The sequence below is a fragment of the Comamonas testosteroni genome, assembly GCF_000761245.1.
GTDB lineage: Bacteria > Pseudomonadota > Gammaproteobacteria > Burkholderiales > Burkholderiaceae_C > Comamonas > Comamonas testosteroni_C.
In genome coordinates this window covers 342,190-572,875 of record NZ_AWOR01000001.1, presented here as the reverse complement: position 1 = coordinate 572,875, position 230,686 = coordinate 342,190, and the positions used below count along the sequence as shown (strand labels likewise).

At 62.6% G+C, this 230,686-nt stretch carries 201 protein-coding genes, 10 tRNA genes and 1 riboswitch (2 of these 212 running past the window's edge); of the genes, 108 read left to right on the top strand and 103 right to left on the bottom strand.

Annotated features, from left to right (window positions below; genetic code table 11):
- The 3 genes from P353_RS02560 to P353_RS02550 all read right to left on the bottom strand — a co-directional run.
- Positions 1–660 carry the start of a methyl-accepting chemotaxis protein gene (locus tag P353_RS02560; protein WP_034364843.1) on the bottom strand. 897 nt of this gene lie to the left of the window's left edge, so the window shows 660 of its 1,557 coding nt (coding positions 1–660); it begins with the start codon at positions 658–660; the stop codon falls past the left edge of the window.
- Positions 661–797: 137 nt separating this feature from the next.
- Positions 798–2,015, bottom strand: a complete 1,218-nt coding sequence (gene dinB, locus P353_RS02555) for a DNA polymerase IV (protein WP_113707683.1) — start codon at positions 2,013–2,015, stop codon at positions 798–800.
- Positions 2,016–2,208: 193 nt separating this feature from the next.
- Positions 2,209–3,729 carry an amino acid permease gene (locus P353_RS02550; protein ID WP_034364840.1) on the bottom strand — a complete coding sequence of 507 codons (1,521 nt, stop codon included), beginning with the start codon at positions 3,727–3,729 and terminating at the stop codon, positions 2,209–2,211.
- Positions 3,730–4,261: 532 nt separating this feature from the next.
- Positions 4,262–4,361: riboswitch (glycine riboswitch) on the top strand.
- Positions 4,362–4,532: 171 nt separating this feature from the next.
- Here P353_RS02550 and P353_RS02545 point away from each other — a divergent pair.
- On the top strand, positions 4,533–5,801 hold the full coding sequence (locus P353_RS02545) for a D-amino acid dehydrogenase (RefSeq protein ID WP_034364837.1): 1,269 nt from the start codon (positions 4,533–4,535) through the stop codon (positions 5,799–5,801).
- A gap of 150 nt (positions 5,802–5,951) precedes the next feature.
- On the opposite strand, the gene P353_RS02540 is transcribed toward P353_RS02545, so the two are convergent.
- Entirely contained in the window at positions 5,952–6,884 is a 933-nt protein-coding gene (locus P353_RS02540; protein WP_034364835.1) for a DMT family transporter, read from the bottom strand.
- A 351-nt stretch (positions 6,885–7,235) separates the two neighbouring features.
- Here P353_RS02540 and nhaA point away from each other — a divergent pair, with 351 nt between their 5' ends.
- From nhaA to P353_RS02525, 3 genes are all read left to right on the top strand, one after another.
- Positions 7,236–8,618: a Na+/H+ antiporter NhaA gene (gene nhaA / locus P353_RS02535; RefSeq protein WP_034365459.1), complete on the top strand. Its 1,383-nt coding sequence runs from the start codon at positions 7,236–7,238 to the stop codon at positions 8,616–8,618.
- A 469-nt stretch (positions 8,619–9,087) separates the two neighbouring features.
- Positions 9,088–9,891: a tetratricopeptide repeat protein gene (locus tag P353_RS30135; protein ID WP_080750414.1), complete on the top strand. Its 804-nt coding sequence runs from the start codon at positions 9,088–9,090 to the stop codon at positions 9,889–9,891.
- A 43-nt stretch (positions 9,892–9,934) separates the two neighbouring features.
- Positions 9,935–10,693 (top strand): tetratricopeptide repeat protein, encoded by a 759-nt coding sequence (locus P353_RS02525; RefSeq protein WP_034364831.1) that lies wholly within the window; start codon positions 9,935–9,937, stop codon positions 10,691–10,693.
- A 55-nt stretch (positions 10,694–10,748) separates the two neighbouring features.
- On the opposite strand, the gene P353_RS02520 is transcribed toward P353_RS02525, so the two are convergent.
- The gene (locus tag P353_RS02520) at positions 10,749–11,927 is read right to left on the bottom strand and encodes an alpha-hydroxy acid oxidase (RefSeq protein ID WP_034364828.1); all 1,179 of its coding nucleotides are present in this window, start codon (positions 11,925–11,927) and stop codon (positions 10,749–10,751) included.
- A gap of 198 nt (positions 11,928–12,125) precedes the next feature.
- Here P353_RS02520 and P353_RS02515 point away from each other — a divergent pair, with 198 nt between their 5' ends.
- The 4 genes from P353_RS02515 to lldD all read left to right on the top strand — a co-directional run bounded on the left by P353_RS02515 (position 12,126) and on the right by lldD (position 17,857).
- Positions 12,126–13,784, top strand: coding sequence for an L-lactate permease (locus P353_RS02515; protein WP_034365456.1), 1,659 nt, complete (start codon positions 12,126–12,128; stop codon positions 13,782–13,784).
- Between the two features lie 490 nt (positions 13,785–14,274).
- The gene (gene lldP / locus P353_RS02510; RefSeq protein ID WP_034364825.1) at positions 14,275–15,939 is read left to right on the top strand and encodes an L-lactate permease; all 1,665 of its coding nucleotides are present in this window, start codon (positions 14,275–14,277) and stop codon (positions 15,937–15,939) included.
- 17 nt (positions 15,940–15,956) lie between these two features.
- Positions 15,957–16,727 carry a transcriptional regulator LldR gene (gene lldR, locus P353_RS02505; RefSeq protein ID WP_034364822.1) on the top strand — a complete coding sequence of 257 codons (771 nt, stop codon included), beginning with the start codon at positions 15,957–15,959 and terminating at the stop codon, positions 16,725–16,727.
- Positions 16,724–17,857, top strand: coding sequence for an FMN-dependent L-lactate dehydrogenase LldD (gene lldD, locus P353_RS02500; protein ID WP_034364820.1), 1,134 nt, complete (start codon positions 16,724–16,726; stop codon positions 17,855–17,857). The genes lldR and lldD overlap by 4 nt, the downstream gene beginning before the upstream one ends.
- Before the next feature lie 113 nt (positions 17,858–17,970).
- On the opposite strand, the gene pbpC is transcribed toward lldD, so the two are convergent.
- The 11 genes from pbpC to argH form a co-directional block, all read right to left on the bottom strand.
- The gene (gene pbpC, locus P353_RS02495) at positions 17,971–20,343 is read right to left on the bottom strand and encodes a penicillin-binding protein 1C (protein ID WP_052084637.1); all 2,373 of its coding nucleotides are present in this window, start codon (positions 20,341–20,343) and stop codon (positions 17,971–17,973) included.
- 162 nt (positions 20,344–20,505) lie between these two features.
- A complete protein-coding gene (locus P353_RS02490; protein WP_034364817.1) occupies positions 20,506–21,063 on the bottom strand; it encodes an HdeD family acid-resistance protein in 558 nt (185 codons plus the stop codon).
- Positions 21,064–21,169: 106 nt separating this feature from the next.
- Positions 21,170–22,045: an endonuclease/exonuclease/phosphatase family protein gene (locus P353_RS02485; RefSeq protein ID WP_034364814.1), complete on the bottom strand. Its 876-nt coding sequence runs from the start codon at positions 22,043–22,045 to the stop codon at positions 21,170–21,172.
- Between the two features lie 66 nt (positions 22,046–22,111).
- On the bottom strand, positions 22,112–22,498 hold the full coding sequence (locus P353_RS02480) for a VOC family protein (RefSeq protein WP_034364812.1): 387 nt from the start codon (positions 22,496–22,498) through the stop codon (positions 22,112–22,114).
- 34 nt (positions 22,499–22,532) lie between these two features.
- Positions 22,533–23,399, bottom strand: a complete 867-nt coding sequence (locus P353_RS02475; RefSeq protein WP_052084635.1) for a carbohydrate ABC transporter permease — start codon at positions 23,397–23,399, stop codon at positions 22,533–22,535.
- Positions 23,396–24,352, bottom strand: a complete 957-nt coding sequence (locus tag P353_RS02470) for a carbohydrate ABC transporter permease (protein WP_232776200.1) — start codon at positions 24,350–24,352, stop codon at positions 23,396–23,398. The genes P353_RS02475 and P353_RS02470 overlap by 4 nt, the downstream gene beginning before the upstream one ends.
- A complete protein-coding gene (locus P353_RS02465; protein ID WP_034364808.1) occupies positions 24,352–25,641 on the bottom strand; it encodes an ABC transporter substrate-binding protein in 1,290 nt (429 codons plus the stop codon). Before P353_RS02465 ends, P353_RS02470 begins: the two co-directional genes overlap by 1 nt.
- 46 nt (positions 25,642–25,687) lie before the next feature.
- Positions 25,688–26,809: an ABC transporter ATP-binding protein gene (locus P353_RS02460; RefSeq protein WP_034364805.1), complete on the bottom strand. Its 1,122-nt coding sequence runs from the start codon at positions 26,807–26,809 to the stop codon at positions 25,688–25,690.
- A 227-nt stretch (positions 26,810–27,036) separates the two neighbouring features.
- Positions 27,037–33,048 carry an alpha-2-macroglobulin family protein gene (locus tag P353_RS02455; RefSeq protein WP_034365444.1) on the bottom strand — a complete coding sequence of 2,004 codons (6,012 nt, stop codon included), beginning with the start codon at positions 33,046–33,048 and terminating at the stop codon, positions 27,037–27,039.
- 154 nt (positions 33,049–33,202) lie between these two features.
- Complete coding sequence (locus P353_RS02450) at positions 33,203–34,183, bottom strand: Bug family tripartite tricarboxylate transporter substrate binding protein (RefSeq protein ID WP_034364802.1); 981 nt, start codon at positions 34,181–34,183, stop codon at positions 33,203–33,205.
- A 99-nt stretch (positions 34,184–34,282) separates the two neighbouring features.
- Positions 34,283–35,731 carry an argininosuccinate lyase gene (argH, locus tag P353_RS02445; RefSeq protein WP_034364800.1) on the bottom strand — a complete coding sequence of 483 codons (1,449 nt, stop codon included), beginning with the start codon at positions 35,729–35,731 and terminating at the stop codon, positions 34,283–34,285.
- Between the two features lie 340 nt (positions 35,732–36,071).
- On the opposite strand from argH, the gene P353_RS02440 reads away from it, so the two are divergent.
- From P353_RS02440 to P353_RS02430, 3 genes are all read left to right on the top strand, one after another.
- Complete coding sequence (locus P353_RS02440; protein ID WP_034364796.1) at positions 36,072–37,037, top strand: DMT family transporter; 966 nt, start codon at positions 36,072–36,074, stop codon at positions 37,035–37,037.
- 185 nt (positions 37,038–37,222) lie between these two features.
- Positions 37,223–38,293 carry a sensor histidine kinase gene (locus P353_RS02435; RefSeq protein WP_034364794.1) on the top strand — a complete coding sequence of 357 codons (1,071 nt, stop codon included), beginning with the start codon at positions 37,223–37,225 and terminating at the stop codon, positions 38,291–38,293.
- On the top strand, positions 38,274–39,011 hold the full coding sequence (locus P353_RS02430) for a LytR/AlgR family response regulator transcription factor (RefSeq protein WP_034364791.1): 738 nt from the start codon (positions 38,274–38,276) through the stop codon (positions 39,009–39,011). Before P353_RS02435 ends, P353_RS02430 begins: the two co-directional genes overlap by 20 nt.
- A gap of 49 nt (positions 39,012–39,060) precedes the next feature.
- Here P353_RS02430 and P353_RS02425 read toward each other — a convergent pair whose 3' ends face one another.
- From P353_RS02425 to polA, 5 genes are all read right to left on the bottom strand, one after another.
- A complete protein-coding gene (locus tag P353_RS02425; protein WP_034364788.1) occupies positions 39,061–40,026 on the bottom strand; it encodes a ZIP family metal transporter in 966 nt (321 codons plus the stop codon).
- 200 nt (positions 40,027–40,226) lie between these two features.
- Entirely contained in the window at positions 40,227–41,132 is a 906-nt protein-coding gene (locus P353_RS02420) for a dienelactone hydrolase family protein (RefSeq protein WP_034364786.1), read from the bottom strand.
- A gap of 132 nt (positions 41,133–41,264) precedes the next feature.
- Positions 41,265–41,582, bottom strand: a complete 318-nt coding sequence (locus P353_RS02415; protein WP_080750403.1) for an AzlD domain-containing protein — start codon at positions 41,580–41,582, stop codon at positions 41,265–41,267.
- Positions 41,579–42,259: an AzlC family ABC transporter permease gene (locus P353_RS02410; protein WP_198529008.1), complete on the bottom strand. Its 681-nt coding sequence runs from the start codon at positions 42,257–42,259 to the stop codon at positions 41,579–41,581. Before P353_RS02410 ends, P353_RS02415 begins: the two co-directional genes overlap by 4 nt.
- 261 nt (positions 42,260–42,520) lie before the next feature.
- Positions 42,521–45,334: a DNA polymerase I gene (gene polA / locus P353_RS02405; RefSeq protein ID WP_034364781.1), complete on the bottom strand. Its 2,814-nt coding sequence runs from the start codon at positions 45,332–45,334 to the stop codon at positions 42,521–42,523.
- A 100-nt stretch (positions 45,335–45,434) separates the two neighbouring features.
- Between polA and P353_RS02400 the strand changes: the two genes are divergently transcribed.
- The 4 genes from P353_RS02400 (at position 45,435) to P353_RS02385 (ending at position 50,075) form a co-directional block, all read left to right on the top strand.
- On the top strand, positions 45,435–45,797 hold the full coding sequence (locus P353_RS02400) for a hypothetical protein (protein ID WP_034364778.1): 363 nt from the start codon (positions 45,435–45,437) through the stop codon (positions 45,795–45,797).
- Positions 45,798–45,909: 112 nt separating this feature from the next.
- The gene (locus P353_RS02395; RefSeq protein WP_034364776.1) at positions 45,910–46,866 is read left to right on the top strand and encodes a homoserine kinase; all 957 of its coding nucleotides are present in this window, start codon (positions 45,910–45,912) and stop codon (positions 46,864–46,866) included.
- A 122-nt stretch (positions 46,867–46,988) separates the two neighbouring features.
- The gene (locus P353_RS02390; RefSeq protein WP_003067798.1) at positions 46,989–47,819 is read left to right on the top strand and encodes a BPSS1780 family membrane protein; all 831 of its coding nucleotides are present in this window, start codon (positions 46,989–46,991) and stop codon (positions 47,817–47,819) included.
- A 249-nt stretch (positions 47,820–48,068) separates the two neighbouring features.
- A complete protein-coding gene (locus tag P353_RS02385; protein WP_034364773.1) occupies positions 48,069–50,075 on the top strand; it encodes a PhoX family protein in 2,007 nt (668 codons plus the stop codon).
- 81 nt (positions 50,076–50,156) lie between these two features.
- Here the strand turns inward: P353_RS02385 and P353_RS02380 are convergent, their stop codons facing one another.
- The 4 genes from P353_RS02380 to P353_RS02365 form a co-directional block, all read right to left on the bottom strand.
- Complete coding sequence (locus P353_RS02380) at positions 50,157–52,640, bottom strand: UvrD-helicase domain-containing protein (RefSeq protein ID WP_034364772.1); 2,484 nt, start codon at positions 52,638–52,640, stop codon at positions 50,157–50,159.
- 182 nt (positions 52,641–52,822) lie between these two features.
- Complete coding sequence (locus tag P353_RS02375; RefSeq protein ID WP_034364770.1) at positions 52,823–54,403, bottom strand: DHA2 family efflux MFS transporter permease subunit; 1,581 nt, start codon at positions 54,401–54,403, stop codon at positions 52,823–52,825.
- Positions 54,404–54,410: 7 nt separating this feature from the next.
- Positions 54,411–55,583: an HlyD family secretion protein gene (locus P353_RS02370; protein ID WP_034364768.1), complete on the bottom strand. Its 1,173-nt coding sequence runs from the start codon at positions 55,581–55,583 to the stop codon at positions 54,411–54,413.
- A 124-nt stretch (positions 55,584–55,707) separates the two neighbouring features.
- Positions 55,708–57,204: an efflux transporter outer membrane subunit gene (locus P353_RS02365; RefSeq protein ID WP_034364764.1), complete on the bottom strand. Its 1,497-nt coding sequence runs from the start codon at positions 57,202–57,204 to the stop codon at positions 55,708–55,710.
- 105 nt (positions 57,205–57,309) lie between these two features.
- Between P353_RS02365 and P353_RS02360 the strand changes: the two genes are divergently transcribed.
- The 10 genes from P353_RS02360 to P353_RS02315 all read left to right on the top strand — a co-directional run bounded on the left by P353_RS02360 (position 57,310) and on the right by P353_RS02315 (position 62,403).
- The gene (locus P353_RS02360) at positions 57,310–57,957 is read left to right on the top strand and encodes a TetR/AcrR family transcriptional regulator (RefSeq protein WP_034364761.1); all 648 of its coding nucleotides are present in this window, start codon (positions 57,310–57,312) and stop codon (positions 57,955–57,957) included.
- Positions 57,958–58,156: 199 nt separating this feature from the next.
- Complete coding sequence (locus P353_RS02355; protein WP_034364758.1) at positions 58,157–59,134, top strand: GMP reductase; 978 nt, start codon at positions 58,157–58,159, stop codon at positions 59,132–59,134.
- 216 nt (positions 59,135–59,350) lie between these two features.
- Complete coding sequence (locus P353_RS02350) at positions 59,351–60,229, top strand: NAD(P)-dependent oxidoreductase (RefSeq protein WP_034364755.1); 879 nt, start codon at positions 59,351–59,353, stop codon at positions 60,227–60,229.
- Between the two features lie 79 nt (positions 60,230–60,308).
- Positions 60,309–60,384 (top strand) — tRNA-Lys (locus tag P353_RS02345).
- A 49-nt stretch (positions 60,385–60,433) separates the two neighbouring features.
- Positions 60,434–60,509 (top strand) — tRNA-Lys (locus P353_RS02340).
- 51 nt (positions 60,510–60,560) lie between these two features.
- Positions 60,561–60,636, top strand: a tRNA-Lys gene (locus P353_RS02335).
- Positions 60,637–60,685: 49 nt separating this feature from the next.
- A tRNA-Lys gene (locus P353_RS02330) sits at positions 60,686–60,761 on the top strand.
- Between the two features lie 49 nt (positions 60,762–60,810).
- Positions 60,811–60,886, top strand: a tRNA-Lys gene (locus P353_RS02325).
- A gap of 49 nt (positions 60,887–60,935) precedes the next feature.
- A tRNA-Lys gene (locus tag P353_RS02320) sits at positions 60,936–61,011 on the top strand.
- A gap of 159 nt (positions 61,012–61,170) precedes the next feature.
- Complete coding sequence (locus P353_RS02315) at positions 61,171–62,403, top strand: multidrug effflux MFS transporter (RefSeq protein WP_034364751.1); 1,233 nt, start codon at positions 61,171–61,173, stop codon at positions 62,401–62,403.
- A 180-nt stretch (positions 62,404–62,583) separates the two neighbouring features.
- Here the strand turns inward: P353_RS02315 and P353_RS02310 are convergent, their stop codons facing one another.
- Entirely contained in the window at positions 62,584–64,725 is a 2,142-nt protein-coding gene (locus P353_RS02310; RefSeq protein ID WP_034364748.1) for a DEAD/DEAH box helicase, read from the bottom strand.
- 283 nt (positions 64,726–65,008) lie between these two features.
- Positions 65,009–65,617, bottom strand: a complete 609-nt coding sequence (gene orn, locus P353_RS02305; protein ID WP_034364746.1) for an oligoribonuclease — start codon at positions 65,615–65,617, stop codon at positions 65,009–65,011.
- A 30-nt stretch (positions 65,618–65,647) separates the two neighbouring features.
- Here orn and P353_RS02300 point away from each other — a divergent pair, with 30 nt between their 5' ends.
- From P353_RS02300 to P353_RS02285, 4 genes are all read left to right on the top strand, one after another.
- Entirely contained in the window at positions 65,648–66,949 is a 1,302-nt protein-coding gene (locus P353_RS02300; protein WP_034364743.1) for a M48 family metallopeptidase, read from the top strand.
- A gap of 19 nt (positions 66,950–66,968) precedes the next feature.
- The gene (locus P353_RS02295) at positions 66,969–67,307 is read left to right on the top strand and encodes a 4a-hydroxytetrahydrobiopterin dehydratase (RefSeq protein WP_034364741.1); all 339 of its coding nucleotides are present in this window, start codon (positions 66,969–66,971) and stop codon (positions 67,305–67,307) included.
- 5 nt (positions 67,308–67,312) lie between these two features.
- Positions 67,313–68,299 carry a ribosome small subunit-dependent GTPase A gene (gene rsgA, locus P353_RS02290; protein WP_052084634.1) on the top strand — a complete coding sequence of 329 codons (987 nt, stop codon included), beginning with the start codon at positions 67,313–67,315 and terminating at the stop codon, positions 68,297–68,299.
- Positions 68,300–68,442: 143 nt separating this feature from the next.
- Positions 68,443–69,333 (top strand): lytic transglycosylase domain-containing protein, encoded by an 891-nt coding sequence (locus P353_RS02285; RefSeq protein ID WP_034364739.1) that lies wholly within the window; start codon positions 68,443–68,445, stop codon positions 69,331–69,333.
- A gap of 69 nt (positions 69,334–69,402) precedes the next feature.
- Here the strand turns inward: P353_RS02285 and P353_RS02280 are convergent, their stop codons facing one another.
- The 6 genes from P353_RS02280 to rpsP all read right to left on the bottom strand — a co-directional run bounded on the left by P353_RS02280 (position 69,403) and on the right by rpsP (position 73,526).
- A complete protein-coding gene (locus P353_RS02280) occupies positions 69,403–70,386 on the bottom strand; it encodes a CobD/CbiB family protein (RefSeq protein ID WP_034364737.1) in 984 nt (327 codons plus the stop codon).
- Positions 70,387–70,433: 47 nt separating this feature from the next.
- Complete coding sequence (locus P353_RS02275; RefSeq protein ID WP_034364735.1) at positions 70,434–71,132, bottom strand: CoA pyrophosphatase; 699 nt, start codon at positions 71,130–71,132, stop codon at positions 70,434–70,436.
- Positions 71,133–71,243: 111 nt separating this feature from the next.
- On the bottom strand, positions 71,244–71,630 hold the full coding sequence (gene rplS / locus P353_RS02270) for a 50S ribosomal protein L19 (protein WP_003076790.1): 387 nt from the start codon (positions 71,628–71,630) through the stop codon (positions 71,244–71,246).
- A gap of 137 nt (positions 71,631–71,767) precedes the next feature.
- Entirely contained in the window at positions 71,768–72,547 is a 780-nt protein-coding gene (trmD, locus tag P353_RS02265) for a tRNA (guanosine(37)-N1)-methyltransferase TrmD (RefSeq protein ID WP_034364732.1), read from the bottom strand.
- A gap of 52 nt (positions 72,548–72,599) precedes the next feature.
- A complete protein-coding gene (gene rimM, locus P353_RS02260; protein ID WP_034364729.1) occupies positions 72,600–73,169 on the bottom strand; it encodes a ribosome maturation factor RimM in 570 nt (189 codons plus the stop codon).
- Between the two features lie 102 nt (positions 73,170–73,271).
- On the bottom strand, positions 73,272–73,526 hold the full coding sequence (gene rpsP / locus P353_RS02255) for a 30S ribosomal protein S16 (RefSeq protein ID WP_003058210.1): 255 nt from the start codon (positions 73,524–73,526) through the stop codon (positions 73,272–73,274).
- A gap of 282 nt (positions 73,527–73,808) precedes the next feature.
- On the opposite strand from rpsP, the gene P353_RS02250 reads away from it, so the two are divergent.
- Both P353_RS02250 and P353_RS02245 read left to right on the top strand, forming a co-directional pair.
- Positions 73,809–74,294 carry an NINE protein gene (locus P353_RS02250; protein WP_034365437.1) on the top strand — a complete coding sequence of 162 codons (486 nt, stop codon included), beginning with the start codon at positions 73,809–73,811 and terminating at the stop codon, positions 74,292–74,294.
- 218 nt (positions 74,295–74,512) lie between these two features.
- Positions 74,513–76,294, top strand: coding sequence for a putative bifunctional diguanylate cyclase/phosphodiesterase (locus tag P353_RS02245; protein WP_034364726.1), 1,782 nt, complete (start codon positions 74,513–74,515; stop codon positions 76,292–76,294).
- Between the two features lie 106 nt (positions 76,295–76,400).
- Here P353_RS02245 and P353_RS02240 read toward each other — a convergent pair whose 3' ends face one another.
- Together P353_RS02240 and P353_RS02235 are read right to left on the bottom strand one after the other, a co-directional pair.
- Positions 76,401–77,411 (bottom strand): inorganic phosphate transporter, encoded by a 1,011-nt coding sequence (locus P353_RS02240; RefSeq protein ID WP_034364723.1) that lies wholly within the window; start codon positions 77,409–77,411, stop codon positions 76,401–76,403.
- Between the two features lie 19 nt (positions 77,412–77,430).
- Positions 77,431–78,078, bottom strand: a complete 648-nt coding sequence (locus tag P353_RS02235) for a DUF47 domain-containing protein (protein WP_034364720.1) — start codon at positions 78,076–78,078, stop codon at positions 77,431–77,433.
- A 165-nt stretch (positions 78,079–78,243) separates the two neighbouring features.
- Here P353_RS02235 and P353_RS28965 point away from each other — a divergent pair, with 165 nt between their 5' ends.
- The gene (locus P353_RS28965) at positions 78,244–78,432 is read left to right on the top strand and encodes a hypothetical protein (protein WP_155500140.1); all 189 of its coding nucleotides are present in this window, start codon (positions 78,244–78,246) and stop codon (positions 78,430–78,432) included.
- Positions 78,433–78,578: 146 nt separating this feature from the next.
- On the opposite strand, the gene P353_RS02230 is transcribed toward P353_RS28965, so the two are convergent.
- The 5 genes from P353_RS02230 to P353_RS02210 all read right to left on the bottom strand — a co-directional run bounded on the left by P353_RS02230 (position 78,579) and on the right by P353_RS02210 (position 83,862).
- On the bottom strand, positions 78,579–79,337 hold the full coding sequence (locus P353_RS02230) for an ABC transporter ATP-binding protein (protein ID WP_034364717.1): 759 nt from the start codon (positions 79,335–79,337) through the stop codon (positions 78,579–78,581).
- Positions 79,338–79,339: 2 nt separating this feature from the next.
- Positions 79,340–80,122 carry an ABC transporter ATP-binding protein gene (locus P353_RS02225; RefSeq protein WP_034364715.1) on the bottom strand — a complete coding sequence of 261 codons (783 nt, stop codon included), beginning with the start codon at positions 80,120–80,122 and terminating at the stop codon, positions 79,340–79,342.
- 30 nt (positions 80,123–80,152) lie between these two features.
- Positions 80,153–81,232, bottom strand: coding sequence for an ABC transporter permease subunit (locus tag P353_RS02220; protein WP_034364712.1), 1,080 nt, complete (start codon positions 81,230–81,232; stop codon positions 80,153–80,155).
- Positions 81,233–81,241: 9 nt separating this feature from the next.
- Positions 81,242–82,171 carry a branched-chain amino acid ABC transporter permease gene (locus P353_RS02215; protein ID WP_034364709.1) on the bottom strand — a complete coding sequence of 310 codons (930 nt, stop codon included), beginning with the start codon at positions 82,169–82,171 and terminating at the stop codon, positions 81,242–81,244.
- Between the two features lie 350 nt (positions 82,172–82,521).
- Entirely contained in the window at positions 82,522–83,862 is a 1,341-nt protein-coding gene (locus P353_RS02210) for a replication-associated recombination protein A (protein WP_034364707.1), read from the bottom strand.
- A gap of 399 nt (positions 83,863–84,261) precedes the next feature.
- On the opposite strand from P353_RS02210, the gene brnQ reads away from it, so the two are divergent.
- Positions 84,262–85,590 carry a branched-chain amino acid transport system II carrier protein gene (gene brnQ / locus P353_RS02205; RefSeq protein ID WP_034364704.1) on the top strand — a complete coding sequence of 443 codons (1,329 nt, stop codon included), beginning with the start codon at positions 84,262–84,264 and terminating at the stop codon, positions 85,588–85,590.
- A gap of 123 nt (positions 85,591–85,713) precedes the next feature.
- Here brnQ and lolA read toward each other — a convergent pair whose 3' ends face one another.
- Both lolA and P353_RS02195 read right to left on the bottom strand, forming a co-directional pair.
- Positions 85,714–86,349, bottom strand: coding sequence for an outer membrane lipoprotein chaperone LolA (gene lolA, locus P353_RS02200; protein WP_034364701.1), 636 nt, complete (start codon positions 86,347–86,349; stop codon positions 85,714–85,716).
- Between the two features lie 22 nt (positions 86,350–86,371).
- A complete protein-coding gene (locus P353_RS02195; protein ID WP_034364699.1) occupies positions 86,372–88,732 on the bottom strand; it encodes a DNA translocase FtsK in 2,361 nt (786 codons plus the stop codon).
- Between the two features lie 258 nt (positions 88,733–88,990).
- Here P353_RS02195 and trxB point away from each other — a divergent pair, with 258 nt between their 5' ends.
- The 4 genes from trxB (at position 88,991) to P353_RS02175 (ending at position 91,544) form a co-directional block, all read left to right on the top strand.
- A complete protein-coding gene (gene trxB, locus P353_RS02190) occupies positions 88,991–89,944 on the top strand; it encodes a thioredoxin-disulfide reductase (protein WP_003067867.1) in 954 nt (317 codons plus the stop codon).
- A 277-nt stretch (positions 89,945–90,221) separates the two neighbouring features.
- Entirely contained in the window at positions 90,222–90,455 is a 234-nt protein-coding gene (gene rpmB, locus P353_RS02185) for a 50S ribosomal protein L28 (protein WP_003058229.1), read from the top strand.
- 20 nt (positions 90,456–90,475) lie between these two features.
- Complete coding sequence (gene rpmG / locus P353_RS02180) at positions 90,476–90,646, top strand: 50S ribosomal protein L33 (protein ID WP_003058233.1); 171 nt, start codon at positions 90,476–90,478, stop codon at positions 90,644–90,646.
- A 139-nt stretch (positions 90,647–90,785) separates the two neighbouring features.
- Positions 90,786–91,544: a hypothetical protein gene (locus P353_RS02175; RefSeq protein WP_034365434.1), complete on the top strand. Its 759-nt coding sequence runs from the start codon at positions 90,786–90,788 to the stop codon at positions 91,542–91,544.
- A gap of 16 nt (positions 91,545–91,560) precedes the next feature.
- Here P353_RS02175 and P353_RS02170 read toward each other — a convergent pair whose 3' ends face one another.
- The gene (locus P353_RS02170) at positions 91,561–93,087 is read right to left on the bottom strand and encodes a PLP-dependent aminotransferase family protein (RefSeq protein ID WP_232776196.1); all 1,527 of its coding nucleotides are present in this window, start codon (positions 93,085–93,087) and stop codon (positions 91,561–91,563) included.
- Between the two features lie 198 nt (positions 93,088–93,285).
- Between P353_RS02170 and P353_RS02165 the strand changes: the two genes are divergently transcribed.
- Complete coding sequence (locus P353_RS02165) at positions 93,286–93,681, top strand: hypothetical protein (RefSeq protein WP_034364696.1); 396 nt, start codon at positions 93,286–93,288, stop codon at positions 93,679–93,681.
- Here P353_RS02165 and P353_RS02160 read toward each other — a convergent pair.
- The 3 genes from P353_RS02160 to P353_RS02150 all read right to left on the bottom strand — a co-directional run bounded on the left by P353_RS02160 (position 93,656) and on the right by P353_RS02150 (position 98,440).
- Positions 93,656–94,876, bottom strand: a complete 1,221-nt coding sequence (locus P353_RS02160) for a fatty acid desaturase (protein WP_034364693.1) — start codon at positions 94,874–94,876, stop codon at positions 93,656–93,658. The genes P353_RS02165 and P353_RS02160 overlap by 26 nt on opposite strands.
- Before the next feature lie 123 nt (positions 94,877–94,999).
- Positions 95,000–96,331, bottom strand: coding sequence for an RsmB/NOP family class I SAM-dependent RNA methyltransferase (locus tag P353_RS02155; RefSeq protein WP_034364690.1), 1,332 nt, complete (start codon positions 96,329–96,331; stop codon positions 95,000–95,002).
- Positions 96,332–96,562: 231 nt separating this feature from the next.
- Positions 96,563–98,440: a M48 family metallopeptidase gene (locus P353_RS02150; RefSeq protein WP_034364687.1), complete on the bottom strand. Its 1,878-nt coding sequence runs from the start codon at positions 98,438–98,440 to the stop codon at positions 96,563–96,565.
- Positions 98,441–98,536: 96 nt separating this feature from the next.
- Here P353_RS02150 and P353_RS02145 point away from each other — a divergent pair, with 96 nt between their 5' ends.
- Entirely contained in the window at positions 98,537–98,794 is a 258-nt protein-coding gene (locus P353_RS02145) for a DUF1653 domain-containing protein (protein ID WP_034364684.1), read from the top strand.
- A 50-nt stretch (positions 98,795–98,844) separates the two neighbouring features.
- Here the strand turns inward: P353_RS02145 and purN are convergent, their stop codons facing one another.
- Entirely contained in the window at positions 98,845–99,423 is a 579-nt protein-coding gene (gene purN / locus P353_RS02140) for a phosphoribosylglycinamide formyltransferase (protein WP_034364681.1), read from the bottom strand.
- 86 nt (positions 99,424–99,509) lie between these two features.
- Here purN and P353_RS02135 point away from each other — a divergent pair, with 86 nt between their 5' ends.
- The 4 genes from P353_RS02135 (at position 99,510) to P353_RS02120 (ending at position 103,563) form a co-directional block, all read left to right on the top strand.
- Positions 99,510–100,196 (top strand): YceH family protein, encoded by a 687-nt coding sequence (locus P353_RS02135; protein ID WP_034364680.1) that lies wholly within the window; start codon positions 99,510–99,512, stop codon positions 100,194–100,196.
- Positions 100,197–100,465: 269 nt separating this feature from the next.
- On the top strand, positions 100,466–101,647 hold the full coding sequence (locus tag P353_RS02130; protein ID WP_034364677.1) for an acyl-CoA dehydrogenase family protein: 1,182 nt from the start codon (positions 100,466–100,468) through the stop codon (positions 101,645–101,647).
- Between the two features lie 144 nt (positions 101,648–101,791).
- A complete protein-coding gene (locus P353_RS02125; protein ID WP_034365428.1) occupies positions 101,792–102,907 on the top strand; it encodes an acyl-CoA dehydrogenase family protein in 1,116 nt (371 codons plus the stop codon).
- A 161-nt stretch (positions 102,908–103,068) separates the two neighbouring features.
- Complete coding sequence (locus P353_RS02120) at positions 103,069–103,563, top strand: nucleoside deaminase (RefSeq protein ID WP_034364675.1); 495 nt, start codon at positions 103,069–103,071, stop codon at positions 103,561–103,563.
- A 75-nt stretch (positions 103,564–103,638) separates the two neighbouring features.
- On the opposite strand, the gene P353_RS02115 is transcribed toward P353_RS02120, so the two are convergent.
- From P353_RS02115 to P353_RS02105, 3 genes are all read right to left on the bottom strand, one after another.
- Positions 103,639–104,586, bottom strand: coding sequence for a bestrophin family protein (locus P353_RS02115; RefSeq protein WP_034364672.1), 948 nt, complete (start codon positions 104,584–104,586; stop codon positions 103,639–103,641).
- A 221-nt stretch (positions 104,587–104,807) separates the two neighbouring features.
- On the bottom strand, positions 104,808–105,359 hold the full coding sequence (gene uraD, locus P353_RS02110; protein ID WP_034364669.1) for a 2-oxo-4-hydroxy-4-carboxy-5-ureidoimidazoline decarboxylase: 552 nt from the start codon (positions 105,357–105,359) through the stop codon (positions 104,808–104,810).
- A gap of 68 nt (positions 105,360–105,427) precedes the next feature.
- A complete protein-coding gene (locus tag P353_RS02105; RefSeq protein WP_034364667.1) occupies positions 105,428–106,360 on the bottom strand; it encodes a LysR family transcriptional regulator in 933 nt (310 codons plus the stop codon).
- 130 nt (positions 106,361–106,490) lie between these two features.
- Between P353_RS02105 and P353_RS02100 the strand changes: the two genes are divergently transcribed.
- Genes P353_RS02100 through P353_RS02085 form a run of 4 tightly spaced genes read left to right on the top strand, consistent with a single transcriptional unit; the run spans position 106,491 to position 109,259 of the window.
- Entirely contained in the window at positions 106,491–107,828 is a 1,338-nt protein-coding gene (locus P353_RS02100) for an MFS transporter (protein ID WP_034364664.1), read from the top strand.
- 14 nt (positions 107,829–107,842) lie between these two features.
- A complete protein-coding gene (locus tag P353_RS02095; RefSeq protein WP_034364661.1) occupies positions 107,843–108,358 on the top strand; it encodes a hydroxyisourate hydrolase in 516 nt (171 codons plus the stop codon).
- A 43-nt stretch (positions 108,359–108,401) separates the two neighbouring features.
- Entirely contained in the window at positions 108,402–108,737 is a 336-nt protein-coding gene (gene uraH, locus P353_RS02090; protein ID WP_012837181.1) for a hydroxyisourate hydrolase, read from the top strand.
- A gap of 24 nt (positions 108,738–108,761) precedes the next feature.
- Positions 108,762–109,259 (top strand): nucleoside deaminase, encoded by a 498-nt coding sequence (locus tag P353_RS02085; protein WP_034364658.1) that lies wholly within the window; start codon positions 108,762–108,764, stop codon positions 109,257–109,259.
- Between the two features lie 66 nt (positions 109,260–109,325).
- Here P353_RS02085 and P353_RS02080 read toward each other — a convergent pair whose 3' ends face one another.
- On the bottom strand, positions 109,326–109,883 hold the full coding sequence (locus P353_RS02080; protein ID WP_034364656.1) for an HNH endonuclease: 558 nt from the start codon (positions 109,881–109,883) through the stop codon (positions 109,326–109,328).
- Positions 109,884–110,065: 182 nt separating this feature from the next.
- On the opposite strand from P353_RS02080, the gene P353_RS02075 reads away from it, so the two are divergent.
- From P353_RS02075 to P353_RS02055, 4 genes are all read left to right on the top strand, one after another.
- On the top strand, positions 110,066–111,127 hold the full coding sequence (locus P353_RS02075) for a bifunctional riboflavin kinase/FAD synthetase (RefSeq protein ID WP_034364653.1): 1,062 nt from the start codon (positions 110,066–110,068) through the stop codon (positions 111,125–111,127).
- 105 nt (positions 111,128–111,232) lie between these two features.
- Positions 111,233–114,088, top strand: a complete 2,856-nt coding sequence (gene ileS, locus P353_RS02070; protein WP_034364650.1) for an isoleucine--tRNA ligase — start codon at positions 111,233–111,235, stop codon at positions 114,086–114,088.
- 117 nt (positions 114,089–114,205) lie between these two features.
- A complete protein-coding gene (lspA, locus tag P353_RS02065; protein WP_034364648.1) occupies positions 114,206–114,721 on the top strand; it encodes a signal peptidase II in 516 nt (171 codons plus the stop codon).
- Positions 114,722–115,418: 697 nt separating this feature from the next.
- The gene (locus P353_RS02055) at positions 115,419–117,083 is read left to right on the top strand and encodes a Na/Pi cotransporter family protein (RefSeq protein WP_034364643.1); all 1,665 of its coding nucleotides are present in this window, start codon (positions 115,419–115,421) and stop codon (positions 117,081–117,083) included.
- A 13-nt stretch (positions 117,084–117,096) separates the two neighbouring features.
- Here the strand turns inward: P353_RS02055 and P353_RS02050 are convergent, their stop codons facing one another.
- The gene (locus tag P353_RS02050; protein WP_034364640.1) at positions 117,097–117,912 is read right to left on the bottom strand and encodes an NUDIX hydrolase; all 816 of its coding nucleotides are present in this window, start codon (positions 117,910–117,912) and stop codon (positions 117,097–117,099) included.
- Between the two features lie 150 nt (positions 117,913–118,062).
- Between P353_RS02050 and P353_RS02045 the strand changes: the two genes are divergently transcribed.
- Positions 118,063–118,959, top strand: a complete 897-nt coding sequence (locus P353_RS02045) for a DMT family transporter (RefSeq protein WP_034364637.1) — start codon at positions 118,063–118,065, stop codon at positions 118,957–118,959.
- 66 nt (positions 118,960–119,025) lie between these two features.
- Here the strand turns inward: P353_RS02045 and P353_RS02040 are convergent, their stop codons facing one another.
- The 9 genes from P353_RS02040 to P353_RS02000 form a co-directional block, all read right to left on the bottom strand.
- The gene (locus tag P353_RS02040; protein ID WP_034364634.1) at positions 119,026–119,823 is read right to left on the bottom strand and encodes an SDR family oxidoreductase; all 798 of its coding nucleotides are present in this window, start codon (positions 119,821–119,823) and stop codon (positions 119,026–119,028) included.
- 106 nt (positions 119,824–119,929) lie between these two features.
- Positions 119,930–121,237 carry a DUF3422 family protein gene (locus P353_RS02035; protein ID WP_034349041.1) on the bottom strand — a complete coding sequence of 436 codons (1,308 nt, stop codon included), beginning with the start codon at positions 121,235–121,237 and terminating at the stop codon, positions 119,930–119,932.
- A 126-nt stretch (positions 121,238–121,363) separates the two neighbouring features.
- Positions 121,364–122,875 carry a tripartite tricarboxylate transporter permease gene (locus P353_RS02030; RefSeq protein ID WP_034364630.1) on the bottom strand — a complete coding sequence of 504 codons (1,512 nt, stop codon included), beginning with the start codon at positions 122,873–122,875 and terminating at the stop codon, positions 121,364–121,366.
- A gap of 15 nt (positions 122,876–122,890) precedes the next feature.
- Positions 122,891–123,379 carry a tripartite tricarboxylate transporter TctB family protein gene (locus P353_RS02025; RefSeq protein ID WP_034364627.1) on the bottom strand — a complete coding sequence of 163 codons (489 nt, stop codon included), beginning with the start codon at positions 123,377–123,379 and terminating at the stop codon, positions 122,891–122,893.
- Positions 123,380–123,569: 190 nt separating this feature from the next.
- A complete protein-coding gene (locus tag P353_RS02020; RefSeq protein WP_034364624.1) occupies positions 123,570–125,372 on the bottom strand; it encodes a GspE/PulE family protein in 1,803 nt (600 codons plus the stop codon).
- A 114-nt stretch (positions 125,373–125,486) separates the two neighbouring features.
- The gene (locus P353_RS02015; protein WP_034365425.1) at positions 125,487–125,849 is read right to left on the bottom strand and encodes a FlxA-like family protein; all 363 of its coding nucleotides are present in this window, start codon (positions 125,847–125,849) and stop codon (positions 125,487–125,489) included.
- 67 nt (positions 125,850–125,916) lie between these two features.
- Positions 125,917–126,780: a spermidine synthase gene (locus P353_RS02010; RefSeq protein ID WP_034364621.1), complete on the bottom strand. Its 864-nt coding sequence runs from the start codon at positions 126,778–126,780 to the stop codon at positions 125,917–125,919.
- 15 nt (positions 126,781–126,795) lie between these two features.
- Positions 126,796–127,332, bottom strand: a complete 537-nt coding sequence (locus tag P353_RS02005; protein ID WP_034364619.1) for a DNA-deoxyinosine glycosylase — start codon at positions 127,330–127,332, stop codon at positions 126,796–126,798.
- A gap of 99 nt (positions 127,333–127,431) precedes the next feature.
- Positions 127,432–128,253 carry a TatD family hydrolase gene (locus tag P353_RS02000; RefSeq protein ID WP_034365423.1) on the bottom strand — a complete coding sequence of 274 codons (822 nt, stop codon included), beginning with the start codon at positions 128,251–128,253 and terminating at the stop codon, positions 127,432–127,434.
- Between the two features lie 170 nt (positions 128,254–128,423).
- Here P353_RS02000 and P353_RS01995 point away from each other — a divergent pair, with 170 nt between their 5' ends.
- A complete protein-coding gene (locus P353_RS01995; RefSeq protein WP_034364617.1) occupies positions 128,424–129,848 on the top strand; it encodes a methyl-accepting chemotaxis protein in 1,425 nt (474 codons plus the stop codon).
- Positions 129,849–129,931: 83 nt separating this feature from the next.
- Here the strand turns inward: P353_RS01995 and lolD are convergent, their stop codons facing one another.
- The 3 genes from lolD to P353_RS01980 all read right to left on the bottom strand — a co-directional run bounded on the left by lolD (position 129,932) and on the right by P353_RS01980 (position 132,416).
- Entirely contained in the window at positions 129,932–130,621 is a 690-nt protein-coding gene (gene lolD / locus P353_RS01990; RefSeq protein ID WP_034364614.1) for a lipoprotein-releasing ABC transporter ATP-binding protein LolD, read from the bottom strand.
- Positions 130,614–131,867 (bottom strand): lipoprotein-releasing ABC transporter permease subunit, encoded by a 1,254-nt coding sequence (locus tag P353_RS01985; protein ID WP_034364611.1) that lies wholly within the window; start codon positions 131,865–131,867, stop codon positions 130,614–130,616. The genes lolD and P353_RS01985 overlap by 8 nt, the downstream gene beginning before the upstream one ends.
- Before the next feature lie 78 nt (positions 131,868–131,945).
- On the bottom strand, positions 131,946–132,416 hold the full coding sequence (locus P353_RS01980) for a MarR family winged helix-turn-helix transcriptional regulator (RefSeq protein ID WP_034364608.1): 471 nt from the start codon (positions 132,414–132,416) through the stop codon (positions 131,946–131,948).
- Between the two features lie 160 nt (positions 132,417–132,576).
- On the opposite strand from P353_RS01980, the gene P353_RS01975 reads away from it, so the two are divergent.
- The 4 genes from P353_RS01975 to recJ are packed head-to-tail and all read left to right on the top strand — an operon-like array spanning position 132,577 to position 137,708.
- Positions 132,577–133,578, top strand: coding sequence for a Bug family tripartite tricarboxylate transporter substrate binding protein (locus P353_RS01975; RefSeq protein WP_034364606.1), 1,002 nt, complete (start codon positions 132,577–132,579; stop codon positions 133,576–133,578).
- Positions 133,575–134,948, top strand: coding sequence for a sulfatase (locus tag P353_RS01970; RefSeq protein ID WP_232776192.1), 1,374 nt, complete (start codon positions 133,575–133,577; stop codon positions 134,946–134,948). Before P353_RS01975 ends, P353_RS01970 begins: the two co-directional genes overlap by 4 nt.
- A 52-nt stretch (positions 134,949–135,000) precedes the next feature.
- The gene (locus tag P353_RS01965; RefSeq protein WP_034364604.1) at positions 135,001–135,972 is read left to right on the top strand and encodes a phosphoglycerate mutase; all 972 of its coding nucleotides are present in this window, start codon (positions 135,001–135,003) and stop codon (positions 135,970–135,972) included.
- Positions 135,969–137,708 (top strand): single-stranded-DNA-specific exonuclease RecJ, encoded by a 1,740-nt coding sequence (gene recJ, locus P353_RS01960; RefSeq protein WP_034364602.1) that lies wholly within the window; start codon positions 135,969–135,971, stop codon positions 137,706–137,708. The genes P353_RS01965 and recJ overlap by 4 nt, the downstream gene beginning before the upstream one ends.
- Positions 137,709–137,842: 134 nt before the next feature.
- On the opposite strand, the gene P353_RS01955 is transcribed toward recJ, so the two are convergent.
- Positions 137,843–139,585 (bottom strand): methyl-accepting chemotaxis protein, encoded by a 1,743-nt coding sequence (locus P353_RS01955; protein WP_034364600.1) that lies wholly within the window; start codon positions 139,583–139,585, stop codon positions 137,843–137,845.
- Positions 139,586–139,774: 189 nt separating this feature from the next.
- On the opposite strand from P353_RS01955, the gene P353_RS01950 reads away from it, so the two are divergent.
- The 3 genes from P353_RS01950 to P353_RS01940 are packed head-to-tail and all read left to right on the top strand — an operon-like array spanning position 139,775 to position 141,637.
- Positions 139,775–140,638: a 3',5'-nucleoside bisphosphate phosphatase gene (locus P353_RS01950; protein ID WP_034357719.1), complete on the top strand. Its 864-nt coding sequence runs from the start codon at positions 139,775–139,777 to the stop codon at positions 140,636–140,638.
- A gap of 20 nt (positions 140,639–140,658) precedes the next feature.
- The gene (locus P353_RS01945) at positions 140,659–141,303 is read left to right on the top strand and encodes an L-threonylcarbamoyladenylate synthase (RefSeq protein ID WP_034364598.1); all 645 of its coding nucleotides are present in this window, start codon (positions 140,659–140,661) and stop codon (positions 141,301–141,303) included.
- 10 nt (positions 141,304–141,313) lie between these two features.
- Positions 141,314–141,637 carry a hypothetical protein gene (locus P353_RS01940; protein ID WP_034364597.1) on the top strand — a complete coding sequence of 108 codons (324 nt, stop codon included), beginning with the start codon at positions 141,314–141,316 and terminating at the stop codon, positions 141,635–141,637.
- A gap of 1 nt (position 141,638) precedes the next feature.
- Here the strand turns inward: P353_RS01940 and P353_RS01935 are convergent, their stop codons facing one another.
- Positions 141,639–142,895: a methyl-accepting chemotaxis protein gene (locus tag P353_RS01935; protein ID WP_034364595.1), complete on the bottom strand. Its 1,257-nt coding sequence runs from the start codon at positions 142,893–142,895 to the stop codon at positions 141,639–141,641.
- Between the two features lie 226 nt (positions 142,896–143,121).
- Here P353_RS01935 and P353_RS01930 point away from each other — a divergent pair, with 226 nt between their 5' ends.
- From P353_RS01930 to P353_RS01910, 5 genes are all read left to right on the top strand, one after another.
- Entirely contained in the window at positions 143,122–143,790 is a 669-nt protein-coding gene (locus tag P353_RS01930; RefSeq protein ID WP_034364593.1) for a site-2 protease family protein, read from the top strand.
- 42 nt (positions 143,791–143,832) lie between these two features.
- Positions 143,833–145,134 carry a tryptophan--tRNA ligase gene (locus P353_RS01925; RefSeq protein ID WP_034364592.1) on the top strand — a complete coding sequence of 434 codons (1,302 nt, stop codon included), beginning with the start codon at positions 143,833–143,835 and terminating at the stop codon, positions 145,132–145,134.
- A 79-nt stretch (positions 145,135–145,213) separates the two neighbouring features.
- Positions 145,214–145,924: a response regulator transcription factor gene (locus P353_RS01920; RefSeq protein ID WP_034364590.1), complete on the top strand. Its 711-nt coding sequence runs from the start codon at positions 145,214–145,216 to the stop codon at positions 145,922–145,924.
- A gap of 73 nt (positions 145,925–145,997) precedes the next feature.
- A complete protein-coding gene (locus P353_RS01915; RefSeq protein ID WP_034364588.1) occupies positions 145,998–147,704 on the top strand; it encodes a FecR family protein in 1,707 nt (568 codons plus the stop codon).
- A 116-nt stretch (positions 147,705–147,820) separates the two neighbouring features.
- A complete protein-coding gene (locus P353_RS01910) occupies positions 147,821–150,166 on the top strand; it encodes a CHASE2 domain-containing protein (RefSeq protein ID WP_034364586.1) in 2,346 nt (781 codons plus the stop codon).
- 53 nt (positions 150,167–150,219) lie between these two features.
- On the opposite strand, the gene P353_RS01905 is transcribed toward P353_RS01910, so the two are convergent.
- The 3 genes from P353_RS01905 to hrcA form a co-directional block, all read right to left on the bottom strand.
- Positions 150,220–150,296, bottom strand: a tRNA-Arg gene (locus P353_RS01905).
- Between the two features lie 116 nt (positions 150,297–150,412).
- Positions 150,413–150,489 (bottom strand) — tRNA-Ile (locus P353_RS01900).
- Positions 150,490–150,541: 52 nt separating this feature from the next.
- The gene (gene hrcA / locus P353_RS01895) at positions 150,542–151,549 is read right to left on the bottom strand and encodes a heat-inducible transcriptional repressor HrcA (RefSeq protein WP_034364584.1); all 1,008 of its coding nucleotides are present in this window, start codon (positions 151,547–151,549) and stop codon (positions 150,542–150,544) included.
- 29 nt (positions 151,550–151,578) lie between these two features.
- Between hrcA and P353_RS01890 the strand changes: the two genes are divergently transcribed.
- The 7 genes from P353_RS01890 (at position 151,579) to P353_RS01860 (ending at position 159,144) form a co-directional block, all read left to right on the top strand.
- Complete coding sequence (locus P353_RS01890; RefSeq protein ID WP_003066061.1) at positions 151,579–152,478, top strand: NAD kinase; 900 nt, start codon at positions 151,579–151,581, stop codon at positions 152,476–152,478.
- Positions 152,479–152,480: 2 nt separating this feature from the next.
- The gene (recN, locus tag P353_RS01885) at positions 152,481–154,238 is read left to right on the top strand and encodes a DNA repair protein RecN (protein ID WP_034364582.1); all 1,758 of its coding nucleotides are present in this window, start codon (positions 152,481–152,483) and stop codon (positions 154,236–154,238) included.
- A gap of 4 nt (positions 154,239–154,242) precedes the next feature.
- A complete protein-coding gene (gene rapZ, locus P353_RS01880) occupies positions 154,243–155,160 on the top strand; it encodes an RNase adapter RapZ (RefSeq protein WP_034364580.1) in 918 nt (305 codons plus the stop codon).
- A gap of 29 nt (positions 155,161–155,189) precedes the next feature.
- Complete coding sequence (locus P353_RS01875; protein WP_052084633.1) at positions 155,190–155,873, top strand: winged helix-turn-helix domain-containing protein; 684 nt, start codon at positions 155,190–155,192, stop codon at positions 155,871–155,873.
- A 5-nt stretch (positions 155,874–155,878) separates the two neighbouring features.
- On the top strand, positions 155,879–157,333 hold the full coding sequence (gene creC, locus P353_RS01870; protein WP_034364576.1) for a two-component system sensor histidine kinase CreC: 1,455 nt from the start codon (positions 155,879–155,881) through the stop codon (positions 157,331–157,333).
- Between the two features lie 108 nt (positions 157,334–157,441).
- Positions 157,442–158,866, top strand: a complete 1,425-nt coding sequence (creD, locus tag P353_RS01865; RefSeq protein WP_034364574.1) for a cell envelope integrity protein CreD — start codon at positions 157,442–157,444, stop codon at positions 158,864–158,866.
- Positions 158,863–159,144 carry a hypothetical protein gene (locus P353_RS01860; protein ID WP_034364572.1) on the top strand — a complete coding sequence of 94 codons (282 nt, stop codon included), beginning with the start codon at positions 158,863–158,865 and terminating at the stop codon, positions 159,142–159,144. The genes creD and P353_RS01860 overlap by 4 nt, the downstream gene beginning before the upstream one ends.
- A 62-nt stretch (positions 159,145–159,206) precedes the next feature.
- On the opposite strand, the gene mutY is transcribed toward P353_RS01860, so the two are convergent.
- The 3 genes from mutY to mutM all read right to left on the bottom strand — a co-directional run bounded on the left by mutY (position 159,207) and on the right by mutM (position 163,383).
- Positions 159,207–160,274 carry an A/G-specific adenine glycosylase gene (gene mutY, locus P353_RS01855; protein ID WP_034364571.1) on the bottom strand — a complete coding sequence of 356 codons (1,068 nt, stop codon included), beginning with the start codon at positions 160,272–160,274 and terminating at the stop codon, positions 159,207–159,209.
- 4 nt (positions 160,275–160,278) lie between these two features.
- On the bottom strand, positions 160,279–162,276 hold the full coding sequence (locus P353_RS01850) for a dynamin family protein (protein WP_034364569.1): 1,998 nt from the start codon (positions 162,274–162,276) through the stop codon (positions 160,279–160,281).
- Positions 162,277–162,543: 267 nt separating this feature from the next.
- Positions 162,544–163,383, bottom strand: coding sequence for a bifunctional DNA-formamidopyrimidine glycosylase/DNA-(apurinic or apyrimidinic site) lyase (gene mutM, locus P353_RS01845; RefSeq protein ID WP_034364567.1), 840 nt, complete (start codon positions 163,381–163,383; stop codon positions 162,544–162,546).
- Positions 163,384–163,433: 50 nt separating this feature from the next.
- Here mutM and P353_RS01840 point away from each other — a divergent pair, with 50 nt between their 5' ends.
- The 7 genes from P353_RS01840 (at position 163,434) to pth (ending at position 169,321) form a co-directional block, all read left to right on the top strand.
- Positions 163,434–165,221 carry a tetratricopeptide repeat protein gene (locus tag P353_RS01840; protein ID WP_034364565.1) on the top strand — a complete coding sequence of 596 codons (1,788 nt, stop codon included), beginning with the start codon at positions 163,434–163,436 and terminating at the stop codon, positions 165,219–165,221.
- Positions 165,218–165,739, top strand: a complete 522-nt coding sequence (locus P353_RS01835; protein ID WP_034364563.1) for a lipoprotein insertase outer membrane protein LolB — start codon at positions 165,218–165,220, stop codon at positions 165,737–165,739. The genes P353_RS01840 and P353_RS01835 overlap by 4 nt, the downstream gene beginning before the upstream one ends.
- 59 nt (positions 165,740–165,798) lie before the next feature.
- Positions 165,799–166,662: a 4-(cytidine 5'-diphospho)-2-C-methyl-D-erythritol kinase gene (gene ispE / locus P353_RS01830; RefSeq protein ID WP_034364562.1), complete on the top strand. Its 864-nt coding sequence runs from the start codon at positions 165,799–165,801 to the stop codon at positions 166,660–166,662.
- A 30-nt stretch (positions 166,663–166,692) separates the two neighbouring features.
- Positions 166,693–166,769, top strand: a tRNA-Gln gene (locus tag P353_RS01825).
- A gap of 44 nt (positions 166,770–166,813) precedes the next feature.
- Positions 166,814–167,773, top strand: a complete 960-nt coding sequence (locus P353_RS01820) for a ribose-phosphate pyrophosphokinase (RefSeq protein WP_003066035.1) — start codon at positions 166,814–166,816, stop codon at positions 167,771–167,773.
- A 156-nt stretch (positions 167,774–167,929) separates the two neighbouring features.
- The gene (locus P353_RS01815; protein WP_003073917.1) at positions 167,930–168,553 is read left to right on the top strand and encodes a 50S ribosomal protein L25/general stress protein Ctc; all 624 of its coding nucleotides are present in this window, start codon (positions 167,930–167,932) and stop codon (positions 168,551–168,553) included.
- Positions 168,554–168,682: 129 nt separating this feature from the next.
- Complete coding sequence (gene pth / locus P353_RS01810) at positions 168,683–169,321, top strand: aminoacyl-tRNA hydrolase (protein ID WP_034364560.1); 639 nt, start codon at positions 168,683–168,685, stop codon at positions 169,319–169,321.
- Positions 169,322–169,401: 80 nt separating this feature from the next.
- On the opposite strand, the gene P353_RS01805 is transcribed toward pth, so the two are convergent.
- Positions 169,402–169,662, bottom strand: coding sequence for a YfhL family 4Fe-4S dicluster ferredoxin (locus P353_RS01805; protein ID WP_003073919.1), 261 nt, complete (start codon positions 169,660–169,662; stop codon positions 169,402–169,404).
- Positions 169,663–169,837: 175 nt separating this feature from the next.
- Between P353_RS01805 and P353_RS01800 the strand changes: the two genes are divergently transcribed.
- The 5 genes from P353_RS01800 to P353_RS01780 all read left to right on the top strand — a co-directional run bounded on the left by P353_RS01800 (position 169,838) and on the right by P353_RS01780 (position 175,232).
- A complete protein-coding gene (locus P353_RS01800) occupies positions 169,838–170,800 on the top strand; it encodes an ABC transporter permease (RefSeq protein WP_034364558.1) in 963 nt (320 codons plus the stop codon).
- Positions 170,801–170,805: 5 nt separating this feature from the next.
- Positions 170,806–171,711, top strand: a complete 906-nt coding sequence (locus tag P353_RS01795; protein ID WP_034365418.1) for an ABC transporter permease — start codon at positions 170,806–170,808, stop codon at positions 171,709–171,711.
- A 6-nt stretch (positions 171,712–171,717) separates the two neighbouring features.
- Positions 171,718–172,746 carry an ABC transporter ATP-binding protein gene (locus tag P353_RS01790; RefSeq protein ID WP_034364557.1) on the top strand — a complete coding sequence of 343 codons (1,029 nt, stop codon included), beginning with the start codon at positions 171,718–171,720 and terminating at the stop codon, positions 172,744–172,746.
- Entirely contained in the window at positions 172,743–173,573 is an 831-nt protein-coding gene (locus P353_RS01785; RefSeq protein WP_034364555.1) for an ATP-binding cassette domain-containing protein, read from the top strand. Before P353_RS01790 ends, P353_RS01785 begins: the two co-directional genes overlap by 4 nt.
- Positions 173,574–173,744: 171 nt before the next feature.
- On the top strand, positions 173,745–175,232 hold the full coding sequence (locus P353_RS01780) for an ABC transporter substrate-binding protein (RefSeq protein ID WP_034365414.1): 1,488 nt from the start codon (positions 173,745–173,747) through the stop codon (positions 175,230–175,232).
- Positions 175,233–175,435: 203 nt separating this feature from the next.
- Here P353_RS01780 and P353_RS01775 read toward each other — a convergent pair whose 3' ends face one another.
- The 16 genes from P353_RS01775 to P353_RS01700 all read right to left on the bottom strand — a co-directional run bounded on the left by P353_RS01775 (position 175,436) and on the right by P353_RS01700 (position 193,394).
- Positions 175,436–176,083 (bottom strand): LysE family translocator, encoded by a 648-nt coding sequence (locus P353_RS01775; protein ID WP_034364553.1) that lies wholly within the window; start codon positions 176,081–176,083, stop codon positions 175,436–175,438.
- 76 nt (positions 176,084–176,159) lie between these two features.
- A complete protein-coding gene (locus P353_RS01770; RefSeq protein WP_034364551.1) occupies positions 176,160–177,050 on the bottom strand; it encodes a DMT family transporter in 891 nt (296 codons plus the stop codon).
- 195 nt (positions 177,051–177,245) lie between these two features.
- Complete coding sequence (gene folE, locus P353_RS01765) at positions 177,246–177,968, bottom strand: GTP cyclohydrolase I (protein WP_034364549.1); 723 nt, start codon at positions 177,966–177,968, stop codon at positions 177,246–177,248.
- 193 nt (positions 177,969–178,161) lie between these two features.
- A complete protein-coding gene (locus tag P353_RS01760) occupies positions 178,162–178,926 on the bottom strand; it encodes an endonuclease/exonuclease/phosphatase family protein (protein WP_003066010.1) in 765 nt (254 codons plus the stop codon).
- A gap of 14 nt (positions 178,927–178,940) precedes the next feature.
- Positions 178,941–179,444, bottom strand: coding sequence for a dihydroneopterin triphosphate diphosphatase (nudB, locus tag P353_RS01755; protein WP_034364547.1), 504 nt, complete (start codon positions 179,442–179,444; stop codon positions 178,941–178,943).
- 243 nt (positions 179,445–179,687) lie between these two features.
- On the bottom strand, positions 179,688–181,493 hold the full coding sequence (gene aspS, locus P353_RS01750) for an aspartate--tRNA ligase (protein WP_034364545.1): 1,806 nt from the start codon (positions 181,491–181,493) through the stop codon (positions 179,688–179,690).
- 18 nt (positions 181,494–181,511) lie between these two features.
- Positions 181,512–182,156: a DUF502 domain-containing protein gene (locus tag P353_RS01745; RefSeq protein ID WP_003058473.1), complete on the bottom strand. Its 645-nt coding sequence runs from the start codon at positions 182,154–182,156 to the stop codon at positions 181,512–181,514.
- Between the two features lie 14 nt (positions 182,157–182,170).
- On the bottom strand, positions 182,171–182,455 hold the full coding sequence (locus tag P353_RS01740) for an FmdB family zinc ribbon protein (protein ID WP_003066005.1): 285 nt from the start codon (positions 182,453–182,455) through the stop codon (positions 182,171–182,173).
- A 101-nt stretch (positions 182,456–182,556) separates the two neighbouring features.
- Positions 182,557–184,008, bottom strand: a complete 1,452-nt coding sequence (locus tag P353_RS01735; protein ID WP_034364543.1) for a sodium:solute symporter family protein — start codon at positions 184,006–184,008, stop codon at positions 182,557–182,559.
- Between the two features lie 35 nt (positions 184,009–184,043).
- Complete coding sequence (gene ubiB / locus P353_RS01730) at positions 184,044–185,612, bottom strand: ubiquinone biosynthesis regulatory protein kinase UbiB (protein WP_034364542.1); 1,569 nt, start codon at positions 185,610–185,612, stop codon at positions 184,044–184,046.
- Complete coding sequence (locus P353_RS01725; protein ID WP_034364540.1) at positions 185,609–186,220, bottom strand: hypothetical protein; 612 nt, start codon at positions 186,218–186,220, stop codon at positions 185,609–185,611. Before P353_RS01725 ends, ubiB begins: the two co-directional genes overlap by 4 nt.
- Before the next feature lie 140 nt (positions 186,221–186,360).
- A complete protein-coding gene (locus tag P353_RS01720; protein ID WP_034364538.1) occupies positions 186,361–187,362 on the bottom strand; it encodes a Tim44 domain-containing protein in 1,002 nt (333 codons plus the stop codon).
- Positions 187,363–187,413: 51 nt separating this feature from the next.
- Positions 187,414–188,145, bottom strand: a complete 732-nt coding sequence (ubiE, locus tag P353_RS01715) for a bifunctional demethylmenaquinone methyltransferase/2-methoxy-6-polyprenyl-1,4-benzoquinol methylase UbiE (RefSeq protein ID WP_034364536.1) — start codon at positions 188,143–188,145, stop codon at positions 187,414–187,416.
- Between the two features lie 244 nt (positions 188,146–188,389).
- Entirely contained in the window at positions 188,390–188,809 is a 420-nt protein-coding gene (locus P353_RS01710) for a gamma-butyrobetaine hydroxylase-like domain-containing protein (protein ID WP_034364535.1), read from the bottom strand.
- A gap of 74 nt (positions 188,810–188,883) precedes the next feature.
- Positions 188,884–189,321, bottom strand: a complete 438-nt coding sequence (locus tag P353_RS01705; RefSeq protein WP_034364534.1) for an HIT family protein — start codon at positions 189,319–189,321, stop codon at positions 188,884–188,886.
- Positions 189,322–189,476: 155 nt separating this feature from the next.
- Complete coding sequence (locus P353_RS01700) at positions 189,477–193,394, bottom strand: DUF3683 domain-containing protein (protein ID WP_034364533.1); 3,918 nt, start codon at positions 193,392–193,394, stop codon at positions 189,477–189,479.
- 102 nt (positions 193,395–193,496) lie between these two features.
- On the opposite strand from P353_RS01700, the gene P353_RS28960 reads away from it, so the two are divergent.
- The 6 genes from P353_RS28960 (at position 193,497) to ugpQ (ending at position 199,173) form a co-directional block, all read left to right on the top strand.
- Positions 193,497–193,715, top strand: coding sequence for a hypothetical protein (locus P353_RS28960; protein WP_157839500.1), 219 nt, complete (start codon positions 193,497–193,499; stop codon positions 193,713–193,715).
- A gap of 182 nt (positions 193,716–193,897) precedes the next feature.
- Positions 193,898–195,211: a sn-glycerol-3-phosphate ABC transporter substrate-binding protein UgpB gene (gene ugpB, locus P353_RS01695; protein WP_034364532.1), complete on the top strand. Its 1,314-nt coding sequence runs from the start codon at positions 193,898–193,900 to the stop codon at positions 195,209–195,211.
- A gap of 122 nt (positions 195,212–195,333) precedes the next feature.
- On the top strand, positions 195,334–196,215 hold the full coding sequence (gene ugpA, locus P353_RS01690; RefSeq protein WP_034364530.1) for a sn-glycerol-3-phosphate ABC transporter permease UgpA: 882 nt from the start codon (positions 195,334–195,336) through the stop codon (positions 196,213–196,215).
- A gap of 2 nt (positions 196,216–196,217) precedes the next feature.
- The gene (gene ugpE, locus P353_RS01685) at positions 196,218–197,069 is read left to right on the top strand and encodes a sn-glycerol-3-phosphate ABC transporter permease UgpE (protein WP_034364528.1); all 852 of its coding nucleotides are present in this window, start codon (positions 196,218–196,220) and stop codon (positions 197,067–197,069) included.
- A 60-nt stretch (positions 197,070–197,129) separates the two neighbouring features.
- Positions 197,130–198,137 carry a sn-glycerol-3-phosphate import ATP-binding protein UgpC gene (locus tag P353_RS01680; RefSeq protein WP_034364527.1) on the top strand — a complete coding sequence of 336 codons (1,008 nt, stop codon included), beginning with the start codon at positions 197,130–197,132 and terminating at the stop codon, positions 198,135–198,137.
- A 259-nt stretch (positions 198,138–198,396) separates the two neighbouring features.
- A complete protein-coding gene (gene ugpQ / locus P353_RS01675) occupies positions 198,397–199,173 on the top strand; it encodes a glycerophosphodiester phosphodiesterase (RefSeq protein WP_034364525.1) in 777 nt (258 codons plus the stop codon).
- Positions 199,174–199,447: 274 nt separating this feature from the next.
- Here ugpQ and P353_RS01670 read toward each other — a convergent pair whose 3' ends face one another.
- From P353_RS01670 to P353_RS01655, 4 genes are all read right to left on the bottom strand, one after another.
- The gene (locus P353_RS01670; protein WP_232776190.1) at positions 199,448–200,431 is read right to left on the bottom strand and encodes a Bug family tripartite tricarboxylate transporter substrate binding protein; all 984 of its coding nucleotides are present in this window, start codon (positions 200,429–200,431) and stop codon (positions 199,448–199,450) included.
- Positions 200,432–200,614: 183 nt separating this feature from the next.
- Positions 200,615–202,243: an SEL1-like repeat protein gene (locus P353_RS01665; protein WP_034364521.1), complete on the bottom strand. Its 1,629-nt coding sequence runs from the start codon at positions 202,241–202,243 to the stop codon at positions 200,615–200,617.
- A gap of 189 nt (positions 202,244–202,432) precedes the next feature.
- The gene (locus P353_RS01660; RefSeq protein ID WP_034365411.1) at positions 202,433–203,326 is read right to left on the bottom strand and encodes an N-formylglutamate amidohydrolase; all 894 of its coding nucleotides are present in this window, start codon (positions 203,324–203,326) and stop codon (positions 202,433–202,435) included.
- Positions 203,327–203,337: 11 nt separating this feature from the next.
- On the bottom strand, positions 203,338–204,327 hold the full coding sequence (locus tag P353_RS01655) for a tripartite tricarboxylate transporter substrate binding protein BugE (protein ID WP_034364519.1): 990 nt from the start codon (positions 204,325–204,327) through the stop codon (positions 203,338–203,340).
- 165 nt (positions 204,328–204,492) lie between these two features.
- On the opposite strand from P353_RS01655, the gene P353_RS01650 reads away from it, so the two are divergent.
- Entirely contained in the window at positions 204,493–205,398 is a 906-nt protein-coding gene (locus P353_RS01650; RefSeq protein WP_034364517.1) for a LysR substrate-binding domain-containing protein, read from the top strand.
- A gap of 89 nt (positions 205,399–205,487) precedes the next feature.
- Here the strand turns inward: P353_RS01650 and P353_RS01645 are convergent, their stop codons facing one another.
- The gene (locus P353_RS01645; protein ID WP_034364514.1) at positions 205,488–205,763 is read right to left on the bottom strand and encodes a hypothetical protein; all 276 of its coding nucleotides are present in this window, start codon (positions 205,761–205,763) and stop codon (positions 205,488–205,490) included.
- Positions 205,764–205,835: 72 nt separating this feature from the next.
- Here P353_RS01645 and hemA point away from each other — a divergent pair, with 72 nt between their 5' ends.
- From hemA to P353_RS01605, 8 genes are all read left to right on the top strand, one after another.
- Complete coding sequence (gene hemA / locus P353_RS01640; protein ID WP_034364512.1) at positions 205,836–207,140, top strand: glutamyl-tRNA reductase; 1,305 nt, start codon at positions 205,836–205,838, stop codon at positions 207,138–207,140.
- A gap of 133 nt (positions 207,141–207,273) precedes the next feature.
- A complete protein-coding gene (gene prfA, locus P353_RS01635; RefSeq protein ID WP_003058512.1) occupies positions 207,274–208,353 on the top strand; it encodes a peptide chain release factor 1 in 1,080 nt (359 codons plus the stop codon).
- Positions 208,354–208,462: 109 nt separating this feature from the next.
- The gene (locus P353_RS01630) at positions 208,463–210,439 is read left to right on the top strand and encodes a PEP/pyruvate-binding domain-containing protein (protein WP_034364510.1); all 1,977 of its coding nucleotides are present in this window, start codon (positions 208,463–208,465) and stop codon (positions 210,437–210,439) included.
- A 9-nt stretch (positions 210,440–210,448) separates the two neighbouring features.
- Entirely contained in the window at positions 210,449–210,982 is a 534-nt protein-coding gene (locus tag P353_RS01625; protein WP_034364508.1) for an SUKH-3 domain-containing protein, read from the top strand.
- A gap of 13 nt (positions 210,983–210,995) precedes the next feature.
- A complete protein-coding gene (prmC, locus tag P353_RS01620) occupies positions 210,996–211,871 on the top strand; it encodes a peptide chain release factor N(5)-glutamine methyltransferase (RefSeq protein WP_052084632.1) in 876 nt (291 codons plus the stop codon).
- Positions 211,872–211,998: 127 nt separating this feature from the next.
- Entirely contained in the window at positions 211,999–212,319 is a 321-nt protein-coding gene (gene grxD, locus P353_RS01615; protein ID WP_003058519.1) for a Grx4 family monothiol glutaredoxin, read from the top strand.
- A gap of 31 nt (positions 212,320–212,350) precedes the next feature.
- Positions 212,351–212,809 (top strand): ribonuclease HI family protein, encoded by a 459-nt coding sequence (locus P353_RS01610; protein ID WP_034364506.1) that lies wholly within the window; start codon positions 212,351–212,353, stop codon positions 212,807–212,809.
- A 97-nt stretch (positions 212,810–212,906) separates the two neighbouring features.
- Positions 212,907–214,292 carry a hemolysin family protein gene (locus tag P353_RS01605; protein WP_034364504.1) on the top strand — a complete coding sequence of 462 codons (1,386 nt, stop codon included), beginning with the start codon at positions 212,907–212,909 and terminating at the stop codon, positions 214,290–214,292.
- A gap of 116 nt (positions 214,293–214,408) precedes the next feature.
- On the opposite strand, the gene P353_RS01600 is transcribed toward P353_RS01605, so the two are convergent.
- Both P353_RS01600 and P353_RS01595 read right to left on the bottom strand, forming a co-directional pair.
- Positions 214,409–215,062, bottom strand: a complete 654-nt coding sequence (locus tag P353_RS01600) for a lytic transglycosylase domain-containing protein (protein ID WP_034364502.1) — start codon at positions 215,060–215,062, stop codon at positions 214,409–214,411.
- A gap of 12 nt (positions 215,063–215,074) precedes the next feature.
- On the bottom strand, positions 215,075–216,817 hold the full coding sequence (locus tag P353_RS01595) for a proline--tRNA ligase (RefSeq protein WP_034364500.1): 1,743 nt from the start codon (positions 216,815–216,817) through the stop codon (positions 215,075–215,077).
- A gap of 94 nt (positions 216,818–216,911) precedes the next feature.
- Between P353_RS01595 and P353_RS01590 the strand changes: the two genes are divergently transcribed.
- Positions 216,912–217,616, top strand: a complete 705-nt coding sequence (locus P353_RS01590) for an RNA pyrophosphohydrolase (protein WP_034364498.1) — start codon at positions 216,912–216,914, stop codon at positions 217,614–217,616.
- A 52-nt stretch (positions 217,617–217,668) separates the two neighbouring features.
- Here the strand turns inward: P353_RS01590 and proB are convergent, their stop codons facing one another.
- From proB to rplU, 4 genes are all read right to left on the bottom strand, one after another.
- On the bottom strand, positions 217,669–218,808 hold the full coding sequence (proB, locus tag P353_RS01585; protein WP_003073991.1) for a glutamate 5-kinase: 1,140 nt from the start codon (positions 218,806–218,808) through the stop codon (positions 217,669–217,671).
- A gap of 110 nt (positions 218,809–218,918) precedes the next feature.
- Complete coding sequence (gene cgtA, locus P353_RS01580; protein ID WP_034364496.1) at positions 218,919–220,034, bottom strand: Obg family GTPase CgtA; 1,116 nt, start codon at positions 220,032–220,034, stop codon at positions 218,919–218,921.
- A gap of 156 nt (positions 220,035–220,190) precedes the next feature.
- Positions 220,191–220,448, bottom strand: coding sequence for a 50S ribosomal protein L27 (gene rpmA, locus P353_RS01575; protein ID WP_003058534.1), 258 nt, complete (start codon positions 220,446–220,448; stop codon positions 220,191–220,193).
- Between the two features lie 16 nt (positions 220,449–220,464).
- Entirely contained in the window at positions 220,465–220,776 is a 312-nt protein-coding gene (rplU, locus tag P353_RS01570; RefSeq protein ID WP_003058536.1) for a 50S ribosomal protein L21, read from the bottom strand.
- Between the two features lie 367 nt (positions 220,777–221,143).
- On the opposite strand from rplU, the gene P353_RS01565 reads away from it, so the two are divergent.
- The 8 genes from P353_RS01565 to P353_RS01530 all read left to right on the top strand — a co-directional run bounded on the left by P353_RS01565 (position 221,144) and on the right by P353_RS01530 (position 227,964).
- Positions 221,144–222,073 carry a polyprenyl synthetase family protein gene (locus tag P353_RS01565; RefSeq protein WP_034365406.1) on the top strand — a complete coding sequence of 310 codons (930 nt, stop codon included), beginning with the start codon at positions 221,144–221,146 and terminating at the stop codon, positions 222,071–222,073.
- Between the two features lie 39 nt (positions 222,074–222,112).
- Positions 222,113–222,189: transfer RNA gene (locus P353_RS01560), tRNA-Pro, on the top strand.
- Between the two features lie 138 nt (positions 222,190–222,327).
- Positions 222,328–224,070, top strand: a complete 1,743-nt coding sequence (gene pilB / locus P353_RS01555) for a type IV-A pilus assembly ATPase PilB (RefSeq protein WP_034364494.1) — start codon at positions 222,328–222,330, stop codon at positions 224,068–224,070.
- 24 nt (positions 224,071–224,094) lie between these two features.
- On the top strand, positions 224,095–225,312 hold the full coding sequence (locus P353_RS01550; RefSeq protein ID WP_034364492.1) for a type II secretion system F family protein: 1,218 nt from the start codon (positions 224,095–224,097) through the stop codon (positions 225,310–225,312).
- Positions 225,312–226,181 carry a prepilin peptidase gene (locus tag P353_RS01545; protein ID WP_034364490.1) on the top strand — a complete coding sequence of 290 codons (870 nt, stop codon included), beginning with the start codon at positions 225,312–225,314 and terminating at the stop codon, positions 226,179–226,181. Before P353_RS01550 ends, P353_RS01545 begins: the two co-directional genes overlap by 1 nt.
- A 3-nt stretch (positions 226,182–226,184) precedes the next feature.
- Positions 226,185–226,811 (top strand): dephospho-CoA kinase, encoded by a 627-nt coding sequence (coaE, locus tag P353_RS01540; protein ID WP_034364488.1) that lies wholly within the window; start codon positions 226,185–226,187, stop codon positions 226,809–226,811.
- 87 nt (positions 226,812–226,898) lie between these two features.
- Positions 226,899–227,654, top strand: coding sequence for a cell division protein ZapD (gene zapD, locus P353_RS01535; protein ID WP_034364486.1), 756 nt, complete (start codon positions 226,899–226,901; stop codon positions 227,652–227,654).
- A 100-nt stretch (positions 227,655–227,754) separates the two neighbouring features.
- Positions 227,755–227,964, top strand: coding sequence for a DNA gyrase inhibitor YacG (locus tag P353_RS01530; protein ID WP_034364484.1), 210 nt, complete (start codon positions 227,755–227,757; stop codon positions 227,962–227,964).
- Positions 227,965–228,080: 116 nt separating this feature from the next.
- On the opposite strand, the gene P353_RS01525 is transcribed toward P353_RS01530, so the two are convergent.
- From P353_RS01525 to argJ, 3 genes are all read right to left on the bottom strand, one after another.
- On the bottom strand, positions 228,081–228,551 hold the full coding sequence (locus tag P353_RS01525) for an NUDIX domain-containing protein (RefSeq protein WP_052084630.1): 471 nt from the start codon (positions 228,549–228,551) through the stop codon (positions 228,081–228,083).
- Positions 228,552–228,563: 12 nt separating this feature from the next.
- A complete protein-coding gene (locus P353_RS01520; protein ID WP_034348267.1) occupies positions 228,564–229,499 on the bottom strand; it encodes an ATP-binding protein in 936 nt (311 codons plus the stop codon).
- Positions 229,500–229,779: 280 nt separating this feature from the next.
- Positions 229,780–230,686, bottom strand: the 3' portion of a protein-coding gene (argJ, locus tag P353_RS01515; RefSeq protein ID WP_034364483.1) for a bifunctional glutamate N-acetyltransferase/amino-acid acetyltransferase ArgJ. It continues 323 nt past the right edge of the window; the window shows 907 of its 1,230 coding nt (coding positions 324–1,230); its start codon lies off the right edge, out of view; its stop codon occupies positions 229,780–229,782.

The following is a 230,686-nucleotide window of genomic DNA, read 5'->3' as shown; positions in this document are numbered from 1 at the left end:
CACGCAGCGCCGTTGAAAGCGCCACAGCACGAATGCGCCGCCTGCCACCAGGCTTGCAGCACGCCAGCCCCAGGCCGCTGCGCCCTGCCAGCCCAGCAAATCGGGCAGCATGGCGATCAAGGCCACGATGGCCAGCAACCAGGCCATGCGCGCCACCAGGCCCACGTCCTTGCGGCCGTCCCACCAGCCCATCAGTCCCAGGCGGCGCACCGCGCCTGCGCGCAGGCGGAAGCTGGCCTGTGCCTGCTTTTCCTCGTTGCGCATGCGCGCATACAGGGCTTCGGCTGCGGCCACTTCGGCGGCCGAGGGCTTGGTGCGCACCGACAGATAGCCGCTGGGCTTGCCACCTTCCATGATGGGCGTGACATTGGCGCGCACCCAGTAGTGGTCGCCGTTCTTGCGGCGGTTCTTGACCAGTGCCGTCCAGGGATAGCCATGGGCGATGGTGCGCCACATGTCCTTGAAGGCGGCGGCCGGCATGTCCGGGTGGCGGATCAGATTGTGCGGCTGACCGATCAGCTCTTCATAGCCATAGCCGCTGACGCGCACGAAGGCCGGGTTGCAATGCGTGATCTCGCCCTTGGTGTTGGTGCTGGAGACCAGCAGCTCGTCACCCGGAAAGTCGTAGTTTTGTTGAGATACCGGCAGGTTCAGGCGCATGCTTTGCACTCCTCCAATAGGCCTATGTAGTTTTTGTTCGAGAGTGAGCGATCAGGCATCCCGTAGGCAGCTGGTTAACCAGATACACAAATTCACACTTGGATCATCGCACAGCGATGATTCCCGAGCCCCAAAGCTCAGAACAGAGATGCGGTATAGGGATCCGAATGCTTGACCGAGGTCAAACCATGGGGTCTGAGCAGCAGCTCTCTTGCCACCGGATCGTGGGCGCTGGCCTGCCAGAGCGGCTCGGCAATCAGGCCCGAGACCTTGACCCCCAGCAGCCTGATGCGCTTGCCCAGCGGCACGCGCTTGAGGCATTGGCCTGCGGCCAGGCGGATGGCGGCCGCATCCTGTATCGGCAGGTTCAGGGTCTGGTCCCGCGTGGCGATCCTGAAGTCGTCATAGCGCAGCTTGATGCCCACGGTGCGCCCCACATAGCCCTTGCGCCGCAGATCCTCGGCCACGCGCTCGCACAGGTCCGTGAAGATCGCGCCCAGCTCGGCCTTGTCGCGTACGGCATGCAGATCGCGCTCGAAGGTGGTCTCGCGGCTCATGGACACCGGCTCGCTCTCGGTCACCACGGCGCGCTCGTCGCGCCCCCAGGCCGACTCGTGCAGCCAGTGGCCATAGCTCTTGCCAAACCAGTGCAGCAGCTGGGGAAGGCTTTGCGCGGCCAGGTCGCCAATGGTTTCTATGCCCAGGCTCTTGAGCTTGGCATCGGCCTTGGGGCCTATGCCGTTGACCTTGCGGCAGGCCAGCGGCCAGATCCGGCTTTGCAGGTCTTCGGGCTGGACGATGGAGATGCCGTTGGGCTTGTTGAACTCGCTGGCCATCTTGGCCAGCAGCTTGTTGGGCGCCACACCGACCGAGCAGGTCAGGCCTGTGGCATCGAAGATGGATTTCTGGATCAGCCGGGCCAGCACGCGTCCACCTTCGCGCTGGCCGCCCGGCACGTCGGTGAAGTCGATGTAGACCTCGTCCACGCCGCGGTTTTCCATAAGCGGCGCAATCGACACGATGATCTCTTTGAAGGCCCGGGAAAAGCGCCGGTACTCGGCAAAGTCCACGGGCAGAAGAATCGCCTGCGGACACAGCCTTGCGGCCTTCATCATGCCCATGGCCGAGCCCACGCCGAACTGCCGGGCGGCATAGGTGGCCGTGGTGATCACGCCGCGCCCCGTGTAATCGCGCAGCAGTGGAAAGTCGGCCACCGGGATCTCGGACAGCGGCCGCCCCGCATGCCGCGCCAGCAGCTGCTCGTCAAAGCTGCGCCGCCCGCCGCCGATGACCACCGGCAGCCCCTTGAGCTGCGGGTAGCGCAGCAGCTCCACGGAGGCGTAGAACGCATCCATGTCCAGATGCGCTATGCGCCTGGGCCTGGGCTCGGGGCTGGGGGGAAGATCGCTCACAGTGCCGATTTTGCCTGCGCTGGCAAGAGACGGCCGCGATGCGTCAAACAGGCACACAGGCAACGGGATACCGCAAGCAGTGCCAGCCCCTGCCGCTACCCCTTCCCGCCTGGAGAAGGGGAAGGCTCAAACCGCCTCAGGACGACACCTTGCCCTGCTTGATGTCTTCGAGCTCGTCAAAGCGCATATCGGCATAGCTGATCCAGGTCTTGCGCTTGACCAGCCAGTAACCCAGCCAGAACAGCAGGAACAGCGGAATGCCCAGATAGGTCGAGACCACCCCGCCCCAATCGATGCGATCTTCCAGGAAGGCCTGGTAGTTCTGGCCCAGCGTCACCACCAGACACAGCACGAAGGCAAAGATGGGGCCGAAGGGGAAGGCGCCGGCCTTGTAGGGCAGCAGGCCCACATCGTGACCATGCATGACATAGCCGCGACGGAAACGGTAGTGGCTGACGGCAATGCCCAGCCAGACGATGAACTCCGTCATGCCGGCCAGATTCAACAGCCAGATATAGACGGCCTGCGGGCTGTAGAGCGAGGAAAACAGGCACAGGCTGGCAACCAGCGTGCTGCCGATCAAGGCCACCAGCGGCACGCCGTTCTGGGTCAGCCGGGAGAAGATGCGCGGCGCATTGCCCTCGGTCGCCATGTTGTAGAGCATGCGCGTGGCTGCATACATGCCGGAGTTACCTGCCGACAGCACCGAGGTCAGGATCACCGCATTCATCACCGTGGCCGCCGACAGCAGACCCGCGTGCTGGAACACCAGCGTGAACGGGCTCACGGCGATATCGGCCACATCGGTGCGCAGCAGCTGCGGATCGGTATAGGGAATCAGAAAGCCGATGACGATGATGGCCAGCACATAGAACAGCAGGATGCGCCAGAACACCTGGCGAATCGCACGTGGCACGTTCTCGCGCGGGTTTTCGGATTCGCCCGCAGCAACGCCCACCAGCTCCGTGCCCTGGAAGGAATAGGCCACGATCATGGCCACGCCCACAAAGGTCGCGAAATTGCCGACGAATGGCGCATCGCCCGTGGTCCAGTTCTCGAAGCCAGGCACATGGCCGTTGCTGATGATGCCGAACAGAATCAGCACGCCGGTGATCAGAAAGGCCACTACGGCCAGCACCTTGATCAGCGCGAACCAGTACTCGGCCTCGGCAAAGCCGCGCGCGGAAAACGCGTTCAGCCCCACCATCAGCAGCAGGAACAGGCCGCTCCAGAGGATGCCCGGCACATTGGGAAACCAGTAGGCCATGACCAGCTGCGAGGCCACCAGATCCACGGCCACCACCACGGCCCAGCTGAACCAGAAGTTCCAGCCCAGCGCAAAGCCGAAGCCGCGATCCACATAGCGCGAGGCATAAGTAGAGAAAGAGCCGGCCACTGGCATGAAGGCAGCCAGCTCGCCCAGACTGGTCATGATGTAGTACACCATGATGCCGATGAGCAGATAGGTGAGCACGGCTCCGCCCGGGCCGATCTGGGCGATGGCCGAGCCGGAGGCCACGAACAGGCCCGTTCCGATGGCGCCGCCAATGGCGATCATGCTCAGGTGGCGCTGCTTGAGCACCCGGTGCAAGCGGGGCTGGTTATCGTCACCATCGCCAGTCGGCGCGAGCTGCTGGCTTGAGTTGGGTTGGGACATAAATGTCTTGTTGTAATGGTTTGCGCCCATCCAGACAAAACACCCAACCATCCCGCAGGCGCTGCGACAGGCAACGCAAAAAGGCGACCATGACGGTCGCGGTCAACAAGGACAAAGGAACGAAGCCATGACAGCAGAACGCCATGGCGGATAGGCCAGTTGCATCCTGAATCGGCAGCCACCCCAGTCGGGTGCTTCAATGGCAAAGCGGTGATATCGCCGGGCCAATTGACAGGCAAAGACGATATTTTGCCCAAATCCACCGCCGACCATGACCCGTCATGTCAATGCAGGGGTTGACTCTGGGGCTGCTCAGCGGCACTTGACAGCGCTTAACGCTATGAATTCGGAAGCTTCTTGCGCATGAATACATTCACTTTCCTTATGAAAACACAAGAAAGTCTTTAAAGAACAAGCGCTAGCCGCTATCAAATAAAAGAAGCGAAGCACGGCCTGCCCCGGCGCAGAAGTCTAGAAAACCCGTATATCCAGGCGCCGCCGTTCTTCCTACATTTGCCCACAGGCTCTCAGCCCGGTGATGCCGAGAGAGACTGCAGCGCAAACTTGGCGCATGCAGCGCCGAAGGAGCAACCGCCCCGGAAACTCTCAGGCCAAAGGATCGGCATCGCTTTCACACACTCTGAAGAATGTCCGGACGTCATCGTCCGCCGGGCATACCGAAGGAGCAAGCGAGCAGCGCCGCAAGGCCCTGCCTCGTGAATCTCTCAGGTCCAGAACAGAGGGGGCGTCCGCTGCGCATGTTGCGCACGGGCTCCACCCTTGACGTCTCTGGAATCTGAATCATGAAGACAATCGCCGTCATCGGCGGTGGCATCACGGGAGTGACCACCGCCTACGCCCTCGCACGCCGCGGATTTTCCGTCACCCTGTTCGAGAAGCAGCGCAATGCCGCCATGGAAACCTCGTTCGCCAATGGCGGCCAGCTCTCGGCCTCGAACGCCGAGGTCTGGACCCATTGGTCCACCATCGTCAAGGGCCTCAAATGGATGCTCAAGAGCGATGCACCGCTACTGCTCAACCCCAAGCCCAGCTGGCACAAGATTTCCTGGTTCTGCCAGTTTCTCGCGGCCATCCCCCATTACGAGAAAAACACCGTGGAGACCGCCAGGCTGGCTATTGCGGCGCGCGAACACCTGTTTGACTGGGCGGCCAGCGAAGGCATTGACTTCGATCTGAAGCAAAAAGGCATCTTGCATATCTACCGCGACCGAGCAGGCTTTGAACATGCAGGCAAGGTTTCCCAGTTGCTGGCCAAAGGCGGGCTGGAGCGCCGCGCCGTGACACCGCAGGAGATGCGGTCCATCGAGCCGACCCTGTCCGGAACCTTCTATGGCGGCTACTTCACCGAGAGCGACTCCACCGGCGACATCCACAAGTTCACCAGCGGCCTGGCCGCCGCCTGCGAGCGACTGGGCGTGCAATGCCGCTACGGCCAGGAAATCGTGTCAGTGAACAGCAATGGCAAGCAGGCCAGCGTGACCGTGCGCCAGGGTCTGGAAACCGAGACCTCGACCTTCGACGCCATGGTCGTCTGCGCAGGCACGGCCAGCCGCGCGCTGGCCGCTCAGCTCGGCGACAGCGTCAACATCTATCCGGTCAAGGGCTACTCCATCACGGTCAATCTGCCGGACGAAGCCAGCCGAGCCGCTGCCCCCTTGGTGAGCCTGCTGGACGACGAGACCAAGCTGGTCACCAGCCGCCTCGGAGACGATCGCTTTCGCGTGGCCGGCACGGCCGAATTCAACGGCTACAACAAGGACATCCGCGCCGACCGTATCCGCCCGCTCATCGAATGGGTGCAGCAATGCTTCCCGGGCGTCAGCACACGCAGCGTGGTGCCCTGGGCCGGTCTGCGTCCCATGATGCCGGACATGCTGCCGCGCGTGGGCCCTGGCAACAAGCCCTGCGTGTTCTACAACACCGGCCACGGCCATCTGGGCTGGACCTTGTCGGCCGTCACCGCCGACATGGTCGGCGATGTCGTGCTGCAGTCCATGGGCAGCGCCAGCAGGCAGTCCCGGCCGGCCACGCTGAGCACTGCCAGCGCCTGATAGCTGCCTGCAGCAACAAGCCAGACACGCATCGCGCCTCGCCGCTGCAGAAAGCTATTGTTTAAGGAGCTTCTTGCGCAATTCCATACTTAGTTTCAAGGACTTTTCACCTTGAAAACGAGCATTGGAAAGCGCAAGCAGCTCTAGAAATCATAGCTGCAGACAGATCAGCACCAGGCCCAGCATCATCAGCGCCATGCCCAGCTTTTCCGTCAATGAGAGCTTCTCGCTGAACACCTTGCGCGAGACGATGTAGCTGAACACCACCTCCACCATGCCCAAGGTGCGCACGGCGGCCGCCCCCTGCATGGCATAGGCGGTGAACCAGGCCAGCGAGGCCGCAGCGCCCATGCTGCCGGCCAGCAGCGAGATGCGCCAGGCCTTGAAGATGGGGCGCAGGCCGTGCTCATGGGTTCTGGCGATCCAGGCGCTCATGACGACGGACTGCATGGTCTGCGCAATCAGCACGCCCCAGGCCCCCGACAACCAGGGCGAGCTCACGCCCAGTGTTGCGATCTCGACCGCACCGCCGCGAAAGCCCACCGTGGCCAGCGCAAAACAGGCGCCGCAGATCAGCCCGTAGACCGAGGATTTGCTGGTCCAGGCCGAGAGCGTGAACAGCTGCCCGCGCGGCGGCAGCGACAGCATCAGCACGCCCACGGTGGCAAGCACCATGGCCAGCAGCGCCAGTCGGGTCGGTAGCTCATGCAGGAACATGGCGGCAAACAGGGCCACCTGCAGCACCTCGGTCTTGGACAGCGTGACCGCCACGGCAAAGTTTCGCTCCTTCATGGCCATGAGCAAGGCGACCGTGGCCGCGACCTGAAAGAGCGCACCAAGCGCAATCCAGCCCAGATAGGCGGCGCTGAACTTCGGCAGCACCAGGGACGGATCGCCCAGCGCATACAGCGCCAGCAGATAGATGGCGGCAAACGGCAGGCCATAGAGAAAGCGCACCAGCGTGGCCGGCAGCGTGCCGACCTGCGTCGTCAGCGAGCGCTGGGCCGTGTTGCGCACCGTCTGCGCCGCCGCCGCAAACAGCACCACTCCCACCCACAAATATTCCATTCCTATGCCCGGCATGAGACGCTTTCTTTTCTGTTAGCGCGCCAGCATAGCGCCGGCTGCCGCACGGCGCTGACGCGATTCGTGCAGTCCACCCGCTCAAGCCAAGGCGACGTGAAGCACGAACGGCTTGCGTCCTGATGGCGAAGTCTCTTTCCCGGCAAATAAACCCCATATCCAGACCATTGCTGCATCTTTAGCTACAATTTCAGCCGGGTGCCCGCCACACAAGGTGGCGATGGCAGGTGAATGTTCATGCGCAGGTCGGGCCGCCAGCGCGCCAGTCGTCTAGCAGTGCAGACGGCACCAGCAGGCATTGCCTCAGGTGCCGCGCGCCTTCAGCGCACGACTTCAGACACCTACCAACTCATGGACCCACAAACACTTGTGCAGGCCCCTGCGCCTTTTGCATCCCAACATTCACCCCGCGTCCCCGCGCTGCAATCTGCAACCGAGCGCGTGCAGGCACAAATCTCGCACCTGCTGCATATCGAATCCTTCGCCGGCATGGTGCTCATGCTGGCCGCTGCGGCAGCCCTGATCTGGGCCAACTCCGCTGCGGCGCCAAGCTACTTTGCACTGTGGCATGCCCCCGTCGCGCTGACGCTTGGCCCATGGAGCTTCAGCACCGATCTGCATTTCATCGTCAACGACGTTCTGATGACGGTGTTCTTTCTGGTCGTGGGTATGGAGATCCGGCGCGAGCTGCACAACGGCGCGCTGGCCAGCCTGCGCCAGGCCAGTCTGCCGCTGATCGCAGCCATCGGCGGCGTGGCCGTGCCCGCGCTCATCTACGTAGCCCTGGCAGGCAACGACAGGACACTGCTCAACGGCTGGGCGATTCCGACGGCGACCGACATCGCGTTTGCCGTGGGCGTGCTGGCCTTGCTGGGCCGCAATATCCCGGGAGCGCTGCGCATCTTCCTGCTGGCCCTGGCCATCATCGACGACATAGTGGCCGTGCTCATCATCGCGTTCTTCTACTCGGGCGGCCTGCAGGCCATGGGCTTTGTGGTTGCCGCAGCCGGCGTGCTGCTGGTGCTGCTGTTCAACCGCATGGGCATTGCCGCCGCGCCCCTGTATGTGCTGCCCGGAGCCATTCTCTGGTTCGGCCTGCTCAAGACCGGCGCTCACCCCACTCTGGCAGGTGTGGTGCTGGGTCTGATGACGCCTGTGTTTGTACGTCCCACTCCCATGCCGCTGCTGATCACGGCACAGACAGCCATGCGCAAGGCTGGCGAGCAGATGCTGAGCGGCCGGCCCGATCCGCAGCACCTGCTGCAGGAGCTGCGCACCGCCCAGCTCGCACAGCGCGACCTGTTGCCGCCCGCTCTGCGCCTGCCCATGATTCTTCATCCCTGGGTGGCTTTTTGCATCATGCCCATCTTTGCGCTGGCCAATGCCGGCGTGCAATTCTCGGACATAGACCTGAGCGCTGCCGCACCGCAGACCACGGCCATGGCCGTGCTGGTGGCCCTGGTGCTGGGCAAGCCCCTGGGTGTCTTCATCTGCACCTGGCTGGCCGTCAAGAGCGGGCTGTGCAGCCTGCCCGAGGGCCTGAACTGGCACGGTGTGCTGCTGGTGGGTCTGCTGGCCGGCATAGGCTTCACCATGTCCATCTTTGTCGGCGGCCTGGCCTTTGCAGATGCGACCTTGCTGGGCGCGGCCAAGCTGGGCATTTTGGCAGGCTCGGCCATGGCAGCCTTGCTGGGGCTGGGTTATGGATTTGCCATGCGCAAGCGCCTGCAGTAGGCATAAGCACTTCTCGATCATGATGCCGGCCGGGCTCACGGCAGAAAAACGCCCCCGATCAACGAGCTGCAGCCGCCAGTTGCGATGAGCGACTTGGCGGCTGCAGCTTGTTACGTGACTAGAATGCCTCCTCGCGCTGGCCCGCAGTGCGGGCATCTGAATGCCTGCTCCATGCAGGGCGTCGACCGATATTCCAGAGGTTCTCGACCCCTGACCGAGGTGAAACAGCAAGGACCCGATGGTCGGCGGTCTCGCTGTGCTCTCCGCTGCACGATCACGCTGTGCGGACCGCGTCACTGCGAGCCTGCAACGCGTTCAGGGAAGACCTCCGGGCCGCCTGAAGTCATGACGCGCTTTGCAGCTGCAGGCCGAACACAGAGCCTTTATCCCAAGAACATCAGGAAAAATGCAGAAAAACATGGTTCACCTTTACTCCGCTGTCGCACTGCTGCTAGCCAGCACCTTGGCAATGGCCCAACCCGCGGACCTGCTGCGCAAGGCACAGGCGGGGGATGCCCAGGCACAGCTTGACCTGGGTCAGATGTACGCAGATGGCCGTGAGGTGTTGCAAAGCGACGAGAAAGCCGCGCAATGGTTTGGCCTGGCAGCCGCACAAGGCAACGCCTTGAGCCAGAGCAATCTCGGCCTGATGTATGACCGCGGCCGCGGTGTGGCGCAGAGCGATCAGGAGGCCGTCAAGTGGTACCGCCTCTCGGCGGCACAGGGGGAGGCCAACGGCCAGTTCAATCTTGGCGTCATGTACGAAGACGGCCGCGGGGTGGAACAAAGCGATCAGGAAGCCGTCAAGTGGTATCGGCTTGCAGCTGCGCAGAACCTTCTCGATGCTCAGTACAACCTGGGGCTGATGTATGTCAGCGGCCGCGGGGTGGAGCAAAGCGATCAGGAAGCCGCCAAATGGTTTGGCATAACGGCCGCCAAGGGCCACGACTCGGGCCAGGCCAACCTCGCCGTGATGTATGCCACCGGTCGCGGCGTGCCGCTCGACGAGAAGGAGGCAGCCAGACTGCTGGGCCTGGCCGCGGAACAGGGCAATGCGACGGCCCAGGTCAACCTCGGCACGATGTTTGAGGAAGGCCGCGGCGTCAAGCGCAGCCTGTCTCAGGCCTATTTCTGGTATTCCTTGGCGGCCGCCCAGGGCCTGGAGGACACGGTGTCGCTGCGCAATGCAGTCGCCCAGAAGCTCAAGCCTGCAGAGCGCGCCACCCTGGACAAGAAAATCAGTGCCTGGAAACCCAAGACGACAAATCGCTGAACTTGCGCGTTCGAAACAGCAACTCCCTATCGACAGGCAATCCATGAAAAAGCAATTCAGCCATCTCCTTTGCGCAGCCGCCCTGCTGCTCTCCAGCCCTCTGGCCATCGCGCAATCGGCCGACCTGCTGCAAAAAGCCCAGGCGGGCGATGCCCAGGCGCAGTTCAAGCTCGCGGCGGTCTATCTCACGGGCCGCGGTGGGCCTAAGAATGATGACGAAGCCGCCAAGTGGTTCATGTTGGCCGCAAAGCAGGGCCACGCCGAAAGCCAGTCCAATATCGGTCTGATGTACGGCCGCGGACGCGGCGTGCCGCAAAGCGATGAGGAGGCCGTCAAATGGTATCGCCTGGCCGCAGAACAAGGCGATGCCGATGGTCTGTTCAACCTCGCCGTGATGTATGACGACGGACGGGGCGTGGCTGAGAACCAGGAAGAAGCCGTCAGGCTGTACCGCCTTGCCGTGGCACAAAACCATGTATCGAGCCAGAGCAATCTCGGCTATATGTACGACCATGGCCGTGGCGTGGCGCAAGACAGCAAGGAGGCCTTCAAGTGGTACATGATTGCGGCAGAGCAAGGAGATGCCAATAGCCAGTTCAACGTGGGCTCCATGTATGCCTTGGGCCGCGGTGTCAGCCAAAGCTGGCCCCAGGCTTATTTCTGGGCGCTGTTGGCAGCCAAGGATGGCGAGAAGGATTCGGCCAAGCAGCAGGAAATCATTGCCAAGAAATTGAAGCCGGCGCAACGGGCCAAGATCCAGCAGCAGGTGCAGGAGTGGAAGCCCAAGGCCGGCAACTCCTGACCTCCGGCCAGAGGTCGTGGCGGCTTGCAGCGCAGCAAGCCGCCGACAACACAGATCAGATCACTGCAAACGGCTTGGGATAGGTGCCTGGCAACAGAATCTCTTTGCCGACATGGTTGATATTGGTGTGCCCGCAAAAGGCCATGGTGGTATCGAGCTCCTTGTGGATGATCTGCAGCGCCTTGCTCACGCCGGCCTGACCATAAGCACCCAGGCCATAGAGGAAGCTGCGACCTATCATCGTGCCTTGCGCACCCAGTGCGCGGGCCTTGAGCACGTCCTGACCACTGCGAATGCCGCCATCCATCCAGACTTCGATGTCCTTGCCCGCAGCCTCTGCAATCGATGGCAAGGCTGCAATCGAAGAAGGCGCACCGTCAAGCTGACGGCCGCCATGGTTGCTGACCACCAGCGCGTCAGCACCGCTTTGTGCAGCCAGACGCGCATCTTCGGCATCCATCACGCCCTTGAGAATGATCTTGCCGCCCCAGAGCTTCTTGATCCATTCCACATCGCTCCAGTTCAGTGACGGATCGAACTGATCTGCCGTCCAGGACGACAGCGAGGACACATCGCCCACACCATCCACATGGCCGACGATATTGCCGAAGCTGCGGCGCTTGGTTCCCAGCATTCCCAGGCACCAGTGCGGCTTGGTCGCGAGATTGATGAGGTTTGCCAGCGTGGGCTTGGGCGGTGTGGACAGCCCGTTCTTGATGTCCTTGTGGCGCTGTCCAAGGATCTGCAGGTCCAGCGTCACCACCAGCGCCGAGCAGTTGGCCGCCTTGGCACGATTGATCAGGCGCTCCATGAAGGCCTTGTCGCGCATCACATAGAGCTGGAACCAGAACGGATGGCGATCGGTGTGCTCGGCTATGTCCTCTAGCGAACAGATGCTCATGGTGGACAGAGTGAACGGCACGCCAAAGGCCTTGGCGGCCTTGGCTCCAAGAATCTCGCCATCGGCATGCTGCATGCCCGTCAGGCCCGTGGGCGCAATCGCCACCGGCATCGCGACCTCCTCGCCGATCATGGTGGTGCGCGTGCTGCGCCCTTCCATGTTCACGGCCACACGCTGACGCAGCTTGATGCTCTGGAACTCGTCTTCGTTGGCCCGGTATGTGCCCTGGGTGTAAGAGCCCGAATCGGCGTAGTCATAGAACATGCGCGGCACACGACGCTTGGCCACCACACGCAGGTCTTCGATACAGGTGATTTTGGAAAGATCGCTCACGACTTCTAGCCTTGTAATTGGAATTGAACCCGATGGTAGCCCTCATCGCCGCTATCGGCGTTGCACTATGGTTTGAAGTGATTTATGCCGGTTTTGAAATTTTCTTCAGCGAGTAAAAATCAAGGGCTAATGCTAGGTATGCAAGCCTATTCGCACAGCGACCATCCCTGTCACCACAACAAACAGGAGACAACACAGATGGTTTGGCAACAGGTCTACGACCCCCTATCGAATATGTGGCTATCCACATTGCTTGCGGCCATTCCGGTCGTGGTGATGCTGGTGGGCCTGGGCTTTCTGCACATGAAGGCCCACCTGGCCGCAGGCGCAGGCCTGATTGCAGCGCTGCTGATTGCAGTCTTTGTCTACAACATGCCCGGTGAAATGGCGGGGCGTGCCGCCTTGTTCGGCGGCTTCACCGGCCTGCTGCCCATTGGCTGGATTGTGCTGAACATCATCTTCCTGCATCAGCTGACCGAGCAGAACGGCAGCTTCAAGGTGCTGCAGGACTCACTCTCCGGCATCACCGAAGACCGCCGCATCCAGCTGCTGCTCATTGCCTTCTCCTTCGGCGCCTTTTTTGAAGGCGCTGCCGGCTTCGGCACGCCCGTGGCCGTGACGGCAGCCATTCTGATCGGCCTGGGCTTTTCGCCGCTGGCGGCATCCGGTCTGTCGCTGATCGCCAACACCGCTCCCGTGGCCTTCGGCGCCCTGGGCACGCCTGTCATCACGCTGGCCAAGGTCCATGGCTACGATCTGATGGAAGTGACCGCCATGATCGGCCGCCAGTTGCCCTTCTTCTCGGTGCTGGTGCCGTTCTGGCTGATCTGGGCCTTTGCCGGTCGCAAGGGCATGATGGAGATCTGGCCCGCGATTCTGGTCACCGGCCTGTCGTTTGCCATTCCCCAATATCTGGTCTCCAACTTCATCGGCCCAGAGCTGGTGGACATCATCGCGGCCATTGTTTCCATGGCCAGCCTGATCCTGTTCCTGCGCGTGTGGCAGCCCAAGAAGATCTGGACCTCTGCCTCGCTGCGCGGCAAGGATGTCAGCGCCTCCGAAGTCAAGCCGCCCCAGCCCGTGACCCAACACAGCAAGAGCGCGCTGATTGCCGCCTGGACCCCCTGGATCATTCTCTCGGTGTTTGTGTTCATCTGGGGCCTGCCGCCGGTCAAGGCCTGGCTCAACAGCCTGTTTGCCCCCGCCTTCCCCATGACGGGCCTGCACAATCTGATCGAGAAAATGCCGCCCGTGGTGCCCCAGCCGACCAAGGAAGGCGCGGTCTACACGCTGAACTTGCTGTCGGCCACCGGAACAGCCATTCTGTTCTCTGCCATCGTCAGCGCCTTCGTCATGAAGTACAACCCGGTGACCATAGTGCGCACCTTCTTCAAGACCACCTGGCTAGTGCGCTACTCGCTGCTGACCATCGTGCTGATGCTGGCCCTGGGCACGCTGACACGCTACTCGGGCACCGACACCACCCTGGGCCTGGCCTTTGCCAACACCGGAGTGTTCTACCCCTTCTTCGGAACGCTGATGGGCTGGCTGGGCGTGGCGCTCACGGGCTCGGACACGGCGTCCAACGTGCTGTTCGGCGGCATGCAGAAGGTCGCCGCCGACCAGTTGGGCCTGTCCCCCAACCTCATGGGTGCCGCCAACAGCTCGGGCGGCGTGATGGGCAAGATGATCGATGCGCAATCCATTGTCGTGGCTTCGACCGCCACCCGCTGGTTCAACCGTGAGGGCGATATCCTGCGCTATGTGTTCTTCCACTCCATCGCCCTGGCCTGCCTGATGGGCCTGTTCGTCACCATGCAGGCCTATGTCTGGCCGTTCAAGCTGATGGTGAACTGAGCACCCGAGCTGCTTCGCGGCTCGCCCCGACGGGGGCCACATCTTCGCCGCGATGCGACGGAGCCGCCCAGGCCCTTGCTCGGTATCTCAGGCCTGGGCCGCGGCGGTTTGAGCCGCCTCGCATACCACCCTTGCCCAGCCCACCAAGTGGGCATCCCTGCAGCCGCAGCGCCTTCGGGCCTGCGGCTTTTTTGCGCCTTTTTTGCGCCTTTTTTGGAGGATTGCTGGAATACCAATCCTCAAATTGGTATTACCAATTAATTCTAGAAATCAAGGGAAAACCACTAATTTATAGCTAGAAACCCATTTCTATAATCCACCCCACCATAAACCACCGTCAATTGGTAATACCAATTTAACAAGCAAGGCTGAGTAACGCTGCATGGCAGCGTCCGGTGCAGGGCGACGTGGTTGTTTACAGAATTGACGGGGAAGCTTCTGGACGCTCAGGAGGGTTGCCCTCCCCGCGCATATCCAGGAGATCAAGGCAATGCAAGAAATCTGGTCGCAGAACTACGACCCCGCAGGCAATGTGTGGGTGTCGGCGCTGGTGGCGCTGATACCCATCATCTTTTTCTTTCTCGCACTGACCAAGCTGCGCCTCAAGGGCTATGTGGCGGGCACCATCACGGTGGCGCTGTCTCTGGCCGTGGCGCTGCTCTTTTATCGCATGCCGGTCGCCAACGCGCTGGCCGCGGGCGTCTACGGCTTCTTCTACGGTCTGTGGCCGATCGCCTGGATCATTGTCGCGGCGGTCTTTCTCTACAAGGTCTCGGTCAAGACCGGACAGTTCGACATCATCCGCTCGTCGATCCTCTCCGTCACCGAAGACCAGCGCCTGCAGCTGATCCTGGTGGGCTTTTGCTTCGGTGCCTTCCTCGAGGGAGCCGCCGGTTTCGGCGCCCCCGTGGCCATCACGGCGGCGCTGCTGGTGGGCCTGGGCTTCAGGCCTTTGTATGCGGCCGGCCTGTGCCTGATCGGCAATACCGCCCCCGTGGCGTTCGGCGCCATGGGCATTCCCGTCATCGTGGCCGGTCAGGTCTCGGGCGTCGATGTCATGGCCATCAGCCAGATGGCCGGCCGCCAGCTGCCGTTCATGACCATCATCGTGCTGTTCTGGCTCATGGCCATCATGGACGGCTGGCGCGGCGTCAAGGAAACCTGGCCTGCGGTGCTGGTGGGCGGCGGCAGCTTTGCACTCGGACAGTTTCTGACGGCCAACTACATCGGCCCCGAACTGCCGGACATCACTTCGGCAATCTTCGCCCTGGTGACACTGACCACTTTCCTCAAGTTCTGGCAGCCCAAGCGCATCTTCCGCTTCGACACCGAGCCGGGCGCGGCAAAGATCCAGACGACGGCCCCTGCCAAGCTGACAACCGGCATGGTGATCAAGGCCTGGTCGCCCTTCATCATCCTCACGGCCATGGTGACCATCTGGAGCCTCAAGCCCTTCAAGGCGCTGTTCGCCTCGGGCGGCGCACTGTCCGGCACGGTCTTCAGCATTCCGGTACCCATGCTGCACAATCTGGTGCAGAAAATGGCACCCGTCGTCGCCGCGCCCACGCCCTATGGCGCGGTCTATTCCTTCAACTGGCTCTCGGCCACGGGAACCGCGATCCTGATCGCCGCCGTGCTCGCCATTCTTTTGCTGCGCCTCAAGCCAGCCGTGGCAGTCCAGACCCTGGGCGAGACCTTCAAGGAACTGGCCTTGCCCATCTACTCCATCGGCATGGTGCTGGCCTTCGCCTTCATCGCCAACTACTCCGGCCTGTCCACCACGCTGGCCATGGCGCTGGCCCATACAGGCAAGGCCTTTGCGTTCTTCTCGCCCTTCCTGGGCTGGATCGGCGTGTTCCTCACGGGATCCGACACCTCGGCCAATGCGCTGTTCGGCGCCCTGCAGGCCACGACGGCAGCGCAGCTGGGGCTGCCCGAGGTTCTGGCCGTGACGGCCAACACCACCGGCGGCGTGACCGGCAAGATGATCTCGCCCCAGTCCATCGCCATTGCCTGCGCAGCCGTAGGCCTGGCCGGCAAGGAATCGGACCTGTTTCGCTTTACCGTCAAGCACAGCCTGGCCTTCCTGGTGCTGATCGGCATCATCTGCACTCTGCAGGCTTATGTGTTTCCGTGGATGATTCCCACCACCTGAAACTCCTGCCAGACCCCATGCCCGCCATCCGCCTGTCCGACCGCGTTGCCCAGCAGTTGCTGGAGCTGATCCAGAGCACCCAGCTCCAGAGCGGCGCAAAGCTACCGACCGAGCGGGCACTGGCCGAGCAACTGGGGGTCTCGCGCACGGCACTGCGCGAGGCCATACAGAAGCTTGCCAGCCGAGGTGTGCTCGAAAGCCGCGTGGGCGCCGGCACCTTTGTCGGCTCGCGCGTGCCGCTGTGGCACGAACAAGCCGTCGCACCGCTGGAATCCTTGCTGCGCGACGACCCCCAATATCGCTACGACGTGCTGGAAGCACGCCAGGCCCTGGAGCTCAGCACTGCCTGGTATGCGGCCCAACGTGCCACCGACAAGGACAAGGACCGCATCCGCCACTGTTTCGACGATATGCTGCGCCACCAGCAGGCGCGCGATGCCGCCAGTGCGGCCCGCTCCGATGCGCAGTTTCATCTGGCGATTGCCGAGGCTTCGCACAACGCCGTGCTGGTTCAGCTCATGGGCAGCCTCTTCGAGCTGGTGCTGGGCACCGTGGCCCAGAACCGGCGCCTGATGTTCGTGCATGATGATCTCTCGACGCTGGAGCATCTGACTGCGCAGCACCGCAATCTCATGCAGGCCATTGTCGACGGCGAGCCGGAGCAGGCCAGAAGCGCCATCGGCCAGCACCTGGCCTATGTTCACGAAAAGCTGTCCGAGTCGGATGCCGAAGCGGCCCGACGCAAGCGGCTGGATCGTTTCTCCTCTTCCTCCGCCATTTTTTCATGATCATCTCCTCCACCACCGACTACCGTGCGGCTGCGCAAAAGCGCCTGCCGCCCTTTCTGTTCCACTACCTCGACGGCGGCGCCTATGCCGAGAAGACGCTGGCTCGCAATGTCGACGACCTGGCCGACGTGGCCCTGCGCCAGCGCGTGCTCAAGGACATGAGCCAGCTCGATACCAGCATCGAGCTGTTCGGCGAGAAGTTCTCGATTCCCGTGGCGCTGGCTCCCGTGGGGCTGACCGGCATGTTCGCCCGCCGCGGCGAAGTGCAGGCCGCCATGGCCGCTGACAAGAAGGGCATCCCCTTCACCATGTCCAGCGTCTCGGTCTGCCCCATCGAGGAAGTCGCACCCAAGCTGGGCCGACCGATGTGGTTCCAGCTCTATGTGCTCAAGGACCGGGGCTTCATGAAGAACGCGCTGGAGCGCGCCCAGGCTGCTGGCGTCTCCACCCTGGTCTTTACCGTGGACATGCCCGTGCCCGGCGCCCGCTATCGCGACGCGCACTCGGGCATGAGCGGCCCCAACGCCGCCATGCGCCGCTATCTGCAGGCCGTGACCCATCCACACTGGGCCTTGGACGTGGGCCTGATGGGCCGCCCGCACACGCTGGGCAATATCTCCACCTACAAGGGCCAGAACGTCTCGCTCGAAGACTATATGGGCTATCTGGGCGCGAACTTCGACCCCTCGATCTCGTGGTCGGACCTGGAATGGATCCGCGACTTCTGGAAGGGTCCCATGCTGATCAAAGGCATCCTCGACCCCGAGGACGCCAGGGATGCCGTGCGCTTCGGCGCTGACGGCATCATCGTCTCCAACCATGGCGGGCGCCAACTCGACGGCGTGCTCTCGTCGACACGCGCCCTGCCTGCCATTGCCGATGCCGTCAAGGGCCAGATCAAGATCCTGGCCGACTCGGGCGTGCGCAACGGCCTGGACATCGTGCGCCTGCTGGCCCTGGGCGCGGACTGCACCATGATAGGCCGTGCCTTCGTCTACGCGCTGGCCGCCGAGGGCGAGGCCGGTGTGAGCAATCTGCTGAACCTGCTCGAAAAGGAAATGCGCGTGGCCATGACGCTGACCAGCGTCAAGAAGGTCTCGGAGATCACGGGCGATCTATTGGTGCGCTGAGCACCTCTGTGAGACGGCACTGCTGCCTCCCGATGGTTTCGCTTGAGGGCAGGACTTTCCAGCGGCCATGCCCTTGCTGCAAACCGCTGGCCCAGACCAGCGGCTTTTCATGTCTATCTTTTTTTCTTGATGTCCTCGGGACCGGCAACCAGTGCCCCGGCACCGCGCACCTCAAGCGCAATGCTGTCCAGCACCTTGCCAGAGGCATCGAGCAGCTCCAGCCTGTGGCGCCCCGGCCAGGGCAGCCAGCCCAGCTGACTGCCGCGCCCCAGCTCGCGCTGCACCTCTCGCATCACGGGTTGGGCGTTCTTGTCTGCTGAGGCGGGCGCACCATACTGCCGGGTCACCAGCCGCCAGCGCAAGCTGCCGTCACGCCAGTCCTGCTCGGCCGCCATGCCGGCCTGGCGCGCCACCAGCTGCACGCGCTGGCTGTCAGGCGGAATATCGGGGTCCAGCGCCAAAATCGTGCCATTGGCCGGGCGCGAGATACGGACAGCGGACGCAGCTGTGGCACTGCCTAACTTGCTGGCTTTTTGCCTTGCAAGGTTTTTCTGTTCCGTGCTGCCAGCCACGTGATCCATGGCAAACAGTGATTGCTCGGTCCCTGCCACAAACCATTCTTCGCGTGCGCTTTCGATAGGCATGCCGCCGCTTGTCAACGCACCGAACTGCACTTGCTGCTGCAGCACACCGGTCGGAGCCCTGGGCGCACGGCTGGACAGGTTGCGATGCAAAAAGCCCATGATATCGGCCCAGATGGGCGCTGCGCCGCTGGTGCCGCTGACCGAATGCATGGCCTCGCCACCCGCATTGCCCACCCAGACGCCCACGGTGTAGCGCTCGGACCAGCCCACGGCCCAGTTGTCGCGCATATCCTTGCTGGTGCCGGTTTTCACAGCCGTCCAGAAGCGAGTGGCCAGCACGCTGTCCGTGCCGAACGTCGGTGCCCGCGCCATATTGTCGGAGAGGATGTCGCCCACGATAAAAGCTGCCCGCGCATCCAGTGCCTGCAGCGCGTCGTCGCCGGTGTTGCCGCCGGCCTTGCGGCTTTCAGCCTGAGGCAAGGCCCAACTCACGGGGCGATATTGACCACCATTGCCCAGTGCCCGATAGGCATTGGTCAGATTGAGCAGCGCGACCTCGCTGCTGCCCAGCGCCAGGCTGAAGCCGTAATAGCCCCCGCTTTCGCGCAGCGGCAGGCCCAGTTTCTTGAGCTGCTCGAAAAAGGCGTCGGGCGTGATCATGACCAGCGTGCGCACCGCAGGCACATTGAGCGAGGATGCCAGCGCCGTGCGCGCCGACACCCAGCCCTTGAAGCGCCGGTCGTAGTTCTGCGGAATGTAGAGGCCGTTCTGCGTGGGAATATGGGCCGATGAATCCTCGATCAGCGAGGCGGCCGTGATGCGCTTTTCGGCAATCGCCTGGGCGTAGAGAAAAGGCTTGAGCGTGGAGCCGGGCTGACGCAGCGCGGTGACGCCATCGACCTCGGACGCCTGGCTCAGCGTTCCTGAGGAGCCCACCCAGGCCAGGATCTCGCCTGTTCGGTTGTCCAGCACCACGGCCGCACCATCTTCCACATTGCGGCCCTGCAACTCGCGCAGATGCTGCTGCAGGCTGGCCACGGCAAAGCGCTGCAGGGGTGCGCTCAAGGTTGATCGCACCTGCTCCTGCCCCCTGTTCTGGGGCAACGCCAGCCAGCGCCGCGCGAAATGCGGAGCCACGCCCTCGCTGGCCAGCCATTGACGCCGTTGCAGCACGCTGGAGGTATAGAGCTGCATGGCCGAGCAATCCTTGGCCGCCACATCATCGGGCACCATCACCTGCAGCACGCCGCAGGCACGCTGGGCCACACGCTCGACCGAGGCATTGGGTGCACGCACCAGGGCCGCAGCAATGGCGGCCTCGCGCGCATCCAGCCCGTGGGCTGCCTTGCCGTACAGGCTTTGCGACAGCGCAGCTATACCCACGATCTCGCCGCGAAACGGCACCAGGTTCAGATAGGCCTCGAGAATCTGATCCTTGCGCCAGCGCCTGTCCAGCACCTGGGCCGCCACGGCCTGCCCCACCTTCTGCACCACGCTGCGCCCGCCCGGTCCCTGACGCCAGTCTCCATCCAGCAGACCGGCGAGCTGCATGGTGATGGTGCTTGCGCCGCGCGTGCGCGTGTTCCAGAGGTTGCCCCAGGCGGCTGCGGTGACGGCAGCCCAGTCCACGCCGCTGTGCTCGTAGAAACGTTTGTCCTCGCTGAGCACCAGGGCCGTGCGCAGTGCCGGCGAGACATCGGCCAATGCCACCCAGGGACCGCGGCGCACTGTGCTGTCGGTGCGCAGGCGCTGCAGCACCTCGCCTTCGCGCGAAAGCAGCAGGGTCTCCGACGAGCGATGGTCGATGCGCACCTCGTCATAGCTGGACACGGCTTGGCTGCTGGCGGCAAGACCCAGCCATAAAGCGGCCGTCATGCCAACGGCTCGCCAGGACTGCTTCATTTTCGGGGGCGGGAAATACCGCTGCATGCCTTGTTCCATGTCTTTGTGCGCTGTTGGAAGTCAGCAGGCATTGTCCCAAAGATGGCATGGCAAACGGTCCGCTCAGACAAGCGGCAGCAAAAAAGCGGCTCGTTGGAGCCGCTTTTTCGAGATCAATGCCCTTCAAGCCGTGAACTTCTTGATCTTGAACGCCAGTATCACCATCAGCACACCGAAGATGACGGCATAGGTCGCCAGCACCCACAGCATGGCCATCATGCCCGCACCGGGTTGCATCAGCACGAAGATGCCGAACAACACTGAGAGCAGCCCCCCGAGCACCAGCACCCATTCGCCTTGAATTTCCTTGCGCAGACGCAGCGCCGCGACGATCTGCAGTACGCCGGTCATCAAGGCCCAGACGCCGATATAGATGGTCAGAACCAGCGCAGTAATCGCAGGGTTGATGACCGTGAGCACCCCCACCACCACACCCGTCAGCCCCCACAGCAAAACCACCCACCAGTGACGCGACTGCTGGCGGCTCTTGATGGCGGTGTAGATGCCTAGCAGGCCATCGACAAACACATAGGCGCCAAACACCAGCACCAGCGCGGCGGCGGATGCTGCGGGCTGCATCCAGGTCAGCACGCCGAAGATGATGGCGGCGGCGCCGCGCAACAACAGCACCCACCAGCTACGGTGCAACATGATGGACATGGACGGAATTTCTACAGACATGAAGACTCCTCTCTTTTAGAACGCGTTTACGTTCTCAGGGTTTCACAACAGTGCGACTTGTGCAGCCACTCGTCTCTCGAATCCAGCTCCGAACCTAGCAACAAGTTCAGCCCAGCGTCAACATCACAGGCTGGTGGTCAGAGGCCTGTGTGGCGCTGTCCACACTCCAAGTTTGCACTCTCTGACGCAGGCTGTCGCTGACCCATATCAAGTCACAGGCCCCGGGCTCTGCTCCCCAGGTTCTATCCACCAGTCTGAAGGTCGGCGGCTGCGGCTGCCCGGGATACAGCACATCCCAGCTATTGCGCCACTGCCCGGCCTGCAGACAGCCTTCCTCGCCGGCAGCCCAAGGTGCGGACAGAACGGCATATTCGGGCTCGTGCGGCTCGAAGTTGAAATCCCCGCAAAGCACGGCATGGCGTGTATGCGGCTTGGTTTGATAGGGCGAGCCATCGCTGGCCGGCTGCGGCGGGGCATCGGCCAGCGCGCAGGCCTGCATCTGCAGGGCACGCAGTGCGCCGGCCTGCGCCATGCGCTGACGCGTCGAAAAATATTCGAGATGCGTGGTCATGATGCGTACCGGCCCCAGCGCCGCGTCATAGACCGTGACCACAGAACACATGCGCTGCATGCAGCGCATGTCGGCTTCTGCCGGCATGGGCAGCAGATAGTGCTGAACCAGCAGCACCGGCAGCCGCGTGGCAATCAGATTGCCAAAACGCTGATGGCCGCTGGACGTGAACTCATCGACCGATGCGCCAAAGAAAATCTGCCAGCCCGGCAACAGCGCCTTCAGCTCGGCCGGCTGATCGCCGGGCCGGCCCTGCAGATCGGGGTAGTTGACGGCGATTTCCTGCAGGCACAGCACATCCAGTCCGCCGGCCTGCTCGCCCATTTGCAGCGCGTGACGCACGATGCGCTCCACACTGACCAGTCCATCCATGCCGCAGCACCATTGCACGTTCCAAGTCAGGATATTCATCTTGTCGCGTCTTTCCAGATTGAAAATGTCTGAAGCCCTGGCAGCCACTATTTTTACAGCTGCTGATCAGACCAAGGTCTCGCGCAACTGGAACACATTGCCCTCCTTGTCCATGGCATTGCAGGCCGCAAAGCCAGGACCTTGCCAACGCTCGTCAAACACCTGTCCGCCCAGCGCCTGCGCAGCGCCTTGGGCCTCGGCAATCGCCGGCACGGTGACGAAGAACTTGAGAGCTACATCGGCACGGCGCTGCGGTGGCGTGCCGATCTTGACCCGCGCCGCAATCTCGGCAGGCAGCGCGTGAATCACCAGTTGCAAGGCGGCGGACTCCAGCACGATGATGTGCTCGTCCTCATGCAGTCGCTGCATGCCCAGAACCTGCTCATAGAAGCCTGCCAGACTCTGGAAATCCTTGGCATAAATCAGCACACCAGCAGCAGCGGGACCAGGCATTGTCAACTCCTCAAATGGCTTGACTGTATCCCAGTCACTTGATGCCCGCGCGCATGAAGCTTTGCACGAACTGGCGCTGGAACAGCAGGAATGCGATAAGCAGCGGCCCTGAAGTCATCAGTGTGGCGGCGCAGATGGTCGACCATTCCACGCCCGATTCCACGCTGGAGAAAACCTGCAGGCCCACGGTGAGCGGACGTGCCTGCACGCTGTTGGTGATGATCAGAGGCCAGAGAAAATTATTCCAGTGAAAGCTCACCGAAACCAGCGCAAACGCGGTGTAGACCGGCCTGGCCAGCGGTACGTAGACACGCCAGAGAATCTGCAGCGTACTGGCACCTTCCACGCGCGCGGCTTCGTCCAGCTCGCGGGGTATGCCCATAAAGGTCTGGCGCAGCAAAAAGATGGCAAAGGCCGAGGCGAAATACGGCAGACCTATGCCCACCAGGCTATCGACCGCTCCCAGCCGGGACATGGTCTGGTAGTTGGCCACCAGCAGGATGTCCGGCATGATCATCAGCTGTATCAGCACCAGCGCAAACGCCACATTGCTGCCGCGAAAGCGCAAGCGTGCAAAAGCAAATGCAGCCAGCGTGGACAGCAGCAGCTGCACCGCCAAAATCAAGGCCACCAGCAAGATGGTGTTGAGAAAATAGCGCGCAAACGGTGCGGCCTCCCAGGCATGGTGAAAGTTCTGCAGCGTCCAGGGCGCCGACAGATCCAGGCGTGTGGACGCATCGGAGGGGTGAAACGCCGTCCAGACCGCATAGGCCAGCGGCAGCAGCCACAGCAGCGCCAGCGTCCAGGCGGCCAGGGTGTCCAGCCATGAAGCGCCATAAAAGCTCACGCCCTGGCTTGCCCGGGCGCTCCTGCGCCCTGACAGAAATGCAGCAGCTGTCATTGATAGTGCACCTTTTTGTCCAGCACGAAGAACTGGAACAGTGCCACGGCAGCCAGCACCACGACCAGCACCACGGTGATGGCCGCTGCATAGCCGGTATCCCAGAACTTGAAGCCCACTTCGTAGAGGTGATAGAGCAGCAGCGTGGAGGCATTGTCCGGCCCGCCGCGCGTGAGAATGAACACATGGTCCACCAGCCGGAAGGCATTGATCACGGCGTTGACCAGGATGAACAGCGTGGTCGGCATGAGCAGCGGCCACTGCACGCGGCTCAGGAAATACCAGCGCGATGCGCCTTCGATGACCGCCGCCTCCTTGAGGCTGGGGTTGAGCGTCTGCAGCGCGGCCAGATAGAAGATCATGAAAAAGCCGGCCTCCTTCCACACGGCCACCAGCGTGATGCAGGCCAGGGCCGTGGATGGATCGCCCAGCCAGTTGTGCGCGTCCAGGCCCAGTGCGCCGCGCACCTGCTCCAGCAGTCCGTACTGAGGCGTGTAGAAGAACAGCCAGATATTGGCCACTGCAATCATGGGCAGCACCGTGGGCGTGAAATACGCCATGCGCAGCAAGGCCCGCCCCGCAAGCTTCTCGTTGACCCACAGCGCCATCAGCAAGGCCAGCCCCATGGACAGCGGAATGGTGGCAGCGGCAAACCAGAGGTTGTTGCGCACGGCCTGCCAGAACACGGGGTCGTCGACCATGAGCGCATAGTTTTCCAGCCCCACCCATTCGCCGGACTGACCGCCACGACCCGTGGCATGCAGGCTGTCGATCAACGTGGACAAGGCCGGCCAGTGCGTAAAGCCCAGCAGCAGTACCAGCGCCGGTATGAGCAGCAGCCAGGCATGCACGGCCTGCTTTCGCGCTGCGGCCTGCGCCAGCCTGCGGACGGCTCCGGATGACAAGGGCGCAGACATGGCGCCCTTGGCGGTTTCAAGCGCCGGACTGCTCATTACTTGTAGCGACGCAGAATGCGCTCGGACTCCTTCTGCGCGTCGTCCATGGCCTGGGCTGCGGTCTTGGTGCCGTTCAGGGCCGCCTGAATCGCATCGTTGAGCACCTTGGTCACGCGCTGGTTCTCATGGGTGGAATACTCGGCCACCGACACGGGCAGTTGATCGCGCGCCACCAGTGCCTGGGGAAACTCCTGGCCGTACTTCTTGAGTACGGGAGTCTCGTAGGCTGCGGGCGAGACAGCCACATAGCCGCTGTCCATGCTCCACTGCGCTGCACGCTCTGGCTGCGTCACCCATTTGGCAAACTCGAACGCAGCCTGCTGCTGATCCCTGGGCGCATTCTTGAAGATGTAGAAATTGCCCCCGCCCGTGGGCGAGCCCTTGCGGACATTGCCGGCGATCTGGCCCACGCCGAAGTCGAACTTGGCATTGGCGCGGATATTGGTGAGATTGCCCGTGGTCGTCACGATGATGGCGGCCTTCTTTTCCATGAAGTCCCTGGGCGTCGTGCCCCACTCCACCACACCTGCCGGGTGCACGCCGTCCTTGACCAGGCTGACCCAGAAGTTCAGCGCTTCCACCACCTTGGGGTGGTTGAGCATGACGCGGGTGCCGGACTCGTTGGCCAGCAGCACATCATTGGGCGTGGTCAGGGTCTGCAGCATCCAGTAGCCAAAGCCGGTGGACGGAATCTGGATGCCGTATTGCACGACCTTGCCGCTGGCGTCCTTCTTGGTCAGCTTGTGAGCTGCCTCCTTGAGTTCCTTCCAGTTCTGAGGCGCCTTGTCGGGGTTCAGGCCGGCCTCCTTGAAAGCTTCCTTGTTGTAGTACATCACCACGGTGGAGCGCTGAAAGGGCACGCCCCATGTCTTGCCACCGGTCTGGCTGTTGGCCATGAAGGCGGGGTAAAAGCCCTTGAGCCAGGCCTTGTCGGCATCGGTCTTCACGAAGTCGTCAATGGGCGCAATCGCGCCCTCGTCCATCAGCGTGAACATATCGGTGGACAGCAGCACCGAGGTCGCAGGCGCCTTGCCGGCCTTGTGCGCCGTCAGCGCCTTGACGATGGTTTCCTGATAGGTGCCGGCATAGATGGGCGTGATCTTGTATTGCGGATGCGCCTTGTTGAAGTCCGCCGCATAGCCGTCTATCACCTTGGTGATGGGGCCACCTACGGCCACGGGGTAATAGAAAGGCACTTCCAGCGGGGACTGCGCAAGAGCAGTGCCCGCCAGGCCAAGGCCGGCGGCAGCGGCGATCACGCCATGAACAAAGGTTTGACGACGCATGGGAATCTCTCCTCGGGATTTGCAGACAATGGGAAACGCTGGCGGCTCAGGCTGCAGCCAGCAAAGAGCGGGCGGATTCCACCGCCTGCCCGCAAACATGAATGCGCCCGCCCTGCGCATCGAACCAATGCGCAGCCTGCTGCGGCCAATACAGGATCACGCCTTGTCCAGGCCGCAGATCTGCATGGGCATGGCCGGGCACACGCGCCGTCAGCAGCTCGCTGCCCACCAGGCAGCGCAGCACCAGATCGGCACCCAGATATTCAAAGCCCTGCACGGTGGCCGGAATGCGCTTGCCATCGCCCTCAGCGGCGCCATCGGCATCGCGTGCCACGGCAATCACCTCGGGCCGCACGCCCAGCGCCTGCGGGTAGGCGCTGCCAGCCACCAGATCCGGGGCAACGACCACATCGCTGCCGGCAATCCGGTTGCCTTGCAGGGCCACGATGTTCATGGCAGGTGTGCCGATAAAGCGCGCGGCAAACGTGGTTGCGGGCCGGGCATAGATTTCACGCGGCCCGGCGGCCTGCTCCACCAGGCCCTTGTTGAGCAGCACCACCTGATCGGCCATGCTCATGGCCTCGGCCTGATCGTGGGTCACATAGACCACTGTCAGCCCCAGACGCTGCTGCAGCTCGCGCAGCTCGGCGCGCATTTCCTGGCGCAGCTGGGCATCGAGATTGGATAGCGGCTCGTCCATCAGACAGACCCTGGCCTGCGCCACCAGCGCACGGCCCAGCGCCACGCGTTGCTGCTGGCCGCCCGAGAGTTGCCCGGGCCGGCGCTCCAGCAGCGCCGTCAGCCCCAGCAGCTCGGCCGTTTGCGCAAGACGCTGCTCGCGCTCGGCCCTGGCAACCTTGCGCACTTGCAGACCGAACTGGATGTTGTCGGCCACGCTCAGATGCGGGAACAGCGCATAGTTCTGAAACACCATGGCAATGCCGCGCTCAGCGGGCGGCAGATGGGTGACGTCGCGACCATCGATGCGCACCGACCCCGAAGTGGGAATGTCCAGCCCGGCGATCATGCGCAAGGTGGTGGATTTGCCGCAGCCCGAAGGGCCGAGCAGGACGCAAAACGAGCCTGGTTCAATGCGCAGATTCACGGCACGCAGGGCCGTGGCGTCACCCCAGGATTTGGCGACGTTCTCCAGCTCGATCAAAGACATCTCGCCAGTCTAGGAAGACTGGATGACAACCGCGTGTCAACCCGGATTCTGCAAAAAACAGGAGCTACCTGCGCTTTCTATTCATTGATTTCAGATAGAAATACCCTTGAATCATCCTTTTCAAAAGCGCAAGCAGCTTCTGTATTAATAGCATCCATGCATGAAAAAGCCCCGGCCGCTTGCGCAGACCGGGGCTTGACCGAGCCCGGCAGAAAACCGCTCGGGGCTTACTTGGGCATCACCACCTTGATCTTGGCGTTGGGAATCTCGCCAAACATCTCGGGCGCATACAGCGCTTCGGCACGCGTGGGCGGCAGGGCGAATTCACCGGCGTTGTTCAGGCGCACCGTGTATTCGACCTTGGTCGTCCCTGCGGGCAGGTACTGATAGTAGGCACGGTAGGACTCGAAGCTGCGCTCCTCGTAGGCCAGCCAGCCGGCCCCCTCCTGCTTCTCGCCCTTGGATGCGATTTCCGAATCACGGCCCAGGCCGCCGCCCAGAATGGCCGCCCCCGTGGGGATGGGGTCGGTGATGGCCACCCAGGTCATATCGGTCTTGGCCTGCACCTCCAGCGTCACGCGCAGCACATCGCCGCGCGTGTACTGGCCGCCACCGAACAGACCCTTGTCGGCCTGCTCCACGGGCGTGACGGTCTTCTTGATGGTGTAGCCGGCGCTGAACGGTGCCTTCAGGGCCACGGCCGCCACGGACTGCACGGTCAGCCAGGGCTTGCCCGTGCCTTGCTGGGTGACGCTGAGCTGGCCCTTGCCGGCCTTGGCCCAGGGCATGAACATGGTGTTGTTCATCAGGCCGCCTGCGCGCACGGGCTCGCCGAAGACGCTGTTGGAATGGGCCGTGCCCTGCGCATCCTCGGACGTGGCACGCCTGACATCGGCCCAGTTCACCTTGGCCTCGTTGCCGTTCATGCTGGCCACGGTGCTGCCGGCCACGGGCTCGGACTCGAACTTCTGCGAGAAGCGGCGCAGCGCCAGAGCTCCCCAGAGGTTGGCCGTCGTCGTGCTCCAGGCACCGGACTGCTGGCGTGCGATAAAGCCGCTGATCAGACGCGGCATATCTTCGGTCCATGCCGGGTCGTTGATGGTCGCAAGGATCAGGCGTGCCAGATTCACGTCCGGGCCCTGCATCAGCCACCACCAGCCATCGTCCTGGTCGGTCGAGAAGCCGGCACGCGTGCCGTTGTAGGTCAGGCGGGCACGCAGAATCTGCATGGCCTGTGCCAGGCGCTCGTCGCGCTGGGGCGCATCGCTCATGCGCTGCAGCAGCATCACCCAGTCGATGACCGTGTGCGTGGGCCACTGGTTGGGCGTGGCATTGATGCTGTCGAGCATGCGCGGCGTGGCCTTGCCCGACAGTGCCAGCGCGGCAATCGCCGCCAGCTTGCGCATTTCCAGATCCTTGCGCGGGCTCCAGAAGTTGCGCTGGATGCGGCCCTCCACAAACGCGATCAGGCCGTCCTCCATGCGCGCGCGTTCGGCGCCGGGGATCACGAAGCGCTTGTCAACGCCCTGCGCCATGGCCGACAGGTTCAGCAGATGCGCGGTCAGCGTATCGCTGCCGCGGCTGACCGATCCGTCCTGGGGCGGGAAGTAGTTGGCCAGGCCGTCACCGTCCAGATAGTTGGGCAGCTGGGCCATGGTGCTGCCCCAGAGATCGGCATTGTTCATGCCGACGGCCTTGCTGGTGGTCTGCTCCAGGCAGGAGTAGGGGTAGCGGGCCCACCAGTCGCGCACGCCAGGCAGACCTTCGGTCAGCTTGGGCACCAGCGACATCTGCAGACCGCCGCGGCCTGGCAGTGCATCGGCGGGCGGATTCACGGGCACGCTATAGCTGCCGTTGACCTGCACCAGCGTGGCCTGCTGCACCGACAGCGGCACGGCGGGCACGATGCGCTGGCTGATCTTGAGCGCATCCTGCGCCGCATCGGCGCCGCCAGCGGTGTCGCGCGCGGAAATCTCCCAGATCAGCGCCTCGGCACGCGTGCCGGAGAGCTGGGCCGGAGCCTTCACATCCCAGGCCACTTCACGCGCCTCGCCGGCGGGAATCTCCACGGTCTGGGCCTTGAGCTCCAGCATGGTGGCACGCGGCGTGACCTCCACCTTCATGGCCTTGGCCGAGGTGTTGCGCAGCGTAACCTGGGCGCGGAACTGATCGTCCTCGCGCACCAGAGGCGGCAGGCCACTGATGATCTGCAGATCCTGCGTGGTACGGATCGCCGCCTGGCCGGTGCCGAACAGGCTCACGCCCGCATCGGCCACGGCCACCACCTGGAAGGTGGTCAGCGCATCGTTGAGCGGCACCTCGATCAGCGCCATGCCGTTGCCGTCCAGCACCACATCGGGCTTCCACAGCAGCAGGGTGTCGAGCAGTTCGCGCGTGGGGCTGCGGCCACCGCCACCGCCCGCAGGCACCGCCTTCTTGCCGTAATGGCGCCGGCCGATCACCTCCATCTGGGCCGTTGCCGTCTGCACGCCCCATTCGCGGCGCGTCAGCATGGCATCGAGCAGATTCCAGCTGCTGTTGGGCATCAGCTCCAGCAAGGCCTGGTCCACGGCCGCCAGCGCCACATGGGCACCCGCAGCAGGCTTGCCATCGGGCAGCGTGGCCTTGATGGTGACCTTGGCTGTGCCGCGCACCTTGTAGCTGGACTTGTCCGAGGACACCTTGACGTCCAGGGTATTGCTCTTCAGGCCCACGCGGATTTCAGACATGCCGAAACGGAAAGCAGGCTTGGACAGGTCCACCATGGAAGTCGGCGCGATGAATTCCTTGCCGTCATTCCAGTAGGCACGCCACCACTCCAGCGGCGACTTGAAGCCCCAGGTGAAGAAGCTGTACCAGGGCACTTCCATCAGGCGGCCGCGCAGCGCCAGCACGCTGACATAGGCATTGGGGCCCCAGTTATCTTCGATCTTGACGTCCACCGTGGGGTTGTCACCCGCCAGCTCCACCACCTGGGTGCTGACGACGCCCTCGCGCTCCACTGCCACCAGCGCCGTGGCGCGGCGGAAGGGCATGCGCACCTGAAAGCGCGCCGTCTCGCCGGGCTCATAGCTCTTGCGTTCGGACAACACGTCCATGCGGTCATGGTCTTCGCCACCGAACCAGAGTTCGCCCTGGCCCGTGACCCACACCGAGGTCGCTGCCTGGCTGCTGCGGCCGTCCTTGTCGGCAGCCTTGACGATCAGCTCCACCTCGCCGGGCTGGGACAGCTGGGCCTCGCATTGCACCAGGCCATGGCTGTCGCTGGTGCCCGAGCACACGGTGCCCAGATTCTTGAGCGTGGTCTGGTTGTCGTAGCTGTAGAAGCCGCCCACCAGCCGCTTGCGGCTGGAGGTGGTGATGCGCGCCACGGCCTCGACCTTGACGGGCACACCGGCCTGGGCCTTGCCGGCCGTATCCAGCGTCAGCGCCTGAAAGCGCAGCTTGCGATCCACCGAGATCCAGTTCTCGGAGCGCACGCCTGCCACCACGGCAGCCGGCCAGATGGTGCGCGTGCTGCGCAGGGTCTGCACCTCGCCGTTCGGGTCGGCGTAGGTCGCTTCCATCAGCAGCTCGCGCGGCTCGCCGGACTTGGGCAGCTTGTCGATGCTGACCTTGCCCAGACCATTCTTGTCCAGCGTCACGGGCAGCTTGTCGGCCACGACTTTGGTGTCGTCAGCCGCCGTGCTTTCCTCGTCGTCGCTGCTGCCCACGTCCTGGGCACTGCGCGGCGGGTTGAAGCTGAAGCCATCCCAGCCCGCGAAATCCAGTGATTTGGAGCGCAGCAGAGCCGACACCTTGACCGGCAGATTGGCTGCGGCACCACCCGAGACATAGTTGATCTGCACTTCGGCAGGCACGCTGCTGACAGCGTAGAGCTGCTCCTTGCCGGCCGGTCCCACACGCCCCTCCATCACCGGAAGGCGGAACTCCTCGACACGGAAGATGCCGGTGCTGAAACTGGAGCGACGGCCGCTGCCATTGGTATAGCCCAGCTCCACCGCATATTCGCCCAGCTTGGCGGCCTTGGAGATGGGGAACTCGCTGCTCGCGCTGCCATTGGCATTCCAGCTCAGGGCCTGGGTAAAGCGCTGGCCGCTGCCCAGATGGGTGATGGTCAGGCGGTCGGGCTTGTCCTGGGTCTGTTCAAAGCCCGTGGAGTTCTTGCCGGGGCCCGTCAGGGCACGCAGAAAGTGCTTCATGGACACGGTTTCGCCGGCACGGAACAGCATGCGGTCAAACACCGTATGCGCGACTTCGTCGCGCTTGTTGCTGGAGCTGGTCGGTACATTGAAACGCCAGGACTCTATGCCCTTGTTCCAGTTGCTCCAGACAAACGCCAGTTCCTCGCCAGCCTCGGTCTTGGCACGCGCACTCACGAAATAGGAGTTGCTGCGGTAGTAGCCGTCTTCGTTGCTGCAGGAAGGCGGATTGGGATTGAGGCCGTTGAAGGTCACCAGACCCTGGGCATCACTGACGGCCGAAGCAATCGCCTGACCGTTGCAGTCTGAGACCTGCACTGTGGCGCCAGGCACCACCTTGCCCTTGTCCAGCGTCGTCACCCAGGCCACCGAGTTCTCGCGGCCCAGCTTGAAGTGCACGGCCAGATTGGTCACCAGCACCGAGGTGCGCACATACATGGTGCGGCCCGCTCCATAGCCTTCGTCGAGCAGAGACTGGCCCAGCATGGGCGAGGCAATCTCCACTACCTGGAAGCCCGGGTTAAGCGGAATGCCGACGACCTCAAAGGGGCGCGGGTCGCTCTTGGCCGCCTTGGGCAACTCCAGCGTCTGGGTCTGGCTCTGGCCGTCCAGCAGCGACAGCATGCGGGTCTGCACCCAGTGCTTGTCGTCGTTGATGACAGGAGGCAAGACCTTGACATCACGCGCAGCGCGCTTGCGCTCCACGCTGTAGCTGTCATAGCGCTCGACCTTCTTGAGCCAGGCGATGATGTCGGCGTCCGAGCCGCCCTTTTTGGTGCGCACCACGCTGGCGTCCAGCGACTTGCCCAGAAGCTGCGGCTCCACATTGCGCAGCGTCACGGGCAGCAGCGCCGGGCCCTTGGGGCCTTCGGCAAAGCGCTCGACGATGCCGAAGGGCGCGGCGGCAAACTTCACCAGCGGCGGCATATTGCCCGTGGCCGTGGCCAGCGGGAACAGATTGGCATTGCTCAGCGTGCGGCCCGCAGCATCCTTGAACTGCGGCGGCAGCTCCACCACATACTTGGAGTTCGGCTGCATGGTGGCGGGGAAAGTCACGCTGTCCACCAGCGAATCCTCGGCCAGCTTGTCGCCGTTCTGCTCGATGATGGGTGCCACGGCCGAGGCACCGCTCTTGAGGCGTATGCCTTCGATCAGCTTGCGCGGCACCGGCGCGCTGAATGACAGGCGCATGGGGCGGATCGGCAGGCAAGCGGCGTTGGCGTTCTCGCGCTCGCAGCTGAAGTCGGCGCTGAAGGGCTGGCGCACCTGGTACTCGTAGCGCTGCTCGTCCTTGCTGACCAGGCCGTTGGCCATGGCCACGCCCTTGCCATAGACCAGGGTCATCTTGCTGCCCGAGGTCAGGCGGCGGTTACACGCCAGCACCGCGAAGTTCTGCGGGTTCTTGGCGGCATCCTTGTCCCAGTGGCGCTGCTTGAGCACGGCTTCGCGGTCCTTGCCCTCGATCAGCTGTACAGGAATGCGCTCGCCCACACCTTCGGAGGTACACCAGACGCGCTGCTTGAGGCTGTCCACGGATGCCGCCCCCGTCAGGCGCAGGGCAAAGTACTGCTGCTCGTCCACCTCTTCATAGGTGTCGGGCGCAATGCTGGCCACCTGCGGACCGCCGGTCTGAAACTGATAGCTGGCTGCGCCCGTCACAGCTGTACCCGTGACGCTCTTGAACTGAGGGTTGAGCTGGGCCGTGCAACGCACGCCAGCGGGCAGGTTCTGGGCAAAATCGAATACCCATTCCTTTTCGCTGTTCCAGCGCCCCGTTCCCTTGGCGGCCTGGGCATCGCTGCACTGCAGATTGACCGGCGCGGCGGCCTTGGGGTCGCCAAAGCGCACGGCTGCCCCATCGAACTGCACCACGACCTGGCCCACCTTGCTCACATCTCCCTGCGGGCTGAACTGGCGCACCCCCACGGCATGGGCCGCCGTGGCCGCCAGGCCCCATAACAGACCTGCATTGAGCAGCTGGCGCCAGTGCGGCGCGATCTGCTCCCTCTTCCTTCCCTCTGCATAAGGCACAGTCATACAGTCACTTTCTTTTCGGGCAGGCATGGCGCCAGCCCTGGCTGTTTGAATCTGAAGTCTGGAATCAGCGACGCAGCAGTGCAGGACGGCAGCATGCAAAAAGCCCCGCCTCACAAGTGAAGCAGGGCCTTGAGCAGGTGCCGCACGCGCGAAACTACTGCGGCTGGAAACCGCTGCGCTGAATGATACCGGCCCAAACCCTGGAATAGGCGGCCTCACGCTCCCCCAACTGGCGGGGATTCATGTATCCAACTGTAAGCCCCAATGCCGTCAGCTGCGCGTAAACGTCACGCTGCTTGAGCACATTGCCAACGGCTGCAGAAAAGCGCTCGACAAAGGCCTGGGGCACGCCCTTGGGCGCGAAAATGCCGTAATAAGGCATGTCCTCGAAGCCCTTGATGCCCTGCTCCAGCAAGGTCGGCACTTCGGGCATGGAGGCCTGACGCTTGGCGCCCAGCACGCCGATCACGCGCAGCTTGCCAGCCTTGTGGTTCTCCATGAAGTCGGGCACCGAGGCAATGCCGGCCGGAATCTGATTGCCCAGCATATCGGCCAGCAGGGGAGCGCTGCCGCGATACGGTGCGGCCACCAGATCGAGCTTGTAGTGGTCTGCCAGGATCTTGACCAGAAATTCGGGCGTCGATGCCGGAGCCGGAATGCCGATGGTGCCGTTCTTGGCACTGATCCTGGCCCAGGCCGCGTACTCGGCCAGATTCCTCACCGGCGTGTTGCTGGAGACGGCCAGCGCATTCACGAAAGTGGCGACCCCGGCCACGGGAATGAAGTCCTGCTGCGGATCGAAGCCCGGCTTTTTCACGACCTTGGGCAGGATGGAGATGGTGTGGTCATGCGTGAGAAACAGCGTATGGCCATCGGCAGGCGAGGCCTTGAGCAGTTGCGCCGCAATCTGGCCGCCGGCACCGGGGCGATTCTCCACCAGCACCGTCACGCCGCCCAGCTCGTCCTTGAGCTTGTCAGCCAGCAGGCGCGCAATCGCATCCGAGCCACCACCGGGTGGAAAGCCCACCAGAATGCGGATGGGCTGGCCCGACGAGGCCCAGGCCACCGAGCCCAGGGCAGACGCGGCAGCCGCTCCCACTCCGGCCTTCAGCCATTGACGACGAGTTTGCGTCATGTGTTTTCTCCTTATGCTTTTTCCAGACTAACCAAAACAAAAGCGCCCGGCAAAGGGCGCTTTCAAGGCGTGAACGTTACGCCACAGTGCCTGAGTCCATCAGGCCAGACGAGCGTGGTGCTTGGCCAGTTGCGCACGCACCTGCGCCGGAGCCGTACCGCCCAGCGTGTTGCGGGCATTGAGCGAGCCTTCCAGGCTCAGGGCCTCGAACACATCGGCCTCGATATTGGGGTTGAAGGCCTGCAGCTCGGCCAGCGGCAGCTCGGTCAGGTCCACGCCCTTCATGGTGGCCAGCTTCACGGCGTGAGCCACGGTTTCGTGGGCATCGCGGAAGGGCAGCCCCTTCTTGACCAGATAGTCGGCCAGGTCGGTGGCCGTGGCATAACCCTTCAGGGCTGCAGCGCGCATGTTCTCGGCATTCACGGTGATGCCGCCTTCCTTGACGCCGCTGGCGGGGTTGAGCTGGCCGCCGATCATCTCGGCGAAGATGCGCAGCGTGTCCTTCAGGGTGTCCACTGTGTCGAACAGCGGCTCCTTGTCTTCCTGGTTGTCCTTGTTGTAGGCCAGGGGCTGGCCCTTCATCAGCGTGATCAGGCCCATCAGATGACCGACCACGCGGCCGGTCTTGCCGCGTGCCAGCTCGGGCACGTCGGGGTTCTTCTTCTGGGGCATGATGGACGAGCCGGTGGTGAAGCGGTCGGCGATCTTGATGAAGCCGAAGTTCTGGCTCATCCAGATGATCAGCTCTTCCGACAGGCGGCTCACGTGCACCATGCACAGCGAGGCAGCAGCGGTGAACTCGATGGCGAAGTCACGGTCGGACACGCCGTCCAGCGAGTTCTGGCTCACGCCTTCCATGCCCAGGGTCTTGGCCACGCGCTCGCGGTCCAGCGGGTAGGTGGTGCCGGCCAGGGCGGCAGAGCCCAGGGGCAGCACGTTGACGCGCTTGCGCACGTCCAGCATGCGCTCGGCATCGCGCTTGAACATTTCCACATAGGCCAGCATGTGGTGACCGAAGCTCACGGGCTGGGCCACCTGCAGATGGGTGAAGCCGGGCAGGATCACGTCCACATTCTTGGCTGCCACGTCGACCAGCGAGCGTTGCAGCTCCTTGAGCAGGCCTTCGATCAGGTCGATCTCGCTGCGCAGCCACAGGCGCACGTCGGTGGCCACCTGGTCGTTGCGGCTGCGGCCGGTGTGCAGACGCTTGCCGGCATCGCCCACCAACTGGGTCAGGCGCGCCTCGATGTTCAGGTGCACGTCTTCCAGGTCCAGCTTCCACTCGAAGGTGCCGGCCTCGATTTCGGCCGTGATCTGCGCCATGCCCCTCTGGATGGAGGCGAAATCTTCGGCCGCAATGATCTTCTGGGCCGACAGCATTTCGGCATGCGCCAAAGAGCCCTGGATGTCGGCCTGCCACATGCGCTTGTCAAAGAACACGCTGGAGGTGTAGCGCTTGACCAGGTCGCTCATGGGTTCGGAGAACAGGGCAGACCAGGCTTCGGCCTTGGAATCGAGCTGGTTGTGCGAAGGAGCAGATGTAGACATGTGAGGGCAACAATCCCGTAAAACCACAGGCCGCCCAATGCAGAAGTTTGGCGTGACGGCTGTGCAAAGCAGAAACAGGGATTTTATCGGCCTGACCCGACGCCGGCGCCAGAGCGCCCCAGAGCCATTGCCGATCACTGCGACAAAGCGACACTCATGCACCAATCGCTCATTAATCGATAGCTTTCCACGCTTTACAGAAAAGGCCTGCAGGACCTTTCCATGCAAATCAGGAAAATCCGGCTGCAGCCACCCGGTTTCTGGCTTGCGCGGACAATCTCGGTGTCTTCGCTCACCCTCCTCACAGGCCGCGGCCCGCCCGGCCGATGCGCCGCCCGGCATGAATTCCCGCTCTTCCCTGATTTCCGGCCTCGGTTTTGCCCTGGCCGCCTGTGCGCTCTGGGGCGCGATTTTTCTCGTGCCTGCCATGCTGCCGGAGTTCTCGCCGCTGCAGATCACCTTCGGCCGCTTCGTGCTCTATGGCGTGGTGGCCCTATGCGTTTTCCTGCCTCGGGCCACAAGGCTGCTGCCCAGGCTGCAAGCGGCCGATATCCGGCATCTGGTCTGGCTGGCCCTGACGGGCAATGTGGTGTACTTTGCCCTGGTCGCCACGGCCGTGCAATGGATAGGAATGGCCGTGACCTCGCTGATCGTGGGCCTGGTTCCCGTCACCGTGCCGCTGCTGGGCCGCAACACCCATGGCGCGCTTCCGCTGCGTCGCATGCTGGCGCCGATGGCGCTGATTCTGGCCGGCATCGTGCTCGTCAACGCCCATGCGCTGACCACAGGGTCCGAAGGCAGCCAGGGGCGCTATCTGCTGGGCGTGCTGATGGCCGTGCTGGCCATGCTCTGCTGGAGCCGCTACGCGCTGGACAACACCCGCTATCTGGCGCAAAGCCGCTTCAACGGCACGGAATGGTCCACGCTCTGGGGCCTGGTCGTCGGGCTGATCAGCGCCTTGCTCTGGGCGCTGCTCTGGCTGATATCACCAGAGGCCAGCGGCGTCGGCAACCCCGACATTGCGGCCCAGCGCTGGCAGCTGTTCTGGCTGCTGAATCTGGCCGTGGCCATCCTCTCGTCCTGGCTGGGCAACTGGATGTGGAATGCCGCCAGCCAGCGCCTGCCCATCACCTTCGTGGGCCAGTTGCTGGTGTTCGAGACCCTGTTCGCCCTGGCCTACCACTTCCTCTATGAACAGCGCCTGCCCCAGCTCGCCGAGCTGGCACCCATGCTGCTGATTCTCGCGGGCGTGGTCTGGTCGCTCAAACGCTTTCAGGCCGCAGGCCGGGCTGCGGCCTCGGTTTGAGTCAGCACAAACGCTGATGCATCCAGCCGACAGATGCCGCAGGAATTGCAGCTGCAGCGCGGCTGCGGGCCAATAATCACAGGACCTGCGCAAATTCGGATCGGGCATGTCGATGGACATGCTCTTTGCGCATGCTTGCCCGCCCAGCTCTTGCATCCAAGTCACCGCCCTGCTCCAGACCGCCTGTGTCCATTTCACCGCTCATCGCTGCCACTCCCAACCCGGCCCACAAGGTCCTGGTGTTCGACGCCTGCAATGCCGGCGTGGTGCTGCGCGCCGTGCTGTTTGTACAGGTGGTGGCGAGCACGGCCGCCCTCTATGGTGCAGAGTCGCTCTGGGAGTGGTTTTCCAGCGCGGCCCTGCTCACCGGCGCCTGCCTGCCCGGCACCCTGGTCTGGCTGATCGCAGCCTGCAGCCTCAAGCACCAGCTGCAGCGCCTGGGCACGCGCGGCCAGTATCTGGCCGGCGTGCTGCTGGGCGCCCTCGCGGGTCTTTACGCCTGCGGCATGCTGTTCTTCATAGGCATGGCCAAAGCCCCCTGGCTGGCCAGTGCCGTCACGGGAGGCCTGCTGGCCGCCCTGCTGGTGACAGCGCTGGTGCTGCGCGCGCGCGGCAACATGCCAGCGCAGACCCAGGCCCGCCTCACCGAGCTGCAGTCACGCATCAGACCGCACTTTCTGTTCAACACCCTCAACAGCGCGATTGCGCTGGTGCGCGCCGAACCGGCCAAGGCCGAAGCCTTGCTCGAGGACCTCAGCGATCTGTTTCGCTATGCGCTGGCCGAACCCCATCTGACCACCACGCTGGCCCAGGAGATAGAGCTGGCCCAGCGCTATCTGTCCATAGAGCAGGTACGCTTTGGCGAGCGCCTGCAGATGCAGTGGCAGCTCGATGAAAGCGTGCATGGCGCGCTGCTGCCGCCCCTGCTGCTGCAGCCGCTGGTGGAGAACGCCATCCGCCACGGCGTGGAGCCCAATGCACGCGGCGGCAAGCTGCAGGTACGCACCGAAAGGCGCGGCAACGAGGCGCTGATCCAGATCATCAACACCTTGCCGCCCGCCAGCGCCGAACATCAAAGCACCGGCCATGGCATGGCCCTGGACAATGTCAAGGCCAGGCTGTCGCTGCTGCACGATCTGCAAGGCAGCTTCAGCGCCAAGGTACGCGACGGGCTGTATGTGGTGCGCCTGAGCGTGCCTTTGCATCAGAGCGACCCAAAACCGGGACAATCCCGCCATGCACATTCTGATCGTTGATGACGAAGCTCTGGCCCGCGCCAGACTGCGCACTTTGCTCGGCGACTGCGCACATGGCCCGCACCATATCCAGGAAGCCGCCGATGCCGACCAGGCCCTGCAGATACTGCAGGCCGCACGGCCCACCCCCGTACAGCTGGTGCTGCTGGACATCCACATGCCGGGCCGCAACGGGCTGCAGCTGGCAGCGGCACTGGCGGAGCTGGCCAACCCGCCCGCCATCGTGTTCGTGACGGCGCATGCCAGCCATGCGGTACAGGCCTTCGAGCTCGATGCCGTGGACTATCTGACCAAGCCCGTACGCCTGGAGCGCCTGCAGCAATCGCTGCAAAAGGCCGAGCGCGCACTGAGCACGCGCAGCGTCGTCGACAGCGGCCCCGTCCTGCTGATCCAGGAGCGCGGCGGCACGCTGCGGCTGCCACTGTCCGAGGTGCGCTTTCTCAAGGCCGAGCAGAAATACATCACCGTGCGCACCGTGCAGCGCAACTACGTCCTCGACGGAGCGCTGGCCGATCTCGAAACCCGCCATGGCGAGCACCTGCTGCGCATACACCGCAACGCCCTGGTGCTGCGTGCGGCCTTGCGCGGCCTTGAAAAATATGACGACCCGCAAGAAGGCGAAGGCTGGGGCCTGCGCCTGCAGGGCGTGCCCGAGCTGCTGCCGGTCTCGCGCCGCCAGCTGGCAGCGGTCAAGACCGAGCTCAGAGAGATTTTCTGAACGATAAAAAACCGGCCGAAAGCCGGTTTTTTATCGACTGCAGTTGCAATCAATGCTCATGCTTGTGAGCCGCGTCATGGGCAGTCGCGGACGCAGGCTCGTGCGAGTGCCCGACCTCTGCGCCATGATCGTGGTCGTGCTCGTGGTCATGCTCGTGTCCATGGTTGTGCGCCGCGCCGCTCATTACCGTCACGACGACAATGCCCAGCAGCAGCCAGAAGACCTGGGCTGCGGTTTCCTTGGCGCTCAGGCGCTTTTGCAGCTGGGGAATCAGATCGGCCAGGGCCACATAGATAAAGCTGCTCGACGCAATGACCAGGAAGTACGGCAGCAGCTCGCGCAGCTGTCCGATCAGGAAATAGCCGGCCACCCCGCCCAGCGTGGTCACGGCTCCGGCCATGGACACCTTGATCAGCGCCACGCGGCGATTGCTGCTGGACTGGCGCAGCACCACGATATCGCCCATGTGGTGAGGCACCTCGTGCGCCAGCACCGACAGGGCGGCGATCAGGCCCAGACGGATGTCGGCCACGAAAGCCGATGCAATCAGCACGCCATCGCCAAAGCAATGCACGCTGTCGCCCGTCAGAATGGCCCAGCCGCCCTTGCCATGGCTGTGACCATGCGTGTGCTCGCCATGGTCATGGCGGGCGTGACCATGCTGGTGATCGTGGCCATGACCGTGAGCGTGGTGCATAGGAGCAGGCTGGTGGGCATCGCCATGCGAATGCTCATGGCCGTGGTGCCAGAGCTCGGCCTTGGACAGCAGAAAGAAAAACACCAGCCCGATCAGCAGCACCACGAACAGATCATGGGACTTGCCGTGGCTCTCGAACGCCTCGGGCAGCAAATGCATGAAAGCCGTGGCGAGCAAGGCTCCCGCAGCCAGGCTCAGCAGACGCTGGGGCATCAGCCCTGGCGTGCGCCCCCCTCCCAGACTCATCAACAACGCGGCCACCCAGACACTGCCGATACCAGCAGCCAGGGTGGCCAGAATAATTGCTACCAATGTCATAGCTTTATATGGCTTAACCGCAACCTTTTACAGGCGAATCTTGAGGATTTTCGCAGAATGCGCCGCCCAACGCGGCCCGCTTGCAACTATCCCCATACCGTCAGCCCCGGATGCGCATGATGTGCATGGCAGGCCGGGACTTCTTTCACCTTAGCAAAGCTGTCAAGCCCCCCGGGCCGAAAATTTCAGCGCCTCAGGCATCAGGCCACGCCATGCTGGTTGAACCAGGTCAGCATGCGGGCCCAGCCGTCCTGCGCGGCCTGCTCGCGGTAGCTGGGGCGGTAGTCGGCATGGAAGGCATGGGGCGCCTCGGGGAAGATCACGAACTCCGAGGCCCTGGCCGCCGCAGAGCCGGTCTTGAGCGCGGCCTTCATGGCCTCGACCGACTCCAGCGGAATGCCCGTGTCCTTGCCGCCGTACAGGCCCAGCACCGGCGCCTTGAGCTGCCCCACCAGATCCAGCGGATAGCCGGGCTGCAAATCGTTCTTGTTGCCCTGCAGACGCCCGTACCAGGCCACGCCGGCCTTGAGCGGGGCATGTGCGGCATACAGCCAGGTGATGCGACCGCCCCAGCAAAAGCCGGTGATGGCCAGCTTCTTGACGTCGCCGCCCTGGCTGCCTGCCCATTGCACGGCGGCGTCCAGATCGCCCATGACCTGGGCATCGGGCACCTTGGCGATCACCTCGCTCATGAGCTTGGCCATCTCGGCATAGGCCATGGGGTCGCCCTGGCGCACGAACAGATCGGGTGCGATCGCCAGATAGCCGGCACGAGCCAGGCGGCGGCAGGTGTCGGCAATGTATTCGTGCACGCCGAAGATTTCGGAGATCACCAGCACTACGGGCAGGTTCTGCTTGCCCGCAGGCATGGCCCGGTAGGCCGGCAGCTTGAAGCCTTTGACATCGATGCTGACCTCGCCTGCCGTCAGGCCGTCGACCGGGGTCTTGATGGCCGTCTGTGCCATGACCGGGCCGGCAGAGCAGGCATAGCCCACGCCCAGGCCGGCCCCCAGGGCTGTGCGCAAGGCCGTGCGGCGGCTGGGCTGAGCGTCGGCTCGGCCGCCGAGCAATCCCTGCATATCCTGAGCGATGTCTTCGTACTTCATGGATCCTCCTTGGGATGATGGAATTTCAGAACATGTTGACGATCTCAAGCCTGGCCGCCTCGCGCAGCAAGCCGGGCTGGCCATGCAGTCTAAGGCCAGTGCGCTTCAGGCACCCGGAACCGGTTGACGCTCTCAGACCAGCCAGCGCAGCAGCGCCGCAGCTACGGCCCCCAGAATCACCACCAGCAGGAACGGGGCCCGCAGCCACAGGGCCAGCGCCGCCACCAGCAAGGCGCCCAGGCGCGCATCCAGGCTGATGTGCGAGCCGCTGGCCAGGGTGTTCATCACCGTCAGCGAAGCCAGCAGCGCCACTGTCAGACAGGCCGCGATCTGGGCCATGCGCGGGCTGCGCATCCAGCGCTCGGGCAGGCTGTAGCCCAGCAGCTTGGTCACAAAGGCCAGCGCACAGGCCAGCAAGATCCAGTGCCACAAGGACAGGGACAGCGTCATTGCTCGGCCTCCGAAGGGCGCACCCAGCCCCAGAAGGCGCCCAGCGCCGCAGCCAGCAGAATCGGCACGCCTGGGGGCACCCAGGGTATGGCCAGCGCCGTGACCAGCCCGCAGCCCAGCGCCAGCGCCACAGGCTCGCGCGCGTTGAGGCGCGGCCAGAGCAGGCCGAGAAAGGCCGCCACGGCAGCCCCGTCAAGACCGAAGCGGCGCGTGTCGCCCAGCGCATTGCCCATCAGCGCGCCCAGCAAGGTGAACAGATTCCAGAGCAGGAACACGCCCGCCCCGGCGACCCAGAAGCCGCGCCGCTGCTCGGCCGGCTCCTCCTGGCCCGATGCCGTGGCTGCGGATTCGTCGATGGTCCAGTGCGCGGCCAGCCAGCGCTGCAGCCCTTTGACGCCCAGCAGACGGCTCATCTGCATGCCGTAGATGGCATTGCGCACGCCCAGCAGCGAGGCTGCGCTCACGGCCGCCATGCCGCTGCCGCCACCCGCCACCACGCCGATGAAGGCAAACTGCGAACCGCCAGTGAACATCAGCGCGCTCAGCGCCATGGTCTGCCAGAGGCTGAGGCCGGCCGCCACGGACAGCGCGCCGAAGGAGATGCCGTACAACCCCGTTGCCACCGAAATCGACAGCCCCATGCGCACGGCGGGCGTCATTGCAAAGCCTTTGAACAAGATATTTCCTGGATCAAGCTAGAACAATTCAGGAGCTTCCAGCGCATGTGGACAAAGCACTTCAGGTCAAAAACAACCTGAAGTTCCTATTGGATATGCGCTAGCAGCTCTCTTTTTAGGGGCAACGCCTCGAAGAAATCCGGGCGCATCCTGGAGTCGAAAGCGCATACGACCTCCCTGGTGAGAGGCCTGATGCGCTTTCTTGAAAAAAGCTCAATGCGCCTTTTAGTGAAAAGCTCAATGCGCTTTTTGGTGAAAAGCTCAATGCGCTTTTTCCCAGCTGCTGCCAAAGCCGATCTCGGCCAGCAGCGGCACGGACAGATCGGCCACACCGGCCATGATGGCCGGAATCTCGGCCTGCACCCAGTCCCTGGCGGACTCGGGCAGCTCGAACACCAGTTCGTCATGCACCTGCATGATGACCAGCACCTCGGGCTTTTCGGCGTCCAGCCTGGCCTGCACGGCCACCATGGCCTTCTTGATCAGATCGGCCGCCGTGCCCTGCATGGGGGCATTGATGGCGGCGCGCTCGGCCGCTTTCTTGCGCGGGCCGTTGCCGCCATTGATCTCGGGCAGCACCAGGCGGCGACCGAACACGGTCTCCACATAGCCCTGGGCGTGGGCCAGCTCCACGGTCTGGTCCATATAGCGCTTCACGCCGGGGTAGCGCTGGAAGTACTTGTCGATATAGGCGGCCGCAGCCTTGGTCTCTATCCCTAAGTTCTTGGCCAGGCCGAAGCTGCTCATGCCGTAGATCAGGCCGAAGTTGATGACCTTGGCATAGCGGCGCTGCTCGCTGCTGACCTCGTCCACGCTCACGCCGAAGACTTCGGCAGCCGTGGCGCGGTGCACGTCCAGGCCGTTCTTGAAGGCACTCAGCAGCGCCTCGTCGCCCGACAGATGGGCCATGATGCGCAGCTCGATCTGCGAATAGTCGGCGCTGGCAATCAGCTTGCCCTCGGGGGCCACAAAGGCTTCACGCACGCGGCGGCCTTCGGGCGTGCGCACGGGAATGTTCTGCAGATTGGGATCGTTGCTGGACAGGCGCCCCGTCACCGCCACGGCCTGGGCGTAGTGGGTGTGCACGCGGCCGTCGCTGGGCAAGGCCATCTGGGCCAGCTTGTCGGTGTAGGTGCCCTTGAGCTTGGACAGCGAACGGTGCTCAAGCAGCTTGGCGGGCAGCGGATAGTCCTCGGCCAGCTTCTCCAGCACTTCCTCGTCCGTGCTGCGCGCGCCGGTGGCGGTCTTCTTCACGACGGGCATGCCCAGCTTGTCGAAGAAGATCTCTCCCAGCTGCTTGGGCGAGGACAGATTGAAGGGCTGGCCCGCAATCTCGTAGGCTTCTTCCTCGAGCTTCAAGATGCGCGCGCCCAGATCGTTGCTCTGGCGCGCCAGCTCGCCCGCGTCGATGCTCACGCCATTGCGCTCGATACGGAACAGCGCCTCGCTGGTCTGCATCTCCAGCTCGTAGATATGCAGCAGTCCGGCGTTGGCCTGAATCCTGGGCCACAGCACACCATGCACGTCCAGCGTCTGGTCGGAGTCCTCGCAGCTGTACGCTGCGGCCTTGTCCACGCTCACCTGGGCAAACGGAATCTGGCTCTTGCCCTTGCCGCACAGATCTTCGTAGCTGATGCCGCTGCGGCCCACATGGCGCAGCGCCAGGCTGGTCAGGTTGTGCGGACGGTCGGCTTCGAGCACATAGGACTGCAGCATGGTGTCGTGCGCATAGCCGCGCACGGTGATGCCGTGGTTGGCAAACACATGCTGGTCATATTTGACATGCTGGCCCAGCTTCTTCTTGCCGGCGTCTTCCAGCCAGGGCTTGAGCCTGGCCAGCACCCTGTCCAGATCGAGCTGCTCGGGCACGTCCATGCCCTCGTGGCGCAGCGGAATATAGGCGGCCTCGCCCACGGCCACGCTGAAGGAGATGCCGACGATGCGGGCCACCATCTCGTCCAGCGAATCGGTCTCGGTATCCAGCGCAGTCAGCTCCGCCGCGTCGATCTTGGCCAGCCATTCGTCGAACTGCGCCTCGCTCAGAATCGTGGTGTAGAGCACATCGCGCTGCTGGGCCGCCACGGCCACCTCGGTGGCCGCCGCGTCATCGGCATCGAACAGACCGCCCTGGGCGCTGTCGACCTTGGCCGCCTTGCCTGGCTTGGCCGCCTTGGCTTCGGCCGCCGCGGCGCCCAGCGTGCGCACCAGGCCCTTGAAGCCGTATTTCTCGTAGAAGGGCGCAAGCGCTGCGCTATCGGGCTCGGCCAGCGTGACGGCATCGAGCTGCGGCAGGCCTCCGATGTAGGCGGACAGATCGCAATCGGTCTTCATGGTCACCAGTTGGCGGCTCAGCGCCAGCTGACCACTGGCAATCGCATCGCGCAGGTTCTGACCGGCAACGCCCTTGATATCTGCGGCGCGGGCGATCAGATTGTCCAGCGAACCATGCTCCTCCAGCCACTTGGCCGCAGTCTTGGGTCCGACCTTGGTGACGCCTGGCACGTTGTCCACGGTGTCTCCCACCAGCGCCTGGTAGTCGATCATCAGCGCCGGCGGCACGCCGAACTCGGCCGTCACTCCCGCCACGTCGCGCTTCTTGCCATTCATGGTGTCGATGATGGTCACATGCTCGCCCACCAGCTGGCTCAAGTCCTTGTCGCCGCTGGAGACGATCACGTTGATGCCCTGGGCCGCTGCGGTCTGCGCCAGGGTCGCAATCACGTCATCGGCTTCCACGCCGGGCACGGCCACCACTTTCCAGCCCAGCAGCTGAACCACCTCGTGGATGGGCTCGATCTGGCTGCGCAAATCATCGGGCATGGGCGAGCGCGTGGCCTTGTACTCGGTGTACATCTCGTCGCGAAAGGTCGGGCCCGAGGCATCGAACACGCAGACGGCGTAATCGGCCTGCACATCCTTCCTCAGCGCCTGCATCATGTTCACCATGCCGCGGATGGCGCCCGTGGCCGGGCTGGCCGGGTCGCCTGGAATCGCCCGCAGATCGGGCATGGCATGGTAGGCGCGGTAGAGGTAGCTGGAGCCGTCCACCAGCACCAGGGTCTTGGAATTGCTCATACCCCGGATTGTGCACGCGCGCCCGGCCCCTGCGGTCTGCAGCCCAAAGACAGGCTACGCCTGGTGGGACAATTCGAAGTCGCCCTACAATCTATGCATCATGCGCGCTGCACCACTTTTCATCATCCTGAGCCTGGCTGCCGGATCCGTTCTGGCCCAGTCCCCCACCCCTGCTCCGGCCAACGCCGTGGTCGCTCCTGCGCCTCAGGGTCAGCAGGACAACGCGGCGGCGACTGGCAAGCACAACCAGCGGATCGAACATATCCGTGTGGAAGACGCTGGCAGCCGTGTGGATGAAACCCGTGTCGGCGGTCAGACCCAGAGCATCACCGTGCAACCCAAGGTCGGCACCATGCCCGAGTACGAGGTGCAGTCCAACGACGGCGCCCGCGCAGCCCGCAACCGCGACAGCAACAGCGGCGACACCACGGGCACCCGCGTCTGGAATTTCATCAAATTCTGAAGCGCGGCGCGCTTTTCCCCATTCATGACAGGGCAGTGCTTCACTGCCCTGTTGCATATAGACACCTTCTCCCCGCTAGTTCGGTCGGTCGCCCCTGACCGGCGTATTCACCATGGCTGTTTTCACCGAAGTTTCCGATAAAGATGCGCGCGAGCTGCTGCGCCGCATGTCCCTAGGCTCGTTCAAGGAATTGCGCGGCATTCAAGGCGGCATTGAAAACACCAACTATTTTCTGACGACCGACCAGGGAGAGTGGGTGCTGACACTGTTCGAGCGCCTGAGTGCCGAGCAGCTGCCTTTTTACCTCTACCTGATGAAGCACCTGGCACAAGCCGGGATTCCCGTGCCGGACCCGCAGGGCGAGACACGCAGCGGCGACATTCTGCTCAAGGTGTGCGGCAAGCCCGCATCCATCGTCAACCGCCTGGCCGGCAAAAGCCAGCTGACCCCGGCTGCCGTGCACTGCGCTGCCGTGGGCGAGATGCTGGCGCGCATGCATCTGGCCGCTCAGGACTACAACCGCCAGCAGCCCAATCTGCGCGGCCTGCCCTGGTGGAATGAAACCGTGCCCGTGGTCCTGCCCCATCTGGGCGAGGAAACCGCCGCCATGCTGCGCGCCGAGCTGGCCTACCAGAACCATATCGCAGCCTCGGCCAACTATGCGGCCCTGCCGCGCGGCCCCATCCATGCCGACCTGTTCCGCGACAACGTGATGTTCGACGGCGAGCGGCTGACCGGCTTTTTCGACTTCTATTTCGCGGGCGTGGACACCTGGCTCTTCGATCTTGCGGTCTGCCTCAACGATTGGTGTATCGATCACGCAACAGGTGCCCATGATGCCGAGCGCGCCAAAGCCATGCTTGCGGCCTACCAGGCCGTGCGTCCGCTGACCGGTCCCGAGCGCGAGTTGCTCAACGCCCAGTTGCGTGCCGGCGCCCTGCGTTTCTGGATCTCCCGCCTCTGGGACTTCCATCTGCCGCGTGAAGCCGCACTGCTGCAGCCCCACGACCCCACCCACTTCGAGCGTGTGCTGAACCAGCGCATCGCGCATCCGCTGACGCTGGACTGAGCGCTAGCCCGGTGCCAAGCAGCTGATTGCGCCGGGGCTTTTGATGGCCCCGCCCAGCCGTCTCGGGTACAGTGCAAGAAGCGACTTTTGCACGCTCTCGCAAAAGTATTTCAGCCTCCTCCATGAAACTTCAAATCGTTCCACCCGGCACCGGTCTGCAATGGGTGCTGCAGGGCCTGCGCACCTTCAAAAGCCAGCCCCTGGCCCTGGCAGCCCTGTTCTTTCTGGGCATGGCCAGCATGTCTCTGATCTCGGCCCTGCCGCTGATCGGCCCCGTCATTGCTCTGGCACTGCTGCCCTGCATCTCGCTGACCATGATGGTCGCGGCATCCGAAGCCGCCCACGGCCGCAAGCCCACACCGGCGCTGCTGCTGGTGGCTTTCCGCTCCGGCAGCCAGCATCTGCACTCCATGCTGATGCTGGGAGGCCTCTATGCCGCAGGCTTTTTGCTCATCATCGGTGCCTCCAGCCTTGTGGACGGCGGCACGTTTGCCAGCGTCTACCTGGGCCAGACTCCCATGACCCGCGAACTGGCCGAAGAGCCCGAGTTCCAGTCCGCCATGTGGCTGAGCATGTTTCTCTACCTGCCGCTGTCGCTGGCCTTCTGGCATGCTCCGGCGCTCATCCACTGGCATGGGATCAGCCCCGTCAAATCGCTGTTCTTCAGCTTTGTCGGCTGCATTCGCAATATCGGTGCCTATCTGGTGTTCGGTGTCTGCTGGATAGGCGTGTTCATCGTCTCCGGCATGGCCCTGGCCATCGTGACCGGCATCCTGGCCATGCTCATCGGCAGCATTGCAGGCGGCCTGATGGTGGCAACGGCGCTGATGCTGGCAGCCATCTTTTTTACCTCGATTGTGTTTACCTTCCGTGACAGCTTCAGCCCGCCCGATGACGACCAGACCCTGATCGACTCCTCGTCGGGCACAGCGCCGCCATCATCGGATTCGTAAGCTCGAGCACTACCACCCAAGCACCCAGCACCAGCACCAGCCCCGGCCTCAGGTCGGGGCTTTTTTATGGGCTGAACACAGGCCAGCGCCAGCAGATCATTCATCCCGGCGTCATCAAGCCGCCACGGCACTGTCATATTCGTTTCCTAGGATTCGCAGGACTGACCAGGGCATGCATCTCATGTCCTGGCATTCATCCAATTCAGCGCGGCCCCAAGTCTGCGCTTCACCCCACACTGCGAAACTCTCATGGCACAAAATCTGCTCAGCCGTCGTAAGGCCCTGCAACTCTTTTCCGGCGCTCCCCTGCTCCCCCTGGGTTCGGTCGTGTCCGCATCCAGCCTGCTGGCCGCATGTGGTGGTGGCGATGACGACACCCCGACAACGCCCACAACGCCTCCTGTCACAAAGAACTATGTCTCGGCCAGCTTCACCGCCATGGCTGCGCCTTCGCTGACCACGCCCGCCAATATGGCCACCATGTATGTGGCCTCCCAGCTCAAGGTCGCATTCGACGACAAGAGCGAGCAGGTCTACGACCTGGGCTACCAGCCCTTCTTCGTGACCGGCGACATGGTCTCCGACGGCAAGGGCGGTCAGCTGCTGGCCGGTGGTTACTACGACATCTACAACAACAAGATCATCGACAAGACGGTCGCAGGCAAGGAGCGCCACTTCTTCTCCGACTCGCCTGACGGCACATCGCTGCTGACCGTGCCCAATGCCAAGGTAGACGGCGTCAAGGGCAAGCCCGTCTTCGCCGTGGTGCAATTCGAATACACCACCTGGGCCCAGGACGGTACGACCGACATGTACGGCAAGCTGCCCTCGCCCATCGCCGTGCTGACGCTGGATCAGGACCAGACCACGGGCAAGCTGAGCCTGGTGAAATACCACAATGTGGACACCTCCAAGGTCCATGGCCTGTGGATCACCTGCGGTGCCAGCCTCTCGCCCTGGGGCACCCACCTGTCCTCCGAAGAGTACGAACCCGATGCCTTCAGCATCGCCAGCAACACCATGTTCCAGGCCTATAGCCAGAACCTCTACGGCGACGCAAACAAGGCAAATCCCTACCACTACGGCCACATGCCCGAAGTGATCGTGAACGTCGACGGCACGGCCACCATCAAGAAGCATTTCTGCATGGGCCGCATCTCGCACGAGCTGGTGCAGGTCATGCCCGACCAGCGCACCGCGCTCATGGGTGACGACGCCACCAACAGCGGCTACTTCGTCTTCGTGGCGGACAAGGAAAAAGACCTGTCCTCGGGCACGCTGTATGCCGCCAAGGTCGGCGCGGGCTTCTCCATCGACCCCGCCGCCAAGAGCGCTGCCCCCCTGACCTGGATCAAGCTGGGCTCGGCCACCAGCGCCGAGATCGAGAACCTGGCCAACACGCTCAAGCCCACGGACATCCTGACCGTGTCCAAGACCGACCCGAGCGACTCCAGCTACACCAAGATCGTGGCCAACGGCAAGACCGAGTGGATCAAGATCAACCCCGGCATGGACAAGGCCGCCGCCTTCCTCGAAACCCATCGCTATGCCGCCTTCAAGGGCGCCAGCCTGGGCTTCACCAAGATGGAAGGCACGACCGTCAACGCCAAGGACAAGATCGCCTACTCCGCACTGCAGAACGTGCAGTCCTCCATGGTGGCCGGCAATGCCGCCAACGTGCCTGGCAACGGCGTCTCCGTGCCCAAGCAGCTGGTGGCCGGCGTGGTGATGGCGCTGAACCTCAAGGGCGGCCAGAAGGACACGACCGGCACCGCCATCAACAGCGAATGGATGCCCGTGGACACAGCAGCCCTGCTGGCTGGCGAAGATCTGCTGGACAGCGACGGCAAGACCCTCAAGGGCGACGCCCTGGGCAACACCGCCAACCCCAGCAAGATCGCCAACCCCGACAACCTCAAGTTCTCGGAGAAAATGCGCACGCTGTTCATCGGCGAGGACAGCAGCCAGCACGTCAACAACTTCATGTGGGCCTACAACGTGGACACCAAGCAGCTGTCGCGCGTGCTGTCCGTGCCGGCCGGCGGCGAATCCACGGGCCTGCATGCCGTGGACGAAATCAACGGCTGGACCTACATCATGAGCAACTTCCAGCACGCCGGTGACTGGGGCGGCATCCACGCCAGCGTCAAGACCCAGCTGGATCCGCTGATCAAGGCCAACTACAAGGACAAGTTCGGCTCCGCCGTGGGCTACATCACGGCCTCGCCCGCCCAGATGAAGCTCAGCGCCAAGTAAGCACCGCGCCCGGGCCTCAACAAAAAAGCCGCGCCTTGCAAAAGGCTGCGGCTTTTTTCTGCGCCAAGGACTTGGGGAAACTCAGTCCACAATCGTCAGCTTGGCAATCGCCAGCGCCAGCCACTTGGTGCCATGGCGACCGAAGCTGACCTGGGCGCGCGCATCGTCACCCGTGCCCTCCACCGCCAGCACCTTGCCCTCGCCGAACTTGTTGTGGAACACCGCGATACCGGCCTTGATGCCATGCGCAGGTTCGGCCTTTTGCTGTGGCACCGGCGGGCTGGCAAAGACTTCGCTCTGCTTGCCGCCCCAGCCCGAGCCGGAGCCGAACTGGCCTGTGCCCCTGGATCCCCAGGCACCACCGGCGCCTGAAGAGGGCGCAAAACTGCCAAAGCCGCTTTGCCTGGGCGTGATCCACTTGAGCGCCTCTTCAGGCAACTCGTCAAAGAAGCGGCTCTTGACGTTGTAGCGCGTCTGGCCATGCAGCATGCGCGTCTGCGAATGGCTCAGATACAGACGCTTGCGCGCACGCGTGATGGCCACATAGGCCAGGCGGCGCTCCTCCTCCAGACCGCCACGATCCATCATGGCGTTCTCGTGCGGGAACAGGCCTTCCTCGACGCCGCCAATGAACACGGCATCGAACTCCAGCCCCTTGGAGGCATGCACGGTCATCAGTTGCACCGCGTCCTGACCGGCCTGGGCCTGGTTATCACCCGCTTCCAGCGCCGCATGCACCAAAAAGGCCTGCAGCGGCGACAGTGTCTCGCCGGTGTCGGCATTGACCATGGAGGCCGCCGTACCGGCCGGCGCCCTGAGCGCCTCGTCCAGCAGCGGCTGATCCGGGTCCAGCCCCTGACTGACGGGCGACTGGCTCAGCTGAGGCGCATTTTGCTGCTCGTCCAGCGGCATGGCCACGGCATCGCGGCCAAAGCCTTCCTGGGTCACAAAGCTCTCGGCAGCCGTGACCAGTTCCTGCAAGTTCTCGATGCGGTCCGCGCCTTCCTTCTCGTTGCGGTAATGCTCGATCAGCCCGCTTTGCTCTTGCACGGTCTCGATGATTTCACGCAGCGTGCGCCCCTGCGTCTGCTCGCGCAGCACATCGATCTGGGCCACAAAGCCCTGCAGCTTGGTGCCTGCTGCGCCGCCCACGGCGGTGACGGCATCGCTCAGCGAGGTGCCGCTGCTGCGCGCCGTGTCCTGCAGGACTTCGATCGTGCGCGCGCCGATGCCGCGTGCGGGAAAGTTCACCACGCGCAGGAAGCTGGTGTCGTCGTGCGGGTTCTCCAGCAAGCGCAGATAGGCCAGGGCGTGCTTGATTTCGGCGCGCTCGAAAAAGCGCAGGCCGCCGTACACACGGTAGGGAATTTTGGAATTGAACAGCGCCGACTCGATCACCCGGCTTTGCGCATTGCTGCGGTAGAGCACGGCAATTTCCTGGCGCGTGAAGCCATCGTTTCTGACCAGCTGCTTGATCTCGTCGACCATCCACGCGGCCTCGGCCAGATCGCTGGGCGCCTCGTAGATGCGCACCGGCTCGCCCGGGCCCTGGCTGGTGCGCAGGTTCTTGCCAAGGCGGTTGCTGTTGTGGCTGATCAGCGCATTGGCGCAGTCGAGGATGTTGCTGAAGCTGCGGTAGTTCTGCTCCAGCTTGATCTGGTTTTTGACGTCGAACTCGCGGATGAAGTCGGCCATATTGCCCACGCGCGCTCCGCGAAAGGCATAGATGCTCTGGTCGTCGTCGCCCACGGCAATCACGCTGGCGGCCGACTCATAGCGCCCGCCCACATCGTCGCCCGCCAGTTGCTTGAGCCACTGGTACTGCAGCTTGTTGGTGTCCTGGAACTCGTCCACCAGGATGTGCTGGAAGCGGCGCTGGTAGTGGTGGCGCAGATGGGCATCGTCACGCAGCAGCTCGTAGCTGCGCAGCATCAGCTCGCCAAAATCGACCACGCCTTCGCGCTGGCATTGCTCTTCGTAGAGCTGGTACAGCTCCACTTTCTTGCGGGTGTCGGGGTCGGTCGCCACCACATCGCCGGGGCGCATGCCCTCTTCCTTGCAGCCCGCGATGAAGTACATCAGCTGCTTGGGCGGAAAGCGCTCGTCATCCACATTGAACTGCTTGCACAGGCGCTTGATGGCCGAGAGCTGATCCTGGGTGTCCAGAATCTGGAACGCCTGGGGCAACTTCGCGGCCTGATAGTGGGCGCGCAGCAGTCGGTTGCACAGGCCGTGGAACGTGCCGATCCACATGCCGCGCACGTTGTAGGGCAGCATGGCCGACAGGCGCGTGAGCATCTCCTTGGCAGCCTTGTTGGTGAAGGTCACCGCCATGATGGAGCCGGGCGTGGCCTGCCCGGTCTGCAGCAGCCAGGCGATGCGTGTGGTCAACACGCGCGTCTTGCCCGAGCCGGCACCAGCCAGAATCAGTGCATGGCCCGCAGGCAGGGTCACCGCAGCCAGCTGCTCATCGTTGAGGCCGGTCAGCAGGGGCGAGTGAGAGGCGGGGTTGGCGCCGGAATTTGCACCGTCTGGCGCGGAGTCAAGCAGGTCGATCGGGAACATAGCCCCCCATTGTAGAAATGCTGGCGACTCCCTGCGACTTGCTGCTGCTTTCGCGGCATCGCGCTCCTGAAAGAAAAGCTGCCTACGCTTGATTCATATGGATTTCAGATACTTTCATATCTGAGATTCATGCATATCAAGCGAAAGCAGCTATCAATTCATTCAAGCCACGGCACTCACACTCAGTGTCCACCCGCACCGGGCTCGACCGTGCGGCTCGGCCTGGGCGCCAGCCAGATCGCGCAGGCCGCCAGCACAAAGCCGCCCGCAATGATGAACATGATCTGGTTGGTAGCCAGCATCACGCTCTGGCTGGTGATGAGCTGATCGAGCGCCGACAGCGCCGCGTCGGCACTCATGCCCGACTGCTGCAGCCCTTGCAGCACCTCGCCGCTGGCATCGCTCAGGCCCACCAGGTCCGCATGCTTGCGGGTCGTTCCGTTCTCCCAGGCCGTGTTGACCATGGAGACCGCGGCTGCGCCCGACAGGGTGCGCAGAAAGTTCATCAGGCCGGCCGCGTTGTCCATCTCATGCGGCTCCACGCTGGCCAGTGCCAGTCCGGTGGTCGGTATGAAGAAGAACGGCAGGCCCAGGCCCATGAACATCAGCGGCATGGCGATGTCCCAATAGCCCATGTCCGTCGTGGCGAACGCCCGCCAGAAGGTGATCACGCCCATCCAGAACACGCCGCCAAAAATCAGCCGGCGCGGGTCCACCCTGGCCGCCAGCCCCGCGGCGGCTGGTGCCACGAACAGCGCAAACAGCCCCGTCCATGCCGTGACCAGACCTGCCAGCGTGGCCGTGTAGCCCATGAAGCTCTGCAGCCACAGCGGCGTGAGCACATTGACGGCGAAGAAGGCCGCAAACGCCAGACTGATGGTCAGCACGGCCATGGAAAAGCCGCGGTGCCTGAAGACGCGCAGATCAACGATCGGGTGCTCGGCATGCAGCTCCCAGATCATGAAGGCAGCAAAGCCCACCACGGCCACCGCAGCCAGCGCCACGATCATGGGCGAGGCAAACCAGTCCAGGTTCTTGCCTTCGTCCAGCATCAGCTGCAGCGAGCCCACCCAGACGATGAGCAGCACCAGACCCACGGTATCGATGGGGTTCTTGAGCAGCGGCTGCTCGTAGCGCCTGACCAGATGCCAGACCGCAAACGCGCAGACCAGGGCCACCGGGATGTTGATCAGAAAGATCCAGTGCCAGGTGTACTCGTCGCAGATCCAGCCGCCCACGATGGGGCCCAGCACGGGGGCGATCAGCGTGGTCATGGACCACAGGCCGATGGCCGCGGGCGCCATGCGCGGCGGGAAGATGCGCAGCAGCAGCGACTGGGACAGCGGCATCAGCGGGCCGCCGGCCAGACCCTGCAAGATACGCGCAAACACCAGCATGCCCAGGGAATTGGCCAGGCCGCACAGCAGCGATGCCAGACCGAACAAGCCCATGGCCGTGGCAAACACGCGCACCGCGCCAAAGCGCGCCGCCAGCCAGCCGGTCAGCGGCACGGTGATGGCCTCGGCCACCGCGTAGCTGGTGATGACCCATGTGCCCTGGCTGGTGGTCGCGCCCAGATTGCCGGCAATGCTGGGCACGGAGACATTGGCCACCGTCATGTCCAGCACGGCCATGAAATTGGCTGCGGCCAGCACCAGGGCCGCCAGCCACAGCGTGCCCCCCGTCAGCGGCACCATGCCGGCGGCCATGGGCACGGCAGGCGCATCGGCAGCCGTGGCCGCACTTGCGTTGTGATCACTCATGAGGCACTCACTGCGCGACCGTGGTCGCAACGCCGGCTGCGCCGGCAGGGCCGCTGCGGGTGTCCACCGTCACCTGCATGGACAGGCCCACACGCAGCGGGTTCTTGGCCAGCTCGGCGGCATCGAGCTGAATGCGCACCGGCAGGCGTTGCACCACCTTGATCCAGTTGCCCGTGGCGTTCTGCGCGGGAATGGCCGCAAACGCCGAGCCGGAGCCGCCGCTGAAGCCCACCACAGTGCCGCTGTACTTCACATCGCTGCCGTACAGATCGGACTGCAGCTGCACGCGCTGGCCCACACGCACCTTGCCCAGCTGGCCTTCCTTGAAGTTGGCATCCACATAGATCTGCTGCACCGGCACCACCGTCATCAGGGGCGCGCCGGCCTGCACGCGCTGCCCGATCTGCACGCTGCGCTTGGCCACCACGCCATCGATGGGAGCGCGCACCGTGCTGCGATCGAGATCGACCTGCGCCTGGTCGCGCCGCGCCTGCGCCAGCTGCACCTCGGGATTGGTCTCGGCATCCGCGCCCTCTATCAAGGTGGCGTTGACCCGCTTGGCGCCAATGGCGGCTTCGCGGTTGGCCCTGGCCTGGGCCTGCGCGGCCACGGCCGATGCCTGCTGCGCCTTGGCTGCGGCAAAGGCGTTCTGCGCCTGCGTCAGCTCTTCGCCCGAGACGGAGCCGCTCTTGGCCAGGGCCTGGCGGCGCTGCAGGTCGATGGTGGCACGCTCCATATCGGCCTCAGCCGCCAACAGTTGCGCGGCCGCGCGCTTTTCGTCGGCCTCGCGCGCCGTCACCTGGGCCTTGAGGCCGGCATCATTGGCCACATAGCCCTTGACGCGGCGTGTGGCGCGGGCCAGCTCGGCCTCGGCCTGGGCCAGTGCCAGCCTGGCGTCCGTGGGATCGATGCGCACCAGCACATCGCCTTGCTTGACGGCCTGGGTGTCCCTGACCAGCACCTCCAGCACCGTGCCGCCTATGGAGGGCGTGACCTGCGCCACCTCGGCCGCCGCATAGGCGTTGTCGGTGGAGACGAAGTGGGAGGCATGCAGCCACCAATAGGCGCCGGCAGCCGCGCCGGCCAGCAGCACCACGCCCGCCAGCCCGGCCAGCAACCGGTTGCGGCGCTGTTCGCGCGCAGCAGGATTGGCGTTCACGGAAGAAGCGTTTTCAGTCATACAAAACCTTGGAAATATTCATGGGACTTGCGCAAACCAGAATGCAAGAACGGCCTGCCTGCTGAGGCACTCGTCTTGCCCGAACCCGTTTTGCGCAGGTCGTGACTCAGTTCAGGAAAGCGGCTCAGGCCTTTGGCGAGACCGCATCAGGGGCTGCGGCGGACTCGCTCCAGCCACCGCCCAATGCGCGATGCAGACCGATATCGAGCGTCAGGGCGCGCGACTGCACATCGACCAGCTGGCGCACGCTGGCCAGCAACTGGTCTTCGGCCGACAGCACATCGAGATAGCGCGCCAGCCCGCCTTCGTAACGATTGCGAGCTACGCGATGCGCCTCGGTCGCGGCCGTCACGGCCTGCTGCATGGCCGCCAGCTGCTGCTGCAGCGCTCGCTGGCTGACGGCGTTGTCCGCCACCTCCTGCAAGGCCCGGTTGAGCGTGCTGCGGTACTGGGCCACGGCCTCGTCATAACGGGCACGCGCAGCGCCCAGCTGCGAGCGCAAACGCCCGCCATTGAAGATAGGCAGGCTGACAGCCGGGCCCACGCTGGCGATGCCGGAGCCGCTGCGGGTCAGCATGTCCAGGCCCAGCGACTGCACGCCGACAAAGGCGCTGAGGTTCACATCGGGATAGAACTCGGCCTGCTGCGATGCCACGCGCGACTCCAGCGCCTGGGCCTGCAGGCGGGCGGCCACCACATCGGGACGACGGCCCAGCAGATTCGCCGACAGTTGTTCAGGCAAGGCCCATTGCTGACGCCACGGTGATTGCAGGCGCCCGGCATCGAGCTCGATGGCAGCACCACGATCGGGCGCGGCCCCGATCAGCGCAGCAATGCTGTTGCGCTGCAAGGCGACCTGCTCCTGCATCTGTGCCAGCTCGGCCTGCGCGGCTGCCAGACGCGCCCTGGCGCTGTGCACGCTGCCCTGGTTTTCCAGTCCGTTGGCGTAGCGCTGCTCAAACAGATCGGCCGTGGTGTGGCGCACCTGCACCGATTGCTCCAGCGTCTGCGCATTGGCGGCCAGGCGCAGCAGCTGCGCATAGGCCAGGGCCACATTGCTGGATAGCAAGAGACGCGCCTGCGCGGCATCGGCCTCGCGCGCTGCCAACTCGCCGGCAGCGGCGGCCACGGCGGCGCGCTGCTTGCCCCACAGGTCCAGCGACCAGCTCAGGTCCAGCGTGGCGCGGCCGTAGTCATTCATGCCGCGCGGCGCGAAGGCCTCGGGCGTCAGATGGTTGTAGCTGAGCTTGTCCTCGCTGACCGAGGCGCGGGCGGAAAGCTGCGGCGCAGCGGCCGCTTCGCTCACCCCCAGCATGGCCCTGGCCTGCTGCACGCGGGCGGCGGCGGCGGCCATATCGGGAGCGCCCTCCAGGGCCTGGGCGATCAGCTGATCGAGCAGTGCGTCGCCATAGCGCTGCCACCATTGCTGGGTGGGCCAGTCCATGGGCGGAGCATGGCTTGCTGCCTGCAGAGGCTCGGGCACGGGCTGCGCCAAGAGTGCCTTGCCCTCCCATTCGGGAACCTGGGCGCAGGCTGCCAGTAGCGCAGGCAAGCCCAGAACCCACCAGCCATGGCGCCTGGGCCGAATCCTCTGCGCCGCGGCGGCTGTGCATTGAGTCATGAAATACTTTAATAATAAACTGTACGGTACAGTATATGTTTCCAGAGTTTGAGATCGCAAGCGCTACACTGAAAGACATCACAACCGCCCCAGGACATTTCGCCCATGCGCACCAAAACGGAAGAGAAGCGACAGGCCATCATTGACGTTGCAGCAGCCACCTTTGGCGAACTGGGCTTCGAGCGCACTTCCATGTCCGAGATCTGCACACGGCTGGGCGGCTCCAAGGCCACGCTCTACAACTACTTTGCGTCCAAGGAAGCGCTGTTTCTGGAGGTGATGTTTCAGGCCTCCGAAGCCGATTTCCAGAACACCATGCTGGCGCTGCAGGCCGGCAATGACGATGCGGCGCAGACGCTGCGCAACTTTGGCCAGCGTTTCCTGGGTCTGCTGTACTCGCCGGAGGTGATGTCCGTTCGCCGCCTGCTGGTCTCCGAAGGCGGGCGCTCCAATATCGGCCAGCGCTGCTGGGACATGGGGCCGGCGCGTGGCAATGTCGCCATCAATGCCTTTTTGCAGCAGGGCATAGAGCTCCGGCTGCTGCGCTATGCCGATACCGAGGTCATGCGCCATCATCTGCTGGCGCTGCTGGAGGCCGAGCTGCTGCCACGCTTCATGTTCCAGCACCTGCCCGCTCCTACTGCGCAGGAGATTGCCCTGTGCACCGAGCGCGCCGTGGATGCCTTCATGCGGGTCTATGGCACACCAGGTGGCACTCAGAGCGAAAGCGAGCCTATAAGAAAATCCTTATAACCCTCATAACAATGTCGGGACATACTATTTGCGCCAGCGCCGTATAGAATCAATCACCGGGCCCAAGTTTTTTGAGGTCCGGTTTTTTTTGCCTGCTGCATGCTGGCACTGCCAAAAACCGGGCTCCAAGCCAAGCGCCTATCCTTGAAAATTGAGGTGGGTGAGATTCCCGCCGTGACCTTTTCCGGAGCTTGGAACCATGGAAATCTTCGACTACGACAACATTCTTCTGCTTCCCCGCATGTGCCGCGTGGAAAGCCGTTCGGAATGTGACACCAGCGTCGTGCTGGGCAACCTCAGCTTCAAGCTGCCTGTAGTGCCCGCCAACATGAAGACGGTGGTGGACGAGAAGATCTGCACTTATCTGGCACAAAACGGCTTCTTCTATGTGATGCACCGTTTTGACATCGACAACGTGGCCTTCACCAAGGAGATGCAGTCCAAGGGACTGTTTGCCTCCATCTCTCTGGGTGTCAAGCAGCCGGACTACGAGACGGTGGACCGCTTCGTGGCCGACGGCATCTGCCCCGAATACATCACCATCGACATTGCCCACGGCCATGCCGAGAGCGTGAAGAACATGATTGCCTACATCAAGGCCAAGATCCCTGCGGCCTTCGTGATCGCCGGCAACGTCGCCACGCCCGAGGCCGTGATCGACCTGGAAAACTGGGGTGCCGACGCCACCAAGGTCGGCGTGGGCCCCGGCAAGGTTTGCATCACCAAGCTCAAGACCGGCTTCGGCACGGGCGGCTGGCAGCTGTCGGCGCTCAAGTGGTGCGCCCGCGTGGCCACCAAGCCCATCATTGCCGACGGCGGCATCCGCAGCCACGGCGATATCGCCAAGAGCATCCGCTTCGGCGCCACCATGGTGATGATCGGCTCCCTGTTTGCCGGCCATGAAGAGTCGCCCGGCAAGACCGTGGAAGTGGACGGCCAGTTGTTCAAGGAATACTACGGCTCGGCCTCCGACTTCAACAAGGGCGAGTACAAGCATGTGGAAGGCAAGCGCATTCTGGAGCCCGTCAAGGGCCCGCTGATGAACACGCTGGTCGAGATGCAGCAGGACGTGCAGTCCTCCATCAGCTACTCGGGCGGCACCAAGCTCATGGACATCCGCAAGGTCAACTACGTCATCCTCGGCGGCGACAACGCCGGCGAGCATCTGCTGATGTAGGCCGCCAGGCGCGACTCACCAGCGCGAAGGTGAACCTCCAAAAAAAGCATCAAGGGCAGCTCAGGCTGCCCTTGTTGTTTCCGGCTTTGCTTTTTCTGCATCCCGCGCGCACAACTGATCTGTGGTCATGGCCGCAATTGCGGCCTGCGTAAGGGCTTAGCATGTCGTCATTCACAAGAACGTGCTGACGTTCCATAACTCCAGGGAAACAACGCCATGAACACTTTGAAGATCGCAGTTCTGGGCACGGGCATGATGGGCCTGCCCATGGCCCGCCGCCTGGCCCAGGCCGGCCATGAAGTCCACGCCTGGAACCGCACCCGCGCCAAGGCCGAGCCGCTGGCCGCCGATGGCGTGAGCATCCACGACAGTGCGGCAGATGCCGTGCGCGGCGTGGACTTTGCCGTGAGCCTGCTGGAGAGCGGTGCCATCGTGGGCGAAGTGCTGTTCAAGCTGGGGGTTGCCGATGCCCTGCCCAAGGGATCGCTGTTCATCGACATGGCCTCCATCCAGCCACGCGAGGCGCGTGAACATGCCGGCAAGCTTGCCGCGCTGGGCGTGCGGCATCTGGATGCCCCCGTCTCGGGCGGCACGCTGGGTGCAGAAGCTGGCACGCTGGCCATCATGGCCGGAGGCGAAGCTGCGGATTTCGAGCATGCCCTGCCCGTCTTTGCGGCGCTGGGCCGTGCCACCCATGTAGGCCCGCATGGCGCAGGCCAGCTGGCGAAACTGGCCAACCAGATGATCGTGGGCATCACCATCGGTGCCGTGGCCGAAGCCCTGCTGCTGGCCGAGCGCGGCGGCGCCGACCCGGCCAAGGTCCGCGAAGCCATCTCCGGCGGCTTTGCCGACAGCCGCATCCTGCAAGTGCATGGCGAACGCATGGTCAAGCACGACTTTGCGCCACGCGGGCGCATGACGGTGCAGCTCAAGGACATGCGCAATGCCATCGCCACGGCCGAGGAAATCGGCTTTGACGCGCCCATCACCGGCCTGCTGGAGCAGCTCTATGCCGAAGGCGTGAAAAACGGCCTGGGCGACCTGGACCAGTCGGGCCTGTTCGTCGAATTGCAACGCCGCAACGCACTGGATTAAAAAAACCCGCGGGTTTTCCTGCAAGCGCTCCAGAATTAGCGCATAATTGCGGTCTCGCTTGCAGCGCAGGCGTTGTGTGGGGCTCTTAGCTCAGCTGGTAGAGCAGCGGACTCTTAATCCGTTGGTCGAGTGTTCGAATCACTCAGGGCCCACCAAATTTCTTCAGTCTGATTCTTCAGATTGATCCTCCGGATTTACTCCGGCGGGCTCTTAGCTCAGTTGGTAGAGCAGCGGACTCTTAATCCGTTGGTCGAGTGTTCGAATCACTCAGGGCCCACCAAAAATTTCTTCAGTCTGATTCTTCAGATTGATCCTCCGGATTTACTCCGGCGGGCTCTTAGCTCAGTTGGTAGAGCAGCGGACTCTTAATCCGTTGGTCGAGTGTTCGAATCACTCAGGGCCCACCAAAAATTTATTCGGTCTGATGCTTCAGATCGATCCTCCGGTTTATCCGGCGGGCTCTTAGCTCAGTTGGTAGAGCAGCGGACTCTTAATCCGTTGGTCGAGTGTTCGAATCACTCAGGGCCCACCAAAAATTTATTCGGTCTGATGCTTCAGATCGATCCTCCGGTTTATCCGGCGGGCTCTTAGCTCAGTTGGTAGAGCAGCGGACTCTTAATCCGTTGGTCGAGTGTTCGAATCACTCAGGGCCCACCAAAAATTTATTCGGTCTGATGCTTCAGATCGATCCTCCGGTTTATCCGGCGGGCTCTTAGCTCAGTTGGTAGAGCAGCGGACTCTTAATCCGTTGGTCGAGTGTTCGAATCACTCAGGGCCCACCAAAATCTCAAAAGCCAAAGTTCTCAGGGACTTTGGCTTTTTTATTTGCCGCCTCCGGGTGCGGCCGTATCTGCAAAAGCATAGGCGCCGACATCGCAGCCGCGCCATATCAGGCATCATGCAGACATCCCCGGGCCGCATCGACCCACCCAAGACTCAATATGCAAAACGACCTCTCCACGTTCTGGCGCGGACCGCGCTGGACTCTGGCCATGCTGCTTGCCATTCTCGGCATGCTGGGCCCGTTCTCGGTTGACACCTATATTCCCGCCTTCTCGGGCATTGCCAAGGCATTGGGCGCAACCCCGGTAGAAATGCAGCAGACCCTGTCTGCCTACCTGCTGGGCTTTGCCTTCATGAACCTGTTTCATGGTGCCCTGGCCGACAGCTTCGGGCGCCGCCCCGTCATCCTCTGGGGACTGGTGATGTTCACCATCGCCTCGGCCGGCTGCGCGCTGTCGCAGAACATCACCCAGCTGGTGATCTTCCGCACGCTGCAGGGCCTGTCCACCGGAGCCGGCATCGTGGTCTCGCGCGCCATCGTGCGCGACATCTTTCCGCCAACCCAGGCCCAGGGCGTGATGGCGCAGATCACCATCTTCTTCGGCGTGGCACCGGCGCTGGCGCCCGTGATCGGCGGCTGGCTGTTCGTGCACCTGAGCTGGCAGGCCGTGTTCTGGTTTCTGACCATCGTGGGCGTGCTGCTCTGGCTCATCAACATGAAGTTTCTGCCCGAATCGCTGCCACCCCAAAAGCGCCAGCCTTTCCAGTTCAGACCGCTGATGCAGGGCTATGGCATCTTGCTCACCGATCCGCGCTTTCTGCTGCTGGCCCTGGCCAGCGGCATTCCGTTCAACGGCATGTTTCTCTATCTGCTGTCGGCGCCGGCTTTTCTGGGCGATATCTTGCAGCTTGAGCCCACGCAGTTCTTCTGGTTCTTCATCGCCACCATCGGCGGCATCATGGCCGGCAGCTGGACCAGCGGCCGGCTGGCCGGACGCATCCCGCCCAAGCGCCAGATCCGGCACGGCTTTCTGGTGATGTGCGTGACCTCCATCATCAATCTGGTGGCCAATCTGATCTGGCCCGCGCATGTGAGCTGGGCCTTGATTCCCATCAGCCTGTTCGCCTACGGCTGGGCGCTGATGGTGCCCGTGGTGACGCTGCTGGTGCTGGACATCCACCCTGCGCGGCGCGGCCTGGCTTCTTCCCTGCAGGCCGTGGTGGGCTCGGTGGCCAACGGCTTTGTGGCCGGCGTGATTGCGCCGCTGGTCATGCATTCGGCCCCACTGCTGGCCACGGGCTCGATTTTGATGATGCTGATCGGCCTGGTCGCCTGGATCTATCTGCACCACCACTGGCCGGACATCGGCCGCCATGCCTCTGAGCATTAAAAAAAGGAGCTTCTACCGCAAGCCATTCATAGATTTCAGATTGAAAAGTATCTGAAATCGTTGAATGACATACGCTAGCAGCTCACTTTTTAAGCAAGATCCCAGCCCCGTTCGGGCAACAAAAAGCCGGCTTCAAGAGCCGGCTTTTTTCATGCTTCGGGCCGCAGCCCGAATCAGCGATCAACGTTCGTCGCGACGCGGTGCGCGGGGCTTGCGCTCAAAGCTGCGCTCGCCACCACGTTCACCATGGGGCTGGAAAGGCTTGCCGGCACTCTGACCAAAGGCGGGACGGCGATCGCCGCCGCCGAAGCCGCGCGATTCGCCACCACGGAAGCCGCCTTCGCGGGGAGCACCTGCATGAGCGCCTTCACGGCCACCGCCGAAGCTCTTGCGACCGAAGTCGCCGCCTTCACGGCGCTGGCCACCGCCGAAGCTGCTGCCACGCGATTCACCGCCGCCGAAGCCGCGCGATTCGCCACCACGGAAGCCGCCGCCGCGCTGCTCGCCACGATCGCCGCCGCCGAAGCTGCCGCGGTCATCGCGACGCTCGAAGCTGCGCTCCGGGCGCTGCTCGCCACCACCGAAGCCGGGACGACCGCCGCCGAAGCCACGATCCGCACCGCGCTCGCCACGATCGCCAAAGCGATCACCGCGAGGTGCACCGCCAAAGCCGGCACGATCGCCACCGAAGCGGTCACCGCCACGATCACCACCGAAACCGCCGCGGTCATTGCCACGGCCGGCGCCGAAGCTGCCGAAGCCGGACTTGCGGCCGTAGCCGTCGCCATCACGGCGACCACCAAAGCCGCCGCGACCACCAGCGCCGCCGCCGCCACCACGGCGACCGTCACGTTCGCCAGCTGCGGGGAAGCGCTGCTGGGGTTCCATGCCGGGAATGGTCTCGGCCTTGAACTGCTGACGGGTATAGCCTTCGATATCGAACACGCGGCGACGGTCACGGAATTCCGCAAACGTCACAGCAGTACCTTCGCGACCAGCGCGGCCGGTACGACCGATACGGTGGGTGTAGTCTTCAGCCTTCATGGGCAGGCCGTAGTTGAAGACGTGGGTGATGGTGGGCACGTCGATACCGCGAGCAGCCACATCGGTAGCCACCAGGATCTGGACCTGACCGTTGCGCAGCGCCATCAGGCGGCGATTGCGCAGACCCTGGCTCAGAGCACCGTGCAGGGCCACGGCGGAGAAGCCGTCTTGCTGCAGGTCGGTAGCCAGGCCGTCACATTCCACTTGTGTGGATGCAAACACGATGGCCTGGTTGATGCTGCTGTCACGCAGCCAGTGGTCCAGCATCTTGCGCTTGTGCTGAGCGTTGTCAGCCCAGAACAGCACTTGCTTGATGCTGGCGTGCTTTTCCTGAGGCGAATCAATCGTCAGCTTCTTCACGCCGGAGCCGTTGTCGTGCATCACACGCATGGCCAGCTGTTGCACGCGAGGTGCGAACGTAGCGCTGAACATCATGGTCTGCTTGCGCTGGGCAGTCATCACATTGACTTCAGCCAGATCGTCGGAGAAGCCCAGATCCAGCATGCGGTCAGCTTCGTCAACCACCAGGAACTGAACCTTGTCCAGCTTGATCTGCATGGAACGCTGCAGATCCAGCAGACGGCCGGGAGTGGCCACCACGAGGTCAGCGTTTTGCAGCTTGGCAATTTGCAGCTGGTAAGGAATGCCACCCACCACGTTGGCAATGCGAATGCCGCGGCAGTGCTTGACCAGCTCGATGGCGTCATGCGCCACCTGCTGGGCCAGCTCACGCGTGGGGCACAGCACCAGGGCGCCGGGTACGGCAGCCTTGAAGTTGCGGGAGTTGGTGGGGTCCTTGCGCTTGTTGCGCTTGGGCAGAGGCTCGCCCTTGGCGGTGGCTTCTGCGCACAGACGCTCGAACTCGGCCTTGGCTTCGGCATCGGCTTGAGCGCGTTGCTGAATCAGGGTGTGCAGCACGGGCAGCAGGAAGGCGGCGGTCTTGCCCGAGCCGGTCTGGCTGGACACCATCAGGTCGATGAAACCGCTGGCATCAGCGGCTTCGCCCATGGCCAAAGGAATGGCCTTTTGCTGCACTTGTGTGGGCTGGGTGTAGCCCAGGTCGGCCACGGCCTGAACCAGCTCTGGTGCCAGGCCCAGTTCAACGAAGCCATTAGGGACTTCTTCAGCAGCAATTTCTTCTGCAGTGTTTTCTTCAGCAGCAGCGTCTTCTGCGTCCATGTCAGCCAGCATGGCGTCCAGACGGGAATCGATTTCAGGCGAAGACAAAGCAATATCAGCAGCGGCCACTTGGCCCTGCTCCAGGGAGTTTTCTGTCATGAATAGCTCACGCAAAAAGCGACGCAGTCAGCGTGCTGCTCGCTTCTTTGACGGTTGGTTATCAACATCCACCGTCAGACTTTGACTGGCCCGTTCGCAAAACGGGGCAGATGGGTGTTATGGCTTGTCGTGTCGGCTGTATGCAGGCCGTTGCACGCAAGTAAGAACCCGGTGTGTGATGGAGATGCGCAAAAATTACCCATTGATCGGGTAAGCAGTGCATTGTCGCATGCACCGGGTTTTCCCGCAAGTGGCAGGGCTATACCATACCGCCACCGCGCCATCAGACACTGAGCAGCTGCTGACGGTAATGCTGCAGCTCGTCGATCGACTCGTGCACATCGGCCAGGGCCGTGTGGCGCTGCGCCTTCTTGAAGGAGGTATAGGCCTCGGGCTTCCAGCGCTTGGCCAGCTCCTTGAGCGTGCTCACGTCGATATTGCGATAGTGAAAGAAATTGTTGAGCTTGGGCATGTAGCGCTCCATGAAGCGCCTGTCCTGGCCAATGCTGTTGCCGCACAGCGGCGTCTTGCCCTTGGGCACGTATTTGCCCAGAAAGGCAATCAGCGCGGCCTCCGCCTCGGCTTCGCTGATGCTCGAGGCCTTGACCTTGTCGATCAGACCACTTCTGCCATGCGTGCCCTTGTTCCAGGCATCCATGCCGCCCAGCAGCTCGTCGGACTGATGAATGGCAAATACCGGGCCTTCGACGCGAATCTGCAGATCGGAGCTGCTGACCACCACGGCAATCTCGATGATGCGGTCGCGGTCGGGGTTCAGCCCCGTCATTTCGCAGTCCAGCCACACCATATTGAGATCGGATTTGGGCAGAACCGGTGGGGTAGCGGCCACGGGTGCGGCGCTGACGGAATTCGTACAGGAAGCTTCAGACATGGCGCAAATTGTCGCCTACACTGCCAATACATGGCTTCCAAACTAGATTTCACATTGGCACTTTCGCTGCTGTTTGCGACGGCCGTGGCCCTGCAATGGCTGCTGCGCGTGTGGCTTGTTTCGCGCCAGGTGCGCCATGTGGCCACCCATCGCGGCGCCGTGCCGCCGGCATTCGCCCATCGCATCAGCCTGTCCGCCCACCAGAAGGCGGCCGATTACACGCTGGCCAAGGCCAAGGTGTCGCTGATCGACATCACGCTGTCGGCCGCCGTGCTGCTGTGCTGGACGCTGCTGGGCGGGCTGGACTGGCTCAACCGCTGGCTGCTCGCGTCCATGGGCCCCGGCCTGTGGCAGCAGCTGGCGCTGCTTGCCTGCTTTGCCGTGATCTCGGCGCTGATCGAGCTGCCTTTGTCGCTCTATCAGACCTTCAGGCTGGAGCAGCGCTTTGGCTTCAACCAGATGACGCCAGGCCTGTGGCTGAGCGACCTGCTCAAGTCGACGCTGGTGGCGGCCATCATCGGCCTGCCGCTGGCGGCCCTGATTCTCTGGCTCATGGGCGGGGCCGGCCCGCTGTGGTGGCTCTGGGCCTGGGGCGCCTGGACGGCTTTCAATCTGCTGCTGATGTGGATTTTCCCCAGCTTTATTGCGCCGCTGTTCAACAAGTTCGAGCCGCTGGCCGATGAAGGCCTCAAGAGCCGCGTGACCCGGCTGATGGAGCGCTGCGGCTTTGCGGCCAAAGGACTGTTCGTGATGGACGGAAGCCGCCGCTCGGCACATGCCAACGCCTATTTCACGGGCTTTGGCAATTCCAAGCGCGTGGTCTTCTTTGACACCCTGCTCAGGCAGCTCAGCCCCGGCGAAGTCGAAGCCGTGCTGGCTCACGAGCTGGGCCACTTCAAGCACAAGCACATCAGCAAGCGCATGGTCCTGATGTTTGGCGTCTCGCTGCTGGGCTTTGCGCTGCTGGGCTGGCTCAGTCAGCAACTCTGGTTCTACACGGGACTCGGAGTCTCGGTGCTGCTGGGTCCGAACATCGACGTGGCTGCCGAAAACAATGCGCTGGCCCTGCTGCTGTTCATGCTGGCCGTGCCGGTCTTCAGCTTCTTCGTCACGCCGCTGATGTCCGCCATGTCGCGCCGCGACGAGTTCGAGGCCGATGCCTATGCCATGCAGCAGGCCGACGGTGCACAGCTGGCTTCGGCACTGCTCAAGCTTTACGAGGACAATGCCTCCACACTCACGCCAGACCCATGGTATGTGAGCTTTTACTATTCACACCCTCCTGCCGTGGATCGCCTGGCGCGCATGCCGGCTCCTGCAGGCAGCTTGTAACACCACAACGATTTCAGACATGAGCACACCTACACTGCAACACAAAGACTGGTCCCAGCTCAAGCGCAGCGCCTTGAGCACGGAGCAGGTGCGCGATCAGCTGGACAGCCTCCAAGGCTGGAAGCTGGCGAGCGGCGACTCGGCCATCGTCAAGACCTTCCGTTTCGTGAATTTCTACGAAACCATGGCCTTTGTGAACGCGCTGGCCCTGATTGCCCATCAGCAGGACCACCACCCCGACCTGGAAGTCGGCTACAACCGCTGCAAGGTCAGCCTCAACACCCATGATGTGGGCGGCATCTCCGAGACCGACATCGACTGCGCACGCCGCATCGAAGCACTGCTGAATCCGGCCTGATCTTTATGGCAAAACAAGGACGGCGCCCAGGCGCCCAAGCAGCAGGCAACACCCAGACAGGCCTGGTGGTCGCCAGCTATGGCCGCCACTGCGTGGTCGAGACCCCGGACGGCGAGCGCCGCATCTGCCACCCGCGCGGCAAAAAAAGCCAGGCCGTGGTGGGCGATCATGTGCAATGGCTCGCCCCCCCACCCGGCCAGGGCGATGAGGGCACGATCGAGAAAATCGTAGAGCGTCGCAACGTCTTCTACCGCCAGGATGACATTCGCACCAAGACCTTTGCAGCCAACCTGGACCAGCTTCTGATTCTGATAGCCGCCGAGCCGGTATTCAGCGAAGTGCAGCTCGCCCGCGCCCTGATCGCAGCCGAGGCCGCGCACATCAAACCCATCATTGCGCTCAACAAGATGGACCTGGAAGAGCCCTTCCTGCGCGCTTGGCAACGGCTGGAGCCCTACCGGGCCATGCGCGATGCAGCGGATGCCGCGCCGCACTACATGGTGCTGCCGCTGTCGCTGGAAGATGCGGACGACGAGGATCGCGACGCCATCATCGGCCTGCTGCAAGGCAAGACAACCCTGGTTCTCGGCCCTTCGGGCGTAGGCAAGAGCACCTTGATCAACTTGCTGCTGCCCGATGCCAAGGTGGCGACCAACGAAATTTCGCAAGCACTGAACACCGGCAAGCACACCACCACCAGCACCACCTTGTACTGGGTGGATGAGGCACGCACCACAGCCATCATCGACTCGCCTGGATTTCAGGAGTTCGGCCTCTATCACATTGCCGCCACGCAACTGGCCGCCTGCATGCCCGACATCGGCGCGCTGGCAGACCAGTGCAAGTTCTACAACTGCACCCATCTGCATGAGCCTGGCTGCGCCGTCATGGCCCAGGTCGAAGCGCAGGACAGCCCCCACGCCATCAGCGCCAACCGCTACCGGATCTATGGCGAGCTGTTCGAGGAATTGAGTCAGGAACCCCGCTACTGAGCGCGAGGCCAGCCAAGCCGGAAGGCCGCGCCATATGAGAGCAATTTCAGCGTTTGCCACGCAGCCATTCCAAGCCCGATGAGCGCCGGCACGATTGCGCCGCATCCGGGATAGGCTGGCAGCCACAACCCGGTGTTCACGCCATGAGACCCAGAGTTTTTCAGCCCTGCCTGCAAGCCGCCCTCGCCGTCGTGCTGTCTGCGGGCATGAGCTCGGGCTGGGCTCAGGGCACGGAGTCCGCCCCGAGCTGGGACGACGAGCCGCCCACGCTGTCTCGCTGGATCGAAGAGGGTTACAAGGCCGAGCAGCGCCAGCAGCCATGGCGCGCCGCCCAGCGTTATTGCGCGGCGGCACGCTATGGCAGCCTCGAGGCCCAATACCGGCTGGGCCGGCTGCTGTTGCAGGGCAGAGGCATGACACCCGACCCTGCCACGGGCACGACGCTGCTGGCCCTGGCCGCCCAGCGCGGACATGAAAAAGCCCGGCTGCTGCTGGCCGGCAAGCTGCCCGGCGACCGGCTGCCCGACTGCCTGACCCAGGGGGATGCTCCGCCTCAGGAGTTCACCGACTCCGGCCAAGAGGCCGTGCCCCACGAAGTGGTGGCCAGCTATGTGAGCAGTCTGCCCAGGGAGAAGCGGCGCATGGCCGAGCTGGTGCAGCGCCTGGCGCCACGCTTCTCGATTGATCCGCGGCTGGCACTGGCCATCGTGCGCTCGGAGTCGAATTTCGAGGCGCAGGCGCTGTCGCCGCGCAACGCTCAAGGTCTCATGCAGCTCATTCCCGAGACGGCCGAGCGTTTTGGCGTACGCGATGCCTGGAATCCCGAGCAGAACGTGCGTGGCGGGCTGGCCTACCTGCGCTGGCTGCTGGAGCGCTTCGAGGGCGATGTGGCACTGGTGTCGGCCGCCTACAACGCGGGCGAGAGAACCGTGCAGCAGTATGGCGGTGTGCCTCCTTATGCGGAGACGCGTGAATATGTGCGACGCATACTGAGCTTCTATCGCGCCAAGCGCCACGAGCGTCCTGCCCACTGATCCAGTCCGGCAGAGCGGCCGGCATCCCTGCGGCGGGCTTTTTCACCGCCGACGGCCAGGCCTGAAGACTCAGCCGAGCAGACGGGCAAAGGTCAGCAAGGCCAGCAGCAGAAGCCAGACCACGACCGAACGCCAGACCAGCCCCACCACACTGCGAAGATGGGACATTTCCGGCTCTCGTCCCGGAGTGACATCGCTGCCCGCCCACTGTGCATCGTCGCCCTCTTCACCGTCAGCCGCATCGCGGCGGCGCAAGGCCTCGCCCCCGAGGCGTACATTGATGGCGCCCGCGGTGGCCGCCAGAATCACGCCGTCGTTGTCATTGGGAAAGCGCTGGGCATAGACGCGCCAGTTGTCTATGGCTTCCTCAAAGCTGCCCACCATGGCAAAGGAAAGCGCCGTCAGCCGCGCCGGCAGCCAGTCGATCACATACCAGGCCTTGGCGGCAGCCCAGTGCAAGCGCTCGCTGGTCGGCGCCCGCAGCCCTTCGGCCCCCTTGCGCGACCAGGCTCGCGACAGGTATTCGGCCATGCGGTAGAGGATGGCCCCCAGCGGCCCCAGCCCCAGGGCCGAGAGAATCGAAAACCAGAACAGCACGCCAAATACATGACGGTGTGCGGCCAGCACCGAGTACTCGATGACATGGCGAACCACCTCGCTGCGCGGCACCTCGCTGGCATCGACCTGCTGCCAGTCGGCCAGGGCCTGGCGGGCTGCGAATTCATCGCCCGCATCGAGCGCATCGCGAATCCGCGTGAAATGGTGGCTGAACTGGCGGAAACCCAGCGTGACATAGAGCACGGCGACGTTCCACAGCATCGCGGCGGGCCAGCCAATGAACTCCATCAGCGCCCAGAATATGCCCAGCACGATAAGACTGGGCAGCAGCACGGCCATGGCCCAGGCCAGCCAGCCGTGATGGGGCTTGCCGGCATCGAAGTTGCTGCGCACGGTCACGGTCCAGGCGCGGTAACCGGCCTGCACCAGGTTGGACCGGGCCAGCGGACGTGCCTGCTCCAGCAGCAGTGCGATCAGGATGGCAAAAAAGCTCATTGCTTCATCATAGCGGCGCTGTTTGTCGGCTCGTTACAACTGCTGTCTCAAGCCGCCAAAAAACGGTAAAGATTGCGCAACATGCCCGCTGTCGCTCCCCAGATATAGCGTTGCTGCTCACCATCCTGATAGGGCATGGCAAACCATTCGCGATCCACGCCCTGCCACTGCATGGCATGACGCTCATGATGCGCGGGATTGAGCAGATAGGACAGCGGGACCTCGAACAGATCGGCCACCTCTCCCGGGTTGGGGAAGTAGCTGGCCTGCGGGTGGACCAGAGCCACCACAGGGGTGATGTGGAACGCGGTCCCCGTCACATAAATCGGCAGGCGCCCCAGCACCTCGACATTCCTCGGGGCCAGCCCGACTTCCTCATGCGCCTCGCGCACCGCCGTGGCCTCGGCCGAGACATCCTGCGGGTCACGCTTGCCGCCGGGAAAGGCCACCTGGCCCGAGTGCGTGGACAGCCCGGCCGAACGCACGGTCAGCAATACCGTGGGCCGCTCGCGCATGACGATGGGCACGAGCACGGCCGCGTCAGAAGGCTGCCTGGCCGTGATGCGTTTTTCCTGCATGGCCTCGGGCAGCCATTGCGGCGGCTGGGCAAAGCGTGTGCGCAGGGCTTGCGGCGTCTGCGCATCCAGCGGCACGGCCGGCAGCTGGCTGTCTATCCCCAGCAGGCGCGCCTGGCGCGGATCAACAATGCCCACCACGGGGAGCGAAGAATTATCAGTTGCAGGCATGTAGGTGTTCAGCCAAAACCAAAAGCAAGAATCACAAAGCCAAGGCCGGCATAAAAAAAGCCGCCACAGCGAACTGTAGCGGCTTTTACGGAATCGCTTCCGATACGCGTATTACACGGCTGCAGCAGCAGTCTTGTTAACGCGCTGGGGCAGCTTTTCCTTGATACGAGCAGACTTGCCGCTGCGCTCACGCAGGTAGTACAGCTTGGCACGACGCACATCACCGCGACGCTTGACTTCGATCTTGGCGATCAGGGGAGAGTAGGTCTGGAACGTACGTTCCACGCCTTCGCCGCTGGAGATCTTGCGCACTGTGAAGCCGCTGTTCAGGCCGCGATTACGCTTGGCAATCACCACGCCTTCGTAAGCCTGCACGCGCTTACGGCTACCTTCCACCACGTTCACGCTCACGATGACGGTGTCACCGGGGGCGAATTCGGGGATGGTCTTGTTCAGGCGAGCGATTTCTTCTTGCTCGAGGGTCTGGATCAGATTCATGATTTAGTCCACCTTGATCTTGTCCGCGCCAGAATTGGCAAGCGCCGGGATTGGTGCTATTGCTGCATTAAGCGAGCTGCCGAAGCGGCTCCGCCATTTCCTTGCAGCGGCCGGATAGAGGATCAAAGAGCCTGCAATTATAGCTTGGACGCAGTTTTTGCCAAAAAACCCTCATCCTTGGCATTGAGCAGCCCCTGCTCACGGGCCTGCTCTATCAGCTCGGGCCTGTGCTCGGCCGTAATGCGCAGGCGCTGGTCGCGGCGCCAGCGCTCGATATTGGAGTGGTGGCCGGAGAGCAGCGCGGCCGGCACATCCTGGCCATTCCAGACCTCCGGGCGCGTGTAATGAGAGCAGTCCAGCAAGCCGTCAAGCGCAGGATTGAAGCTGTCCTGCTGAAAGCTGCCTTCGTCGTTGAGCACGCCGGGCTGCAGACGCGCCAAAGAGTCCAGCAGCACCATGGCTGCCAGCTCGCCGCCCGAAAGTACAAAGTCACCCAGACTCAGTTGATGAGTGACATTTCTATCAATAAAACGCTGGTCAATGCCCTCATAGCGGCCGCAGAGCAGCACCGCCCCCCGGCTTTCGGCCCAATCGGCCACCACCGCATGCTTGAGAGTCGTACCTATGGGTGAGAACAGCACTACAGGAGCAGGCTCGGCCAGCTCCTGAGCATCGGCCTCGGTGCGTGCCGAGCGAATCGCTTCAAGGCAGCGCTGCAGCGGCTCGGCCATCATCACCATGCCGGGGCCTCCGCCAAACGGTCGATCATCCACACGGCGGTAGTTGCCTTCAGCCCAGTCACGCGGATTCCACAGATGCACTGCCACCTGGCCCGAACTGTAGGCACGGCGTGTCACCCCGCTCTCAAGAAATGGAGCGAACAGTTCAGGGAACAGCGTAATAATGTCGAAACGCATTGGTATAAAAGCGATTTCAGCTACAAACTAAATAGCAAAAAGGCTTTCCAGTTCAATAATCGGGCTGCCAGTCGACCACGATCTTCTTGCCGGCCAGATCCACCGAATCCACATAGGCATCGACAAAGGGTATCAGACGCTCCTGCTCCTTGCCGTCCTGTTCATAGCCCAGCACCAGCACGGTCTGCGGGCCGGTGGCCATCAAGTCCGTGATCACCCCCAGGGCCACACCTTCGCGGTTGACCACGTTCAGCCCCATCAGATCCACCCAGTAGAACTCACCATCCTCGGTCTTGGGAAAATGCTCGCGCGCCACAAAGACGCGGGCACCACGCAAAGCCTCGGCAGCGTTGCGGTCAGCGACCTCAAGCGAGGTGGCCACAATGGTGTCGGAATGGAAGCGGGCCTGCTTGACGGGCAGCACCACGGTGCCCGTGAAATGCTTGGCGCCTTTCTCGGCAGGCTGCAAAAACCAGTCCTTGGCGGTAAACAGGGCCTCTGGGGCGCTGCTGAAGGCATGAACCTTGAACCAGCCCTTGATTCCCCAGGCATCGGCAATGCGACCGACTTCAATGGCATCAGCAGGCAAGCTCGTGGCTTGAAGAACAGGCATGTGGCTCATGGGATCAGCAGAAAAATGCAGAATTTCAATAAAAAACGGGTCCCGTCAGGCAAGCCAACGGAACCCGCTTTGGTAAAGGTGCCTAGAGAGCAACCGCCTAAATTAGGCAGCAACCTTCTTTGCAGCTTCCTTGATCAGGCGTTCAGCCGTATCGGAAGTTTGAGCACCAACGCTCTTCCAGTAGTTCACGCGGTCCAGAGCCAGACGCAGGCCTTCTTCGGCGCCACGAGCGCTAGGGTTGTAGAAACCCAGACGTTCGATGAAAGCACCGTCGCGACGCACGCGCTTGTCAGCTGCAACGATGTTGTAGAAGGGACGAGCCTTAGAGCCGCCGCGGGAGAGACGAATAACAACCATGATGTTTCCTTCGGGTGGTTACAGCCAGTGCCATCAAAAATTTGACCAGCTGCGCAGGTTTTCTTACAGCGTTTGAGACACGCGACATGACCACCCGGCCAGCGACACGCCGTAAAACCGGAAATTATATCGAGTTCTGTCAAAGCTGCCTATAGCAACGACAAATGGGCATAGTCGACACAGAGGACTGCCTGAAAGTGAACCGCAATTGCCCTGAGCCCCGCATTCCGCGCGAAGGGAATAATGGACGGGTTCTTTCGTTTTCTGCCTGCGCACCAGACCATGAACCAACTTGCTCCCGCCACCACCCCGGCCCCTCGCCCAAAAAACAAGACAGTTGCCGCCTGGCTGGCCTTGCTCGGCGGCCCGCTCGGGCTGCATCGCTTTTACCTGCACGGACTTGGAGACTGGCTTGGCTGGCTGCTGCCCATTCCCACGGCACTCGGCATCTACGGCATCGAACGCGTGCAGCAGCTGGGGCAGGACGACAGGCTGAGCTGGCTGCTGATCCCCCTGCTCGGCTTCACCATCGCGGGCTGCGCCCTGCGCGCCATTCTCTACGGCCTGATGGAACAGCGAAACTGGAATCGGCTCTTCAATCCCAGGATGGATGCCGACGCGCCTGCGGGACGCACCCAATGGGCCACGATTTTTGCCGTAAGCCTGTCCCTGATGCTGGGGGCCACCGTGCTGATGGCCAGTATTGCCTACAGCTTCCAGCACTACTTCGAATATCAGGTCGAAGAGGCGCGCAAGATTTCGCAGTAGCTGCAGCGCCCTGAACCAGGGGTTCTCGCTCACGCCGAAGCGGCTTCGGCCTCGCCGCTTTTGTAAGCAAAAGTCTAATTTTTCACCCGCTGAACGCAAAGCGCCGCCTGCCGATTCCACAGAACTCACAATGCCCAACTGACGAACATCTTGCAAAGACTGCATCCAAGCAGTTTTCGCACTACGACGGCTTTGCTGCACCAGTCCGAAGAGGTCTTATGTCTGCAACCAACGAAAAGTCTGCCAGATCCGAAGTGCATGGGCAAAACTCCTTTCCAGCTGCCACCAGTCTGGTCGGCGTGTACGGAGAACAGCTTTTCCGCATTCTCGAGCAGACCAGCAGCGGCTATGTGCTGCTGGATGCCCAGAACCGGGCCCAGCGCTGGAATGATGGCTACCTGCAGCTATTTCCCTGGCTGGCCGCCACCCTCAAGGTAGGCATACCTCTGCAAGCCGCCTTGCAAGCTGCCGCAACCGCAGCCCCGGCAAGCGCTGCACCGGCTCTGAGCCATATCGCCGGGAGTCATCAGGCCCTTATTGCGCGCCAGCAGGCCAATGCCCAGTTTCAGTTGCCCAATGGGCGCAAGCTCAATCTGTCGGCTCACGCCCTATCGGCCAATTACACCGTGCTGGCCTGCAAGGAACTGCTGCCTCATGGCAACGAGGCAGAAAGCCTTTCCTTCTTCGATGTGCTGACCAATCTGCCCAACCGGCGCCTGCTGCTAGACAGGCTGTCCCAGGCCATGATCCAGTCCGAGCGCACGGGCTGGCGCGGGGCCTTGCTGACCATAGACATGGGGCCGGTGGCGGGCTCGTCCGCCGGCACAGGCGAGAGCCCGGCCGGCCTGGCACAGAACATCGCACAGCGCCTGCTGGCCTGCGTACGCTCCTGCGATACCGTGGCCAGACTCGATGCCACGCATTTCGTCATCATGGTTTCGGATCTATCCCCGGATATCGAGGTGACCACGGTGCTGGTGGAGCGCTTGGGAGAGCGTCTGCAGGAAAGCCTGAACGGCAGCTACCAGCTCGGCAACAAAAACGCGATGCTGGAGGCCAATATCGGCGCCACTTTGTTCGGCCCCCATTCCCGCTCCGCCACCGAGTTGCTGCAGCAGGCTGAGAGCGCCATGTACCGTCTGCGCGACGAGGAAGCCCGCGGCCTGCACTTCTTCAGCCCCGAGCAGCGCATCCAGGCCAATGATCGCCACCGCATCGAGCAAGAGCTGCGCGAAGCCCTGCGCCTCGGCCAGTTCGAGCTGCATTACCAGGCGCAATATTCCGCCAGCGGCGAAGTCAACGCACTGGAAGCCCTGCTGCGCTGGCGCCATCCCAGACGAGGACTGGTACCACCGAGCATCTTCCTGTCGGTGGCAGAGGAAACAGACATCATCGTTCCGCTGGGCCGCTGGAGCATTCAAGCCGCCTGCGAGCAATTGGCCCGATGGAAAGCCGACCCGCAATTGGGCAAGCTGCCCATCTGCGTCAACATCAGCGCCAGGCAGCTCAGGCAAGCCGATCTGGCCGAGCAGGTGCAGGGCATCATCAGCCAGACAGGGGCCGACCCGGCCTTGCTGCTGCTGGAGCTTTCCACTCAGGCCCTGAGTCCTCCACACGCGGATATAGTGCCCACACTCACCCGCCTGCGCACCATGGGGGTACGGCTGTCACTCGACGATTTTGGTGGCAGCTCCCATATGCAGGAAGCGCTGCAACAGTTGCCCCTGAACCAGCTCAAGCTCTCGCAGTCTCTGGTGCAGCGCCTGGGGCCCAACAATGCCGCCGAAGCCGCCGTGCAGGCGGCCATCGCGCTGGCCGCCCGCCATCGGATGATGATCGTCGGCGCAGGGGTGGAAACCCTGGAGCAGCGCGCCCTGCTGGCGCAATATGGCTGCGAGCATTTCATGGGCTATCTGCTCAGCCCCCCGGCACCGGTGAGCCAACTCAGATCGCTGCTGCAGCGGCAGGCCATATCCAGTCTGCAGGAAACTGCAGCTTGACTACCGTGTTTGCGCCATGAAAAAAGGCTTCGCAATGCGAAGCCTTTTTGGCATTTCCCCCTTGATTGACAAGCGCTAACTGCTATCAATCAAGGAGCGCACAAACTCAATACAGCTGCAGGCTGATCCAGTAGGCAATGGATGCCACAAAGGCGCTGGCAGGGATCGTCAGAATCCATGCCCAGACGATATTGCCAGCCACGCCCCAGCGCACGGCACTCGCGCGCTGCGTGGAACCCACGCCCACGATGGCACCGGTAATGGTGTGCGTGGTCGAGACGGGAACACCCAGGAAGGTGGCAAAGAACAATGTCAGAGCACCACCGGATTCGGCGCAGAAACCACCGACGGGCTTGAGCTTGGTGATCTTCTGCCCCATGGTCTTGACGATGCGCCAGCCGCCAAACATGGTGCCCAGTCCGATGGCCAGATAGCAGCTCACGATGGTCCACAAGGGAGGCTCGGCATCACCGGCATTGGCATAGCCCGTGGCAATCAGCAGCAGCCAGATGATGCCGATGGTCTTTTGCGCATCGTTACCACCGTGACCCAGGCTGTAGGCACCAGCAGACACCAGCTGCAGACGGCGGAACCACTTGTCCACGCGATTGGGGCTGGCGCGGCGGAAAATCCAGGCCACCAGCACCATCATCAGCGAACCCAGCAGAAAGCCCAGCACGGGTGAGACGAAGATGAAGGCCACGGTCTTCCAGATGCCGCTGGCGATCAGCGCGCCCGCGCCGGCCTTGGCAATCACCGCACCCACGATGCCGCCAATCAGGGCATGCGAGGAACTGCTGGGAATGCCGTAGATCCAGGTGATTACGTTCCAGGTGATGGCCCCCACCAGGGCGCCGAACACGACATGCGTGTCAACGATGCCCGGCTGAACAATACCCTTGCCCACGGTTGCCGCCACACTGAGGTGGAAGACGAAAACCGCCACAACGTTGAAGAACGCGGCAAATGCCACGGCCTGAGTAGGTTTGAGAACCCCCGTGGAAACCACGGTGGCAATCGAATTGGCAGCGTCGTGAAAGCCGTTCATGAAATCGAACAGCAAGGCGAGCACCACCAGCAAAATCACAACCCAGAGGGCTGCCTGTACCGGCTCCATGATCGGGCTCCAGCGAGAATCAGGAATTCTCGAGGACGATGCCCTCGATCAGGTTCGCCACGTCTTCGCAGCGGTCCGTGATGGTTTCCAGCAGCTCATAGATAGCCTTGAGCTTGATCACCTCACGCACATCGGGCTCTTCACGGAACAGCTTGCTCATGGCCGCACGCATCACGCGGTCCGCATCGCTTTCCAGGCGGTCGATCTCGTCGCAGGTCTTGCTGGCGGCGTCCACGATCGTGGGGTCCGAGAGGCGGTCCAGCAGCTTGACGGCATCACGCACACGCTCGCAGCAACGCACGCACAGATCGGTCAGACGTGTGATTTCGTCTGTCATGTGACGCACGTCATACAGTGCCATGGTCTCGGCCGAGTCCTGAATCAGGTCGGCCACGTCGTCCATGGTGTTGATCAGCGAGTGGATATGCTCGCGATCCAGGGGCGTGATGAAGGTCTTGTGCAGCAGCTTGGTGACATCATGGGTCACACGGTCGGCTGCGCGCTCGGCGTTGTCCACATCGGCGTTGTATTTTTCGCGCAGATGGAGATCGTTGTAATTTGCAACGAGTTGCGAGAAAGCATGAGCTGCTTCAACGATGCGGTCCGCATGTTGATTGAACATCTCGAAAAAATTGCCTTCGCGCGGCAATAGCTTGCCAAACAGCATGAATGCTCCTTACCGGGGAAAAGAAACCAGGCGACTCACTGCAAAAAAAGTGCATGGTTCCCGGCTCAAACGGGGCGGAGTTTACTCTTGAGTCATTGTGCGTTTCAGCGCGTCTTCAAGACACCCCTTCGGGCACCACGAAAAATAAAATACAAGCTCTGAGCCATGCTAGAAGCTGTCACAAAGCCTGTGATTCCTCCAGACAACAGCACAGAGCAGAAATTCGCCCGTCGAATGCACCGACCGCAGGAGCATGTCACCTTGCCACGCGAAAACGTTCCAAATACTTCTTTTTGTAATATACAAATTCCATTCAATAACAAAAAAGAATTAAAAGGAACCAAAAAGAAATGAATAAAACAATCAAAGAACCATAAAAAACGTCATTTTTTTGTCATTTTCTTGAATTTCAGGGGAATTAGGGTTCACCCTTGACTACAAGAGAGCGTCACGGCGGGATAGCGCACCGCGATCGAAAGCGCCAACAGTCTCGTCGAGACTTACTCTCCCAGGTAAGCCGCACGCACGCGCGGATCGCTCAGCAAGGTCTGGCCCGGCCCCGTCATGGTGATGATGCCGGACTCCATGACATAACCCCGATCGGCCAGCGCCAGCGCGCGACTGGCGTTCTGCTCCACCAGCACCATGGTCACGCCCAGCGCATAGACATTGCTGACCACCTCGAAGATCTTGTCCACCATGATGGGCGACAAGCCCATGGACGGCTCGTCCAGCAGCAGCACCTTGGGCTGGCTCATGAGCGCGCGGGCCATGGCCAGCATCTGCTGCTCGCCCCCGGACATGGTGCCCGCCAACTGATCCTTGCGCTCCTTCAGACGCGGAAAGATGCCGAACATGCGTTCGATATCCGCCTGTATGCCAGCCTTGTCATTGCGCGTGTAGGCACCCATGAGCAAATTTTCGGTGATCGTCATGCGGGCGAACACGCCGCGCCCCTCGGGCACCATGACCAGGCCTTCGGCCACCAGATCCCAGGCGCCCTTGCCCTTGATGCTCTTGCCGAGGTAGAGAATTTCGCCATCGGCAATCGGCAGCCCTCGCGTGACAGCCTTCATGGTCGTGGTTTTGCCCGCGCCGTTGGAGCCGATCAGCGACACCAGCTCGCCCTGATGTACCTGAAAGTCCACGCCCTTTACAGCCTGAATGCCGCCATAGCCCACCTTCAGGCCCTTGACCTGCAGCAACACCGGGGCCGTGGACTTGGAGGCCTGCGCCTGTTCCAGCACTTGATCCTGCATCTTCAATGGCCTCCCGTGCCCAGATAGGCTTCAATCACTTTTTCATTCTTCTGCACTTCGGCAGGCGTGCCTTCGGCAATCGGCTTGCCATAGTCCAGCACCGTCACGCGGTCGCACAGCCCCATGACCAGCTTCACATCGTGCTCGATGAGCAAGATGGTGCGGTGGTCGTTGCGAATGCGGTCGATCAACTCACGCAACTGCACCTTCTCGGTCGCGTTCATGCCGGCGGCCGGCTCATCCAGTGCAATCAGCTGCGGGTCCGTCGCCAATGCTCGGGCAATCTCCAGGCGACGCTGGTCGCCATAGGACAGGGTGCGCGCCTTGAAGTCCGCATATTTGCCGATGCCGACATAGTCGAGCAGCTCACGGGAGCGGGCGCGGATTGCGGCTTCCTCGGCCTTGAAGCCCTTGGTGCGAAACACTGCCCCGAGCAGGCCCGAATGCGTGCGCACATGGCGCCCGACCATGACGTTTTCCAGCGCCGTCATTTCGGCAAACAGGCGAATGTTCTGGAAGGTCCGGGCAATGCCCGCTCTGGCCACCTTGTGCACTGCCGTCGGCTCATAGGGCTTGCCAGCGAGTTCGAACTTGCCGGTGTCGGGCGTGTAGAGGCCGGTGATCACATTGAAGAAAGTCGTCTTGCCTGCGCCATTCGGACCGATGAGGCCATAGACCTGCCCTCGCTCTATCGTCATGCCGACGCCGGACAGGGCCTGCAAGCCACCGAAGCGCTTGGAGATGTCCGAGACGTGGAGGACCGTGGAAGTCGTGCTCTCTGCCATATCAGTTCACATTCCTTGTCTTCGCTGTCATCAGGACGGATGGTCCAAATTTTTGGCATGCTCCGGCGTTGGCCACAGGCCGCGGGGACGCATGAGCATGATGACGATCATGGCCAGCGCAATCAGCAACTGGCGCAGGATGGAGGCATCCAGCCGCCCCCCCGTCATCTCCTGAAGCGGGCCAGCCACATAGCGCAGCGCCTCGGGCAAAGCGGACAGCAGCACCGCCCCCAGAATCACGCCGGGGATATGACCCAGACCGCCCAGCACCACCATGGCGACGATCATGACGGACTCCATCAGGCTGAACGACTCTGGCGAGACGAAACCCTGAAAGGCGCCGAACATGGAGCCGGCCACACCGCCAAACGATGCGCCCATGCCAAAGGCCAGCAGCTTCATGTTGCGCACATTGATGCCCATGGCCTTGGCGGCGATTTCGTCTTCCCGGATCGCCATCCAGGCACGGCCTATGCGCGAGTCCTGCAGGCGGTAGCAGATCAATACCGTGAACAGCACCAGCACCAGGAACAGGTAGTAGTACATCGTGACCGATGCCACATCAAAACCAAAAAACTCGTGGCGCTTGGCCAGGTCAAAGCCAAAGACCTTGACCGAGTCGATCTGACCAATGCCCTTGGGGCCGTTGGTAATGTTGACGGGCTGGTCCAGGTTGTTGATGAAGATGCGGATGATCTCGCCAAAGCCCAGCGTCACGATGGCCAGATAGTCCCCGCGCAGCCGCAGTACGGGAAGCCCAAGCAACACTCCCGCACAAGCCGCTATCAGCATGCCCAGCGGAATCACCAGCCAGATCGAGGTGTGCAGCCCTTCGGGGAACATGGCCGCGAACCCCTCAAAAGTCTCGGCCAGATGAGGCGATGCCATCAGCGCAAACATATAGGCGCCAACGGCATAGAAGGCCACATAGCCCAGATCGAGCAGGCCGGCATAACCCACCACGATGTTCAGACCCAGCGCCAGCATCACGTAAAGCAGGGCCAGATCGGCAATGCGCACCCAGGCGTTGCCAAAGTACTGCAGGATGAACGGCAGCACCAAAAGGCCAATGCCGCCCAGAACCCAGTGGAGTGTCTTGTTGTTTTTCATGGACAGTCCTCAGGCACGATCGGCCACACGCTCGCCCAGCAGGCCCGAGGGGCGCAGCGTCAGGATGATGATGAGCACGATGAAGGCAAAGATGTCGGTGTACTGGCTGCCCAGCACGCCCCCCGTCAGGTCGCCGATATAGCCCGAGCCGATGGACTCGATCAGCCCCAGCAGCAGGCCTCCCACCACGGCCCCGGCCAGATTGCCGATGCCGCCGAACACGGCCGCCGTAAACGCCTTCAGACCTGGCAAAAAGCCCATGGTGTGATGAGCCGTGCCGTAATTGGAGGCATACAGGATGCCCGCAATGGCCGCCAGCACTGCACCGATGATGAAGGTCGCGGAAATCACCATATCGGGCTTGACGCCCATCAGAGCTGCCACGCGCGGGTTTTCTGCCGTGGCGCGCATGGCGCGGCCTAGCTTTGTGTAATTCACCAGATACATCAGCGTGGCCAGCGCAATGGCCGTCACCGCCAGCACCAGGATCTGCGTGGGCGTAATCACGGCCGTGCCGATTTCATAAGGCGTGGACGACAGCAGCGTGGGATAAGCCTTGTAGTTAGGCTTCCAGATGATCATGGCCAGTGTCTGCAGCAGGATGGAGACACCGATGGCCGTGATCAGCGGTGCCAGACGCGGGCTGTTGCGCAGCGGCCGGTAGGCCACCTTCTCGATCACGAAGTTCAGCGATGCGGCCACCACGCAGGCGATGATGGCGGCAACCAAAAGCATGAGCCAGCCCGGCAGATAAGGCATGGCCTCCTGCATCAGGCCGATGCAGCTCCAACTGGTCAAAGCCCCCACCATCAGCACCTCGCCATGCGCGAAGTTGATCAGCTGAATGATGCCGTACACCATGGTGTAGCCCAGGGCTATCAAGGCGTACATGCTGCCTAACACCAGACCATTGATGATCTGCTGCAGCAAGATATCCATAAGCGCGCTCCCCTTCCCTCGATCCAAGACGGAGACACTGCGAGCCTCTCATCCCGAACGACGGAGCCAGCGATGCCATGGTTCCCCTTCTGCAGTCCGCCGCTTTGTGGGCCGCTTGTCGCAAAAGGGTGAATCGATTCTAGGGAGCTGTTTTCAGGACTCAGGGCCGGGGTTTCCCGTGCGCAAGCCCAAAATGCTGCAGTGCAATAATTTCATCGACAGCGCAAGTCCAATAAATACAGGCACTTAGTCATGGGTTGATACTCAATCTAGCGAAAAACCCTGAAAACACCGCAAAAAATGCAGCATTCAACTAGTGCCAGTCTTGCAACACCTGGGCAACTCGCTCTTTACAAGCCTGCCGGCTCGTCATCTGCCGCACGAGCGGCGTCGTTGAGCGCCTTGAGCTCTGCCAGTTTCTGGCCGATCTTGATTTCCAGCCCGCGCGCCACGGGCTGGTAGAAGCCCTGATCTTCCATTCCTTCAGGTAAATAGCGCTCGCCCGCCGCAAAGCCGCCCTCCTCGCTGTGGGCATAGCGGTAGTCCCGCCCATAGTCCAGCTGCTTCATCAGCTTGGTTGGTGCATTGCGCAGATGCAGCGGCACAGGCCTTGTGGTGTCGCTCTTCACAAAGGCCTTGGCCTTGTTGTAGGCCATGTAGCCGGCATTGCTCTTGGGCGCCACGGCCAGGTAGATCACGGCCTGGGCCAGCGCCAGCTCGCCCTCGGGGCTGCCCAGGCGTTCATAAGTCGCTGCGGCATCGTTGCACATCTGCATGGCACGCGGGTCGGCAAGTCCTATGTCTTCCCAGGCCATGCGCACGATGCGACGCGCCAGATAGCGCGGATCGGCCCCGCCATCCAGCATGCGGCAAAACCAGTAAAGCGCCGCATCGGGGTCCGAGCCGCGCACGGATTTGTGCAGCGCGCTGATGGTGTCGTAGAACTGCTCGCCACCCTTGTCATAGCGGCGCATACGCTCGCCCAGCACCTTGAGCAGCCAGCCATCGCTAATGCATTCCAACCCGGCCTGCTCGGCCGTGATGGACAGGGTCTCCAGCGTGTTCAGCAAGCGGCGCGCATCGCCATCAGCATAGGCAATCAAGCGCTCAAGCGCTTCATCTTCAATAGCTGGAATCGCTTTGATGGCCTGTGCCTTGGCCACAATCTGCCTTAAATCGTCAGTGGTCAGGCTTTGCAGTACGTAGACGGCCGCTCGTGAAAGCAGGGCCGAGTTGACCTCGAACGACGGGTTCTCCGTGGTCGCGCCGATGAAGGTGAACAGCCCGCTTTCCACGTGAGGCAAAAAGGCGTCTTGCTGGCTTTTGTTGAAGCGATGCACCTCGTCCACAAACACAATGGTGCGCTGCTGCAGCAGTCCGCTTCGCGCCGCCTGCGCCTGTTCCACGGCCTCGCGGATGTCCTTGACACCGCCCAGCACGGCGCTGATGGAGATGAACTGCGCATCAAAGGCATCGGCCATCAGGCGCGCAATCGTGGTCTTGCCCACCCCCGGCGGGCCCCAGAGTATGCAGCTATGCGGGCGACCCGACTCAAAGGCCAGACGCAACGGCATGCCCTCTCCTAACACATGCTGCTGGCCGATGACTTCGGCCAGAGTGTGCGGTCGCAGGCGCTCGGCCAGGGGCTGATGGGGAACGGCTGAGGAATGGGGGTTGATGTGCGTGACCATGACCCCTCAAGTATCCAACGCTCCGGGCAGTTGCGCATTCAAATGGGTTGGGGGCTGTTTGCACACCGAAGGCAGGCAATACTTATCCACCTTAACCCTTGCATCCTTATCAGAATTTTTCATAAGAGAAAATAGCGTTTTAACGGATTAAATCTCTCCATTAACGAGGCCACCCCTCGCCCCATGGAGGTACTGCCCCATCCGGCCTGCCAAAAACCAGGCCAGCCAGGCCCGGCAGCACGCTTAGATTCATTGCGGGCCGCCTCATCTGCGCCACGCAATGCCTGTGCCTGATAGGGCTACCGCCATCAGCCAGAAATCAATCGAAAGCATCCGCAACTTTCCTTGGCTCCACATTGCTCCAGGGCGTGCCAGCGCTGCACGCCTGAGCCTAAGCGTATGAAAAAACTCAAGACCTGGGACATTTTTGCCCTCGGTTTCATGACCTTTGCCCTGTTCCTCGGGGCCGGCAACATCATCTTCCCACCTATGGTGGGCCTGGCAGCCGGTGAAAACCTGCTCGGCGCCTCAACCGGCTTTCTGCTGACGGGTGTCGGTCTGCCCCTTCTCGGCGTAGTCGCTCTCGCACGCGTGGGTGGCGGTCTGGACACCTTGACCAGCCCCATCGGCCGAATTGCCGGCCTGGTGCTGGCCGTGGCCATCTATCTGACCATCGGCCCTCTGTTTGCAACGCCGCGCACGGCCACCGTATCCTTCGAGATGGGACTGGCTCCCTTTGTCGGCAACACACCAGCCATGCTGCTGGCCTTCACCATCACCTACTTTGTGGCGGTGGCGCTGCTGTCGCTCTTTCCCGGCAGGCTCATGGACAACGTGGGCAAGATCATCACGCCCGTGCTGATTCTGGCTCTTGCCGTGCTCGGCGGCTCCGCCGTGCTGGCTCCTGTGGATGGCTACAGTCTCAGCACCGAGGCCTATGCCACGCAGGCGGCCGCCTTCTCCGAAGGCTTTCTGCAGGGCTATCAGACCATGGACGCCCTGGCCTCGCTGATCTTCGGTATCGTCATCGTCAACGCGATCAAGGCGGCTGGGGTGAGCGACAGCAAGCTGCACACCCGCTACTGCATCTACGCCGGCATCATTGCCGCGACCTGCCTGGGCCTGGTCTATGTCTCGCTGATGTATCTGGGTGCCACCAACAGCGAACTGGCTGCCAACGCCACCACCGGCGTGCAGATTCTCACGGCCTTTGTACAGCAGACCTTTGGCCCCGCTGGCCTGTGGCTGCTGGCCATCGTCATCATGCTGGCCTGCCTGACCACTGGCGTAGGCCTGATTACTGCTTGCAGCAGCTTCTTCAGCGAGCTGACCGGCATCTCCTACCGCACCATGGTCATCGGCCTGTCGGTCTTCAGTGCAGTCGTGGCCAACCAGGGCCTGGCCCAGTTGATTGCCGTCGCCGTGCCAGTGCTCGTGGGGCTGTACCCCGTGGCCATCGCCCTGATCGCTCTGAGCCTGCTGCACCGCTGGAATCAGCCGGCGCGCGTCTACATTCCCGTAATGACCGTCGCCCTGATCTTTGGCCTGTTTGACGCCGCCAAGGCCGCCAAGCTTGATGCACTGGTGCCCGCCTGGCTGGACAAACTGCCCGGCGCCGCCCTGGGCATGGGCTGGGTCACCCCCGTGGTCGGCGTGCTGGTGATTGCAGGCCTGCTGGACTTCGCCATCGGCAACAAGCAAAGTGCCGCAAACGCCACACGCGCCTGATCACAGCCCCTACCAAAGCGCAGCTGGCTGCGCTCTACTCACAAGGGCTTAATCCCGACTCCTGCATAAAAAAGGCCTGCGGACACAATCCGCAGGCCTTTTTGCTGATGCGTGCCGCGATCTTTACTGCTTGAGCACGTCGGCCCCCTTGGGCACCGTGAAGTGGAAGGTCGATGCCGGCAGCGAAGCCTGGGTTTGCAGGCCCTTGAACTGCATCATCGAGCGCTGACCAAAGCTGTCCTCGATATCCAGCGCCGCCAGCTTGCCCTCGGGGGTGAAGCCTATGCGCACGCTCTTGAGCTGGCCGCCTTTCTGCCTGGGGCTGGCCAGCACCCATTCCAGGCCATCGGCGTCAGGCTGGTTGCCCAGCTCGAAATCCGCCTTCAAGGCCTTGAGGTCGGTGGCCGATGTCAGGATGGCCGCCGGTGTGCTGCCCAGCACCTGGGCCTGGGCACGCTCCGTCACCTGATTCAGGTCGGCGTCGTACAGCCACAGCGTCTTTCCGTCGGCCACGATGAGCTGCTCGAAAGGCTTGGTGTAGTTGAAACGGAACTTGCCGGGCCGCTGGAACTCGAAGCTGCCGCTGGAGACCTTGGTACGCGCCTCCTGTCCGGACTTGGGCGGCGAGGTCACGGACTGGGTGAAGTCGGCCTTGCCCGCCTGGGCATTCTTCATGAAGGACTCAAGGCTTTTCAGGCCATCAGCCATTGCAGCACCTGCGCTGCCAGCCATCAAAATTGCAATCAAAAGACGTTTCATGAATCTCCTTCTTGTGCGCGGCTCACTCGCTGCGAGCCGGAACTAGAACATCGCGCTGCCCACTGGATGTGAGCGAGCTGACCAGGCCGGCCTTTTCCATCTGCTCGAGCAGATTGGCCGAGCGGTTGTAGCCGATGCGCAGTTTGCGCTGAACATAGGAAATGCTGGCCTTGCGGTCTTTCAGCACGATTTCGACGGCCTGATCGTAGAGCTCGTCCTTTTCGCCTCCACCTTCGCCATCCTCATCGCCGCCCTCGCCGTCGACAGAGCCGCCTTCCAGGATGCCTTCGATGTAGTCGGGATCGCCCTGTTCCTTGAGATAGCTGACCACACGGTGCACCTCGTCGTCGGAGACAAAAGCACCATGCACGCGGATCGGCAGACCGGTGCCGCTGGCCATGTACAGCATGTCGCCCATGCCCAGCAGGGTCTCGGCCCCCATCTGGTCCAGCACGGTGCGGCTGTCGATCTTGCTGGAGACCTGGAAGGCAATACGGGTCGGAATATTGGCCTTGATCAGGCCGGTGATCACGTCCACGCTGGGACGCTGGGTCGCAAGAATCAGATGAATGCCGGCCGCACGCGCCTTTTGTGCGAGACGGGCGATGAGCTCTTCGATCTTCTTGCCCACCACCATCATCAGATCGGCCAGCTCGTCGATCACGATGACGATGTGCGGCAGGCGCTGCAGCGGCTCGGGCTCCTCGGGCGTCAGGCTGAAGGGGTTGGGAATCGACTCCTCGCGCGCCTTGGCCTCGTCGATCTTGCTGTTGTAGCCGGCCAGATTGCGTACACCGAGCTTGCTCATGAGTTTGTAGCGGCGCTCCATCTCAGCCACGCACCAGTTCAGGCCGTTGGCCGCCTGCTTCATGTCGGTGACCACGGGGCACAGCAGATGGGGAATGCCTTCATAGACCGACATTTCCAGCATCTTCGGGTCGATCATGAGCAGGCGCACATCGCGCGCCTCTGCCTTGTAGAGCAGAGACAGAATCATGGCGTTGATACCCACGGACTTGCCCGAGCCGGTCGTGCCGGCCACCAGCACGTGGGGCATCTTGGCCAGATCGGCCACCACGGGGTTGCCCACGATATCCTTGCCCAGTCCCATGGTCAGCAGGCTCTTGGCGTCGTGGTAGACCTGCGAGCCCAGCACCTCGGACAAACGAATCGACTGGCGCTTGGCGTTGGGCAGCTCCAGCGCCATGAAGTTCTTGCCGGGAATGGTCTCGATCACACGAATCGACACCAGAGACAGCGAACGCGCCAGGTCCTTGGCCAGATTGACGATCTGCGAGCCCTTGACGCCCGTGGCAGGCTCGATCTCGTAGCGTGTGATCACAGGGCCGGGCATGGCCGCAACCACACGCACTTCCACGCCAAAGTCCTTGAGGCGCTTTTCAATCAGCCGGCTGGTCATCTCCAGCGTCTCGGCAGACACCAGCTCCTGGCGCTGCTGGGCCTGATCCAGCAGGTCCACCTGAGGCAGCTTGCTGTCCGGATGATCGGTGAACAGCGGCTTCTGGCGCTCCTTGACCACCCGGGCGCTGGGCTGGCTCGTCTCCTGCAGCACGGGCTCGATGATCTGCACAGGCTGATGCACCGGTGTAGCGATCGCACCTTCGGTGCGGTCAAACACCACTTCCTCGCGCTCGCGGGCCGCTCTCTTGCCGACAGAGACATCCTTGGCAATTTCACGACGCTCGCGGCCAAACTGCACCATGCCGTCCAGGCGCGCGCCCAGGCCTTCGGCCAGCGCACCCCAGGAAAAGCCGAACACCATGGCAGCGCCCAGCACGAACAGGCAGATGCCGATCAGGCCCGAGCCCGCAAAGCCCAGCCATTTGAGGGCGTTGAAGCCCATCATGTAACCAAACACGCCACCGGCAGGGCCGGGCAGCAGGTTCTCGAAACGGTACAGACGCGTCCATTCCAGCGCGCAGCTGGCAACCATCAGAATGGCCAGACCGCCCCAGAACAGAAAGCGGCGGCGCCACAGCGGCATCAGCGCCAGAGGGCTGCCGTCCTTGTTCACCCCGCCACGCATCCAGCGCACCAGCGATGTCACCCAGGTCTGCACGGCGGCCAGCACCAGCCACCAGATGGACATGCCGAAGCCGAAATAGCAGGCATCGGCCAGCCAGGCACCCACACGGCCCATCCAGTTGTGCACAAACGGCCTCTGCCCGGCGCCTGAGGTGGACCAGGCTGCGTCTTGCGGCGAGTAGGTGAACATGGCCATGAGCCAGAACACCAGTGCCAGCAGGCCGATCAACAGCAAAACCTCCTGGCTGAAGCGAATCACTCCATAGCGCGGAGTCGCAGCGCGGGATTTCGATTTGCTGGAAGAAGACGCGTTCGAAGCGTTCAATGTATATGTCATACGCAGGCGCAAGCTTACCTTAGGCCCTTATCCAAGCGGTGCATTCGGCCAAGACGATCGCTCAGCGTAATGCAAGCACATGCAACAAAACTGCCATACGGTAGCCGGATTCGCTTCATCACTATCATTTTTAACAATTCCGGTGATTAAAAACAGCTGCACGCGCAGACCTTGATCCGGAGCGATACTCCCACATCTTCCCAATGTTTTCATGACCGCGCGCCGGCTGTCGGCCTGCTTTTTTCAGAGTTCCGCTCCATGTCCTCTACCAAACACGCACAAGTTCTCATCCTCGGCTCCGGCCCTGCCGGCTATACCGCAGCCGTATACGCGGCCCGTGCCAACCTCAAGCCCCTGCTGATTACCGGCATGGCCCAGGGTGGCCAGTTGATGACCACCACCGAAGTGGACAACTGGCCTGCCGACGTCATGGGAGTGCAGGGCCCCGAGCTGATGCAGCGTTTTCAGGAGCATGCCGAGCGCTTCAAGACCGAAATCGTTTTCGACCACATCAACCAGGTTGACCTCTCCAAGCGCCCCTTCACCCTGACCGGCGACAGTGGCGTCTATACCTGCGACTCGCTGATCATCGCCACCGGCGCATCGGCCAAGTACCTGGGCCTGCCCTCCGAGGAGGCCTTCATGGGTCGCGGCGTGTCCGCTTGCGCCACCTGCGACGGCTTCTTCTATCGCGAGCAGCCCGTCTGTGTGATCGGCGGCGGCAACACGGCCGTAGAAGAAGCTCTCTACCTGTCCAACATCGCCAGCAAGGTCACCCTCGTGCACCGCCGCGACAAGTTCAAGGCCGAGCCCATCCTCGTGGACAAGCTGATGGAGAAGGTCGAGGAAGGCAAGATCGAGCTCAAGACCCATTTCACCCTCGACGAAGTGCTGGGCGACCAGAGCGGCGTGACCGGCATCCGCATCAAGAGCACGCAAGACGGCCACACCGAAGAGGTCAAGCTGCAAGGCGCTTTCATCGCCATCGGCCACCACCCCAACACCGACATCTTCCAGGGTCAGCTGGAGCTGGAAAACGGATACATCATCACCCAGGGCGGTCTCAAGGGCTTTGCCACCCAGACCAGCGTGCCCGGCGTGTTTGCCGCCGGCGACTGCCAGGATCATGTCTACCGCCAGGCCATCACCAGCGCCGGCACCGGCTGCATGGCAGCCCTGGACGCCCAGCGCTTCCTGGAGCAGGAATCCTGATGACGCCAAGGCGCTTCGGCGTTTGAGCGGTTGTTAGCGCATGTTCGGCGCAAAAGCCCTTGGGTTTGGCCAGTTTTGGCCGGCACCAGGGGCTTTTTTACGAAAACGCTATAATCGCAGACTTTGCTGAATTCCAGGTTCGCGCGTTACCGTGCTTCGGGACTTCCGCAATCGGGCTACCGCCACCCATTACAAACTGGCGAGGTGAGGTTGTCGGCACCTCCTGCTCCTGCAGGATTCCAGAGCCGGCGGCCGATTCAACTATCGGAGTGTCCCAATGGCACGCGTATGTGAAGTTACGGGCAAGAAGCCCATGGTGGGCAACAATGTTTCCCACGCCAACAACAAGACCAAGCGTCGTTTCCTCCCCAACCTGCAATACCGCCGCTTCTGGGTGGAGAGCGAAAACCGTTGGGTGCGCCTGCGCGTTTCCAGCGCTGCTCTGCGCCTGATCGACAAGAACGGTATCGACTCCGTGCTCGCAGACATGCGCGCTCGTGGCCAAGCTTAATTTCCTGAAGGAGAAACACCATGGCTGCTAAAGGCGGACGCGAAAAGATCAAGCTGGCTTCCACTGCTGGTACCGGTCACTTCTACACAACGACCAAGAACAAGAAGACGATGCCTGAAAAGATGTCGATCATCAAGTTCGACCCCAAGGCTCGCAAGCACGTCGAGTACAAGGAAACCAAGCTGAAGTAATTCGGCCTGTTTCTTGAAAAACCGCCTCACGCAAGTGCAGGCGGTTTTTTTATGCCTTAGTGACGCCTGTCGTGGCGCGAGAGCCGACGCGGCCACCCTCCCTATACTTGGCACTTTGCAACGAACAGGGATGGATCACATGAATCACCGGACGCTGAGCACATTGCTTTTTTCGCTTGCCGTGTCGCCAGCCGTCTTCGGCCAGACCTTCATCTGCCCCACGGGACCCGGCCCCGGCCAGCGTCAGGTCGGCATGACAGGCGGCTCACCGGGTCTGGCCTCCGTGCCCGTCTGCGAGCAGTTCAGCTCCGCACCCGCCGCCACCCAGCGCGCCGAACCGTCGCCCGCCGATGCCCTGGGCGGTCTGGCGCGCAGCCAGATAGAGCTGCTGCGCGAGGGGCAGGAGCTGATCAAGGAAGGACAGAGAATTGCACAAGACCCGCAGTATCAGAAACTGCGCAAGGGCTACTGGATGTTTTCGCATGACGAGAAAAACCCGCGTTCGGGTCTTGGATGTGCGGCGATTTTTGGCAGCATGTCCGGTGCCGTTCAGCTTTCCGGACCCACGGCCAAGCACAACGGTGCACTGCTGACCTTTCTGGGCATGGAAATTCCCCAGCCCGCCAGCCCGCGCAAGATCAGAACCACGCTGACCCAGAACCAGGACCGGCCCCAGGAGGTCGGCGCCATCAACTACACCATGTCCAGTGGCAAATGGGGAGCCATCGTCTACGCGCTGGGCGGCCCCGAAGCACTGGTCAAGGAGCTTGGGGAAGAGGAAGAAGCCCGCTTCAAGGTCTCCGTGGAAGGCAAGGAAGTGATCAGCACCTTCTACAAGGAAGGCGGCAAGGCCCGTGAATTCCTGAGCAAGTGCATGGCCGGTCAGCCGACGAAATAAAGGACCCCGGCCAGCGCTAGCTGCGCGGATTCTGTCCCAGCTGCCGGCAGGCCATCGCGCCCAGATCCTGCATCGCCCTCTCCATGAGTTCGTCGACCGGATGGGTGCAGGCCAGCCGCATGCAGTGCTCATACCTGCCGGAGTTGGAGAACATGCTACCCGGCGCAATACGTATGCCGCGCGCCAGGGCTGCCGTGAACAGGTCCGACGTGGACATCTGCGCGGGGAACTCCAGCCACAGACACAGGCCGCCGCTTGGCAGACTCATGCGCGTGCCCAGCGGAAAATGGCGTGCCACCAGTCTGGCCATGGCCTCGCGCTGTCGCTTGAGTTGCTGCCTGAGCTTTTCCAGGCTGCGCTGATGAGTGGGTGAGCCCAGTACCTCGGCCACCACCAGCTGTCCCAGCGTCTGGGTATTGCGGCTTTGCGCAAATTTCAGCATCTGGATGCGGCCATGCCATTGGCCGCCATTCATCCAGCCCTGGCGCAGGCCCGGCGCCAGACTTTTGTTGAAGGCCTGGCAATAGATCACATGCCCGGAGACACTGTCCCAGGCCTTGAGCGGCTTCACTGGCAGCCCTTCGACAAACAGCCCGTAGGAGTCATCCTCTATCAGCGCCGCCCCATGGGTCGCGCACAGGGCCACAAGCCTGGCCTTTTTCTCGTCCGGCATGCGCGCGCCCAGGGGCATTTGCAGATCCGGCACCACCACCACGGCCTTCAGGCGCGGCTGGGTCTGAAAGGCCAGCTCCAGCGCCTCGATGGACATGCCCGAGCGCGGGCTGCAGGGGATCTCCAGCGTTTGCAGCTGCAAGGACTCCACCACCTGCAGCAGGCCGTAATAGGTTGGCGATTCGACGGCCACCATATCCCCGGGGGATGCCACGGCAGCCAGCGCCAGACTCACTGCTTCGGAATTGCCGGTAGTGGCCAGCACATCGGCAGGCGCCACACGGATACCGGAGGCCAGCGCCCGCTTGGCCATGGCCTGCTGAAACAGCGGGTGGTTGCCCTGATTGGCAAGCAAAGAGCGCCCCTGCGAGAGCAGCGTCGGATGCTCGCGCAGCAGCCTGGTGACGGTCTTGTTCAGATAGTGATGATCGAACAAGGAGGCAGGCGGCGTGCAGCCACCGATGTCCATATAGACCTCGGCCTGGCGGCCTCGCTCGAGCAGCAGGGATATATGCTCGTTGATGCCCACGAAATGCGCGTGCGCACTGGGAGCCAGCGGCTGGCTCAGGTCGGGCTCGCTGGTCAGAGGGATTCCACCCGCCCTCGTCGCGCGCACGAAGTAGCCCACGCGGGGTCTGGCCTCCAGACAGCCCTGCGCTTCCAGAAAACGCAGCACCTGCAAGGCGGTCGAGAGGCTGATGTCATGCCGCGCCATCAGCTCGCGCACCGACGGCATGCGCTCCCCGGGTTTCAGGCTTCCCAGCTCTATGGCTGCGCTGTAGTGCGCGGCCAGCCGTTGGTACAGCGGCAGCAGCACATCGCTTGTCGCATCATCGACAGGCTGTGATTCGGAGGTGGTGGAAGTCAGCATGATGACAAAAACGCAGGACCGGGCAGGCATCATGCCAGCAAGCGCTGTTCTGCAACAGATACAGATTTTCAGCAAACATACCGGAACAGATGCACAGCAATCTACGCTGCTACGCCTGCACACTACGCTTGCTGTGCCTGTTCTGCCAAGCCGTGCTTGCCTACGCTTGAGGGCCTGAATCACAGACCTCTAGCCACCATGTCACAGCCGGACTTCACCCCGAAAACACATAGCCTCAACAGCAGCCAAGCCGCATCGCTGCTGTTTGAACCAGGCAGCGAACTGTTCTGCCAGCAAGGGCCGCTGCGTCTGGCCATCGGGCCGCTGAGCTTTACCGACAATCACTTCGGCCAGGTCATGGTGCTGCAAACCGGGCAAAGCTGGCGCTGCCCCAGTCGCACCTGGGTGCAGTTGAGCACGCCGGCAGGCGCGGTCTGGATTCAATATCCGGCGGCACGGATACAGCAAAGCCGCCCCCGCCCGAGCAGGGCAGCGAAGCGGCTTGAAGAGGAAAAAGGCCTGAGCTTCGCGCTTGCCAGACTCTGGCAGCAGCTTGGCAAGCTCGGCCTCAGACGTGGGCAGCGCGCAGCTTGACGGAGAAATCCTTGAGTGCCGCAATGCCGCTGGCCTCGGCCCGCTGGCACCAGGCCTGCAGCTGGCCGGTCAGCTGCTCGCGGCTCAGGCTGGTGTTGAGCCACAGCTGACGCAGCTCTTCGCGCATGACCAGCATCTGGTCAATCACCGGGTGCGCAGCACGCGCCTGCGCCAACTGCCCCTGGGCACGCTCGGGCACCTTGTCGGCATCGCGGTGCAGCCAGCGCTGCACGCCCTTGAGCAGGGAAACATCCGACTTCTGCGCCTGCTTTTGCTTGAGCAGATCCAGCTCGTGCTGAACCGCCGTGCGCACGCCGCGCGCATAACGGGCCATGACCTCGTAGCGATTGGCAATGATGGCTTCCAGCGTCAGCTCGTCGGCCACAGGCTTGACGGCGCCCATGCGCAGACGCGGCGGGGTCTTCTTGACCTTGGCCCAGCCCAGCTTCTGCATGAGGCTGATATAGAACCAGCCGATATCGAACTCGTAGGGCTTGACGGAGAACTTGGCCGAAGTGGGAAAGGTATGGTGGTTGTTGTGCAGCTCTTCGCCGCCAATGATGAGACCCCAGGGCACCAGATTGGTGGAGGCATCCGTCGCTTCGTAGTTGCGATAGCCCCAGAAATGCCCCACGCCGTTGACCACACCCGCAGCCCAGAATGGAATCCAGACCATCTGCACGGCCCAGATCGACAGGCCGATCACGCCGAACAGCGCCACATTCAGGATGAGCATCAGCGAGGGGCCCATTACCGAATGGCGGTAGATGTTGCGCTCCATCCAGTCGTCGGGCGTGCCGTGACCGTATTTCTTGAGCGTTTCCTCGTTCCTGGCCTCGGCGCGGTACAGCTCGGCACCTTCGCGCATCACCTTGGCCAGGCCGCGCGTCTGCGGGCTGTGCGGGTCATCCGCGGTCTCGCACTTGGCGTGGTGCTTGCGGTGGATGGCCACCCATTCCTTGGTCACCATGCCCGTGCCCAGCCAGAGCCAGAAGCGGAAGAAATGCGAGGGAATAGGCCCCAGATCCAGCGCCCGATGGGCCTGGCTGCGGTGCAGATAGATCGTGACGCCCGCAATCGTGAAGTGGGTGGTGATCAGGGTGTAGAGCAGCAGCTGCCACCACGACAGATCCCACAGACCATTGGCCATCCAATCCACGACGGCATTCCAGATCAAGCCGATATCCAGCGACATAAATAACAAAGCCTTTGGCAAAAAACCGCGCCCACCCGATAAGCACGGTCGTGCCATTTTAGGTGAGCCGCCGACCGGTCTGCTGTCGATTCCCCGACAGCAGATACCGGATTTGCACCGAAGTTACGCCTTTTTCACCCAAACAGCCGCGAAAAACCCGTCTGTCTCGTGCTGATGCGGCCACAGACGCAGATAGCGCCGGCCCTCTTCACCACCGCTGCAAAGCTTGTCGCCGTCGGCAATCTTGAGCTGCTCCAGCACCTCGCCCGCGTCCAGCGGCACGAATTCGGGGTGAGCGGCGCTGAAGGCTTCGGCAATGGCTTCGTTTTCCTCTGGCAGGATGGAGCAGGTGGCATAGATCAGACGGCCGCCGGCCTTGACCAGACGGGCGCTGCTTTCCAGGATGGCCGCCTGCTTCTGTGTCAGCTCCTGCACCGCCTTGACGCTCTGGCGCCACTTGAGGTCGGGATTGCGGCGCAGCGTACCCAGGCCCGAGCAGGGCGCATCGACCAGCACGCGGTCGATCTTGCCGGCCAGGCGCTTGACGCGCTCATCGCGCTCATGGGCAATCGCAGCAGGGTGGACATTCGAGAGACCCGAACGTGCCAGACGGGGCTTGAGCGCATCGAGACGATGGCCCGATACGTCGAAGGCATACAGGCGGCCGGTGTTGCGCATGGCAGCACCGATGGCCAGGGTCTTGCCGCCGGCACCGGCGCAAAAGTCCACCACCATTTCGCCGCGCTTGGCGTCCAGCATCAGTGCCAGCAGTTGCGAGCCTTCGTCTTGCACCTCGATGGCGCCGCGGTTGAAGGCATCGACCTTGGCCAGCGCGGGTTTGCCGTCCACACGCAGACCGATGGGCGAGAACGGTGTGGGCTCGGCTTTGATGCCGGCTTTTTCCAGCTCCTTGCGCACATCGGAGCGCTTGTCGTTGAGCGTGTTGACGCGCAGATCCAGAGGAGCGGCCTGCTCCATGCTGGCCGCCAGTGCCCAGAATCCATCGCCCAGCTGGGCCTTGAGCGGCTCGACCAGCCATTCGGGCAGATTGTGGCGATGGGCCTCCATCAGCTCTTCGGGCTTGATGCCGTCGCAGGCAGCCAGCCACTTGAGTTCCTGAGGGTTCAGAGCGGCCTTGATGAAGGTTTCGCTGTCCTGGCCGTCCTTGTTCTTGACCTTGCCCTCCTTCTTGGCCTGCTCGCGCAGCACGGCGGCAAAGCCCAGGATGGCCAGGCGGCGCTCACGCGCGCCGCTGCCCGAGTGCGCCAGCGCTTCGAACAACAGCTTCTTGCGCAGCACGGTGTAAGTGGTTTCAGCCAGAGTGGCGCGCTCGCGCGGGCCCAGGTAACGGTTTTCGCGGAAAAAGCGGGACACCACGGCATCGGCCGGGTGTTCAAATGTCATGGCGCGCTTGACGAGTTCAGAGCAAGCGTCGAGAAGCTGTTTGGGATGCATGGGCGCAATTGTCCCACTGCCCGCATATCCATATGACGCCCTCTGGCTGCCTGCAGCTGCACTATTGAAATCATAGCTTCCAGCGCAATATCTGCCTTACTCTTCAATTCAAAACATATTGAATATCAATGAATACAAGCGGTATAAGCTATTATTTTAGAAGCAACCAAGTCAACAAGGAGGCGCCAAGGAGTGAGTCTCTTGCTTGAGACTGCTTTGCGTAAGCCATGTCTAGCCAGCAAAGGCGCGCAGATACACGGGTCTGACGCCCTGGCGTGCCATGTCGTCGCGCGTTGAGGCTTGCTGCACCCGCATGACGTAGAGCTTGCCTGGCAGCTCCAGACGGTCATGAATCTGCTCCCCCAGCGCGTCGCCTCCCTCCTCTGCCAGCCCGTCCATCTCGGCCAGCAGCAGGAAGACGGGCCGGCTGCGAATGGTGTCCAGCTGCTTGCGCACCAGCCAGGCCTGGGATACCGCGCGGAAATTTCGCAGCTCGGCCTCGACCTCTGAAATCTCGAAATCCGTCAGCCCATGCGGCAGCAGAGCGCTCAGCAAAGGCGTCTGCATCAGCTCTTCGGAAAACCGGTCTTCCAGCTCGCTGGTCTGCCTGACCCGCTCGCGCCACAGCTTGAGCGCCTGGACCGGTTCGCCCTCCAGCCCTATCTGCTGACGGGACTCCAGCAGCTCCACCGCAAAATTGCTGGCCCACCAGCGATATTCCACATGCAGATCGAACAGGCGCTCCAGCATGTCAAGCTGCACATCGCCCATGTCCGGCGGCAACACGTCAACCATGCCTGCCAGCGCCTTGGCGTTGTCGGGTTCGCGGCGCAGCACCTCCTGATACAGCGTCCTGACTTCGGCATGGGGGTCCAGCCTCAGCATGAGATGCACGCGCAGCAGCAGGTCGGCCACGGACTGGTAGCCCTCGCCGCCGAGCTGAGCCAGCATGCGCTCGCTGCGCGCCAGGCGGGCGTGATGCTCCTTCCAGGCGCTGGCGTTTTCCAGACACCACTGCTTGTCAAAGCTCTTGAGCCATTCGCCAAGCTTGCGCGGGTTGAGCAAGGCCAGCGCACCGCCCGCCGACCATTGCTGCGGCAGTTGCGGGCGCTCGCCGGTCAGCGCATCCACGCGCTCCCTGAGCACCGGGTGGGTATCTTCCAGGCCGGACTTGAGGCGCAGGCTGGCCTTGAGCGCCTGGCGCGCAAACGCCGGCTTGACGGGCTGCGCCAGCCAATACTTCATGGCGCTGTACGGTCCCATGGGCACTGGCTGCTTGCGAGCCGAGCGCCAGTGCAGCGGCCAGAATTTCTGCTGAAGCCATTGCTGGCGCAGGTCGATTTCCACCAGCGCATCGGCCATGACGGCCTGGCCCAGCAGGCCGGCTGCGGCCTTGTCGGCCTCGTACTCGTCCTGGCGCGCCATGGCAAAGGTCCTGGCCAGAAAGCGCGGGAAATACCAGTGCAGGAACCTGCGCGTGGCAAACGAGGCCACGCCGGAGTCACCTTGCATGCCTTCGTACAGCCGGGTCCAGCTCAGCCGCGTGCGGTAGACCCAGGCACCGAACTTGCCATGCCCGCCGCGCAGATGGCCGTATTCATGGGCCAGCACGGCCAGCAAACGGTTTCTGTCCTGAGCCATCATCAGCGGCAAGCCCAGACTCAGCTCATTGCGCACGCCACCCAACACACCCCAGCGCGGCACCTGGCGAATGCTGGCATTGAAGTCCTGGGTCAGATAAACGGCATCGATCCCGGGGCCTGCCATCTTGCGGCGAATGCGCTCCAGTGCCTCGAACAAGGCCGGGGCATCCTCGGGCATCAGAACAATGCCCTCGGCCTTGTCCACCTTGAGCCACAGCGCGCGCAGGCTGTTCCAGAACAGGCTCAGGCTGGCAATGGCCGTCATGATCCAGACAAAGCGCCACTGCCCGGCCAGCAGATGCGAGCCGGCCCAGAGCAGCAGGCACAGCGCCAGGGCCAGGCAACCCAGCACCCAGGCATAGCCCAGTGCGGCAAACAAGGCCACGCTGCGCCTGTATGCATGACTGTTTTCGGCGCTGGCAAGCTCGCTGACGCGCACCAGATGCACATAATCTGCCTGTTCCATGGCGCTGCCCTGCCTCCCCGATCGAATACTTTGGCAGGATTTTCACACGCCGCCAGACTCCAGCCCCTTCACTGCCCTCAACGTTTCAGCATCCTCATGAGCAACTCCGAACTTCCCCCGTTGATCACCACCACGCCCGGTCTGTACGAGCATTACAAAGGCATGCGCTACGAGGTGGTGGGCACCGTGCGCCACAGCGAAACACTGGAGCCCATGACGCTGTACCGCGCCCTGTACGGCGAGCGCGGCCTGTGGGTGCGCCCTGCCGCCATGTTCAACGAGACCGTGGTGATTGATGGCGTGGAGCAGCCACGCTTTCGCCGCTTGCCCGCAGAGCAGCAGAAATCTGAATGAAACAGGCTGCAGCGCTTATGTGTCAAGCGCTGACAGCTATCAAACCTGCATCAACCCTTGAGCAGATTGAGCACCGCGCGCGGGTAAATGATGTGCTCCTGCACCAGCACCCGCGCCGCCAGCAGCTCGGCCGTGTCACCAGGCAGCACGGGCACGGCAGCCTGATCGAGGATGGGGCCCACATCGAGTTCGGCCGTCACGCGGTGCACGGTGCAGCCCGCAAACCTGCAGCCCGCATCGATGGCACGCTGATGGGTGTGCAAGCCCGTGAACGCCGGCAGCAGCGAGGGATGGATATTGACCATGCGCCCCTCGTAATGCGAGACAAAGCCCGGTGTGAGAATGCGCATGAAGCCGGCCAGCACCACCAGATCCGGAGAATGACGGTCAATGACCTGGGCCAGCTCGGCATCAAAGGCCTCGCGGCTGTCGAACTGCTTGTGATCCAGCACCTCGGTGGCAATGCCGTTGTCGCGCGCAAAGACCAGGCCCTTGGCATCGGCCTTGTTGCTGATGACGGCCGCAACCCTGGCGTTGTACTGCTTTGCCCAGTTCTGCTGCTGGGATGCACGCACAATGGCAGCCATGTTCGAGCCGCCGCCCGAGATGAGGATCACGATGTTTTTCATGGGCGGCGATTGTCGCATTGACGGACAAACCCTATCGGGTTTGCACCAGTTCCTGTGCGCTGCCCTAAGACTTTCGAGGAGATCCCATGCCGTTTGACCCACGCAACACCCCTTTGAGCGCCATCGAGGCCCGCGTTCTGGCCACGCTGATGGAAAAGGCCCGTACCGTGCCCGACAGTTATCCGCTCACGCTCAACAGCCTGGTCACGGGCTGCAACCAGAAGTCCAGCCGCGACCCGGTGATGGAGGTCAGCGAGGGCGAAGCCCAGGAAGCGCTGGACAGCCTGCGCCTGAAGACCCTGAGCGTGCAGATCAGCAGCGTGCGCTCCACGCGCTGGGAGCACAACTTCCCGCGCGGCATTGGCGTGCCCGACCAGTCGGCAGTGCTGCTGGCCCTGCTGATGCTGCGCGGCCCCCAGACCTCTGGCGAGCTGCGCATCAACTCCGAGCGCTGGCACCGCTTTGCCGATATCTCCTCGGTCGAGGCCTTTCTCGACGAACTGCGCGAACGCAGCGAGGAAAAAGGCGGCCCGCTAGTCGTGCAGCTGCCGCGCGCCCCCGGCGCACGCGAACAGCGCTGGGCCCACCTGCTTTGCGGCCCGGTGGATATCAACGCACTGGCAAGCACCAGCAGCGCCAGCACAGGCGGCAATGCATCTGCCCTGCAGCAGCGTGTGGATGCGCTCGAAGCCGAAGTCGCCCAACTGCGCGCCACCGTGCAGATGCTGTGCGAATCGCTGGGCGTGGAGCCGCCTGCTGCCACAGCGGAATAAATCCACATAGAAATTGATAGCTGCCAGCGTTTATCCAATAAGCCCTGGCGGCCTATTTCAATCAAGATCCAAAGTTCACAGTCACCAAAACGGGCGCCCCCCGACCAGAGACGGCCAGAGACGGCCAAGCAAGGGCCGTCCACAGCGAGGCTGCCGCCCCCCCGCTCAGGGGGGCTCATCCCTGGGGTTTCCCGCGCTTTGTCGCAACCCGGACAGCCAGAAAAAGAACGTGCGTGCTACAAATCTCCAGCATTTGCAGGAGACAACGCATGGACTTGGCATTCACCCCTGAAGAACAGGCTTTTCGCGAAGAGATCCGTAGCTGGGTGCGGGCAAATCTGCCCGAGGATATTGCGCGCAAAGTGCGCAACGATCTGCACCTGACGCGCGAGGACATGCAGCGCTGGGCCAAGATTCTGGGCAAAAAAGGCTGGCTCGGCTACGGCTGGCCCAAGGAATTCGGCGGCCCCGGCTGGAGCGCCGTACAAAAGCATTTGTTCGAGGAAGAATGCGCACTCGCCGGCACGCCGCGCATCGTGCCCTTCGGCCCCGTGATGGTGGCGCCGGTCATCATGGCCTATGGCACACCGGAGCAGCACCGGCGCTTTCTGCCCGGCATCGCCAGCGGCGAAGTCTGGTGGAGCCAGGGCTATTCCGAACCGGGCTCGGGCTCGGACCTGGCCAGTGTCAAGACCCGCGCCGAACGCGTGGGAGACAAATACATCGTCAACGGCCAGAAAACCTGGACCACGCTGGGCCAGTACGGCGAGTGGATCTTCTGCCTGGTGCGCACCAGCAACGAGGGCAAGCCCCAGACCGGCATCAGTTTCCTGCTGATCGACATGAAGTCGCCCGGCGTGACCGTGCGCCCCATCAAGCTGCTGGACGGCTCGCACGAGGTCAACGAGGTCTTTTTCGACAATGTGCAAGTGCCTGCCGACCAGTTGATCGGCGAGGAAAACAAGGGCTGGACCTATGCCAAGCACCTGCTCAGCCACGAGCGCACGAATATCGCCGATGTGAACCGCGCCAAGCGCGAGCTGGAGCGCCTCAAGCGCATCGCCAAGACCGAAGGCGTCTGGGAAGACCAGCGCTTCCGTGATCAGATCGCCCTGCTGGAGATCGATGTGATCGCGCTGGAAATGTTGGTGCTGCGCGTGCTCTCGGCCATGAAGTCGGGCAAGAACCCGCTGGACATCGCCGGCCTGCTCAAGATCAAGGGCAGCGAGATCCAGCAGCGCTACTCCGAGCTGATGATGCTGGCCGCTGGCCCTTATGCCCTGCCCTATATCCAGGAAGCCATGGAAGCCGGCTACCAGGGCGACTTTCCCGGCAACGTGCTGGGCAACGCGCCGCTGGCCGCGACCTATTTCAATATGCGCAAGACCACCATCTATGGAGGCTCCAACGAGGTGCAGCGAAACATCGTCGCGCAGACGGTGCTGGGCTGATTCGGAACTGGCGGCAGCGCGGATATTTCGCTTGCGCGAACCCGCACTGCTCCCCCGTGCCCCCTCCGGGAGGGGGTTCTTGCTAAAGCTTCGCTGAATGTGATGGTGCGCAAAGCGCACTCGCTTCGGCAGCAGGAGACAAATATGGATTTCGATTTTTCCGACGACCAGCAGCAACTGCGCGATGCCGTGGCCCGCTGGGTGGACAAGGGCTATACCTTCGAACGCCGCCAGAGCATTGCCAGCCAGGGCGGCTTCTCGCGCGAAGTCTGGAACGAGCTGGCCGAGCTGGGCCTGACGGCTCTGACCGTACCCGAGGAATATGGCGGTCTGGGCCAGGGCGCTGTCGATGTGATGGTGGTCATGGAGGAGCTGGGCCGCGGTCTGGTGATGGAGCCCCTGACCCAGGCTTTCGTGGCCTCCGCCCTGCTCGGCCAGTTTGGCGACGAAGCCCTCAAGCAAGCCTGGCTGCCCCGTATCGCCAGCGGTGAAAAGCTGGTGGTGCTCGCATCGCAGGAGCGCAAGGCGCGCTACCAGATTGATGTTTGCGCAGCAAAGGCGTCTAAGTCCGGCGATGGCTATACGGTAGATGCTACGAAAAACATTGTTCCTGCGGGCGACCAGGCCGACGCCTTCATCGTGCCAGCTCAGCTCGACGGCAAGATTGCGCTCTTCCTCGTCGAGAACGGCCGCGAGGGCGTGAGCAGCAAACCCTATGCCACCCAGGACGAAGGGCGCGCGGCCGATCTGGTCTGCCGGTCAGCAGCGGCTACCCTGATCACCACCAATGGCGTGGCTGCCCTTACCCTGGCCCAGGATGTGGCCAATGCCGCTCTTTGCGCCGAAGGCGTGGGCGTGATGGAGCAGACGCTCAAGCTCACAACCGAGTACATGAACCAGCGCAAGCAGTTTGGCGTGGTGATCTCCAGCTTCCAGGCCCTGCGCCACCGCGTGGCCGATATGAAGATGCAGCTGGAGCTGGCCCGCTCCATGAGCTACTACGGCACGCTCAAGCTGGTGGCGCCTGCTGAGGAGCGCCATGTCGCCATCGCCCGCGCCAAGGTGCAACTAGGCCAGTCCATGCGTTATGTGGGCCAGCAGGCCGTACAGCTGCATGGCGGCATCGGCGTGACGGACGAATATGTGGGCAGCCACTATTTCAAGCGCCTGACGCAGATGGAGATGACGGGCGGCGACACCCTGCATCATCTGGGCACGGTATCGGCCCATATGCAAGACAGCGCTGGCGTCTTTGCCTGAAAGCCCGCATCAACATTCATCAAGATCACGGCAACTGCATTCAAACCAGAACCAAAAGTCAACAGCACGCTTCGGCGTGCTGTTTTGCTTCCTGCATGCGCTATGGGCCCTGCCGCTCTTCCTATGATCTTTGCGCCATCACAAAGATCAAGGAGACATGCATGAGCAAGCAAGACAGCGAAAAGTATCTGCTGGAGTCCATCCGCCTGGCCATGGGCAATGTCAAGGGCCGCGAATCCGCGACCTGGCCTTTCGGTGCCGTACTGGTGCGTGACGGCAAGATCCTGGCGCGTGCCGTCAACCAGGTCGATGATCTGTGCGATCCCACGGCCCACGCCGAGATGCAGGCACTGCGCATTGCCGCCAAGGCCCAGGGCAGCACCGATCTGTCCGGCTCGGTCATGTACGCCAGCGGCTACCCCTGCTCCATGTGCCACACCGCCATGCTGCTGGCCGGCGTGAAACAGGTGTACTTCGCCTACTCCAACGAAGACGGCGAGCCCTACGACCTGTCGGCTGCGCGCGGCTATGAGGAACTGGCCCGCCCCGCAGGTCGGCGCGAGCTGGCCGTCGTCGGCCACCGCGTGCGCGATGCCGGCGAGGATCTGTACCAGGCCTGGCAAAAGGCCGTGGACGAAGATCGCGCCACGGTCTAGCCAGCACTGGCTCCAGCCGCTATCAAAAGCAAAGCCCTGAATGACAAGTTCAGGGCTTTTGCATTGTGGATAGCCTCAGGTCAGCAGATAGTCCACCGGCTTGAGCGGCGCCGGAACCTGGGGGTCGCCCAGCGACTGGCTGAGGCTGATCTCGATGCTGCGGCAGATGCTGTCCAGTGCCAGGTCGTTGCTTTCCATGCCGAATGGTTCTTCCAGCTCGTCACCCAGCACATCGAGGCCGTAGAAGGTATAGGCCACGATGGCCACGACAAACGGCGTCATGAAGCCCGTGATGTCCACCAGGCCAAAAGGCAGCAAAAAGCAGTACAGATGGGCCGTGCGGTGCAGCAGCAAGGTGTAGGAAAACGGAATCGGCGTATTGCGGATGCGCTCGCAGGAGGCAGCGGCCGTCGTGAAGCCATTAAGCGTGCGGTCCAGCTCCACGGCCAGACAGGGGTCTATGCGCTGCTCGCGCACACACTGGCCCAGATCCTTGCCCATGGCCAGCATCAGCGCATCGGTGCGCTGATTCAGCGGCAGCAGCTGCAGGCGCTGCCATTCGGCATGGGTCAGCCATTGCTGGGCCGCCACATCGTCCTTGAGTTCGCGCAACTGGGCCCGCAGCACATGAGAAAAAGCCACGGCCCGGTGCACCATGCGCACCCGCACATCGTTGGCCCGCTGGCGCGGGTCTACGGGGTGATCGAGCTCGATCAGGCTCAGGCACTGGCGCGCCAGCGTGCGTGCATAGATCACGATCTCGCCCCAGAGCTTGCGTCCCTCCCAATAGCGCGCATAGGCCGTGTTGTTGCGAAAGCCCAGAAAAATCGCCAGCGGCAGGCCGATCAGGGTGAACGGAATCGGCGTGATGGGGATCTTGGTGTGGAACAGCGTGCCATGCGCCACGGTGACGATGATGGCCAGCACGATGTTGACGGCAAGCACACCTTTGATGCGTTGCAGCACCGAGCCCCGGACAATCCACAGCAGCTTGAAGCCCGACGGGCGATCTCTGACGATCATGAAAACGAGAAATGAGGTCTAAACCCGAATTCAATCACAAGCATGCGGGGATTTCAGCCGGCGCCGAGAACTCCCACTGCGGCAGTAGGCAGCCCGTGCCGCGCCAGCACGGTACATGCGGCATCTGCTGCACATGGGCAGCGAACCCCGACATGCGGTGTCAGGCGGCCAGCCAGTATAAGAAAAGCCCCGCATTGCAAGGCTTGGGCGCGCTGCAGGGCTCAGGCTGCCTGCAGGCTGCCAGCACTCACGCGCTGCGCCAGGCGCAGTCGGCTGATGAAGCCGATCTGGCGCAGGGCTTCGGCGAACTCCTGCTCGGTGCCGCGCTCGGTGCGCGAGGCCAGCTCGGCAAACAGGCCGGCGCGCGTGTAGTGGCGCACACAGGCGATGAAGGGAAAGCCATGGCGCTTGCGATAGGTCTCGTTGAGCAAGACCAGGCGCTCGCCCTGAGCCTGCTCCAGATCACCCAGCCCCGCGCTTTGCTGCTCCTGCTGGGAGTCAACGGTCAGCGTGCCGGAGCGCACGGCACTGGCCGACAGCTCAGGGTGGCCGCAGAGAAAGCGCAGGGTCTGCTCGCGCGGGCTGCCATGCACGGCGGCCAGCATGGCCTGATGCAGTGCATCGAGGCTGGCGAACGGACGCTGCTCGGCGGCCGCATCGGCCACCCAGGGGGCATATTCAAAAACCTCGCCGAGCGCAGCCGCAAAGGCCGCGTGCGTCATGGTGTTGAGCTCGTCGAGCGTGGGGATGGAGGAGGTAGTGGTGCTAGTCATGAGGCCAGTGTAGGAAGCGCGTTTACCGCCTCACAGTGCTGGCTTGTTATAGCCCGTATAGCAGCCAGCTACGTCGACGCCGTCAGCACCTGCGAGGCCTGATTGAGCAGGGCGCGCAGCCAGATATGGGAGGCATCCCGGTGCCGGGAAGAATGCCAGAGCTGGTAGAAGCGCATGACGCGGTTGCCCATGGGCAAAGGCACCATGGCCAGCGGCAGCCGCCTGGCGTGATAGGCCGCGAAATGACGGCTGGTGGTCAGCAGCAGATCGGTGCCCACCAGCAGGTCCGGTGCCATCGAGAAATGCGAGCACTGCACGCGGCCGTCACGACTCAACCGCATGGTGCCCAGACTGCTTTCCACCACGCCGCGCTGATCGGGCGAGTAAGGCGTGAACACCACATGCGCTGCCTGCAGATAGTGCTCGGCCGTGAGCCGGCCCGGCTCGGCCAGAGGATGCTTCTCGTCGAGCAGGCAGACCACCTCGTCCTCTAGCAGCGTGGACATGTGCAAATGCTCGGGCGGACTCGGCCAATTGCCGATGACGATATCCACCTCGCCGCTTTGCAGGGCCTGCTCATAGTCGAAGTTCTGGCCCAGCGGCAGCAGGACCAGTCTCGCACCCGGCGCCTGCGCACGCATGAGCTGGACCACGCGCGCCATGAAGGGCGGCGCCAGATAGTCGGGCATGGCGATGGTGAAGCGCAGCTGCGTGGTCTCGGCCACAAATTCCTTGCCCACGCTCAGCAGCCCATCGATCAGGCCCAGCGCCGCACGTGCCTGCTCCACAGCCTGGAGTGCACGCGCCGTCGGCACCATGCGGTTCTTGTCCCGCACCAGCAGAGGGTCGTTGAAGATGGCCCGCAATCGCCGCAGCGCCGCGCTGATGGCCGGCTGTGACTGATTGAGGCGTATTGCCGCGCGCGACACGCTTTTTTCGCTGATCAAGGTGCACAGCACGCGCAGCAAATAGGTATCGAACGGTTCTTCGCTGCGAGACACGTGTTTTCCCTAGAGATATGCATTTTGCTATGCGGCTCATAGCAGGCGCTTAGTTTCGCATATCGCCACAAGTCGCGACCATGCAAGTGTCCGCAAACCCAACAACAAATTTCCGAGACAAGGACTTGCCATGAGTGCTCACCATGTGCCCATCAGCGGCACTGCTGCTTCCGTCGATCAGGTCGACGCCACCTACTCCAAGATTTCCTGGCGCCTGCTGCCCTTTCTGGGCGTGCTGTGGGTGCTGGCCTGGCTGGACCGCGTCAACATCGGCTTCGCCAAGCTGCAGATGCTCGACGACCTGAAGTTCAGCGAAGCCGTCTACGGCCTGGGCGCCGGCATCTTCTTCATCGGCTACTTCCTGTTCGAAGTGCCGTCCAACATGCTGCTGCAGAAGATAGGCGCCAAGAAGACGGTGATGCGCATCACCATCGGCTGGGGCCTGATCTGCATCCTGCAGGCCTGGGTCACGACACCGACCCAGTTCTACATACTGCGCTTTCTGATGGGCGTGTTCGAGGCGGGCTTCTACCCCGGCATCATCCTCTACCTGACCTACTGGTATCCGTCCAAGCGCCGCGCCAAGGCCTTCGGCACCTTCATGTCGGCCTCGGCCATCGCCGGCGTCATCGGCGGCCCGCTGGCTGGCGGCATCATGACCTGGGCGGCAGGCGCGCACGGCATGCACGGCTGGCAGTGGCTGTTCATCATCGAAGGCATCCCCTCGGTGCTGGCCGGCATCTTTGCCTACTTCTACATGACCGACCGTCCCGAGGAAGCCAAATGGCTCACCGACACGGACCGCGCCGTCGTGCGCCAGCAGCTCGAGATCGACCAGAAGGCCCAGGGCGAGCGCCACAGCGACTGGCGCACCCTGTTCGGCAACCCCATGGTGTGGCTGCTGATCGCCGTGTTCTTCTGCCTGCTGTGCGCCAACTCCACGCTGACCTTCTGGATTCCCACCGTGATTCGCGAAGCCGGCTTCACATCCACCATGCAGGTGGGCTGGATCGCCGGTGCAGCCTATCTGCTCGGCGCGGCCGGCATGATCATCAACGGTCGCCATTCCGACCACCGTGGCGAGGTGCGCTGGCACTTCGCGGGCTCGGTCCTGCTGGGCGCCGCGGGCATGCTGGCCCTGGCCGTCACCATGGGCATGGACAGCATCCCCGTGATGGTGGCGCTGACGGCCATGGTCCTGGCACTGGTGGGCACCATGAGCGCGATTCCCGTGTTCTGGCAGATGCCCAACATGCTGCTCAGCGGCGGCGCCGCTGCCGTGGGCGTGGCGCTGATCAACTCGGTGGCCAATCTGGCCGGCTTCGGCGCCCCTTATCTGATGGGCGTGATCAAGGCCTCTACCGGCAAGGTCGCTCCGGGCCTGTACCTGGTGGCCATCGTGGAAGCGCTGGCAGCCGTTCTCGCCATCGCCTTCGTCGCCCGCATCCAGCGCCGCAAGAACGCCTGAAGGAGTCATCTCCCATGCATTCCACACCCACATCAACCCCGTCGCGCCGGCAGTTCGCACTCTCGGGCCTGGCGCTCGGCGCCTCGGCCCTGACGGCCACACACGGAGCACTGGCCGCCGACAAGGCCCCGGTAGCGCCCGCCCAGGCCGCCGGCCCCATCGTGCTGCATGGCGTCAGCCCGCGCCTGACCATGCATGCCGTGGACACCTTCCATGGTTCTGCGGCCACGGGCTTGCGCATCGACTTCTCGCGCTTCGACGGCGAGACCTATGTGCCGATACGCAGCTTTGTCGTGAATGCCAACGGCCGCGCCGACGAGCCGCTGCTGATTGACGACAGCTACCGCAGCGGCCGCTACGAAATGCTGCTGCATGTGGACGAGTACTTTGCGGCCAAGGGCGCCAGGCTGCCGCGCCCGGCCTTTCTGTCCAAGGTGCCGGTGCGCTTCCAGATCGTGAACACGGCAGAGCGCATCCACCTGCCCATTCAGTTCGGCCCCTGGAGCTACACCTATTCGCGCGGCAGCTAAGCCGCCATATCTGCGCTCTATCGCAACCCATCGAAAGACCACCATGGCAGGCATCAGCACCCATGTACTCAACCTCACCACCGGCCGCCCCATCGCCGGCATGCGGGTGGAACTCTACGACGTGGCGCAGACCCCCGCGCAGCGCCTGAACAGCACCCGCACCAATGCCGACGGCCGCACCGACGCCCCCATGCTGCCCGCCGCCGCGGCCCGCACCGGGGACTTCGAGCTGCGCTTTTACACAGGCGAGCATTTCAAGGAGCCCACGGCGCTGTCGGAAGAAGTGCTGGTGCGCTTTTCCATCTTCGACGCTGCTCAGCACTACCACGTGCCCATGCTGTGCTCGCCGTGGTTCTTCAACACCTACCGCGGCAGCTGATTTTTTACCAAGGAGAACGACTCAATGAACAACGAAAACGACAGCGGCAAATACCTGCTTGAATCCATCCGCCTGGCCATGGGCAATGTCAAGGGCCGCCAGCAGCCCACCTGGCCCTTCGGGGCCGTGCTGGTGCGTGACGGCAAGGTGCTGGCGCGCGCCGTCAACCAGGTCGACGAGCTCTGCGACCCTTCGGCCCACGCCGAGATGCAGGCTTTGCGCATAGGCGCCAAGGCCCAGGCCAGCACCGATCTGTCGGGCGCTGTCATGTATGCCAGCGGCTACCCTTGCTCCATGTGCTATACGGCCATGCTGCTGGCCGGCGTGAAGCAGGTGTACTTCGCCTACTCCAACGAAGACGGCGAGCCCTACGATCTGTCGGCCGCGCGCGGCTATGTGGAACTGGCCAAGAGCGAAGACCAGCGCGAGATGGCCCTGATCGGCCAGCGCGTGCGCGACACGGGCGAGGACCTCTACGAGGCCTGGCAAAAGGCCGTCTCTACCACCGCAGCCACCGCCTGAGCGCTTTCTTGCGTCCTCTCTTTACAGCCCCGCGTGCTCCTGCCCGGGGCTTTTTTCATGCTCTTTTTAACTGCGCCAGCGTGATCCACGCGGCACATGGGCCACGAGAAACTCCATCTGGTCGGCCAGAATGCGGCGGTTTCTCAGGATGAAATCCTCCCACAGCGTGGGCGTGTAGGGCGTGTAGAGCAAAGGCATGCGGGCCTGCTCCGGCGTTCTGGCACCCTTGCGGTGATTGCAGGCGCGGCAGGCAGTGACCAGATTCATCCAGCTGTGCTGCCCGCCGGTGCTCACGGGGACAATGTGCTCGCGAGTGAGATCGCCTTCATGAAACTGCCGCCCGCAATAGGCGCAGACACAGCGGTCACGAGCAAAGAGCTTGCCATTCGTCAGCCCCGGCAGCAATTCGTGCGGGTTGATATTCGGCATGCCCTTGGTGCCGATGATGGAGTTGATGTGAATGACTGACTGCTTGCCCGTCACCGCATTGTGGCCACCACGAAAGCAGGCGATTTCGACACCGGCTTCCCAGCGCACATCTTCTGCTGCGTAATGCAGCGCCGCCTGCTCCAGCGTTACCCAGGACTGCGGCAGCCCCTGGGCTGTCAGCTTCAAGACTTTCACAACCAGCCTCCATACAGTCAAACATCGACCACGGAAAACGGACAAGCATCTTGGCGCTTTTGAGCACAATCGTGCAGCCTCCACAGCTGCCTGATTTGAAGCAATATACTCTGAAACTATGTCAAATTGACGGCTTGTGTCGCATGCATCGGCGCCAGTTGCTACAAATAACAAAGCAGCCCATGAAGATTTTTCGCGGTATCAATCATCCCGGCCTGGCTCCGGCCTGTGCTGTGACTATTGGCAATTTTGATGGTGTACACCGGGGACATCAAGCCATGCTGGGCCTGCTCAAGGCCGAGGCGGCCCAGCGCGGCATTCCCAGCTGCGCCATGACCTTCGAGCCGCACCCGCGCGACTACTTTGCCAAGAAGCTGGGCAAGCCTGAGCTGGCCCCGGCCCGCGTGGGCACGCTGCGCGACAAGCTCAGCCAGCTCGAAGTCTGCGGCGTCGATCAGGTCGTGATCCTGCCCTTCAACCAGGCCCTGGCCAGCCAAAGCCCCGAAGACTTCATTCAGGATGTGCTGATCTCGGGTCTGGGCGCCAAATACGTGCTGGTGGGTGACGACTTCCGCTTTGGTGCCAAGCGCGCCGGCGACTACGCCATGCTGGACAACGCCGGCCAGGCCCTGGGCTTTGATGTGGCCCGCATGAACAGCTATGAAGTCCATGGCCTGCGCGTGTCCAGCACGGCCGTGCGCGAGGCGCTGGCCGACGGCGACATGCAGCAGGCCGCCAAGCTGCTGGGCCACCCCTACCGCATCTCGGGCCATGTGGTGCATGGACGCAAGCTGGGCCGCAAGCTGGCCGAATCCCAAAGCGGAGCCGAGGACGGCTTTCGCACGCTGAATCTGCGCTTCGACCATTGGAAGCCTGCCGCCAGCGGCATTTTTGCCGTGCTGGTGCACGGGCTGACGGACCAACCGCTGCAGGGCGTGGCCAACCTGGGGGTGCGCCCCTCGCTGGACCCCAACGACATCAACGGCGGCCGGGTGCTGCTGGAGACCCACTGTTTCGATTGGCCCGCCCAGCTGGGTGGAGAAGGTGCCTACGGTAAAATCATCCGCGTGGAACTTCTGCACAAACTGCACGACGAGCTGAAGTATGACAGTCTCGATGCCCTGACGGTCGGCATCGCCAAGGACTGCGATGACGCGCGCGCGTTTTTCGCCTCGGCCCACATACCGTCTCACACCTCGTCGCACACAGAGACCCGTCGCCAGACCACGCGCGACCGAATTTGAAGCTCGCTGCTCGCACGTTCCAGGCGCAGCAGCGCACTGGCGCTCACCTCACCATTCACGCCCAGGCAGAACTGCCCGGGCCTTGCATTGCTTTCAAGGTTTCCCATGTCTGATTCGAAGTCCAACAAGCCCGAAGCGTCCGCTTACCGCGCCACGCTGAACATGCCCGACACCCCTTTCCCCATGCGCGGCGACCTGCCCAAGCGCGAGCCCGCCTGGGCCAAGGAATGGGAAGACAAAGGCATCTACAAGAAGCTGCGTGACGCCCGCAGCGGAGCGCCCAAGTTCATCCTGCACGACGGCCCTCCGTACGCCAACGGCAAGCTGCACATCGGCCATGCGGTGAACAAGATCCTCAAGGACATGATCGTCAAGAGCCGCCAGCTCGAAGGCTTTGATGCGCTCTACGCACCGGGCTGGGACTGCCACGGTCTGCCCATCGAGAACGCCATCGAGAAGCTGCATGGCCGCAATCTGCCGCGCGACGAGATGCAGGCCAAGAGCCGCGCCTTTGCCGCCGAACAGATCGAGCAGCAGATGGTGGACTTCAAGCGCCTGGGCGTGCTTGGCGACTGGAACCACCCCTACAAGACCATGAACTACGCCAACGAGGCCGCCGAGCTGCGTGCCTTGAAGAAGGTGATGGAGCGTGGCTTTGTCTACCGCGGCCTCAAGCCCGTGTACTGGTGCTTTGACTGTGCCTCCTCGCTGGCCGAGTTCGAGATCGAATACGCCGACAAGCAAAGCCAGACGCTGGACGTGATGTTCCCCGCCGCCGAGCCGGCCAGACTGGCCGCAGCATTCGGCCTGGACAAGCTCGACAAGCAAGCCTTCATCGTCATCTGGACGACCACGGCCTGGACCATCCCCGCCAACCAGGCGCTCAACGTCAACCCCGATCTGGAATACAGCCTAGTGGAGACCGAGCGCGGCCTGCTGATCGTGGCCTCCGCCCTGGTCGAGAAATGCCTGGCCCGCTGGAAGCTGGAAGGCCGCGTGCTCGCCACCGCCAAGGGCGAAAAGCTCGACCACATGCCCTTCAAGCACCCGCTGGCCCATGTGGACAAGGGCTTTGACCGCATCTCGCCCGTGTACCTGGCCGAATACGCCACCGCCGACGACGGCACCGGCATCGTGCACTCGGCGCCCGCCTATGGCGTGGACGACTTCAACAGCTGCATGTCCAACGGCATGGACTACAAGCAGATCCTGAACCCCGTGCAGGGCAACGGCGTGTACGCGGCCGATCTGCCCATGTTCGGCGGCCAGCATATCTGGAAGGCCGTGCCCGTCATCCTCGACGCGCTGAAGGTCGCGGGCCGCCTGATGGACACCACCACCATCAGCCACAGCTATCCGCACTGCTGGCGCCACAAGACGCCCGTCATCTACCGCGCGGCCGCCCAGTGGTTCATCCGCATGGACGAGGGCGAAGGCGTGTTCACCGATCCCGCGCAAAAGCCCGAGAAGACCCTGCGCCAGATCGCGCTGGATGCCATCGAGCAGACCAACTTTTACCCGCAAAACGGTCAGGACCGCCTGCGCGCCATGATCGCCGGCCGTCCCGACTGGTGCATCTCGCGCCAGCGCAGCTGGGGCGTGCCCATCCCCTTCTTCCTGCATGTGGACACGGGCGCCCTGCACCCGCGCACCATGGAGATCATCGACCAGGCGGCCGCCATGATCGAGCAAGGCGGCATCGAGGCCTGGAGCCGCGTGAGCACCGAAGATATCCTGGGCGCCGAAGAGGCCAAGAGCTACACCAAGAGCACCGATATTCTGGAAGTCTGGTTCGACTCCGGCTCCACCTTCTGGCATGTGCTGCGCGGCACCCACCCCGAGCACCACCACGACAAGGGTCCCGAGGCCGATCTGTACCTGGAAGGCCACGACCAGCACCGCGGCTGGTTCCACAGCTCGCTGCTGCTGGCGTCGGCTATCTTCGGCCGCGCGCCCTATCGCGGCCTGCTGACCCACGGCTTCACCGTGGACGGCCAGGGCAAGAAGATGTCCAAGTCGCTGGGCAACACCGTGGCCCCGCAGGACGTGTCCAGCAAGATGGGCGCGGAAATCATCCGTCTGTGGGTGGCCTCGACCGACTACTCGGGCGACCTGGGCATCGACGACAAGATCCTGGCCCGCGTGGTGGACGCCTATCGCCGCATCCGCAACACGCTGCGGTTTTTGCTGGCCAACACCAGCGACTTCGATGCGAGCAAGGATGCCGTGGCCTACGGCGAGATGCTGGAGATCGACCAGTTCGCGCTGGCGCGTTCGGCCCAGCTGCAGCAGGAGATCCTGGCCCACTACAAGGTCTACGAGTTCCACCCCGTGGTCGCCAAGCTGCAGCTGTTCTGCTCCGAAGACCTGGGCGGCTTCTACCTGGACGTGCTCAAGGACCGCCTCTACACCAGCGCCCCCAAGAGCCTGGCACGCCGCTCGGCCCAGACCGCGCTCTACCAGATCACCCAGGCGCTGCTGCGCTGGATGTCGCCCTTCCTGTCCTTCACGGCCGAGGAAGCCTGGAAGATCGTGGGCCACAGCGAATCCATCTTCCTGGAGAAGTTCACCGAGCTGCCCGCCGGCGACGAAGGCCTGCTGGCCAAGTGGACGCGCCTGTGCGAGATCCGCAACCTGGTCAACAAGGACATCGAAGTGGTGCGCACCACCGGCGCCGTGGGCTCGTCCCTGCAGGCCGAAGTCACGCTCACGGCCGAGCCCGAAGACCTGGCCCTGCTGCAAAGCCTCAAGGACGATCTGAAGTTCGTCTTCATCACCTCGGCAGCGACTGCCGTGGCCGGCGATGCCCTGAGCACCACCGTGAAGGCCAGCGAGCACGCCAAGTGCGAGCGCTGCTGGCATTACCGTGAAGACGTGGGCGCGAACCCCGAGCACCCCTCGATCTGCGGCCGCTGCGACAGCAATCTGCACGGCACGGGCGAAGTCCGCACCAAGGCTTGAGTCTTAAAAAAGTGAGCTTCCAGCGCATGCTGGAAGCCATTTTCAGCATTAAATCATGCTGAAATACTTTTGAATCAAGCGCTAACCGCTATCAAAAAATCTTAGCAAAGAGCTGCCATGAGCAACACCCAGACCTCCTCCGCAGGCCTTGGCCGTATCTGGCCCTGGCTGCTGTGGGCGCTTGTCATCATCGGCGTGGATCAGATCACCAAGCAGATGATTCTGAGCCACTACCAGTATGGGGACTGGACTCCCATCACCGGCTTCTTCAACATCGTGCGCGCGCACAACACGGGCGCTGCCTTCTCCTTCCTGGCGGGCGGCAGCGGCTGGCAGCGCTGGCTGTTCGTGGCCATCGGCGTGATTGCCACCGTGCTCATCGTCTGGCAGCTGCGCAAGCACCCTGGCGAGAAGATGTTCTGCCTGTCGCTGTCCAGCATTCTGGGCGGGGCCATCGGCAATGTGGTGGACCGCCTGCAGCACGGCTATGTGGTGGACTTTCTGGACTTCTACTGGGGCAGCAGCCATTTTCCGGCCTTCAACGTGGCCGACATGGGCATCACCCTGGGCGCCATGCTGCTGATCCTGGACGAGGTTTTGCGCGCAAAACGCGCCAAGAACCAGCGCCTATAAGCATCAGCCGCTTTTCATCTGCAAGGCCCGCTGTCTCTTTAGCAGACAGCGGGCCTTGCTCATTGCGCCCCGCTCTGGCCGAATTCGGCCGACTCGTGGACGGGCTCGGCAGCACTGTCAGGCATATCTCGCTGCTCGGGCATATCGCGCTGAAATATCGCGCTGAATATGGCTGCCCGCAGACGAGGTGATGTCGCCCCGGACCACGGACTGAGCCAGTGTGATTGCGTCAGCCGCTCTTGCTCGGCCATCTGCTGCGCCTGCCGCAGATCGCTACACGCCATCTGCGCCGGCCCCAGCAGCGGACAGCGATACCGCCGCCCCACATTGCCAGATGCACAGCGACGGCCTGGGCTGGCCGCGCCGCAAACGCAACAGCCGCCCCCCCCACCGGAACAGCAAGCCGGCGGCCGACAAGGCTGCCAGGCTGCCAGCAGCATCAAAAGGAAGCCCGCCGCAGCGGCGCCGGGCATGGCAGGAATCATGAACCTACCTTTTTAATAGCATCGAAGGCAATACAGATATACGGAAAACTCGGTCATCTTTGAAATCTCATCCGTAGAAACGATGTTTCGAACAATTCGTTTTTGTTCTATTGTGTTCTTTATTCCGCACTTATTTGTGCGTGAAGAGTGAGCCATCCCGGCAGACCGACCTCACTCAGGGGTATATTAGGTCGCTCCTTCGCGGGCAGAACATGAAGCATTTATTGAATCTTTTAGCAGCCATTGCCCTGTTGATCTGGGGCTCTCAGATGGTTCGCACCGGCGTTCTGCAGGTCTTCGGCGCAAACCTTCGCAATATTCTTGCCCGCAGCATGAGCAACCGCTTGTCTGCGGCGCTTTCCGGCATGGGCGTCACGGCCCTGGTTCAGTCCAGCACGGCTACCTCGCTGATGACCTCGTCCTTTGTGGGCCAGGGACTGATCACCTTGCCCTCGGCCCTTGCCGTGATGCGTGGTGCCGATGTGGGCACGGCCATGATGGCCGTGCTGTTCTCCACCGACCTCTCCTGGCTGTCGCCGCTGTTCATCTTTGTCGGCGTTGTGCTCTATATCTCGCGCAAGGATTCCAAGCCCGGTCGTATCGGCCGCGTGCTCATCGGCCTGGGCCTGATGCTGCTGGCCCTGCGCCTGGTGGTGGAAGCCACCGAGCCCCTGCTGCAGGCCCCTGCCGTGCGCACCCTGCTGGCCTCGGTCAGCAGCGATCTGTTCATGGAGCTGCTGCTGGGCGCGGTACTGGCCGTGCTGGCCTATTCCAGCCTGGCCGTGGTGCTGCTGATTGCGGCCATGGCCAGCTCCGGCGCCATTCCGCTGGATGTGGCTCTGGGCCTGACCCTGGGTGCCAACCTGGGCAGCGGCCTGGTCGCGGCGCTCACCACCGCCAAATCGGCGGTGGAGGAGCGCCAGGTCACCATAGGCAATCTGCTGTTCAAGATCATGGGCGTGGCCATCGTCGCCCCCTTTATCGGGCTGTGGTCGCAGTACGCCCAGCCCTATCTGCCCAACGCCGGCCAGAACGTGGTGATGTTCCATCTGGCGTTCAATGTCTTCAACAGCCTGTGCTTCATCGGCCTGACCCAGCTGGTGGCCCGCTGGGTGACGGCCATGCTGCCCAAGCCCGAGGAAGAAAGCGCGGCCAAACTGCTGCGCCCACGCCACCTGGACCCCTCGGCCCTGTCCACTCCCTCGCTGGCCATCACCTGCGCCGTGCGCGAGTCACTGCATCAGGCCGACGTGGTGGAGTCCATGCTGATCGGCCTGCAAAGAGTGGCCGAAACCGACGATGCCAAACTGTCCGAGGAAGTGCGCCACCTGGAAGGCACGGTGGACGACCTGTATTCGGCCATCAAGTACTACATGACCAAGATCTCGCGCGCCGAACTCGACGAGCGCGAAGGTCAGCGCTGGACGGAAATCATCAGCTTCACCATCAATATGGAGCAGATCGGCGACATCATCGAGCGCGTGCTGCTGGATCTGGAAGACAAGAAGATCAAGAAGGGCCGCCAGTTCTCGGCCGCCGGAAAACAGGAAATTCACGAGCTGACCCAGCACCTGCTGGACAATCTGCGCCTGGCCATGAGCGTCTTTCTCAACGGCAATGTGCGCGAGGCGCAAAAGCTGCTCGAGGAAAAAGCGCGCTTTCGCGATCTGGAACTGGCCTACTCGGCAACCCACCTGGAGCGCCTGTCGCAGCACACGGTATCGAGCATAGAGACCAGCTCTTTGCATATCGACATGATCAGCGACCTCAAGCGCATCAACTCGCTGCTGTGCTCGGTGGCCTACCCGATTCTGGAGCAGGCCGGAGCCCTGGCGCCCAGCCGGCTCAAGTCCACCGCAGTGGAGAGCCAGCGCTAGCTGCTCTGCCGCCCTACCAGCCCATGTAGGCGGCAAGCACCAGGGACGCCTCGGGTGTGAAATAGCCCTGAAGCATCCAGCCCTGGACCTCGGTCGGCTCCAGCCGCTCGAAACGCTGCACCTCGCCATCCTGGTTCACAGGCTGCAGCGCATCGGGCACCAGGGCCGAGAACCAGTCTATGCGCTCGACCATATAGCCCTGCCCCTCTGCTTCGTCGCTGGGTCTTGCGAACATCACATTTCCGCCGTGCCGAAGCTCGCCGAGTTCTGCCACATGCAGACCGGCCTCCTCCCAGGTTTCACGCGCCAGCGCCTCGGCCAGACCATCTGCCGCCGAGACCATGCCTCCCATCAAGGTATCCCACATGCCGGGGTTGTTGGCCTTGTCCTGCGAGCGCTGCTGCACCCAGATCGAGCCATCCGCGCAGACGCCCACCAGATGCACGGCTCTGGTGGCAATGCCCAGTGGCCGCACGGCACCACGCTCGACGGTTGCCAGCTGCTGGCCTTGCGCATTGCAGACCGCCAGCTGCTCATTGCGCCACGCCCCAGCAAGGCCGGCACTGCGCATGGCCAGGGCCAGCCGGTTCAGATTCTCGGTCGCCCCGCCCTCTCCCTTCAAAAGCCATTGCCCGGCAACCGACTGCAAGTCGACCTCGTGCACCGCCAGCAGCTCCTGCCCCAGCTTGCTAGCGAAGTCTTCCTCGATACTGCCAATCTGTTGATCACCAATGCACAGCGGCTGGCGCGGGCGCAGAGGCTGCCTGCTGGCCATGGCATGTTGTGCCTGCAGCCATTGCTGCTGGAGCGACGTGGTTTGCTGCTTCATGAAAAATCTCCCATGCACTGCATTGTGCTCAGCTTCGCAAAACGGGAAGGCTTGCATCACTATTGAGGACCGCCGGCTTGCTGCCAACAGCCGCTGCCGCAGGGCGCTGCAGGTCCAGAGGCCAGTTGCCGCGCGTTACAGTGACAACCCATGAGTTCCCCCCTGAAACCCGCCACGGTCGCCATGCTCAGCCTGGCTCCGGCACTTTGGGCCGGCAATGCCATCGTGGGCCGTCTCGCTCACGATCTGATATCGCCTTTCGCGCTCAACTTCCTGCGCTGGTGCATCGCCTTTGTGCTGCTGCCGCTGGCGTGGCCGGTGCTGCGCAGGAACAGTCCGATCTGGCCGCTGTGGCGCCAGTACATGCTGCTCGGGCTGCTGGGCATAGGCTGCTACAACGCCTTGCTGTACTTGGCGCTCAAGACCTCGACCCCTCTGAATGTGACGCTGGTGAGCTCCAGCATGCCAGTGTGGATGCTGGCCATAGGCCGGCTGTGCTGGGGCATTCGCGTCAGCCGCCGGCAGATGTGCGGAGCCCTTCTGTCCGTGCTGGGCGTGGCGGTGGTGATGTCGCGCGGCGACTGGCAGACGCTACTTGCTCTGCGCTTTGTGCCCGGCGACCTTTTCATGGTGCTGGCCACCATCGCCTGGGCCTTCTACACCTGGCTGCTGTCGCGCAGCAGCGGCCCCCAGGAGGTGAAGTCGCATTGGGCCAGCTTTTTGCTCGCGCAGATCGTTTTCGGCCTGCTCTGGTCCGGCCTTTTCACGGGCGGCGAAGCCTTGCTGGGCGAGTTCCGCCTGGTGCCGGGCTGGCCGCTGCTCGGCAGCCTGCTGTTCATCGCCGTAGGCCCGGCCATTTTGGCCTACCGCTTCTGGGGCATGGGCGTGCAGCGCGCCACGCCCGCCATTGCGGGCTTCTTCGGCAATCTGATTCCGCTGTTCACGGCCCTGCTGTCGATTCCCGTGCTCGGCGAAACCCCGCACCTCTACCACGCGCTTGCGTTTGCGCTGATCGTGACCGGCATCGTCGTGTCGTCGCGCAAATAAACGGCTGCCCGCCCAGACAAAAGCCCCGCATTGCGGGGCTTTGTCGTTTCAGTACTCGATCACGGATCAGTAAGTGCCGGGATACAGGCCGCCGTCGGGCAGGATGTTCTGTCCCGTCATATAGCCGGCCTGGCGGCTGCACAGGAAGGCACAGATGGCGCCGAACTCCTCGGCCGTGCCAAAGCGCTTGGCCGGGATCTGGGCGGCCTGGGCCTGGCGCACGGCATCCAGGTCCTGACCGGTCTTGTTGGCCGCCGCCTGATGGGTTGCCACCAGACGGTCGGTGTCGAACTTGCCGGGCAGTATGCTGTTGATGGTGACGCCCTTGGCGGCAATGCCCGAACGCGCCAGGCCGGCCACAAAGCCCGTCAGACCGCTGCGCGCGCCATTGGACAGGCCCAGGATGTCAATGGGCGCCTTGACTGCGCTGGAGGTGATGTTGACGATGCGACCGAAGCCACGCGCAGCCATGCCGTCCACCGTGGCCTTGATCAGCTCGATAGGGGTCAGCATGTTGGCGTCCACTGCCTTGATCCAGGCCTCACGATCCCAGGTACGGAAGTCGCCAGGAGGCGGGCCGCCGGCGTTGGTCACGACGATGTCGTAGTCCTTGCCCGGGCCGCCGGCGGCTTCGAACACTGCCGTGCGACCTTCTGGCGTGGTGATGTCTGCAGCGACACCGATGACCTTGATCTGAGGAGCTATGGCTTGCAACTTCTGCACGGCCAGCTGCAATGCCTCGGCGTTTCTGGCGTTGATGACCAGATTCACCCCCTCTTCGGCCAGGGCCTTGGCGCAGCCAAAACCCAAACCTTTGCTGGCGCCGCAGACCAGAGCCCAGCGCCCGGAGATTCCAAAGTCCATGTCAGTGTCCTTTCACACAGTTTCCAAGCCGGGCAAGCTGCCCGACGCTATCAAAATCAATAACTGCTAGAGCTTTATCAGAAAGCGCTGGCATCCAGTTTCATGCTCAATGACTGCGACCATGAAACAGCTTGTGGTGCAGCCTGCGAAGCGACCACCAGACGCCCAGCGCCACGACCGGAATGGCCACCGCCGCCGTCGACTCGGGCGACCAGGGCCAGCCCAGCTTCTGCCCGCCCTTGGCCAGATAGCTGATCAAGCCGGTGATGTAGTAGGTGATGGCCGCCACCGACAGGCCTTCCACCGTGGACTGCAGCTTGAGCTGGGTGCCCTGTCGGTCGTTCATCGTGCCCAGCAGTTGCTGGCTGCTTTGCTGCTGCTCGATCTCGACACGCGTGCGCAACAGGCTGCTGACACGGGAGACACGCTCGGACAGCGCATTCTGACGGCGTGTCGCCCATTCGCAGGTGGCACGCGCAGGCGTGAGTCGCCGGTCCATGAATTCACGGATGGTCTGGATGCCGTCCACCCGCGTCTCCTGAATTTCCTGAATGCGCCTGTCCACCAGTTCGAAATAGGCGGAACTGGCCGAAAAGCGCGAATGCGTGGCCGCATATTCGCTCTCCACCTGTCCGGCCAGCCGGGTCAGGCGGTCCAGCAGCGCCGGTTCGGTATCGCGGTCGGCCGCGCGAATGGCATTGGCCAGCTCGGCCAGTTCACGCTCGGCTGTGGCCAGCACGGCTGCTGCCTTGCGTGCGGCGGGCAGGCCCAGCAGCGCCGCCATACGATAGGTCTCGATCTCCAGCACGCGCTGCACCAGACGGCCCAGGCGGCGCGGGGACAGGTCGGCGCCCGCCAGCAGCAGCATGCGCGAGAAACCATCGGGGTGAATCGCAAAGTCGGTATAGATGGCCCCCGCACCGCCGGAGACGCGCGAGCCGACCAAAGTATCGGCTTGCAGCATGTGGCGCATCAGATACTGCGGGTCCACATCCTGCTCGTTCAGCGCCCACAGATGCAGACTGCTCAGGCACTGCCCCGGCAGGGCGGCCAGCCAGTCGCGCGGCACGGCGTCGATGGCTGTCTCGGGCTCGCGCACATCAGCCACGCCGGCCTGCGCCATGGGCGTGGTGAAGGTCCAGGCCACGAACTCGGTGTGCTGCTCCCAGCGCAGGCGAAATGCACCCAGGTCGATCAGCACATGGGTAGTTGCCGCATCTGGCAAAGGGCGATGGTGGTTGCGCAGCAGGGCTGCCACATGCTCGCGGCTGGCTTCACGCTGGGCTGCATCGGTGAGCATCACGATATGGGTGATAGCCAGAGGGGCCTGCATGATTTCCGCAGGACGGGCATGAATTTCGTTGTGCAGCAAGACCCGCTGAGGGTGCTGCGCGGGCAATAAAGACAAGGCCATGCAATCTTTCGAATAACTGCAGCTATTTTGCCGCCCTAATCCATAGTCCCTGGAACAAAGGTCCTCATATAAAAAAAGCGGCCCCATAAGGGCCGCTTTAACGATGATCAGCGATCAGGTTGACGATCAGTCTTCCACGAAAGCTTCTTCACGCTTGTTCTTCACTGCAGGCATCAGCACGATCACCAGCAGCACCACGGCGGCAGCCAGCAGGCAGGCGGAGATGGGACGGGTCACGAACACCGACCAGTCACCACGCGACAGCAGCAGGGCACGGCGCAGGTTTTCTTCCATCATCGGGCCCAGAATGAAGCCCAGCAGCAGAGGAGCAGGCTCGGTACCCAGCTTGTGGAACACATAGCCGATGAAGCCGAAGATACCGACCATCCACACGTCCCATGCGTTGTTGTTGGTACCGTACACGCCGATCGCGCAGAACAGCACGATGGACGGGAACAGCCAGCGATAAGGCACGGTCAGCAGCTTGATCCAGACGCCGATCAGCGGCAGGTTCAAGATGATCAGCATCAGGTTACCAATCCACATGGAGGCGATCAGACCCCAGAACAGTTCGGGGTTGCTGGTCATCACCTGAGGACCGGGCTGGATGTTGTGGATCGTCATGGCACCCACCATCAGCGCCATCACGGCGTTGGGAGGGATACCCAGGGTCAGCAGAGGAATGAACGATGTCTGCGAACCGGCGTTGTTGGCCGACTCGGGAGCGCACACGCCACGGATATTGCCTTGACCGAAAGGAACTTCGCCGGGCTTCAGCTTGGTCTTCTTTTCGATGGTGTAGGCAGCGAAGGCCGACAGCATGGCGCCGCCACCGGGCAAGATACCCAGGGCCGAACCCAGGGCCGTGCCGCGCAGCATGGCAGGAATCATGCGCTTGAAGTCTTCGCCTGTGGGCATCAGACCGGTCACCTTGGCGGCGAACACTTCGCGCTCGTCTTCAGGCTTGGACAGGTTGGCAATGATTTCGCCGTAACCGAACACACCCATGGCGATCACGACGAAGTCGATGCCGTCGGTCAGCTCAGGAATATCGAAGCTGTAACGAGCCACGCCGGAGTTCACGTCGGTACCGACCATGCCCAGCAGCAGACCCAGCACGATCATGGCGATCGCCTTGAGCAGCGAGCCGGAAGCCAGCACCACGGCACCGATCAGACCCAGGGTCATCAGCGAGAAGTACTCGGCGGGGCCAAACTTGAAAGCGACTTCGGTCAGGGGAGGAGCGAAGGCAGCCAGGATGATGGTACCCACGCAGCCAGCGAAGAAGGAGCCGATACCGGCTGCCGCCAACGCGGGCCCCGCCCGGCCTTTTCGCGCCATCTGGTATCCGTCGATCACCGTCACCACCGACGAGGATTCACCTGGCAGGTTCACCAAAATGGCAGTAGTGGAGCCACCGTACTGGGCGCCGTAGTAAATACCGGCCAGCATGATCAGCGCCGCCACAGGAGGCAGTGCGTAAGTGGCGGGCAGCAACATGGCGATGGTCGCCACGGGGCCAATGCCGGGCAGCACGCCGATCAGCGTACCGAGCAGACAGCCCACAAAGCAGTAGATCAGGTTTTGGAACGTGAAAGCCACGCCAAAACCCGTCGACAAGTTCTGAATCAGATCCATGGACGATGCTCCTGATTAGCCAGCAATGAAGCTAGGCCACACGGGGAACTGCAGATTCAGCGCCCACACGAAAGCGAAATAGCTGCCGACCGCCAAAATGGTGGCCAGGATGGCTGTTTCCTTGAGGTTGAAGGTCTGACCGGCCATGCTGGCGACAAAGACCAAAGCGTAGATCGCAATGATCAGGCCGAACTGGGGGATACCCAGAGCCGGCACGCCCACCAACAGAATGCCGAAGGCAAAGTTGGCAGCCAGCACGAAAAACACCGGCTTCCAGGCCCACTTGCCGATCTTGTCACCACCTTCGGGGCCCTTGGTCAGGCCGCCGATGCAGATGGCTGCACCCAGGATGGCCATGAGGACACCCAGAATCAGAGGGAAGTAACCTGGACCCATGCGGGCGCCGGTGCCAATGGTGTAGTTGGATGCGCCGATCGCAAATGCGAGACCGACGACCAAGAACATCAGACCGGAGAAAAAGTCTTTTTGGCTCTTGATTTTCACAAAACGTCTCCTTACGGAAATCACGACTTGGCGATTCTCGTTTCATAGATATGCCAAATTGATGTGGATTCCACCTACAAAGGGCATACCCTAATGCCGACGTTTTGTACTCATTTACCGCATTCAGCCCAGGCCAGCCCCGGCCTTTTCTTACTACGAAAAACCAGAAGCAAGCACTTGCACTGAACTTTCAGATTTCACTCATCAGCGGCGTGCAGGCCAGCACTTCGGGCAAGGTGGTCACACCTTCTGCCACTCGCAAAGCCCCTGCCAGACGCAGAGGACGCATGCCGTCCTGCACGGCCTGACGGCGCAGAACGTCCATGGATGGGGCATCGTGAATCTGCTTCTTGAGGGCCTCGGTCGCCATCAGCAGCTCGTACAGACCCATGCGGCCGCGGTAGCCTGTCATGCGGCAGTCCTCACAACCCACGGGCTTGTAGGGCTGGTAGCTGCCGGTCAGCTTCCAGGGCCTGACCGACTCGGCCAGATCCTCGGGCTTTGCGTCTTCATCGCGCACCTTGCAGCTGGAGCACAGCGTGCGCACCAGACGCTGGGCCAGCACACCCAGCAAGGTGGCGTTGATCAGATACGAGGGCACGCCCAGCTCCATCAGGCGGCTGACGGCGCTGGGAGCATCGTTGGTATGCAGCGTGGAGAAAACCAGATGGCCGGTCAGCGCAGCCTGCACCGCCATCTCGGCAGTGGCCAGATCGCGGATCTCGCCCACCATGATGATGTCCGGGTCCTGACGCATCAGCGCACGCAGGCCTTCGGTGAAGCCGAAGTCGAGCTGGGGCTGAACCTGGGTCTGGTTGAAGCTGGGTTCGATCATTTCGATGGGGTCTTCCACCGTGCTGACATTGACCTCCTCGGTCGCCACCCGCTTGAGCGTGGAGTACAGCGTGGTGGTCTTGCCCGAGCCCGTGGGGCCGGTGACCAGAATGATGCCGTGCGGACGCTTGACCAGGTCTTCCCAGCGCTGGGCATCATGGGCACTGAAGCCCAGCGCATCAAGGTTCTTGACCGTGTTCTCGGGATCGAAGATGCGCATCACCATCTTCTCGCCAAAGGCCGTGGGCAAGGTGGACAAGCGCATTTCCACCTCCTCGCCGCGCGGGTTGCGCGTCTTGATGCGGCCGTCCAGCGGGCGGCGCTTTTCCACCACATCCATGCGCCCCAGCAGCTTGACGCGCGCCACCATGGCGTTCAGCACGCCCATGGGCATCTGGTAGACCGGGTGCAGCACGCCGTCGATGCGAAAGCGGATCACGCCCTGCTCGCGCCGGGGCTCCAGGTGGATGTCGCTGGCGCGCTGGTCGAAGGCATACTGCCACAGCCAGTCCACCACGCGCACCACGCCCTGGTCGTTGGCGTCGAGCTGCTTGTTGCTTTTGCCCAGCTCCACCAGTTGCTCGAAGCTCGCGCCACCGGTCGCACCGCCGGCTTTCTCGGCAGCACGCACGGACTTGGCCAGCGCAAAGAACTCTGCCGTATAGCGCTTGATGTCCTGCGGATTGGCCACCACGCAGCGCACGCTGCGGTGGGCCTGCCGCTCGACTTCGCTCACCCAGTCCGTGATGAAGGGCTCGGCCGTGGCAATCACCACCTCCTTGGCCGTGACCTGCACGGGCAGTACCCTGTGGCGCTCGGCGTAGCTGGCGCTCATGACCTCGCCCACGCGGCCCACATCCACGCGCAACGGGTCGATGCGCAGATAGGCCAGGCCGCTGCGCTGGGCCAGGTACTGGGTCAGGGTTTCCAGATCCAGCGGCTGATGCGTCTGGGCGCCGACAACGCCCACATTGGCCAGGCGCACCAGCGGCAGCTGAGCACTCTCGGCCGCCGAGCAGCGCGCCACCGTACGCCCTGCCTCCTGCGCTGTGATCACACCGTCTTCCTGCAGCCACTGCACCAGCGTGCGCCAGTCCAGTGGCCCCTGGTACTGGGCTGGCTTGACGGATCGGGGCAGGATGGATTCAGTCAATGACATGGGCGGCTGTGGCAACAAAACTGCCTTGACTGTACCGCCATCGGCCCATGCACCCAATCAGGACGGTGCATAAGAGACCAATGAAGGCCTTTTATCCCTTTTGTCTGATGCAGCTCAGGCGTATTCGTCCAGCAGTCCGCCCAGCCCAGCCTGGCCCGGATTGCTGCGACTCCTGCTCTGCACCGCATCGTCCTGCTTTTGCCGGACGGCCTCGGTCCCACGCTGGGCAGCCTGCTGGGCTTGCTGTGCCTGCTGGTTCTGCAATGCCTCTATCTGGGCCTGCAACATCTGGATCTTGGTCTGCAGCAACTGCGCCTGCTGCTCCTTGGTTTTGGCATCAGCGTCGCTGTTGGCAACTTCTTTGAGTTCGTTGGTGGCATCCTTGATCTGCCTTTGCAGCTGCTGGATACGCGATGCCGCGCCAGCCCCCGAAGGGGCCGAACCGGCAGAACTGGAGGAGATGGCACTGATCGTCATGTCCATATCATCGGCAGGAAACCGCAACCATCAAGACCGACACCATCACTTTACTCAGGCTTTGCAATTACACGGTAGCGCCCCGGCCGATGCGGCTGACTTTGGCTTTGGCCGTCTTGCTGCCTGCCTCTGCATCGCGTGCAGGCACAAACACCTTGGCCCAGCGGGTGGTGTTCAGGTCCCAACGGGCCTGCACCTGATCGCAGGCCAGATCCAGCTCGGCGCCCTGCAGAACACGCGGTGTGCGCTGTGCCAGCACCACGGTATTGCCTTCGCGTGTGGGGCGGAAGGCCCAGAGCGCGTCCTCGCCAAAGGCCTGAGCCATCTGATCCAGGCTTTTGTCAAAGCTTGAGGAGCGGCCAAAGAGGTTGACGGTCATGATGCCGTCCTCGGTCAGAAGATTGCGGCAATCGGTATAGAACTCGGCGCTGTCGAGAACGGGAGCCGCCGCTTCATGGTCATAGAGGTCGACTGCCAGTGCATCAACCGTGCCCTGCCATTCGGTCTTTTTGATCTCTTGAGCTGCATCGGCCAGCACCACCTGCAGCGTGCTGCTGTCGGGAGGCAGCTTGAACCAGCTGCGGCACACGGCCAGCACCTGGGGATTGAGCTCGACCGCCGTGGTCTTCATGCGCAGCTTCTTGTGGCAGAACTTGGTGATGGCGGCAGCCCCCAGCCCCAGTTGCATGGCGTGCATCCGGGGTACTTCGGCAGGCTTGGCAAACAGCAGCCAGCCCATCATGCGCTGCACATACTCCAGGTCGATATCAAAAGGGTCGCGAATGCGCATGGAGCCCTGCACCCAGGGCGTACCCAGATGCAGATAGCGGATATCGCCATCGTCGGAGACGCTGACTTCGGGCAGCTCCTGCACGCTGCCCACATTCTTGTCCTGCGCGGATTTGGCACCGCCACGGGTTTTACGGATCACGTTTCACACCAATCTTCAAAGCAGGCCATGGGCCGCCAGCGCATGGTGCCAGGCCTGCAGTTTTTTATCGAACGACCAGCTGGCATTGGCCGGGCTGGTCGATGGCAGCTTGAGGGCCGTCAGCCCCAGCGCCTCGGTCTGGCGGGCATGCTTGTAGCTCTCGCCGCCGTTGTGCAATGCCAGCTGCAGATCCGGGCAGCGCTGACGCAGCCCGGCAAAGTCGTTGACCTGGGCACAGCGAATGGCGCTGTCCAGACTGCCCTCGCGCTCGCAGCTCGCATACACATCCCACAGACCCAGGCCGCGCTCCAGCAGCCACTCGCAGCGGCCCGCGTAGTCGGCGCGTGGCGGCTGGGGATGCCCGGGCCACAAGGCCTGCAGCAAAGGCCAGAACTGGTTTTGCGGATGGGCGTAGTACTGTGCCTGCTGCAGCGACTTCAGGCCCGGAAAACTGCCCAGCACCAGGGCTCGCGTGCGGCCATCAGCCACCGCCGCCAGCCCCTGCCAGCGCAGGCCAGTCTCTGTTGGAGTGGCAGAAGAATCCTCGGTCATGCCCTATTGTCGCCCAGTCAAGCTTGGCATGGCCCTTGGGCTGATATTCGAAAAGATGAGCATGAACCCCATCGCCCGCAAAGGATAGATACTGCCCATCTACGGGAGTGCCGGCAGCCCTTTGAGCGCCTTACGTGCATTGGCCGTGCTGGCCTGCGCCAGCTGCTCAATGCCTATGCCGCGCAGCCGCGCGATCTCCGCAGCAATGCGCGGCAGCTCGGCGGAGCTGTTTCGTCCCTGGGGCTGGCCGGCCACGCGCTGCTCGGCCGTGGTGTAGAGCCAGTGCGGCGGGATATCGGGCGCATCGGTCTCCAGCACCAGGGCCTGCAGCGGCAGGCTGGCCGCCAGCTCGCGCAGCTTGAGCGCGCGCTCATAGGTGATGGCACCGCCAAAGCCCAGCTTGAAACCCATATCGATGAAGGCCTGCGCCTGCTGGGCGCTGCCGTTGAACGCATGGGCAATGCCGCCCACAACCCTGTGCTGACGCAAGGTCTTGAGCAGACGATCGCTGCTCTTGCGCACATGCAGGATGACGGGCAGCTCGAACTCGCATGCCAGCCGGATCTGCTGCTCGTAGAACCAGATCTGGCATTGCTCATCCAGTCCGGGGACAAAAAAGTCGAGGCCGATTTCGCCTACCGCCACCAGATGCGGGTCCCCGCGCTGCTGGCTCAGCAACTCGCGCAGCGCAGCGATATCGGACTCCTGCGCGCCGGGCGTGTAGAGCGGATGAATGCCCAGCGCATAGCTGTCGCCATGACGATGCGCAAGCGCAATCACCTCTTGCCAGTGGCTGCGCTGCACGGCGGGAATGACCAGATGCGTGACGCCTGCGGCCTGCGCAGCGGCGCGCACGGCATCTCTGTCAGGCGCGAATTCGGGCGCATCCAGGTGGCAATGGGTATCTATCCAGGTTGGCATCTGCACATCATGCATCGGCCGGGCTGCCTGCGCAGGGCAGCATCGGCAGATGACACGTCAAGTGACTACAGACAGTTTCCAGCCTTGTCCTACGGTACACACATTGAAACAAATAAAACATTAAGCAACTTCACCCCCCTGCCCTGTGCTATCGGCCAAAGGAGCAAGTTATGACGGGACTTCTGCAAAGCACGCTCTGGCAACGCCTGAGCCAGAGTCATCAACGCGCCGATATGCAGGGCAAGCTGGCCGCGCTGGATCAGGTGCAGGCCGTGATCGAGTTCGATCTGCAAGGCCATGTGCTGACAGCCAACGACAACTTTCTGCGCACCATGGGCTATAGCGCCGAGGAGATCATCGGCCAGCATCACCGCATGTTTGTGGACGAGGAGACCCGGGCCTCTGCCGAGTACGCCCAGTTCTGGCAGCGCCTGGCGGCAGGCCAGCATGACAGCGGCCGCTACCGCCGCATCAACAGCCAGGGCGAGGATGTGTGGCTGCAGGCCAGCTACAACCCGATCTTCGACAGCCAGGGCCAGCCGCGCAAAGTCATCAAGTACGCGACCGACATCACCGAGCAGCAGCAGCACGAAGACGATGCACGCGGCCAGCTCCAGGCCATTGCCAAGGTGCAGGCCATCATCGAGTTCGATCTGAACGGCAACATCCTCACGGCCAACGATCTGTTCCTGCAGACCATGGGCTACTCCCTGGCGGAAGTCGTTGGCAGGCACCACAGCATGTTTGTCCAGCCGCACGAGAGCCAATCCCCGGCCTATCAGCATTTCTGGCACAAGCTGGCCCTGGGCCATCATGATGCAGGCCAGTACCTGCGCATAGGCAAGGCCGGCCGCCAGGTCTGGATCGAAGCCAGCTACAACCCCATACTCGACGCCGAAGGCCGGCCCTTCAAGGTCGTCAAGTTCGCCACCAACATCACGCGCCGCGTGACCGCAGCGCAAACCCTGCGCGCCACGGTGGAGGGGCTGACCGAAAGCGCCAACCATGCGCGCCAGGCCAACGAGCTGGCCCAGGACGCCTGCAGCGTGGCCGAGGCCGGTGGTCGCACCGTGCAGGATGTGGTGACCACCATGGAATCCATCAGCGCCAGCTCGCGCAAGATCAGCGACATCATCGGCATGATGGACTCCATCGCCTTCCAGACCAATCTGCTGGCGCTCAACGCCGCCGTGGAAGCTGCCCGCGCCGGTGACCAGGGACGGGGCTTTGCCGTGGTGGCCAATGAGGTGCGCCAGTTGGCCCAGCACAGTGCCGAAGCCGCCAAGGAGATCAAGCAGCTGATCCAGACCTCGGTCATCCAGGTCACCCAGGGGGTGACGCAGGTGCGCGAAGCCGGCACCACCATGGCAGAGATCGTGAACTCATCGCGCCAGGTCACGCAGATCATGGGCGAAGTGGTGCAGACTTCGCTGACCCAGTCCGCCAGGCTGCGTGAGGTCACCGACGACCTGACGGCTCAGGATGTCTCGGCCAAGCCAGGCTCAGGCAAGCCGCGTCCCGCCGTGCCGCTGCAGGCATCGGCTCGCGAGCAAGCCACGATCGCTATCAGGAATGCAGCTGTCAGCGCTTATTGATAAATCGTTTCAGGCGAATTTCATGAAAAAGGCCCGGGCCACTGCAACCGCAGCGACCCGGGCCTTGCCGTGGCTGAACACGATCAGGCCAGTTGCCCGCGCCCCAGCCTGACCATGCGATCGCAACGCGCGGCCAGGCCCTCGTCATGGGTGACCATCACGAACGCCGTGCCATGGCTACGCGCCAGCTCCAGCATCAGCGCAAACACCGTATCGGCCGTGCCGCGATCCAGATTGCCCGTGGGCTCGTCGGCCAGCACGCAGGCCGGACGCGTGACCAGGGCACGTGCAATGGCCACGCGCTGACGCTCGCCGCCCGACAGCTCGGCCGGGCGATGCGCCATGCGCTGGCCCAGGCCCACGGCGCGCAGCATCTCGGCCGCGCGGTCCATGCAGTCCTCCCTGGCATCGCGGCGAATGCGCAGCGGCATGGCCACATTTTCCTGGGCCGAAAATTCGGCCAGCAGGTGGTGGAACTGGTAGATGAAGCCCAGATGCCGGTTGCGCAGCGCGCCCTGCTTTTGCGGGCTGAGCTGGTGCAGGGGCTGCCCCATGAGGCTGACGCTGCCGGTGGTGGGCGCATCCAGCCCGCCCAGCAAATGCAGCAAGGTGGATTTTCCCGAGCCCGAGGCGCCGACAATCGCCAGCGTCTCGCCCGCCTGAACCTGCAGATCCACACCTTGCAGCACGGTCACATCCAGCTTGCCTTCGGCAAAGCGCTTGGTCAGGCCGCGTGCCTCCAGCACGCTCTGGTTCTTCACAACATCATTCATAACGCAGTGCCTCCGCAGGGTTCACGCGGCTGGCACGCCAGCTGGGGTAAATCGTGGCCACAAAAGAAAGAATCAGGGAAATCACGGCGATCGGCACGATGTCCGTGGACTGCGGCTCGCTAGGCATCTTGCTGATCAGGTAGATGTCCTTGGGCAGGAAGTTGGCATGCAGCGCCTGCTCTATGGCCGGCACGATGACGTCGATATTGAAGGCAATCGCCAGCCCCAGCGCCAGACCGGCCAAGGTACCGATGACGCCGACCATGGCGCCCTGCACCATGAAGATGCCCATGATGGACGAGGGCGAGGCCCCCAGGGTGCGCAGGATGGCAATGTCGGCACGCTTGTCCTGCACGCTCATCACCAGGGTGGATACCAGATTGAAAGCCGCCACGGCCACGATCAGGGTCAGAATGATGAACATCATGCGTTTCTCAAGCTGCACGGCGGCAAACCAGGTCTTGTTCTGCTGCGTCCAGTCACGGATGAACAAGCGGTCCGTCAGGGTGTCCGCCAGTTCATGCGCCACGCGCGGCGCCTCGTGCAGATCCCTGAGCTTGAGGCGAATGCCGGTCGGCCCTTCCAGGCGGAAGATGCGCTGTGCATCCTCGTAATGCATCATCACCAGCGCCGAGTCATATTCGTAGTGGCCGGAATCGAAGGTGCCAGCCACCGTCATCTGCTTCATGCGCGGCAGCACGCCGGCTGGCGTGACCTGTCCACTGGGCGCGATCAGCGTGATCACATCGCCTTCGCTCACACCGAGATTACGCGCAAGCTCGATACCAAGAACCACCTTGAACTCGCCGGGCACCAGACGCTTGAGCACCTCGCCGCTGGTGGCCGCCAGATCGGTCACCTCGCCCTCACGCGCCGGATCGATACCGCGCACCAAGGCGCCTTTCATATCCTCCCCACGCGCCAGCAATGCCTGAGCCGCCACAAAAGGCGCGGCCCCCACCACATCGGGGTTGGCTCTGGCCTCGCGCATGGTGCGCTCCACATCGGGCAGGGGCGCGCCCTGCGGGGCGTAGATTTCCACATGTGAGACGACGCTGAGCATGCGATCCCGCACTTCCTTCTGGAAGCCGTTCATCACGCTCAGCACAATGATCAGCGCCGCCACGCCCAGCGCAATGCCAAGCATGGAGACACCCGAGATAAAGGAGATGAAGCCATTGCGGCGTGTGGCGCGCCCTGCACGGGTATAGCGCCAGCCCACGGCCAGTTCGTAGGGAAATTGCATGTTGCCAGCATTGTGGCATTGCCGGTAATGCCCTGCCGACGGCGCCAGCCTTATGCGATCTGACTGCCCGCCGCCCCTCTATCGGGGCGGCCTGCTGCGCCCTATGCGCGGCAGATCCGCGTATTGCTCCTGCTGCTCCAGCGTCACCGCATGGGACTGGAGCTTGGCCAGCAGACCGTCAAACAAGGCCAGCTCTTCATCACTGAGGACAGAGACGATGTCGGCATGGATCTTGACCATCTCGGGCAGGATCAGGCCGTACATGCGCCGCCCCTCATCGGTCAGATACATGGCCACGCGCCGGCGGTCTCCCTCCAGAGGTTTGCGCAGCACCCAGCCTTTTTCCTCCAGACCGCTGAGCGCCCGAGAGGTGCGCGCCCTGTCCAGCTGCACCTTCTGCGCCAGCTCGGAGGACAGCAAACCCTCCTCGGTCGCCAGCGTCGCCATCACTCCCCATTCGCGACGCGTGAGGCCGAAGCGGGCCTCGCACATGCGCATGGCCATTCCGCCCGCCACGCCAAAGAAGCGGCTGATGCGAAACAGCAGCATCTGCTGAATGGAGGTGGGTTGTCGGGTATTCACGGGGATGAGTTGATTAGATCAATTGTGGATGTCACTTCTACAGTGGGCATTCCCAATACTGAGACAAAGGGGAGCGCTGGGGATTTTCGCAAATGCCGGCTCTTCCCTCAGACAAGAGAGTGATTCCATGGCTCGCCTGACTGCACCCCGCCGCCTTATCCAAACCAGCCTGGCTCTGCTGCTGGGCTGCTCCGCCTTCGCCTCCCTGGCCCAATCTGTCGATGGCGCTGCCGTCGCCGCCTGGCCTCACAAGCCAGTTCGGCTGATAGCGGCCTTCGCTCCCGGAGGGGCTGTGGACATACTGGCACGCGGAGTCGGAGAAGTGCTTCAGCGCGAAACCAAGCAGCCCTTCGTTGTTGAAAACCGCACCGGCGCTGGCGGCAACATAGGAGCCGATTACGTCACCAAGGCTGCGGCCGACGGCTACACCATGCTGATCGGCCTGGACACGAGCTTCACGGTCAACCCGCTGATCTACAAAAGCATGCCGTTCAAAAATGGCGACCTGCGTCCCGTCATGGTGTTCGCCTCGCAAGGCATGCTGATGGCTGTCAGTCCCAAGACCAATATCAAGACACTGGAGCAGTTCATCGCCCGCGGCAAGGACAAGGGCCTGACGCTGGGGTCCGCCGGCTATGGAACCCCCGGCCATCTGGCCTCCAGCATCCTGACCTACGCCACCGGGGCCAAGGTCAACCATGTGCCCTACAAAGGCAATGCACCTGCCACGCTGGCGATGCTCTCGGGCGAGGTGGACGGCGGCGTCATCAGCTCCACCGCCATGCTGCCCCATGTGACCACTGGAAAGATCACGGCGCTGGCGGTGACCACGGCCCAGCGCAACCCCTTGCTGCCGGAAGTCCCATCGGTGGCCGAGCTGGGACACAAGGAGCTGCAGCAGGAAGTGCTTTTCGCCGCCTGGGTACCCAGCAGCACACCTGAGCCGCTGGTGCAGAAAATCCAGGCCCTCTTCGAGAAGGCCATGAAGGACGGCACGCTGCGCGAGCGCATGCGTGTCAACGACATGGTCTACGAAGGACTGACAGGCGATGCAGCCGCCAAGCGCATTCAGACCCTGGCCGACCGCTACCGGGTACTGGCCCAGGCCACAGGCATGAAGATGGAATGAGCGCTTGCGCCAGCCATCAGCCCCATGACAACGACCCGTATTTCATGACTCGTCCCAACATCATCTTTATCGTCGCCGACGATCTCGGCTATGCCGACCTGGGCTGCTACGGCGGCCGCGATGCCGACTTCGGCCCGGTATCCCCGGTGCTCGACCGCCTGGCCGCCAACGGCCTCAGGCTCACCCAGGGCTATGCCAATTCACCCGTGTGCTCGCCCACGCGTTTTGCCTTGGCCACGGCCCGCTATCAATACCGCTTGCGCGGTGCGGCCGAGGAGCCCATCAACAGCAAGACGCGCGGCACGCCGCTGGGCGCCAAGCTGGGCCTGCCGCCCGAGATCCCCACCGTCGCCTCGCTGCTCAAGGGCGCGGGCTACCGCACGGCACTGATAGGCAAATGGCATCTGGGCTACCCTCCCCACTTCGGCCCGCTGCGCTCGGGCTACGAGGAATACTTCGGCCCCATGTCGGGCGGCGTGGATTACTTCACCCATCTGAGCAGCTCGGGCCAGCACGATCTGTGGGTGGGCGAAGAGGAGCACCACGACGAAGGCTATCTGACCGACCTGCTGTCCCAGCGCAGCGTGGACTTCGTCAACCGCATGAGCGAGGGCAACTCCCCCTTCTTTCTGAGCCTGCACTACACAGCCCCGCACTGGCCCTGGGAAACCCGTGATGACCGAGAGACCGCCGAGCAGCTGGGCGCTGGCATCACGCATCTGGCGGGAGGCAATATTCACCAGTACCGCCGCATGATTCATCACATGGATGAGGGCATAGGCTGGATCGTCGAAGCACTGAGCAAGAACGGCCAGCTCGACAACACGCTGATCGTCTTCACCAGCGACAACGGCGGCGAGCGCTTCTCGGACAGCTGGCCTCTGGTGGGCGGCAAGATGGACCTGACCGAAGGCGGCATCCGCGTGCCCTGGATCGCCCACTGGCCTGCCGTGATCGATGCCCATCGCGCCAGCGCCCAGCCATGCATGAGCATGGACTGGTCGGCCACGGTGCTGGATGCAGCCGGTGTGAGCGCCGATCCGGACTACCCGCTGGACGGCGTCTCCCTGCTGCCCGTGCTGCGCACCGACGGTGCGGAGTTTGCCCGGCCGCTGTACTGGCGCATGCTCTACCGCAACCAGCGTGCGCTGCGCGAAGGCGAATGGAAATACCTGCGCGTGGAAGACAACGAATACCTGTTCAATCTGGCGCAGGACGAGCGCGAGCGTGCCAATCTGGCCGGCCAGCACCCCGAGCGCATGCAGGCCATGCGCCAGCGCTGGGACGACTGGAATGCCAGCATGCCCGCCATTGCCGAGGACGCGAGCTACAGCCTGGTCTACACCCTGAAAAATATGCCGGCGAGGTGACAAAGCACCCCGCACCATGCCCGGGCGGCGGCCATGCCCGACAATAGCGCCCATGTCTTTGACCGCGCCTTTGCTGCCTGCCGCCCAAGCCCTGGGCACAGGCGCCTCTGAAATCATTGTTGCCTATGCCAGCGGCCCTGCCGACATTCCCCAGGCATGGGACGGTTTGCAACTCCCTCACCTGCAGGCCTTGCTGGCAACGCTGGCACCGACCCCGCTGGTGCAGGGCGACGAGATGGATTTCTCTCCCCCGCATGAACGCGTCCTGGCCCGTGGCATGCAGCTGCCCGATAAACCCGGGCTGATTCCCTGGGCTGCGCTGGCGGCTGGAGACAGCAGCCAGGCCTGCGCCTTCATCACGCCCTGCCACTGGCATATCACGCCGGACCAGGTCCATCAGACCGACCCGGCCAGCGCGCCACTGGACGAAGACGAATCCCGCCAGCTGCTGGCGCTGATCGCTCCCTGGTTCAGCGACGACGGCATCACGCTGGAATATCTGCGCACCGACCTCTGGCTGGCGCGCGGTGAGGCCTTCAAGGGCCTGGCCACCGCATCGATGGACCGCGCGCTGGGCCGCGACGTGCGCCCCTGGATGCCCGATCCGATTCAGGGAGCCATCATTCAGCGTCTGCAGACCGAGCTGCAGATGCTGCTCTACACCCATGTCTTCAACGACCGGCGTGCCGAACGCGGTCTGCCGCCCATCAACTCCTTCTGGGTCCATGGCACGGGAGACCTATCCAGCCTGCCCGCGGCAACCGCCCGAACAGTCTGCGTGGATGATCTGCGCCACAGCGCGCTGCAAGGCAATGTGCAAGGCTGGCAAAAGTCCTGGCAGGCGCTGGACAGCGGTCTGATCGCCGAGCTGCAACAGCGGGCTGCCCGAGGCGAACCGGTCAAGCTCACGCTCTGCGGCGAACGCAATGCGGTGCAATGGCAAAGCCAGCCACGCGGCCTGATGGACAAGATAAAGAGTGTTTTTGGCACGAAACGCCTGCCTGATCTACGGGAAATGCTATGAAGATAATTCCCAGATCCATCCCCAACGACAGTGTCTCTGCACTGCTGCAGGCCAAGATTCATCCCTTGCTGGCCCAGCTCTATGCAGCGCGGGGCGTCTGCTCGGCCGACGAACTGGACGATGCCCCGGCCCGGCTGCTGCCGCCCTCGGGACTGCGCGGCATCGATGCTGCCGTGCAACTGCTGGCCGATGCCATAGACGCGCAAAAGCGTCTGTGCATCGTCGCCGACTATGACTGCGATGGCGCAACAGCCTGCGCCGTGGGCCTGCGCGGCCTGCGCATGCTGGGCGCTGCCCATGCCGACTACCTCGTCCCCGACCGCGTGGTCGACGGCTACGGTCTGACCGCCCCCATCTCACGGCGCGTCAAGGAAACCGGAGCCGACATGCTGATCACCGTGGACAACGGCATTGCCAGCGTGGAAGGCGTGGCCGTGGCCAAGGAGCTGGGCATGTCTGTCGTTGTGACCGACCACCACTTGCCTGGCGACCACCTGCCGCCAGCCGATGCCATCGTCAACCCCAACCAGCCCGGCTGCGAGTTCGCGAGCAAATCCATGGCCGGCGTGGGTGTCATGTTCTATGTGCTGCTGGCCCTGCGCACCGAGCTGCGCAACCGCGGCCGCTTTGACCGCCACAACCAGCCCCGTCTTGAGCAATTGCTGCCCCTAGTTGCGCTGGGAACGGTGGCCGATGTGGTCAAGCTCGACGCCAACAACCGCCGCCTGGTGGCACTGGGCCTCAAGCAGATTCGCAAAGGCAGCATGCAGCCCGGCATACGCGCGCTGTTCGAGGCATCGGGCCGCCGCTTTGACATGGCCTCCACCATCGACTTCGGCTTTGCCCTGGGCCCGCGCATCAATGCGGCCGGACGGCTTGCCGACATGACCATAGGCATCGAGTGCCTGACCACAGAAGATGTCAGCCGCGCCGACAATCTGGCACGCATGCTGGACAGCATCAACCGCGAGCGCCGCGAGATCGAAGTCAGCATGCGCGAGCATGCCCTGCTCATGGCCGAGGGTCTGTGCGAGGACGGCATGACACCGCCGCCTGCCATCAGCGTGTTCGACCCCGACTTTCACGAAGGCGTGGTCGGTGTGGTGGCCTCGCGCATCAAGGACAAGCTGCACCGGCCCACGTTTGTGTTTGCAGCCAGCGGCGCTCCGGGCAAGGAGCATGAGCTCAAGGGCTCGGGCCGCTCCATTCCAGGCTTTCATCTGCGCGATGCGCTGGACCTCGTCAGCAAGCGTCACCCCGGTCTGATACTGCGTTTTGGCGGCCACGCCATGGCGGCAGGCTGCACCATAGAGGAAGCGCACTTTGACGAGTTCGAGCAGGCTTTTGCCCAGGTCGCCAGGGAGTGGCTGGATGCCGCCACGCTGACGCGCAGGCTGGAGACCGACGGGCCGCTGTCGCCCCAGTGGCTGGACACCGGCCTGATCGAACAAATGCAGCTGGCCGTCTGGGGCCAGGGCTTTGCCGCGCCGACTTTCAGCGAAGAGCTGGAAATCACCTCGCAGCGCCTGGTCGGCGAAAAGCATCTGAAGCTGGAGCTGCTGCACCATGGCTCCAAGATCGACGGCATCTGGTTCAACCACACCGACCCGCTGCCCACGCGCACCACCCTGGCCTATCGCCTGGACATCAACGAATGGCGCGGCGAACGTAAGGTGCAGTTTCTCGTGGAAGCCGCGCAGGACTTCGAGGGCGGTGCCGGCAACATGGGCTTCTGATCTCCGCCCCAGCCAGGAAAGCCGCCGCTGCGGACGCGGCGGCTGTCCGTTTCACGCTGCGCCCTACACCAGGAAAAAGCCCACCGCTTCCTGTCAGAAGCGGCGGGCCTGCAAGCGGATGCCGACTTGCTGATTTAGAACGTTTCCCAGTCCCCATCGTCAGAGTCCGCAGCAGGCTTGGCCTTGCTGGCACTCAGTGCAGTGGGAGCCGGACCACCAGGCGCTTTCTTGATCGCTGGCCTGACTGCTGCAGTCTGCTTCACTGGCGCCATGGCTGGCATGGCACGGCTGGCCGGGCGCAGGGGAGCAGCCGCCTTGGCATAGCCGGTTTCATGACCGAGCTTGAAGACTGAGACCACTTCGGCCAGGCGGCGCGCCTGCTCCTGCATGGACAACGCTGCCGCACTCGACTCTTCCACCAGCGCCGCGTTCTGCTGCGTCATCTGGTCCAGATTGCTCACCGCCTGATTGACCTGGTTGATGCCGTCACGCTGCTCGGTGGACGAGGCCGTGATCTCGCCGATCAGGTCGCTGACGCGGCGCACGCTGGCCACGATCTCGCTCATGCTCTGGCCCGCCAGTTCCACCTGCTGCGAGCCCGACTGCACATTGTCCACGCTGGTGGTGATGAGCTGCTTGATCTCCTTGGCGGCCTCGGCACTACGCTGCGCCAGGCTGCGCACCTCGCCCGCCACCACGGCAAAGCCACGGCCCTGCTCGCCGGCGCGGGCCGCTTCCACAGCCGCATTCAGGGCCAGGATATTGGTCTGGAAGGCAATCGAGTCGATCACACCGATGATGTCGGCAATCTTGCGGCTGCTGTCGGTGATCTGGCCCATGCTCTGCACCACCTGCTGCACCACGCGACCGCCTTGCTCGGCCGCCTGGGCGGCTGTCGATGCCAGCTGATTGGCCTGACGCGCAGTGTCGGCAGACTGGGTGACGGTGGCCGTCAGCTCTTCCATGCTAGCCGCCGTTTCCTCGAGGTTGGCCGCCGTCTGCTCGGTGCGAGCCGACAGGTCCTGGTTGCCCGTGGCGATCTGGCCCGAAGCCGAGGAGACGGATTCCACGCCCGAGCGCACCTGGCCGACCACGGAGCGCAGACGCTCGGCCATGGCGTTCAGGGACTTGAGCAGACGGCCAAGTTCGTCATGACGGTCATTGCGGACGGTGGCCGTCAAATCGCCGGCAGCGATGGAGTCGGCCAGAGTTACCGCCTCATTCAACGGAGCGATGATCGAGCGCAGGATCAGAGCCGCCATCGCCAGACCGAGCAGAACGATCAAGCCGCAAACCAGACCGATAGCCACATAGGCCTGAGACTGGCGTGCTTCGCCATCGGCAATCGCACGCTGGCTGCGTTGCTCCTGCAACTGCACAAACTTGCGCTGCGCATCCACGTAGACCTTGGCGTTGGGACGCAGCTGCTTTTCAACCAGATCGAAGGCCGTCGCAAAATCATTGTCCTTGCGCGCGGCCTGCACGGCGGCATTGCTCTCCAGCGTCACGCGCCTGCGCTCGGCGACTTCATCCAGCACCTTGCGCGATTCCTCGTCGGTGACCAGTTCGTTGAGCTTTTTCTGCAGCTCGGTGATATGCGCAATCCCGTCACTCATCAGCTTGCGCTGCTGCTCCACCAGATTCTCTTCGGAAGAGATGGCGGCAACGATGGAGCGATCCACGCTTTGCTCGGTCAGATGGCGCCACTCGCTGGCAATGCTGGCGGCCGTTCGGGTACGTGTGGCCTCCTTGGAGATGCTCACATAGACGCGATCCAGATAGATCAGACTGCCTGCAGACACCAGCAGCAAGCCCGCCAGCAAGCCAATCACCAAAGCCCACAGCTTTTGTGACACCGAGAACTGATTCAATTTCATTTTTTATCCATCTCAATAGATCAAGCAACACCGAGGCAGCCTTAACGAATTCAGAAACTCACAAGCGCTGTAGCCAATCCTTAATCGGCATACTGGCGAGAAATTTGAGCTTTGTTACAAGCTACGACCGCAACAGCGCTCGTGCCATGACACAAATCATGATTGCGTACAGCCGCCTACAATCAAGCCGTGCCCAAAACCTATCTGAACGCCGATCTGCACTGCCACTCCGTCGTCTCCGACGGCACTCTGACGCCCGAGCAACTGGCTCTGCGTGCTGCCGAGCGAGGGGTGGAGCTCTGGGCGCTGACCGATCACGACGAGGTCGGTGGCCAGCACCGGGCAGCAGCCGCAGCCAGGTCGGCGGGGCTGGACTATCTGACAGGCACTGAAATTTCCGTCAGCTTCTCGGGCAGCGGCGTACATATCGTGGGCCTGGGCTTTGACGCCGATAACGCAGCTCTGACCCAAGGCCTGTACGACACGCGCAACGGCCGCGGCCCACGCGCCCGCGAAATGGCCAGGCAACTGGAGCTGGCCGGCATTCCCGGCGCCTATGAAGGAGCACTGCGCCATGCAGGCAACCCCGAGCTGATCTCGCGCACCCACTTTGCACGCTTTCTCGTGGAGAGCGGAGTCTGCAGCGACACCTATGAAGTCTTCAAACGCTACCTGACAGAAGGCAAACCCGGTTATGTCGCCCATGTCTGGGCGAATCTGGAGGATGCCGTGCGCTGGATCGTGGATGCAGGCGGCGTGGCCGTGATTGCTCACCCCGCACGTTACGACTTGAGCCACAACGAGGAATATGCACTGTTTTCCAAGTTCAAGGAACTCGGCGGCCAGGGCGTGGAGGTCGTGACCGGCAGCCATCGCCCACACGAATATGCGATCTATGCCGATCTGGCCCTGGAATTCGGACTGGCCGCATCGCGCGGCAGCGACTTTCACAGCCCCGATGAATCGCAGATAGACCTGGGGCAGCTGCCCTATCTGCCCAGCCAGCTCACACCCGTCTGGGAGCTGCTGCAGGACCGCATACAGCGGGCATAAATCACAGACAGAGAGATTGCATGACCACCGTTTTTGAAGTCTATCCAGAGAACCCGCAGCCCCGCATCATCAAGCAGGCGGCAGACATGCTGCGCAAGGGTGCCATTCTTGCAGTACCCACCGACTCCAGCTATGCCCTGGTCTGCCACCTGGACGACAAGAACGCCGTGGACCGCATGCGCCGCATCCGGCAGATCAACGACAAGCACCACCTCACGCTGCTGTGCCGCGACCTGTCCGAGCTGGCCAACTATGCCCGCGTGGACAACCGCCAGTACCGCTTGCTCAAGCTGGCCACGCCAGGCCCCTACACCTTTATTCTTGAAGCCAGCAAGGAAGTGCCCAAGCGCCTGAGCCACCCTTCGCGCAAGACCATCGGCCTACGCGTGCCGGATCGCAAAGGTCTGCAGTTGCTGCTGGAAGAACTGGGCGAGCCCTTGCTGGCCACCACCTTGATCGCGCCCGGCGAGACCGAGCCGCTCAATGATGCAGAGTCGATTCTGGAGCGTTTCCCCCATGAGCTGGATGCCGTGGTCGACTCCGGTGCCTGTCCGCAGCAGCCCACCACGGTGCTGGACCTCACGCCCATGGCCTTGAACAATTCGCCCGTTGTGGTGCGCCAGGGCATGGGCAGCCTGAAAGACATCGGCCTGCAACCCGAATAAGCGCGGCCTCATGCAGGAAAAACAGCCGCCGCAAGACTTTGTTCAGCGCCACTGGCCCTGGCTCACCGGCTTTTTGTGCGCGTACTCGGTGATGGTGGCGGTGCTGTTCTGGCAGGCGTCTCAGTCATGGCTGATCTATGCCCTGGCCACCCTCTGGACGGCGTGGGCGATCAGGGCCTATGGCAAAGGCCAATCATTCCATGTCTCGCCAGGACTGTCGGCACATGAGGATGACTCCATGCTGCGCCGCAAAGTCTTGCTGGGAACGGCTATCTGCCTCCATTTCGGCTTTACCGCCGTAGCCATTTACGGCTATCTGCACGAAATTCGCTGAATCAAAGTTCTTCATAGGCCAGCTCGCGGGCACGAGCTGGACGCGCCTGCGTGGCCACCGCGCCGCGCGGAGCTGGCATGGCCAAAGGAGCCAGACCAGGCGACTCATCGTCATCGAGTTTGAAGGCACCCACCGCCTGCTGCAGATCCTGCGTGCGCGCATTGAGCGCAGCAGCGGCTTGCGTGGCCTGCATGACCAAGGCGGCATTTTCCTGATTGGTGCTGTCCATGTGAGCCACAGCCGTATTCACATGGGCGATGCCCTCGCTTTGCTGATGCAGCGCACCGGAGATTTCGCTCAGCAGACCTGTGACCTGGCCCACAGACTGCATGATTTCCTTCATGGTGCTGCCTGCCTGGCCCACCAGGCCAGAGCCGCTTTCAACCTGAGTCACGCTGGCCGTGATCAGCTCCTTGATCTGCTTGGCCGCTTCAGCACTGCGCTGCGCCAGCGAGCGCACCTCGCTGGCCACCACGGCAAAGCCACGCCCCTGCTCTCCGGCACGCGCCGCTTCCACGGCCGCATTGAGGGCCAGGATATTGGTCTGGAAGGCGATACCTTCAATGACCTGAATGATGTCCACGATCTTGCGCGAGCTGCCGCTGATGGCATCCATGGTGTGAACGACCTGGTCCACCACATCACCGCCACGTCCGGCCGTGGCCGATGCTGCGACCGCCAGAGAACTGGCCGAATGAGCGCGCTCTGCGTTCTGGCGCACGGTGACGGTGAGCTGCTCCATGCTGGCTGCGGTTTCGGTCAGCGCGCTGACCTGCTGCTCGGTACGGCTGGAGAGGTTGGTGTTGCCTGCATCGATCTCGTAGGCCGACACGGCCAGCGAGTCGGTGGACTGCTTGATACGGCCCACCAACTCGGTCAGCGTGTCTTCCATGGTGCTCAGTGCCGTCAGCAAACGTCCGAACTCGCCTTCGGCATTGGAGGAGAACTCCTTGCTCAGATCGCCTGCCGCCACGGTCTCCGCAATCAGGATGGCTTCCTGCAGGGGCGCGACGATGCGGCGACGCAGGCTGACCCACGACCAGGCGCAGGAAATGCAGACCCAGGCCCCCAGTGCCAGCAGCCACCAGCGCGAACGCTCCACCTCGGCCATCAGGCTCTCGGACTGCTGCGCCGTCAGCGAGCCCGCCTTGAGCACCTCCAGCACATCGGACATTGCCGACCAGGCAATTCCCATCAAAGCCAGCACAAAAACACTGATGCTGACAAACGCAATCACCAGTCGCTTGCTTACCGTCATATCGATCCCCTTGCCCTGTCCTGCCGAACGCCGTGTTATGTATTGATTTCATCAACCCGCACAAAACCTGTTCCGCCGTGCAGACAGCAACCGCAGATTTGCGCGAGTTGCATTTTGCAACATCTGGTTTACCACACAACTATGTGCAACCCGTATTTCTGCAACAGCAAACGGCTTGTCCCGGCACAACACAGCAGCTTGGCGCGGCGTCTGAGACAATCAGCGCGTGGAACTCACCGAACTCATACAAACCGTACTGATTTACGCACTGCCCGTGCTGTTTGCCATCACCATTCATGAGGCGGCGCACGGCTATGCTGCGCGTCACTTTGGCGACAACACCGCAGCCATGATGGGGCGCATCACGCTCAACCCCATCAAGCATATCGATCCCATCGGCACCATCTTGATGCCGCTACTGCTGTATTTCGCTACCTCGGGCGCGTTCCTTTTCGGCTACGCCAAGCCCGTGCCCGTGCGCTTTGACCATCTGCGCCACCCCAAGCGCGACATGATCTGGGTAGCGCTGGCCGGTCCCGCCTCCAATTTCGTGCAGGCCGTGTTCTGGGGTCTGCTGCTGATCGTCCTGGTAGGTTCAGGTCTGCACGAGCGCTTTTTCCTGGAGATGTGCCGCGCCGGCATTCTGGTCAATCTGGTGATGTGGGCTTTCAATCTCTTTCCGTTGCCGCCTCTGGACGGCGGCCGCATTCTGGTCGGTCTGCTGCCCTGGAAACAGGCACAACTGGTGGCGCGTATCGAACCCTATGGCTTTTTCATCGTCATGGCACTGGTGATTGCCGGCGTGGTCGGCAGCTACTGGCTGCGCCCGTTGATGAGCCTGGGCTACTCGGCCATCGATCTGATCCTCTACCCCTTCATGGCCTTGCTGCGCTGAACCCCGCGCCTGGTCTGCTACTGATATCTGTTGTTGATCCCTATGAGCACTACCCGTTTTCTGACCGGCATCACCCCCAGCGGTACCCCACACCTGGGCAACTACGCAGGCATGATGCGCCCCGCCATCGAAGCCAGTCGCGACAAGAATGTGGAGAACTTCTACTTTCTGGCCGACTACCACGCTCTCATCAAGTGTCAGGACCCCGAGCGCGTGCAGCGCTCGACCATCGAAATCGCCGCCAGCTGGCTGGCCGCTGGTCTCGACCCCGAGCATGTGACCTTCTACCGCCAGTCGGACATCCCCGAGATTCCGGAGCTGACCTGGTTCCTGACCTGCGTGACCGGCAAGGGCCTGCTTAACCGCGCCCACGCCTACAAGGCGGCGGTGGACAAGAACAATGCATCCGGCAGTGAGCCTGACGACGGGGTGACCGCCGGTCTTTTCATGTATCCCGTGCTCATGGGTGCCGACATTCTGATCTTCAACGCCAACAAGGTTCCTGTGGGCCGCGATCAGGTGCAGCATCTGGAGATGGCGCGCGACATGGCGTCGAGCTTCAACCACATCTACGGCGGCGAGTATTTCACGCTGCCTGAGGCCGTGGTGGAGGAGTCTGTCGCCACCCTGCCCGGCCTTGACGGTCGCAAGATGAGCAAGAGCTACAACAACACGATTCCCCTGTTCGCACCCCGCGAGCAACTCAAAAAGCTCATCAACAGCATCACCACCGACTCGCGCGCCCCCGGCGAAGCCAAGGAAGTCGAAGGCTCGGCCCTGTTCCAGATCTATCAGGGCTTTGCCAGCGAAGAGGAAAGTGCCGCACTGCGCCAGCAATATGCCCAGGGCATTGCCTGGGGCGATGCCAAGCAGATCCTGTTCGAGCGCATAGACCGCGAAATCGCCCCCATGCGCGAGCGCTATGAATATCTGATTGCCCACCCCGCCGAGCTGGAAGAGATTCTTCAGGCCGGTGCGGTCAAGGCACGCAAGCTGGCAACCCCTTTGCTGCAGCAGCTGCGCGGCGCCGTGGGCATCCGCAATCTGGCGCAGGCCAGCAAGGCCAAGACCAAGGCCGCCAAGGCTGCACTGCCCCAGTTCAAGCAATATCGCGAACCCGATGGCCAGTTCTACTTCAAGCTGGTGGCCGCTGACGGTCAGCTGCTGCTGCAAAGCCTGGGCTTTGCAGCCCCCAAGGAAGCGGGGCAGAACATTGCCCAGTTGCAGCGCGAAGGCGCGACGGCTCTGGCCGCCATCAAGCCGCGCCTGCAGACACTGGATGGTGTCAGCGATGACCTGGTGATCCAGGCTCTGGAACAACTGCGTGAGGCGGCCGAGCAATAGCTCCTCGCTGCCCGATGGACGCTGCCTTCGCATTCAAAGGACAGCGTGGATGCAATCCTTCGCACTAAAGGAACTACCGATGCGTATTGCTGCTCTGGATGACGATCCACTACAACTGGAACTGTTGCAACAAGTCGCGACGGAAGCTGGACACAGCTGTCACTCTTACCTCAAAGGGGCAGCCCTGCAGCAAGCCCTGCGCCGGGAAAGCTTCGATTTGCTGCTGATTGACTGGGAGCTGCCCGATGTCAAGGGGCCCGATATCGTGCGCTGGGTGCGCGAGCAGATCAGCAAGGAAGTGCCGATCATCTTTGTGACCCACCGCAGCGAAGAGGCCGACATTGTCGAAGGCCTGGCCTGCGGCGCCGATGACTTCATGATCAAGCCCGTACGTGCGGGCGAGCTGCGTGCCCGCATCTCCGCCCTGCTGCGCCGCGCCTATCCGCTGACCGCACAAAGCGTGCTGGACTTCGGTCCCTACCGCTTTCTCACCGCCATCAATGGCATAGAGATGGACGGTCAGCCCGTGGAGGTCACGCACCGCGAATACACGCTGGCACTGACGCTGTTCCAGAACCAGGGCCGTTTGCTCTCGCGCGATCATCTGCGCGAGGTCGTCTGGGGCCAGAACGCCGAGGTGCAGTCACGCTCGCTGGACACCCATGTCTCGCGCCTGCGCAATCTGCTGAACTTACGCGCTGGTCAGCCCTATGCCATTTCAGCCGTTTATGGCTATGGTTACCGCCTGGATGCCCCCGAAGCTGCGCAGCCCGCAGCCCCAGCTGCCTGAATTCGGCAGCCCCCATAACCCGCCTTTAAAGATGCCTGATTTACGTCAAAACCTCTTTTCCGCCCGCTCCCCCATGCCCATTCTGGGTGCAGGCATGCTGTGGGTGGCGTTTGGAGGGATGGCGGCAACAAGTCTGGCTCATGCCCAGATCACGCCCCGCGGCAACGATGTCATTGCCCACCGCGTGGTGAGCGGAGATACGCTGGAGGTGCTGGCGGCCCGCTACCTGGGCGACCACAAGCGCTGGACGGCGCTGCAAAGCCATAACAACGTACTGGATCCGCTGCGTCTGCGCCCCGGTTCGGTGCTGGAAATTCCCACGCGCCTGTTGCGCGCCGCGATGGCTTCGGTGGTGTTTGTGCAAGGCGATGTGCAAAGCACACGCTCTGTGAGCCATCTCGCAGACTCCGTCAACGCGCCGCCTCAGCCTGTGCAAAAAGGCCAGCAGCTACAGGAAGGCGATTCGCTCCAGGTTCCCGCCAACGCCTTTGTCTCTGTGCGCCTGGCCGATGGCTCTCTGGTGCGCGTGCAGTCCGAATCCGATGTCGAGCTGCGCCAGATGCGCCGCAAAGGCCGTGCCGGCAACCTGCAGTCCGTGATTGATCTGCGCGAGGGCGCTATCGAGGCCAACGTGCCCAAGCAAGCCAATGGCGAGCGCCGTTTCGAGGTACGTACCCAGGCTGCGTCGACCAGTGTGCGCGGCACCCGGTTTCTGGTGTGGAGCGACGAGCAGGGCCGCACGGCTGCTGCCGTCGACGAAGGCTCGGTCGCCGTGCAAACAGGCCAGCCCCCAGCCTTGCTGAGGCCAGGTCAAGGTCTGTCCGTTTCCGCCAACGGCCAGATCGGCAAGCCCACGGCCATGCTGGCGGCTCCTGATATTGCGGCCTGGCCCTCTCTTGTCGAGGACGCCAGCTGGGTCAGCCTGCCCCTGCCCACCATGGAAGGTGCCGTGCGCTATCAGGTGCTGCTGGCCCAGGACAAGGAGCTGACGCAAATCGTGCGCGGCGGCATGTTCACCAAGTCACCGGCACGCCTGACGGGTGTGGAAGACGGCAGCTATATTGCCGCGATTCGCGCCATCGATGTCAATGGCATTCCCGGCAAGCCCAGCCTGCAGGCGCTGCGCGTGAAGGCCCATCCGGTGCCCCCGCTCTATGAGTCGCCAGCGCCCGACGCCACCGTCGGACAGGGCCAGCACGGCCTGAAGTGCACCCAGGTGGCCGAAGCCTCGGCCTACCGTATCCAGGTCATCGCTGCGAACGGCAGCTTTGCCCAGCCACTGGTCGACGCCGGCGAGCTCAAGGACTGCGCCCTGCCCGCCGAGGCGCTGGCCAGGCTGCCCGTCGGCGAATATCTGTGGCGCGTGGGCAGCATCCGCACGCTGGGCAACGGCCAGCCTGATGCAGGTCCCTTCGCCGCCCCGCAAAAGATGAAACTGGCCCTGGCACCCAAATCGCCCGAACTGCAGATCGGCGGCGCGCCCGGCGAAGGCAGCAGCCATATTCACTGGGCAGGTGAAGAGGGTCAACGCTACCGCATCGTGGTGGCCAGCGACGCCGGTTTTACTGCACCCCTGATCGACATCTGGGTGACCCAGCCTCAGTGGAGCACGCAGGAGCTGCCTCCTGGCACCTACTATCTGCAAATGCAGGTCGAGGATACCAACGGCCTGCGCAGCAATCTCTCTGCCGCGCGCCAATTCCAGACCGGCAACTGGGTGACCTCGTCCGAGGGGCAGACGATGACTTCCGGCGACGGTTCACGCCTGATGCGCCAGTAAAAACAATAGCTGCCAGCGCTTGAATTCAATGAAACTTCATAGGATTCATATCTTGATCGCTTATATAGCAAGCGCTGGAAGCTATGGTTTTATGTGCTTCTCACCGAATCGCCCATATGGTTGAAGCTCCCAACCTGCGCAAAAGCCGCTTGCAGAACCTGCGCCTGAGCTGGCTGCTGCTCAGCACTTTCCTGCTCGGCATGACCTGGTGGCTCAGCAGTCCGGGGCAGCTGGCACGTCTCAACGGCATTATTCAGGACACATCGGCCTGGCTGCACCAGCGTCCTGCCTCGCCCGATGTTGTCATCGTGGCCATCGACGATGACAGTATCGACAGCATAGGCCGCTGGCCCTGGCGCCGTGCACTGCACGCCGCCGTGCTGGAGCGCATCACCCAAGGCCAGCCCCGCGCCATCGGCATGGATGTGGTCTTCAGCGAGGAAGACTGGGATTACCCCGGAGACGATCTGCTTTTGCAACGAGCATTGCAAAAAAGCGGCAATGTAGTGCTGCCCGTCACGCGCTCCGCGCAAAGCACTGCCACGGCCCCTTTACAAAGCCTTGCCAGCGAGACTGCTGCTCTGGGGCACACCCAGATGCCTGTGGATGCCGACGGTGTGGTGCGACGCTTTTATGCGCAGGAAGGCAAGGCCGGCCAGCTCTGGTGGCATATGGCGCTGAGCCTGCACTGCGTGGGCCAGACCACCCGAGCCTGCCAACCATCTGCCTCACCTGCAGCAGACTCGGTTGCAACCAACTCCTGGCAAAAGCTGCAGCCCCAGTTCATCGCTTTTGCCCAGGCTTCGCGGGACCGCCAGAACAGCCTGGGCTCGCCCTTCACCACCTACTCCTATATCGACATCCTGCGCGGCAACATCCCAGCAGTCGCTTTTCGCGGCAAATACGTGCTGATTGGAGCCACTGCCGCTGGTATTGGCGAAAAATTCACGGCCCCCATCGGCTTTGATGCGCGCCTGATCTCGAATGTGGAAATGCTTGGCCATGTGCTCAACGGCATCCTTCAGGACACGCATCTGGAGCCAGCCTCTGCCACGCTCAACCGCAGCCTCAATGTGCTGCCCGTGCTGCTGGGCCTGCTGGCTCTGGCCTGGCTCGGCCCTTCTGGCGGGCTGATTTCCAGCATCCTGCTGGCCTTGCTCAGTCTGTCGATAGCCGGTTTGGCGCCGCGTTGGGGTCATGTGCAGACAGCCCCCGCAGCGGCACTGCTGGGCCTGTCGCTTGCCTACCCGCTCTGGAGCTGGCTGCGTCTGCGTGCCGCCACACGCTTTCTGGCGCTGGAGCTGCGCGATCTGCAAGGTCAGGGCCTGCCCGCGCCCTCGCTCAAGAGCGATGCACTCGATCAACGGATTGACGCTGTGGAGCAAGCCTCTCGCCAGCTGCGCGCATTGCATCATTTCGTCAGCGAAAGCCTGCGCCAGCTGCCCTCGGCCACTTTTGTCTGCGACCGCGAAGGGCTGCTGCTGCTTGCCAACACGGCCGCGCACCGCTATATCGAAAGCCTGGAGCACAAACTCCAGCAAGGCGACGATCTGGTCGCCCTTCTCCGCGGCCTGAACAGCGCCAGCAGCGACGGCGGCCGCACTGCCAGCAGCACACCACTGCTCACGCACAGTGCATTGCAGCAAGCCACTCTGCCGCGCCAGAGCGAAGGGCGCGACACCCAGGGCCGCCACCTGATGTTGCTGAGCCAGAGCTTCGAGGCCCCGCCCACCTCAGGCTGGCTCATCACCCTGGTCGATATCAGCGACCTGCGCAGTGCACAGGCCCAGCGCGACCAGGCCATGCAGTTCATCTCCCACGATATCCGTGCACCGATAGGCTCCATCATCACCTTGCTGGAGATGCAGCGCACAGGCAAGCGCATCGAGTCGCAGGATGCTCTGTTTGAGCGCATTGAGGGCTATGCCCAGTCATCCCTTCAGCTGGCAGACGATTTTGTGCATCTGGCCAGAGCCCAGCAGCAGCAATACCGCAGCGAAGTCCTGGACCTGGGTCTGCTGGCGGATCAGGCCGTCTCGGATTGCTGGACCCTTGCCCAGCAGCAGAACATGCAACTGGTGTTCGAGCTGCCGGATACCGAAGCCTGCGTGCACGGCGACCCCGGTCTGCTGCACCGCGCCGTCATCAACTTGCTGACCAATGCCGTCAAGTACGGCAAGCCGCAAGATACCGATGCCGGCGCCCTTGTGGAAATCCGTATTGTCGAGCAAGGCAGCCAATGGGGCATCGCCGTGCGCGATCACGGCTCCGGCATGGATGAGGAGTCGCTGGCCAGGCTCAGCCAGCCATTCGAGCGCCTGCAGCAGCACCAGCGCATGGATGGCGTGGGCCTGGGCCTGGCCTTCACGCGCACCGTGGCACAGCGCCATGGCGGCAGCCTGCAGATAAGCAGCCAGCTGGGCCAAGGCAGCAGCTTCACCTTGCTGATACCCAAAGCCTGAGCTCGGAAACGAAAAAGCCTCAGAACTTTTCAGTTCTGAGGCTTGACGTTTTTTGGTGCGGCTGGCAGGAATCGAACCCACGACCCCTTGGTTCGTAGCCAAGTACTCTATCCAGCTGAGCTACAGCCGCAACAGGGTTGTATTCTAGCAGCGCAAAAACGGCTCTCAGACCAAATCGACAACTTTTTCGCGTTCATGCAAAGAAAAAGCCTGCCATCGATGAAGACGGCAGGCTTTCATGCAGCTTGGTAGGGCGTGGCGGACTTGAACCGACGACCAAAGGATTATGAGTCCTCTGCTCTAACCAACTGAGCTAACGCCCCAACACTGACAACAGCCGTGGCTGCCACCAGAAAAACTTCGCCATTGTAGGGCCTAACGCTTGTGGCTCAGAGCATTGCTCACCAGTTTGGATGTGATATCGACAATCTGGATCATCTTGTCGTAGTGCATGCGCGTTGGGCCGATCACCCCCAAAGTGCCGACCACCTTGCCGTCAAGCTCATAGGGAGCACTCACTACAGACAGATCTTCAAACGGTACGGTCTGGCTCTCGCCGCCGATATAGATGCGTACGCCATCAGCCTGATTGGAGAAGTCCAGCAACCTAAGGATTTGCGTTTTCTGCTCGAACAGGTCGAAAGCACGGCGCAGATTGCCCATGTCGCTGGAGAAATCGCTCACGGACAGCAGATTGCGCTCGCCGGCGATCACCACATCCTCGCGATCATGGTTGCTCATGACCTCAGTGCCTACATTCACCGCCGCCTGCATGAGGCTAGCAACCTGGCCCCGCAATTGCTCCACCTCGGTTTGCAGCCGCGTGCGCACCTCCTCCATTGCCAAACCGGCGTAATGGTGATTGAGGAAATTCGAGGCTTCTATCAGTTGCGAGGACTCGTAATCCACATCCGTGAAGATCACGCGGTTTTGCACATCGCCTTCGGGCGAGACGATGATGACCAGAAAGCGCCGCTCCGACAGGCGCACGAACTCGATATGCTTGAAGACGGAGCTGCGACGCGGCACCATGACCACCCCCACGAACTGGGAGAGGCTGGACAGCAGATTGGCCGCATTGGCAATCACCTTCTGCGGCTGTTCGGGCATCAGGCCGGGCGTTACAAGATCGCTGCGGTCCACCGTCAGCATGGTGTCGACAAACAGGCGGTACCCCCTGGCTGTCGGCACGCGGCCTGCCGATGTGTGAGGACTGATGATCAGTCCCATCTCTTCCAGGTCGGCCATCACATTGCGTATGGTGGCAGGCGACAATTCAAGCCCGGATGCACGTGAAAGAGTGCGCGAACCGACTGGTTGACCGTCAGCGATGTAACGCTCGATCAGCGCTTTGAGCAATAACTTGGCACGTTCGTCGAGCATGATTTCATTTTAATGATGTAATTTCCCAGATGACATCCACGTTCCACCATATTGCCCTGATCGGCAAGTACCACACACCCGCAGCAGGCGTTCCGTCCGATGCAGCCAGCGAAGCGCTGCAACGGATTGCCGGTTACGTGCGTAGCCTGGGTTGTGAGGTGATTCTGGATACCCAGTCCGCCATCTACGCGGGCCTGCCCGATTACCCAAGCATGGATGTGGACGGACTGGGCAGGCATTGCGACCTTGGCCTGGTCGTGGGCGGCGACGGCACCATGCTGGGCGTGTGCCGCCATCTGGCGCGCTATGGCACGCCGCTGGTCGGCATCAACCAGGGGCGCCTGGGTTTTGTCACCGATATCGCCCTGGATGAATTCGAAGCCTCGATCACGCCCATTCTGCAGGGCGAGTACGAGGAAGACGAACGCACCCTGATGAATGCTCGCGTCATGCGCGACGGCCAGTGTGTTTTTGAAGCCCAGGCCATGAATGATGTGGTGGTCAACCGTGGCTCGACCTCGGGCATGGTGGAGTTGCGCATCGAGGTCGGCGGCAGCTTTGTCTCCAACCAGCGCGCGGACGGCTTGATCGTGGCCACCCCCACGGGCTCCACCGCCTATGCGCTCTCGGCCGGCGGCCCCATGCTGCACCCGTCGATTCCGGCCTGGGTGATGGTACCCATCGCGCCGCACAACCTCTCCAACCGCCCCATCGTGCTCTCCGATGCCCAGGAGGTGACTATCGAGGTGGTGGGCGGCCGGGGTGACGCCAGCGCGAACTTCGACATGCAGTCCCTGAAATCGCTGCAGCATGGCGACCGCATCCTGGTGACGCGCGCCGATCACAGCGTGCACTTTCTGCATCCCAAGGGCTGGAATTACTTCGACACCTTGCGTAAAAAGCTGGGCTGGAACGAGGGAGGCGTCTGACCATGGCCTTGAAGCGCATCGTCCTGCGGGACTTTGTGATTGTCCAGTCACTCGATCTGGACTGGCAGACCGGTTTCACGGTGCTTACCGGCGAAACCGGCGCCGGCAAGTCCATCATGCTCGACGCTCTGCAACTGGTGCTGGGCGCACGAGCCGATGCACAGGTGGTGCGCGAAGGCTGCCCTCAGGCCGATATTTGCGCAGAGTTCGATTGCCCACCCCAACTGAATGAATGGCTGGAAGAGTCGGGTTTCGCGCAGGAGCAGGATTTGCTGCTGCGCCGCGTCATTGACAGTCTGGGCCGCAGCCGTGCCTGGATCAACGGCTCGCCCGCCACGGCCACGCAGCTGCGCCATCTGGGCGATCAGTTGATCGACATTCACGGCCAGCATGCCTGGCAAAGCCTGACCCGCCCGGACGCAGCACGCGCCATGCTGGATACCTACGGCGGCATTGAAACGGCCCAGCTCAAATCGCTTTGGCAGGACTGGCGCCAGAACCATCAGGCACTGGAGCAGGCGCTCTCGGCCCAGGACAACCTGCAACGCGAACGGGAACGCCTGCAATGGCAGATTTCCGAGCTGGACAAGCTGTCGCCACACGCCGAAGAGTGGGATGAGCTCAACGCCCAGCACACACGTCTGTCGCACGCACAGACCCTGATGGACTCGGCCCAGTCCTGCCTGCAGCTGCTGGAGGATGATGATGCAGGAGCGGCCACCCCATTGGGCAGAGCCCACCACCTGCTGCAGGATCAAGAGCACCTGGAGCCTGAGTTTCAGAGCATTGCCGACGTACTGGGCTCCTGTGTGGCCCAGTTGCACGATGCCCGTCACTCGCTGCAGGCCTATCTGCGCCGCGCCGATCTGGACCCCGAGCTGCTGGCCGATCTCGATGAACGCCTGTCGCTGTGGATGCAGCTGGCACGCCGCTACAAGCGCACACCCGAGGACTTGCCCGCCCTGCTCGAAGGCTGGAAACAGGAGCTGCACCAGCTGGATGCCGCCGTCGATGTGGAGGGGCTGCGCGCCAAAGAGCAAGCCGCCCACCTCAGGTATCAGGCTGAAGCGCGCAAGATCTCGCAACAGCGCACCCTGGCAGCACCACGCCTGTCGCGCGCCATCACCCAGTCCATGCAAAGTCTGGGCATGAAGGGCGGCCGTTTCGAAGTGCAGCTGGAGCATGCCGACGCCGCCAGCCCGGCCGGCACGGACAGCATCACCTTTCTCGTGGCCGGCCATACCGGCGCCACGCCCAAGCCCGTGGCCAAGGTGGCATCAGGCGGCGAGTTGTCGCGCATCTCGCTGGCCATTGCCGTGACCACCAGCGAACTGGGCCAGGCCGGGACCTTGATCTTTGACGAGGTGGACTCCGGTGTGGGTGGAGCCGTGGCCGAAACCGTAGGCCGCCTCATGCACTCGCTCGGCGGCTCGCGCCAGGTGCTGGCCGTCACCCACCTGCCCCAGGTCGCAGCCTATGCAGACCAGCATTACCGGGTGACCAAGCGCCCCAAATCCAACACCACCATCAGCAGCGTGGACCCGCTGGCGGGCGAGGAGCGCGAGATGGAAATGGCCCGCATGCTGGGCGGCGAGCACCTGTCCGAAGCAACCATGGCCCATGCCAGAGAAATGCTGGCCATGGCAAGATTGCCTGCAAAGCAGGCCGCCAACAGCGCCCTGCGTCCATCGGCCACCCCAGCCAGAAGCGCCAAGGCCAGCACGACAGCCCGCAAGAGCGGCAAAGTCAGAGGAGTGTGAAATCATGTCCATGGAGATTGTTCTGATCAGCGGCATGTCCGGATCGGGCAAATCCGTTGCGCTGCATGCGCTGGAGGATGCTGGCTACTACTGCGTCGACAACCTGCCCCCGGAATTGCTGCAGTCCTTTGTGGAGCTCAAGCTCACCCATCAGGACGAGAAAGTGGCCATTGCCATGGATGCACGCAGCGCCAAGGGCCTGCCTCAGCTGCCTGAGCAGCTGCATCGCCTGAAAAAGCAGGGGCTGATGCCGCGCATGATTTTTCTCGATGCCGACAGCAGCACTCTGATCAGGCGCTTTTCGGAAACCCGCAGGCGCCACCCTCTGTCTCCGGGCTCCCAGGCGAACGAGCGCCAGGCACTGGAGCTCGATATCGAAAAGGAGCGCGAGCTGCTGGGCCTGCTGCGCGACCGCTCCATCGTCATCGACACCGGGGACCTCAAGTCGGCGCAGCTGCAAAGCTATATCAAGCAGATCATCGAAGCACCCACAGGGCAGATGACGCTGATGTTCCAGTCCTTTGGGTTCAAGCACAGCATGCCCACAGACTCTGACTACGTGTTTGACGTGCGCATGCTGCCCAATCCCTTCTACGACAAGGAGCTGCGTGCCTTGACGGGCCTGGACAAGCCGGTTGCCGACTATCTGGGCGCCCTGCCCGAGGTGCAGCAGATGCAGCTGGACATACAGCAATTCCTCGAGCGCTGGTTGCCGCTGCTGTCCAGAGACCACCGCAGCTATGTCACTGTGGGCATAGGCTGCACAGGCGGGCAGCACCGCTCGGTCTTTCTCGTCGAAGCCCTGGCCAGGCATTTCGAGAAGCAGTGGCCCACCGTGCGCCGCCACCGCTCACTGGATTTTCGCGACAAATTCATCCAGGTCTCTCAGCAGTTTCTGGCCCCGCAAGCCCCGATCCTCTGACCCGCATGCTCAGCCCTCAGACGTCAGCCATGCATGTGCTGCTGCTCGAAGACGACCCGGCCATTGCACGCACGATTTGCTACGCTTTGGAGCGCGAGGGCATAGCCGTCACCCACAGCCTGCTGATCGCGGATGCGCGTCAGCAATGGAGCAGGACAGCGTTTGATGTACTGCTCATGGACGTGGGCCTGCCCGACGGCAACGGCCTGGACTGGTGCCGCGAGCTGCGCTCTGCCGGCTCCATTGTTCCGGTACTGGTGCTCAGTGCCAGAGGCGAGGAGATGGACAAGGTGCTGGGCCTGGAGCTGGGCGCGGACGACTATCTGACCAAGCCCTTCAGCCCGCGCGAGCTGCTGGCGCGCACCCGAGCCCTGCTGCGCCGCTGCAGGCAGTTTCAGCCTGCAGCGCCCGCCCAGATTGCGAAGGCACTGCAAATAGATGAGCAAGGGCAACGAGCTCTGATCCACAGCAAAGCGCTGGATCTGACACGACGCGAATATCAGCTGCTGCAGAGCCTGGTCAACGCTGCAGGCCGTATCCTGAGCCGCGACGTCTTGCTGGAGCAGATCTGGGGGCTGGACAGCGAGAGCACGGACCGCACGGTGGACACCCACATCAAGACCCTGCGCGCCAAACTGCGCGAGCGTTTGCCCGATCAGGAGCTCATCGTCACCCACCGCGGTCTGGGCTATAGCCTGAGCCAGCCCGCATAGCCAGTATGCGCCTGGGCCTGCGTCTCTTCTTTGCCTTCTTCCTGATCAACGGTCTGGCCGCCTTTTTCGTGCTGCGCGTCTTCATGGTGGAGATCAAGCCCAGCGTGCGCAAGGTGACCGAGGACACGCTGGTGGAGACCGCCTATGCGCTGGCCACGCTGGCCAGTGCCGACATGGAAAACGGCCGGCTGCAAGCCGGAGCGGACAGCACGTTTGCCGCTCAGCTTCAGGGCTACACACAAAAGCCGATACAGGCCTGGATCTGGGACACACGCAAGACCACGCTGGATCTGCGCATCACCGTCACCAACGACCGAGGCATGGTGCTGTTCGACTCCCAGGGCAGGGACCAGGGCGCAGACTACTCGCGCTGGCGCGATGTCTATCTGACGCTGCGAGGTGAGTATGGCGCACGCACCACGCGAGCCGTCAAGGAGGACGAATCCAGCAGCGTCATGTATGTCTCCGCGCCCATCATGGTGGACGGCAGGATTGCCGGGGTGCTGACCGCCTCCAAGCCCTCCAGCTCGGTACAGAAAATCGTCGACGGCGCGGAGCAGAAAATTCTGCGCGGCGGCCTGCTGTTTGTGCTGCTGTCCGCCGCCGTGGGCTGTGCGGTGACCTGGTGGTTCGTGCTTCACGTGCGCCGGCTGCGCAACTATGCACAGCAGGTGCAGGCCCCCACGCTCAACGAGTCTGCCCACCCCGCACAGGCCTCTGCCCCTGCGGCCATACCCGACATGCCCGGCGAGCTGGGCGAGCTGGCCCAGGCCATGGACAATATGCGCAAGCGCCTGGAAGGGCGCGACTATATCGAGGGCTATGTACGCGCCCTGACCCACGAACTCAAAAGCCCAGTGGCCGCCATACGCGGCGCGGGCGAGTTGCTGCAGGAAGAGCTGCCGCCCCAGGACCGGGCCATGTTCGCCAGACAGGTGATTGAGCAGAGCCTGCGCCTGCAGAACCTGATCGACCAGCTGCTGCAGCTCAGCCGTCTGGAGCAGCGCCAGCAACTGGACACCAGCCATGGCTGCAGCCTGATGGAATGTGCGCGCCAGGCCGTGGACTCTCTTCAAAGCCATGCCGAGCAACGCCGCATCTCCATACGCCTGAGCGGTGTGGACAGCAGCGGCCCCTGGGAGGCCGGCCTGGTCACTCTGGCCATCAGCAATCTGCTGCAGAACGCACTGGATTTCTCTGCCGGGCACAGTGTGATCGAGCTTGAGATGGCCCCGCACCGCATCACCGTCAGTGATCAAGGCCCGGGTGTTGCCGAGCCCCTGCTGGCCCGTCTGGGCGAGCGCTTCTTCACCACTCCCAGACCCAACGGAGAGCGCAGCGGCACCGGCCTGGGCCTGTCCATCGTCACCCGCATCATGCATCTTCATGGCGGCAGCATGCAGGTCCGAAATCTCCACCCCGGCCTTGCCGTGACACTGGATTTCGCTCCCCAAAGCTGAGCGACCAAGGCTTTCAAGCAGGACTTCACACCCGCTTCACAGACTTCATTGCGCCCACACAGGCGCTGCCGACACTGCGTCCTGAAACCCCCTCATTCAGGAGCACGCATGAAAAACCGACTGCTGTTCAAGACAGTCTCACTGCTGATCGTTCTGGCCTTGCTCATGGCCGGCCTGTCCATGATTCAGGATGTGGTGAAAGACCGCATCCGCAACCGCGACTACGCCGTGCAAAGCGTGGTCTCCAGCCTGGCCGGCACGCAGACGCTGATTGGTCCTGCCCTGGTGCAGAACTGCACGGAGACCACCAGCACGACCAACGGCAAGAAAATCGAATACAGCACCCGGGAATTCCAGCGCATGCTGCTGCCCGACACGCTCAACCACGACGCCAATGCCAAGATGGAAGAGCGCTCACGCGGCCTGCACCACATCAACACCTATGTGCTGCACGACCAGATATCGGCCGGCTTTGCCAATGCCGCGCAGTATGCGGAGCTGCCCAAGCCCAGCGAGCCCAACGCCGTGGTGCGCTGCAAGAAGGTCCTTGTGGCATTTGCGCTCAGCGACCCGCGCGGCATTCGCAGTGCGACGCTGCAGGCCAACGGGCAGGATCTGGCGGTCGAGTCCGGCACGCCGCTGGAGCGCTATGGCAAAGGCATTCAGGCAGAGATTGATGCCGGCCTGCTGAAAAAAGGCGAAGCCCTGAACCTGGACCTCAAGCTGCAGTTGCTGGGCACGGAGCAGCTCGCCTTCAGCCCCATCGCCACGGAAAGCAAGGTCACGCTGACTGCCGACTGGCCCCACCCCTCGTTTGGCGGCAGCTTTCTACCCAGCCGACGCGAGGTGACGGACAGCAGCTTCACCGCCAGCTGGGAGCTGTCCTCGCTGGCCACCTCTGCCAGCACGGCCTTCACCCGCCAGCAACGTCTTTGCAGCCCTGGCTACTGGGGCAGCTCGGATACCTATGCCGCCTCTGCTGCCCGCAGCCATGACGACAGCGGCCCCTGCCTCGAGACCATGGACACGGAGTTCGTCAACCCCGTCAATGTCTACTCGCTGAGCGAGCGCGCCACCAAGTACGGCATTCTTTTTGTGATCCTGACCTTTGTCGCGGTCGGTCTGTTCGAAGTCATGAAAAAGCTGCGCGTTCACCCCGTGCAGTACCTGCTGGTCGGCTCGGCCTTGTGCAGCTTCTTCCTGCTGCTCATCAGCCTGTCCGAACACCTGGGCTTTGCCACGGCCTATGCGATTGCGGCCAGCTCCTGCGTGGCTCTGCTGGCCTTCTATGCCAGCCACATTCTTGGCAGCATCAGACGCGGCCTGCCGTTCGCGATTGCCATCTCGGCACTGTACGGCCTGCTGTATGTGCTGCTGCAGCTGGAGCAGACCGCTCTGGTCGTCGGCTCCATCGCCCTGTTCGGCGTGCTGGCCCTGGTCATGATCTGCACCCGCCATGTGGACTGGTACGCCTTTGGACGCAGCGAGAGCGAAGCGCCGAGCAAGTCTTCGAAACAAGAGGAGGCCGCATGAGCCAGTCACGGCACACCCCGCAGGCTCAGGCCTTGCTGAACACTTCGTCGCGCCATCTGCTCGGCGAGCCTTGCCAGCTCAGCGTGCAGCAGTACCAGCAACTCTGGCTGAGCGCACAAAGTCAAGGCGACCGCAGGGCGCAGCAAGTCCTGCGCCAGCGTGTGGTGGCCGCCGGCCGGCAATTGCAGGCGCAGCGCAGCAACCCGCAGACCAAGGCCCTGTGGCTGGCCTTGATGGGGCTTCGCTGCTCCATGCTGATGCCCAGATTGCGCTTCTGAAATCTGCAGCCATGAAAAAAGGTGACGCCAGCCGTCACCTTTTTCATTCATGCGGCAGGCGTTCAGGCCAGCTCGGCATCGAGCAGCTTGCGGATCGGGGCCGGCAGACCCAGCTCGGCCCAGGCCGCGGCATCCGCCCAGCACGATTCAGCGCCCTCTGACACCAGGGCTGCATGCGCCTGATCGACGGGCACCAAAACCGGATGCAGGTGCAGATCCTTGTGGGTCAGCACATGCAGAAAGCCTGGAAGATCCTGCCAGCCCCGGGTCCCGTCCTGAGGCCATGCGGCCTGCGCATGGCTTTGCAGTGCCGCATAGTCTTCAAAGACCGGCGGGCTGTAAAGCCCGGCCCAGATACCGGCTTGCGGACGCTTTTGCAGCCATACGCGGCGCTGTGCATCCACCGCCAGCAGCAGCCACCAGGACTCGGAGCTGCGCTTGATCTTGCGCGTGCGCACGGGATAGTTCTCCGGGTTGCCGGCGCGGGCCGCCCGGCATTCGGAGTGCAAGGGGCACACCAGGCAAGTGGGCTTGCGCGATGTGCAGACGCTGGCACCCAGATCCATCATGCCCTGGGTGTAGCGCGGCATGGCTTCGTGCAGATTCTCTGTGGGGCACAGTTGCTGGGCGCGCTCCCAGAGCTGCTTTTCATTTCTGGACTGCGCCAGATCCGCATCGAACGCCAGCACCCGTGTGAGAACACGTCGCACATTGGCATCCAGAATCGGCACCCGCTCGGAAAAGCAGAACGATGAAATGGCACCGGCCGTGGAACGACCAATGCCTGGCAAGGTCGCCAGTTCTTCGGCCGTTTGCGGAAAAGCCCCGCCCCATTGCTCCATCACGGTCTGCGCGCATTTATGCAGATTGCGCGCGCGGCTGTAGTAGCCCAGGCCGCTCCACAGCGCCAGCACGGCATCCTGCGGAGCAGCAGCCAGGCTGGCCACATCCGGAAAAGCGTCCAGGAAGCGCTGGTAGTAGCCCAGCACGGTAGTGACCTGGGTCTGCTGCAGCATGATTTCAGACAGCCAGACGCGGTAAGGGTCACGGGTTTGCTGCCAGGGCAGATGGTTGCGGCCATGGCTGGCCTGCCACTGCACGACAGCTGCGGCAATCGAAGGGAGAGTCAAGATTTCAAGCTACCAGGTTGATGTCCAACGGCATGGACGCGGCCTGCGGCCGCTCAGCCGCAATCGGATCCAGCAGCTGCGCCGATGCACTGATCAGCTGCGTCTGCAGCACTCCCATGCGGGCTTGCGCATTTTCCATGTCGGCAATGCGCTCCTCCAGCTCAGAGGCTGCACCGCTGATCCGGTCCACGGCCTCCAGGCGGCGCGTGTAACTGCGTTTACGTTCGCGCAATTGTGCATCGACCGGCGCAGTCAGTGATTTGCTCCACATATCCACGTCGTTCGATGCCGCTTCAAACACCGTTCGCAAGCGCAGCGCCAACGCCTTGATCAGGCGCTGCGAAAAGTCGGCACTGCCGAGCCTGATGACACTGCCAAGCCCCAGATACTGGGTGTAACTACCCTCGATGCTGCGCAAGTCGTCCTTGAGCTCGGACAGCACCAACTGCGGCGGCATCTGCAGGGAGAAGCCGAACTCCGCATTGAGTTCCTTGAACGAGGAACTCATCATTGCCTGGATCTCATCGGCCTGATCCTGCGCCTTTGCAGCCACGGCATGCAGACGCCCGAAGGTCTGCTCATAGACCTTGCGCAAGCCAAGTTTGAGCCCGCGCTGATCCAGCGCTTCTTTCAGCTCGGCCAATTCGGCCTTCAAAGTGCTCGAGCTCAGAAGCAGGAACAGCTCCTTGAGCATGCGCATATGGATGTGGCGCATGGCCTGGATGCGGCCGGCACTCAGGTCGAATTCCTTGTGCTCGGCCTCGATGCGGGCACGCATGCCGGCAATCACCGTGGCATTCTTTCCGCGCAGGCCGCAGAGCTCGGCCAGTTGATCGTCGAGATCGCCGCGGCGCATATTGATGACGCGCTCCACCTGCAAGCGCAGTTGTTGCACATGAGTGCGCACAGCGGCCTGCAGCACTTTCTGGCGCTGCCCCATGATGCCGTTGGCCAGAAGGTCTTCAAAAGCGGGCAGGCCGCTGGCCTGAAGCAGGCTGTCGTTACGCCCCACCTTGGCGACCAGCCCCTTCTGGGCGGAGATGGGCAGCACGCGCTCCAGCGCCACCCCCAGCAACTGGGCCGAGTCCTGCTGCTGACGGCGCAACTGGGCCTGCACCTGCGCGCCAGAACTCAGACTGTCCCACAGCGTATCCACCTTGTTGAGTACCACCAGACGCGACGCAGCCAGGGCTTCATCGTCCCCCGCCTTGCCGGCTCCTGCCGGCAGCACATGGTCGCGCCAGATGGCAAGGTCGGACTTGGTCACGCCGGTATCGGCGCCCAGCACAAAGACCACGGCATGCGCCTGGGGTATCAGATTGACGGTCAGCTCCGGCTCGGCCCCCACTGCATTCAGACCAGGCGTGTCGAGAATCACCAGCCCCTGTTTGAGCAGAGGATGGGGCATATTGATCAAGGCATGGCGCCACATTGGCACTTCGACCCAGCCGTTGGCATCGACCATGGGGTTGTCGGCAGCCTCGTCGTCATGCCAAAAGCCCCAGGCCCTGGCCTGATCGATGGAGACCTTGCGCACCTCCGCCACCTTGGCCAGGGTGTCCGCAATCTGCTGCGCATCGGCGATATCCAGCGGCTGCTGCATCCAGGCGTCGGGGCGCATGCGCCACTGGCCGAGGCTCTCCAGCGACTCCCTGGTATCGATGGGCAGCAGACGCAGGCTGGGCGGCAGCTCCGGCTCCCAGCCCAGCTCCGCCGGACACATGGTGGTGCGGCCTGCACTGGCCGGCATCAGCCGGCGGCCGTAATGGGCAAAGAAGACAGCATTGATGAGTTCGGATTTGCCGCGCGAGAACTCGGCCACGAAGGCCACCATGACCTTGTCCGAGCGCATCTGCTCCTCCAGTCTCTGCAAACGCTCCTGCACCGAGGCGTCCAGCAGATCCTGGGCCATCAACCATTCACGCAGCTCCTGCAGTTGGGTGGCAAAGCCCCGTCGCCATGCGCCATACTGACCAAACTGCTCGTTGAATGAAGCTGACACATCTACCCCTCTTGTTTGTCTGAGTCGCCGTGTCAGCCATGGCTGACAGCCTGATCAATATATAGCATTGCCCCTTGACAGCATCTACGGCTCTTCCAGAGGCTGGCCTGATATCTCTAGCCGCAAAGTATCTGCGCGCAACGACGCAAAACAGCGCCACTGCCTGGGCATTGGCAACGCCCCTGAGACATATCAAGCATCAAAATGAAATTGTGACGTCAAAACATGCCTGAACGCATACTCGAACTGCGGTATTAGCTATCAAATTCAGAGAGTTTTCGCGGCCTTCTGGCAGCGGGCGCAGTAATAGGTGCTGCGCTGCCCCTGGCGCATGATCTGGATGGCGGCGCCGCAATGCGAGCAAGGCAGGCCATCGCGGCCATAGACCTGGGCCTCCAACTGAAAGTGCCCTTCCATGCCGTTGGCCGCGGAAAAGTCGCGCAAGGTCGTGCCGCCTTTCTCCACCGCCAAGGCCAGCACGGTGCGAATGGCCTCATACAACACTTTGACCTTTCGCCTGCCCACATCGCGCGCCGGTGTTGCCGGGTGAATCCGCGACAGAAACAACACCTCGGAAGCATAGATATTGCCGACACCGACCACCACGCTGCCGCTGAGCAGCAGTTGCTTGATGGGCGAGCGGCTGGCAGCCAGCCCGGCCTGAAAGGCATCCAGCGTGAATCCGTCGCTCAGCGGCTCCATGCCCAGATGGTCAAGCAGCTTGCGCGCCAGGGCATCGCCCTCATCCGGAACATAGATCACGGCACCGAAGCGGCGCGGATCATGCAGGCGCAGCAAGCCGCGCGATGTCTGCAGGTCGAAGTGATCATGCGCTCCGCCAGCGCCCAGCGGCTCCTCGTCGCGGCCCGCAAAGCGCAGGCTGCCCGACATGCCCAGGTGCACAAGCAGCAGACCTTCGCTCAGGTCCAGCAGCAGATACTTGCCGCGTCTGCGCACCCCCAGCACCACTTTGCCGACCAGTGCCTGCGGCAGCAGGCCCAGAGGCCAGCGCAGGGGCTTTCCCAAGGTGGCGGCTTCAATCTGCGCACCCGCAATGCGGTCAGCAAAAGAGCGGCGCGTAACCTCGACTTCGGGCAACTCAGGCATGCAATCTCATCTTCGCCAAGTGTTCAACAAGCTTGGATTATTATGGGCCGATGGTTCATCCTCTACGTTTTCAGGGACTCGCCGTGGCCGCCGTTCTGGCCATGGGATCGGCAATCGCCTCCGCCCAGACCGCTGACCCGCCATCCCCGCAGGACAAGATCGAGCAAAGCACCGATCTCGAACAGGCCGCAGAGCGTGAGAATGAGCAGGCTGCCCTCTCCGCCGAGCTGTTCTACGAAATCCTGGTGGGAGAGATGGCCGCTCAGGAAGGCGCTCTGACGGACGCCCAGGCCCTGATGATGGAGGCTGCGCGCAGCAGCAATAACGAAAAGCTCTATCGCCGCGCCACCGAACTTGCCATTCAGTCCCGCTCGGGCGACCGCGCACTGCGCAATGCCCGCGCCTGGCTGGAGGCCTACCCCGAATCACGCGATGCCAACCGCGCAGTGCTGCGCATTCTGGTGGTGATGAACCGCATTGCAGACTCGGCCAGCTATCTGCGCCGAGAGGTCGAGCTGACCCCTCAAGCCAATCGCAGCGCCACTTTTCTGGCCATCACCCAGCTCTACAACAATGCATCGGACAAGCCCCTGGCCGCCGATGTGGTCGAGCAAGCGCTGGAAATCGATTTAAAGGACCCGAAGAACGGCCCCATGGCCTGGGCCGCCATAGGCCATATGCGCCTGATCGCCGGCCAGAAGCCTGCGGCCCTGCAGGCGCTGCAAAACGGCGCCAAGCTGGGTCCTGAATCGGGTGCCGTCGCCTTGCTGGCCATGGAGCTGCTGGAATCGGGTTCCGCCGAAGTGGAGCCGCTGGTCAAGCGCTATCTTGAAAAGAATCATTCGCCCCAACTGCGCCTGACCTATGCCCGCGTGCTGCTGGGACAAAAGCGCAATGCCGATGCCAAGACCCAGATGCAGCTCATAACGCGCGAGGCACCCGAATTTCCGGAAGCCTGGGTCATGCTCGCCAATTTGCAATTGCAGGATGGCGAGCTGGATGCTGCCGACGTTTCCCTGACACAGTTCAGCTCCCTGCTGCCCAAGCTGCCTGAAGGTGTGGGTCGCGCTGCTGGCGAATCCCAGCTCTATCTGCTCAGGGCCGATCTGGCCGAGAAGCGCCAGCGCTACGACGAGGCCGACATTTATCTGCAGCGCATTCCCGATGCCGCCAACCTGCTCAGCGTGCAGGCCCGGCGCGCCGATCTGCTGGCTCGCCAGGGCAAGGTGAAGGAAGCTCGCGCCCTTATCCAGGCCATTCCGGCAAACGGCCCCAACCAGAAGCGCCTCAAGCAGATTGCCGAGGTGCAGCTACTGCGCGACGCCGGCCTGAACAAGGAAGCCTATGCGCTGCAAGCCCAGCTGCTGAGCCAGGCACCCGAGGATGTGGAGCTGGCCTACGACACAGCCTTGCTCGCGGAAAGAGCCGGAAATTTCAGCGAGATGGAGCGCCTGCTGCGCGACATCATCAAGCGCAAACCCGATTTCAAGCATGCGTACAACGCACTGGGATACTCCTACGCGGATCGCGGCATCAAGCTGGAAGAAGCGCAGACCTTGATCCAGACCGCTCTTGACATGCAGCCCGGTGATCCGTTCATCACCGACAGCCTGGCCTGGGTGCATTTCCGCCGCGGCAATCTGGACGAAGCCGAAACACTTCTGGAGCAGGCCTATGCCACGCGTCAGGATGCAGAAATTGCCGCCCACCTGGGGGAGGTTCTCTGGGCCCAAGGCAAGCGAGACCGCGCCCAGCTCATCTGGCGTCAAGGCATGAAGGCAGACAGCAGCAATGACACTCTGCTGGAAACACTCAAACGCCTCAAAGTGACGCCATGAAGCGCAGGCCGACTTTCTTGAAAATTCTTCCTGCCCTCGGGCTGGCTCTGGCAGCGGCCATGCTCGGCGGCTGCGCCCAACCTGCGCGGCAGCTGCAGCTCGATGTGGCGGCCAGCCACCACTGGTCCGGCCGCATGGCGCTACAGGTCCAGGATGCCCAGCAGCAATCCTTCAGCGCCGGTTTTGAGCTGCAAGGTCAGCCCGAGAGCGGCACTTTGCTGGTCTTCAACCCGCTGGGATCCATCATGGCCCGCCTGCAATGGACGCGTGGCGGAGCCACCTTGCAGCAAGGCGATCAGATCACCCAGTCAGACTCCCTGCCTGAGCTCATCACCCGCATGACAGGCAGCGATATTCCCGTCGCCGCACTGTTCGACTGGCTGCAAGGCAAGAACACGGCTGTGACCGGCTGGCAGACAGATCTTTCGCGCATCAGCGATGGCCGCCTGCGTGCCGACCGCATCAGCCCGCCACCCGAGGCCTCCTTGCGTATCGTGCTCGATCAGGACGCTCGCTGATTGGCAGGCAACCCGGTGCTATCGTTGCACCGTTTTTCTCTTACTGACACATACACGCCATGCACTCGCTTTATGACGTGCCGGCCCCGGCCAAGCTCAATCTTTTTTTGCATATTACCGGCCGCAGGCCTGACGGCTATCACCTGCTGGAATCCGTCTTCATGCTCATCGACTGGCATGATGTGCTGCATTTCGAGCGTACGGTCAGCAGCCAGATCAGCCGTGAAGACCTCAACGGCGTTGCCCTTCCTGCCGACGATCTGATCACACGCGCGGCCCGCGCCCTGCAGCAAGCCACAGGCTGCACGCAAGGCGTGCGCATAGGGATTGAAAAGCACCTGCCCGCCCAAGCCGGCATGGGGGGCGGCTCATCCGATGCGGCCAGCACGCTGATGGCGCTGAACCGCCTCTGGAATCTGAACCTCTCGCGCCAGGAGCTGCAAAGCATAGGCTTGAAGCTCGGCGCCGATGTCCCCTTTTTCCTCTGCGGTCACTCGGCCTGGGTCAGCGGCATCGGTGAAATCATCACCCCGCTGACAGGCCGCAATGCCTTGCCTGAGCAGCAGTTCCTGGTGGTCAAGCCCGAACAGGGCCTGGAAACTGGCAAGATTTTTTCCAGCGAGTTCCTGAAACGCGACACAAAGCCTGCTATAGTTGCGGACTTCGCTGCAAATCACTTCGGCTTTGGCCGAAACGACCTGCAGCCGGTCGCTGAAGGCTTGCAGCCCGAGGTGATGAAAGTCAGAAGCTGGCTTGAATCACTCAAATTGCATGCTACAATGACGGGCTCTGGAAGTGCCGTATTTGCACCGATAGCGCAAAGCTTTGATTTGAGCTGTGCTCCTGGCACATGGCAGATCAAGGTTTGCAGAAATCTGGAAAAACACCCACTTAATAGCTGGATTCCAGAGAACAAGTTATAAGGCTGTTTGTCTTCGACAAAAGGCCTGTGTAGGGGAGTCGCCAAGTTGGTTAAGGCACCGGATTTTGATTCCGGCATGCGAAGGTTCGAATCCTTCTTCCCCTGCCAAACATCTTCTTGCGTCATAGCAACCCACAGCACTGGGACGCACAATGCATTCACATCACTCTGATTTCATGGTCTTCACAGGCAATGCCAATGCTGGCATGGCCGAAGAGATTGTTAAGCACCTCGGCACCTCTCTTGGTGCTGCTGACGTTGGCCGTTTCTCCGATGGAGAAGTCGCGGTCGAGATCAAGCAGAACGTTCGCGCCCGCGACGTTTTCGTGGTTCAGTCCACCTGCGCTCCGACCAACGACAACCTGATGGAGTTGCTGGTCATGGTCGATGCCCTCAAGCGCGCATCGGCCGAGCGCATCTGCGCCGTGATCCCCTACTTCGGCTATGCCCGTCAGGATCGCCGCCCCCGCTCCAGCCGCGTGCCCATCACCGCCAAGGTGGTGGCCAACATGCTGCAGGCCGTAGGTGTCGAGCGCGTGCTGACCATGGACCTGCACGCCGACCAGATCCAGGGCTTCTTCGACATCCCCGTGGACAACATCTACGCCACCCCTGTGCTGCTGGGTGATCTGCGTCAGAAGAACTACGAAGACCTGATCGTCGTCTCCCCCGACGTTGGCGGTGTGGTGCGTGCTCGCGCCCTGGCCAAGGAGCTGGGTTGCGATCTGGCCATCATCGACAAGCGTCGCCCCAAGGCGAACGTGTCCGAAGTCATGCACGTGATCGGCGATATCGACGGCCGCAACTGCGTGATCATGGACGACATGATCGACACCGCCGGCACGCTGGTGAAGGCCGCCGAAGTGCTCAAGCAGCGCGGCGCCAAGAACGTGTACGCCTACTGCTCGCACCCCATCTTCTCGGGCCCGGCCCTGGAGCGCATCGGCAACGGCAGCGCTCTGGACGAAGTGGTTGTGACCAACACCATTCCTCTGAGCCCCGCAGCCCAGCAGTGCGGCAAGATTCGCCAGCTGTCTGTGGCCGGCCTGTTTGCCGAGACAATTCACCGCATTTCCACAGGTGATTCGGTGAGCAGTCTGTTTACCGCTTAAAATCTCTGGTTTTTCGGCCTTGAGCCCAAGCAAACCTCCTTCGGGAGGTTTGAGCGTTTCGAGGCCACCGCAAGAATCCACGGCCTTGCTGCAAGGTGCAGATTCTTTTATCAATCGGGCGAGACTGGTCGCGGTCCGCCCATCTAGGAGTTAGTTATGCAATTCGTCGCTACTGAGCGCGCCAAGCAAGGTACGGGTGCGAGCCGCCGTCTGCGTCTGTCGGGCAAGACCCCCGGTATCGTCTACGGTGCTGGTGAAGCCCAACTGATCGAAATCGATCACAACGCCCTGTGGCACGCTGTGCACAAGGAAGCTTTCCACTCCAGCATCCTGGACATGGACATCAACGGTCAAGTGACCAAGGTCGTGCTGCGCGACGTGCAGTTCCACCCCTACAAGAAGCTGGTGCAACACATCGACTTCCAACGCGTGGACGGCAACACCAAGCTGCACATGAACGTGCCCCTGCACTTCGAAGGCGCTGCTGAATCCCCCGCCGTGAAGGGCGAGAACTGCACCGTGACTCCTCTGATGCACGAGCTGCAAGTGATCTGCGAACCCGCAAACCTGCCCGAGTTCATCAAGGTGGACCTGAGCGCTCTGACTTCCAAGTCCGTGCTGGGCCTGCAAGCTCTGAAGCTGCCCAACGGCGTGAAGGCTGTGGTGCGTGGCGCCAACAAGAACCCTTCGCTGATCTCGATCAAGCTGCCCGAAGTGGCTCCTGCCGAAGGCGCTGCACCTGCTCCCGCAGCTGCTCCCGCCAAGAAGGGCAAGAAGTAATTCTTGTGACTTCGGTACGGCGGCTGCCGCTGTACTCCAAGAAAAGGCCCACCTCGGTGGGCTTTTTCTTTGGCCCATGCACAACAGCCCCTGTCCGCCCAGCCTTGCTGGCAAGAAGATAATCGAGCAATGATCAAACTGTTTGTCGGCCTCGGCAATCCTGGCCCTGAATATGAAGACACCCGGCACAATGCCGGCTTCTGGTGGATTGATGCGCTGGCGCGTGGACTCAAGGTCAGTCTGGTTCCAGAACGCAGCTACTGGGGATTGATGGCACGCACCAGCATCCACGGCCAGAGCATCTGGCTGCTGGAGCCGCAGACCTTCATGAATCTCTCGGGCAAGTCGGTCGGCGCACTGGCGCGCTTCTTCAAGATCCAGCCCGAGGAAATCCTGGTCGTGCATGACGAGCTGGACTTCGAGCCCGGCGTGGTCAAGCTCAAGCTCGGCGGCAGCCATGGCGGCCACAACGGCTTGCGCGACATCCATGCCCAGCTGGGTTCGCCCAATTACTGGCGTCTGCGCGTGGGCATCGGCCACCCCGGCCACAAGGGCGAGGTCGCCAGCTGGGTGCTCAAAAAGCCGGCCCCCGACCAGCTCAAGCTGATCGAAGACGCCATCGCACATTCGCTCAAGGCCTGGCCCGATATGGTGGCCGGCCAGATGGACAAGGCCACTCTCGCCATCCACACCACCAAGGCACCGCGCCCCAAGCCACCCCGCAAGCCTGCGCCCGATGCTGCCCAGCCCGCAGCTGGCGAAGCCTGAACCCGAGGCAGAATGAAAAATAGCTCCTGAATAAGGAGCTATTTGCGCTTGATATACAAGGAATTCAGACTCAAAAGGCCTTAACTTTCTTTCTTAGCCTGCGTAAGCTGCTCATATTTCTTGAACAGCACCTCACGGCTTTCAATGTACTCCGGGTTCACCGGTATGCAGGCCACAGGGCAGATCTGTACGCACTGGGGCTCGTCAAAGTGGCCCACGCACTCGGTGCACTTGTGCGGATCGATTTCGTAGAACTCCTCGCCCATATAGATGGCATCGTTGGGGCACTCGGGCTCGCACACATCGCAGTTGATGCATTCATCGGTAATCATCAATGCCATGTGCCAGCTCCTGTGCAGTTCTCGGTATCGGCCCACATTATCCCAAGCTCCCCAAGACATGGCAGCGCCCGGGACAAAGCACCCCCCTCTCGGACGCGGCACAATTGCCGCTATGCTGCGCAGCACGCAAACACCGCGTCTGAGCCCACTTCACGATGAAACAACGCCCCACGCCATGAGCATCTTCTTGCTCAAACGCCTGCTCACGCTGATCGCCACATTGATCGGTGCCTCCATCGTGGTTTTTGCCGTGCTGGAAGTCCTGCCCGGCGATGCAGCCCAGATGCTCATGGGCCCCGATGCCGAGCCTGAGGCCGTGGCGGCCATGGTTCAGCAACTGGGCCTGGACCAGCCCGCGCTGACGCGCTACTGGCAGTGGATTGGCGGCCTGCTGCACGGCGACATGGGCGAGAGCTACGTCTATGGCTCGCCCGTGGCCGAGCTGGTCTGGGAACGCCTTGCGGTCACCGTGCCGCTGGCCATCATGGCCATGTGCATCACCGCCGTGCTGGCCATTGCTGCGGGAGTGTTTGCGGCCGCCAACCACAAACGCTGGGGCGATGTGGGCCTCATGGGTCTGGCCCAGATCGGCATTGCCATTCCCAATTTCTGGTTTGCGATTCTTTTGATCCTGCTGTTCTCGGTCAAGCTGCAATGGTTCTCGGCCGGCGGCTTTCCGGGCTGGAGCGAGGAGGCCGGCGGCGGCTTCTGGCCCGCGCTGCAGGCACTGCTGCTGCCTGCCGTTGCGCTGGCCGTGGTGCAGGCCGCCATCCTGGCGCGCATCACCCGCTCTGCGGTGCTGGAGGTGCTGCGCGAGGACTTTGTGCGCACGGCCCGCGCCAAGGGGCTGTCACGCGGCGCGGCGCTCTGGCGTCATGTGCTGCGCAACGCCATGATTCCCGTGGTCACCGTCATGGGCCTGCAGTTCGCCAACCTGCTGGCAGGCACCATCGTGGTGGAGAACGTGTTCTATCTGCCGGGCCTGGGCCGGCTGATCTTTCAATCCATTTCCAACCGCGATGTGATCGTGGTGCGCAACTGCGTGCTGCTGCTGGCCGCCATGGTGGTGGTGGTGAACTTTGTCGTCGACGTGCTTTATGCCGCCATCGACCCCCGCATCAAGGCCGGCGATATATGAGCAATATGAGCAGGCAGACCGATACTCGCGCCAGCGTGCCCAACTACCCGACACGCGCCTTCACGCGTGCACAGCCCCAAGGCTTTGGCCGGCGCGCCCTGCAGCACCGCAGCTTTGTGCTCGGCACCCTGCTAACGACCTTGCTGATTGCCGCCGCGCTGCTGTCTTTTGTCTGGACGCCGGGCTCGGCCCATGAAGTGGACATGGACGCCGCCCTGCAGGCCAGCAGCAGCCAGCATTGGCTGGGCACCGACGCCTTCGGGCGCGACACGGCCTCGCAGATTTTGGTCGGTGCGCGCGCCTCGATTGCCGTGGGCCTGATTGCCGTGGGCATAGGACTGGTGCTGGGCGTGCTGCTGGGCCTGGTCGCCGCCGCACGCCGTGGCTGGGTGGAAGAAATCATCATGCGGCTGGCGGACTTCACCTTTGCCTTTCCAGCCCTGCTCTCGGCCATCATGCTCACAGCCGTGTTTGGAGCCGGCATGGTCAATGCCATCATTGCCATCGGCATCTTCAACATCCCCACCTTTGCGCGCATCACCCGCGCCTCGGCCAATGCCATCTGGGCCCGCGACTACGTGCTGGCCGCGCGCGCCTGCGGCAAAAGCCGCAGTGCCATCACTTTGCAGCATGTGCTGCCCAATATTGCTGCCGTGCTGGTCGTGCAGGCTACCATCCAGTTTGCGCTGGCCATTCTGGCCGAGGCCGCCCTATCCTATCTGGGGCTGGGCACGCAGCCGCCCCAGCCATCCTGGGGGCGCATGCTCAGCGAAGCCCAGACCCTGATGTTCCAGGCGCCGCTGCTGGCCGTCTGGCCCGGCCTGGCAATCGCCTTGTCGGTGCTGGGTCTGAACCTGCTGGGCGACGGTCTGCGCGACCTGCTGGACCCCCGACTGACACGCGAGCGTTGAATCACCATGGCTTTGCTTGAAGTCTCAGGTCTCACCATCAATCTGCAGACCCATCGCGGCCGCGCCCAGGCCGTGCGCGATGTGAGCTTTACGCTGGAGCGCGGCGCCACACTGGGCCTGATCGGCGAATCGGGCTGCGGCAAATCGCTGACGGCACTGGCGCTGATGGGCCTGCTGCCCGAGCACGCGCAAGTGGACGGCAGCATCCAGCTGGACGGCCAGGAGCTGCTGGGTCTGAGCGAGCGCCAGCTCTGCGCCCTGCGCGGCAACCGCATGGCCATGGTGTTTCAGGAACCCATGAGTGCCCTCAACCCCGTGCACAGCATCGGCCGCCAGGTGGCAGAGCCGCTGCGGCTTCATCTGGGAATGAGCCGCGCCCAGGCCCGCGCCCGCGCCACCGAGCTGCTGGAGAGGGTGGGCATTGCGCAGGCTGCACAGCGGCTCGATGAATATCCACACCAGTTCTCCGGCGGCCAGCGCCAGCGCATCATGATTGCCATGGCTCTGGCCTGCGGCCCCGATCTACTGGTGGCCGACGAGCCCACCACAGCCCTGGATGTGACAGTTCAGCAGCGCATTCTGGATCTGCTGCAGGAGCTGGTGGCCGAGCATTCCATGGCGCTGGTTCTCATCAGCCATGATCTGGGCGTGATTGCCCAGAATGCGGAGCAGTTGCTGGTCATGTATGGCGGCACCGTGGTCGAATCCGGCATGACGGAAGCCGTGTTCGCCAGGCGCGCCCACCCCTATACGCGCGGCCTGTTTGCTGCACGCCCGCAACTCCACGCCGCAGAAGGCGCAGCCCATCTGCCCACGATTGCCGGAGCCGTGCCGGAGCTCGTGGACCTGCCCGCAGGCTGCCCGTTTGCGGGCCGCTGCGCCCATACTCAGGACGAGTGCTATGTGCAGCGCCCCCAGCCTCGCACGCTGCACCAGCCCAGCATGGCGGCACCGGCCTCTCTTGCTTCCTGGCGCCAGCCCCATGTGGCACGCTGCCTGTATGAACAGGTGCTGACGGCAGGAGCAAGGACATGATCGAGCCGGCCGAAACTTCTGAAACAGGAACCAGCGGTGCACTCTTGCTGAGGGTTAGCGGCCTGAAACGCGCATATTCACGCCCCCGTACATCGCTGTGGCACAAGCCCGAGCCGCTGCAGGCACTGCGCGGCGTGAGCTTTGAATTGCAGGCGGGGCAAAGCCTGGGCGTGGTCGGCGAATCGGGTTCCGGCAAGTCCACACTGGCGCGCCTGGTCATGGCGCTGGACCGTCCCAGCGAAGGCTGGGTGGAACTGCTGGGCCGCAATCTGCACCGTCTCCCCGAACAGGAGCTGCGCGCCGCGCGGCGCGACTTCCAGATGGTGTTTCAGGACCCCTATGGATCGCTGGACCCGCGCATGACAGTGGAGGCCATCGTCAGCGAGCCTTTGGGAACGACTCATGAAAAGCTCAGTCGCCCTGCCAGGCGCCAGCAGGTGATCAGCGTGCTTGACCAGGTGGGTCTGCGCGTACAGGACGCCGACAAATATCCGCACGAGTTCTCCGGCGGCCAACGCCAGCGCATTGCCATTGCCCGCGCTCTGATTACCCGCCCCCGCCTGATCGTGGCCGACGAGCCGGTCAGTGCGCTCGATGTCTCGGTGCAGGCCCAGGTGCTCAATCTCATGCAGGACTTGCAACGCGAGCTGGGCCTGTCCTATCTGTTCATCAGCCATGACCTGGCCGTGGTCCAGCATGTCTGCGATCAGGTCATCGTGCTCCATCAGGGTGAAGTGGTGGAGCGCGGCACACCGCGCAAGCTGTTCTCCGCCCCCGAGCACCCCTATACCCAGGCCTTGGTCAAGGCTGCACCGCGAGTCATCTGAACCGGGCCGGCAAACCGTTGTTCACACTCGCAGCAGCGATATGCCGGCGACCACAGCAAAGACTGCTCCGACTGGTGTAAAAACGCATATGAAACAAGTCCGCTTCCCGCGATGACTTGCAGCGCTTTTGATGGCCCCATGCGGCCAGCCCCCCCATCGGAGACTTTGTTGATGCTCAATCGCCGCTCCTTGCTGGCCAGCTCGGCTGCCAGCTTGCCCTTGTTCGCTGCCTGGCCTGCCATGGCCCAGGCCAAGAAAGACAGCGTCACGCTGGCCATGACGCTGGAGCCGCCAGGACTGGACCCCACGGCCGGGGCGGCTTCCTCGATTGCCGAAGTCGTGCTCTACAACGTGTTTGAGACGCTGACCAGAATCAACTCCGACGGCAGCGTCTCGCCTCTGCTGGCCGAAAGCTGGGAAGTCTCGTCCGATCTCAAGACCTATACCTTTCGCCTGCGCAAGGATGTGAAGTTCCAGAACGGCGAGCCCTTCAACGCTGCCGCCGTCAAGTTCTCGTTCGACCGCGCAGCCGCCGACAAGAGCACCAACAAGGACAAGCGCACCTTTGCCAATCTGAGCACCAAGGTCGCCGACGCGCATACGGTGGTGCTGACCAACCAGGAGATCGATCCCGACTTTCTGTTCATGATGGGTCAGGCAACCTCCATCATTGTCGAGCCCAAGAGCGCCGCCACCAACGCCAGCAAGCCCGTGGGCACCGGCCCCTACAAGCTGGCGGCCTGGGCCAAGGGTGCATCGGTCACGCTGACCGCCTTGCCCGACTATCGCTCGGCACAGAGCATCCGCATCAAGCGCGCCGTGTTCCGCTTCATTCCCGACCCCGCAGCACAGGTTGCAGCCCTGCTGGCCGGCGATGTCGATGCCTTCCCGCGCGTCTCGCCACGCAGCGTGCCTCAGTTCAAGGCCAATGCCCGCTTTCAGGTGGTGGTGAGCAACTCGCGCGCCAAGACCATTTTGGCCATCAACAATGCGCGAAAGCCGCTCAGCGATATTCGCGTGCGCCGTGCCATTGCCGCCGCCATCGATCGCAAGGCCGTGATTGCCGGTGCCGCCGATGGCTATGGCGTGCCCATCGGCAGCTACTATGTGCCCACCGCCTTTGGCTATGTGGACACCACCGGCGTCAACCCCTTTGACCTGGAAAAAGCCAAGGCTCTGATGGCTGAAGCGGGCGTCAAGACCCCGCTGACGCTGACCATGACGCTGCCGCCAGCGCCCTATGCGCGCCAAGGCGGTGAGCTGATTGCAGCCCAGCTGGCCAAGATCGGTATCCAGCTCAAGCTGCAGAATGTGGAATGGGCACAGTGGCTGTCGGGCACCTACACCAACAAGAACTACGACCTGACCATCATCTCGCATGTGGAGCCGTTTGATCTGGGCAACTTTGCCAAGCCCGATTACTACTGGGGCTACCAGTCCCAGGAATTCAACGAACTTTTCGACAAGATCAAGCACACACCGCGCCCCGCCGACCGCGCACGCCTGCTTGGCGATGCACAGCGCCTGCTGGCGCATGATTCGGTACACGGCTTTCTCTACACCCCGCAGTGGGTGACCGTGGCGAACAAGCAGCTGCGCGGGCTGTGGAAGGACATGCCGGTGTTTGTGAATGACTTGTCTGCCCTATCCTGGGGATAGGGCATTACCCCCTGAGGCGCTACGCGCCCTCCCTAGCAAGGCACCCCTCTCGGGCGCCCCTCTCTCTACGTGCTTCGCAGTATGCGAGGGGGACAGAGGGGGACGGAGGGGGGCGACAGCCTCGCTGCGGGGGCGGTTGGGGCCGCCCAGGCCTTGCTCACGGCCCCTTTGCTGGGGCGCGCCAGTGTTAAGAGTGTTTGCCTCTAGCGTTGCACCATCACAAGACGAAGTGCGAGCGAACCGAAAACGGTGGCAGCGATGCGGTTAAGCCAGCGCTGGGCGCGGGCCGAGCGCTGCAGGATCTGGCCAAAGAGCCCCGAGAAGCAAGCAATAGAGCCAAAGACCAGCCAAGCTGCTGCCATGAAGACGCTGCCCAGCACCATGATCTGCACTGGCACGCTGCCGCGAGCGGGGTCGGTGAACTGGGGCAAAAAGGCCAGAAAGAAGATCAGCACCTTGGGGTTGGTCAGGTTCATGACCACGCCTCTGCCCACCCAGCCCATGGCGGAGCGCAGAGTCAACACGTCGCGCTGCTCCTGCGCCTTGGCACTTTCTTCGATGCTGACCGGCGCATGCCATGCGCCCCAGGCCAGATAGGCCAGATAGGCGGCGCCGCAAAGCTTGAGCGCCGTGAACAGCATGGGCGATGTGGCCACCACGGCCGCCAGCCCCAGCGCCACGGCGGCCGTATGTCCGACAATGCCCAGACACAGGCCCAGCACCACGCACAGCCCCACCCGCCAGCCGCGCTGGGCCGATTGCACCAGCACAAACAGATTGTCAGGGCCGGGGCTCAGGCCCAGCAGCAGGGCCACGCCAAAGAATGTGATCAGGACTTCCCAGGTCGGCATTGTCAGCTCTCTTCAAAAAATGGCAGCTTGCGATTCAACGGCAAAGCCTGCAGGCCCGTCTGGCCTGCCACCCGCTTCAACCCAGGCCCAGCGCCGTCACGCCCAGGGCAATCATCACGGCCCCGGCAATGCGCAGGGCGCGGTCGCCTTCGCCCAGCAGCCTGCCGCCGATCAGGGCCGCGAACAGCATGGACACCTCGCGCGCGGGAGCGACGTGAGAGATGGGTGCGCTTTGCACCGCATAGAGCACCAGCACATAGGCAATGGGGCTGAAGAAAGCCACCACGGCCGCATAGCGCCACTGCAGACGCCACAGGCGCTTGGTCTCGGGCCAATCCTTGATGGCCAGTGGCGCCAGAATCACCAGGCGGATCAGGTTGCCCACATAGTCCACGAGAATCGGCGACATCAGCAGCACCTTGACGGCATAGCTGTCCACCACCGTATAGCTGGCAATGAACATGCCCGTCAGCAGGCCATAGTAGAGACCCGCGAGCACGCGCTGGCGCGCCTCGGCGTTCTGCCCTTCGCGGATGGTGATGATCATCCGCGGGCCGCCCGCAATCAGGAACACGCCCAGCACCACGCCCGCAATGCCGGCAGCGCCCAGCGTTGAAATCTGCTCCCCCAAAAACATCACCGCCACCAGCGATGAGATCAGCGGCCCGCTGCCGCGCGCCAGCGGATAGACCACCGTCAGGTCGGCCACGCGGTAGCCGCGCAGCAGCACCACGAAATAAGCCACATGCAAAATGGCGCTGGCGGTGACGAACGCCCACTCCATCCAGCCCCAGCCCGGCACCACATCCTTGCCCAGCCACCAGCCCAGCGGCAGCCAGATGACGGCATTGCAGATGGCGGTGTAGAGCGAAAAACGGGCATCTCCGCCCGCCTTCTTGGCCACGATGTTCCAGCCCGAATGAATCAGGCCGGCCAAAATGATGAGAGTGAACGCTTGCAGGGACATGAGAGCCGGAAATGCAAAAGGCCGCGCGATGCGCAGCCTTTTGAAAAGAAAAATTCAGTGCTTCATCTGGCCGAACATGGCCAGTGCGTGATGAGACTGGCGCAGCACATGTGAGGGACGCCAGGCAAGGGCCGCCCCGCAGCGAAGGCGTCGTCCCCCCATGGGGGAAGGCGCGAAGCGCCACAGGGGGATCATTTATTTTCGGGCTGCTATGAGCGACAGGAATTCGCGGCGCAGTTCGGAATTGGTGAGGAAAGCACCGCGCATGACGGAGTTCAGCATCTTGGAATCCATCTCGCGCACGCCGCGCCAGGACATGCAGAAATGCGAGGCTTCCATGACCACGGCCAGCCCGTCGGGTCGGGTCTTGTCCATGATCAGGTCGGCCAGCTGGATGATGGCCTCTTCCTGGATCTGCGGGCGACCCATGATCCAGTCCACCAGACGCGCGTACTTGGACAGACCGATCACATTGGTGTTCTTGTTGGGCAGCACGCCGATCCAGATCTTGCCGATCACGGGGCACAGATGGTGGCTGCAGGCGCTGCGCACGGTGATCGGGCCGACGATCATCAGCTCGTTCAGATGCTCGGCGTTGGGGAATTCGGTGATGGCCGGCTGATGCACATAACGGCCGCGGAACACTTCGTTCACATACATCTTGGCCACACGGCGGGCCGTGGCGCGCGTGTTGTGGTCGCGCACGGTGTCGATGACCATGGAGTCGAGCACGCCCTGCATCTTCTCCTGCACCTCGTCCAGCAGCTTCTCCAGCTCGCCGGGCTCGATGAATTCGGCAATGTTGTCGTTGGCGTGAAAACGTTTGTTAGCTGCCTGCAACCGCTCGCGGATCTTGACCGAAACGGGTGTTCCTTCGGCTGAGTTGTCTTTTTTCATGTCGGCGAGATCTCTGAACATTCAAGAATGGTACCAGTGAATCAACTTCCCGAAGCTACAAAGGATTTGCCGTCCAGATGCATGTTTACAAGGCATTGGAAGCTATGGTTTCAGGAGCAATCCTCCAATCGGCCTGCGCCCGACGCCGAAGACGGCGAGCCAGTGCCACCGCGCAGCGAGGAGGAAGAAGGCCCGGGGGCCGGGCTCAGGGGTGCTACAGCTTGAACTCTGCGATCAGCGGCAGATGATCCGACATGCGCCACCAGATGCGCCCCTTGGGCACCTGCAGCCCCAGCGGGGTCAGGCCGCGCACATAGATATGGTCGAGCTGCGCAATCGGCAGCCGCGAGGGATAGGTCAGAATGCCCTGCGTCTCCTCGTACTCGAACAGGCCAAAGCCCGCCAGCATGCGCTTGATCTGGTTGCCCCAGTCATTGAAGTCGCCCGCCACCACCAGCGGCGCATTGGGCGGCACCTCACGCTCGATGAAACGCTGCAGCAATGCAATCTGGCGAATGCGGCTGCCCGGAATCAAGCCCAGGTGCACGACGATGGAGTGCACGCGCTTGCCGTGGATGTCCAGCTCCACATGCAGCAAGCCGCGCTGCTCGAAGCGATGATCCGAGATGTCCTCGTGCTGGTAGCCGATCACGGGCCAGCGGCTGAGCAGCGCATTGCCATGCTCGCCGTCCCGGGTGTAGGCATTGGTCAGATAGACGGACTCGTAGCCTTCGGGAGCCAGGTATTCGGCCTGCGGCACATTGGGCCAGCGGTCGAAATACTGCTCCTCCTTGCGGTTCATCTTGCGCACTTCCTGCAGGCAGACGATGTCTGCATCGAGCTGCTCCACCGCAAGTCCCAGATTGTGAATCTCCAGCCTCCTGGCAGGCCCCAGGCCCTGCACACCCTTGTGAATGTTGTAGGTAGCCACGCGCAGGATCTGCGGCTCTGGCGGCGTAAACAACTGAACTTCAGACATAGGCACTGATGGTTTCAAGGCTGTTGCCTGCAGCGGCGCTCGACAAGCGCCGGCTCGAAGCGCGGCAACAGCAAAATAGCTTCTGCGTTGGAAGAGGAAAAGCAGCGCTGGGCTGCCTCACGCCAATCATGCCAATCATGTGCGGTGTGCTCCCTGGGATTCAAGTGCACGGTCATGTGAGGCGGCACACGAAGGCCGAAGACACGCTCCTGGTTATGGCTGACGCCCGGCGCGTAACGATGCAGCCACTGTGGATAGATGGCGTAGACGTTCTCGAGTTCCCAGTCGGTCAGACAGCAGTCCGACGCCTGCGCGTCGATGCCGGTTTCCTCAAGCACCTCGCGCACGGCGGTTTCATGCCAGTCCTCGTCCAGGCTGTCCTTGCTGCCCGTGACGGATTGCCAGAAAGGCTCGCCCTCTGGCGCGGCAATGCTGCGGCGCAGCAGCAACACCTGCCCGTCTTCACGGTAGATCACGACCAGCACGGACTGCGGAATCTTGTAGGGCCTGACTTCCATCGCAGCATATTAGCGCGGCCAGGGTGACAGCAGGCAGAGTCGCCCTGCTGCTTGATAGCCATCAATATTCATAGCTTCAACCGCTTGCTATTCATTGAATTCAGACTCAAAACCATCTGAATTTCAGGATTGACAGGCGCAAGCAGCTCCTGATTTCAAAGCAACAAAAAAGCGCCAGCCGCTTTCGCGAACTGGCGCCCGGGTGTGAACAGCGACCGGCGCTGTTCACGGGGAGCTTGGCAATCAAGCCTCGGTGGTGACCACCATGGGGTTGCGCAGCTTGATGTGCAGCTCGCGCAGCTGCTTCTCGTCCACGGGCGAGGGAGCCTGGGTCAGCAGATCCTGGGCGCGCTGTGTCTTGGGGAAGGCAATCACGTCGCGGATGGAGTCGGAGCCGGTCATCAGCGTGATCAGACGGTCCAGGCCGAAGGCCAGACCACCATGGGGGGGCGCGCCGTATTGCAGCGCGTCCAGCAAGTAACCGAACTTGGCGCGCTGGTCTTCGGGCGTGATGTTCAGGGCGGCAAACACCTTGGCCTGCACGTCCGCGCGGTGGATACGCACCGAGCCGCCACCCAGTTCCCAGCCATTCAAGACCATGTCGTAGGCCTTGGCAATGCACTTGCCGGGATCGGTCACCATGAGTTCTTCATGCCCATCCTTGGGCGAGGTGAAGGGGTGGTGCACGGCCACCCAGCGGTTGTTTTCCTCGTCATGTTCGAACATGGGGAAGTCCACCACCCACAGCGGTGCCCACTTGTCCTCGAACAGACCGCTCTTCTTGCCGAATTCGCTGTGGCCGACCTTCAGACGCAGGGCGCCGATGGAGTCATTGACGATCTTTTCCTTGTCGGCGCCAAAGAACAGCAGGTCGCCATCCTGTGCGCCGGTGCGCTTGACGATTTCGGCCAGCGCAGCATCGTGCAGATTCTTGACGATGGGCGACTGCAGGCCTTCACGGCCCTTGGCCACTTCGTTGACCTTGATCCAGGCCAGGCCCTTGGCGCCGTAGATCTTGACGAACTCGGTGTAGCCGTCGATCTCGCCGCGCGAGATGGCAGCGCCGCCGGGCACGCGCAGGGCCACGACACGGCCGCCCTTGGTGGTGGCGGGGGTGGAGAAGACCTTGAAGTCCACGTCGCCCATGATGTCGGTCAGCTCGGTGAACTCCAGCTTGACGCGCAGGTCGGGCTTGTCCGAACCGAAGCGGAAGGCCGCGTCCTGGTAGGTCATGATGGGGAACTCGCCCAGATCCACGTTCAGCTGGGTCTGGAACACTTCCTTGATCATGCGCTGGAAGATGGCGCGGATTTCCTCTTCGTTCAGGAAGGAGGTTTCGCAGTCGATCTGCGTGAATTCGGGCTGACGGTCAGCGCGCAGGTCTTCGTCGCGGAAGCACTTGGTGATCTGGTAGTAGCGGTCGAAACCCGAGACCATCAGCATCTGCTTGTACAGCTGGGGCGACTGGGGCAGCGCGAAGAACTCGCCGTCATGCACGCGCGAGGGCACCAGGTAGTCACGTGCGCCTTCGGGCGTGGACTTGCCCAGCATGGGGGTCTCGATGTCGATGAAGCCTTCCTTGTCGAGGAAGTTGCGCACCTGGATGGCGGTCTTGTAGCGCAGCATCATGTTGCGCTGCATCACGGGACGGCGCAGATCCATCACGCGATTCGTCAGACGCACGGTTTCCGACAGGTTGTCGTCGTCCAGCTGGAAAGGAGGCGTGACGGAAGCGTTGAGCACGTTGAGCTCATGGCACAGCACTTCGATCTGGCCGCTCTTGAGCTTGTCGTTGGTGGTGCCGGCGGGACGCGCACGCACCACGCCCTTGACCTGCACGCAGAACTCGTTGCGCACGTCTTCAGCCACCTTGAACATCTCGGCGCGGTCGGGGTCGCAGACCACCTGCACATAGCCTTCGCGGTCGCGCAGGTCGATGAAGATCACGCCACCATGGTCACGGCGGCGGTTCACCCAGCCGCACAGGGTCACGGTTTCGCCCATTTGGGCTTCGGTCACCAGACCGCAGTATTGAGAACGCATTGCCATGAAAATTCTTCCTGCACCTTAGGGGTGCGACAAGGTTGTTTGTTTGGATTCTTCGATCAGGGCGAGGTCTGGCGGAGCCACCACGCCCATCGAAACAATGTATTTGAGCGCCGCATCCACACTCATTTCCAGCTCGATGCATTCGCTCTTGCGCACCAGCACGAAGTAACCCCCGGTGGGGTTGGGCGTGGTGGGCACGAAGACGCTCACATATTCATCGCGAAGCAAAGCCGCCACTTCGCCGCTGGGCTGGCCTGTGACGAAAGCCACGGTCCATACGCCCTCGCGCGGCCACTGCACCAGCACCGCCGTGCGAAAAGCGTTGCCGCTGTCGGAGAACACGGTGTCCGAGACCTGCTTGACGCTGGAATAGATGGAGCGCACCACGGGAATGCGGCGCACCAGCGCATCACCCCAACCCACCAGCTTGCGGCCGATGAAATTGCTGGCAATGCCGCCCACGAGCAGCAAAATCAGCAAGGTCAGAATAACGCCAAAGCCCGGAATATGCATGCCCAGCAATCTGTCGGGCTGCCAGGCCTCGGGAAGAATGGCCAGCGTCTGATCCAGCGTTCCGATGATCCAGTTGAGCACGCCCAGCGTGATCACCAGGGGAACGATGACCAGCAGACCGGCAATCAGCCACTTGCGCAATGCAGACATAGTGTGGGTAAGCCTCAGGAATTGGCGGGTGCAGGAGCAGGGGCTGCAGCAGCTGCGGGTGCAGGGGCTGCGGCACTGTCACTGGATGAAGAGGTGCTTGCAGCCGGCTTGCTGCCGCTGTTCTTGAAGTCCGTGGCATACCAGCCAGAACCCTTGAGCTGAAAGCCCGGAGCGGTGAGCTGCTTGGAAAAGGCCTCGGCCCCGCAAGCTGGGCACACGGTCAGCGGCGCGTCCGAGATTTTCTGCAGCACATCCTTGGCGTGACCGCAGGAGCCACACTTGTATGCATAGATAGGCATAGCGCTAAAAACGGGGGAAGTGCAAAAACCCTCAATTATAGGCGCCGCCCCTGGTTTTGCTGCGCTGCGCAAGCAAGCCCCGGTGCAGCCGGCTTGCTCTCTCAGGCCCTGATCTCGGTCAGGGACTCGATTTCACGGTGATGGTTGCTGATCCACTGCGGCAGCAGCGAGCCTGCAAGCATGCCGGCAACCGCAGCCAAAAGACCAGCCAGCTGCTGTGGAAAAGCCTGGTTGAGCACGGGCGTGACCATGAAGATGAGCCACACACCGATGCCCAGCGCCACGGCGCTGATGGCGCCCTGGGTGGTGGCCCTCTTCCAGTACAGGCCGAACACCAGCGGCACGAAGGCCCCCACCAGCGGCACCTGATAGGCACTGGCGACCAGCTCATAGATGGGCGTGCCTTCCATGACGATCGAATAGGCCAGCACGCAGGCCGCGAACACCAGCACGCTGATGCGCATGGTCCTGAGATTGTCCTTGTCCGAGGTATAGGGGCGGAACTGACGCCAGATGTTCTCGGTAAAGGTCACGCTGGGGGCCAGCAAGGTGGCCGACGCACAGGACTTGATGGCCGAGAGCAGCGCGCCGAAGAACAGCACCTGCATGGCAAACGGCATCTTGTCCATCACCAGGGTGGGCAGCACCTTCTGGGGATCATCGGCCAGCAAAGCCGTGGCTTCGGCGGGCATGATGATGAGCGCACTGGCCACCAGGAACATGGGCACGAAGGCAAAGATCACATAGCAGGCACCGCCGATGATGGTGCCGCGCACGGCCGATTTTTCGGTGTCTGCCGACATCACGCGCTGAAAGATGTCCTGCTGCGGAATCGAGCCCAGCATCATGGTCACGGCAGCACCGATGAAGAAAACGATTTCGTGCAGCGAGGGCTCTGGCAGAAACTTGAAGAGATCCCGGCTGGTGGCCAGATCGACCACCTTGCCCGCGCCGCCCGCCATGTCACCGGCAAAAAAGGCCAGTATCAGCAGGCCTGCGACCAGGATGATCATCTGCACGAAATCCGTCACGGCCACGGACCACATGCCGCCGAACAGCGTGTAGACCAGCACGGAGAGCACGCCGATCGTCATGCCCATGGGAATGCTGACGGCACCGCCCGAGAGCAGGTTGAACACCAGGCCCAGCGCCGTGACCTGGGCCGAGACCCAGCCCAGATAGCTGAGCATGATGATCAGCGAGCAGATCACCTCGATAGACCGGCCATAGCGCGAGCGGTAGTAGTCGCTGATGGTCAGCAGATTCATGCGGTAGAGCTTGGCCGCGAAAAAGCACCCGACCAGAATCAGGCACATGCCCGCGCCAAACGGATCCTCCACCAGCGCATGCAGACCGCCCTCGATGAACTTGGCAGGTACGCCCAGCACCAGCTCGGACCCGAACCAGGTCGCAAAGGTGGTGGTGATGATCATGTAGAGCGGCAGATGACGGCCGGCAATGGCGAAATCCGCCGTGTTCTTCACGCGTCTGGCGGCCCACAGGCCGATGCCGATGGTCACAAACAGGTAGACGATCACCAATGAGAGCAGCACGCTGGCACTCCTCGAACTCTAAAGGAAGGGAAAGCTCAGAAGCGGATGCGCAGCAGAACCTGCAACACCACCAGCCCGATGACGAAACCGATGCCGCCGCAGAGGATGGCCTGCAGCAAACGGTTTGTCGTTTTCTGCTGCTGCAGCAGCTCTTTGAGCAGGGCCTCGCTGTCATTGCCGGCTCCATGCCTGGACAGATATTGGTGCAACACCCGCGGAATGTCGGGCAGGATCTTGGCGTAGCGCGGCGCCTGTGCCTGCAGCTCATGCCATAGGCGCTGCGGCCCCATCTGGTCCAGCATCCATTTCTCGAGAAACGGCTTGGCCGTGCTCCACAGATCGAGGTTGGGGTCGAGCTGACGCCCCAGGCCTTCGATATTGAGCAGCGTCTTTTGCAGCAGCACCAGCTGGGGCTGAATCTCGACCTGGAAACGGCGCGAGGTCTGGAACAGGCGCATCAGCACCATGCCCAGCGAGATTTCGGCCAGCGGCCGGTCGAAATAAGGCTCGCAGACGGCACGAATGGCCGCCTCCAGCTCCTCGACGCGCGTCGTGGCCGGCACCCAGCCGCTTTCCACATGCAAGGCGGCAACGCGCTTGTAGTCGCGGCGAAAGAAGGCCAGGAAGTTCTGCGCCAGGTATTCCTTGTCGAACTCGGTCAGCGTGCCGACGATGCCGAAGTCCAGCGAGATATAGCGCCCGAAGGTATCGGGCTCCAGGCTGACCATGATGTTGCCCGGGTGCATGTCGGCATGAAAGAAGCCGTCGCGGAACACCTGGGTAAAGAAGATGGTCACGCCATCGCGCGCCAGCTTGGGGATGTCCACGCCGGCTTCGCGCAGGCGCTCGACCTGGCTGATGGGCACGCCCTTCATGCGCTCCATCACCATCACATCGGTGTGGCAGTAATCCCAGTAGATCTCGGGGATCAGCACCAGATCCAGCCCATCCATATTGCGGCGCAGCTGCGCGGCATTGGAGGCTTCGCGGATCAGGTCCAGCTCGTCATGCAGATAGTTGTCGAACTCGGCAACCACTTCCTTGGGCTTGAGCCGCTTGCCATCATGGGAGAGCTTTTCCAGCCAGCTCGCCATCATGTGCATCAGTGCCAGATCCTTGTCGATCACGGACTTCATGCCCGGGCGCAGCACCTTGACGGCGACATCATGCTCGATGCCGGCCTTGTTGCGGACCCTGGCAAAGTGCACCTGGGCGATGGACGCGCTGGCCACGGGCTCACGCTCGAAGCTGATGAAGATCTGCTCCAGCGGCTTGCGAAAGGAACGCTCGATGGTGTCCACCGCGATCTGGGAATCGAACGGCGGCACGCGATCCTGCAGCTTGGCCAGCTCCTCGGCCACATCGGGCGGCATCAGGTCGCTGCGGGTGGACAGCACCTGACCGAACTTCACGAAGATGGGTCCCAGCTCCTCCAGCGCTTCGCGCAGGCGCACGCCACGTGGCTTGTCCAGCTTGCGACCGAAGGTCAGCACGCCGCGCAGGCTGCGCAGGCGCGGATGGGGAATCCCGGAGAGCACCAGCTCGTCGAGTCCATAACGAAACACCACCCAGAGGATGGCCCAGCCTCGCAGAAAGCGGCTCATGGCTGTGTGTAATCGGCTCCGGGCATGGCTGCCACGGGTACCGTGCTGACAGGATTGGCCACATCGGCAGCAGAGGCAGACTTGCTGCCCATGCGTGCGCCGACGAACTGACGCAGCCCCTGTGCGGCCGTGCGTGCAACCTTGCCAATTGTGTGGGCCGGCACATCGCCAATCAGGCGAGCCAGATCTTCCTCCACATCCCACTTGACGTTATCCACCAGCCAATTGATCTCGGCGGCAAACTGCACATCGCCTTCGATGCGAATGCTGGGCTTGTCCCCGCGCAAGGCAGTCTGAGCCAGCGACAAAGGAGAGGTCTCGGTGACTTCCAGCATCAGATCGGGCGCGGCCTCGGCCGGAGCCACGTCGAACAGGCCAGCAGGAGTGACCAGCAAGGCGACCGAATACTGGCGCCATTGCACACGCGCAATACGCCCCTTCTGGCGCACGAGGCGATCCGTGGCCTCTTTTTCCTGCATCAGCACATGATTGAGGAAAAGCACCAGACGCTGGTGCATTTCACTCACCAGCCATTCAGGAGCTTGGGGACCGGCCATCACGCGTTCGACGAGACCGCCCAGAAAAGAAAAAGGGGACTGTGTTGCCATAGTCCCCGATTATTCATGAAATTGATTCCCCCCTGTGGCGCTTTGCGCCTTCCCCCCAAGGGGGACGGCACCATCGCTGCGGGGCGGCCCTTGCTTGGTGCCCCTCGCGCTGACCGCGAGTGGATCCAAACCTGCTGCGCTTATTGCAGCGCCTGCACACCTGCCACCAGCCAGCCGCTGGTGCCACTCTTGGGCTTGGTCATGTTCCAGACTTCACGGAAGGGGCTGGGGCCTGCCGATGCCTCTTCGCGGATCATGCCGGAGAACTCGACGCTGGCCATATAGCCATTGCCCAGGTCTTCGATGCCCAGCAGTTGCGCATCGATCATCAACACATCGGTGTGATTGGGCTCGCCCGCGCGCTGCGTCTCACGCTCGGACAGCTGACCACGAATTTCCGTGAGCATCTCGTCGGTCATCATGGAGCGCAAAGTGGTGATGTCGGAACGATCCCAGGCCGACTGCAGCGTCACGAAGTTGCGCTTGGCTGCAGTGAGAAAGCCGTCGGCATCGAAGTCTGCAGGCACGCCCCAGTTCTGCGAACCCGACAGGGCAGAGCCGATCATGGAGCCGCCAGCTGCAGCTGCGGCTTCGGGAATATGGTTCTGCTCCCAAGGACGAGCCGACGCGTCATTGCCCACTTTTTCGGGGTTGTACTGGCGTGCCTGAGGTGCATTCACATCACCGCCCAGATTGCCTGCGCCCTGAAAGGCGAATGGACTGCCAGTGTTCTGCACGGCAGGCGCTGCCTTGCGACGGCGCATGATCATGCCGACCACCACCATGATCACCATGGCCAGCAGACCGAACATCAGCATATTGGCAAAGGCTTCGCCCATGCCCAGCGAGTTGGCCAGCCAGGCCAGGCCCAGGCCTGCGGCCAGGCCGCCCAGCATGGCGCCCCATGGCTTCTTGGGTGCAGCGGCCGGAGCCGCTGCAGGCGGAGCAGCACGGTTTTGCTGCGCCGCATTTTGCTGCGGAGCCTGCTGGGCATTCTGAGCGGGAGCACGAGATGCTTCGCGTTGAGTGACGTTGCCCGACTGCTTGCCGAACGATGAGCCACCGCCCATGCGTTTTGCATCGGCCTGACCATGTGCCACCACCAGCATTGCCACCAAGGCGATTGACCAAAGTTTCTTCATCTCATCTCCCTTCTTATAGAAAGTCGCTACAAATCTGCGCACAGGGCGCACTTAACACTTGATTCCCACATGCAAGGCACAGACGCCTCCTGTCATGTTGTGATAGTCCACATGGCCAAAGCCGCATTGCTGCATCAGGGCCTTGAGCTCCTTCTGGCCTGGGTGCATGCGGATGGACTCAGCCAGATAGCGATAGCTTTCGGCGTCGCCGGCAATCATCTTGCCCATGGTCGGCAAAATCTTGAACGAGTACCAGTCATAGGCCTTCTCCAGCGGTTTGGCCACCTTGGAGAACTCCAGCACCAGCAGCTTGCCGCCGGGGCGCAGCACGCGGTTCATTTCCTTGAGCGCTGCATCCTTGTGCGTCATATTGCGCAGGCCGAAGGCTACGCTGACCAGATCGAAATAGTTGTCGGGGAAGGGCAGCTTTTCAGCATCGCAGACCAGCGTGGGCAGGATCACGCCCTTGTCGGTCAAACGGTCACGCCCCACGCGCAGCATGGCTTCATTGATGTCGGTGTGCACCACCTGACCGCTGGCTCCCACCTTCTTGGAAAAAGCCAGGGACAGATCCCCTGTGCCGCCCGCGATGTCCAGCGCCTTGTCGCCTTCCTTGAGGTTGGCCACCATCAGCGTGTAAGCCTTCCAGGCGCGGTGCAGTCCACCCGACATCACGTCGTTCATGACGTCGTACTTGGACGCCACGGAGTCGAACACCCCGCGTACGCGCGATGCCTTCTCGCTTTCATCAACAGTCTGGAATCCGAAGTGTGTGGAGCTCATAACAAAGAATGCTAAGCAGGCAGTGCTTGCGCGTACAGCGACAACCCCGTATGACTACAGGCTTTGAAGCACTATGGTTTTTTGAAAGAATTCGCCTTGAGCGCTTATTTCATGAGCGCTTAAAGCTATTGTAAATATAGCACCAGCCTCAATAACCCTGTGCCGTACGCATGGGCTATGTGGCGTGTACGGGACGTTGCTGCCGGCTTTTGAGCCGACATGCAAGCCCTGTGGCAGTCAAAGCTCAATGCACGCTGCAGCCATGACCGCCGGCGCCCTTCTCGGGCATGGGCGTGTCGCGATCCATCCCGGCCTCTTCAAGGCGCTGCAGATATTGCTGCCACAGAGCATCCTGCTGGCTGCCCAGCTGGTAGAGGTATTCCCAGGTGTACAGACCGCTTTCGTGCCCATCGCTGAAGAACGGCTTGATGGCGTAGTTGCCCACCGGCTCGATGGTGTTGATGCCCACATCGCGCTTGCCGGTCTGCAGCACCTCCTGGCCCGGGCCATGACCTTGCACCTCGGCCGAGGGCGAGTACACGCGCAGCAACTCGAACGGAATGCGGAAAGTCTTGCCGTCCGAATAAGAGACCTCCAGTACGCGTGATGCACCATGCACGGTCAGCGACTGAGGGGTGGGAGTGTTGACTTGCAGTCCTGCCATGGTTCTCTCCTAATCAATGCATAAAAGGGCAGCCTCAAGCTGCCCTTTGAATCTCCCGACGGAGATGGAAAACATCACGCGGCCCAGAGGGCCAGCGCCTTTTGCAGCACTTCATCCACCTGCGGCAGCTGGCGGGCAATCTCGGCTTCGCGCTCTTGATCGCGCTCGCGCTGGGCCGCAGCCCAGACCGAAGCGGGAAAGTGGCTGTCCCAGTCATAGCGCGCAATCACATGCCAGTGCAGGTGCGCCACCATATTACCGAGAGCCGCCAGGTTGATCTTGGTCGGAGCCAGCTGCTCGCGCAGTACACGCTCGACCAGAGCCACGGCATCCATGCAGACAATGCGGTCCGTCGCGCTCAGATCCGAGAACTCGGCCGCATGGTCATTCCAGACCACGCGATAAAAGGCCGGAAAGCCCTCCTCGGCGGCCCGGATCACACGCAGCTTCTCACCGCTCCAGACCAATGCGCCGCCATCGGTTGCACACAGAGGACAATTTTCAACCAACATCTGAAATCTCCATTGCAATGCTTCTTACCCGCATCACTGCGATGTGACCCCAGCGCAGGCCAGAGACACCGAGGAAGGGCCTAGGCGGCCCCGCCGCTCTGCGCCGAGGGTGTCGCCCTCCCTTTGGGGGAGGGCGCGAAGCGACTCAGGGGGCATCACACCAGCACACGCTCGATACCGCCCTGGTTGGCGCGATTGACATACTCGGCCATCCAGTTCTCGCCCAGAATGTCGCGCGCCATCTCGACCACGATGTAGTCGGCTTCGAGCAGCCCGTTGTTCAGATCGTTGCCATAGCGGCTCAGGCCCTGCAGGCAGCTGGGGCAGCTGGTCAGGATCTTGACGTTGTCCTGAGCGCCCAGTTGACCGTTGTCGCGCAATGCAGCCTCGCCCTTGCGGATCTCCTCGGTCTTGCGGAAACGGATCTGCGTGGAGATGTCGGGACGCGTCACGCCCAGCGTGCCGGACTCGCCGCAGCAGCGCTCGCTCTTGAGCACGTTGTCACCCATCAAGGCCTTGACGGTCTTCATCGGGTCCTGCTGCTTCATGGGCGTATGGCAGGGGTCGTGGTACAGGTATGAGCCCTTGTTCTGCAGCGTGATGCCCTTTTCGAGCAGATATTCGTGGATGTCGATGATGCGGCAGCCGGGGAAGATCTTGTCGAACTGGTAGCCCTGCAACTGGTCATAGCAGGTGCCGCAGCTCACCACCACGGTCTTGATGTCCAGATAGTTGAGCGTGGTCGCCACACGGTGGAAGAGCACACGGTTGTCCGTGATCATCTTCTCGGCCTTGTCGAACTGGCCCGAGCCGCGCTGGGGATAGCCGCAGCACAGATAACCGGGCGGCAGCACGGTCTGCACGCCTGCATGCCAGAGCATGGCCTGCGTGGCCAGACCCACCTGACTGAACAGGCGCTCGGAGCCGCAACCGGGGAAGTAGAACACCGCCTCGGTATCCGACTTGGTGGCCTGCGGGTCGCGGATGATGGGCACGTAATCCTTGTCTTCGATATCCAGCAAGGCGCGCGCCGTCTTGGTGGGCAGACCACCGGGCAGCTTCTTGTTGATGAAGTGAATCACCTGCTCCTTGATGGGAGCCGTGCCCACGGATGCGGGCGGATGTGCGGTCTGCTTCTTGGCGACAGCCCCCAGCACGTCGGCCGCCAGGCGCTGGGCCTTGAAGCCCACACCCACCATGGCCGTGCGCATGAACTTGATGGTGTCAGGGTTGGTGGCATTGAGCATGGCCATGGCCAGCTTGTTGCCGGGACGGAAGCTCTTCTTGTCCATCTTGCGCAGCAGATTGCGCATATTCATGGTCACGTCGCCAAAGTCGATCTTGACCGGGCAAGGATTGAAGCACTTGTGGCAGACCGTGCAGTGGTCGGCCACATCCTCGAATTCCTGCCAGTGCTTGATGGACACGCCACGGCGTGTCTGCTCCTCGTAGAGGAAGGCCTCCACCAGCAGCGAGGTGGCCAGGATCTTGTTGCGCGGCGAGTACAGCAGATTGGCGCGCGGCACATGGGTGGCGCACACGGGCTTGCACTTGCCGCAGCGCAGGCAGTCCTTGACGGAGTTGGCGATGGCGCCAATGTCCGACTGCTGCATGATGATGGACTCATAACCCATCAGGCCGAAGCTGGGCGTGTAGGCGTTGGTCAGGTCGGCAAACATCAGCGACTCGCGCGGCGAGCGACCGTCGTGACTCTGGTGCGCCAGGGCATCCCACTCTTCGTTGCGGATCAGCTTGCCCTTGTTGAAGCGGCCTTCGGGGTCCACACGCTTCTTGTAATCGGCAAACGGTGCCAGCTCGGCATCCGAGAGAAATTCCAGCTTGGTGATGCCGATGCCGTGCTCACCCGAGATCACGCCATCCAGACTGCGCGCCAGCTCCATGATGCGGGCCACGGCTTCGTGCGCGGTCTGCAGCATTTCATAGTCGTCGGAGTTGACAGGAATGTTGGTGTGCACATTGCCGTCGCCAGCGTGCATGTGCAGCGCCACCCAGACACGGCCCTTGAGCACCTTCTGGTGAATCTCGTTGACGGACTCGCGCAGCGGCTGGAAGGCAGCGCCCGCGAAAATCTTGGACAGCGGCTCCTTGAGCTGGGTCTTCCAGCTCGCACGCAACCGGTGGTCCTGCAGCTCGGGGAACAGCGTGGCCACGCCGTCCAGCCAGCCCTGCCAGAGCTCGCGCACCTCGGCCACCAGCGCCAGGGCCTGCTGCACGCGGTCTTCCAGCAGCTCGGCGCTGGGGATGTCGCCGGCATCGTCGCTCTTGCCCAGAGGCAGGTCGGAGTGCCTGAAGAAGCCGCTCAGCTCGTCGCAGAGCTTGAGCTTGTTGCGCAGCGACAGCTCGATATTGATGCGCTCGATGCCATCGGTGTACTCGGCCATGCGCGGCAGAGGAATCACCACGTCTTCGTTGATCTTGAAGGCGTTGGTGTGGCGCGAGATCGCTGCCGTGCGCTTGCGGTCCAGCCAGAACTTCTTGCGCGCCTCGGCGCTGACGGCGGTAAAGCCCTCGCCGTTGCGCGAATTGGCAATGCGCACCACCTCGGCAGCCACGCGGGCCACCTCGTCGGCATCGTCACCGGCGATATCGCCCAGCAGCACCATCTTGGGCAGACGGCCGTTGCCCTTCTTGCTCTTGGTCGCGTAGCCCACGGCCTTGAGGTAGCGGTCGTCCAGGTGTTCGAGACCGGCCAGCAGCACGCCCGAGCGCTTTTGCTCGGCGAACATATAGTCCTTGATCTCGACGATGGAGGGCACGGCATCCTTGGCATTGCCGAAGAATTCCATGCATACGGTACGCGTATGCGCCGGCATGCGGTGCACCACCCAGCGCGCGCTGGTGATCAGGCCGTCCGTGCCTTCCTTCTGGATGCCAGGCAGACCCGAGAGGAACTTGTCCGTCACGTCCTTGCCCAGGCCTTCCTTGCGGAAGGTGTGACCGGGAATATCAAGGCGCTCGGTGCGCACATGGGTCTTGCCGTCCGCCTCGAAGTACTTCAGTTCGAAGCAGGCCATCTCGGCATCGTGAATCTTGCCGAGGTTGTGGTCCAGGCGTGTGACTTCCAGCCATTGCGCATCGGGCGTGACCATGCGCCAGGACACCAGATTGTCCAGGGCTGTGCCCCAGAGCACGGCCTTTTTGCCACCCGCGTTCATGGCGATGTTGCCGCCGATGCAGGAGGCTTCGATGGAGGTCGGATCCACGGCAAACACAAAGCCGCCGCGCTCGGCCGCATCGGCCACGCGCTGTGTCACCACACCGGCTTCGGAGTAGATGGTGGGCACTTCGTGATCCACGCCGGGAATCTGGCGCATCTCGACTTCGCTCAGCGCTTCCAGCTTCTCGGTGTTGATGACCACCGAGCGCCAGGTCAAAGGTATGGCACCACCCGTGTATCCGGTGCCGCCTCCGCGCGGAATGATGGTCAGGCCGAGTTCGATGCAGCCCTTGACCAGACCGGCCATTTCGGCTTCGGTATCGGGCGTCAGCACGACAAACGGGTACTCGACGCGCCAGTCGGTCGCATCGGTCACATGGGCCACGCGCGACAGACCGTCGAACTTGATGTTGTCCTTGGCGGTATAGCGACGCAGCGTCTTCTGCGCGCGGCGGCGCAGCTGCTCGGCCTCGACAAAAGTGGCGTTGAATTCATGCACGGCACGATGGGCCGCCTCCACCAGCTGACCCACCAGCCGATCGCGCAGCGCATCCTCGTTGGGCTCGCGGCGCTTGTCGATCTCGGCCAGGCGATGCTCCAGAGCCTCGACCAGCGACTTGCGGCGGTCGGGGTTGTGGATCAGATCATCCTGAAGATAGGGATTGCGCTGCACAACCCAGATATCCCCCAGCACTTCGTAGAGCATGCGGGCAGATCGGCCGGTTCGGCGTTCCTGACGCAGCTGATTGAGCACATCCCACATGGATGAGCCCAACAGACGAATCACAATCTCACGGTCAGAGAACGATGTGTAGTTATAGGGAATCTCGCGCAGTCGTGCGGGTTCGGCAGCCTGGGCCTGGAGGGCGGCAGCCAACGCAATCGGTACATTCATGGGGGTAGACCGTGTCGGGCGCCCTCTGTGTGGCACCCCTAAGCCAGTGGGATGACGATTTTAAGCGACGGCGGCTCAGCCATGCTTTGCTATGGGTTCTGAGTGGCCAGCCCTGCTATCGCCAAAGCAGCAAGCCCCACCGGCATTTCCCAGGCGATTGGCCACATGGCAGTGCGCAAAGGCACTGCGAACCCGTTCAGCGCTGCACGCAGCCAAATGGTAGATGAATCTTTCATAGGCTATTTAGACAAAAATCATACATTTCCGAATCAAAAACAACTCAATACGAAAGACTACCAACAACAAACGAAATGCCGTTGACCTAGAATGGCGCAGCTTCGCGCACCATCAAATGTCACCGGATCGTCATACAAAGGCTTGTGACTGCGGGTTCTGCCCATGGTGCGGCGCGTTGCCCATGCAAACAATGACATCCATATGTCATACGGATGACTTAGTGTGCATCACCGCATATTTCGTCAACGATCGTTAGAGGAGCCTTCATGCAATTCAAGCAACTGGCCATGGCCGCCGCCGTCGCCGCTACTACTTTCTCGGCACAAGCCGTCACCGAAATCCAATGGTGGCACTCGATGACTGCCGTGAATAACGAGTGGGTCAATGACCTGGCCAAGCAGTTCAACGAAAGCCAGAAGGATTACAAGGTCGTTCCCACGTTCAAGGGCGTGTACGACGAATCCATGACAGCCGCGATTGCAGCCTTCCGCTCGGGCAACGCCCCTCACATCCTGCAGGTGTTTGAAGTGGGTACTGCCACCATGATGGCCTCCAAGGGCGCGACCGTGCCCGTGGGCAAGGTGATGCAGGACGCCGGCGTCGCTTTCGACCCCAAGGCCTACATCCCCGCCGTGGCCGGCTACTACACGGCCCCCAACGGCCAGATGCTGAGCTTCCCCTTCAACAGCTCGACAACCATCTTCTACTACAACAAGGACGCCTTCAAGAAGGCCGGCCTGAACCCCGACGTCGCCCCCAAGACCTGGCCCGAAGTCTTTGCTGCCGCCAAGAAGCTCAAGGAAAGCGGCCACAGCTGCCCCATGACCCTGGCATGGCAAGGCTGGACCCAGCTGGAGTCCTTCTCCACCTGGCACAACGTGGAATTCGCCACCGAGCACAACGGTCTGAGCGCCAACGGCTACAAGGCGCGCATGAAGATCAACTCGCCTTTGCACGTCAAGCACATCGACAACCTGGCCGCAGCGGCCAAGGCTGGCGAATTTGTCTACAAGGGCCGCGCCTCCACCCCCCAGGCTTCGTTCACCGCCGGTGAATGCGCCATGATCCAGACTTCGTCCGGCTTCTACGGCGATGTGGCCAAGAACGCCAAGTTCAATTACGCCCTGGCTCCCCTGCCCTACTATCCCGATGTCAAGGGCGCGCCCCAGAACACCGTGATCGGCGGCGCTTCGCTGTGGGTCATGGCCGGCAAGAAGGCCGAAGAGTACAAGGGCGTGGCCAAGTTCTTCGAGTTCCTGTCGCAGACCAAGGTGCAGGCCGCTTCGCACCAGCGCACCGGCTACCTGCCCGTGACCATGGCGGCCTATGACCTGACCGAAAAGTCCGGCTTCTACGCCAAGAACCCCGGCACCGATACGGCCGTGACGCAGATGATCCGCAAGGTGACCGACAACTCGCGCGGCATCCGTCTGGGCAACTACGTGCAGATCCGTACCATCGAGGATGAAGAACTCGAACAGGTGTGGGCTGGCAAGAAGACCGGCAAGCAGGCGCTGGACTCCATCGTGAGCCGCGGCAACGAATTGCTGGCTCGCTTCGAGCGCTCCTACAAACAGTAAACCCTCCAGGCACCCGCAAGGGTGCCGCCAAGGCCTGCGGGGCCTTCAAACAAGGCTCTGCACCCCCAAATACCCCGTTGACTGCACCCAGGCTCCGGCGGTTTTTTTATTTGTAACTCCTCATGGAAAAACGCGTTCTTTTCCGATCCAAGTGGCTGCCCTGGGTGCTGATCGCCCCCCAGCTACTGATCATCGGTATCTTCTTTTTCTGGCCCGCTGGTCAGGCTGTCCTCCAGTCATTCCAGATGGAAGACGCGTTCGGCATGAGCACCGAATGGGTGGGATTTGACAATTTCCGGCAGATCTTCTCCGACCCCACCTATCTGAATTCCTTCAAGCGCACAGCCCTGTTTTCCGTGCTCGTCGCTGGTCTTGGCATTGCCACCTCATTGGCCTTGGCAATCTTTGCGGATCGCATCGTGCGCTTCGCCATGGTCTACAAGACCTTGCTGATCATTCCCTACGCGGTCGCCCCCGTCATCGCGGGTGTGCTGTGGGTCTTCATGTTCTCGCCCTCCATCGGTGTGGTGGCGTATTTCCTGAACAAGCTGGGCTATACCTGGAACCATCTGATGAACGAAAACCAGGCCATGACGCTGATCGTGCTGGCCTCGGTGTGGAAACAGATCTCCTACAACTTCCTGTTTTTCCTTGCGGGCCTGCAGTCCATCCCCAAGGCGCTGATCGAAGCCGCATCCATCGACGGTGCCGGCCCATGGCGCCGTTTCTGGAACATCCAGCTGCCGCTGCTCTCGCCCACCACCTTCTTCCTGCTGGTGATCAACATCGTCTACGCGTTCTTTGACACCTTCGGCATCATCGACGCAGCCACCCATGGTGGCCCCGGCCAATCGACATCGATTCTGGTCTACAAGGTCTATCTGGACGGCTTCAAGGCGCTGGACCTGGGCGGCTCCGCAGCCCAGTCCGTGATCCTGATGCTGATTGTTGTCGTGCTGACCGTGATCCAGTTCCGCTATGTTGAAAAGAAAGTGCAGTACTGATCATGGTCGATCGCAATCCCTGGCTTAATTTCTTCTCCCACGCCGTACTGATTCTCGGCGTGGCCATCGTCGCCTTCCCGCTGTATCTGGCACTGGTGGCCTCCACCCACACAGCCAGCGAGATCGTGCAGGCACCCATGCCTCTGCTGCCCGGCACCCACCTGTGGGAAAACTACAAGGAAGCCCTGGTGGGCTCGGGCAAACTGGGCTCCAACACCAACGTCGTGCAGATGATGTGGGTGAGCTTTGTCGTGGCCATGATCATCACCGTGGGCAAGATCGCGATTTCGCTGCTGTCGGCCTTTGCCATCGTCTACTTCCGCTTCCCCTTCAAGATGCTGTGCTTTTGGGCCATCTTCGTGACGCTGATGCTGCCCGTAGAAGTGCGCATTCTGCCCACCTACAAGGTTGTGGCAGAACTGGGCCTGCTCAACAGCTACGCCGGCCTGTCCCTGCCGCTGATCGCCTCAGCCACCGCCACCTTCCTGTTCCGCCAGTTCTTCCTGAGCGTGCCGGACGAGCTGGTCGAAGCAGCCCGCATCGACGGCGCCGGCCCCATGCGCTTTTTCAAGGACATTCTGGTGCCCTTGTCCAAGACCTCGATTGCCGCACTGTTCGTGATCCAGTTCATCTATGGCTGGAACCAGTACCTGTGGCCTCTTCTCATGACCACCTCGGAAGACATGTACCCCGTGGTCGTCGGTATCAAGAGCATGCTGGGCGGCGGCGGCGACGCCAGCGTCGACTGGAACATTGTGATGGCCACTGCCATCCTGGCCATGCTGCCGCCTACGGCCGTGGTGATGCTGATGCAAAAGTGGTTTGTGAAGGGTCTGGTGGATACCGAGAAATAAGCCTCGACCACGACCCATCCCGCCTTTTGCCCCATTGAACGAATACTTGGAAGACCTGTCATGGCATCCATCTCTCTGAAGAACATCATCAAGCGTTACGGCACCGGCAAGTCTGCCGTGCCCGTCATTCACGGAATCAACGTCGAAATCAAGGACGGCGAATTCATCGTGCTGGTCGGCCCCTCGGGCTGCGGCAAGTCCACCCTGCTGCGCATGATCGCAGGCCTGGAAGAAATCACCGATGGCGACCTGCTGATCGGCAGCAACAAGGTCAACGACCTGGAGCCCGCCAAGCGCAATATCGCCATGGTGTTCCAGAACTACGCGCTCTACCCCCACATGAGCAACTACGAGAACATGGCCTACGGCCTGAAGCTCGCCAAGGTGCCCGAGGACGAGATCAAGCGCCGCGTGGACAAGGCTGCCAAGATTCTGGAGCTGAGCCATCTGCTGGAACGCAAGCCGCGCCAGCTCTCTGGCGGCCAGCGCCAGCGCGTGGCCATGGGCCGCGCCATCGTGCGCCAGCCCCAGGTCTTCCTGTTCGACGAACCCCTGTCCAATCTGGACGCCAAGCTGCGCGGCCAGACCCGCCTGGAAATCCAGAAGCTGCACGCCGAGCTGGGCATCACCAGCCTGTTCGTGACCCATGACCAGGTCGAGGCCATGACCCTGGCCCAGCGCATGGTGGTGATGAACGGCGGCAATGTGGAGCAGTTCGGCACGCCCGAAGAGGTCTATCACACACCCGCCTCCACCTTTGTGGCGGGCTTCATCGGCTCCCCTCCCATGAACCTGCTCAAGCACTCGCCCAACGGCAAGCCCGGCCTGATCCTTGGCATCCGCCCCGAGCATATCGACCTGGTGGAAGCCGGCGGTGTGGAGTTCAAGGTCCAGACCGTGGAACTGCTGGGCGCCGAACGCCTGCTCTACGGCAAGGTGGGCGATGAAGATGTCACCGTGCGCGTGGAAGAAGGCAAGCCCTATCCCAAGCCCGGTGACACGGCCCGCATCTCGGCGCGCGAAGACCGCCTGCACTGGTTCAACGCCGAAACCGGCAAACGCGTATAAATCGCAACCCCCCCTGAGCGGCTTCGCCGCTTCCCCTGCTGGGCGCCTGGCGCCCGAGGGGGGCGGCGGCTCTGTCTCGGTGCCCTTGCACCGTGAATGCGCAGCCTTCAAGAACGAGTTCACGGACGCCAATGACCGACTCAATCTCATCGCATGCATACGCTCACGACCGCAGAATTCCTTCTGCCATAAACTTCTCCAAGCGCCCAAGCCCACGCTGATGGCGCTTTTTTCACGTCTACATGGGCGCAAATCCACTATGACTACTGCTTTGAAACCCTGGCCCTACCCTCGTTGGGTGGCCCACCGCGGCGCCGGCAAGCTGGCACCGGAGAACACCATGAGCGCCTTCCGTCTGGGCGCGCAACACGGCTACCGCTTCTTTGAATGCGATGCCAAGCTCAGCCAGGACGGCGTGCTGTTTCTGATGCATGACGCCACACTGGAGCGCACCACCAACGGCAGCGGCATTGGCGGCGCACTGAGCATGGGCGAGATCGCCCAGCTCGACGCCGGCAGCTGGCACTCGCGCGCCTATGCGGGCGAAGCCCTGCCCACGCTGGAAGCCCTGGCGCGCTGGTGCCTGGCCAACCATCTGCACCTGAATGTGGAAATCAAGCCGACTCCAGGCCAGGAGCTGGAAACCGGCCGCGCCTGCGGCGAGCTGATGCAGCGCATCTGGCCGCAAGCCCAGGTGCAGCCGCTGTTCACCTCGTTCAAGTCCGAATCGCTCAAGGGCGCCCGCGAGACCGCACCGCATATTCCCCGCGGCCTGCTGGTGGACAAGCTGGCCGACGCCAGCGGCGACGCCGACCTGAAGCTGGCTCTGGAGCTGGACTGCAGCGCCATGGTGCTCAACCATGCGCTGTGGACGACCGAGCTGGTGACCAAGGTGCATGGCGCAGGCCTCTACTGCAGCAGCTACACCGTCAACGACCAATGGGCGGCACAGCGCCTGATAGACCTGGGCACGGACGGCATCATCACCGACCGCGTGGACCTTTTCAGCCCCGCGCAGACAGGCGAGCAGCTGTAAAACAGTAGCTGCTTACGCAGGTCCACTAATAACTTCAGCATCAATCAATGCTGAATTCCTTTCAAATCAAGCGCAAGCAGCTTCGATATCCATAGCAAAACAAAAGCCCGGCCACCCAAAGTGACCGGGCTTTTTTGCGCTCAAAGGCATCAAAAACTGGCGTGCCCCAGCAAAGGGACAGCGAGGAAGGGCCGCCCCGCACCGAGGCTGTCGTCCCCCTTACCTAGCGCAAAGCGCGTAGAGAAAGGGGGAAGGCGCGCAGCGCCTCAGGGGGTTAATCCAGTTTCGTGCCGGAGGCCTTGACGGCTGCCGCCCAGCGCGGAGTCTCGCTGGCCAGGAACTTGCCGAAGGCCTCGGAGCCCAGGAAGGCCGGATCGGCGCCCTGCTCCACCATGCGGCTCTTCACATCGGGCAGGTTCATGACCTGCTGGAAGGCGTTGCTGAGCTTGGCGGTCACGTCCTTGGGCAGGCCGGCAGGGGCGAGAAAGCCATAGAAGCCCACCACCTCGAAGCCCTTGAGGCCGGACTCTATGGCGGTCGGCACCTCAGGCAGTGCGGGGTTGCGTTCCTTGCTGGTCACGGCCAGGGCGCGCACCTTGCCCTGCTTGTGATAGGCCGCAGCCTGAGGAATGCTCTCGGCCATGAACTGCACCTGACCGCCGATCAGATCAGTGAACGCAGGCGCGCTGCCCTTGTAGGGGATGTGCACCAGATCCACGCCTGCGGCGCTCTTGAACATCTCGGGCACCAGATGGCTGATGCCGCCGTTGCCGGCCGAGCCGAAGTTGATCTTGCCGGGATTGGCCTTGGCATAGGTCATGAACTCGGTCAGCGTCTTGGCCGGCACCTTGTTGTTGACCAGCAGCGCCAGCGGCTGCATGGCGGTGCGGGCAATCGGCGTGAAGTCCTTGAGCGTGTTGTAGGGCAGCTTGCTGTAGAGCGCAGAGTTGATGACCATCACGCCGGTATTGGCCAGCATCAGCGTGTAGCCGTCGGCGGGCGAGCGCATCACGTCCTGCGCCCCCACGGAGCCGCCCGCTCCGGGCTTGTAATCCACCACCAGCGGCTGACCGAGCACGCCTTGCAGCTTGTCGGTCAGCAAACGGGCATGCTGGTCCAGCGGGCCGCCGGCGGGAAAGCCCAGCACGATGCGAATCGGCTTGGAGGGAAAGGCGTCCTGAGCCTGTGCGCCCGCGGACAAAAGCAGGCCTGCGCCAGCCATCAGGCCGGCCAGTATGTTCATTGAAGTCTTCTTCATTGTTGTCTCCTTGGTTTTAGAAATCATCGGCCGCACAAAGCGCTGTCCGGGCAGTCTGATCTGGTCGCCAACCTGCGCTGGATCGCTGCATTCGAGCCATGATTTGAACCATGGCGGGAGCCGGCCGGCAGAAAAAAGCGCTTCTCGAGGGAAGCGCTTGGGTGCCTGAGTGCAAAGCGGCAATCAGCGCTTGGGTTGCCAGGCCAGCGCCTTGTTCTGCTGCTCGGCCACCTGGGCAATGCTGAGCTTGTTGGCCGCTTCATCGCGGCGCTTGGCGGCGTCGCCACCCAGCTCCATGGCCGCCAGGTTGTACCAGAAGTAGGCCCTGGCATTGTCACGCGGCACGCCCTGGCCCTGTGCATAGACCATGCCCAGGTTGTACTGGGCTGCGGCATCGCCCTGCTCGGCCGCGCGCTGATACCACTGCACGGCCTTGCCGTAATCGCGCGCAGCGCCCTGGCCTTCGGCGTACATCACGCCCAGGCGGTTCTGTGCACCGGAGTGGCCTTGCTCGGCTGCCGCGGCATACCACTTCATCGCCTGAGCGGGGCTGGCGGCACTGCCCTGACCGTCGGCATACAGACGCGCCAGATTGAACTGGGCCGAGGCATCGCCCTTGTCGGCCGCGCGGCGGAACCACTGCATGGCCGTCGCATAGTTCTGCGCAACGCCACGGCCTTCGGCGTACAGCGTACCCACGTTGTTGATGGCAGCTGCATGGCCTTGCTCGGCCGCCTTCTGATACCACTGCAGTGCCGTGGCGTAGTTCTGGGGCGTGCCCAGACCTTCGGCATAGATGGTGCCCAGGTTGTACTGGGCATCGGCATGATTTTGGTCGGCCGCGCGCTGGAACCATTGCGCCGCATAGGCAGGACTTTGCTCCACACCCAGACCGTAGAGATACAGACGGCCCAGATGGTTCTGACCGTCGGCATTCCACTGCTCGGCACTCTTTTGGAACCAGGAAGCCGCCAGCTTGTAGTCGCGCGGGACACCCACGCCATCCATATACATCCGGCCCAGGCTGTTCTGGGCCCTGGCGTCGCCCTGCTCGGCAGCGCGCTGCAGCCACTGGGCGGCCTGCACCGGGTCCAGCTTCACGCCCACTCCGTCGGACAGCATGGAGCCCAGCTGGTTCTGCGCTTCCGCATGGCCTTGATCGGCGGCTTTCTTGAACCAGTCTGCAGCCGTCATGTAATTGACGGCCACGCCATTGCCCTTGAGGTAGCGCTGGCCCAGCTCGAACTGGGCCGTCACATGGCCTTGCGCAGCGGATTTCTCCAGCCACTGGGCAGCGGTGCTGAAGCTCTGGGGAACGCCCAGACCTTCCTGATAGAGGTGGGACAGGTTGTACTGCGCCACGGCATTGTTCTGCTGCGCCGCTCGGCCGTACCACTGGGCGGCCTCGCGGTAGTTCTGCGGCAGGCCCTGGCCGTTGGCGTACAGCGCACCCAGACTGTTCTGGGCGCCCGCATGTCCCTGGGCCGCGGCCTTGCGGAACCATTGTGCGGCGGTGGCGGCATTCTGGGGCACGCCCTGGCCGTGCACATACATCTCGCCCAGCTGGTTCTGCGCCTTGGCATCGCCGCGCTCGGCAGCCTGCAGCGGACCGGCCGTGGAAGCCACACGCGCGCCTGCAATCGGCAGCGGGCCGTATTGCAGACGGCTGAATTCAAACTGGGGGCCCGATGTGGCGGCTCTGGAATCGCGCAAAAAATTCATGCGACCTTCCGCACCGGTTTGCGCGGATGCGCTCTGGGCAAAGGCCGCCAGACTCGACATGACCAGCGCTGCGATGGGAGTGAACTTCATTCCGGTACGATTCCTAGACGCTTGTTGTTACATCAGACATACGATGACACCAACCTGCGAGCGTAACTGATTCTGATAGCAGCTTCGATAAGGAATCCCTCAATCGCGGCATCCTCGCCACAGTTTTTTGACATTTGGCCGTGACATGAAAAAGCCCGGCAAAGCCGGGCTTGGAGCGATGGACAGGTTTCAGCCTCTGATCATCTGCTGGCGCACATAGCCCGCCAGCACCTGCATGAGCTCGGCAAAATGCGTGCGCAGCGGCTCGAAGCCCGCATTCGGCTCTCGCGTGTCCTCGTCCATATAGACGGGGCGACGGATCTCTATCTGCATCGAGTGGCGATTGAGTTGCGGCTGGCCAATGCGCCCGATCAACTCCACACCTTTATAGGGCTCGTTATAGGCCACGCTGTAGCCGAAGCCCTTGAGCGTATCGCCCACCAGATGGATGAACTCGGGCGCGCAGGTCGTTCCGTCGCGGTCGCCCAGCACGAAGTCGGCCAGCGGCGGCGCATCGCTGCGTCCCAGTCGCTGGTACACATCGTTGGGCATGGAGTGCAGATTCAGATGCCACACAGCCCCGAAGCGCGCCACGCTGTCGTCGATGGCCTGCGCCAGCGCCGCGTGATAGGGGCGCCAGTAGCCCTCGATACGGTGCTGCACCTCGGCAACGGTGCGCTTGCGCTCATACAGAGGCGTGGCCACGCCGGCCTTGCTGATGCGCTGCCAGATCAGGCCCAGCCCCTGCTGGGTCTTGATGCTGGGCGACAGCGCCACCGGCCACTCGCCCTCGATCTGCGCGGGGTCCAGGTCGGACTCGTTGCGGTTCGGGTCGACATAGGTGCGCGGGAAAGTCGCTTCCAGCAGCGTGGCACCGAACTCGGGCCAGCGGTCCCAGAGCGCGGCCACATGCGTGTCCTCGCCACGGCGCAGCAGACTCATGGGCACGACAGCGCCGAAATCCTCCGGATAGGCCGTGCCGCTGTGCGGCGAGTCGCAGACTATGGGCAGAACCTCGCCCCGGGCCGGGTGCACCAGCACCGGCTCGGCCGGTCTGGCTTGCAGAAAATCAGGCACAGACATTGCGGTCTTCATCAGTCCAGCTTGATATTGGCGCGCTTGGCCACGGCCGTGTAGCGCTCGATCGCAGTCTTGATCTGCTTGGCAAACTGCTCGGGCGTGTTGCCCATGGACTCGCCGGAGATGGACTTCTGCTTTTCCAGATAGTCGGGCGAAGCCATGACCTTGTGGGCCGCCGCATTGAGCTTGTCGATGATGGGCTTGGGCGTGCCGGCAGGCGCCACCAGGCCGAACCAGCCGCCGTCGCCCATCTGGGGGTAGCCCAGCTCGGTATAGGTAGGCACATCGGGCAGCACATCGCTGCGCTTGAGGGCCAGCACGGCCAGGGGACGCAGCTGGCCAGCCTTTATATGCGGCAGGGTCGAGGGCAGGTTGTCCGTCATGGCATTGACCTGTCCGCCCAGCGCATCGGTAATGGCCTGGCCTGCACCCTTGTAGGGAATGTGCAGCAGCTGGATACCAGCCAGGTTCATGAAGTTCTCGATATTGGCGTGACCCAGCGAGCCCGTGCCCGGCGAGGCAAAGGTGTACTTGTCGGGGTTGGCCTTGGCCAGCGCGATGAATTCCTTCATGGTCTTGGCAGGCACGCTGGCGTTCACCACGAAGACGCTGGGCACACTCATCACATTGGTGATGGGAGCAAAGTCCTTGATCGCGTCATAGGGCAGCTTGCGGAAGATGGCCGGATTGGAGCCATGGGTGGACACCGTGGCCATGCCGATGGTGTAGCCGTCGGCAGCGGCCTTGGCGATTTCCGAAGCGCCGATGGAGCCGCCGGCTCCGCCCCGGTTGTCCACCACCACGGCCTTGCCCAGTATCTGGCCCATCTTGTCGGCCAGCAGACGCGCCACCATGTCGGTGGAGCCGCCCGCGCCAAAGGGCACGATCAGGCGGATGGGGCGATTGGGGTAGTCCGCTGCTGCATTGGCAGCGAACGCGGGGGACAGCGCGGCGGCTGCGGCGCAGGCGGCAATGGACGACAGAACGGTACGACGAATAGCCATGCGGCTTCTCCTTGGATCTCGTGAAAGACTGGTTATGGGTCGGCCCAGAGCGCTTCACCGAACGCTCCGACCTTTGTTCTTTGTTTCATTCTGAGCCGCAGGCCGCGGCACGAAAAGCGACAAGACGGCACGCAAGTATTACCAACCGTCATAATTCAAGCCGTCATGCGCATGCACTCTCCGTCCCTGTCCGAACTTCACGCCTTTGCCGCGGCAGCCCGCCTGGGCAGTTACTCGCTCGCCGCCCAGGAGCTGTATGTGACGCAGGGCGGCATCAGCCGGGCCATTGCCAGGCTTGAGGAGCATCTGGGCTTTGCCCTGTTCGAGCGCCTGGGCAGACGCAACACGCTCACCGCCGCAGGACAGGACTATCTGCAGGCGATAGAGCCTGCCGTGATGGCGATCGAAGCCGCATCGGCCGCCGCACGCAGGCGCCGCCATGGGCCCCAGCTGCGTCTGTCGGTCATTCCCACGCTGTTCAGCCACTGGCTGATTCCGCGCCTGCCCGACTTCAACCGCCGTCATCCGCAAATCATGCTCTCCTTCGCGCCCTACCGGCGCGACGATCCGCTCAATGCGCCGGAGATCGATGCCTGGATTCGCGTCGGCAGCCAGCACTGGCCGGCGGGCGTGGAGGCCGAATATGTGATCGGCCGCGACCTGATACCCATCTGCCACCCGCGCGAGCTGCAGGGGCCGAACCCCATCCGCAGCGAGCAGGATTTGCTGAGCCGCCCACTGCTGTTCCACACCAACTACCCTGGCAACTGGGCCAGCTGGATGCAGGCCCGGGGCCTGCGCCAGCCCTGCCCTGCCCCGGTTGCAGACTTTGAAACCGTGGCCTTGCTGGTGCAGGCCGTGGCGGCGGGCATGGGCACAGCCATGGTGCAGCGCTGCCTGGTGGAAGAGGATCTGGCATCGGGACGCGTGGCTCTGGCGCTGGATGCTCCGGTGCATATCGAGCGCGGCTACTTTCTGTGCCAGCAAGGCAGCCGCCCCCCCACGGAGTCCTTAAGGCAGTTTCGCCGCTGGATACTGGAGCAGGCCGAGCCCAGGGCCGTCAGCGACTGAGGCCCGGCCGGACACTGGCGCGAATACAACAGGCACTCTTGAGTCAGATCAAGATTTCACGCAAAACTGCTTTCCAGCCGGTGCGCCAATCAGCGCCAGGCTCTTGAAAGCACCCACTGGCAGCAGGCACTTGTGCAGACCAGTGCGGCATAGCCGAGCATCTTGCCATCGCGTGAAAACAGCCAGAGACTGGCCAGCAATACCGCCACACCCAATATGAAATTGATAGCTACCTGCACAATGAATGATTGGGCTCCAGCCTTGTTTTGCTTGAACAATCGAGCGCAGACCGCCAGGCCCAGCGCGAGAAAAAAAGCCGGGGCGACGAAGTTGAGTAAATGATTAACGCTCGCAACAAAATCCATGGCAACAATCGATTCCAAGGCTTTGAGACCGGGGGGTACCCAATCCGGTTCTAAATTTTATAATCCCCTGTTATGGCAGTCTGGGCTTTAGGTATCAATCACCACACGGCGCCGCTCGATATGCGGGGCCGTTTTGCGTTCGCGCTCGATCAGATCGCGCCGACGCTGCAAGGCCTGCGCGCATCCCTGTCCCATGCGGGCCGGGCTCACAGCGCCGTGGAAACCGCCATCCTCTCCACCTGCAACCGCACCGAAATCTACTGCGCTGCCGACGCCCCGGCCATGGATCACACCATGCACTGGCTGGCCAACAGCGGCGGCGTGGCGCCTGAGCTGCTGCGCCAGCACTCGTATCTGCTGCAGGACGGCTCGGTCGCCCGTCACGCCTTCCGCGTAGCCTCGGGGCTGGACTCCATGGTGCTGGGCGAGGCGCAGATCCTCGGCCAGATGAAGAACGCCGTGCGCGCGGCCGAGACCGCAGGCGCCCTGGGCACCACGCTCAACCAGCTGTTCCAGCGCAGCTTTGCCGTGGCCAAGGAAGTGCGCAGCTCCACCGAGATCGGCGCGCACAGCATCTCCATGGCTGCCGCTGCCGTGCGTCTGGCCGGCCAGCTGTTCGAAGACCTCAGCAAGATCCGCGTGCTCTTCGTGGGAGCAGGCGAGATGATCGAGCTGGTCTCCACCCACTTTGCCGCCCGCAACCCCAGGCAGATCACCATCGCCAACCGCACCATGGAGCGTGGCGAAAAGCTGGCGGCCCAGTTCGGCGCCGGCACCATGCGCCTGGCCGACCTGCCCGAGCATCTGCACGAGTACGACGCCATCATCAGCTGCACGGCATCCACCCTGCCCATCATCGGCCTGGGTGCCGTGGAGTCCGCTCTCAAGAAGCGCAAGCGCCGCCCCATCTTCATGGTGGACCTGGCCGTGCCGCGCGATATCGAATCCGAGGTCAAGAACCTCAACGACGTCTATCTCTATACCGTGGACGATCTGGCAACCGTCGTGCGCACCGGTCAGGCCCAGCGCCAGGCCGCCGTGCAGCAGGCCGAAGTCATCATCGACACCGGCGTGCAGAGCTTTATGCAATGGATGGACCAGCGCAACCCCGTGGGCGGCGCGGTCTCGCTGATCCAGCAGGTCAACGCCCAGGCCGACGAATGGCGTGCGCTGGAAATTGCCCGTGCCAAAAAGCTGCTGGCCAAGGGCGAGGACATTGACACCGTGCTGGAAGCGCTCTCGCGCGGCCTCACACAGAAAATGCTGCACGGCACCATGGCCGAGCTGCACAAGGGCGACGCCGAAGAGCGCGCCCAGACAGCGGACACCGTCTCCCGTCTGTTCCTGCGCGCCAGCCGCAACCCCAGCAAGCTTTAGCGGCGCTCGCCCGCTTTGGCGTTACCGCCCTCGTGCAGCGCAAGGCCCGTCCGTGGCCCCCCTCTTTCCTGACTCCCCAACTGACTCCACAAAGGTGAGCACCCTCACCTTTGCCAAGCCCTAGGTACCCCCTATGCAAGACTTTTTGCGCAACCAGCTCGAACGCTATGCCCAACGCCTGCAGGAGCTGGACTTTCTGCTCTCGCGCGAAGACATCATGGGCGACATGAAGCAGTACCGCACCATCTCGCGCGAACACGCCGATGTGACGGCCATTGCCAGCCGCTACACCCGCTACCTGCAGACCGAAGCCGACATCGCCGCGGCGCGTGAAATGCTGGACGACCCCGACATGGCCGAAATGGCGCAGGAAGAGATCGGCAGCGGCGAGGCCGAGCTGATCAAGCTCGAGGACGAGCTCCAGCGCCTGCTGCTGCCCAAGGACCCCGACGATGCCCGCCCCGCCTTTGTCGAAATCCGCGCCGGCACGGGTGGCGACGAGTCGGCCCTGTTTGCCGGCGACCTGACCCGCATGTACACCCGCTACGCCGCCAACGTTGGCTGGAAGGTGGAAGTGATGAGCGCCAGCGAAAACGAAATCGGCGGCTACAAGGAAGTCGTGCTGCGCATCGAGGGCGACAACGTGTACGGCGCGCTGCGCTTCGAGTCGGGCGGCCACCGCGTGCAGCGTGTGCCCGCCACAGAAACCCAGGGACGCATCCACACCAGCGCCTGCACCGTGGCCGTGATGCCGGAGCCCGACGAGGCCGAGGCCATCACGCTCAATCCCGCCGATCTGCGCATCGACACCTTTCGCGCCAGCGGTGCCGGCGGCCAGCATATCAACAAGACCGACTCCGCCGTGCGCGTGGTCCACCTGCCCACGGGCATCGTGGCCGAATGCCAGGACGGCCGCAGCCAGCACAGCAACAAGGCCAAGGCCCTGCAGGTGCTGCAGGCCCGCATCCAGGAAAAGGAACGCAGCGAGCGGGCCGCCAAGGAAGCGGCCATGCGCAAGGGCCTGATCGGCTCGGGCGACCGCAGCGACCGCATCCGCACCTACAACTTCCCCCAGGGCCGCCTCACCGACCACCGCATCAACCTCACGCTGTACAAGCTGCTGGCCGTGATGGAAGGCGATCTGGGCGATGTGATCCAGGCCCTGCAACATGCACGCGAGGCCGAGCTGCTGGCAGAGCTGGCCGCATCCTGAGGCCACAGGCATTGCCCTGCGGCACGGGACAGCCAGGCTGCAGCCGGCTCGCACCCGGCCCGAACCCGGCCCATTCGAACGACTCGCCAGAAATGGGGACAATTTCAAGATGACACAGCGCTTTTTGCCGGTTCTGGTTTCTGCTCTGCTATCGGGCCTGTTGTTCGCATCCACCGCCGCCCAGGCTCAGGCCTTGCGCAAGCCATCGGCCTATGACTCGGGTGCGGGAAGCCCGGTCGACGCCAGCGGCAACCGTAACGCTCCTGCCAGCCTTCCGGCGCTGACCAGCCGCGCCGATTTCGATCGCGTGGCCCGTATCTTCGACCCAGCCAGCGCCATGCCCCATGTGCTGTTTGTGATCGACCGCCACAGCAAGAGTGCACCGCTGCATTTCATCAACACGCCGCGCTACGCGTTTCACGAAGATTTTCTGCGTGCCAAGGGCCTGCTGCAGGGCGGCAAGCCTGCGCTCAACCGCAATTACCGCGAACCGGGCCGCCGCTTCATTCTCGGCACGCTGAGCTGGCAGCCCGCGCTCAAGGACTACAGCTACGAGTTCTGGGAGGGCGACCAGCTCACGCCCGAGCTGCTGCAGACCACGGCGACTGCGCTGAGCACCGGCTTCTTCGCCCCTGTGCGCTTCAAGGCCAACGCCACTCAGCAAGAAGCCGTGGCCCAGCAGGCCGGTGTTGCAGCAGTCACCCAGGCCCAGTTGCTGGGTGCCCAGACCTACCTGCCGCTGAACCAGGGTCAGGCCGTGGGCCGGCTGCGCATCCTGAACCAGGCCGAAGCCGTGAATGATCTTCAGCCCAGTGACATCGTGCTGCTGCGCGAAGTGCCCATCAGCCTGCCGCCCGTGGCCGGCGTGGTGACGGAAAGGCCGTCAACCGTGCTGTCTCATGTCAATTTGCTGGCGCGCGGCTGGGGCGTACCCAATGCCTATGTGCAAAAGGCGGCCGAGCAATACGCTGCCTTCAACGGCCGCTGGGTACATATCGATGTACAGCCTGCCGGCTTTGCGCTGCGCGCCGCCACGGCCGCCGAGCAGCAGAGCGCGGAGCAGCAGGCCCTGCGCCAGCCCGCCAAGGGCCGCAAGGTCTTGCTGCAGCCCGATCTGCGTCGCAGCGAGCTGGTGCCCCTGGCCGCCCTGCGCAGCGCCGATCGCCGCCGCTGCGGCGCCAAGGCCGCCAATCTGGGCGAGATCCAGTCCGCCCTCCTGACGGACGTCAGCGTGCCCGATGGCTTTTGCATTCCGTTTGCCGCCTATGCCGACTTCATGCGCTCCAACGGCCTGGCCGAGCGCATTGCCCGCATGCGCCAGCAGCCCGGCTTTGCGACGGATGCAGGCATGCGAAGGCAAGCCCTGTCCGCGCTGCAGGCCGAAATCGAGCAATGGCCCGTCAGCCCGGCCATGGCCGATGCCTGGGCCCAGCGCTGGTCCGGCCAGCTGGGCAGCCAGGGCGTGTTCGTACGCAGCTCTTCCAGCTCCGAGGACCTGCCCAACTTCAGCGGAGCAGGCCTCTACACCACCGTGCCCAATGTACGCAGCGCCACGGATCTGGCCACCGCAGTGCGCAAGGTCTGGGCCTCTGTCTACAACTTCGAGGCCTGGGAAGCCAGACAGGCAGCGGGCTTCGACGACGCGCAGGTGATGATGTCGGTGTTTGTGCAAAAAGCCGTGGACTCCTCCGCATCGGGTGTGATGATCACCCGCGACCCCTTCGATGCCTCGCACCGCTACATGAGCTATATCGCCGCCAAGCGCGGCATAGGCATCCGCGTGGTCGAGGGCCGGCGGGTTGCAGAGCAAATCCTCTACTCCAGCCGCAGCAAGGCCGTGCAGGTGCTCAACCGCTCCCAGGACGATGTGGCGCTGCAGCTGGACGCCAGGGGCGGCGTGCGTGAAGTGGCGGTAACGGCCGGCCGCGCCGTGCTCAGCGACGCACTGGTGCAGCGACTGGCCCGCGCAGGAGCCGGCATCAAGCAGCGCTTTGGCGGCAAGGACCAGGACATCGAGTGGGCCGTGCAGGGCGATCAGCTCATCATCCTGCAGTCGCGCCCCTTCATCTCGGCGCCCGGACGTTAGGAATCCGCCATGCTGAATTTCGAGTCACCTGTCGTGGTTGAGCTGCTGCAAGCCCAGGGCTGGACCCCGCAGCGAGAGGTCGCCATACCCGCGCTTGTCCGGAGCGCTCTGGACCGTCAGCCCGGTCTGGCCTGCCACCGCGCCGTGGCTGCACTGCAGAACCTGGCGGGCCTGCACATAGGCCAGGTGGGCAAGGGCCGGGAATGCGCAAGCAGCGATATAGAGTTTGACTGGCTCGAAGCGCATTTCACCGGCGAAGATGCGGACGACGCCCTGCTCTGCTGGGAACAGCGCCTGAACACCCGACTGATACCACTTGCCGAAGTTCACCACGCCCACGGCCAGCTGCTGATGGCGGGCGATGGACGCTGCTTTTCCTGGTCTTTTGTAGGCATGAGCTTCGAGGGCGAAAATCTTCAGCAGGCGCTGGAGCATCTGTTGCTGGGTATACGCTCGCGCCCCATGCTGGAGCCTGGCCAGCCATCGACCCAGTTGTACGGCACGCTCTACAAGGCGGGCGCCCCCGAGATATACCCTTACTGAATTTCCGAAGAAGATGGCCACCGGCCAAGCCATGACCGAATTCTCACCCCCTTCTCTCTCCGTCGCTCAAGCCCTGCAGCAAGCCGCCAGCCAAGGGCTGGCACGTGTCGATGCACAGATGCTGCTGCTGCACCTGATGCAGCAGCCAGCGCATGCCCGCGCCTGGCTCATCACCCATGACGGCGATATGCTCAGCGCCGAGCAGCAGGCCCGCTGGGGCCAGCTGTGCGCCCTGCGCCAGCAAGGCACGCCTGTCGCCTACCTGACCGGAAGCAAAGAGTTCTACGGCCTGGATCTGGCCGTGGACAGCAGGGTGCTGGACCCGCGCCCCGATACCGAAACCCTGGTGGACTGGGCGCTGGAGCTCATGCCCCAAGGGCAGCCCGCTCGCGTCGTAGACCTGGGCACTGGCAGCGGCGCCATTGCCCTGGCCCTGCAAAGCCAGCGCCCCGCAGCCCGGGTCATCGCCGTGGACGCCAGCGCCGATGCCCTGGCCGTGGCCCGCAGCAACGCCGCCCGCCTCAAGCTGCCCGTGCAGTTCGCCCATGGCAGCTGGCTGCAGCCCTTGAACGGGCAGGAACCTGTCGATCTGATCGTCAGCAATCCGCCCTATATCCGCGCCGACGACCCGCACCTGGCGGCGCTGACCCACGAACCACTGTCGGCCCTGGCCAGCGGCGCGGATGGGCTGGAGGACATACGCAGCATCATCGACCAGGCTCCGGCACACCTGAAGGCTGGCGGCTGGCTGCTTTTCGAGCATGGCTGGGATCAGGCCGAAGACGTGGCGCGGCTCATGCAGGCGGCCGGCTTCGAACAGGTTCAGCACCGCCATGACCTGGCCGGCATTGCGCGCTGCACGGGCGGCTGCCGCCCTGGCAAGGCTTGATTTCCAGACCTTCACCCCCAGATAACCAGGCAGCAAGATTTCCTCACAGCATCGCATTGCTTGCGGTCGGTGAAATAATTGCAGACATCGCGGCTGGTACCGCCATTTCCAAAATCCGGAGCCCACTATGAGCAACACTCAACAACGCATCGACGACCTGGTCAAGAACAACGACATCCTGCTGTTCATGAAGGGCAACGCCAGCTTCCCTCAGTGCGGCTTCTCCGGCCGTGCCATCCAGATCCTCAAGGCCTGCGGTGTGGATGCCAAGTCCATCGCCACCGTGAACGTGCTGGAAGACCAGGAAATCCGCCAGGGCATCAAGGACTACAGCCAGTGGCCCACCATCCCCCAGCTCTACATCAAGGGCGAATTCATCGGCGGCTCGGACATCATGATGGAGATGTACGAATCGGGCGAGCTGCAGCAAGTGCTGGCCGCCAAGTAAGCCCAAGCTGTCTGCAAGCCACCGGCCCCCGGTGGCTTTTTTCATGCCGCCCCCAAAACCCGCGCCCGCCCATCACTGCTGCATCCATATCGATGGCAGCGCCCTGCCCAACCCCGGCCCCATGAGCCTGGGCGTGCTGCTGCAGCTGCCCGATGGCAGTCGCCATACGCTGTCGCAGGATCTGCACCGCAGCGGCTGCAACAACGAAGCCGAGCTGCGGGCCCTGATGGCGGCCCTGACGCTGGCACGCGATCTCGGCGCGCGCAGCCTGACCGTGCGCACCGACTCCCGGGTGCTGCTGGAGCAGCTCGGCCCGCCCATGGCCAAGCCGGCGCGGCCGATTGCGCGGCTCAGCCAGCTGTTCGAGGCCGCCCGTGCACAGATGCAGGGCTTTGACGAGCTGATGCTGCAATGGGTGCCAAGACACCGCAATACCGAGGCCGATGCACTGGCACGCATGGCCCATTCGGCAGCCGCGCTTCAGCCCTGAAGCCAGTACAGCTGCCTGCCACAGGCTTTATGTGGTCGAATAGAGACTCCTTGATAACCGGCCGCAGGCACGTCGACGTGCCGCAGCAGCCCTGCCTATGAGTGTGTCCCAAAGCCTTGCGGTGATTGTTCTGCTGATTCTGCTCAGCGCCTTTTTCTCTGTGGCGGAGATTTCTCTGGCCGCCTCGCGTCGCCTGCGCCTGCGCCAGATGGCAGACGACGGCAACGAGGGAGCCGAGCATGCCCTGCGCGTACAGGAGCAGCCGGGCGAATATTTCACCGTGGTGCAAGTGGGACAGAATGCCGTCGCCATCCTCGGCGGCATCGTTGGTGAGGGTGCGTTCAGCCCTGCGCTGACCGAGTTCTTCTCGATATGGTTCTCGCCCAGCCTCTCGACGACGCTCGGCTTCCTGCTCTCGTTTTTCATAGTCACCTCGGCCTTCATCCTGCTGGCAGACCTGTTGCCGCGCCGCATCAGCATGAACGAGCCCGAGCGCTATGTGGTGCGCGTGCTCGCGCCCATGCGCTGGTTTGTGGTGATCTTCAAGCCCGTCATCTGGTTCTACAACCTGGCGACCGACGCCCTGTTTCGCCTGCTCGGCCTGCCCGCAACGCGCGACGAGCGCATCACCAGTGACGACATCCTGGCCATGACCGAAGCGGGCACCAAGGCCGGCGTGCTGGCCGCCCGCGAGCAGCAGGTGATTGCCAACGTGTTCGAGCTGGACTCGCGCATCGTGGCCTCGGCCATGACGCAGCGCGAGCGCATTGCCTTTTTCTTCAAGGATGACGCCGACGCCATCATTCGCGCCCGCATTGCCGAGGAGCCCTTCTCCACCTACCCGGTCTGCGACGGCGATATCGACCATGTGATCGGCTATGTGGACGCCAAGGACCTGTTCCAGCGCGCGCTCAACAACCAGCCCCTGTCCCTGCAGGATGGATCGCTGATTCACAAGGTGCTCATCGTGCCCGACCGACTGAGTCTTGCAGAGGTGCTGGAGCAGTTCCGCATGGTGCACGAAGACTTTGCCGTCATCGTCAACGAGTACAGCCGCGTCGTCGGTGTCGTCACCCTGAACGATGTGATGAGCACGGTGATGGGCGATCTGGTCAGCCCTTCTGACGAGGAAGAGCAGATCATCCGCCGCGACGAGCACTCCTGGCTGATCGACGGCGTCACCCCCGTCGAGGATGTGATGCGCGTGCTGCATCTGGACGATATGCCGCATGACGATGAATACGAAACCCTGGGCGGCTTCCTGATGGTCATGCTGCGCCGCGTGCCGCGCCGCACCGATGCGGTGATCTGGGGCGGCTACAAGTTTGAAGTGCTGGACGTGGACAGCTACCGCATCGACCAGGTAATGGTGACCCAGCTGCCCGAGCCCGCTGCCGAATCTGCTGCACCTTCGGCGGCCGCTGCGGCCAAGGTACAGGGCAGCGCCGCCCAGGCCCATGCCAGCAAAAGCAGCCACTCCTGAATCAGGAGCTTCTTGCGCTTACCCCAAAAAGACTTCAGGTTCTTTTATTGCTAAAACCAATGAAAAGAGAGCGCTAGGCGCTCTCTTTTTTTCTGTATATCGCCACAGTCACAGTATCAGACCGACTGCGGCTCCTCCACCAGCCAGCGCCGCTGGGCGCCGAACACGGCATTCGGATACTGGGGCTGGCCCCGGCTGCCGTTGTAGCGGCCCAGTGCCATATAGGCATCGCCCTTTTCGCGGTCCATGTAGTGGCGCAGGATCACGCAGCCGAAACGCAGATTGGTCTGCATGTGGAACAGCTTGCCGATATCGCCGTCACCGATCAGCCGCATCCAGAACGGCATGATCTGCATATAGCCGCGCGCACCCACGCTGGAGATGGCGTATTTGCGATAGCCGCTCTCCACCTGAATCAGGCCCATGACCATGGACACATCAAGGCCCGCGCGCTTGGACTCGTACCAGACGGTCTGCAGGAACTCGCGCCGCGCCTGGGGGTCGGTCTTGCGCTTGGCCAGCTTGTCGCTGCATGCCACCAGCCAGCGCAGATAGCTCATGCGTGCCTCGGTGGAGGTGAACTCCAGCTCGGGCGGCGCGCCCGAACCCGCCACGGCCGCACTCAGCGCCGTGCGCACCGAATCCGCCAGCGGCTCCTCGAGCTGCCCGCCCGCCCATGCCGTTTGCGGCAGCAGCCAGCTTGCCGACGGAATGGCAAACGAGGCTGCGGCAGTCAGGCAGGAGCGACGGTTGAGAAGGGCTTCTGGCATTGATACAGCAGCTTACAGGCCCAGGCGGCTCTTGAGGTGACCCAGCACCTCATTGGTCGCCAGCTTTGTGGCTTCTGTGTCACGGCGCTGCTGGTACTCGACCACGCCTTCCTTCAGGCCACGGTCGCCCAGCACCACGCGGTGGGGCACGCCGATCAGCTCCCAGTCGGCCAGCATGGCACCGGGGCGCTCGTCGCGGTCGTCGAGGATCACGTCCACGCCCAGTGCCAGCAGCTCGCCGTAGAGCTTCTCGGCCTCGGTCTTCACGGCCTCGCTGCGACCCATGCCGATGGGGCAGATCACCACGGTGAACGGCGCAATTGCATCGGGCCAGATCATGCCGCGCTCGTCGTGGTTCTGCTCCACGGCAGCGGCGGGCAGGCGGGTCACGCCAATGCCGTAGCAGCCCATCTCGAAGTGCTGCGGCTTGCCGTTGTCGCCGAGGAAAGTGGCGTCCATGGCCTTGGAGTACTTGGTGCCCAGATAGAACACATGGCCAATCTCGATACCGCGCTCGATCGCCAGCTCACCCGCGCCGTCGGGCGAGCGGTCGCCCGCCACCACATTGCGCAGATCAGCCACCACGGCGGGCTCGGGCAGATCACGGCCGAAATTCACGCCGGTGATGTGGAAGTCTTCCTCGTTGGCGCCGCAGACCCAGTCGACCATCACGGCCACATCGCGGTCCACCACGATGTTCACGGGCTTCTTGAGACCGATGGGGCCCAGATAGCCGGGCTTGGCACCGAAATGCTCTTCGATCTCGCCCACGGTCGCAAAACGGAAGCCCGCCAGGCCCTCGACCTTGCCGACCTTGATCTCGTTCATCTCATGATCGCCGCGCAGCAGCAGCAGCCACACTTGCGACTTGACGATCAGACCCTTGTCGTCGAGCTCGTCCGTGGCCAGCACCAGCGACTTCACGGTCTGCGCCAGAGGCAGACCCAGCTGCTCGGCTACGGCTTCGCAGGTGCTGTTGCCGGGCGTGGCGACCTTTTGCATGGCCTGCGCGGCAGCAGGACGGGCCTGGGCGGGCGCCAGGCTCTCGGCCTTCTCGATATTGGCCGCGTAGTCGCTGTTCGGGCAGTAGACGATGGCGTCCTCGCCCGTGGAAGCGATGACCTGGAACTCCTCGCTCAGATCGCCGCCGATGGCGCCCGAATCGGCACGCACGGCGCGGTACTGCAGGCCGAAGCGGTCGAAGATGCGCTTATAGGCTTCGCGCATGGTCTGGTAGCTGATCTGGGCCGCATCGCGGTCCTTGTCGAAGGAATAGGCGTCCTTCATGATGAACTCGCGACCGCGCATCAGGCCAAAGCGCGGACGGCGCTCGTCGCGGAACTTGGTCTGGATCTGGTAGAGGTTCTTGGGCAGCTGCTTGTAGCTCTTGAACTCCTGGCGCGCGATATCGGTGACCACCTCTTCGGAAGTGGGCTGAATCACGAAATCACGGCCATGGCGATCCTGGATGCGCAACAACTCGGGCCCCATCTTCTCGAAGCGACCGGTCTCCTGCCACAGCTCGGCAGGCTGCACCACGGGCATGGTGGTTTCAATGGCACCGGCGCGGTTCATTTCCTCGCGCACGATGGCCTCGACCTTGCGGATCACGCGCAAGCCCATGGGCATGTAGTTGTAAATGCCAGCACCCAGCTTTTTGATCATGCCAGCCCGCATCATGAGCTTGTGGCTGACCACTTCGGCGTCGGCCGGAGCTTCTTTCAGGGTGGAGATGAGAAATTGGGAGGCTTTCATGGAACTGGCAATTCAGTGGAAATAGGCATGGCCCGCTTGTCGATCACAAGGGGCCATGCATAATGAACACAATTCAAAAATTTGGGGTTTGATTATGCTTGACCGGGACGGATTTCGCCCGAACGTCGGCATCATCCTGCTCAACCAAAGAAACCAGGTGTTCTGGGGAAAACGCATTCGCACCCACAGCTGGCAGTTTCCGCAAGGTGGCATTGATCGGGGTGAGACACCCGAGCAAGCCATGTTTCGCGAGCTGCACGAGGAAGTGGGGCTGAAGCCCAATCACGTTCGCGTGGTTGCCCGCACCAGGGACTGGTTGCGCTACGAGGTGCCAGACAGGTACATCCGCCGCGACGCGCGCGGGCATTACAAAGGCCAGAAGCAGATATGGTTTTTGCTTCAACTGGTCGGGCATGACTGGGACTTGAACCTGCGTGCCACCGACCACCCTGAGTTCGATGCCTGGCGCTGGAATGACTACTGGGTTCCTCTGGATGTGGTGGTCGAATTCAAACGCGGCGTCTATGAAATGGCGTTGACCGAGCTCGCGCGCTTTTTGCCGCGCGGCGAGCAGCAGCGCAACCGCTATCTGCGCAGCGGCATGCGGCCGCGTGAACAGGAGGCAGGCCAGACCACCGGCAGCACCTCCCATCCGGGGCAGCACCATCAGGTCATGTACCCCGCCCGCACAGGGAGCTTTCGCATCAACCCCGGCATAGAGCTGCCGCCTGGTGCCAGTTTTGATCCGGACCCGCAGACCGGCATAGACAATCCGCCCGATCACAAGCCTCTGCAATGAACAAAGCCGTAATGCCTCGCAGCATTACGGCTTTTTTGTTGGCAGCCAAGGCTCAGTGTCCGGCCACCACCATATTGTCGCGGTGCATCATTTCGGGACCGGCGGAGTAGCCCAGCAGCGCTTCGATCTCCGAGGAGCTCTTGCGACACAGCAGCCGCGCCTCGGCGCTTGCATAGCTGGCCAGGCCACGGGCGATCTCGGCACCATTCTCATCACGCACTGCAATCACTTCGCCGCGCGAGAAATCCCCCTCCACGGTGATCATGCCTATGGGCAGCAGGCTCTTGCCTTCATCACGCAGCTTGGAGACGGCACCCGCATCCACGGTCACCGAGCCGCGCAGCTGCAGATGGTCGGCAATCCACTGCTTGCGCGCCTGCATCTTGTGCGTGTTGGCAACCAGCAGCGTGCCAATGGACTCGCCACGCGTCAGGCGCAGCAGCACGTCTTTCTCGCGCCCCCAGGCGATCACGGTGGAAGCACCGGAGCCCGCCGCACGCTTGGCCGCCAGGATCTTGGTGATCATGCCGCCGGTGCCGATAGACAGGCCCGCTCCGCCGGCCATGGCTTCCAGCTCGGGGTTGCCGGCTTCGGCCACGTCGATGAACCTGGCATCGGGGTTCTTGCGCGGATCGGCGCTGTAGAGGCCGCGCTGATCGGTCAGGATGACCAGTGCATCGGCCTCGACCAGATTGGCCACCAGCGCGCCCAGGGTGTCGTTGTCGCCAAAGCGGATCTCGTCGATCACCACCGTGTCGTTCTCGTTGATGACGGGCACCACGCCCAGTTGCAGCAGCGTCAGCAGCGTGGTGCGGGCGTTCAGATAGCGCTCGCGATCGGCCAGATCCGCATGGGTCAACAGCACCTGGGCACTGGGCACGCCCTCGCCGCGCAGCTTGGTCTCGTACATCTGGGCCAGCCCCATCTGACCGACGGCAGCAGCGGCCTGCAACTCATGCACCTCGGTCGGACGCGTGGCCCAACCCAGTCGCTTCATGCCTTCGGCAATGGCGCCGCTGGAGACCATGATGACTTCACGCTTGACGCCGTCTTCACCATTCACCAATGCCGCCAGCTGGCGGCTCCACTCTTCAATGGCGGCCTCATCCAGACCACGACCTTCATTCGTAACCAGGCTGGAGCCGACTTTGACGACGATGCGACGGGCATCACGCAGCACATTGGAAGACATGAGAATTTACAGTGTTGTAAGCCTCTAACGCTAATGACTAAAGCGATATCAGCTATTAAATTCAAAGCAAAACAGCGCACCAAGTGCGCTGCTGGGTTATACCCTCTAGCTTATTCCGGATCGTAAGAGGCGAAACGCGGATCGGTCATATCCAGACCAGAATCCTCGCCTCCCGCAAAACGAGGATCGATCTCCTTGGGAGCCTGTTCCGCCAGCTGCTGGTTGTGCACATGCTCGTAGATCTTGCGGATCAGCGGCTCGCAGCCTTCGCGGGTCAGCGCCGAGATCTCGTAGACCGGGCCCTTCCACTTGAAGCGCTTGACGAAGTCCTTGACCTTGGCGGCACGCTCCTCCGCGGGAACCATGTCCAGCTTGTTGAGCACCAGCCAGCGCGGCTTGTCGTAGAGCTCGGCGTCGTACTTCTTGAGCTCGGCCACGATGGCCCTGGCCTGCTCGACCGGGTCCACGCCCTCGTCGAATGGTGCAATGTCCACGATATGCAGCAACAGACGTGTGCGCTGCAGATGGCGCAGGAACTGGTGACCCAGGCCAGCACCTTCGGAGGCTCCCTCGATCAGACCAGGGATGTCGGCCACCACAAAGCTCTGCTCGGCGGCCACGCGCACCACGCCCAGATTGGGATGCAAGGTGGTGAAGGGATAGTCGGCAATCTTGGGGCGGGCGTTGGAGACGGCCGTGATGAAAGTGGACTTGCCGGCATTGGGCATGCCCAGCAGGCCCACATCGGCCAGCACCTTGAGCTCCAGCTTCAGGTTGCGGCGCTCGCCGGGATAGCCGGGAGTCTTCTGGCGCGGCGCCCGGTTGATGGCGCTCTTGAAACGCAGATTGCCGAAACCGCCGTCACCGCCCTTGGCGATGGTGATGACCTGGCCGGGCTCGAGCAGCTCGAACAGCACCTCGCCGGTATCCGCATCGCTGATGATGGTGCCCACGGGCATGTTCAGCGTGATGTCGTCACCGGCCGCACCAAACATGTCGGAACCCATGCCGTGCTGACCGCGCTTGGCCTCGTGGCGACGCGAATAGCGGTAATCCACCAGCGTGTTCAGGTTCACATCGGCCACGGCGTACACATGACCGCCACGGCCGCCATCGCCACCGTCGGGGCCGCCAAATTCCTTGTATTTCTCGTGCCGGAAAGACACGCAACCATTGCCGCCGTCACCGGCTGCAATGTCGATAAAAGCTTCGTCAACGAACTTCATGAGGCATCCAGTCTACAAAATCAGTGTGCACCAGAAGCCCCGGGCCACACCTGAGAGGTCTATTACCATGCCCCATCTGCCAGAAATCTGCTGCCTGGAGCCTTTTCAAACAACAAAGCCCCGACAAGTCGGGGCTTTGTTTGAGTCAAAGACGACTTATGCAGCCGTGATGTTGACTGTTTGCTTGGACAGAGCGCCCTTCACACCGAACGACACGTGGCCGTCAACCAGTGCAAACAGGGTGTGATCCTTGCCCACGCCAACGTTCTCACCGGGGTGGAACTTGGTGCCGCGCTGACGCACGATGATGGAACCAGCTGTCACCAGCTCGCCACCAAAGGCCTTCACGCCCAGCATTTTTGGCTTGGAATCACGTCCGTTACGCGTAGAGCCGCCGCCTTTTTTCTGTGCCATGACTTAGCTCCTAAAATTAAGCAGCGATTGCCACGATTTGCAGTTCGGTGAACTGCTGACGATGGCCTTGGCGCTTTTGATAGTGCTTACGACGGCGCATCTTGAAGATGTGCACCTTGTCGTGCTTGCCGTGAGCAACCACAGTTGCCTTTACAGATGCACCGGACACCAGGGGGGCACCAACCTTGATTTCAGCGCCGTTGCCGACGGCCAAAACTTGGTCGATCACGATTTCCTGGCCTACGTCCGCAGCAATCTGTTCTACCTTGATCTTTTCGCCAGCTGCAACGCGATACTGCTTGCCGCCGGTTTTTATGACTGCGTACATTGAAAACCTCTAAAGTCTGAGAGTTCCATGAAATGATTTCCACGGAGCCGGCAATTCTAGCACGCATGCATTTTCTCTGCTGCCATACCCCCAGGAAGCGCTTCGGGATCTCCGCAAGCCGCGACCGTGGCCGCGCGAAACGGGATGCCAGGGGCAGGCGCGCGGCTAGCAGGCACGCGACAAGGCCTGCTCCTTGCAAGCGACTGCAATGCCACAGCCCGCAAAGCCTCTGTTCACTTGAACGGGCTCTGAGGACACCACGCAAAACTCTGTTGCATCTTCCTATAATCGCGAGTCCACTTGGCGGTTCATCACCTTGACTACAGAAATTTCCACATCCAATCCGCTTGCCTTGATCGCAGATGACATGCGCGAAGTGGATATCGTCATTGCTCAGCGACTGACAACCAGCGTCCCCCTGATCGCACAGATCTCCCAATACATCATTGCCGCCGGCGGCAAGCGCCTGCGCCCGGCACTGCTGCTGCTGATCGCCGGCGCCCTGGGCCACCAGGCCAAGAGCAAATACATCCTGGCCGCCGTGGTGGAGCTGATTCACACCGCGACCTTGCTGCACGACGATGTGGTGGACGAATCCACGCTGCGTCGCGGCAGGGCCACGGCCAACGAGACCTTTGGCAACCCTGCCAGCGTTCTGGTCGGAGACTTTCTGCACACCCGCTCCTTCCAGATGATGGTGGAAGTGGGAAGCATGCGTGTGCTGCAGATTCTGTCCGACGCCACCAACGTGATCGCAGAAGGCGAAGTCCAGCAGCTCATCAACACTCATGATGCTTCGCTGAATGAGGCCGGCTATCTGCACGTCATCCGCTCCAAGACCGCCCAGCTATTCGAGGCCAGCGCACAGCTGGCAGCCGTGCTGGCGGATGCCACGCCTGAAGTGGAGCAAGCCTGTGCAGCCTATGGCCAGGCACTTGGAACGGCATTCCAGATCATTGACGATGTGCTCGACTACACCGGCAACGCTCAGGAAATGGGCAAGAACCTGGGCGATGACCTGCGCGAAGGCAAATGCACCCTGCCCCTGATCGCTGCCATGCAACGCGGCAACGCCGAGCAGGCGGCCATCGTGCGCAACGCCATCGAACAAGGCTCTACGGATCAACTGGATGCCGTAGTGGAAATCGTGCGCAGCACCGGCGCCCTGGACGTTGCCCGAGCCGCCGCGCACGCGGAAGCCCTGCGCGCCATTGATGCTTTGGCTTCGCTGCCAAGCAATGCATACACCGCAAGTTTGCTACAATTGGCCTCTCAGCTTTTGGAGCGCCGCACCTGAATCGCCAGGTGCACCACGGTGCTCGACAAACAAAGCATGCGGGGTGTAGCTTAGCCTGGTAGAGCGCTACGTTCGGGACGTAGAGGCCGGAGGTTCGAATCCTCTCACCCCGACCAATTTCATTTTTGTCACAGTTTCTTGCGCCATGTTCAATGACGCGGCATTGACGCATGCATGCGCCTCTGGTGAGCTGCCGTTTGTCACAACAAGAATGGTAGGATAGGTCCTCTCCCACCCCTCCCAGACTTGGATACATGGCCGCTGCCGACAATCCGCAAAAGAACGCCCCTGCGCCCATTGCCATCCCTGGTCTAGGCAGAGCCCTGATTTCTGCAGGAAAGGTTTCGCAGCAAGCCGCCGAGAACGCAGCCAAGAAAGCCGCCACAGGCAAGACCCCGTTCATTACCGAGCTCAGCCAGTCTGGCGAAATCAGCGCTCTGGAAATTGCCGAAACCATTTCCATGATGTTCAGCACTCCGCTGCTGGACCTCAACGCCATCGACGTCCAGCAACTTCCGCGCGAACTGCTGGACCCGAAAATCAGCAACGCCTATCGCGTGCTGGCACTCAGCAAGCGCGGCAACCGCCTCACCATCGCCACGGCAGACCCCACTCAGCAGGAAGCTGCCGAACAGATCAAGTTCACGACCCAGTTGCTGGTGGACTGGGTGGTTGTCGAGGCCGACAAGCTGCAAAAGCTCATCGAGCAGACCGGCAAGAGCGTCAGCGAATCCCTGGACTCCTACTCCAGCTCCGGAGACTTTGACTTTGACGACGTCAAGATCGAGGATGCCCCCGAGGAAAAAGACAATGCCGTCGGCGCCGAGGTCGAGGATGCGCCGGTCGTCAAGTTTCTGCACAAGATGCTGCTGGACGCCTTCAATATGCGCGCATCCGACTTGCATTTCGAGCCCTACGAACACAATTACCGCGTGCGCTTTCGCATCGACGGCGAGCTGCGCGAGATAGCCTCTCCTCCTATCGCGATCAAGGACAAGCTTGCTTCGCGCATCAAGGTGATCTCGCGCCTGGACATCTCGGAGAAACGCGTTCCGCAGGACGGCCGCATGAAGCTCAAGGTCGGCCCCGACCGCGTCATCGACTTTCGTGTCAGCACCTTGCCCACGCTGTTTGGCGAGAAGATCGTGATCCGTATCCTGGACCCGAGCTCGGCCAAGATGGGCATCGACGCCCTAGGCTACGAGCCCGAGGAAAAAGAGCGCCTGCTCAAGGCCATCAACCGCCCCTACGGCATGATTTTGGTCACCGGCCCCACGGGCTCGGGCAAGACCGTGTCGCTCTACACTTGCCTGAACCTGCTCAACCAGCCGGGCGTGAACATTGCCACCGCCGAAGACCCCTCCGAAATCAACATGCCCGGCGTCAACCAGGTCAATGTGAACGAGAAGGCCGGCCTGACCTTTGCCGCTGCGCTCAAATCCTTTCTGCGCCAGGATCCGGACATCATCATGGTCGGCGAAATCCGCGACCTGGAAACCGCCGACATCTCGATCAAGGCCGCCCAGACCGGCCACCTGGTGCTGTCCACGCTGCACACCAATGACGCTCCGACCACGCTGACGCGCATGCGCAATATGGGCATCGCCCCTTTCAATATTGCCTCCAGCGTGATTTTGATCACCGCCCAGCGCCTGGCGCGACGCCTGTGCGCGCAGTGCAAGGAGCCTGCCGACATACCGCATGACGCCCTGATCGAGGCGGGCTACGATGAAGCCGAACTCAACGGCACCTGGGTCAGCTACAAGCCTGTCGGCTGCCCGGCCTGCAACAACGGCTACAAGGGACGTGTCGGTATCTATCAGGTGATGCCCATCAGCGAAGAAATTCAACGCATCATCTTGCGTGACGGCAGCGCTCTGGAGATTGCCGAACAGGCCAAGGCCGAAGGAGTACGCTCTTTGCGCGGCTCGGGCCTGCATAAAGTCAAGTTGGGTCTGACCTCACTCGAAGAAGTGCTGGCGGTCACCAACGAATAAAACCAGTATCAGTGAGGGAACGCCATGGCAAGCGCAGCGTCCAAGGGAATCAAGGAATTTCTTTTCGAGTGGGAAGGCAAAGACCGCAACGGCAAGATCGTTCGCGGCGAGACCCGTGCCGGTGGAGAAAACCAGATCCAGGCCATGCTGCGCCGCCAGGGCGTGACTCCGTCCAAGATCAAGAAGCGCAGGACCCGCGGCGGCAAGAAGATCAAGCCCAAGGACATTGCGCTGTTCACGCGCCAGCTGGCCACCATGATGAAGGCCGGCGTGCCGCTGCTGCAGTCTTTCGACATCGTGGGCCGGGGCAACACCAACCCCAATGTCACCAAGCTGCTCAACGACATCCGCTCAGACGTGGAAACCGGCACCTCGCTGAGCGCGGCCTTTCGCAAGTTTCCTCTCTATTTCAACAGCCTCTACTGCAACCTGGTGGAGGCCGGCGAGGCCGCAGGTATTCTGGAATCGCTGCTGGACCGTCTTGCCACCTATATGGAAAAGACGGAGGCCATCAAGTCCAAGATCAAGTCGGCGCTGATGTACCCCATGTCGGTCGTGATCGTGGCCTTTGTCGTGGTGACCGTGATCATGATCTTCGTGATCCCGGCCTTCAAGGAGGTCTTCACCTCCTTTGGCGCCGACCTGCCCGCGCCCACGCTGCTGGTGATGGGCATCAGCGATTACTTTGTCCAGTACTGGTGGCTGATCTTCGGCGTGCTGGGTGGCGGCATCTATTTCTTCATGCAGGCCTGGAAGCGCAACGAGCGCGTGCAGCAGTTCATGGACCGCACCATACTCAAGCTGCCCATCTTCGGCGTGCTGATTGAAAAGTCCTGCGTGGCCCGCTGGACGCGTACGCTGTCCACCATGTTTGCCGCCGGCGTGCCGCTGGTCGAGGCGCTGGACTCCGTGGGAGGCGCCTCGGGCAACTACCTCTACAAAAACGCCACCGACAGGATTCAGTCGGAAGTCTCCACGGGCACCAGCCTCACGGTTGCCATGTCGAATGCCAATATCTTCCCTTCCATGGTGCTGCAGATGTGTGCCATCGGCGAGGAGTCGGGCGCTATCGACCATATGCTGGGCAAGGCCGCCGATTTCTATGAGAGCGAAGTCGACGAAATGGTGGCGGGTCTGTCCAGCCTGATGGAGCCCATCATCATCGTCTTCCTGGGCACCTTGATCGGCGGCATCGTGGTGTCCATGTATCTGCCTATCTTCAAGATGGGTCAAGTGGTGTGATGATTTCCGAACTGGTGTTGAATGCCGCTGCCGGCGGCGTCCTGGGCTTGCTGATCGGCAGCTTTTTGAATGTGGTGATCCACCGCCTGCCTCTGATGATGGAGCAGGAATGGCATGCCGAAGGTGCGCAATGGGCCGAAGAACAAAAGGACAAGGGCGCCAGGATCGAGCTGCCGCCGGCCAAGCCTGCTGTCACGCTGAGCCAGCCTCGTTCACGCTGCCCGCATTGCGGCCATCAGATCGCCTGGTACGAGAACATTCCCGTGCTGAGTTATCTGTTTCTGCGCGGCCGCTGCGCCGAGTGCAAAAAGCCCATCAGCCTGCGCTACCCTGTGGTCGAGCTGGTCTGCGCCGCGCTGTTTGCCTTCTGTCTGGGCCGCGACGGCCTGAGCGCCACCGGCTTTGCCTGGTGCGGTTTCAGCGCGGCGCTGCTGGCGCTTGCACTGATAGATTGGGACACCACGTTCTTGCCGGACTCCATCACTCTGCCCCTGCTCTGGGCCGGCCTGATCGCCTCCGCACTGCAGTGGACCAGCGTACCTCTGCAGCAATCGCTGTGGGGCGCCGTCGCAGGCTATATGTCGCTATGGCTTATCTTTTGGGCCTTCAAGCTGGCAACGGGCAAGGAAGGCATGGGCTACGGGGACTTCAAGCTGTTTGCCGCACTCGGTGCCTGGTTTGGCTGGCAGGCACTGGTACCCATCATTCTCATGGCATCGGTCGTAGGTGCCGTCATCGGCATTGCGCTCAAGATCAACAGCCAGCTGCGCGAAGGTGGCTATGTGCCCTTCGGCCCCTTTCTCGCCGGCGGCGGTTTCGTCAGCCTGATCTGGGGCCCGCAAGCGGTGCTGAGCTTTGCAGGCCTGTAAGCCATGAAAGTCGCACCTGAGCGCTCACCATTCAGACTGGGGCTGACGGGCGGCATCGGCAGCGGCAAAAGCACGGTTGCAGCCAGGCTGCAGGCACGCGGCGCAACGCTGATCGATGCCGACCATATCTCACGCAGCCTGACGGCAAGCGGCGGCATGGCCCTGCCCCTTATCGCTCAGGCTTTTGGTGCCGACCTGATCGACGCGCAGGGCGCCCTCAACCGCGCCCGCATGCGCGAGCTGGTCTTCGCCGATCCGTCCGCGCGGCAACGCCTGGAAGCCATACTCCACCCCTTGATCGCCGAGCAGACCCGGCAGCAGCATGAAGCGGCCGTTGCGGCCGGCAGCAAACTCATCGTGCACGACATTCCACTGCTGGTCGAGTCCGGCCACTGGCGAACACGCCTGGATGGCGTGCTGGTCGTGGACTGCCGCGAGAGCACGCAGACAGAGCGCGTCATGGCGCGCAGCGCTCTCACACACGAGGCCGTGCAGGCCATCATCGACGCCCAGGCCACGCGCGCGCAGCGCCTGGCCGCGGCCGACTGGGTCATCCATAACGATGACGGCGTCACAATCGAAACTCTCCACGCATATACCGATCAAATTGCTGCATGGTTCGGGCTATGATGCAGGCCATGGCTTGGCCTGTGCGTGTGATCGCCGCATGTGCACGTTGACCGCTGATTCCTGTGCACCCCGAGGAGCCCAGCAAACGTGATCCTGTACGAATATCCTTTTAACGAGCGTCTGAGAACTTATCTGCGCCTTGAGCAGCTGTATCGCCGTCTGCGCGAGCTGCTGACCCGCGCGCATTCGGTCGATCATCATTTCGCCCTGCTCACCATCTTCGAGATCATGGACGTGGCCTCGCGCAGCGATCTGCGCGCCGACATCATCAAGGATCTGGAGCGCCAGAAGCACCTGCTGGACGTGCTGCGCGACAACCCAGATATTTCTCAGCACATGCTGCACCAGGTGGCGCGCCAGGTGGAAGGCTGCTTTGCCACCATCAATGCACAGACCGGCAAGACCGGCCAGGCGCTGACCGAGAACGAATGGCTGATGTCCATACGCAGCCGTGTGGGCATACCCGGCGGCACCTGCAGCTTTGACCTGCCGGCCTACCACGCTTGGCAGAACCTCGATCCGCGCTACCGCCAGCGCGACGTCGAAGACTGGGCCGGCGAGCTGACCCCGCTGGGTCAGGCGCTTGAGCTGATCTTGCAGCTGCTGCGCGAGACCGGCATTCCCCAGCGCGTGGTGGCCGAGCAAGGCGTGTTCCAGCAGGCCATGCCGGCCGGCCGCAGCTTCCAGCTGCTGCGCCTGCGCATAGATCCCCATCTGAATCTGGTGCCGGAGATCAGCGGCAACCGCCTACTGGTATCGGTGCGCCTGCTCAAGCTGGCCAATGGCAGCAAGCCTCAGCCCAGCAATGACGACGCCTCTTTCGAGCTGACGCTCTGCGCATAAGTCACCGGCACTCTTCTCACCCCGATTGAGCCGCAAATTGCGGCTCAATGGCTTTCAAGGGTCAGCCACCCGTGTTTTCCAGCTGTGATACATCTACGCCATGAGCACTGATAAGCAATCCCCCACCATGGTGAAATGCCCGACCTGCGGCGGCCCCAGCGTTTTTTTGCCCAGCAACAAATTCCGCCCCTTCTGCAGCGAGCGTTGCCGCAATATCGACCTGGGCGCCTGGGGCAATGAAGAGTTCCGCGTTCCGGCTCAGACGCCTGCCGAAGATGCGCCGTTTGGCGATCCACGCACAGAAAACTAAGAACACCTCAAAAGCAGGAGCGCCTTGCGACTGATATTTCTTGATTTCAGCTTGATTGCCCAAGCAAATCCAGAATCATCAAGCGCAAGGCGCTCTTCATTTAAGAGCATGCCGCTTCAATCCACGGGCTGCTGCGCCTCGTAATGGCTTTGATCAAAGACCAGGCCGCGCTCCTCGCTCAGCCATTGCAGCACGGGATAGGCGCCCGGCAGGACCGGGTGCACATCGAGCGGCAACTGCTGCCAGGCCATCTGCTGGCCCTCGCGCATCTCGAACTCGCCCGTCCATTGCGTCACCTTGCACCAGTGCAGACGCACCAGCGCATGCGGGTAGTCATGCTCGGTCACCTTCCAGGCATGGGCCTGGCCAATGGTCACGCCCAGCTCTTCGATCAGCTCGCGGCGCAAAGCCTGCTCCACGCTCTCGCCGGCCTCCAGCTTGCCGCCAGGAAACTCCCAGTAGCCCGCATAAGGCTTGCCTGCAGGGCGGCTTGAAATCAGCAGCGCCCCATCGGATTCGCGCAGCAGCACGCCCACGGCCACTTCCGTGTGCTTGCGCTGCGCCTGTGTTTCAGCAGTCACTTCCACAAAACTCTTTCTTCATTCCAGGTCTGCTTCTTCAGCCAGACCGTCCACATCTTCAATGCGCTTCTTGACCGTCACGGGGCGCTCGTTGCGGCCTGCGTAGTCGCGCGCGAACTGGTGGGCCACACGGCCGCTGCGCGAGCCGCGCTCCAGCGCCCAGACCAGGGCTTCGGGCCTGGCCGCCTCGATGGTGGCCTGGTCCATGCCCAGCGCCGACAGCCACTGCGCCACCACGCGCAGGTATTCGTCCTGGCTGAAGGGGTAGAAGCTCACCCAGAGACCGAAGCGCTCGGACAGGGAAATCTTTTCCTCCACCACCTCGCCGGGATGGATCTCGCCGTTCTCGCTTTTTTGCTGCGCCAAGTTGTCCGTCATGTACTCGGGCAGCAAATGGCGGCGATTGCTGGTGGCATAGACCAGCACATTGGGCGTGGCTGCGGAAACCGAGCCATCCAGCATGGACTTCATGGCCTTGTAACCGGGCTCGCCCTCTTCAAAGCTCAGATCGTCGCAATAGATGATGAACTTCTCGCTGCGGCCGGCGACCACATCGACGATGTCGGGCAGATCGGTCAGATCGGCCTTGTCCACCTCGATCAGACGCAGGCCCTGGGGCGCATAGCTGTGCAGACAGGCGCGGATCAGCGAGGACTTGCCCGTGCCGCGCGCGCCCGTCAGCAGCACGTTGTTGGCCGTGCGACCGCTGACGAACTGCTCGGTATTGCGGGCAATCTTTTCCTTTTGCACATCGATGTTCTGCAGATCGGACAGCTGCATGGCGCCCACATGGCGCACCGGCTCCAGCACACCACAGCCGTTGGCGCGCTTGCGGTAGCGCCAGGCAATCGCCGCATCCCAGTCAGCAGGCGCCTGCAGGGGCTGGGGCAGCACGGACTCGATGCGCTGCATCAATTGCTCGGCACGCTCGACCAAGCGCTCCAAAGGGTTCATCACATCTTGCACGATCGAATCTCCATCTTTTTTTATAGCTTCTAGCGCTTGATACCGCTTGATTTCAATGAGAAAAATAACTGAAATCAACTAAATACAAGCGATAAAAGCTTCTTAATTTATAGCACCATCACTTAAAACTGGCGCACCCCACACTAGAGACAGCGAGCAAGCGCCGCCGCGCAGCGAGGCTGTCGTCCCCCTCCTATAGCGCGCAGCGCGTAGAGAGAGGGGGAAGCGGCGGGGCCACCCAGGCACAGCCGCTCAGGGGGTGAGTCAATTACGACCGGTAATCCGCATTGATCGTCACATATTCGTGACTCAGATCACAGGTCCATACCGTCTGCGCGGCATCGCCACGACCCAGCACCACGCGCACCAGGATCTCCTGCTGCTTCATCACGCGCTGGCCGTCTTCTTCCTTGTAGGAAGGGTTGCGTCCGCCGTCGACCACCACATGCACATCGTCCAGGTACAGATCGATCTTGGTCTGATCCAGATCGGCAATGCCGGCATAGCCTACAGCGGCCAGGATGCGGCCCAGGTTGGGGTCGGAAGCAAAAAAGGCCGTCTTGACCAGGGGAGAGTGGGCAATGGAGTAAGCGACCAGGCGGCACTCTTCCTCATTCTTGCCGCCCTCGACCTTGACGCTGATGAACTTGGTGGCGCCCTCGCCATCGCGCACAATGGCTTGCGCGAGCTTTTGCGCCACGTCCAGCAATGCTACCTTGAGCTGCTCGCCCTCGGCGCTGGAGAGCTCCTTGATCTGGGCGTTGCCTGCCTTGTGGGTGGCGATCAGCACGAACGAGTCATTGGTGGAGGTGTCTCCATCAATGGTCACGCGGTTGAAGGAGCCGTCTGCCAGCTCCTTGACCAGGGGCTGCAGCAGCTCGGGTGCGATCGCCGCATCGGTGGCCAGAAAGCCCAGCATGGTCGCCATATTGGGGCGGATCATGCCTGCACCCTTGCTGATGCCGGTGACGGAGACCGTCTTGCCGCCAATGCTGACGCTGCGGCTGAAAGCCTTGGGCAAGGTGTCGGTGGTCATGATGCCTTCGGCAGCAGTGGCCCAGTTATCAGCCTTGGCGGCAGCGATGGCCTTGGGCATGCCCGCCACGATGCGGTCCACGGGCAGCTCCTCCATGATCACGCCGGTGGAGAAAGGCAGGATCTGGCCCGCGTTCAGA

Coding starts and splice junctions, on each gene's coding strand:
- dinB (WP_113707683.1), bottom strand. CDS start 2,015: ATGGATGCGTTCTACGCCTCCGTGGAGCTGCTGCGCTACCCGCAGCTC.
- P353_RS02550 (WP_034364840.1), bottom strand. CDS start 3,729: ATGTCCCAACCCAACTCAAGCCAGCAGCTCGCGCCGACTGGCGATGGT.
- P353_RS02545 (WP_034364837.1), top strand. CDS start 4,533: ATGAAGACAATCGCCGTCATCGGCGGTGGCATCACGGGAGTGACCACC.
- P353_RS02540 (WP_034364835.1), bottom strand. CDS start 6,884: ATGCCGGGCATAGGAATGGAATATTTGTGGGTGGGAGTGGTGCTGTTT.
- nhaA (WP_034365459.1), top strand. CDS start 7,236: ATGGACCCACAAACACTTGTGCAGGCCCCTGCGCCTTTTGCATCCCAA.
- P353_RS30135 (WP_080750414.1), top strand. CDS start 9,088: ATGGCCCAACCCGCGGACCTGCTGCGCAAGGCACAGGCGGGGGATGCC.
- P353_RS02525 (WP_034364831.1), top strand. CDS start 9,935: ATGAAAAAGCAATTCAGCCATCTCCTTTGCGCAGCCGCCCTGCTGCTC.
- P353_RS02515 (WP_034365456.1), top strand. CDS start 12,126: ATGGTTTGGCAACAGGTCTACGACCCCCTATCGAATATGTGGCTATCC.
- lldP (WP_034364825.1), top strand. CDS start 14,275: ATGCAAGAAATCTGGTCGCAGAACTACGACCCCGCAGGCAATGTGTGG.
- lldR (WP_034364822.1), top strand. CDS start 15,957: ATGCCCGCCATCCGCCTGTCCGACCGCGTTGCCCAGCAGTTGCTGGAG.
- lldD (WP_034364820.1), top strand. CDS start 16,724: ATGATCATCTCCTCCACCACCGACTACCGTGCGGCTGCGCAAAAGCGC.
- pbpC (WP_052084637.1), bottom strand. CDS start 20,343: ATGAAGCAGTCCTGGCGAGCCGTTGGCATGACGGCCGCTTTATGGCTG.
- P353_RS02490 (WP_034364817.1), bottom strand. CDS start 21,063: ATGTCTGTAGAAATTCCGTCCATGTCCATCATGTTGCACCGTAGCTGG.
- P353_RS02485 (WP_034364814.1), bottom strand. CDS start 22,045: ATGAATATCCTGACTTGGAACGTGCAATGGTGCTGCGGCATGGATGGA.
- P353_RS02480 (WP_034364812.1), bottom strand. CDS start 22,498: ATGCCTGGTCCCGCTGCTGCTGGTGTGCTGATTTATGCCAAGGATTTC.
- P353_RS02475 (WP_052084635.1), bottom strand. CDS start 23,399: ATGACAGCTGCTGCATTTCTGTCAGGGCGCAGGAGCGCCCGGGCAAGC.
- P353_RS02470 (WP_232776200.1), bottom strand. CDS start 24,352: ATGAGCAGTCCGGCGCTTGAAACCGCCAAGGGCGCCATGTCTGCGCCC.
- P353_RS02465 (WP_034364808.1), bottom strand. CDS start 25,641: ATGCGTCGTCAAACCTTTGTTCATGGCGTGATCGCCGCTGCCGCCGGC.
- P353_RS02460 (WP_034364805.1), bottom strand. CDS start 26,809: ATGTCTTTGATCGAGCTGGAGAACGTCGCCAAATCCTGGGGTGACGCC.
- P353_RS02455 (WP_034365444.1), bottom strand. CDS start 33,048: ATGACTGTGCCTTATGCAGAGGGAAGGAAGAGGGAGCAGATCGCGCCG.
- P353_RS02450 (WP_034364802.1), bottom strand. CDS start 34,183: ATGACGCAAACTCGTCGTCAATGGCTGAAGGCCGGAGTGGGAGCGGCT.
- argH (WP_034364800.1), bottom strand. CDS start 35,731: ATGTCTACATCTGCTCCTTCGCACAACCAGCTCGATTCCAAGGCCGAA.
- P353_RS02440 (WP_034364796.1), top strand. CDS start 36,072: ATGAATTCCCGCTCTTCCCTGATTTCCGGCCTCGGTTTTGCCCTGGCC.
- P353_RS02430 (WP_034364791.1), top strand. CDS start 38,274: ATGCACATTCTGATCGTTGATGACGAAGCTCTGGCCCGCGCCAGACTG.
- P353_RS02425 (WP_034364788.1), bottom strand. CDS start 40,026: ATGACATTGGTAGCAATTATTCTGGCCACCCTGGCTGCTGGTATCGGC.
- P353_RS02420 (WP_034364786.1), bottom strand. CDS start 41,132: ATGAAGTACGAAGACATCGCTCAGGATATGCAGGGATTGCTCGGCGGC.
- P353_RS02415 (WP_080750403.1), bottom strand. CDS start 41,582: ATGACGCTGTCCCTGTCCTTGTGGCACTGGATCTTGCTGGCCTGTGCG.
- polA (WP_034364781.1), bottom strand. CDS start 45,334: ATGAGCAATTCCAAGACCCTGGTGCTGGTGGACGGCTCCAGCTACCTC.
- P353_RS02400 (WP_034364778.1), top strand. CDS start 45,435: ATGCGCGCTGCACCACTTTTCATCATCCTGAGCCTGGCTGCCGGATCC.
- P353_RS02395 (WP_034364776.1), top strand. CDS start 45,910: ATGGCTGTTTTCACCGAAGTTTCCGATAAAGATGCGCGCGAGCTGCTG.
- P353_RS02390 (WP_003067798.1), top strand. CDS start 46,989: ATGAAACTTCAAATCGTTCCACCCGGCACCGGTCTGCAATGGGTGCTG.
- P353_RS02385 (WP_034364773.1), top strand. CDS start 48,069: ATGGCACAAAATCTGCTCAGCCGTCGTAAGGCCCTGCAACTCTTTTCC.
- P353_RS02380 (WP_034364772.1), bottom strand. CDS start 52,640: ATGTTCCCGATCGACCTGCTTGACTCCGCGCCAGACGGTGCAAATTCC.
- P353_RS02375 (WP_034364770.1), bottom strand. CDS start 54,403: ATGAGTGATCACAACGCAAGTGCGGCCACGGCTGCCGATGCGCCTGCC.
- P353_RS02370 (WP_034364768.1), bottom strand. CDS start 55,583: ATGACTGAAAACGCTTCTTCCGTGAACGCCAATCCTGCTGCGCGCGAA.
- P353_RS02365 (WP_034364764.1), bottom strand. CDS start 57,204: ATGACTCAATGCACAGCCGCCGCGGCGCAGAGGATTCGGCCCAGGCGC.
- P353_RS02360 (WP_034364761.1), top strand. CDS start 57,310: ATGCGCACCAAAACGGAAGAGAAGCGACAGGCCATCATTGACGTTGCA.
- P353_RS02355 (WP_034364758.1), top strand. CDS start 58,157: ATGGAAATCTTCGACTACGACAACATTCTTCTGCTTCCCCGCATGTGC.
- P353_RS02350 (WP_034364755.1), top strand. CDS start 59,351: ATGAACACTTTGAAGATCGCAGTTCTGGGCACGGGCATGATGGGCCTG.
- P353_RS02315 (WP_034364751.1), top strand. CDS start 61,171: ATGCAAAACGACCTCTCCACGTTCTGGCGCGGACCGCGCTGGACTCTG.
- P353_RS02310 (WP_034364748.1), bottom strand. CDS start 64,725: ATGACAGAAAACTCCCTGGAGCAGGGCCAAGTGGCCGCTGCTGATATT.
- orn (WP_034364746.1), bottom strand. CDS start 65,617: ATGTCTGAAGCTTCCTGTACGAATTCCGTCAGCGCCGCACCCGTGGCC.
- P353_RS02300 (WP_034364743.1), top strand. CDS start 65,648: ATGGCTTCCAAACTAGATTTCACATTGGCACTTTCGCTGCTGTTTGCG.
- P353_RS02295 (WP_034364741.1), top strand. CDS start 66,969: ATGAGCACACCTACACTGCAACACAAAGACTGGTCCCAGCTCAAGCGC.
- rsgA (WP_052084634.1), top strand. CDS start 67,313: ATGGCAAAACAAGGACGGCGCCCAGGCGCCCAAGCAGCAGGCAACACC.
- P353_RS02285 (WP_034364739.1), top strand. CDS start 68,443: ATGAGACCCAGAGTTTTTCAGCCCTGCCTGCAAGCCGCCCTCGCCGTC.
- P353_RS02280 (WP_034364737.1), bottom strand. CDS start 70,386: ATGAGCTTTTTTGCCATCCTGATCGCACTGCTGCTGGAGCAGGCACGT.
- P353_RS02275 (WP_034364735.1), bottom strand. CDS start 71,132: ATGCCTGCAACTGATAATTCTTCGCTCCCCGTGGTGGGCATTGTTGAT.
- rplS (WP_003076790.1), bottom strand. CDS start 71,630: ATGAATCTGATCCAGACCCTCGAGCAAGAAGAAATCGCTCGCCTGAAC.
- trmD (WP_034364732.1), bottom strand. CDS start 72,547: ATGCGTTTCGACATTATTACGCTGTTCCCTGAACTGTTCGCTCCATTT.
- rimM (WP_034364729.1), bottom strand. CDS start 73,169: ATGAGCCACATGCCTGTTCTTCAAGCCACGAGCTTGCCTGCTGATGCC.
- rpsP (WP_003058210.1), bottom strand. CDS start 73,526: ATGGTTGTTATTCGTCTCTCCCGCGGCGGCTCTAAGGCTCGTCCCTTC.
- P353_RS02250 (WP_034365437.1), top strand. CDS start 73,809: ATGAACCAACTTGCTCCCGCCACCACCCCGGCCCCTCGCCCAAAAAAC.
- P353_RS02245 (WP_034364726.1), top strand. CDS start 74,513: ATGTCTGCAACCAACGAAAAGTCTGCCAGATCCGAAGTGCATGGGCAA.
- P353_RS02240 (WP_034364723.1), bottom strand. CDS start 77,411: ATGGAGCCGGTACAGGCAGCCCTCTGGGTTGTGATTTTGCTGGTGGTG.
- P353_RS02235 (WP_034364720.1), bottom strand. CDS start 78,078: ATGCTGTTTGGCAAGCTATTGCCGCGCGAAGGCAATTTTTTCGAGATG.
- P353_RS28965 (WP_155500140.1), top strand. CDS start 78,244: ATGCTAGAAGCTGTCACAAAGCCTGTGATTCCTCCAGACAACAGCACA.
- P353_RS02230 (WP_034364717.1), bottom strand. CDS start 79,337: ATGCAGGATCAAGTGCTGGAACAGGCGCAGGCCTCCAAGTCCACGGCC.
- P353_RS02225 (WP_034364715.1), bottom strand. CDS start 80,122: ATGGCAGAGAGCACGACTTCCACGGTCCTCCACGTCTCGGACATCTCC.
- P353_RS02220 (WP_034364712.1), bottom strand. CDS start 81,232: ATGAAAAACAACAAGACACTCCACTGGGTTCTGGGCGGCATTGGCCTT.
- P353_RS02215 (WP_034364709.1), bottom strand. CDS start 82,171: ATGGATATCTTGCTGCAGCAGATCATCAATGGTCTGGTGTTAGGCAGC.
- P353_RS02210 (WP_034364707.1), bottom strand. CDS start 83,862: ATGGTCACGCACATCAACCCCCATTCCTCAGCCGTTCCCCATCAGCCC.
- brnQ (WP_034364704.1), top strand. CDS start 84,262: ATGAAAAAACTCAAGACCTGGGACATTTTTGCCCTCGGTTTCATGACC.
- lolA (WP_034364701.1), bottom strand. CDS start 86,349: ATGAAACGTCTTTTGATTGCAATTTTGATGGCTGGCAGCGCAGGTGCT.
- P353_RS02195 (WP_034364699.1), bottom strand. CDS start 88,732: ATGACATATACATTGAACGCTTCGAACGCGTCTTCTTCCAGCAAATCG.
- trxB (WP_003067867.1), top strand. CDS start 88,991: ATGTCCTCTACCAAACACGCACAAGTTCTCATCCTCGGCTCCGGCCCT.
- rpmB (WP_003058229.1), top strand. CDS start 90,222: ATGGCACGCGTATGTGAAGTTACGGGCAAGAAGCCCATGGTGGGCAAC.
- rpmG (WP_003058233.1), top strand. CDS start 90,476: ATGGCTGCTAAAGGCGGACGCGAAAAGATCAAGCTGGCTTCCACTGCT.
- P353_RS02175 (WP_034365434.1), top strand. CDS start 90,786: ATGAATCACCGGACGCTGAGCACATTGCTTTTTTCGCTTGCCGTGTCG.
- P353_RS02170 (WP_232776196.1), bottom strand. CDS start 93,087: ATGCTGACTTCCACCACCTCCGAATCACAGCCTGTCGATGATGCGACA.
- P353_RS02165 (WP_034364696.1), top strand. CDS start 93,286: ATGTCACAGCCGGACTTCACCCCGAAAACACATAGCCTCAACAGCAGC.
- P353_RS02160 (WP_034364693.1), bottom strand. CDS start 94,876: ATGTCGCTGGATATCGGCTTGATCTGGAATGCCGTCGTGGATTGGATG.
- P353_RS02155 (WP_034364690.1), bottom strand. CDS start 96,331: ATGCATCCCAAACAGCTTCTCGACGCTTGCTCTGAACTCGTCAAGCGC.
- P353_RS02150 (WP_034364687.1), bottom strand. CDS start 98,440: ATGGAACAGGCAGATTATGTGCATCTGGTGCGCGTCAGCGAGCTTGCC.
- P353_RS02145 (WP_034364684.1), top strand. CDS start 98,537: ATGAGCAACTCCGAACTTCCCCCGTTGATCACCACCACGCCCGGTCTG.
- purN (WP_034364681.1), bottom strand. CDS start 99,423: ATGAAAAACATCGTGATCCTCATCTCGGGCGGCGGCTCGAACATGGCT.
- P353_RS02135 (WP_034364680.1), top strand. CDS start 99,510: ATGCCGTTTGACCCACGCAACACCCCTTTGAGCGCCATCGAGGCCCGC.
- P353_RS02130 (WP_034364677.1), top strand. CDS start 100,466: ATGGACTTGGCATTCACCCCTGAAGAACAGGCTTTTCGCGAAGAGATC.
- P353_RS02125 (WP_034365428.1), top strand. CDS start 101,792: ATGGATTTCGATTTTTCCGACGACCAGCAGCAACTGCGCGATGCCGTG.
- P353_RS02120 (WP_034364675.1), top strand. CDS start 103,069: ATGAGCAAGCAAGACAGCGAAAAGTATCTGCTGGAGTCCATCCGCCTG.
- P353_RS02115 (WP_034364672.1), bottom strand. CDS start 104,586: ATGATCGTCAGAGATCGCCCGTCGGGCTTCAAGCTGCTGTGGATTGTC.
- uraD (WP_034364669.1), bottom strand. CDS start 105,359: ATGACTAGCACCACTACCTCCTCCATCCCCACGCTCGACGAGCTCAAC.
- P353_RS02100 (WP_034364664.1), top strand. CDS start 106,491: ATGAGTGCTCACCATGTGCCCATCAGCGGCACTGCTGCTTCCGTCGAT.
- P353_RS02095 (WP_034364661.1), top strand. CDS start 107,843: ATGCATTCCACACCCACATCAACCCCGTCGCGCCGGCAGTTCGCACTC.
- uraH (WP_012837181.1), top strand. CDS start 108,402: ATGGCAGGCATCAGCACCCATGTACTCAACCTCACCACCGGCCGCCCC.
- P353_RS02085 (WP_034364658.1), top strand. CDS start 108,762: ATGAACAACGAAAACGACAGCGGCAAATACCTGCTTGAATCCATCCGC.
- P353_RS02075 (WP_034364653.1), top strand. CDS start 110,066: ATGAAGATTTTTCGCGGTATCAATCATCCCGGCCTGGCTCCGGCCTGT.
- ileS (WP_034364650.1), top strand. CDS start 111,233: ATGTCTGATTCGAAGTCCAACAAGCCCGAAGCGTCCGCTTACCGCGCC.
- lspA (WP_034364648.1), top strand. CDS start 114,206: ATGAGCAACACCCAGACCTCCTCCGCAGGCCTTGGCCGTATCTGGCCC.
- P353_RS02055 (WP_034364643.1), top strand. CDS start 115,419: ATGAAGCATTTATTGAATCTTTTAGCAGCCATTGCCCTGTTGATCTGG.
- P353_RS02050 (WP_034364640.1), bottom strand. CDS start 117,912: ATGAAGCAGCAAACCACGTCGCTCCAGCAGCAATGGCTGCAGGCACAA.
- P353_RS02045 (WP_034364637.1), top strand. CDS start 118,063: ATGAGTTCCCCCCTGAAACCCGCCACGGTCGCCATGCTCAGCCTGGCT.
- P353_RS02040 (WP_034364634.1), bottom strand. CDS start 119,823: ATGGACTTTGGAATCTCCGGGCGCTGGGCTCTGGTCTGCGGCGCCAGC.
- P353_RS02035 (WP_034349041.1), bottom strand. CDS start 121,237: ATGGCCTTGTCTTTATTGCCCGCGCAGCACCCTCAGCGGGTCTTGCTG.
- P353_RS02030 (WP_034364630.1), bottom strand. CDS start 122,875: ATGGATCTGATTCAGAACTTGTCGACGGGTTTTGGCGTGGCTTTCACG.
- P353_RS02020 (WP_034364624.1), bottom strand. CDS start 125,372: ATGTCATTGACTGAATCCATCCTGCCCCGATCCGTCAAGCCAGCCCAG.
- P353_RS02015 (WP_034365425.1), bottom strand. CDS start 125,849: ATGACGATCAGTGCCATCTCCTCCAGTTCTGCCGGTTCGGCCCCTTCG.
- P353_RS02005 (WP_034364619.1), bottom strand. CDS start 127,332: ATGACCGAGGATTCTTCTGCCACTCCAACAGAGACTGGCCTGCGCTGG.
- P353_RS02000 (WP_034365423.1), bottom strand. CDS start 128,253: ATGCCAACCTGGATAGATACCCATTGCCACCTGGATGCGCCCGAATTC.
- P353_RS01995 (WP_034364617.1), top strand. CDS start 128,424: ATGACGGGACTTCTGCAAAGCACGCTCTGGCAACGCCTGAGCCAGAGT.
- lolD (WP_034364614.1), bottom strand. CDS start 130,621: ATGAATGATGTTGTGAAGAACCAGAGCGTGCTGGAGGCACGCGGCCTG.
- P353_RS01985 (WP_034364611.1), bottom strand. CDS start 131,867: ATGCAATTTCCCTACGAACTGGCCGTGGGCTGGCGCTATACCCGTGCA.
- P353_RS01980 (WP_034364608.1), bottom strand. CDS start 132,416: ATGCTGCTGTTTCGCATCAGCCGCTTCTTTGGCGTGGCGGGCGGAATG.
- P353_RS01975 (WP_034364606.1), top strand. CDS start 132,577: ATGGCTCGCCTGACTGCACCCCGCCGCCTTATCCAAACCAGCCTGGCT.
- P353_RS01970 (WP_232776192.1), top strand. CDS start 133,575: ATGAGCGCTTGCGCCAGCCATCAGCCCCATGACAACGACCCGTATTTC.
- P353_RS01965 (WP_034364604.1), top strand. CDS start 135,001: ATGTCTTTGACCGCGCCTTTGCTGCCTGCCGCCCAAGCCCTGGGCACA.
- recJ (WP_034364602.1), top strand. CDS start 135,969: ATGAAGATAATTCCCAGATCCATCCCCAACGACAGTGTCTCTGCACTG.
- P353_RS01955 (WP_034364600.1), bottom strand. CDS start 139,585: ATGAAATTGAATCAGTTCTCGGTGTCACAAAAGCTGTGGGCTTTGGTG.
- P353_RS01945 (WP_034364598.1), top strand. CDS start 140,659: ATGACCACCGTTTTTGAAGTCTATCCAGAGAACCCGCAGCCCCGCATC.
- P353_RS01940 (WP_034364597.1), top strand. CDS start 141,314: ATGCAGGAAAAACAGCCGCCGCAAGACTTTGTTCAGCGCCACTGGCCC.
- P353_RS01935 (WP_034364595.1), bottom strand. CDS start 142,895: ATGACGGTAAGCAAGCGACTGGTGATTGCGTTTGTCAGCATCAGTGTT.
- P353_RS01925 (WP_034364592.1), top strand. CDS start 143,833: ATGAGCACTACCCGTTTTCTGACCGGCATCACCCCCAGCGGTACCCCA.
- P353_RS01920 (WP_034364590.1), top strand. CDS start 145,214: ATGCGTATTGCTGCTCTGGATGACGATCCACTACAACTGGAACTGTTG.
- P353_RS01915 (WP_034364588.1), top strand. CDS start 145,998: ATGCCCATTCTGGGTGCAGGCATGCTGTGGGTGGCGTTTGGAGGGATG.
- P353_RS01910 (WP_034364586.1), top strand. CDS start 147,821: ATGGTTGAAGCTCCCAACCTGCGCAAAAGCCGCTTGCAGAACCTGCGC.
- hrcA (WP_034364584.1), bottom strand. CDS start 151,549: ATGCTCGACGAACGTGCCAAGTTATTGCTCAAAGCGCTGATCGAGCGT.
- P353_RS01890 (WP_003066061.1), top strand. CDS start 151,579: ATGACATCCACGTTCCACCATATTGCCCTGATCGGCAAGTACCACACA.
- recN (WP_034364582.1), top strand. CDS start 152,481: ATGGCCTTGAAGCGCATCGTCCTGCGGGACTTTGTGATTGTCCAGTCA.
- rapZ (WP_034364580.1), top strand. CDS start 154,243: ATGTCCATGGAGATTGTTCTGATCAGCGGCATGTCCGGATCGGGCAAA.
- P353_RS01875 (WP_052084633.1), top strand. CDS start 155,190: ATGCATGTGCTGCTGCTCGAAGACGACCCGGCCATTGCACGCACGATT.
- creC (WP_034364576.1), top strand. CDS start 155,879: ATGCGCCTGGGCCTGCGTCTCTTCTTTGCCTTCTTCCTGATCAACGGT.
- creD (WP_034364574.1), top strand. CDS start 157,442: ATGAAAAACCGACTGCTGTTCAAGACAGTCTCACTGCTGATCGTTCTG.
- P353_RS01860 (WP_034364572.1), top strand. CDS start 158,863: ATGAGCCAGTCACGGCACACCCCGCAGGCTCAGGCCTTGCTGAACACT.
- mutM (WP_034364567.1), bottom strand. CDS start 163,383: ATGCCTGAGTTGCCCGAAGTCGAGGTTACGCGCCGCTCTTTTGCTGAC.
- P353_RS01840 (WP_034364565.1), top strand. CDS start 163,434: ATGGTTCATCCTCTACGTTTTCAGGGACTCGCCGTGGCCGCCGTTCTG.
- P353_RS01835 (WP_034364563.1), top strand. CDS start 165,218: ATGAAGCGCAGGCCGACTTTCTTGAAAATTCTTCCTGCCCTCGGGCTG.
- ispE (WP_034364562.1), top strand. CDS start 165,799: ATGCACTCGCTTTATGACGTGCCGGCCCCGGCCAAGCTCAATCTTTTT.
- P353_RS01820 (WP_003066035.1), top strand. CDS start 166,814: ATGCATTCACATCACTCTGATTTCATGGTCTTCACAGGCAATGCCAAT.
- P353_RS01815 (WP_003073917.1), top strand. CDS start 167,930: ATGCAATTCGTCGCTACTGAGCGCGCCAAGCAAGGTACGGGTGCGAGC.
- pth (WP_034364560.1), top strand. CDS start 168,683: ATGATCAAACTGTTTGTCGGCCTCGGCAATCCTGGCCCTGAATATGAA.
- P353_RS01805 (WP_003073919.1), bottom strand. CDS start 169,662: ATGGCATTGATGATTACCGATGAATGCATCAACTGCGATGTGTGCGAG.
- P353_RS01800 (WP_034364558.1), top strand. CDS start 169,838: ATGAGCATCTTCTTGCTCAAACGCCTGCTCACGCTGATCGCCACATTG.
- P353_RS01795 (WP_034365418.1), top strand. CDS start 170,806: ATGAGCAGGCAGACCGATACTCGCGCCAGCGTGCCCAACTACCCGACA.
- P353_RS01790 (WP_034364557.1), top strand. CDS start 171,718: ATGGCTTTGCTTGAAGTCTCAGGTCTCACCATCAATCTGCAGACCCAT.
- P353_RS01785 (WP_034364555.1), top strand. CDS start 172,743: ATGATCGAGCCGGCCGAAACTTCTGAAACAGGAACCAGCGGTGCACTC.
- P353_RS01780 (WP_034365414.1), top strand. CDS start 173,745: ATGCTCAATCGCCGCTCCTTGCTGGCCAGCTCGGCTGCCAGCTTGCCC.
- P353_RS01775 (WP_034364553.1), bottom strand. CDS start 176,083: ATGCCGACCTGGGAAGTCCTGATCACATTCTTTGGCGTGGCCCTGCTG.
- P353_RS01770 (WP_034364551.1), bottom strand. CDS start 177,050: ATGTCCCTGCAAGCGTTCACTCTCATCATTTTGGCCGGCCTGATTCAT.
- folE (WP_034364549.1), bottom strand. CDS start 177,968: ATGTTCAGAGATCTCGCCGACATGAAAAAAGACAACTCAGCCGAAGGA.
- P353_RS01760 (WP_003066010.1), bottom strand. CDS start 178,926: ATGTCTGAAGTTCAGTTGTTTACGCCGCCAGAGCCGCAGATCCTGCGC.
- nudB (WP_034364547.1), bottom strand. CDS start 179,444: ATGGAAGTCAGGCCCTACAAGATTCCGCAGTCCGTGCTGGTCGTGATC.
- aspS (WP_034364545.1), bottom strand. CDS start 181,493: ATGGCAATGCGTTCTCAATACTGCGGTCTGGTGACCGAAGCCCAAATG.
- P353_RS01745 (WP_003058473.1), bottom strand. CDS start 182,156: ATGTCTGCATTGCGCAAGTGGCTGATTGCCGGTCTGCTGGTCATCGTT.
- P353_RS01740 (WP_003066005.1), bottom strand. CDS start 182,455: ATGCCTATCTATGCATACAAGTGTGGCTCCTGCGGTCACGCCAAGGAT.
- ubiB (WP_034364542.1), bottom strand. CDS start 185,612: ATGAGCCGCTTTCTGCGAGGCTGGGCCATCCTCTGGGTGGTGTTTCGT.
- P353_RS01725 (WP_034364540.1), bottom strand. CDS start 186,220: ATGGCAACACAGTCCCCTTTTTCTTTTCTGGGCGGTCTCGTCGAACGC.
- P353_RS01720 (WP_034364538.1), bottom strand. CDS start 187,362: ATGAAGAAACTTTGGTCAATCGCCTTGGTGGCAATGCTGGTGGTGGCA.
- ubiE (WP_034364536.1), bottom strand. CDS start 188,145: ATGAGCTCCACACACTTCGGATTCCAGACTGTTGATGAAAGCGAGAAG.
- P353_RS01710 (WP_034364535.1), bottom strand. CDS start 188,809: ATGGCAGGACTGCAAGTCAACACTCCCACCCCTCAGTCGCTGACCGTG.
- P353_RS01705 (WP_034364534.1), bottom strand. CDS start 189,321: ATGTTGGTTGAAAATTGTCCTCTGTGTGCAACCGATGGCGGCGCATTG.
- P353_RS01700 (WP_034364533.1), bottom strand. CDS start 193,394: ATGAATGTACCGATTGCGTTGGCTGCCGCCCTCCAGGCCCAGGCTGCC.
- ugpB (WP_034364532.1), top strand. CDS start 193,898: ATGCAATTCAAGCAACTGGCCATGGCCGCCGCCGTCGCCGCTACTACT.
- ugpA (WP_034364530.1), top strand. CDS start 195,334: ATGGAAAAACGCGTTCTTTTCCGATCCAAGTGGCTGCCCTGGGTGCTG.
- ugpE (WP_034364528.1), top strand. CDS start 196,218: ATGGTCGATCGCAATCCCTGGCTTAATTTCTTCTCCCACGCCGTACTG.
- P353_RS01680 (WP_034364527.1), top strand. CDS start 197,130: ATGGCATCCATCTCTCTGAAGAACATCATCAAGCGTTACGGCACCGGC.
- ugpQ (WP_034364525.1), top strand. CDS start 198,397: ATGACTACTGCTTTGAAACCCTGGCCCTACCCTCGTTGGGTGGCCCAC.
- P353_RS01670 (WP_232776190.1), bottom strand. CDS start 200,431: ATGAAGAAGACTTCAATGAACATACTGGCCGGCCTGATGGCTGGCGCA.
- P353_RS01665 (WP_034364521.1), bottom strand. CDS start 202,243: ATGAAGTTCACTCCCATCGCAGCGCTGGTCATGTCGAGTCTGGCGGCC.
- P353_RS01660 (WP_034365411.1), bottom strand. CDS start 203,326: ATGTCTGTGCCTGATTTTCTGCAAGCCAGACCGGCCGAGCCGGTGCTG.
- P353_RS01655 (WP_034364519.1), bottom strand. CDS start 204,327: ATGGCTATTCGTCGTACCGTTCTGTCGTCCATTGCCGCCTGCGCCGCA.
- P353_RS01650 (WP_034364517.1), top strand. CDS start 204,493: ATGCGCATGCACTCTCCGTCCCTGTCCGAACTTCACGCCTTTGCCGCG.
- P353_RS01645 (WP_034364514.1), bottom strand. CDS start 205,763: ATGGATTTTGTTGCGAGCGTTAATCATTTACTCAACTTCGTCGCCCCG.
- hemA (WP_034364512.1), top strand. CDS start 205,836: ATGGCAGTCTGGGCTTTAGGTATCAATCACCACACGGCGCCGCTCGAT.
- prfA (WP_003058512.1), top strand. CDS start 207,274: ATGCAAGACTTTTTGCGCAACCAGCTCGAACGCTATGCCCAACGCCTG.
- P353_RS01630 (WP_034364510.1), top strand. CDS start 208,463: ATGACACAGCGCTTTTTGCCGGTTCTGGTTTCTGCTCTGCTATCGGGC.
- P353_RS01625 (WP_034364508.1), top strand. CDS start 210,449: ATGCTGAATTTCGAGTCACCTGTCGTGGTTGAGCTGCTGCAAGCCCAG.
- prmC (WP_052084632.1), top strand. CDS start 210,996: ATGGCCACCGGCCAAGCCATGACCGAATTCTCACCCCCTTCTCTCTCC.
- grxD (WP_003058519.1), top strand. CDS start 211,999: ATGAGCAACACTCAACAACGCATCGACGACCTGGTCAAGAACAACGAC.
- P353_RS01605 (WP_034364504.1), top strand. CDS start 212,907: ATGAGTGTGTCCCAAAGCCTTGCGGTGATTGTTCTGCTGATTCTGCTC.
- P353_RS01600 (WP_034364502.1), bottom strand. CDS start 215,062: ATGCCAGAAGCCCTTCTCAACCGTCGCTCCTGCCTGACTGCCGCAGCC.
- P353_RS01595 (WP_034364500.1), bottom strand. CDS start 216,817: ATGAAAGCCTCCCAATTTCTCATCTCCACCCTGAAAGAAGCTCCGGCC.
- P353_RS01590 (WP_034364498.1), top strand. CDS start 216,912: ATGCTTGACCGGGACGGATTTCGCCCGAACGTCGGCATCATCCTGCTC.
- proB (WP_003073991.1), bottom strand. CDS start 218,808: ATGTCTTCCAATGTGCTGCGTGATGCCCGTCGCATCGTCGTCAAAGTC.
- cgtA (WP_034364496.1), bottom strand. CDS start 220,034: ATGAAGTTCGTTGACGAAGCTTTTATCGACATTGCAGCCGGTGACGGC.
- rpmA (WP_003058534.1), bottom strand. CDS start 220,448: ATGGCACAGAAAAAAGGCGGCGGCTCTACGCGTAACGGACGTGATTCC.
- rplU (WP_003058536.1), bottom strand. CDS start 220,776: ATGTACGCAGTCATAAAAACCGGCGGCAAGCAGTATCGCGTTGCAGCT.
- P353_RS01565 (WP_034365406.1), top strand. CDS start 221,144: ATGCGCGAAGTGGATATCGTCATTGCTCAGCGACTGACAACCAGCGTC.
- pilB (WP_034364494.1), top strand. CDS start 222,328: ATGGCCGCTGCCGACAATCCGCAAAAGAACGCCCCTGCGCCCATTGCC.
- P353_RS01550 (WP_034364492.1), top strand. CDS start 224,095: ATGGCAAGCGCAGCGTCCAAGGGAATCAAGGAATTTCTTTTCGAGTGG.
- P353_RS01545 (WP_034364490.1), top strand. CDS start 225,312: ATGATTTCCGAACTGGTGTTGAATGCCGCTGCCGGCGGCGTCCTGGGC.
- coaE (WP_034364488.1), top strand. CDS start 226,185: ATGAAAGTCGCACCTGAGCGCTCACCATTCAGACTGGGGCTGACGGGC.
- P353_RS01530 (WP_034364484.1), top strand. CDS start 227,755: ATGAGCACTGATAAGCAATCCCCCACCATGGTGAAATGCCCGACCTGC.
- P353_RS01520 (WP_034348267.1), bottom strand. CDS start 229,499: ATGAACCCTTTGGAGCGCTTGGTCGAGCGTGCCGAGCAATTGATGCAG.